This window comes from Phenylobacterium sp. NIBR 498073 (assembly GCF_027286305.1).
In the GTDB taxonomy this organism is placed as follows: domain Bacteria; phylum Pseudomonadota; class Alphaproteobacteria; order Caulobacterales; family Caulobacteraceae; genus Phenylobacterium.
On record NZ_CP114599.1, the window covers coordinates 3,420,175 to 3,643,675 of the forward strand.

222 protein-coding genes, 1 other RNA gene and 1 pseudogene (2 of these 224 running past the window's edge) are annotated in these 223,501 nt (G+C 69.4%); 124 read left to right on the forward strand and 100 right to left on the reverse strand.

From position 1 onward, the window contains the following. The 5 genes in view from O4N75_RS17110 to O4N75_RS17130 are tightly spaced (at most 27 nt apart) and all read right to left on the reverse strand, a layout consistent with a single transcriptional unit that may run on beyond the window. Positions 1-1,859 carry the 5' portion of an endoglucanase gene (locus tag O4N75_RS17110; RefSeq protein ID WP_269626658.1) on the reverse strand. It extends 1,063 nt beyond the left edge of the window, so 1,859 of the gene's 2,922 nt are visible here — the first part of the coding sequence; its start codon is at positions 1,857-1,859; the stop codon falls past the left edge of the window. A gap of 3 nt (positions 1,860-1,862) precedes the next feature. Continuing rightward, entirely contained in the window at positions 1,863-2,663 is an 801-nt protein-coding gene (locus O4N75_RS17115) for a MotE family protein (protein WP_269626659.1), read from the reverse strand. Then, entirely contained in the window at positions 2,660-3,178 is a 519-nt protein-coding gene (locus tag O4N75_RS17120) for a DUF6468 domain-containing protein (RefSeq protein ID WP_269626660.1), read from the reverse strand. Before O4N75_RS17120 ends, O4N75_RS17115 begins: the two co-directional genes overlap by 4 nt. Beyond that, positions 3,175-4,266: a flagellar motor switch protein FliM gene (gene fliM, locus O4N75_RS17125; RefSeq protein WP_348649505.1), complete on the reverse strand. Its 1,092-nt coding sequence runs from the start codon at positions 4,264-4,266 to the stop codon at positions 3,175-3,177. Before fliM ends, O4N75_RS17120 begins: the two co-directional genes overlap by 4 nt. A 27-nt stretch (positions 4,267-4,293) precedes the next feature. Continuing rightward, positions 4,294-4,878 (reverse strand): flagellar basal body-associated FliL family protein, encoded by a 585-nt coding sequence (locus tag O4N75_RS17130; RefSeq protein WP_269626661.1) that lies wholly within the window; start codon positions 4,876-4,878, stop codon positions 4,294-4,296. Between the two features lie 217 nt (positions 4,879-5,095). Between O4N75_RS17130 and flgF the strand changes: the two genes are divergently transcribed. The 5 genes from flgF to O4N75_RS17155 are packed head-to-tail and all read left to right on the forward strand — an operon-like array spanning position 5,096 to position 8,682. Next, positions 5,096-5,833, forward strand: coding sequence for a flagellar basal-body rod protein FlgF (gene flgF, locus O4N75_RS17135; RefSeq protein ID WP_269626662.1), 738 nt, complete (start codon positions 5,096-5,098; stop codon positions 5,831-5,833). A 13-nt stretch (positions 5,834-5,846) separates the two neighbouring features. Beyond that, positions 5,847-6,635, forward strand: coding sequence for a flagellar basal-body rod protein FlgG (flgG, locus tag O4N75_RS17140; RefSeq protein ID WP_269626663.1), 789 nt, complete (start codon positions 5,847-5,849; stop codon positions 6,633-6,635). A 5-nt stretch (positions 6,636-6,640) separates the two neighbouring features. Continuing rightward, positions 6,641-7,390, forward strand: coding sequence for a flagellar basal body P-ring formation chaperone FlgA (gene flgA / locus O4N75_RS17145; RefSeq protein ID WP_269629387.1), 750 nt, complete (start codon positions 6,641-6,643; stop codon positions 7,388-7,390). Between the two features lie 12 nt (positions 7,391-7,402). After that, positions 7,403-8,134, forward strand: a complete 732-nt coding sequence (gene flgH, locus O4N75_RS17150) for a flagellar basal body L-ring protein FlgH (RefSeq protein WP_269626664.1) — start codon at positions 7,403-7,405, stop codon at positions 8,132-8,134. 38 nt (positions 8,135-8,172) lie between these two features. After that, on the forward strand, positions 8,173-8,682 hold the full coding sequence (locus O4N75_RS17155; protein WP_269626665.1) for a hypothetical protein: 510 nt from the start codon (positions 8,173-8,175) through the stop codon (positions 8,680-8,682). Positions 8,683-8,686: 4 nt separating this feature from the next. Here the strand turns inward: O4N75_RS17155 and dxs are convergent, their stop codons facing one another. The 5 genes from dxs to O4N75_RS17180 form a co-directional block, all read right to left on the reverse strand. After that, positions 8,687-10,606, reverse strand: coding sequence for a 1-deoxy-D-xylulose-5-phosphate synthase (gene dxs / locus O4N75_RS17160; RefSeq protein ID WP_267230552.1), 1,920 nt, complete (start codon positions 10,604-10,606; stop codon positions 8,687-8,689). 18 nt (positions 10,607-10,624) lie between these two features. Beyond that, complete coding sequence (locus O4N75_RS17165; RefSeq protein WP_269626666.1) at positions 10,625-11,503, reverse strand: polyprenyl synthetase family protein; 879 nt, start codon at positions 11,501-11,503, stop codon at positions 10,625-10,627. A 1-nt stretch (position 11,504) separates the two neighbouring features. Further along, positions 11,505-11,747 (reverse strand): exodeoxyribonuclease VII small subunit, encoded by a 243-nt coding sequence (locus O4N75_RS17170; protein WP_183773412.1) that lies wholly within the window; start codon positions 11,745-11,747, stop codon positions 11,505-11,507. Positions 11,748-11,813: 66 nt separating this feature from the next. Continuing rightward, on the reverse strand, positions 11,814-12,431 hold the full coding sequence (locus tag O4N75_RS17175; protein ID WP_269626667.1) for a histidine phosphatase family protein: 618 nt from the start codon (positions 12,429-12,431) through the stop codon (positions 11,814-11,816). A 41-nt stretch (positions 12,432-12,472) separates the two neighbouring features. Continuing rightward, entirely contained in the window at positions 12,473-13,396 is a 924-nt protein-coding gene (locus O4N75_RS17180; RefSeq protein ID WP_269626668.1) for a histone deacetylase family protein, read from the reverse strand. 37 nt (positions 13,397-13,433) lie between these two features. Here O4N75_RS17180 and O4N75_RS17185 point away from each other — a divergent pair, with 37 nt between their 5' ends. From O4N75_RS17185 to O4N75_RS17195, 3 genes are all read left to right on the forward strand, one after another. Beyond that, positions 13,434-13,967, forward strand: coding sequence for a GNAT family N-acetyltransferase (locus O4N75_RS17185; protein ID WP_269626669.1), 534 nt, complete (start codon positions 13,434-13,436; stop codon positions 13,965-13,967). Positions 13,968-14,118: 151 nt separating this feature from the next. Next, positions 14,119-14,610 (forward strand): recombinase family protein, encoded by a 492-nt coding sequence (locus O4N75_RS17190; RefSeq protein ID WP_269626670.1) that lies wholly within the window; start codon positions 14,119-14,121, stop codon positions 14,608-14,610. Between the two features lie 104 nt (positions 14,611-14,714). Then, complete coding sequence (locus tag O4N75_RS17195) at positions 14,715-15,092, forward strand: MerC domain-containing protein (RefSeq protein ID WP_269626671.1); 378 nt, start codon at positions 14,715-14,717, stop codon at positions 15,090-15,092. A 1-nt stretch (position 15,093) separates the two neighbouring features. Here the strand turns inward: O4N75_RS17195 and O4N75_RS17200 are convergent, their stop codons facing one another. Continuing rightward, a complete protein-coding gene (locus tag O4N75_RS17200) occupies positions 15,094-15,876 on the reverse strand; it encodes an ABC transporter ATP-binding protein (protein WP_269626672.1) in 783 nt (260 codons plus the stop codon). Between the two features lie 294 nt (positions 15,877-16,170). Here O4N75_RS17200 and O4N75_RS17205 point away from each other — a divergent pair, with 294 nt between their 5' ends. From O4N75_RS17205 to O4N75_RS17245, 9 genes are all read left to right on the forward strand, one after another. Further along, entirely contained in the window at positions 16,171-17,346 is a 1,176-nt protein-coding gene (locus O4N75_RS17205) for a VWA domain-containing protein (protein WP_269626673.1), read from the forward strand. 44 nt (positions 17,347-17,390) lie between these two features. Further along, positions 17,391-18,059 carry a TetR/AcrR family transcriptional regulator gene (locus tag O4N75_RS17210; RefSeq protein ID WP_267230562.1) on the forward strand — a complete coding sequence of 223 codons (669 nt, stop codon included), beginning with the start codon at positions 17,391-17,393 and terminating at the stop codon, positions 18,057-18,059. A 52-nt stretch (positions 18,060-18,111) separates the two neighbouring features. Next, positions 18,112-18,846 (forward strand): hypothetical protein, encoded by a 735-nt coding sequence (locus O4N75_RS17215; RefSeq protein WP_269626674.1) that lies wholly within the window; start codon positions 18,112-18,114, stop codon positions 18,844-18,846. Positions 18,847-18,927: 81 nt separating this feature from the next. Continuing rightward, entirely contained in the window at positions 18,928-19,398 is a 471-nt protein-coding gene (locus O4N75_RS17220) for a (2Fe-2S)-binding protein (protein WP_269626675.1), read from the forward strand. Further along, complete coding sequence (locus tag O4N75_RS17225; RefSeq protein WP_269626676.1) at positions 19,395-21,650, forward strand: molybdopterin cofactor-binding domain-containing protein; 2,256 nt, start codon at positions 19,395-19,397, stop codon at positions 21,648-21,650. The genes O4N75_RS17220 and O4N75_RS17225 overlap by 4 nt, the downstream gene beginning before the upstream one ends. Before the next feature lie 70 nt (positions 21,651-21,720). Further along, positions 21,721-23,985 (forward strand): TonB-dependent receptor, encoded by a 2,265-nt coding sequence (locus tag O4N75_RS17230; protein ID WP_269626677.1) that lies wholly within the window; start codon positions 21,721-21,723, stop codon positions 23,983-23,985. Positions 23,986-24,213: 228 nt separating this feature from the next. Continuing rightward, positions 24,214-25,521, forward strand: a complete 1,308-nt coding sequence (locus tag O4N75_RS17235) for an MFS transporter (RefSeq protein WP_269626678.1) — start codon at positions 24,214-24,216, stop codon at positions 25,519-25,521. A gap of 21 nt (positions 25,522-25,542) precedes the next feature. Continuing rightward, complete coding sequence (locus tag O4N75_RS17240; RefSeq protein WP_269626679.1) at positions 25,543-25,758, forward strand: hypothetical protein; 216 nt, start codon at positions 25,543-25,545, stop codon at positions 25,756-25,758. 78 nt (positions 25,759-25,836) lie between these two features. Next, entirely contained in the window at positions 25,837-26,301 is a 465-nt protein-coding gene (locus O4N75_RS17245) for a carboxymuconolactone decarboxylase family protein (RefSeq protein WP_269626680.1), read from the forward strand. On the opposite strand, the gene O4N75_RS17250 is transcribed toward O4N75_RS17245, so the two are convergent. From O4N75_RS17250 to O4N75_RS17260, 3 genes are all read right to left on the reverse strand, one after another. Then, positions 26,298-27,374 (reverse strand): Glu/Leu/Phe/Val dehydrogenase, encoded by a 1,077-nt coding sequence (locus tag O4N75_RS17250; RefSeq protein WP_269626681.1) that lies wholly within the window; start codon positions 27,372-27,374, stop codon positions 26,298-26,300. The two genes, O4N75_RS17245 and O4N75_RS17250, sit on opposite strands and share 4 nt — an antisense overlap. A 61-nt stretch (positions 27,375-27,435) precedes the next feature. Continuing rightward, a complete protein-coding gene (locus tag O4N75_RS17255) occupies positions 27,436-28,473 on the reverse strand; it encodes an alpha/beta hydrolase (protein ID WP_269626682.1) in 1,038 nt (345 codons plus the stop codon). Further along, positions 28,470-29,054: a uracil-DNA glycosylase family protein gene (locus O4N75_RS17260; protein ID WP_269626683.1), complete on the reverse strand. Its 585-nt coding sequence runs from the start codon at positions 29,052-29,054 to the stop codon at positions 28,470-28,472. The genes O4N75_RS17255 and O4N75_RS17260 overlap by 4 nt, the downstream gene beginning before the upstream one ends. 100 nt (positions 29,055-29,154) lie before the next feature. Here O4N75_RS17260 and O4N75_RS17265 point away from each other — a divergent pair, with 100 nt between their 5' ends. Further along, positions 29,155-30,237 (forward strand): phosphatase PAP2 family protein, encoded by a 1,083-nt coding sequence (locus O4N75_RS17265; protein WP_269626684.1) that lies wholly within the window; start codon positions 29,155-29,157, stop codon positions 30,235-30,237. On the opposite strand, the gene O4N75_RS17270 is transcribed toward O4N75_RS17265, so the two are convergent. The 3 genes from O4N75_RS17270 to O4N75_RS17280 are packed head-to-tail and all read right to left on the reverse strand — an operon-like array spanning position 30,234 to position 32,203. Further along, positions 30,234-30,515 (reverse strand): DUF3253 domain-containing protein, encoded by a 282-nt coding sequence (locus tag O4N75_RS17270; RefSeq protein WP_269626685.1) that lies wholly within the window; start codon positions 30,513-30,515, stop codon positions 30,234-30,236. The genes O4N75_RS17265 and O4N75_RS17270 overlap by 4 nt on opposite strands. Before the next feature lie 2 nt (positions 30,516-30,517). Next, a complete protein-coding gene (locus tag O4N75_RS17275) occupies positions 30,518-31,666 on the reverse strand; it encodes an acyl-CoA dehydrogenase family protein (protein ID WP_269626686.1) in 1,149 nt (382 codons plus the stop codon). A 9-nt stretch (positions 31,667-31,675) separates the two neighbouring features. After that, positions 31,676-32,203, reverse strand: a complete 528-nt coding sequence (locus O4N75_RS17280) for a hypothetical protein (RefSeq protein ID WP_269626687.1) — start codon at positions 32,201-32,203, stop codon at positions 31,676-31,678. A gap of 147 nt (positions 32,204-32,350) precedes the next feature. On the opposite strand from O4N75_RS17280, the gene O4N75_RS17285 reads away from it, so the two are divergent. The 3 genes from O4N75_RS17285 to O4N75_RS17295 are packed head-to-tail and all read left to right on the forward strand — an operon-like array spanning position 32,351 to position 33,505. Then, positions 32,351-32,812, forward strand: coding sequence for a PaaI family thioesterase (locus tag O4N75_RS17285; protein WP_267230576.1), 462 nt, complete (start codon positions 32,351-32,353; stop codon positions 32,810-32,812). Between the two features lie 2 nt (positions 32,813-32,814). Beyond that, positions 32,815-33,060, forward strand: a complete 246-nt coding sequence (locus O4N75_RS17290; RefSeq protein ID WP_267230577.1) for a hypothetical protein — start codon at positions 32,815-32,817, stop codon at positions 33,058-33,060. 4 nt (positions 33,061-33,064) lie between these two features. Beyond that, the gene (locus O4N75_RS17295; protein ID WP_269626688.1) at positions 33,065-33,505 is read left to right on the forward strand and encodes a GNAT family N-acetyltransferase; all 441 of its coding nucleotides are present in this window, start codon (positions 33,065-33,067) and stop codon (positions 33,503-33,505) included. 25 nt (positions 33,506-33,530) lie between these two features. Here the strand turns inward: O4N75_RS17295 and O4N75_RS17300 are convergent, their stop codons facing one another. Then, the gene (locus tag O4N75_RS17300) at positions 33,531-34,148 is read right to left on the reverse strand and encodes a glutathione S-transferase (RefSeq protein WP_269626689.1); all 618 of its coding nucleotides are present in this window, start codon (positions 34,146-34,148) and stop codon (positions 33,531-33,533) included. 34 nt (positions 34,149-34,182) lie between these two features. After that, positions 34,183-35,460, reverse strand: coding sequence for a nucleoside transporter C-terminal domain-containing protein (locus O4N75_RS17305; protein WP_267230579.1), 1,278 nt, complete (start codon positions 35,458-35,460; stop codon positions 34,183-34,185). Between the two features lie 199 nt (positions 35,461-35,659). On the opposite strand from O4N75_RS17305, the gene O4N75_RS17310 reads away from it, so the two are divergent. Continuing rightward, a complete protein-coding gene (locus O4N75_RS17310; RefSeq protein ID WP_269626690.1) occupies positions 35,660-36,079 on the forward strand; it encodes an organic hydroperoxide resistance protein in 420 nt (139 codons plus the stop codon). Then, entirely contained in the window at positions 36,076-36,552 is a 477-nt protein-coding gene (locus O4N75_RS17315; RefSeq protein WP_269626691.1) for a MarR family transcriptional regulator, read from the forward strand. Before O4N75_RS17310 ends, O4N75_RS17315 begins: the two co-directional genes overlap by 4 nt. Here O4N75_RS17315 and O4N75_RS17320 read toward each other — a convergent pair. Beyond that, the gene (locus O4N75_RS17320; RefSeq protein WP_269626692.1) at positions 36,549-36,863 is read right to left on the reverse strand and encodes a DUF6665 family protein; all 315 of its coding nucleotides are present in this window, start codon (positions 36,861-36,863) and stop codon (positions 36,549-36,551) included. The two genes, O4N75_RS17315 and O4N75_RS17320, sit on opposite strands and share 4 nt — an antisense overlap. Before the next feature lie 82 nt (positions 36,864-36,945). Next, positions 36,946-39,018, reverse strand: a complete 2,073-nt coding sequence (locus O4N75_RS17325) for a S46 family peptidase (RefSeq protein ID WP_269626693.1) — start codon at positions 39,016-39,018, stop codon at positions 36,946-36,948. A gap of 159 nt (positions 39,019-39,177) precedes the next feature. Between O4N75_RS17325 and O4N75_RS17330 the strand changes: the two genes are divergently transcribed. From O4N75_RS17330 to O4N75_RS17355, 6 genes are all read left to right on the forward strand, one after another. After that, the gene (locus tag O4N75_RS17330) at positions 39,178-40,320 is read left to right on the forward strand and encodes an ABC transporter permease (RefSeq protein WP_269626694.1); all 1,143 of its coding nucleotides are present in this window, start codon (positions 39,178-39,180) and stop codon (positions 40,318-40,320) included. After that, positions 40,317-41,066 (forward strand): ABC transporter ATP-binding protein, encoded by a 750-nt coding sequence (locus O4N75_RS17335; RefSeq protein WP_269626695.1) that lies wholly within the window; start codon positions 40,317-40,319, stop codon positions 41,064-41,066. The genes O4N75_RS17330 and O4N75_RS17335 overlap by 4 nt, the downstream gene beginning before the upstream one ends. Positions 41,067-41,069: 3 nt before the next feature. Next, entirely contained in the window at positions 41,070-42,035 is a 966-nt protein-coding gene (locus O4N75_RS17340) for an HlyD family efflux transporter periplasmic adaptor subunit (RefSeq protein ID WP_269626696.1), read from the forward strand. Positions 42,036-42,243: 208 nt separating this feature from the next. Further along, positions 42,244-43,149, forward strand: a complete 906-nt coding sequence (locus O4N75_RS17345) for an SDR family NAD(P)-dependent oxidoreductase (protein WP_269626697.1) — start codon at positions 42,244-42,246, stop codon at positions 43,147-43,149. A 181-nt stretch (positions 43,150-43,330) separates the two neighbouring features. After that, entirely contained in the window at positions 43,331-44,791 is a 1,461-nt protein-coding gene (locus tag O4N75_RS17350; protein ID WP_269626698.1) for an MFS transporter, read from the forward strand. An 88-nt stretch (positions 44,792-44,879) separates the two neighbouring features. Beyond that, complete coding sequence (locus tag O4N75_RS17355) at positions 44,880-46,295, forward strand: MFS transporter (protein ID WP_269626699.1); 1,416 nt, start codon at positions 44,880-44,882, stop codon at positions 46,293-46,295. Between the two features lie 146 nt (positions 46,296-46,441). Here the strand turns inward: O4N75_RS17355 and O4N75_RS17360 are convergent, their stop codons facing one another. Then, a complete protein-coding gene (locus tag O4N75_RS17360) occupies positions 46,442-47,551 on the reverse strand; it encodes an Mrp/NBP35 family ATP-binding protein (protein ID WP_269626700.1) in 1,110 nt (369 codons plus the stop codon). 122 nt (positions 47,552-47,673) lie between these two features. On the opposite strand from O4N75_RS17360, the gene hflK reads away from it, so the two are divergent. From hflK to O4N75_RS17385, 5 genes are all read left to right on the forward strand, one after another. Then, positions 47,674-48,855 (forward strand): FtsH protease activity modulator HflK, encoded by a 1,182-nt coding sequence (gene hflK / locus O4N75_RS17365; RefSeq protein ID WP_269626701.1) that lies wholly within the window; start codon positions 47,674-47,676, stop codon positions 48,853-48,855. Beyond that, the gene (gene hflC / locus O4N75_RS17370) at positions 48,852-49,742 is read left to right on the forward strand and encodes a protease modulator HflC (protein WP_269626702.1); all 891 of its coding nucleotides are present in this window, start codon (positions 48,852-48,854) and stop codon (positions 49,740-49,742) included. Before hflK ends, hflC begins: the two co-directional genes overlap by 4 nt. A gap of 35 nt (positions 49,743-49,777) precedes the next feature. Then, positions 49,778-50,284, forward strand: coding sequence for a GNAT family N-acetyltransferase (locus O4N75_RS17375; RefSeq protein ID WP_269626703.1), 507 nt, complete (start codon positions 49,778-49,780; stop codon positions 50,282-50,284). Between the two features lie 49 nt (positions 50,285-50,333). Further along, entirely contained in the window at positions 50,334-50,849 is a 516-nt protein-coding gene (locus O4N75_RS17380; protein ID WP_269626704.1) for a GNAT family N-acetyltransferase, read from the forward strand. An 87-nt stretch (positions 50,850-50,936) separates the two neighbouring features. Beyond that, entirely contained in the window at positions 50,937-51,602 is a 666-nt protein-coding gene (locus tag O4N75_RS17385; protein WP_269626705.1) for a class I SAM-dependent methyltransferase, read from the forward strand. A 676-nt stretch (positions 51,603-52,278) separates the two neighbouring features. Here the strand turns inward: O4N75_RS17385 and O4N75_RS17390 are convergent. After that, positions 52,279-52,956 (reverse strand): glutathione S-transferase family protein, encoded by a 678-nt coding sequence (locus tag O4N75_RS17390; protein ID WP_269626706.1) that lies wholly within the window; start codon positions 52,954-52,956, stop codon positions 52,279-52,281. 161 nt (positions 52,957-53,117) lie between these two features. Beyond that, positions 53,118-53,957: a class I SAM-dependent methyltransferase gene (locus O4N75_RS17395; protein ID WP_269626707.1), complete on the reverse strand. Its 840-nt coding sequence runs from the start codon at positions 53,955-53,957 to the stop codon at positions 53,118-53,120. 280 nt (positions 53,958-54,237) lie between these two features. Here O4N75_RS17395 and O4N75_RS17400 point away from each other — a divergent pair, with 280 nt between their 5' ends. Further along, entirely contained in the window at positions 54,238-55,038 is an 801-nt protein-coding gene (locus O4N75_RS17400; RefSeq protein ID WP_269626708.1) for a trypsin-like peptidase domain-containing protein, read from the forward strand. Here O4N75_RS17400 and O4N75_RS17405 read toward each other — a convergent pair. Together O4N75_RS17405 and serB are read right to left on the reverse strand one after the other, a co-directional pair. After that, positions 55,022-55,687 carry an HAD family phosphatase gene (locus O4N75_RS17405; RefSeq protein WP_269626709.1) on the reverse strand — a complete coding sequence of 222 codons (666 nt, stop codon included), beginning with the start codon at positions 55,685-55,687 and terminating at the stop codon, positions 55,022-55,024. The genes O4N75_RS17400 and O4N75_RS17405 overlap by 17 nt on opposite strands. Before the next feature lie 49 nt (positions 55,688-55,736). Continuing rightward, on the reverse strand, positions 55,737-56,630 hold the full coding sequence (serB, locus tag O4N75_RS17410; RefSeq protein WP_269626710.1) for a phosphoserine phosphatase SerB: 894 nt from the start codon (positions 56,628-56,630) through the stop codon (positions 55,737-55,739). Here serB and miaA point away from each other — a divergent pair. Further along, positions 56,629-57,558, forward strand: coding sequence for a tRNA (adenosine(37)-N6)-dimethylallyltransferase MiaA (miaA, locus tag O4N75_RS17415; protein ID WP_269626711.1), 930 nt, complete (start codon positions 56,629-56,631; stop codon positions 57,556-57,558). The genes serB and miaA overlap by 2 nt on opposite strands. A gap of 170 nt (positions 57,559-57,728) precedes the next feature. Beyond that, positions 57,729-59,525: an acetolactate synthase 3 large subunit gene (locus tag O4N75_RS17420; RefSeq protein WP_269626712.1), complete on the forward strand. Its 1,797-nt coding sequence runs from the start codon at positions 57,729-57,731 to the stop codon at positions 59,523-59,525. Positions 59,526-59,565: 40 nt separating this feature from the next. Here the strand turns inward: O4N75_RS17420 and O4N75_RS21310 are convergent, their stop codons facing one another. Beyond that, the gene (locus O4N75_RS21310; protein WP_348649550.1) at positions 59,566-59,634 is read right to left on the reverse strand and encodes a SnoaL-like domain-containing protein; all 69 of its coding nucleotides are present in this window, start codon (positions 59,632-59,634) and stop codon (positions 59,566-59,568) included. Positions 59,635-59,699: 65 nt separating this feature from the next. After that, positions 59,700-59,915, reverse strand: a pseudogene (locus O4N75_RS21315) (SnoaL-like domain-containing protein); the annotation flags it as partial. 184 nt (positions 59,916-60,099) lie between these two features. Here O4N75_RS21315 and ilvN point away from each other — a divergent pair. Together ilvN and O4N75_RS17430 are read left to right on the forward strand one after the other, a co-directional pair. Next, on the forward strand, positions 60,100-60,648 hold the full coding sequence (gene ilvN / locus O4N75_RS17425) for an acetolactate synthase small subunit (protein WP_267234085.1): 549 nt from the start codon (positions 60,100-60,102) through the stop codon (positions 60,646-60,648). Positions 60,649-60,661: 13 nt separating this feature from the next. Continuing rightward, a complete protein-coding gene (locus O4N75_RS17430) occupies positions 60,662-61,552 on the forward strand; it encodes a hypothetical protein (RefSeq protein WP_269626713.1) in 891 nt (296 codons plus the stop codon). Here O4N75_RS17430 and O4N75_RS17435 read toward each other — a convergent pair. Further along, positions 61,536-62,189 carry an aquaporin gene (locus tag O4N75_RS17435; protein WP_269626714.1) on the reverse strand — a complete coding sequence of 218 codons (654 nt, stop codon included), beginning with the start codon at positions 62,187-62,189 and terminating at the stop codon, positions 61,536-61,538. The two genes, O4N75_RS17430 and O4N75_RS17435, sit on opposite strands and share 17 nt — an antisense overlap. Positions 62,190-62,434: 245 nt before the next feature. Here O4N75_RS17435 and O4N75_RS17440 point away from each other — a divergent pair, with 245 nt between their 5' ends. Then, a complete protein-coding gene (locus O4N75_RS17440; RefSeq protein ID WP_269626715.1) occupies positions 62,435-62,875 on the forward strand; it encodes a universal stress protein in 441 nt (146 codons plus the stop codon). Here O4N75_RS17440 and O4N75_RS17445 read toward each other — a convergent pair. Further along, positions 62,872-63,438, reverse strand: a complete 567-nt coding sequence (locus tag O4N75_RS17445; protein ID WP_269626716.1) for a septation protein IspZ — start codon at positions 63,436-63,438, stop codon at positions 62,872-62,874. The genes O4N75_RS17440 and O4N75_RS17445 overlap by 4 nt on opposite strands. A 153-nt stretch (positions 63,439-63,591) precedes the next feature. Between O4N75_RS17445 and ssrA the strand changes: the two genes are divergently transcribed. The 11 genes from ssrA (at position 63,592) to flhA (ending at position 75,449) form a co-directional block, all read left to right on the forward strand. Next, positions 63,592-63,955: a transfer-messenger RNA gene (gene ssrA / locus O4N75_RS17450) on the forward strand. Between the two features lie 109 nt (positions 63,956-64,064). Continuing rightward, a complete protein-coding gene (locus O4N75_RS17455) occupies positions 64,065-64,547 on the forward strand; it encodes a ClpXP protease specificity-enhancing factor SspB (RefSeq protein ID WP_269626717.1) in 483 nt (160 codons plus the stop codon). Positions 64,548-64,557: 10 nt separating this feature from the next. Then, positions 64,558-65,025 (forward strand): PaaI family thioesterase, encoded by a 468-nt coding sequence (locus O4N75_RS17460; protein WP_269626718.1) that lies wholly within the window; start codon positions 64,558-64,560, stop codon positions 65,023-65,025. Position 65,026: 1 nt separating this feature from the next. Next, positions 65,027-65,797: a C13 family peptidase gene (locus O4N75_RS17465; RefSeq protein ID WP_269626719.1), complete on the forward strand. Its 771-nt coding sequence runs from the start codon at positions 65,027-65,029 to the stop codon at positions 65,795-65,797. 110 nt (positions 65,798-65,907) lie between these two features. Continuing rightward, entirely contained in the window at positions 65,908-68,115 is a 2,208-nt protein-coding gene (locus O4N75_RS17470) for a serine hydrolase domain-containing protein (RefSeq protein WP_269626720.1), read from the forward strand. Positions 68,116-68,266: 151 nt separating this feature from the next. Continuing rightward, positions 68,267-69,913, forward strand: coding sequence for a flagellar basal-body MS-ring/collar protein FliF (gene fliF, locus O4N75_RS17475; protein WP_269626721.1), 1,647 nt, complete (start codon positions 68,267-68,269; stop codon positions 69,911-69,913). Next, the gene (fliG, locus tag O4N75_RS17480; protein ID WP_267234245.1) at positions 69,910-70,935 is read left to right on the forward strand and encodes a flagellar motor switch protein FliG; all 1,026 of its coding nucleotides are present in this window, start codon (positions 69,910-69,912) and stop codon (positions 70,933-70,935) included. Before fliF ends, fliG begins: the two co-directional genes overlap by 4 nt. Further along, positions 70,935-71,588, forward strand: a complete 654-nt coding sequence (locus O4N75_RS17485; protein WP_269626722.1) for a flagellar assembly protein FliH — start codon at positions 70,935-70,937, stop codon at positions 71,586-71,588. Before fliG ends, O4N75_RS17485 begins: the two co-directional genes overlap by 1 nt. Before the next feature lie 5 nt (positions 71,589-71,593). Continuing rightward, on the forward strand, positions 71,594-71,932 hold the full coding sequence (gene fliN, locus O4N75_RS17490; RefSeq protein WP_269626723.1) for a flagellar motor switch protein FliN: 339 nt from the start codon (positions 71,594-71,596) through the stop codon (positions 71,930-71,932). A 29-nt stretch (positions 71,933-71,961) separates the two neighbouring features. Then, positions 71,962-73,329, forward strand: a complete 1,368-nt coding sequence (locus O4N75_RS17495) for a sigma-54 dependent transcriptional regulator (protein WP_269626724.1) — start codon at positions 71,962-71,964, stop codon at positions 73,327-73,329. Between the two features lie 20 nt (positions 73,330-73,349). Continuing rightward, positions 73,350-75,449, forward strand: coding sequence for a flagellar biosynthesis protein FlhA (gene flhA / locus O4N75_RS17500; RefSeq protein WP_269626725.1), 2,100 nt, complete (start codon positions 73,350-73,352; stop codon positions 75,447-75,449). 7 nt (positions 75,450-75,456) lie between these two features. Here flhA and O4N75_RS17505 read toward each other — a convergent pair whose 3' ends face one another. Continuing rightward, positions 75,457-75,957, reverse strand: a complete 501-nt coding sequence (locus tag O4N75_RS17505; protein WP_269626726.1) for a GNAT family N-acetyltransferase — start codon at positions 75,955-75,957, stop codon at positions 75,457-75,459. Between the two features lie 202 nt (positions 75,958-76,159). Between O4N75_RS17505 and O4N75_RS17510 the strand changes: the two genes are divergently transcribed. Continuing rightward, positions 76,160-76,561, forward strand: coding sequence for a DUF4282 domain-containing protein (locus O4N75_RS17510; RefSeq protein ID WP_269626727.1), 402 nt, complete (start codon positions 76,160-76,162; stop codon positions 76,559-76,561). A gap of 37 nt (positions 76,562-76,598) precedes the next feature. Here the strand turns inward: O4N75_RS17510 and O4N75_RS17515 are convergent, their stop codons facing one another. The 3 genes from O4N75_RS17515 to O4N75_RS17525 all read right to left on the reverse strand — a co-directional run bounded on the left by O4N75_RS17515 (position 76,599) and on the right by O4N75_RS17525 (position 79,572). Further along, the gene (locus tag O4N75_RS17515) at positions 76,599-77,012 is read right to left on the reverse strand and encodes a flagellar export protein FliJ (protein WP_269626728.1); all 414 of its coding nucleotides are present in this window, start codon (positions 77,010-77,012) and stop codon (positions 76,599-76,601) included. Further along, complete coding sequence (gene fliI, locus O4N75_RS17520; RefSeq protein WP_269626729.1) at positions 77,009-78,346, reverse strand: flagellar protein export ATPase FliI; 1,338 nt, start codon at positions 78,344-78,346, stop codon at positions 77,009-77,011. Before fliI ends, O4N75_RS17515 begins: the two co-directional genes overlap by 4 nt. Positions 78,347-78,429: 83 nt before the next feature. Further along, entirely contained in the window at positions 78,430-79,572 is a 1,143-nt protein-coding gene (locus tag O4N75_RS17525; RefSeq protein ID WP_269626730.1) for an SDR family oxidoreductase, read from the reverse strand. A 307-nt stretch (positions 79,573-79,879) separates the two neighbouring features. Between O4N75_RS17525 and O4N75_RS17530 the strand changes: the two genes are divergently transcribed. After that, entirely contained in the window at positions 79,880-80,575 is a 696-nt protein-coding gene (locus O4N75_RS17530; RefSeq protein WP_269626731.1) for a response regulator transcription factor CtrA, read from the forward strand. Positions 80,576-80,689: 114 nt separating this feature from the next. After that, entirely contained in the window at positions 80,690-83,065 is a 2,376-nt protein-coding gene (locus tag O4N75_RS17535) for a M20/M25/M40 family metallo-hydrolase (protein WP_269626732.1), read from the forward strand. A gap of 6 nt (positions 83,066-83,071) precedes the next feature. On the opposite strand, the gene O4N75_RS17540 is transcribed toward O4N75_RS17535, so the two are convergent. Beyond that, the gene (locus O4N75_RS17540) at positions 83,072-83,671 is read right to left on the reverse strand and encodes a YceI family protein (protein ID WP_269626733.1); all 600 of its coding nucleotides are present in this window, start codon (positions 83,669-83,671) and stop codon (positions 83,072-83,074) included. Between the two features lie 173 nt (positions 83,672-83,844). Between O4N75_RS17540 and arsC the strand changes: the two genes are divergently transcribed. The 3 genes from arsC to O4N75_RS17555 all read left to right on the forward strand — a co-directional run bounded on the left by arsC (position 83,845) and on the right by O4N75_RS17555 (position 87,021). After that, a complete protein-coding gene (arsC, locus tag O4N75_RS17545; RefSeq protein ID WP_269626734.1) occupies positions 83,845-84,204 on the forward strand; it encodes an arsenate reductase (glutaredoxin) in 360 nt (119 codons plus the stop codon). 136 nt (positions 84,205-84,340) lie between these two features. Continuing rightward, a complete protein-coding gene (locus O4N75_RS17550; RefSeq protein WP_269626735.1) occupies positions 84,341-85,699 on the forward strand; it encodes a M23 family metallopeptidase in 1,359 nt (452 codons plus the stop codon). Positions 85,700-85,791: 92 nt separating this feature from the next. Further along, positions 85,792-87,021, forward strand: coding sequence for a TetR/AcrR family transcriptional regulator (locus tag O4N75_RS17555; RefSeq protein ID WP_269626736.1), 1,230 nt, complete (start codon positions 85,792-85,794; stop codon positions 87,019-87,021). Between the two features lie 45 nt (positions 87,022-87,066). Here O4N75_RS17555 and O4N75_RS17560 read toward each other — a convergent pair whose 3' ends face one another. The 9 genes from O4N75_RS17560 to ubiG form a co-directional block, all read right to left on the reverse strand. After that, positions 87,067-87,315 carry a hypothetical protein gene (locus O4N75_RS17560; RefSeq protein ID WP_269626737.1) on the reverse strand — a complete coding sequence of 83 codons (249 nt, stop codon included), beginning with the start codon at positions 87,313-87,315 and terminating at the stop codon, positions 87,067-87,069. A gap of 26 nt (positions 87,316-87,341) precedes the next feature. Next, positions 87,342-87,536, reverse strand: coding sequence for a hypothetical protein (locus O4N75_RS17565; RefSeq protein WP_269626738.1), 195 nt, complete (start codon positions 87,534-87,536; stop codon positions 87,342-87,344). 179 nt (positions 87,537-87,715) lie between these two features. Next, on the reverse strand, positions 87,716-88,798 hold the full coding sequence (locus tag O4N75_RS17570) for a Zn-dependent alcohol dehydrogenase (protein ID WP_269626739.1): 1,083 nt from the start codon (positions 88,796-88,798) through the stop codon (positions 87,716-87,718). A 162-nt stretch (positions 88,799-88,960) separates the two neighbouring features. Further along, entirely contained in the window at positions 88,961-89,359 is a 399-nt protein-coding gene (locus O4N75_RS17575) for a hypothetical protein (protein ID WP_269626740.1), read from the reverse strand. An 80-nt stretch (positions 89,360-89,439) separates the two neighbouring features. After that, complete coding sequence (locus O4N75_RS17580; RefSeq protein ID WP_269626741.1) at positions 89,440-90,360, reverse strand: alpha/beta hydrolase; 921 nt, start codon at positions 90,358-90,360, stop codon at positions 89,440-89,442. A 109-nt stretch (positions 90,361-90,469) separates the two neighbouring features. Continuing rightward, the gene (locus O4N75_RS17585; protein ID WP_269626742.1) at positions 90,470-92,092 is read right to left on the reverse strand and encodes an SDR family oxidoreductase; all 1,623 of its coding nucleotides are present in this window, start codon (positions 92,090-92,092) and stop codon (positions 90,470-90,472) included. After that, on the reverse strand, positions 92,089-92,514 hold the full coding sequence (locus tag O4N75_RS17590; protein WP_269626743.1) for a thiol-disulfide oxidoreductase DCC family protein: 426 nt from the start codon (positions 92,512-92,514) through the stop codon (positions 92,089-92,091). The genes O4N75_RS17585 and O4N75_RS17590 overlap by 4 nt, the downstream gene beginning before the upstream one ends. A gap of 2 nt (positions 92,515-92,516) precedes the next feature. Further along, the gene (locus tag O4N75_RS17595) at positions 92,517-93,320 is read right to left on the reverse strand and encodes an FkbM family methyltransferase (RefSeq protein WP_269626744.1); all 804 of its coding nucleotides are present in this window, start codon (positions 93,318-93,320) and stop codon (positions 92,517-92,519) included. Positions 93,321-93,345: 25 nt separating this feature from the next. Continuing rightward, on the reverse strand, positions 93,346-94,098 hold the full coding sequence (gene ubiG, locus O4N75_RS17600; RefSeq protein WP_269626745.1) for a bifunctional 2-polyprenyl-6-hydroxyphenol methylase/3-demethylubiquinol 3-O-methyltransferase UbiG: 753 nt from the start codon (positions 94,096-94,098) through the stop codon (positions 93,346-93,348). A gap of 176 nt (positions 94,099-94,274) precedes the next feature. Here ubiG and O4N75_RS17605 point away from each other — a divergent pair, with 176 nt between their 5' ends. Beyond that, positions 94,275-95,525: an aspartate kinase gene (locus O4N75_RS17605; protein WP_269629388.1), complete on the forward strand. Its 1,251-nt coding sequence runs from the start codon at positions 94,275-94,277 to the stop codon at positions 95,523-95,525. On the opposite strand, the gene O4N75_RS17610 is transcribed toward O4N75_RS17605, so the two are convergent. The 3 genes from O4N75_RS17610 to O4N75_RS17620 are packed head-to-tail and all read right to left on the reverse strand — an operon-like array spanning position 95,522 to position 98,078. Further along, positions 95,522-96,451, reverse strand: coding sequence for an NAD(P)-dependent alcohol dehydrogenase (locus O4N75_RS17610; protein ID WP_269626746.1), 930 nt, complete (start codon positions 96,449-96,451; stop codon positions 95,522-95,524). The genes O4N75_RS17605 and O4N75_RS17610 overlap by 4 nt on opposite strands. Beyond that, entirely contained in the window at positions 96,451-97,434 is a 984-nt protein-coding gene (locus O4N75_RS17615) for a hypothetical protein (protein WP_269626747.1), read from the reverse strand. Before O4N75_RS17615 ends, O4N75_RS17610 begins: the two co-directional genes overlap by 1 nt. Beyond that, the gene (locus O4N75_RS17620; RefSeq protein ID WP_269626748.1) at positions 97,431-98,078 is read right to left on the reverse strand and encodes a GNAT family N-acetyltransferase; all 648 of its coding nucleotides are present in this window, start codon (positions 98,076-98,078) and stop codon (positions 97,431-97,433) included. The genes O4N75_RS17615 and O4N75_RS17620 overlap by 4 nt, the downstream gene beginning before the upstream one ends. 111 nt (positions 98,079-98,189) lie before the next feature. On the opposite strand from O4N75_RS17620, the gene O4N75_RS17625 reads away from it, so the two are divergent. After that, the gene (locus O4N75_RS17625; protein WP_269626749.1) at positions 98,190-98,753 is read left to right on the forward strand and encodes a TetR/AcrR family transcriptional regulator; all 564 of its coding nucleotides are present in this window, start codon (positions 98,190-98,192) and stop codon (positions 98,751-98,753) included. Here O4N75_RS17625 and O4N75_RS17630 read toward each other — a convergent pair. After that, positions 98,725-100,137 (reverse strand): MFS transporter, encoded by a 1,413-nt coding sequence (locus O4N75_RS17630; protein ID WP_269626750.1) that lies wholly within the window; start codon positions 100,135-100,137, stop codon positions 98,725-98,727. The genes O4N75_RS17625 and O4N75_RS17630 overlap by 29 nt on opposite strands. 70 nt (positions 100,138-100,207) lie before the next feature. Between O4N75_RS17630 and O4N75_RS17635 the strand changes: the two genes are divergently transcribed. Further along, positions 100,208-100,849 carry a metalloregulator ArsR/SmtB family transcription factor gene (locus tag O4N75_RS17635; RefSeq protein ID WP_269626751.1) on the forward strand — a complete coding sequence of 214 codons (642 nt, stop codon included), beginning with the start codon at positions 100,208-100,210 and terminating at the stop codon, positions 100,847-100,849. After that, positions 100,822-101,370, forward strand: coding sequence for a GNAT family N-acetyltransferase (locus O4N75_RS17640; RefSeq protein WP_269626752.1), 549 nt, complete (start codon positions 100,822-100,824; stop codon positions 101,368-101,370). The genes O4N75_RS17635 and O4N75_RS17640 overlap by 28 nt, the downstream gene beginning before the upstream one ends. A gap of 3 nt (positions 101,371-101,373) precedes the next feature. Here the strand turns inward: O4N75_RS17640 and O4N75_RS17645 are convergent, their stop codons facing one another. Beyond that, positions 101,374-103,104, reverse strand: a complete 1,731-nt coding sequence (locus O4N75_RS17645) for an alpha/beta fold hydrolase (RefSeq protein WP_269626753.1) — start codon at positions 103,102-103,104, stop codon at positions 101,374-101,376. A gap of 247 nt (positions 103,105-103,351) precedes the next feature. Between O4N75_RS17645 and ptsP the strand changes: the two genes are divergently transcribed. From ptsP to prfA, 8 genes are all read left to right on the forward strand, one after another. Next, complete coding sequence (gene ptsP, locus O4N75_RS17650) at positions 103,352-105,610, forward strand: phosphoenolpyruvate--protein phosphotransferase (protein WP_269626754.1); 2,259 nt, start codon at positions 103,352-103,354, stop codon at positions 105,608-105,610. A gap of 169 nt (positions 105,611-105,779) precedes the next feature. Continuing rightward, positions 105,780-106,778: a helix-turn-helix domain-containing protein gene (locus tag O4N75_RS17655; RefSeq protein ID WP_269626755.1), complete on the forward strand. Its 999-nt coding sequence runs from the start codon at positions 105,780-105,782 to the stop codon at positions 106,776-106,778. Positions 106,779-106,833: 55 nt separating this feature from the next. Then, positions 106,834-107,622, forward strand: a complete 789-nt coding sequence (locus O4N75_RS17660) for a TIGR00730 family Rossman fold protein (RefSeq protein ID WP_269626756.1) — start codon at positions 106,834-106,836, stop codon at positions 107,620-107,622. 81 nt (positions 107,623-107,703) lie between these two features. Further along, a complete protein-coding gene (gene ispG / locus O4N75_RS17665) occupies positions 107,704-108,846 on the forward strand; it encodes a flavodoxin-dependent (E)-4-hydroxy-3-methylbut-2-enyl-diphosphate synthase (protein ID WP_269626757.1) in 1,143 nt (380 codons plus the stop codon). Between the two features lie 87 nt (positions 108,847-108,933). Further along, the gene (locus tag O4N75_RS17670) at positions 108,934-109,389 is read left to right on the forward strand and encodes a hypothetical protein (protein WP_269626758.1); all 456 of its coding nucleotides are present in this window, start codon (positions 108,934-108,936) and stop codon (positions 109,387-109,389) included. 172 nt (positions 109,390-109,561) lie between these two features. Then, positions 109,562-110,029 (forward strand): hypothetical protein, encoded by a 468-nt coding sequence (locus tag O4N75_RS17675; RefSeq protein ID WP_269626759.1) that lies wholly within the window; start codon positions 109,562-109,564, stop codon positions 110,027-110,029. A gap of 119 nt (positions 110,030-110,148) precedes the next feature. Continuing rightward, entirely contained in the window at positions 110,149-110,442 is a 294-nt protein-coding gene (locus O4N75_RS17680) for a hypothetical protein (RefSeq protein ID WP_267232559.1), read from the forward strand. A gap of 122 nt (positions 110,443-110,564) precedes the next feature. Then, a complete protein-coding gene (gene prfA, locus O4N75_RS17685) occupies positions 110,565-111,641 on the forward strand; it encodes a peptide chain release factor 1 (protein WP_269626760.1) in 1,077 nt (358 codons plus the stop codon). 98 nt (positions 111,642-111,739) lie between these two features. On the opposite strand, the gene O4N75_RS17690 is transcribed toward prfA, so the two are convergent. Further along, positions 111,740-112,939, reverse strand: coding sequence for a YihY/virulence factor BrkB family protein (locus O4N75_RS17690; protein ID WP_269626761.1), 1,200 nt, complete (start codon positions 112,937-112,939; stop codon positions 111,740-111,742). Positions 112,940-113,079: 140 nt separating this feature from the next. On the opposite strand from O4N75_RS17690, the gene O4N75_RS17695 reads away from it, so the two are divergent. The 3 genes from O4N75_RS17695 to O4N75_RS17705 all read left to right on the forward strand — a co-directional run bounded on the left by O4N75_RS17695 (position 113,080) and on the right by O4N75_RS17705 (position 115,983). Next, the gene (locus O4N75_RS17695) at positions 113,080-113,856 is read left to right on the forward strand and encodes an MOSC N-terminal beta barrel domain-containing protein (RefSeq protein ID WP_269626762.1); all 777 of its coding nucleotides are present in this window, start codon (positions 113,080-113,082) and stop codon (positions 113,854-113,856) included. After that, a complete protein-coding gene (gene prmC, locus O4N75_RS17700; RefSeq protein WP_269626763.1) occupies positions 113,853-114,722 on the forward strand; it encodes a peptide chain release factor N(5)-glutamine methyltransferase in 870 nt (289 codons plus the stop codon). The genes O4N75_RS17695 and prmC overlap by 4 nt, the downstream gene beginning before the upstream one ends. A 250-nt stretch (positions 114,723-114,972) precedes the next feature. Continuing rightward, positions 114,973-115,983, forward strand: coding sequence for a DUF4167 domain-containing protein (locus O4N75_RS17705; RefSeq protein WP_269626764.1), 1,011 nt, complete (start codon positions 114,973-114,975; stop codon positions 115,981-115,983). Positions 115,984-116,047: 64 nt separating this feature from the next. Here O4N75_RS17705 and O4N75_RS17710 read toward each other — a convergent pair whose 3' ends face one another. Next, positions 116,048-118,078, reverse strand: a complete 2,031-nt coding sequence (locus O4N75_RS17710; RefSeq protein ID WP_269626765.1) for a TonB-dependent receptor — start codon at positions 118,076-118,078, stop codon at positions 116,048-116,050. Between the two features lie 143 nt (positions 118,079-118,221). On the opposite strand from O4N75_RS17710, the gene O4N75_RS17715 reads away from it, so the two are divergent. Next, positions 118,222-118,704, forward strand: a complete 483-nt coding sequence (locus O4N75_RS17715; protein ID WP_269626766.1) for a Fur family transcriptional regulator — start codon at positions 118,222-118,224, stop codon at positions 118,702-118,704. Here O4N75_RS17715 and O4N75_RS17720 read toward each other — a convergent pair. Next, on the reverse strand, positions 118,701-119,198 hold the full coding sequence (locus O4N75_RS17720; RefSeq protein WP_269626767.1) for a GNAT family N-acetyltransferase: 498 nt from the start codon (positions 119,196-119,198) through the stop codon (positions 118,701-118,703). The genes O4N75_RS17715 and O4N75_RS17720 overlap by 4 nt on opposite strands. Before the next feature lie 208 nt (positions 119,199-119,406). Between O4N75_RS17720 and arfB the strand changes: the two genes are divergently transcribed. Both arfB and O4N75_RS17730 read left to right on the forward strand, forming a co-directional pair. After that, on the forward strand, positions 119,407-119,832 hold the full coding sequence (arfB, locus tag O4N75_RS17725) for an alternative ribosome rescue aminoacyl-tRNA hydrolase ArfB (RefSeq protein ID WP_269626768.1): 426 nt from the start codon (positions 119,407-119,409) through the stop codon (positions 119,830-119,832). A 49-nt stretch (positions 119,833-119,881) separates the two neighbouring features. Next, positions 119,882-120,418 carry a hypothetical protein gene (locus O4N75_RS17730; RefSeq protein ID WP_269626769.1) on the forward strand — a complete coding sequence of 179 codons (537 nt, stop codon included), beginning with the start codon at positions 119,882-119,884 and terminating at the stop codon, positions 120,416-120,418. A 62-nt stretch (positions 120,419-120,480) separates the two neighbouring features. On the opposite strand, the gene clpB is transcribed toward O4N75_RS17730, so the two are convergent. From clpB to O4N75_RS17745, 3 genes are all read right to left on the reverse strand, one after another. Continuing rightward, entirely contained in the window at positions 120,481-123,063 is a 2,583-nt protein-coding gene (clpB, locus tag O4N75_RS17735; protein ID WP_269626770.1) for an ATP-dependent chaperone ClpB, read from the reverse strand. A 108-nt stretch (positions 123,064-123,171) separates the two neighbouring features. Further along, positions 123,172-125,082, reverse strand: a complete 1,911-nt coding sequence (locus tag O4N75_RS17740) for a S9 family peptidase (protein ID WP_269626771.1) — start codon at positions 125,080-125,082, stop codon at positions 123,172-123,174. Positions 125,083-125,158: 76 nt separating this feature from the next. Further along, positions 125,159-127,399, reverse strand: a complete 2,241-nt coding sequence (locus O4N75_RS17745) for an arylsulfatase (protein WP_269626772.1) — start codon at positions 127,397-127,399, stop codon at positions 125,159-125,161. Positions 127,400-127,548: 149 nt separating this feature from the next. Here O4N75_RS17745 and O4N75_RS17750 point away from each other — a divergent pair, with 149 nt between their 5' ends. After that, positions 127,549-128,835 (forward strand): outer membrane protein transport protein, encoded by a 1,287-nt coding sequence (locus tag O4N75_RS17750; protein WP_269626773.1) that lies wholly within the window; start codon positions 127,549-127,551, stop codon positions 128,833-128,835. 149 nt (positions 128,836-128,984) lie between these two features. Here O4N75_RS17750 and O4N75_RS17755 read toward each other — a convergent pair whose 3' ends face one another. The 5 genes from O4N75_RS17755 to O4N75_RS17775 all read right to left on the reverse strand — a co-directional run bounded on the left by O4N75_RS17755 (position 128,985) and on the right by O4N75_RS17775 (position 132,916). Next, positions 128,985-130,394: a M20/M25/M40 family metallo-hydrolase gene (locus O4N75_RS17755; protein ID WP_269626775.1), complete on the reverse strand. Its 1,410-nt coding sequence runs from the start codon at positions 130,392-130,394 to the stop codon at positions 128,985-128,987. Between the two features lie 90 nt (positions 130,395-130,484). After that, complete coding sequence (locus tag O4N75_RS17760; protein ID WP_267232575.1) at positions 130,485-130,916, reverse strand: DUF1178 family protein; 432 nt, start codon at positions 130,914-130,916, stop codon at positions 130,485-130,487. After that, entirely contained in the window at positions 130,913-131,746 is an 834-nt protein-coding gene (locus O4N75_RS17765; RefSeq protein ID WP_269626776.1) for a carbon-nitrogen hydrolase family protein, read from the reverse strand. Before O4N75_RS17765 ends, O4N75_RS17760 begins: the two co-directional genes overlap by 4 nt. Before the next feature lie 93 nt (positions 131,747-131,839). Beyond that, positions 131,840-132,097, reverse strand: coding sequence for a glutaredoxin 3 (grxC, locus tag O4N75_RS17770; RefSeq protein WP_267232577.1), 258 nt, complete (start codon positions 132,095-132,097; stop codon positions 131,840-131,842). Between the two features lie 33 nt (positions 132,098-132,130). Further along, positions 132,131-132,916 carry a phosphoribosyltransferase family protein gene (locus O4N75_RS17775; RefSeq protein ID WP_269626778.1) on the reverse strand — a complete coding sequence of 262 codons (786 nt, stop codon included), beginning with the start codon at positions 132,914-132,916 and terminating at the stop codon, positions 132,131-132,133. Here O4N75_RS17775 and O4N75_RS17780 point away from each other — a divergent pair. Both O4N75_RS17780 and O4N75_RS17785 read left to right on the forward strand, forming a co-directional pair. Beyond that, positions 132,915-133,826, forward strand: a complete 912-nt coding sequence (locus O4N75_RS17780) for a methyltransferase domain-containing protein (RefSeq protein WP_269626779.1) — start codon at positions 132,915-132,917, stop codon at positions 133,824-133,826. The two genes, O4N75_RS17775 and O4N75_RS17780, sit on opposite strands and share 2 nt — an antisense overlap. A gap of 160 nt (positions 133,827-133,986) precedes the next feature. Further along, entirely contained in the window at positions 133,987-134,364 is a 378-nt protein-coding gene (locus tag O4N75_RS17785) for a DUF4168 domain-containing protein (RefSeq protein WP_269626780.1), read from the forward strand. A 54-nt stretch (positions 134,365-134,418) separates the two neighbouring features. On the opposite strand, the gene O4N75_RS17790 is transcribed toward O4N75_RS17785, so the two are convergent. The 3 genes from O4N75_RS17790 to mutT all read right to left on the reverse strand — a co-directional run bounded on the left by O4N75_RS17790 (position 134,419) and on the right by mutT (position 136,805). Next, a complete protein-coding gene (locus O4N75_RS17790; RefSeq protein ID WP_269626781.1) occupies positions 134,419-135,288 on the reverse strand; it encodes a kinase in 870 nt (289 codons plus the stop codon). Continuing rightward, a complete protein-coding gene (locus O4N75_RS17795) occupies positions 135,285-136,154 on the reverse strand; it encodes a hydrogen peroxide-inducible genes activator (RefSeq protein WP_269626782.1) in 870 nt (289 codons plus the stop codon). The genes O4N75_RS17790 and O4N75_RS17795 overlap by 4 nt, the downstream gene beginning before the upstream one ends. 240 nt (positions 136,155-136,394) lie before the next feature. After that, positions 136,395-136,805 (reverse strand): 8-oxo-dGTP diphosphatase MutT, encoded by a 411-nt coding sequence (gene mutT / locus O4N75_RS17800; protein ID WP_269626783.1) that lies wholly within the window; start codon positions 136,803-136,805, stop codon positions 136,395-136,397. A 119-nt stretch (positions 136,806-136,924) separates the two neighbouring features. Here mutT and O4N75_RS17805 point away from each other — a divergent pair, with 119 nt between their 5' ends. Together O4N75_RS17805 and O4N75_RS17810 are read left to right on the forward strand one after the other, a co-directional pair. Further along, positions 136,925-137,146: a hypothetical protein gene (locus tag O4N75_RS17805; protein ID WP_269626784.1), complete on the forward strand. Its 222-nt coding sequence runs from the start codon at positions 136,925-136,927 to the stop codon at positions 137,144-137,146. A 264-nt stretch (positions 137,147-137,410) separates the two neighbouring features. Next, positions 137,411-138,889, forward strand: coding sequence for a DEAD/DEAH box helicase (locus O4N75_RS17810; protein ID WP_269626785.1), 1,479 nt, complete (start codon positions 137,411-137,413; stop codon positions 138,887-138,889). A 148-nt stretch (positions 138,890-139,037) separates the two neighbouring features. Here the strand turns inward: O4N75_RS17810 and argJ are convergent, their stop codons facing one another. Together argJ and O4N75_RS17820 are read right to left on the reverse strand one after the other, a co-directional pair. Next, the gene (gene argJ, locus O4N75_RS17815) at positions 139,038-140,468 is read right to left on the reverse strand and encodes a bifunctional glutamate N-acetyltransferase/amino-acid acetyltransferase ArgJ (RefSeq protein ID WP_269626786.1); all 1,431 of its coding nucleotides are present in this window, start codon (positions 140,466-140,468) and stop codon (positions 139,038-139,040) included. Beyond that, on the reverse strand, positions 140,465-141,451 hold the full coding sequence (locus O4N75_RS17820) for a peptidylprolyl isomerase (protein WP_267234230.1): 987 nt from the start codon (positions 141,449-141,451) through the stop codon (positions 140,465-140,467). Before O4N75_RS17820 ends, argJ begins: the two co-directional genes overlap by 4 nt. 150 nt (positions 141,452-141,601) lie before the next feature. Here O4N75_RS17820 and O4N75_RS17825 point away from each other — a divergent pair, with 150 nt between their 5' ends. The 4 genes from O4N75_RS17825 (at position 141,602) to O4N75_RS17840 (ending at position 147,838) form a co-directional block, all read left to right on the forward strand. Continuing rightward, a complete protein-coding gene (locus tag O4N75_RS17825; RefSeq protein WP_269626787.1) occupies positions 141,602-142,774 on the forward strand; it encodes an acetyl-CoA C-acyltransferase in 1,173 nt (390 codons plus the stop codon). 316 nt (positions 142,775-143,090) lie between these two features. Then, positions 143,091-145,853 carry a preprotein translocase subunit SecA gene (gene secA, locus O4N75_RS17830; protein ID WP_269626788.1) on the forward strand — a complete coding sequence of 921 codons (2,763 nt, stop codon included), beginning with the start codon at positions 143,091-143,093 and terminating at the stop codon, positions 145,851-145,853. 13 nt (positions 145,854-145,866) lie between these two features. Continuing rightward, complete coding sequence (locus O4N75_RS17835) at positions 145,867-146,652, forward strand: class I SAM-dependent methyltransferase (RefSeq protein ID WP_269626789.1); 786 nt, start codon at positions 145,867-145,869, stop codon at positions 146,650-146,652. Positions 146,653-146,698: 46 nt separating this feature from the next. Further along, positions 146,699-147,838, forward strand: coding sequence for a serine hydrolase domain-containing protein (locus tag O4N75_RS17840; RefSeq protein ID WP_269626790.1), 1,140 nt, complete (start codon positions 146,699-146,701; stop codon positions 147,836-147,838). A gap of 55 nt (positions 147,839-147,893) precedes the next feature. Here the strand turns inward: O4N75_RS17840 and O4N75_RS17845 are convergent, their stop codons facing one another. Both O4N75_RS17845 and O4N75_RS17850 read right to left on the reverse strand, forming a co-directional pair. Continuing rightward, the gene (locus O4N75_RS17845) at positions 147,894-148,358 is read right to left on the reverse strand and encodes a hypothetical protein (protein WP_269626791.1); all 465 of its coding nucleotides are present in this window, start codon (positions 148,356-148,358) and stop codon (positions 147,894-147,896) included. A gap of 11 nt (positions 148,359-148,369) precedes the next feature. Further along, positions 148,370-149,167, reverse strand: coding sequence for a DUF4198 domain-containing protein (locus O4N75_RS17850; protein WP_269626793.1), 798 nt, complete (start codon positions 149,165-149,167; stop codon positions 148,370-148,372). Between the two features lie 163 nt (positions 149,168-149,330). On the opposite strand from O4N75_RS17850, the gene O4N75_RS17855 reads away from it, so the two are divergent. Together O4N75_RS17855 and O4N75_RS17860 are read left to right on the forward strand one after the other, a co-directional pair. Next, complete coding sequence (locus O4N75_RS17855) at positions 149,331-151,373, forward strand: TonB-dependent receptor (protein WP_269626794.1); 2,043 nt, start codon at positions 149,331-149,333, stop codon at positions 151,371-151,373. Then, positions 151,373-152,077, forward strand: a complete 705-nt coding sequence (locus O4N75_RS17860; RefSeq protein ID WP_269626795.1) for an energy transducer TonB — start codon at positions 151,373-151,375, stop codon at positions 152,075-152,077. Before O4N75_RS17855 ends, O4N75_RS17860 begins: the two co-directional genes overlap by 1 nt. A 259-nt stretch (positions 152,078-152,336) precedes the next feature. On the opposite strand, the gene leuA is transcribed toward O4N75_RS17860, so the two are convergent. The 5 genes from leuA to O4N75_RS17885 all read right to left on the reverse strand — a co-directional run bounded on the left by leuA (position 152,337) and on the right by O4N75_RS17885 (position 158,222). Beyond that, positions 152,337-154,004: a 2-isopropylmalate synthase gene (gene leuA / locus O4N75_RS17865; protein WP_269626796.1), complete on the reverse strand. Its 1,668-nt coding sequence runs from the start codon at positions 154,002-154,004 to the stop codon at positions 152,337-152,339. Positions 154,005-154,181: 177 nt separating this feature from the next. Further along, positions 154,182-154,556: a nuclear transport factor 2 family protein gene (locus tag O4N75_RS17870; protein WP_269626797.1), complete on the reverse strand. Its 375-nt coding sequence runs from the start codon at positions 154,554-154,556 to the stop codon at positions 154,182-154,184. Further along, positions 154,553-155,533 carry an NADPH:quinone reductase gene (locus tag O4N75_RS17875; RefSeq protein ID WP_269626798.1) on the reverse strand — a complete coding sequence of 327 codons (981 nt, stop codon included), beginning with the start codon at positions 155,531-155,533 and terminating at the stop codon, positions 154,553-154,555. Before O4N75_RS17875 ends, O4N75_RS17870 begins: the two co-directional genes overlap by 4 nt. Before the next feature lie 223 nt (positions 155,534-155,756). Continuing rightward, complete coding sequence (locus tag O4N75_RS17880; protein WP_269626799.1) at positions 155,757-157,148, reverse strand: carotenoid oxygenase family protein; 1,392 nt, start codon at positions 157,146-157,148, stop codon at positions 155,757-155,759. Positions 157,149-157,172: 24 nt separating this feature from the next. Next, entirely contained in the window at positions 157,173-158,222 is a 1,050-nt protein-coding gene (locus tag O4N75_RS17885) for a DUF2855 family protein (protein WP_269626800.1), read from the reverse strand. An 82-nt stretch (positions 158,223-158,304) separates the two neighbouring features. Between O4N75_RS17885 and O4N75_RS17890 the strand changes: the two genes are divergently transcribed. The 4 genes from O4N75_RS17890 to O4N75_RS17905 all read left to right on the forward strand — a co-directional run bounded on the left by O4N75_RS17890 (position 158,305) and on the right by O4N75_RS17905 (position 162,962). Then, positions 158,305-158,907 (forward strand): TetR/AcrR family transcriptional regulator, encoded by a 603-nt coding sequence (locus tag O4N75_RS17890; RefSeq protein ID WP_267232655.1) that lies wholly within the window; start codon positions 158,305-158,307, stop codon positions 158,905-158,907. 1 nt (position 158,908) lies between these two features. Further along, entirely contained in the window at positions 158,909-160,720 is a 1,812-nt protein-coding gene (locus O4N75_RS17895; protein WP_269626801.1) for an alpha/beta fold hydrolase, read from the forward strand. 34 nt (positions 160,721-160,754) lie between these two features. After that, the gene (locus O4N75_RS17900; RefSeq protein ID WP_269626802.1) at positions 160,755-161,747 is read left to right on the forward strand and encodes a hypothetical protein; all 993 of its coding nucleotides are present in this window, start codon (positions 160,755-160,757) and stop codon (positions 161,745-161,747) included. 69 nt (positions 161,748-161,816) lie between these two features. Beyond that, entirely contained in the window at positions 161,817-162,962 is a 1,146-nt protein-coding gene (locus O4N75_RS17905) for an epoxide hydrolase family protein (protein WP_269626803.1), read from the forward strand. Between the two features lie 101 nt (positions 162,963-163,063). Here the strand turns inward: O4N75_RS17905 and O4N75_RS17910 are convergent, their stop codons facing one another. Beyond that, positions 163,064-165,367: an ATP-binding protein gene (locus tag O4N75_RS17910; RefSeq protein WP_269626804.1), complete on the reverse strand. Its 2,304-nt coding sequence runs from the start codon at positions 165,365-165,367 to the stop codon at positions 163,064-163,066. Between the two features lie 96 nt (positions 165,368-165,463). Here O4N75_RS17910 and O4N75_RS17915 point away from each other — a divergent pair, with 96 nt between their 5' ends. Both O4N75_RS17915 and O4N75_RS17920 read left to right on the forward strand, forming a co-directional pair. Beyond that, the gene (locus O4N75_RS17915; RefSeq protein ID WP_269626805.1) at positions 165,464-166,471 is read left to right on the forward strand and encodes a beta-eliminating lyase-related protein; all 1,008 of its coding nucleotides are present in this window, start codon (positions 165,464-165,466) and stop codon (positions 166,469-166,471) included. 300 nt (positions 166,472-166,771) lie between these two features. Next, a complete protein-coding gene (locus O4N75_RS17920) occupies positions 166,772-169,705 on the forward strand; it encodes a TonB-dependent receptor (RefSeq protein WP_269626806.1) in 2,934 nt (977 codons plus the stop codon). Between the two features lie 114 nt (positions 169,706-169,819). Here the strand turns inward: O4N75_RS17920 and O4N75_RS17925 are convergent, their stop codons facing one another. From O4N75_RS17925 to O4N75_RS17940, 4 genes are all read right to left on the reverse strand, one after another. Next, positions 169,820-170,818: a nitronate monooxygenase family protein gene (locus O4N75_RS17925; protein ID WP_269626807.1), complete on the reverse strand. Its 999-nt coding sequence runs from the start codon at positions 170,816-170,818 to the stop codon at positions 169,820-169,822. A 111-nt stretch (positions 170,819-170,929) separates the two neighbouring features. Next, the gene (locus O4N75_RS17930; protein ID WP_269626808.1) at positions 170,930-171,892 is read right to left on the reverse strand and encodes an acetyl-CoA carboxylase carboxyltransferase subunit alpha; all 963 of its coding nucleotides are present in this window, start codon (positions 171,890-171,892) and stop codon (positions 170,930-170,932) included. A gap of 223 nt (positions 171,893-172,115) precedes the next feature. After that, a complete protein-coding gene (locus O4N75_RS17935; protein ID WP_269626809.1) occupies positions 172,116-173,024 on the reverse strand; it encodes a site-specific tyrosine recombinase XerD in 909 nt (302 codons plus the stop codon). Continuing rightward, on the reverse strand, positions 173,021-174,331 hold the full coding sequence (locus O4N75_RS17940) for a hypothetical protein (RefSeq protein WP_269626810.1): 1,311 nt from the start codon (positions 174,329-174,331) through the stop codon (positions 173,021-173,023). The genes O4N75_RS17935 and O4N75_RS17940 overlap by 4 nt, the downstream gene beginning before the upstream one ends. A gap of 68 nt (positions 174,332-174,399) precedes the next feature. Between O4N75_RS17940 and O4N75_RS17945 the strand changes: the two genes are divergently transcribed. From O4N75_RS17945 to O4N75_RS17970, 6 genes are all read left to right on the forward strand, one after another. Further along, a complete protein-coding gene (locus O4N75_RS17945) occupies positions 174,400-174,948 on the forward strand; it encodes a shikimate kinase (RefSeq protein ID WP_269626811.1) in 549 nt (182 codons plus the stop codon). Beyond that, positions 174,945-176,057 (forward strand): 3-dehydroquinate synthase, encoded by a 1,113-nt coding sequence (aroB, locus tag O4N75_RS17950; RefSeq protein ID WP_269626812.1) that lies wholly within the window; start codon positions 174,945-174,947, stop codon positions 176,055-176,057. Before O4N75_RS17945 ends, aroB begins: the two co-directional genes overlap by 4 nt. 2 nt (positions 176,058-176,059) lie before the next feature. Further along, positions 176,060-177,337, forward strand: coding sequence for an HlyC/CorC family transporter (locus O4N75_RS17955; protein ID WP_269629389.1), 1,278 nt, complete (start codon positions 176,060-176,062; stop codon positions 177,335-177,337). Between the two features lie 119 nt (positions 177,338-177,456). Then, positions 177,457-178,683 (forward strand): HWE histidine kinase domain-containing protein, encoded by a 1,227-nt coding sequence (locus O4N75_RS17960; protein ID WP_269626813.1) that lies wholly within the window; start codon positions 177,457-177,459, stop codon positions 178,681-178,683. Next, complete coding sequence (locus O4N75_RS17965) at positions 178,680-179,057, forward strand: response regulator (RefSeq protein WP_267232639.1); 378 nt, start codon at positions 178,680-178,682, stop codon at positions 179,055-179,057. The genes O4N75_RS17960 and O4N75_RS17965 overlap by 4 nt, the downstream gene beginning before the upstream one ends. 42 nt (positions 179,058-179,099) lie before the next feature. Beyond that, a complete protein-coding gene (locus tag O4N75_RS17970; RefSeq protein ID WP_269626814.1) occupies positions 179,100-179,456 on the forward strand; it encodes a hypothetical protein in 357 nt (118 codons plus the stop codon). Positions 179,457-179,619: 163 nt separating this feature from the next. Here the strand turns inward: O4N75_RS17970 and O4N75_RS17975 are convergent, their stop codons facing one another. From O4N75_RS17975 to O4N75_RS17990, 4 genes are all read right to left on the reverse strand, one after another. Beyond that, the gene (locus O4N75_RS17975; RefSeq protein WP_269626815.1) at positions 179,620-181,884 is read right to left on the reverse strand and encodes a xanthine dehydrogenase family protein molybdopterin-binding subunit; all 2,265 of its coding nucleotides are present in this window, start codon (positions 181,882-181,884) and stop codon (positions 179,620-179,622) included. Then, the gene (locus O4N75_RS17980; RefSeq protein WP_269626816.1) at positions 181,881-182,828 is read right to left on the reverse strand and encodes a xanthine dehydrogenase family protein subunit M; all 948 of its coding nucleotides are present in this window, start codon (positions 182,826-182,828) and stop codon (positions 181,881-181,883) included. The genes O4N75_RS17975 and O4N75_RS17980 overlap by 4 nt, the downstream gene beginning before the upstream one ends. Then, complete coding sequence (locus tag O4N75_RS17985) at positions 182,825-183,331, reverse strand: 2Fe-2S iron-sulfur cluster-binding protein (protein WP_269626817.1); 507 nt, start codon at positions 183,329-183,331, stop codon at positions 182,825-182,827. Before O4N75_RS17985 ends, O4N75_RS17980 begins: the two co-directional genes overlap by 4 nt. A 95-nt stretch (positions 183,332-183,426) precedes the next feature. Continuing rightward, on the reverse strand, positions 183,427-183,702 hold the full coding sequence (locus O4N75_RS17990; RefSeq protein WP_269626818.1) for a BolA family protein: 276 nt from the start codon (positions 183,700-183,702) through the stop codon (positions 183,427-183,429). A gap of 52 nt (positions 183,703-183,754) precedes the next feature. On the opposite strand from O4N75_RS17990, the gene O4N75_RS17995 reads away from it, so the two are divergent. Next, on the forward strand, positions 183,755-184,411 hold the full coding sequence (locus O4N75_RS17995) for a J domain-containing protein (RefSeq protein ID WP_269626819.1): 657 nt from the start codon (positions 183,755-183,757) through the stop codon (positions 184,409-184,411). 4 nt (positions 184,412-184,415) lie between these two features. Here the strand turns inward: O4N75_RS17995 and fabA are convergent, their stop codons facing one another. The 4 genes from fabA to O4N75_RS18015 all read right to left on the reverse strand — a co-directional run bounded on the left by fabA (position 184,416) and on the right by O4N75_RS18015 (position 186,347). Then, positions 184,416-184,940, reverse strand: coding sequence for a bifunctional 3-hydroxydecanoyl-ACP dehydratase/trans-2-decenoyl-ACP isomerase (gene fabA, locus O4N75_RS18000; RefSeq protein WP_269626820.1), 525 nt, complete (start codon positions 184,938-184,940; stop codon positions 184,416-184,418). Positions 184,941-184,957: 17 nt separating this feature from the next. Next, positions 184,958-185,554, reverse strand: coding sequence for a TetR/AcrR family transcriptional regulator (locus tag O4N75_RS18005; protein WP_269626821.1), 597 nt, complete (start codon positions 185,552-185,554; stop codon positions 184,958-184,960). Between the two features lie 88 nt (positions 185,555-185,642). Then, positions 185,643-185,975 (reverse strand): hypothetical protein, encoded by a 333-nt coding sequence (locus tag O4N75_RS18010; RefSeq protein ID WP_269626822.1) that lies wholly within the window; start codon positions 185,973-185,975, stop codon positions 185,643-185,645. A gap of 39 nt (positions 185,976-186,014) precedes the next feature. Then, a complete protein-coding gene (locus O4N75_RS18015) occupies positions 186,015-186,347 on the reverse strand; it encodes a GFA family protein (protein ID WP_269626824.1) in 333 nt (110 codons plus the stop codon). On the opposite strand from O4N75_RS18015, the gene O4N75_RS18020 reads away from it, so the two are divergent. After that, complete coding sequence (locus O4N75_RS18020) at positions 186,337-186,669, forward strand: acyl-CoA dehydrogenase C-terminal domain-containing protein (protein ID WP_269626825.1); 333 nt, start codon at positions 186,337-186,339, stop codon at positions 186,667-186,669. The genes O4N75_RS18015 and O4N75_RS18020 overlap by 11 nt on opposite strands. Positions 186,670-186,878: 209 nt before the next feature. Here the strand turns inward: O4N75_RS18020 and O4N75_RS18025 are convergent, their stop codons facing one another. Both O4N75_RS18025 and O4N75_RS18030 read right to left on the reverse strand, forming a co-directional pair. Further along, positions 186,879-187,517 carry a lysophospholipid acyltransferase family protein gene (locus O4N75_RS18025; RefSeq protein WP_269626826.1) on the reverse strand — a complete coding sequence of 213 codons (639 nt, stop codon included), beginning with the start codon at positions 187,515-187,517 and terminating at the stop codon, positions 186,879-186,881. After that, the gene (locus O4N75_RS18030) at positions 187,517-188,482 is read right to left on the reverse strand and encodes a phosphatidate cytidylyltransferase (RefSeq protein WP_269626827.1); all 966 of its coding nucleotides are present in this window, start codon (positions 188,480-188,482) and stop codon (positions 187,517-187,519) included. Before O4N75_RS18030 ends, O4N75_RS18025 begins: the two co-directional genes overlap by 1 nt. 94 nt (positions 188,483-188,576) lie before the next feature. Between O4N75_RS18030 and O4N75_RS18035 the strand changes: the two genes are divergently transcribed. The 3 genes from O4N75_RS18035 to O4N75_RS18045 are packed head-to-tail and all read left to right on the forward strand — an operon-like array spanning position 188,577 to position 190,336. Beyond that, positions 188,577-188,963 carry a hypothetical protein gene (locus O4N75_RS18035; protein WP_269626828.1) on the forward strand — a complete coding sequence of 129 codons (387 nt, stop codon included), beginning with the start codon at positions 188,577-188,579 and terminating at the stop codon, positions 188,961-188,963. Continuing rightward, positions 188,960-189,631 carry a CDP-alcohol phosphatidyltransferase family protein gene (locus O4N75_RS18040; protein WP_269626829.1) on the forward strand — a complete coding sequence of 224 codons (672 nt, stop codon included), beginning with the start codon at positions 188,960-188,962 and terminating at the stop codon, positions 189,629-189,631. Before O4N75_RS18035 ends, O4N75_RS18040 begins: the two co-directional genes overlap by 4 nt. 3 nt (positions 189,632-189,634) lie before the next feature. Next, positions 189,635-190,336, forward strand: a complete 702-nt coding sequence (locus tag O4N75_RS18045; RefSeq protein ID WP_269626830.1) for a hypothetical protein — start codon at positions 189,635-189,637, stop codon at positions 190,334-190,336. A 94-nt stretch (positions 190,337-190,430) separates the two neighbouring features. On the opposite strand, the gene O4N75_RS18050 is transcribed toward O4N75_RS18045, so the two are convergent. From O4N75_RS18050 to O4N75_RS18060, 3 genes are all read right to left on the reverse strand, one after another. Then, positions 190,431-190,865: a GNAT family N-acetyltransferase gene (locus tag O4N75_RS18050; protein ID WP_269626831.1), complete on the reverse strand. Its 435-nt coding sequence runs from the start codon at positions 190,863-190,865 to the stop codon at positions 190,431-190,433. 20 nt (positions 190,866-190,885) lie between these two features. Next, the gene (locus O4N75_RS18055) at positions 190,886-191,260 is read right to left on the reverse strand and encodes a VOC family protein (protein WP_269626832.1); all 375 of its coding nucleotides are present in this window, start codon (positions 191,258-191,260) and stop codon (positions 190,886-190,888) included. Between the two features lie 128 nt (positions 191,261-191,388). Beyond that, on the reverse strand, positions 191,389-192,252 hold the full coding sequence (locus tag O4N75_RS18060; RefSeq protein ID WP_269626833.1) for a TauD/TfdA family dioxygenase: 864 nt from the start codon (positions 192,250-192,252) through the stop codon (positions 191,389-191,391). Between the two features lie 235 nt (positions 192,253-192,487). On the opposite strand from O4N75_RS18060, the gene cobS reads away from it, so the two are divergent. From cobS to O4N75_RS18075, 3 genes are all read left to right on the forward strand, one after another. Then, positions 192,488-193,492 (forward strand): cobaltochelatase subunit CobS, encoded by a 1,005-nt coding sequence (gene cobS, locus O4N75_RS18065; protein WP_183773105.1) that lies wholly within the window; start codon positions 192,488-192,490, stop codon positions 193,490-193,492. 113 nt (positions 193,493-193,605) lie between these two features. Next, the gene (locus O4N75_RS18070; RefSeq protein WP_269626834.1) at positions 193,606-195,711 is read left to right on the forward strand and encodes an ATP-binding protein; all 2,106 of its coding nucleotides are present in this window, start codon (positions 193,606-193,608) and stop codon (positions 195,709-195,711) included. A 73-nt stretch (positions 195,712-195,784) separates the two neighbouring features. Further along, on the forward strand, positions 195,785-196,969 hold the full coding sequence (locus O4N75_RS18075; RefSeq protein ID WP_269626835.1) for a DUF3089 domain-containing protein: 1,185 nt from the start codon (positions 195,785-195,787) through the stop codon (positions 196,967-196,969). A gap of 18 nt (positions 196,970-196,987) precedes the next feature. Here the strand turns inward: O4N75_RS18075 and O4N75_RS18080 are convergent, their stop codons facing one another. The 4 genes from O4N75_RS18080 to O4N75_RS18095 form a co-directional block, all read right to left on the reverse strand. After that, entirely contained in the window at positions 196,988-198,688 is a 1,701-nt protein-coding gene (locus O4N75_RS18080) for a winged helix-turn-helix domain-containing protein (RefSeq protein WP_269626836.1), read from the reverse strand. A 105-nt stretch (positions 198,689-198,793) separates the two neighbouring features. Continuing rightward, positions 198,794-199,150, reverse strand: coding sequence for a UrcA family protein (locus O4N75_RS18085; protein ID WP_269626837.1), 357 nt, complete (start codon positions 199,148-199,150; stop codon positions 198,794-198,796). 329 nt (positions 199,151-199,479) lie between these two features. Next, on the reverse strand, positions 199,480-199,740 hold the full coding sequence (locus O4N75_RS18090) for a YciI family protein (RefSeq protein ID WP_269626838.1): 261 nt from the start codon (positions 199,738-199,740) through the stop codon (positions 199,480-199,482). Further along, positions 199,710-199,901 carry a YciI family protein gene (locus O4N75_RS18095; RefSeq protein WP_269626839.1) on the reverse strand — a complete coding sequence of 64 codons (192 nt, stop codon included), beginning with the start codon at positions 199,899-199,901 and terminating at the stop codon, positions 199,710-199,712. The genes O4N75_RS18090 and O4N75_RS18095 overlap by 31 nt, the downstream gene beginning before the upstream one ends. 183 nt (positions 199,902-200,084) lie before the next feature. Here O4N75_RS18095 and O4N75_RS18100 point away from each other — a divergent pair, with 183 nt between their 5' ends. The 3 genes from O4N75_RS18100 (at position 200,085) to O4N75_RS18110 (ending at position 204,471) form a co-directional block, all read left to right on the forward strand. Continuing rightward, positions 200,085-201,311: a DUF4010 domain-containing protein gene (locus O4N75_RS18100; RefSeq protein WP_269626840.1), complete on the forward strand. Its 1,227-nt coding sequence runs from the start codon at positions 200,085-200,087 to the stop codon at positions 201,309-201,311. 81 nt (positions 201,312-201,392) lie between these two features. Continuing rightward, positions 201,393-203,345 carry a cobaltochelatase subunit CobT gene (gene cobT / locus O4N75_RS18105; protein ID WP_269626841.1) on the forward strand — a complete coding sequence of 651 codons (1,953 nt, stop codon included), beginning with the start codon at positions 201,393-201,395 and terminating at the stop codon, positions 203,343-203,345. Positions 203,346-203,499: 154 nt separating this feature from the next. Further along, positions 203,500-204,471, forward strand: coding sequence for an esterase-like activity of phytase family protein (locus O4N75_RS18110; protein ID WP_269626842.1), 972 nt, complete (start codon positions 203,500-203,502; stop codon positions 204,469-204,471). 116 nt (positions 204,472-204,587) lie between these two features. Here O4N75_RS18110 and O4N75_RS18115 read toward each other — a convergent pair whose 3' ends face one another. The 3 genes from O4N75_RS18115 to O4N75_RS18125 all read right to left on the reverse strand — a co-directional run bounded on the left by O4N75_RS18115 (position 204,588) and on the right by O4N75_RS18125 (position 206,843). Next, positions 204,588-205,517, reverse strand: coding sequence for an MBL fold metallo-hydrolase (locus tag O4N75_RS18115; protein WP_269626843.1), 930 nt, complete (start codon positions 205,515-205,517; stop codon positions 204,588-204,590). Between the two features lie 102 nt (positions 205,518-205,619). Then, positions 205,620-205,916, reverse strand: a complete 297-nt coding sequence (rpmB, locus tag O4N75_RS18120; protein ID WP_269626844.1) for a 50S ribosomal protein L28 — start codon at positions 205,914-205,916, stop codon at positions 205,620-205,622. Between the two features lie 357 nt (positions 205,917-206,273). After that, a complete protein-coding gene (locus O4N75_RS18125; RefSeq protein WP_269626845.1) occupies positions 206,274-206,843 on the reverse strand; it encodes an OmpA family protein in 570 nt (189 codons plus the stop codon). Between the two features lie 360 nt (positions 206,844-207,203). On the opposite strand from O4N75_RS18125, the gene O4N75_RS18130 reads away from it, so the two are divergent. From O4N75_RS18130 to O4N75_RS18200, 15 genes are all read left to right on the forward strand, one after another. Next, entirely contained in the window at positions 207,204-207,848 is a 645-nt protein-coding gene (locus tag O4N75_RS18130) for a TetR/AcrR family transcriptional regulator (RefSeq protein ID WP_269626846.1), read from the forward strand. Further along, positions 207,845-208,816 carry an HlyD family efflux transporter periplasmic adaptor subunit gene (locus O4N75_RS18135; protein ID WP_269626847.1) on the forward strand — a complete coding sequence of 324 codons (972 nt, stop codon included), beginning with the start codon at positions 207,845-207,847 and terminating at the stop codon, positions 208,814-208,816. Before O4N75_RS18130 ends, O4N75_RS18135 begins: the two co-directional genes overlap by 4 nt. Then, positions 208,813-209,730, forward strand: a complete 918-nt coding sequence (locus tag O4N75_RS18140) for an ABC transporter ATP-binding protein (protein WP_269626848.1) — start codon at positions 208,813-208,815, stop codon at positions 209,728-209,730. The genes O4N75_RS18135 and O4N75_RS18140 overlap by 4 nt, the downstream gene beginning before the upstream one ends. Before the next feature lie 49 nt (positions 209,731-209,779). Then, positions 209,780-210,913, forward strand: coding sequence for an ABC transporter permease (locus tag O4N75_RS18145; RefSeq protein WP_269626849.1), 1,134 nt, complete (start codon positions 209,780-209,782; stop codon positions 210,911-210,913). 96 nt (positions 210,914-211,009) lie between these two features. Then, positions 211,010-212,833 carry a DUF885 family protein gene (locus tag O4N75_RS18150; protein ID WP_269626850.1) on the forward strand — a complete coding sequence of 608 codons (1,824 nt, stop codon included), beginning with the start codon at positions 211,010-211,012 and terminating at the stop codon, positions 212,831-212,833. A gap of 72 nt (positions 212,834-212,905) precedes the next feature. Then, positions 212,906-213,139, forward strand: coding sequence for a type II toxin-antitoxin system ParD family antitoxin (locus O4N75_RS18155; RefSeq protein ID WP_269626851.1), 234 nt, complete (start codon positions 212,906-212,908; stop codon positions 213,137-213,139). Positions 213,140-213,146: 7 nt separating this feature from the next. Further along, positions 213,147-213,437 carry a type II toxin-antitoxin system RelE/ParE family toxin gene (locus tag O4N75_RS18160; protein ID WP_269626852.1) on the forward strand — a complete coding sequence of 97 codons (291 nt, stop codon included), beginning with the start codon at positions 213,147-213,149 and terminating at the stop codon, positions 213,435-213,437. A gap of 41 nt (positions 213,438-213,478) precedes the next feature. Further along, positions 213,479-216,013: a helicase-related protein gene (locus O4N75_RS18165; RefSeq protein ID WP_269626853.1), complete on the forward strand. Its 2,535-nt coding sequence runs from the start codon at positions 213,479-213,481 to the stop codon at positions 216,011-216,013. Continuing rightward, entirely contained in the window at positions 216,010-216,291 is a 282-nt protein-coding gene (locus tag O4N75_RS18170) for an RNA-binding S4 domain-containing protein (RefSeq protein ID WP_269626854.1), read from the forward strand. Before O4N75_RS18165 ends, O4N75_RS18170 begins: the two co-directional genes overlap by 4 nt. 21 nt (positions 216,292-216,312) lie before the next feature. Continuing rightward, positions 216,313-217,083, forward strand: coding sequence for a pseudouridine synthase (locus tag O4N75_RS18175; protein WP_269626855.1), 771 nt, complete (start codon positions 216,313-216,315; stop codon positions 217,081-217,083). Between the two features lie 93 nt (positions 217,084-217,176). Then, positions 217,177-217,596 carry a DUF805 domain-containing protein gene (locus O4N75_RS18180; protein ID WP_269626856.1) on the forward strand — a complete coding sequence of 140 codons (420 nt, stop codon included), beginning with the start codon at positions 217,177-217,179 and terminating at the stop codon, positions 217,594-217,596. Between the two features lie 42 nt (positions 217,597-217,638). Continuing rightward, entirely contained in the window at positions 217,639-220,020 is a 2,382-nt protein-coding gene (locus O4N75_RS18185; RefSeq protein WP_269626857.1) for a penicillin acylase family protein, read from the forward strand. 84 nt (positions 220,021-220,104) lie between these two features. Then, positions 220,105-220,446: a ferredoxin FdxA gene (gene fdxA, locus O4N75_RS18190; RefSeq protein ID WP_267232334.1), complete on the forward strand. Its 342-nt coding sequence runs from the start codon at positions 220,105-220,107 to the stop codon at positions 220,444-220,446. A 273-nt stretch (positions 220,447-220,719) separates the two neighbouring features. Then, positions 220,720-221,229, forward strand: coding sequence for a CarD family transcriptional regulator (locus O4N75_RS18195; RefSeq protein ID WP_267232333.1), 510 nt, complete (start codon positions 220,720-220,722; stop codon positions 221,227-221,229). Positions 221,230-221,298: 69 nt separating this feature from the next. Then, complete coding sequence (locus O4N75_RS18200; protein WP_269626858.1) at positions 221,299-222,138, forward strand: alpha/beta hydrolase; 840 nt, start codon at positions 221,299-221,301, stop codon at positions 222,136-222,138. Here O4N75_RS18200 and O4N75_RS18205 read toward each other — a convergent pair. The 3 genes in view from O4N75_RS18205 to O4N75_RS18215 are tightly spaced (at most 51 nt apart) and all read right to left on the reverse strand, a layout consistent with a single transcriptional unit that may run on beyond the window. Further along, a complete protein-coding gene (locus O4N75_RS18205) occupies positions 222,135-222,971 on the reverse strand; it encodes a CAP domain-containing protein (protein WP_269626859.1) in 837 nt (278 codons plus the stop codon). The genes O4N75_RS18200 and O4N75_RS18205 overlap by 4 nt on opposite strands. A 51-nt stretch (positions 222,972-223,022) precedes the next feature. Continuing rightward, positions 223,023-223,379 carry a response regulator gene (locus O4N75_RS18210; protein ID WP_267232330.1) on the reverse strand — a complete coding sequence of 119 codons (357 nt, stop codon included), beginning with the start codon at positions 223,377-223,379 and terminating at the stop codon, positions 223,023-223,025. Then, a protein-coding gene (locus tag O4N75_RS18215; RefSeq protein ID WP_269626860.1) for an HWE histidine kinase domain-containing protein crosses the window boundary here: on the reverse strand, positions 223,376-223,501 show its 3' end. Its footprint extends 1,020 nt past the window's final position; 126 of the gene's 1,146 nt are visible here — the last part of the coding sequence; its start codon lies off the right edge, out of view; its stop codon occupies positions 223,376-223,378. Before O4N75_RS18215 ends, O4N75_RS18210 begins: the two co-directional genes overlap by 4 nt.

Sequence of the window (223,501 nt, forward strand, 5' to 3'; positions counted from 1 at the left end):
TTGGCCGCCTGCACCGCCGTGATCTTGCCGGTCTCCAGCCGGATCTTGGTGGCGCGCAGGGTGGCGGGGGCGGCCAGCCCCTCGCTCGGCGCGCCGGCCACGGCGGCGTAGATCCGCAGCGCCCGGTCCTTGTGGCCGAGGGCCTCGACCACCTGGGCCTGGACCAGCCGCGTGGCCAGCTCCTCCAGCGGGTCGGTCTTGTCCATCAGGGCGAGCTTGATGCGCGCGTCGGCGCCGTTGACGTCGCCCAGGGCCAGGGCCGCCTGCGCGTCCGAGCGCGCGAACCGCGCCTTCCAGGTCGGCGAGAAGCGATTGAACGCCTCGGCCCCGGCCCCGAACTGGCTGCGGGCTTCGGGCCATTGGGCCAACTGGGCGGCGATGTAAGACCGCCAGAGCGCGATCGAGGGATCGTCCTGCAGGATCGGCGCGGAGAAGTCGGCCTGCGCTTCCTTGTAGCGGCGGGCCATGACCCGGGCGACGCCGCGCAGGCCGCGGAACTCCGGATCCTCCATCACCGACGGATTGCGGCGGGCCGTGTCATTCAGCACGCCGATCGCTTCGAACGACAGCTCCGAGCCGACCAGGAAGCGGGCCAGCGCCATGCGCGCGGCGACCGGCGCATCGCGTCCGGTCGCCGCCTCCTCGTTGGCCGCCGCCAGCAGCGCGTTGTAGCGCGAAAGGAACCCGCCCGATCCGGTCTTCGGCCAGTTCTGATAGTCGATCAGCCCGGGCAGGCTGGCCGGCTGCGGCGCGCCGAGCGTGGCCTCGGCGCGCGCCACCGAAGCCGAGGCGGGCGACAGCGTCAGGCCGCTCGGGCGGCCGATCTGCACCAGGTCGCCGTCCTGGCGCATCGCCAGGTCGTCGATATAGGATTCCGCCGCCATGCCCTGGGCCGACGGCAGCAGGGCCATCTGCACGAACTCGCGGCGCGAGGGCAGCCCCTTGGCCGGGCCGAGCGCGGTGACCACCGAGAGGGTGTCGCCGACCATCGGGTCGGCGACCCGCACGACCTTGGTGGCGCCGGAGACGGCGGCCTTGAGCCCGGCCGGACCGCCGGCCTCGTCGCGCACCACCCGGATCTGGGCGGCCTGTTCGACCTGGGCGCCGGGCCCCAGGATCACCGTCCAGGTCGCGCCCTGGGAGGCGGCGAAGAACGGCGTGTTCGGCGGGGTGTCGATCCTCACCGCCGTATAGTCGTTCCCGCGATAGGCGACCGCGCCGCTCATCAGGCGCAGGCCGCGCGGCGCGGCCGAGACGTCGAGCGTCGCCGGCGCATCGAACACCACCCACACCGCCCCGCCGCGCCGGAAAACCGCGGCCCCGGCCGGATTGGCCCAAGGGAAGCTGAGCTGAACCTGGCCGGCGCCGATCTTGGTGGCCATCCGCACCACGCCGCCGGCCGGAACCGGGTTAGGCCTCGGCGGCGTCGGCGCGGCGGCCGGTTCGGCCTGGGCGACCTGCGGCGTCGCCGGCGCCGGCGGTTTCTCGAACAGATTGACGTAGGTCGCGCCGTCGGCGGTTCCGACCCTGACGTCGGCGTTGTCGGCCAGGGTCAGCACCAGGACCCCGGGACGCATTTCTGCGCTCTTCAGCCAGCGCGGCGGGGAGACCCGCAGGCGGCTGATGTCGGGATTGGCGCCGCGCGCCAGCTGCAGCGTCAGCACCTGGCCGTCGCGGCGCGCCACCGCCCGGCCAGCCAGTTCGATGCGCGAGAAATCCTTGGCCTGGGCGACCCGCACCTGGGCGCCGCCGCCGCGGGGAGCGGCCTCGGATGTCTGCGCCGACAGACCAGTAGGCGCAGCGACGCTGGCGATGGTGATCGCCGCGACGCTCGACCTCAGGGCCTGGCGCAGTTTCATCGGTTAGCCGGCCTTTGCGGGCGGCGCGGCCGCCTTGGGGGCCGGCGCGGCGGCCTGGCCGGCGGCGCGCGGGGCGGCCGGCAGCGGACCGGCGGCGGCCTGGGCCGCGGCGGCGACCTTCTTGACCTCGGCGAAGCGCGCGGCCAGGGCCTCGGTGAGCTTCTTGGCCTCGGCGGGCGGCATGTTGGCGATGATCGGCGAGAGCGCCCGCTCCTTCATCCGCGAAGCCACCGGCAGGCGCACCGCGTCGTCCAGCAGCACCATCCGCGGCGCGGCGTCCTTGGGCTTCATCAGCTCGAACACCTTCACCAGGCGGTCGATCTCGGCCTGCTCCTTGGCGTCGGCGTCGACCATCAGCTTGGCGATGTCGCCCTTCATGCCGTTCAGCGCCTGAATCTTGGCGTCGAGCTTGGCTTCGGCGGCGGCCATCAGGGCCAGCTGCACGTCGAGGTCCTGCTCGCGCTTGTCCAGCTGGCCGCGGCGCGCGCCCAGGCTTTGCAACACCTGCAGCTCGGCCGGCGACAGGCCCGCCTCCTTGGCCAGTTCGGCGGCTGTGGGGGCGCAGACCGCGGCCGGCTTGGCGGCCGGCGGCAGGTTCGGAACCGTGGCGGCGGCGTCCTTGGCCTCGCCGGTCGCGGCCTTGGCGTCCTTGGCGGGCGTTGCGCCCTTGGCGGCTTCTTCGGCGAAGGCGCGCGCGCCCGACACCAGGTCCGGCAAGCTCTCGGCGCCGGCCAGGGCATTCAGGCCCAGCACGCCGACCATGGCGACGCCGATCAGGGGCAGGAGGCGGGGAATATTCTTCATCGGCGGGTTCCCAGGCGCGGGCCGGGCGTCGGGCGACGTTCGGCGGGCTGGTCGAAAAGATCGTCGTCGAAGGCCGCGCGCGACGGCGCGGGGGCGGCCTGGCGGCGGGCGGGCGCGGGGGCGGGCTCCCGTTCGGGCCGGCGATCGCGCGCGGCCGAGAGCAGAGAGCCCAGGCGCTGGGTGACGCGCTCGACGTCCTCCTCGGCGACCGGCTCGGCGCGGCCGGCTGCGGCCGGCGCGCCCTGCAGCTGGCGATCGAGCTTGGCGGTCAGGGCGCGGGCCTTCTCGATACGATCGGCCAGGGCGTCGTGGGCTTCATCGGTCGCCGCGCGCAGATCGGCCAGGCCCTGTTCGGCGCGGGCGGCGGCGGCGTCCAGTTCAGCGACCGCCTTGGCGAAGCCTTCATGGCTCTCGCGCAGCGCCTTCAGGCGCCCGTTCAGGCGGTAACCCATCATCAGGGCCGCGGCCAGCAGGCCGGCCAGCATCAGGTTGAGGCCGATGGCGATGGCGCTCATTTGAACCTCGAGATGGCTTTCTTGGCGTGTGGCGACAGCGGGCTGTCGACACGCACGGCGATGTGGTGGTTGCGCCGGCCCATGCGGCCGCGGGTCAGCGGGATCGCGCCCGCGCGCAGCTCGACCTGGCTGTCGGGGGTCGAGTTCAGCATCAGGGTGTCGCCGACCTTGAGCTCCAGCACCTGGCGCAGGGGCAGCTGCTGCTCGTCCAGCACCGCGCGGACGTCGAGCTGGGTGGTCCAGAGCTCGGTCGCCAGGTGGCTTTCCCAGATGTTGTCGCGCCCGAACTTCTCACCCATGAACTGCTGCAGCAGCATCTTCCGGATCGGCTCGAGGGTGGCGTAGGGCAGCAGCAGTTCGATGCGCCCGCCGCGGTCCTCCATGTCGATGCGCAGCTTGACCAGGATGGCGGCGTTGGCCGGCCGGGCGATGGCGGCGAAGCGCGGATTGGTTTCCAGCCGGTCGAGGGTGAAGGTCACCGGGGTCAGCGGCTCGAAGGCGGCGCGCGCGTCCGCCAGCACCACCTCGACCATCCGCTGGACCAGCACCCGCTCGATGGTGGTGTAGGGTCGGCCCTCGATGCGCATGGCGGCGGTGCCGCGGCGCCCGCCGAGCAGCACGTCGACGATCGAGTAGATCAGGTTGGAATCGACCGTCAGCAGGCCGTAGTTCTCCAGCTCCTCGGCCTTGAACACCGAGAGGATGGCCGGCAGCGGGATCGAGTTCAGGTAGTCCCCGAAACGGATCGACGAGATGTTGTCGAGGCTGACCTCGACGTTGTCCGAGGTGAAGTTCCGCAAGGAGGTGGTCATCAACCGCACCAGGCGGTCGAAAACGATCTCCAGCATCGGCAGGCGTTCGTAGGAGACCAGCGCGGAGTTGATGATCGCGCGGATGCCCGAACGCTCGGCCGCCTCCTCGTCCGAGAGGTCGAAGCCGAGCAGGCTGTCGATCTCGTCCTGGTTCAGGATGCGTTCGGCGCCCAGCAGCCCCTCGACCTTCTCGTCGGGGTTCTGCCAGGTGGCGGGGTCGTCAGGGTTTATCCCGCCCTGCAGCCCGCCGATGATCTGGGGTTCGTCGTCAGCCATGGGGTCAGGCGCCAACCAGGGAGGACCCTAGTTGATCAGCATCTCCTCGATCAGCACGGCGTTCACCTTCGACGGGGCGATGACCAGGTTGACCCGGCGCTGGATTTCCATGCGCAGCTGGTAGGAGCCCTGCGACCCTTGCAGGTCCTCGGGACGCAGTTCGCGTAGGAAGGTCTGGAACATGTCCTGCAGCCTGGGCATGTTCGGCTCCAGCTGGTCGACCGTCGCCTGGTCCGGCACCTCCAGGGTCAGCTTGAGCTTCAGGAAGGTCGAGCGGCCGTCGGCGGTCTGCATGTTCACCACGACGCTGGGCATGGTGTAGAACAGGATGCCGTCGGGGCCTTCGCGCACCTCGCCGACGGGCTTCTCGCCCTCGCCCTTCTTCTCGCTCTTCTTTTCCTTTTTCTTTTCGGCGGCCTTGCCGGCGGCCGCCTCGGGCTTCGGCTTCAGCAGGAAGAACGCGCCGGCCCCGCCGCCGCCGAGCACGAGCGCAGCCGCGACCCCGGCGATGATCATCATCTTCGGGGTGAACTTCTTCTTGGCGGGCGCGCCCTCGCCGTCTTCGCCTTCGGCGTCGCCTGACGGGGCTTCCTTCACCTTGTCCTTGGCCACGCGCGCGCGCTCCTTAGAATCTTACCCCGTCTCATGACCCAGGCATGGTTAAGGACAAGTTTTTAACGTGTGTTAACGAGCGCGATTTTCGTGCCGGGCAATTTCCGCCGGGCGGCCGGCGTTAACTTTATTTCCCGCTGTTTTTATTGAACTTTTGAACTGGCCCGATCCTTGCAGCCAAACCGGCGACGAAAACGCCGCAGGTTAAGGCCTCGCCATGGACAACGCCCTCTACGTCGGACTCTCGCGCCAGATGACCCTGCGCCGTGAACTCGACATCGTGGCCAACAACATCGCCAACATGGATACGACCGGATTCAAGGTCGAAAACCTGATGGTCGAGACCGAGCCGATGGCGCCGGCCCACACCTTCGGCGCGCCGCGGCCGGTGAAGTTCGTGATCGACCGCAGCGTCGGGCGCGACTTCGGCCAGGGCGTGCTGCGGGCGACCGGCGCGACTTTCGACCTCGGCATTCAGGGCGACGGCTTCTTCCGGGTGCGCGCCGCCGACGGCGAGCAGTTCACCCGTGACGGCCGCTTCCACATGGACGCCGACGGCCGGCTGGTCACCGAGGACGGCGCGGCGCTGCTCGACGAAGGCGGCGGCGAGATCGCCATCGACCCCAAGCTGGGTCCGGTCACGATCGCCAAGGACGGCACGGTCAGCCAGGGCTCCGAGCGCCTCGGCAAGGTGGGCCTGGCCCGCTTCGACGAGCTGTCGGTGCTCGAGAAGGTCGGCGAGAACCGCTACCGCAACACTTCGAACGCCCAGCCGCAGCCGGCCACGGAATCGGTGATCCAGCAGGGGATGCTGGAGGGCTCCAACGTCAAGCCGGTCTCCGAGATCACCCGGATGATCGAGATCACCCGCACCTACGAGTCCGTCGCCAAGATGATGGACGCCAACGCTGAACTCTCCCGCCGCTCGATCGAGCGGATGGGCAAGGTGAACTGAGGAACTTCCGCCGATGCAAGCGCTCCGCACCGCCGCGACCGGCATGGCCGCCCAGCAGCTCAACGTCGAGGTCATCTCGAACAACATCGCCAACATGAACACCGTCGGCTTCAAGAAGCAGCGGGCGGAGTTCCAGGACCTACTCTACCAGACCATCGAGCGGGCCGGCGCGCAGTCCTCCGACCAGGGCACGGTCGTCCCGACCGGCGTGCAGGTCGGGGGCGGGGTGAAGACCGGCTCGGTCTACCGCATCACCCAGCAGGGCAACATGACCGCCACCGGCGGCAAGTTCGACTTGGCCATCTCGGGCCGCGGCTACTTCCAGGTGATGATGCCCAGCGGCGAGATCGCCTACACCCGCGCCGGCAATTTCTCGCCGAACGACCAGGGCCAGCTGGTCACCGAGGACGGCTATCTGATCGAGCCGGCCATCACCATTCCGTCCGACGCGACCGATATCTCGATCTCCAAGAGCGGCCAGGTGCAGGCGATCCGCGCCGGCCAGACCGCCCAGGACGTGATCGGCAACCTGGAGCTGGCGACCTTCGTCAACGAGGCAGGCCTCGACGCCATCGGCGACAACCTGCTCAAGGAAAGCGCCGCCTCGGGCGCACCGACCGTCGGCATTCCCGGCGTCGACGGCATCGGCGTGATCAACCAGGGCTACACCGAAGCCTCGAACGTCGACGCGGTCAGCGAAATCACCGCCCTCATCGTCGCCCAGCGGGCGTATGAGATGAACTCGAAGGTCATCACCTCGGCCGACGAGATGCTGCGCACCGCCAGCAACATCCGGTCCTGATCATGATGAAGCGCCTCCTGATCGCCGCTGCGGCGGCCCTGCTCGCTTCCCCGGCCCTGGCCGGCCAGCCGGTCGTGCTGAAGGCCGACCCGGTCGACGGCGACGGAATCATCACCCTGTCGGACCTGTTCGACGGCGCCGGCGCAGCCGGCAAGACCCCGGTCGCCGCCAAGCCGGGCGCCTCGATGGTGCTGGACGCCGTCGCCGTGCAGGGCCTGGCGCGCCGCGCCGGGCTCGACTGGGCCAACGCCGAGGGCTTCCGCCGCATCGTGGTGCGCAGCGCCGCCGCCGGCTCCGGCCTGGCCGCCAGCGGTCCCGCCGCGCGCGGCAATGTCGAGGTGCTGACCTACGCCCGCAGCCTGTCGGCCGGCGAGATCCTGCAGCCGCAGGACCTGGTCTGGGGCAAGGCCGCCGCCGCCCCCGCCGACGCGCCGAATGACGCCGAGGCGATTATCGGCCTGGCCGCCAAGCGCCCGCTGCGCGCCGGGGCCGCGGTCTCGGCCCGCGACGTCTCGGCCCCGCAGGTCATCAAGTCCGGCGACCTGATCACCGTCACCTACGAGGACGGCGGCATCTCGCTGGTGCTGCAGGGCAAGGCCATGGCCGCCGCCGGCCTCGGCGAGACCCTGGCGGTCCAGAACATCGCCTCCAAGAAGATCATCCAGGCCGTCGCCAGCGGGCCGGGCCAGGCCGTGGTCGGCCCCGCCGCCGACCAGCTGAAGGCCCTTCCCCGCACTCAGTACGCGCTCCGTTAGGGATCACCGCCCATGCGCCTTTCCGTTCTCGCCGTCCTCGCCCTGGCCCCGCTGGCCGCCTGCTCGACCGTCACCGAAGCGGTGAAAGGCCCCGAACTGGCCCCGGTCGGCTACCCCAGCGCGCTCGTCGCCCGCGAGCAGCCGACCTTCGTCTCGGCCCGTGAACCGGCCCCTCAGGCGGCGTCGGCCAACTCACTATGGCGGACCGGCGCGCGCGCCTTCTTCATCGACCAGCGCGCCAACCGGGTCGGCGACATCCTGACGGTGCAGATCGACATCGACGACAGCGCCCAGACCCGCAACGCCTCGACCAGCAGCCGCACGGCCGGCATGCAAGCCGGCGTCGACAACTTCTTCGGGCTGGAGTCGAGCCTCGGCAAGATTTTCCCGGGCGGCTACGACCCGTCCAACATGATCAACACCAACTCGGCGTCGAACAATGCCGGGTCCGGCGCGGTGACCCGCTCGGAGAAGATCTCGCTGACCATCGCCGCGGTGGTCACCAACGTGCTGCCGAACGGCAACATGGTGATCCAGGGCACCCAGGAGGTGCGCACCAACGCCGAGTTGCGCCAGCTGACCGTGGCCGGCATCGTGCGGCCCGAAGACATCTCCTCGGCCAACACCATCCGCCACACCCAGATCGCCGAGGCCCGGATCAGCTACGGCGGCCGCGGCGACATCAGTCGGGTGCAGAAGGTGCCGGCGGGCCAGTCGCTGGTCGAGCGCTTCCAGCCGTTCTGACGGTGGAGGCGCAGCCAGGCCGATGCTAGGTTGAGCCGATGAAGTCCGCCGCCGTCCTCGCGCTCGCCCTCTTCGCCGCCGCCGCTGCCGCCGCCCAGGCTCAGGAACCGCTGCACGTCTGGAGCGTCGAGACCCCAAAGGACGCCGAGGCTGCTCTGCGTTTCGGCTTGCGCGACACCGACGACCAGCCGATCGCCTTCACCTGTGTGCGCGGCTCGGGTCAGGTGAAGGTCAGCGCCGACATCGCCAAGCGCCTGGGGGTCGAGCGGGTCGGCGAAACCTGGGTCGACAAGGCCGGCGTGCGCGCGCCCTGGCCGATGAGCGTGGCCCTGGCGTCGGAGGGCGCGGCCCTGACCTTGCGCGGCGTCGGCCACCCCAACGACATCACCGACGGCACTCTGGTGCTGGCTGAGTTTTCGACCCGCGCCCCGCTGGCCGCGGCCTTCCGCAAGACCGGGGTCATCAGCCTGAGCGCGGCGGGCGACAGCGTGAAACCGCCGCCCGCGCCCAAGGGCGCGGTGCGCAAGTTCCTCGGCGCCTGCAAATAGGGCTTTAAGCCCGGCGTCCCGCCGCCGAGACGTTGTCGACGCCCAGCGCCGCAAGCGCGCCGGCGACGATGCCTTCTGCGTCCAGCCCGGCCTGAGCGTACATCGCCTCGGGCTTGTCCTGATCCTGGAAGATGTCGGGCAGGGTCAGGGTGCGGACCTTCAGCCCGCGGTCCAGCGCCCCGTGCTGGGCCAGCGCCTGCAGCACGAACGCGCCGAAGCCGCCCATCGCGCCCTCTTCGACCGTGATCAGGGCCTCGTGATTGCGGGCCAGGTTCAGGATCAAGTCGATGTCGAGCGGCTTGGCGAAGCGAGCGTCGGCCACGGTGGCCGAGAGGCCGCGCGCGGCCAGCAGGTCGGCGGCCTTGAGGCTTTCGCCCAGGCGGGTGCCGAACGACAGGATGGCCACGGCCGAACCTTCGCGGACGATGCGGCCCTTGCCGATCTCCAGCGGCGCGGCCAGGTCGGGAATGGCGACGCCGACGCCCTCGCCGCGCGGATAGCGGAACGCCGAGGGCCGGTCGTCGATCTCCGCGGCGGTGGCGATCATGGCGGCGAGCTCGGCTTCGTCGGCTGCGGCCATCAGCACCATGCCGGGCAGCGCGCCCATGAAGCCGATATCGAACGAACCGGCATGGGTCGCCCCGTCGGCGCCGACCAGGCCGGCGCGGTCCATGGCGAAGCGCACGGGCAGGCCCTGGATCGCCACGTCGTGGACGACCTGGTCGTAGCCGCGCTGCAGGAAGGTCGAATAGATCGCGCAGAACGGCTTCATGCCGTCGGCGGCCAGGCCCGCGGCGAAGGTCACCGCATGCTGCTCGGCGATGCCGACGTCGAACATCCGCTCGGGGAACCGCTTGGCGAACAGGTCGAGGCCCGTGCCGCTGTCCATCGCCGCGGTGATAGCGACGATCTTGGGATCCTTCTCCGCCTGCTTGATCAGTTCCTGGGCGAAGACTTTGGTGTAATGCGGGGCGACCGGCGTGGCCTTGGCCTGCTGGCCGGTGATCACGTCGAACTTGACCACGGCGTGCAGCTTGTCGGCGGCGCTCTCGGCCGGGGCGTAGCCCTTGCCCTTCTGGGTGACGACGTGGACCAGGACCGGCTTGTCCTTGATCTCGCGAACATTCTTCAGCACCGGGACCAGGGCGTCCAGGTCGTGGCCGTCGATCGGGCCGACATAGTAGAAGCCCAGCTCCTCGAACAGGGTGCCGCCGGTGACCATGCCGCGGGCGTATTCCTCGGCCTTGCGGGCGGCTTCCTGCAGCGGCTTGGGCAGCACCTTGGCCACCGACTTGCCGAGATTGCGCAGCGACTGGTAGCCGCCGCCGGAGACCACGCGGGCGAGATAGGCGCTCATCCCGCCGACCGGCGGAGCGATCGACATGTCGTTGTCGTTGAGGATGACGGTCAGCTGGCCGGTGGTGGCGTGGCAGGCGTTGTTCATCGCCTCATAGGCCATGCCGGCGCTCATCGAGCCGTCGCCGATCACCGCGACCACGCTGTTGTCCTTGCCGGCCGCGTCGCGCGCGGCGGCGAAACCCAGCGCCGCCGAAATCGAGGTCGCCGCATGCGCCGCGCCGAACGGGTCGTATTCGCTCTCGCTGCGCTTGGTGAAGCCCGACAGCCCGCCGCCCTGGCGCAGGGTGCGGATGCGGTCTCGCCGGCCGGTCAGGATCTTGTGCGGATAGGTCTGGTGCCCGACGTCCCAGATCAGGATGTCTTCCGGCGTCTCATAGACGTGGTGAAGCGCCACCGTGAGTTCGACCACGCCGAGACCGGCGCCGAAGTGCCCGCCGGTCTGCGACACCACGTCGATCATTTCGGCCCGCAGTTCATCGGCCAGCTGGCGCAGTTCAGGCGCGCTGAAACCGCGCATGTCGCGGGGATACGAAACCTTGTCGAGCAGGGGCGTGACTGGCGGCATATTGTTGTTGTTCTCGATCTAGTTCCGGCGATCTAACACGAAATCGACGCTGGCCCGCAGGAAATCGGCCCGCGGACCGAACGGATCAAGATGCGATTTCGTCTGTTCGGCGAGCAACGCCACGCGTTCGCGCGCCGCGCCGGCCCCGAGCAGGGTGACGTAGTTCGCCTTGCCCTTCTCGGCGTCCTTGCCGGCTTTCTTGCCCAGCACGGCGCTGTCGCCCTCGACGTCCAGCAGATCGTCGACGATCTGGTAGGCCAGCCCGATGTCCTGGGCGAAGGCCATCAGGGCGTGACGCTCGGCCTCGCCGGCATGGGCCATGACCAGCGGCAGCTCGAACGACACGGCGATCAGCGCCCCGGTCTTCAGGCGCTGCATGCGGGCCACCGCGCCCAGATCGTCGCGCACGCCCAGCATGTCGATCATCTGGCCGCCGCACATGCCGCGCGCGCCGGACGCCTGGGCCAGCTTCAGCACCATTTCGGCGCGCACCGCCCCGTCGTGGTGGGTGTCGGGATCGCCGAGGATCTCAAAGGCGAAGGTCTGCAGGGCGTCGCCCGCCAGCACCGCGGTCGCCTCGTCATAGGCCCGGTGCACGGTCGGCCGGCCGCGGCGCACATCGTCGTCGTCCATGCACGGCAGGTCGTCGTGGATCAGGCTGTAGGCCTGGATGCACTCCAGCGCACAGGCCGCGCGCAGCACCGCGCGCTCGTCCAGATCGAACATCTTGCCGGTTTCGATGGCGAAGAACGGCCGCAGGCGCTTGCCCGGACCGAGCGCGGCGTAGCGCATGGCCTCGGTCAGCCGCTGCTCGGGCCCCTCGGCCCGCGGCAGAAGTTCGTCGAGCGCCACCGTCACCAGGTCGGCGGCCTCCGCGAGGCGCTTGCCAAGCGCCATGTCAGTTGAACTCGGCGGGCTCGGCGCCGGCCTGGCCGTTGGCGCCGACCACGATCTTCTCGACCCGCAAGCGCGCGGCCTCGAGGCGCTTTTCGCAATGGGCCTTCAGCAGCGCGCCGCGCTCGTACAGCTCGATGGACTGCTCCAGCGGCGCCTGGCCAGATTCCAGCTGGCCGACGATACGTTCCAGCTCGGCCAGGGCCTGCTCGAAGGAGAGCGCGTCAATGTCAGCGGCGTCGGCCATTCCGATTTCCTTGAGAAGCTAGCAGGTTAGTGACCGGCGCCCCGGCCCGCAACGTTTCGAGCGTCTTCAGGACCGCTCGTAGCGCCGGGTGGACCAGTACTTCCAGCCCTGATTGGCCGTCAGACGCCAGCCGCGCCGACGCAGGGCGCGCCCGACCATGAAGTTGAAGAAGCCGTGCGCCAGCACGACGACGTCCTTGCCCTGGGCAGCCAGGTCGACGATCAGGTCGGCGGCCTGGTCGGCGCGCTTCTCGGCCTCGCGGCGGGTCTCCTGGCCGTCGTGGTGATTGAAGAACCACCACCAGAACCGCGCGATGAAGCCCCAGATCTTGGGCGACATCCGCACGAAGCCCGGAAAGTGCGGCGGCGGCAGCGGGGCCTCGACAAACAGAGGCGTGCGGTCGAACTCGCGGCCGGCGGCCAGCGCCAGCGCGCTTTCGATCGAGCGGTTGCGCACCGACGAAATGATCACGCCCGCGCGGGCGGTCTGCTCGACCAGCGCGCTCGGCGGGGTCTGGCCCGGCCGGATGCCCAGCTGTTCATAGCGGCTCCAGTAGTCGCGGTAGCCATGCACGTTCAGCATCACCTTGCGGTGAATGTCCGGCTCACCATGGCGTGCAAGCACGATCGCCCCAGGGCGCACGGCGGTCGTATTCGGAAGGTCGGCGGTCAAAGCGTCGGCCATGTCATCCAATGGCCAGGATTCGCGCAACCCGGCCTTCGCCCTCACCCCTGCGAAAGTGCCTGTACATGCGCAAGCGCAGAACGGCCTAGCGCCTCCAGGTCGTACCCGCCCTCGAGCGAGGAAACAACCCGCCCGCGACTATGGGTCCGGGCAAGACTCATGATCGCGCGGGTCGCCCAGGCGAAATCCTCGGCCTCCAAGTTCTGGCTGGAATCGCCGATCGGGTCGCGGGCATGGGCGTCGAAGCCCGCCGAAATCAGGATCAGCTCGGGCGCGAAGGCGTCGACATGGGTCAGCAACCCCTCGAATTCCTTGCGCCACAGTTCGCGCGGCGCGTTCGGAGGCACCACCGCATTGCGGATATTGCCGGGTACGACCTCGGACGGGTGGCCGCTGCCCGGCCACATCGGCCACTGCTGGACCGAGGCGAAGAACAGGTCCTCCTGGCCGCCCAACGCCGCCTGGGTGCCGTTGCCGTGATGGACGTCGAAGTCGACGACCGCCACCCGCCGCAGTCCCGCCAGCTGCGCGGCGCGCGCGGCCAGGGCGACGTTCGAGAAGATGCAGAACCCCATCGGCACCGCCGGTTCGGCATGGTGTCCCGGCGGGCGCACGGCGCAGAACGCCCGCTCGATGCGCCCGGCGGCCACCTCGCGCGCGGCCTCGACCACCCCGCCCGCAGCCCGCAGCGCCGCAGTCAGGCTGCCCGCAGACATGTACGTGTCGTCGTCGAGCTGCAGCAGCCCTTGGGTCGGCGCGCTGTCGATCACCGCCTGGACGTAGGCGCCGCGATGGGCCAGCTCCAGGTCGGGCCGGGCGATCAGCGGCGCCTCACGCCGGTCCAGCCCAAGGTCGCTGTCCTCCAGCGCGCCCAGCACCGAACTCAGCCGCTCGGGCCGCTCCGGGTGCCATTCGCCCGGCCGGTGGTCCAGCATCTCAAGATGGGTGTAGAGGGCGATGTCCATGCGAATCGCAGCCTAACCCGGCTTACGTGGAACCCGAATGCAACAACCGACGATACGCCGCGCAGATCCTTCCGACGCTCAGGTTTTGTCCGAACTGGGCGCGCGGACGTTCGCCGAGACCTTCGCCCACCTCTATCCGCCGCAGGACCTCGCCGACTTCCTGGAGCAGGCCTATGGCCTTGCGCGCACCCGAGCCGACCTCGCCGACCCGGCCAAGGCCCAGTGGCTGGTCGAAGCGGGCGGCGCCGCGGTCGGCTACGCCCTGGCCGGGCCCTGCGACCTGCCGCATCCGGAGGTCACGCCCGCCAGCGGCGAACTCAAGCGCTTCTACCTGCTCAAGGACTGGCAGGGCGCCGGCGCCGGCGGGCGGCTGTTCGCCGAGGTGATGGCCTGGCTGGAGCGCGAGGGCCGGCGCGACCTCTGGATCGGGGTATGGTCGGAGAACTTCGGCGCCCAGAGATTCTACGGGCGTCACGGCTTCGAGCAGGTCGGCGCCTATGGGTTCCGGGTCGGCAAAACAGTCGACCACGAGCTCATTCTACGGCGTGCCGCGCAAGGGATCTCCACCTAGGGGCGAACTTTTGGGCGGAGCTTGCCAGTTCCGCTGAGTTTTATCGTCCGCTTAGAGAAATATTGCTCCGATTTAACGTCGGGGACTTTGACGCTGACGCTCGTATTTGCGAACTTGCCGGCAATCATCGACGCTGCATGCGACGGGTGGGATGCTCAAGATCGGATATGTCAGGCTGCGCGATGCGCGGTCCGCTGACGACACTGCGACGCTGAAATCGATCGGCTGCCATGTCGTGCGCGCCGAAGAACCGGCTGGTCCGGGCTCGGACGGATCTTCCGTGCTCATGTCGATTCTCGACTTTATTTCCGAGGGCGACCAGTTGGTCGTCACCCGCCTCAACCACTTGGCCACCTGCACCCGTGAAGTGCTGGACGTGATCGAACGGCTGGAGATCCGCGGCGCCAGCCTGTTCGTCGCCGAGTCGGACGTCAGCAGCCTTGGCGAAAGCGGCCGCGCCCTGCGCGCGGCGCTGGAAGCGGTCGCCTCGGTCGAGCCGCCGTGGAACCGCCGCCGCCGCGGCGCCCCCGCCGCCGACATCCGCGCCCTGCAGGCGGCCGGGGTCGGCCCGGTCGAGATCGCCCGCCGCCTGGGCGTGTCGCGCATGACCGTCTGGCGCAAGCTCAAGGAAGCGACGGCCTGACGCCTGGGCCCGCGGCCGGTTGACTCGCCAGCGGGCTTGAAAGTGAAACGTTATAATATTACATGACCTCTGCCGCGACGGTTGCGGCCGTTGCGGAGGGACGCTTGAAATCTGCCCCCAGCTCTCTCCTGGACGCTTCGGCTATCAGCCTGTCGGGCCTCTGCCTGGCCCACTGCCTGGCCCTCCCCCTCGTCGCCGCCTTCTCCCCAGTCGTGGCGACCTGGGCGGAGGCCGAGTGGGTGCACGCGCTCGCCATCGGCCTGGCCGCGCCGATGTCCGCCCTGGCCCTGTGGCGCAAGGGCCAGTCGGCGGCGGTGGTCCTGCTCTCGCTGACGGGCCTGTCGCTGATGGCCCTGGGCGTCGCCCACTGGCCGAGCCACGAGGCCGAGACGCCGGTCACCGTGGCCGGCAGCCTGCTGCTCGCCGGCGCCCACGTCGCCAACTGGCGGCGCCGCCACAGCTGCGCCGGAAAGGCCGACTGAATCAGGCCGCCATCAGCGCGTCGAAGCCGTCGATCTCGACAATCGGCGAGGCGACGCCTGCGTCGATCCGCATGACCTTGTTGCAGTAGGTCCGCAGGGTCATGGGATCGTGCGAAGCCAGCACCAGGATGCCGGCGCGCTCGACCAACTGCTGCAGGCGCTGGTGCGCCTGGTTGCGGAATTCGCCGTCGCCGACCGCGATCCACTCGTCCATCAGGAGCACGTCCGCCTCGACCGAGGTCGCGACCGCAAAGGCCAGCCGCGCCTGCATCCCGGCCGAATAGGTCTTCAGCGGCATCTCCAGGAACTGGCCGAGACCCGAGAATTCGGCAATCTCTGGCATGCGTTCCTCGACCTCTCGGCGGGTGAGGCCGGCGATCAGGCCACGCAGCCGGATATTGTCGAAGCCGGTGGCCGTCGGGTCGATTCCCAGGCTGAGATCCAGCAGCGAGGCGATCCGCCCGTCGACCGCGACCAGGCCCTCATCCGGCTCGTAGGCGCCGGCCAGGGCGCGCAGCAGCGTCGTCTTGCCCGACCCGTTGTGACCGACCAGGCCCAGCCGGTCGCCGGGCTGGAGCTCGAAATTGACGCCCTGGAGCGCGGTGATGATCCGCCCGCCATTGCTGAGCGCGCCGCCGACAGCGGCCCTGGCCAGGTGCTTCTTGAGGGAGCGGTTGTCGGCCCCGTAGACCGGAAACCGCAGGGTGAGATCATGCACCCGCACCGCGACTGGCGACAGGCGCGGCGCCGACGCCGGCTCGAATTCAGACGCGATCGGTCGCACGGCTTCCCCTGTGCGCGTTCCCGCCAACCATCTGCGTCGCGTCGCAATCATCGCTTGTCATGTGACTTGTTTTAACTTGTTAAGTTAAAACTGTATCCCGCCACTCCCATGCGTTCAAGGCGCAGGTCCGAATGCTGGAGGCGCGACTTCGGTTCCATATCCTGGGTGGAGACCCTAGGCGGCGGCGCCCCCAGGGTAGGCCGCGGCGACGCAAGGGCATGCTGGACAACGACGATCTGCGGCCCCATCTTTCGCAGTCAAACGTCTGTTCGTCTCCCAGCGGGAAGCCTGCCCATGTTCATGCGCTTTTTCACCGAGCTGCGCGAAGCCAAGGTGCCGGTGACGCTGAAAGAGTACCTGATGCTCATGGAGGCGCTGGACAAGGTGGTCATCGACCGCTCGGTCGAGGACTTCTATTTCCTGTCGCGCTCGGCCCTGGTGAAGGACGAGAAGAACCTCGACAAGTTCGACCAGGTCTTCAGCCACGTGTTCAAGGGCCTGGAAAAGGTCGAGGGCGCCGGCGCCGCCGACATCCCGGCCGAGTGGCTGCGCAAGATCTCCGAGAAGTTCCTGACCGAAGAGGAAAAGGCCCAGATCGAGGCCATGGGCGGCTTCGACAAGCTGATGGAAGCCCTGGCCGAGCGGCTGAAGGAACAGAAGGAACGCCACGAGGGCGGCAACAAGATGATCGGCACCGGCGGCACCTCGCCGTTCGGCGCCAACGGCTATCACCCCGAAGGCGTGCGCATCGGCCAGGACAAGGGCCGCCACGGCAAGGCGGTCAAGGTCTGGGACAAGCGCGAGTTCAAGAACCTCGACGACGCGGTCGAACTCGGCACCCGCAACATCAAGGTCGCCCTGCGCCGGCTGCGCAAATGGGTCCGCGACGGCGCCGCCGACGAACTGGACCTGCCCGGCACCATCAAGGGCACCGCCGAAAAGGGCTATCTGGACATTCAGCTGCGTCCGGAACGTCGCAACAAGATCAGCGTGCTGATCTTCTTCGACATCGGCGGCTCGATGGACAGCCACATCAAGGTCTGCGAGGAGCTGTTCTCGGCCGCGCGCTCAGAATTCAAGAACATGGAATTCTACTACTTCCACAACTGCCTCTACGAGAGCGTGTGGAAGGACAACCGCCGCCGTCACACCGAAAAGCTGAATACGTGGGACATCCTCCACAAGTACTCCAGCGACTATAAGGTCATCTTCGTCGGCGACGCGACGATGAGCCCATACGAGATCACCTATCCGGGCGGCTCGGTCGAGCACTGGAACGAGGAAGCCGGCGCGATATGGATGGACCGCGTGGCCCAGATCTACGAGCATGTCGTGTGGCTGAATCCGACCGCCGAACGCCATTGGGACTACACCCCGTCGATCGAGGTGATGAAGCAGCTGGTCAATGACCGCATGTTCCCGCTGACCATCGAAGGACTCGACAAGGCGATGCGCGAACTGGCGCGCTAGGCCGCATCGCCCATCGCGTTCGACCTGCTAAGCTGGCGTGACGTATGAGAGATTCGCCCGTGGACCCGGCCCAGGCCAACGAACCTGAAGAAACCAACGAGGCCGCCACCAAGGCCGCGGTGTTCTGCGCCGCCGAGCGCCTGTTCGCCCTGCACGGGTTTCAGAACGTCTCGGTGCGCGACATCACCGCCGACGCCGGGGTGAACCTCGCCTCGGTGAACTACCACTTCGGCTCCAAGGACGCCCTGCTGTTCGAGATCTTCCGTCGCCGGACGGCGGAGCTGAACCGCGAACGCGCCCGCATGTTGCACGAGGCGAACGACCGCCATCAGGGCGCGCCCCCGATCCGCGAGATTCTCGAAGCGCTGTTCGCGCCGCCGCTGCGCTGGGGCTCGCCCGAGAATGACCGCCGCATCTCGATCCAGTTCATCATCCGCTCGCGCAGCGAGGGGAATGAGGAGATGCGCGAGGCGCTGGCCAACGACGTCAGCCACCTGGCCCGGTTCGCCGACGCGCTGATCAAGGCCCGGCCCGACCTGCCGCGCGACACCGTCTACTGGCGGCTGCATTTCTGCCTCGGCATGGTCCACAACAATCGCTTCGCCGAGTTCGACCGTCTGCACGTGCTGTCCGACGGCGCGACGCGCGAGGGCGACACCAACGCCCTGCTGACCCGGATGCTCGACTTCGCCGAGGCCGGCTTCAAGGCCTAGCCGCTCAGCCGACGCCTCGACGCGAGGACGCAATGCGGCCTAGCCTCGCAGCATGGAGCTCATCGACCCCATCGCCCTGGCCAGCCCGCGCCTGGCCACCCGCCTCAAGAGCGGCGCCCCGCACCAGGTGTTCTCGGGCTTCCTGTTCCACGTCGAGGCCGACCGCTACATCATCCTCACCGCCCTGCACTGCCTGCTGCGGCCGGGCGCCTTCTATTTCAAGAACCGCGGGACCGAAGCGACCTGGGCCGACATCTACGGCCACGACCTCGACTGCGAGGCGCTGGGGATCAGCGTGCCGCTCTATGACGGCCAGACCCCGCGGTTCCGCTGGCATCAGGATCCCGACAACGCCTCGCTCGACGTCGCCGGCGTGCCCGTGCGGCTGCGCGGCCAGCCCCAGGCGATCAACTGGGTCGGACGTTTCGGCGACTACGACGTGGTCGACGAGGGCCTGCCGCTGACCGCTGGCTCAGCCGGCATGATCTACGGCTTTCCCGGCGGCGCGGCGATCCTGCGCAGCGCGCCGATCGCCCGAGGCTTCAGCCTGGCCTCGGACTACCGGCTCAATCCCTACGCCTTCCATGTCGACGGCGTCGGCGGAGCCGGCTGCTCGGGCGGCCCGGTCGTGCTGCGCGCCGAGCGTGGCGACCGCACCCTGATCCAGTGGATCGGTATCTATGTCGCCACCTACGAGGCCGAACGCCTGGGCCGCTGCATTCCGCTGGAGCGGGTGATGGAGCTGGTCGAGACCATGGTCGCCGAGCCGGACCTGTGGCCCGCCTGACCGCAAAAAAGGGTTGCGCCGCGGCGGAGCTTGGCGTCCCGTAACGTCGTTGTCGGGGGACGCGCGGAGGCTTTGGGCTGCATGGCGACGACGTTCAAACTCAATGGCCGCGAGGTCACGGTCAAAGGCCCGGACGACTCCCCGCTGCTCTGGGCGATACGCGACGAGCTCGGCCTCACCGGCACGAAGTTCGGCTGCGGAATCGGCGGCTGCGGCGCCTGTACGGTGCATCTCGACGGCGAGCCGGTGCGCGCGTGCGTCACCCCGCTCAGCTCGATCGCCGGCCATGCGATCACCACCATCGAGGGGCTCGATCCCAACGGCCGTCATCCGCTGCAGACCGCCTGGATCGAGGCGCAGGCCCCGCAATGCGGCTACTGCCAGTCGGGCCAGATCATGTCGGCCGCGGCGCTGCTGAAGTCGACGCCCAACCCCACCGACGCCCAGATCGACGACGCCATGAACGGCAACCTCTGCCGCTGCATGTCCTATGTGCGGATCCGCAAGGCCATCAAGCTGGCCAGCTCCAAGATGCAGGGCGCCAAGGCATGAACGCGATCGCCCCGCTCTCCCGCCGCGGCTTCCTGGCCGCCATCGCCGCCACCGGCGCAGCCATGACCTTCGCGGTCGGACCCGACGAGGCCGCCGCCGCGGCCGGCGATTTCGAGCCGACCATCTGGTATTCGATCGGCCGCGACGGGACCGTCACCGTCAACGTCATCCGCGCCGAGATGGGCCAGCATGTCGGCACAGCCATCGCCCGCATCGTCGCCGACGAGCTGGAGGCCGACTGGTCCAAAGTCCGCATCAACCACGTCGATTCCGCCGCCAAGTGGGGCCTGATGGTCACCGGCGGCAGCTGGTCGGTCTGGCAGAGCTATCCCTTGATGAGCCAGGCCGGGGCCGCCGGCCGCCAGGTGCTGATCGAAGAAGGCGCCAAGCTGCTCGGAGTCGATCCGAAAGCCTGCACGGCGGCGAGCAGCATCGTCAGCGGCGGCGGCAAGTCGATCGGCTACGGCGACATCGTCGCCCGTGGGAACCTGAAGCGGACCTTCACCGCCGACGAACTCGGCAAGATGCCGATCAAGAAGGCCGCCGACCGCCGGCTGGTCGGCAAGCCCTCGGCCCAGCTCGACATCGGCGAGAAGGTCGACGGCTCGGGCAAGTTCGGCATCGACGCCAGGATCGACGGCATGGTCTACGCCCGGCCGAAGATCCCGCCGACCCGCAATGAATCCAAGGTCGTCTCGGTCGACGACAGCGCCGCCAAGGCGGTGCCGGGCTATATCCGCACCATCACCCTCGACGATCCGTCGAACACCGTCCCCGGCTGGGCGATGGTCATCGCCGAGAGCTTCGTCGCCGCCGACGCCGCCTGCGAGCTGGTCAAGGTGGAATGGAGCTCGGGCGACACCGCCAAGACCTCCGAGGCCGACATCCAGAAGCGCGCCAGCGCCCTGATCGCTGATCCCAAGGCCGGCGCCCTGGTGGTCGAGGATCCCGGCGTCGACGCCGCCTTCGCCGCCGCAAAGACCAAGCTGGAGCGCACCTACACCACCGCCAGCGCCCTGCACTTCCAGCTCGAGCCGGTGAACGCCCTGGCCCTGGTCAACAAGGACGGCTCCTACGAGATCCACACCGGCAACCAGTGGCAGTCGCTGGTGCTGCCGTGGTTGTCCAAGGCGCTCGGCGTGGCCGAGGACAAGATCGTCTTGAAGACCTACCTGCTCGGCGGCGGCTTCGGTCGCCGGCTCAACGGCGACTATGCGGTGCCCGCCGCGCTCGCCGCCAAGGCGCTGGGCCGGCCGGTGAAGATGGTCTGCACGCGGGCCGACGACAGCCGCTTCGATTCCTTCCGCTCGCCCTCGGTCCAGGTCGTGAAGATGGCGTTCGGCGAGGGCGGCCGCGTGACCGCCATGGACCACGCCGCCTGCGCCGGCTGGCCGACCCAGATCATGGCCCCGTTCTTCATGCCCAAGGGGACGAACGACGTCGCCTATGACCCGTTCGCGATCAGCGGCGCCAACCACTGGTACAGCGTCGGCGCCCAGCGCGTCCGCGCCGTGCCCAACGACCTGGCCAACCGCGCCTTCCGCCCCGGCTGGCTGCGCTCGGTCGGTCCCGGTTGGACCAATTGGGCGGTCGAGTGCTTCATGGACGAGGCGGCCCAGTCGGTGGGCAAGGACCCGCTGGCCTTCCGCCTGGCCATGCTGGACGGCGCGGGCCGCAACGCCGGGTCCGCGCCCAACTCGGTCGGCGGCGCCAAGCGCCAGGCCGCCGTGCTGTCGCGTCTGGCCGCCAAGGCCGGCTGGGGCCAGTCCCTGCCCAAGGGGACGGGCCTGGGCATCGCCACCACCTTCGGCCAGGAACGCGACATGCCGACCTGGGTCGCCTGCGCGGCGCGGGTCAAGGTCGACCCCGCCAGCGGCGCGGTGAAGGTCGAGAAGCTGACCCTGGTCGCCGACGCCGGCACCATCGTCTCACCCGAAGGGGCGCTGGCCCAGATGGAGGGCGCGGCGCTCTGGGGAATGAGCCTGGCGCTTTTCGAAGGCACCGAGTTCGAGAACGGCGCGCCGCGCGACACCAACCTCGACGGCTACACGCCGCTGCGGATGGCCGACACGCCCGATCTCGACATCGAGTTCATCGACAGCGCCGAGGTTCCAGTCGGGTTGGGCGAACCGGCCACCACCGTGGTCGGCCCGGCGATCGGCAACGCCATCTTCAACGCCTGCGGCGCGCGGGTGCGCCACCTGCCGATCAGGCCTGAAGCCGTCCTTAACGCCTTGAAGACCAAGTCTTAACCCGCAGGGCCGTATCTCCGGGTCGCGCTTCTCCCCTCGTGGCGCGTAGCAGATACCGGAAAGCCCTTCGATGCATCGCCTTCTCCTCGTCGGCGGCGCGGCCGCCGCCGCGCTCCTGTCCTCCAGCGCCGCGCTCGCCGCCGACGCGCCGCAGGTCGATGAGCTGATCGTCACCGGCGAGAAGGCCGACCGCAGCCTGCAGGACACCGTCGCCAGTGTCGCCCTGTTCACCGAGCGTGGGCTCGACGCGCGCAACATCCAGGACCTCAGCGACCTGGTGAACCACGCCGCCAACGTCGCCGAGACCTATCAGGGCTTCGGCTTCACCATCCGCGGCGTCGCCAACAACGGCGTCTCGGGCGGCGGCAGCGGTGGTCTGGCCACGGTCTATCTCGACGGCGCGGCCCTGCCCGACCGGGCGCTGGCCGCCGGCCCGCTGAACATGTGGGACATCGCCCAGGCCGAGATCCTGCGCGGCCCGCAATCGACCCTGCAGGGCCGCAACACGCTTGCCGGCGCCATCGTCCTGCGCAGCAACGATCCGACCTGGACCTGGAGCGGCGTGGCCCGCGCCGACCTGGCCGACGACGAATCCCGCATCCTCGCCTTCGCGGCCGGCGGCCCGATCGTCGCCGATCAGCTGGCCTTCCGCCTGTCGTTCGAGGACCGCGACGCCGAAGGCTTCACCTACAACTCGACCCGCAAGACCCAGGAAGACCCGCTGCTGTCGACCACCGTCCGCGGCAAGCTGCTGTTCACCCCCTCGGCCCTGCCCGACCTGACCGTGCGCGCCAGCGTGCTGCACAACCGGCACAAGGGCGGCTACATCTACAGCTACTCGCGCTCGGACGTCCCGAACCCGGCCGAGAACCGCATCGCCACCAGCGACTATCCGGGCCAGACCCGCAGCACGAGCGACATCCTGACGCTCAACGCCGACTACGCGATCTCCGACCAGCTCAAGCTGACCTCGGTCACCGCCTGGAGCAAGGTGCGCAGCGCCAGCCTGTTCGACATGGACGGCGGCCCGGCCTCGATCGCCTACGGCCGCGAAGACGACCTCGACCGTTCGCTCTCGCAGGAACTACGCCTGCAGTATGAAGGCGAGCGCCTGTCCGGCCTCGCCGGCCTCTACTTCGCCGACCGCGACCGCGACTTCGCCGTCGCCACCCGCAACGCCCTGGCCACGCCGCGCGCCACCCTGCTGGGCGTGCTGATGAGCCCGCCGTTCAACCTGCCGGCCGCCACCGCCAACGCCGCTGCCAACGCCTATGTCGCGGCCCTGCCCTCGGTCTCGGTCGACTTCGCCGGCCGCGCGCCGGAAGAGATCCAGACGGTCGCCCTGTTCGCCGACGGCCGTTACCAGCTGACCCAGCAGCTCTCGCTGCTGGCCGGCTTCCGCTACGACCGCGAGGAAAACACCCTGGCGGTGGCCCAGACCACGCGCTTCGCCGGGACCTATCCGAACCCGGCCGCCTTCGGCGCCTTGGCCCCGGTGATCGCCGGCCTCAACCAGGTCGTCGGCCTCTATGTCGCCCAGGCCACCGCCAACCAGCCGGAGACCTCGCGCAGCTTCGAGGCCTTCCTGCCCAAGCTTGGCCTGAAGTACGACATCACCGAGGACGCCTCGCTGAGCTTCGTGGCCCAGCGCGGCTATCGCTCGGGCGGCGCCAATATCAACGTCATCCGCTCGGCGGTCGTCCCCTACGACCCGGAATACACCTGGAACTACGAGCTGGCGGCCCGCACCAGCTGGCTGGACGGCGCCCTGAGCGTCAACGCCAACGCCTACTATGTCGACTGGAGCGACCAGCAGGTGGTCGTGAACCTCAGCGCCACCCCCTACGACTACCAGACCGAAAACGCCGGCGCCTCGCACCTCTACGGGGCCGAGCTCGAAGCCGCCTGGCGTCCGACCGCCGCCTTGGACCTCTACGGGTCGGTCGGCTACAGCCGCACCGAGTTCGACGACTTCACCATCCGCGCCGGGACCAGCACCATCGATCTCTCGGGCAGCGAGTTCGCCTTCGCGCCGGAATGGACCTGGAACCTCGGCGGCGCCTATCGCTGGGACAACGGCGTGTTCGTCAACCTGGACGCCGGCTACCGCAGCGAGTCCTACGGCGTCTCCGGCCCGACCCAAGGCGCCAACAAGCTCGACGCCCGCACCCTGCTCGGCGGCAAGATCGGCTACCAGGCCGAACGCTGGACCCTGGCCGCCTACGCGACCAACCTGCTGGACGAGGAGTACGTCCAGTTCCGCCAGCCGACCCTCAACCGCGCCATGTACGGCGCGCCGCGCGTCTTCGGCGCCGTCCTCGAAACCCGTTGGTGACGGAGAGTCTTCTCCAAATCCGAAAAGCTCAGAGCGCGATCAGATTCTATCGAAGCCGATCGCGCTCCGGGCCGCGCGCGCCCCTTCCCCCGCGGTATCGGACTCTGGTACGACGGTCGGCATAAAATTTAGCCGTAAAGATTAGGGAGTCGCCCGCGCGACCCATTTAGCGATCCGCGCGCGGGCGGGACGCGATTGGAAGCACATATTTCAAGGCAGGACGCGGCGTTGGCCGCGTCTGAAGACGCCCCTGTCGAACTCAGCCTGGCGGAAAAGGAAGCCGCCTACGAGAAGTTCGTCTGGGACAATCTGAAGCGCAATTACATCGGCAACTATCTGCACGGCATGCTCGGCATGACCGGCTTCCGGCTCATCAACGCGCCGACCTTCCTCCCCGCCTACCTGCACATGATCTCCGGGTCGAACACCATCGTCGGCCTGGGCCTGGCGCTGCAGCAGGTCGGCAGCGTGATTTCGCCGATCTTCGGCGCCACCCAGATCGAACACCGCAGCAAGGTGATGCCGGCCGCCGTCTGGATGGGCGGACTGGCCCGCGTTCAGATCGTCGGCATGGCGCTGGCCGGCTGGTTCCTCAAGGATCAGTCGCTGGTCGTCACCATGATGATCCTGATGTTCCTGTTCGGGCTGTTCATGGGCACCCAGCGGGTGGTGTTCGGCCTGCTGATGGCCAAGGTCATTCCGCTCAGCCGCCGCGGCCGCCTGCAGGCCTGGCGCAACGCCACCGGCGGGCTGATCGCCGCCGCCCTCGCCTGGGCGGCCGGCAAATACCTGATCGAGGGCAACGTCTTCGGCAACGGCTACGCCACCACCTTCGCGCTGGCCGCCTTCCTGACCAGCCTGGGCCTCTGGGCCCTGCAGCTGCTGCTCAGGGAGCCCGAGCCCCCCAACCTGCCGGCCCAGGCGAGGTTCCGCGACCGGGTGAAGGACTTCCCGGCGCTGATCATGTCGGACAAGGGCTACGCCTGGTTCCTGGTCGTGCAGATGGTCGCCACCGCCAGCCGGATCGCCACGCCGTTCTACATCATCTTCGTCTCGTCCACGATGAAGCTGGACGGCATGACGCTGGGCCTGCTCAGCCTGGCCTTCCTCGGCGCCGACACCCTGTCGAACCTGGTCTGGGGCTATCTGGGCGACAAGACCGGCTTCAAGCTGGTGCTGACGGTCTCGCTGTTCGCCTGGGCCATGGCCACCACCCTGCTGATGCTCAACCACGCGCCCTGGGCGGTGTTCCTGGCCTTCTTCGGCCTCGGCGCGGCGCAGTCGGGGTACATGATGGCCGCCCAGACGATGATCCTGGAGTTCGGCTCGCGGGCCGAGATGCCGATGCGCATCGCCATCTCCTCCACGGCCGAAGGCATCATGGCCTCGCTCGGGCCGCTGGCCGGCGGCTTCATCGCCGACCACTACGGCTTCAACGTCGTGTTCGGCGCCTCGATCGGCTTCCTGGTGCTCGGTTTGCTGATCCTGCTTACCGTCGTGAAGGAACCGCGCACCGCACGGATGGCCTCGCTCTGAAGGCGTGCTAGATCGAATGTCATGAAGCCCGAGAAGGATCCTGAGGTCGTCGACCTCGCCCAGCATCGAAAGGCCGTCCAGGCTCGCGAGGCGGCGGCCAAGGCCGCCCGCGAAAAGGCCGCGCGCCAGGCGAAGTCGGGCGGCTCGATGCTCGGCGGGCGCCGGCACGCCGGCCTGATCCTGGTCCTGGTCGTCGTCGCGCTGCTGGCGATCTTCGTCCTGCCGCGCCTGCTCTAGCGAAATATCGGCCGCGCCGTGTCACACGGCGCGGCGCCCGCGCGTCCTGTCGCTGACCCCCCAGCACAGGACCTCCCCATGTCTGCTCGCCTGAACCCCTACGCCGCCGCGCCGGAAATGATCGCGGCCATGACCGCGCTCGAGACCGCCGTCGTCTCTTCGGGCCTCGAACACAGCCTGATCGAGCTGGTGAAGACCCGCGCCTCGCAGATCAACGGCTGCGCCTTCTGCATCCACATGCACACCCGCGACGCCCGCGCCCACGGCGAGAGCGAGGAGCGGCTGTACCTGCTCGCCGCCTGGTGGGAGAGCTCGCTGTTCACCCCGCGCGAGAAAGCGGCCCTGACCTGGACCGACTCCCTGACCCTGGTCGCCCAGACCCGCGCGCCGGACGCCGACTACGCGACCATGCGCGAGCACTTCGACGAGGCCGAGGCCGTCAAGCTGACCATACTGATCGGCGCGATCAACGTCTGGAACCGGCTGGCCGTCGGCTTCCGCAGCCAGCACCCGCGCAAGTGGGTCGCCGAAAAGGCGGCCTAAGCCGCCAGCTTGCCGGCTGCGGCCTGGGCGATGCGCGCCTTGGCCATCTCGTTGGCGACGTCGTAGCTCGGCCGCCCCTCGGATGCGGCGCGGTCGAGCACCTCCTCGAGCGTCAGGGTCAGGCGGTCGAGCTTGGCCTGCACCCAGGCCTGGTCGAAGGCCTCGCCGCGCTCCAGGGCCCGGATCTCGCCGGCGACGTTGATGATGCCGCCGCCGTTGATCACGTAGTCGGGCGCATAGAGGATCCCGCGGGCGAACACTTCGCGGCCGATCTCGGGGCTGGCCAGCTGGTTGTTGGCGCCGCCGGCGATGATCTTGGCCTTCAGCCGCGGCAGGGTGGCCTCGTTGACCGCCCCGCCCAGGGCGCACGGCGCGAAGACGTCGGCCTGCGCCTCGAAGATCGCGGCCGGCGCGACGATGGTCGCTCCGGTCGCCGCCGCCACCTGCGACAGCGCCTCCTCGTTGACGTCGGTGATGATCAGCTTGGCGCCTGCCGCGTGCAGCTTCTGCGCCAGGTAGGCCCCGACATGGCCGACGCCCTGGATCGCGACGGTCACGCCGTCGAGCTCGCGGTTCAGGCCGCGTCGGACCGCCAGGCGCACGCCGCGGAACACGCCTTCGGCGGTCACCGGGCTCGGATCGCCGGAGGCGGCCGGATGGCCCTCCAGGCCCGCGACGTAGCGCGTCTCCTTGCGCGCATAGCCGAGATCGACCGGCGAGACGCCGACGTCCTCGGCCGTCCAGTAAGCGCCGTTCAGCGCCTCGACCGCGCGGCCGAACGCCTCGAACAGCGCCGGGGTCTTCATGGTCCGGCTGTCGCCGATGATCACCGACTTGCCGCCGCCCAGGTCCAGGTCGGCCATGGCGTTCTTGTAGGACATGGCCCGCGACAGCCGCAGCGCGTCGTCCAGCGCCGCCTCGGCGCTGGCGTAGGGCCACATCCGGCAGCCCCCCGCCGCCGGCCCGCGCGCAGTCGAATGAACCGCGACGATGGCCTTCAGGCCGGTTTTTTCATCGAAGAACGAATGCACGCCTTCGTGAGCCTCGAACGCCGGAGAATCGAACAAAGTCATGCTGCAATCAACGCCTCAAAGCGGAAGAGATTGCCGCCGGATTACGCCCCTCCCCGACGCTTCACAAGCCCGCTCTGACTCGCCCCGCCGCTTCGGCGTTGACCGGCGCATTGGCCTGGGTGGGCGATCCCGGGATGGTCGGCGCCCCCGACGGCAGCGGCGCCTGCGGCGTCTTGATGAACGACAGCAGGTCGGCCCACACCACCGGCCCCTGGTGGTCGCGGGTCATCAGGTGCCAGCCCCGCGCATAGTAGGCCGAGCGATCGGTCGGCTTCAGCCGCCCCGCGGCCTGGAACGACGGCTTTTCAGGAATGATCTCGTCATTGGCCCCGTAGATGTAGAGCGTCGGCACCTTGATCTCGCCGGTCGCCGCCCAGGCGCGCTCCATCATCGCCACCAGGCCGTAGAGCGTGTCGGAGCGCGCGCCCCAGACCATCAGTGGGTCGCGGCCCATGGCCACCAGTTCCTCGTGATTGTCGGTCGGCTTCACGCGGCTGGCCAGCCAGCGGGGCGGTTCATAGACCTTGGCGGCGGTGAGGCGCGAGGCCAACCACAGCATGGTCTTGTACGGCAGCGGCTGGTTCGACCAGCCCCAGACCGCCGGCGCCATCAGGATCAGCCGGTCGGCGGCCGGCGGCCGGTCCGAGGCGAAGGCCTCGATCGCCACCGCCCCGCCCATGCTTTCGCCTGCGACGATCAGCGGCACGCCCGGATGGCGCATGCGCGCCACCGCGACCATGGTCCGCAGGTCCTCGATCATCAGTTCGTCGCCGCCCCATACCCCGCGCTGGGGCGAGCGCCCGAACCCGCGCTGGTCGAAGGCGTAGGTCGTCACCCCGTTCTGCGCCCAGTACGGCGCGGCCATGTGGAAGGCGTTGGCGTAGTCGTTCATCCCGTGCAGGGCCACCACCACCGCCTGCGGCTCGCCTTGCGCCTCCCAGCGCGTCAGTCCCAGCCGGGCGCCGTCGAAAGAGACGAATGTGTCCCGCTCCAGGTGCGGCCCCTGGAAACCCGACGGCGGCGCGCCCGCCTGCTGCACCTGCAAGGGGGTGCAGGCGCTCAGCATCACGGCGGCGAGAACGGCGGCGAGGCGTTTCACGAACCCAAGATCTCCAGAACCCTTTGGCGAAGATAGGGCGCCACCTCGGCTTCGAACCAGGGATTCCGCTTCAGCCATCCGGTGTTGCGCCAGGATGGATGCGGCATCGGCAGGTAGTTGGGGGCGTAGTCGCGCCAGGCGCGCACGGTCTCGGTCATGGCGCCCCTGGCCCGCGGGCCCAACGCCCAGGTCTGGGCGTAGCTCCCGACCAGCAAGGTCAGCTCCACCTTCGGCAACTCCGCCAGCAGCTGCGGCCGCCAGAGCTGTGCGCAGCGCCGCGGCGGCGGATAATCGCCGCCCTTCGGATTGGTCCCCGGAAAGCAGAACGCCATCGCCGCGACGCCGATCTCGGGCCGGCCGTAAAAGGTCGCCGCGTCGATCCCCATCCACTGGCGCAGGCGATCGCCCGACGCGTCGGTGAACGGCAGGCCGCTCTCGTGTACGCGCCGGCCCGGCGCTTGGCCGGCGATCAGCAGCCGGGTCTGCGGCCGCACGAACACCACCGGCCGCGGCGCATGCGGCAGCTCGCCGGCGCATGCCCGGCAGGCGGCGATGTCGTCAAGAACGGCCGAAAGGCTCATCGGCCCGATATAGGGCGCCGGCGATGGAGGACGCCACAACCGCCGCGTAACCAAGCCTTATGAATATTTCCCATAGGTTGCGGCGACATTCGGAGGCCCGATGAGCGAGTATGCCGATCAACAGTCGCGCGGGGACATCCGGGTCGAATCCCCCTGGCTTACCGCCGCGTCCCGCGCTCTGCGAGAGCATCGTCTGATCTTCGCCCTTGTCGCCGTCTATGCGATCGGCGCCACGGCGCTCGCGTGGAGCACGGGCAGTCAGGAGCCTGCGAGCCTCCTTCTACAGCTGCTGATGCGCCTGAAGATCCTGGTGAACTGCGTCCTGTTCTATGTCGTCGCCGTCGACGTCAGCGGCGCGATCAGGGCCGCACCGAGCGCTCCGCTAGGTGAGCTGATCGGCCGGCTCCGGGCCCGACTGTCCCCGGACATTGTCGCCCCGATCGCGATCATCCTGGCGCTGGTGCTGTTCCTGAGCTCGTTCACCACGGCCAAGACCATGCTGACCCTGTACAGCGGGTTCGCCTGGGACCAGCGGCTCGCCGACTTCGACGCCTGGCTGCACGGGGGCGTCGATCCCTGGCGGTGGCTGCTTCCGCTGATGGGCCATCACGCCGTCACCAGGTTCGTGCAGTTCTGCTACCTGCCGGTTTGGCTGGCCCTCACCGCCGGCGCACCGCTCTGGGCGGCGCTGACGCCTCGGCTGGAAGGGAGGCGCGGGCGCTTCCTGATGACCTACCTGCTGACCTGGGTGCTGCTGGGCAACCTCATCGCGGGCGCCTTCATGAGCGCCGGACCCGTCTATTTCGGCCAGGTGACCGGGTCGTTCGAACGGTTCAAGCCGCTGATCGAGTATCACGCCTTCAGCACCGGCGCGGCCAACTCCAGCTATGACCTCCAGCGCTGGCTCTGGTTCCTGCACAGCAGCGGCCGGGCCGAGGTCGGCACCGGCATCTCCGCCTTCCCGAGCCTGCACGTGGCGATGGCCACGCTGTTCGCGATCCTGGGCTCGCTGATCGGCCGCCGGGCGTTCGCCATCGCCTTGGCGTTCCTGGTGCTGATCCTGGCCGCCTCGGTGCACCTGGGATGGCACTACGCCGTCGACGGCTACGCCTCGATCATCCTGACTGTCGGCATCTGGTTCGCGCTCAAGCCGCTCGACGCGCGCGAGCGGCCGAAGACCTAGTCCTCGCCCCGCGGCGACGACGCCAGGCTTTCGCCCTCCAGCGGCAGGCGCAGGCGGTAGACGCCCTTGAACTTCTCGGGGTCGGCCGGCTTGCCGTGGCGGGTGATGACGATCTTGCCCTGGCGGGCCAGGCCCCGCGCAGTATTGCGCACATGCCCGGTCAGCCGCCGCCAGTTCTCGTTGTCGGCGGCGCGCGCCACCTCCTCCGAGGAGGCGGACTTGCCAGGCGCCAGCTTGCCCAGCACGTCGAAGATCACCGCTTCCATGTCGACGCTCATGATCAGCCGCCCCGCTTGATGGTTTCGCGGGCGATGACCACCTGCTGGATCTGGCTGGTGCCCTCGTAGATCCGGAAGATCCGCACGTCGCGATAGAAGCGCTCGATGCCGTGGTCGGCGACATAGCCGGCGCCGCCGAAGATCTGCACCGCGCGGTCGGCGACGCGGCCGACCATCTCCGAGGCGAAGTACTTGGCCGCGGCCGCCTCCATGGTCACGCTCTGGCCGGCGTCGCGCTTGCGGGCGGTCTCCATGGTCATCGCCTTGGCGACCAGCGCCTCGGTCTTGGAGTCGGCGATCATCCCCTGGACCAGCTGGAAGTTTGAGATCGCCTGGCCGAACTGCTTGCGCTCGGTCGCGTAGGCCACGCAGTCGGCGAGCAGCCGCTCGGCCACGCCGATGCAGATCGCCGAGATGTGCAGGCGGCCGCGGTCCAGCACCTGCATGGCGACCTTGAAGCCCTCGCCCTCATTGCCCAGGCGGTTCTCGACCGGCACCCGGACGTTGTCGAAGATCACGTCGCAGATGTGCGCGCCCTGCTGGCCCATCTTCTTTTCGGGCTTGCCGACCGACAGGCCCGGCAGGCTGCGCTCGACCAGGAAGGCGCTGACCCCGCCGCCGCCCGCCTTGCTGGGATCGCTGCGGGCCATGACCGTAAAAAGGTCGGCCTTGTTAGCGTTGGTGATGAATCGCTTGGTGCCGTTCAGGACGTAGAAGTCGCCGTCGCGGATCGCGGTGGTCTGGACGTTGGCGCTGTCGGAGCCGGCTTCCGGCTCGGTCAGGGCGAACGAGGTGATGATCTCGCCCGAGGCGATCCCCGGCAGGTACTTGGCCTTCTGGGCGTCGGAGCCGAACATCACCAGCCCCTGGCTGCCGATGCCGACATTGGTGCCGAACGCCGAGCGGAAGGCCGGGCTGGTGCGGCCCAGCTCGACGCCGACCAGGCACTCGTCCTCCATAGAGAGGTCCAGGCCGCCGAACTCTTCCGGGATCGACAGGCCGAACAGGCCCAGCCCCTTCATCTCCTCGACCACTTCGGCCGGAATCGCGTCGTCCTCGGAGACCTTGGCCTCCAGCGGCCGCAGCCGTTCGGTGACGAACCGGCGGACCGTGTCGATCAGCTGTTCACGGGTTTCGAGGTCGAGGGCCATGGGAAGTCTCTATTCGCAGACGTGCTTGTCCGCCGGGGTCTCGGCGAACTTGGTGAGGGTGACGCTGATAACCGGATCGGGCCAGACCTCATAGCCCACGGCGCCGGCCGGCACCGTGCAGATCGTGCTCATCTTCTTCATCAGCTTGCCGCCGCGCAGGGCGGTGATCTCGGCCTCGTAGGCCACCGGGCGGGTCAGGCCGTTCCAGATCTTCAGGATCGACTGGCGCTTTTCCACCGAGGCGTCCAGCGCGAAAGCCAGCTTGCCGGCCCCCGCGCCCTTGTAGGTTTCCTTGCCGTCGGCCACGGCCTTGCCGATGCGCCCGGCCTCGACGTCGTCGAGCGACGGCCGGCCCGCCTCATCGAGGCGGATCACCGCGCGCTGGCCGGTCATGACCTGCACGGCGCCGCCCTCGACCTTGGTGCGCGGGTCCAGGCCCGCCGCCTGCAGCGCCTCGACCGGGATGGTCGGCATCTGGGCCTGAGCCGCCCCGGCAGCCAGCCAGATCCCCGCCACAGCAATGGCCAGCCCCCGCATCTCAGGCGCTCGCCGGCGCCATGGCGCCGCGGAGAAAGTCAGTCCGGCCTTGCATCGCCTGTCCCCGCCGCCTAGTTCGCATCGGGCCGCAAATTAGTGACTGAGACCGCGGCGGGCAAACCCCTTCATAGGGGGTCAGGGGACGCGATGGACGGCGGCGAAGAACTCGAGATCGGCGGCTGGAAGCACCAGGTGGTGAAGGACGGCGAGTGGGCCGGCTGGGTGCAGTACGGCTCCGACCCGTTCGAGGACCACGCCGGGCCGTTCTACTACCGCGTCGACGAGACCGGCCAACGGGTCTGCGCCATGCGCGCCGAACAGCACCACATGAACGGCGGCGGCTTCATGCACGGCGGCGCGATCATGACCTTCGCCGACTACTGCCTGTTCGTAATCGCCCGGGACGACCTGCAGGACAGCCGCAGCGTGACCGCCCAGTTCAACGGCGATTTCGTCGGCGCGGTGCCGGTCGGCTCGCTGGTCGAGTGCCGCGGCGAGGTGGTCAAGGCAGCCCGCAGCATGGTGTTCGTCCGCGGCCTGATCACCACCGGCGGCGAGCCGGTGATGAACTTCTCGGCGATCATCAAGAAGACAAAGCCGCGGACCTGACCATGAAGAAGCTCGACGCTGCGACCGCCAAGAAGATCGCGCCCTCGGCCCTGATGGTGCTGGTGGCCGGGCCGGTCTTCCTGTTCATGGCCATGGACCTGATCCTCTTCGCGGCCATGAGCGCCTCGCGCGGCGCGACGTCGCCGAACCAGGTGGTCGACCTCTCCATGGAGATCGTCATCTGCATCATGACCGGCGTGCTCAGCGCCTTCGGGATCCGCTCGATCCTGCGCGCGCTCAAGGACTAGCAGGGTGGCGCGGCTCGTCCCGCTGACCCCGGCCGACATCGCCGAGGTCATGCGCATCGAGCGCCTGCCCGGCTACGACGCCTTCATCGGCCAGTTCGGCCCGGACGAACACGCGGCCGAGTTCGCTTCACCCGACGCCCGCTATCTGGGCTTTCGCCGGGGCGTCGGCCTCGCCGGCTTCGTGATCGTCCAGGAATTCACCGCCCCCACCGTGCTGCTGCGCCGCATCGCGGTCGATGAGACCGGCCAGGGAACCGGAACCGCCCTCTTCCGCGCGGCCGTCGACTGGATCTTCGCCAACTCCGGGGCCGAGGCGGTGAAGCTGCACGTGCGGCCCGAGAACCACCGCGCCCGCCACATCTATCTGCGCGAGGGCTTCACCCGCCACGGCGAGGACCCGGCCAGCGAGTACCTGTCCGTGACCCGCGCGCGTTGGGGCGCCTAGGCCCGCCGCTCGCCCGGCGAAAACCTCACATCGCCGCCTTGGCCGCCGGGCGGCTGCGCATGGCGTTCGCCCAGCGATGCAGGTCGGCCAGTTCCTCGGGAATGGGCAGCTTGATCATCCGGGTGAAGTCGATGCCGATGAAGGCGATGATGTCGGCGATAGTCAGCCGCTCGCCGGCCAGCCATTCGCTCTCGCCCAGCCGCCGGTCGAGCACCTTCAAGCCCTTCAGGCCCACCTCCTTGTTGTACTCGCCGACCGGCGGGTTGGGCGCCTCCAGCGCGGCCAGCGCCGGATGGGTGTGGCGCACACCCAGCATGAACGGGTTGGCGACCAGCATCTCGGCGCGCCGGGTCCACATCTCCACCACCGCCGCCTCTTCCGGCGTGCGGCCGAAGAGGTTCGGCTCAGGGTAGCGGCTTTCCAGGTAGCGGCAGATCGCCAGCGACTCGGTGATCGTCGTCCCGTCGTCCAGTTCCAGCGCCGGCACGTTGGGCAGCCCGGCCTTGGCCAGGTAGTCGGCCTGCTTGTGCTGCCCCTGGATCAGGTTGAGCTGGACGATCTCGACGTCCTCGATGCCCTTCTCGGCCATGAACCAGCGCACCCGGCGCGGGTTGGGAGCCATCGCCGTGTCGTAGAGCTTCATTCCTGATCCTCCCGCAGCGGCTCTGGCGGCCGCCCTATTGTCCGAACAGTTCCCGCGGCATGGCGCCGACCAGCGCCCCGGTCATGCAGGTGGCCAGGAACCCGGCGATCAGCGCCTTCCACACGATGCCGATGATCTCCGTGCGCCGCTCGGGCATCAAGACGCCCATGCCGGTCACGGTTATCCCGACTGACCCGACGTTAGCGAAGCCGCACAGCGCGTAGGTCAGGATCATCCGCGTGCGCTCGGTCATCTCGCCGGCCGGAACCGCGCCCAGCTGAATGAAGGCGATGAACTCGGTCAGCATCAGCTTCACGCCCAGCAGGTAGCCGGCCTTCAGCGCCTCGTCCCAGTGCACGCCCATCGCCCAGGCCAGCGGCGCGAAGACGAGGCCCAGGATCCGCTCGACGGTGATCGCCTCGCCGCCGACCGCCGGCAGCACCGACAGCAGCGCGTTGCCGATGGCCACGAAGGCCACGAACACGATCAGGATCGCCGAGATGTTCAGCACCACGGTCAGGCCGTCCATCGTGCCCTTGCTGATCGCGTCGATCGAGCTGTCGTACTTCAGCAGCGAGGAATAGTCGGCGTAGAGCCCGCCCTGGCCCGGCTTTTCGGGGATCATGATCTTGGCCAGCAGGATGCCGGCCGGGGCGGAAATGATCGAGGCGACCAGCACGTGCGCGGCGGCGTTGGGCAACACCGACTTCAGGATCGTGGCGTAGGCCACCATGGTCGAGCCGGCCACCGTCGCCAGGCCGACCACCATCATCAGGAACAGCTCCGAGCGGGTCAGCTTGTCCAGATAGGCGCGGATCACGATCGGGCTCTCGATCATGCCCAGGAAGATGTTCACCGCCACCGCCAGGGCCGAGGCGCCGCCCAGGCCCATGGTTTTCTGGAACAGCAGGCCGAAGCCGCGGGTGATCCACTTCAGGATGCCCCAGTGCCATAGCAGCGCCGACAGCGCAGAGATCACCAGGATCAGCGGCAGCACCTGGAAGGCGAAGACGAACAGCGCCCCGGAGTTGGTCACCTGATAGGGCTGCTCGCCGCCGCCCATGTAGCCGAACACGAACTGTGTGCCGGTGGCGGTCGCCGCGGCCAGGCCGTCGACCCCGCGGTTGATCGCCTCGATCACCGCCTGCGCGCCGGGCAGGCCGAACAGCAGCAGGATCAGCCCGATCTGTACCGCGATCGACCCCAGGGCCAGCCGCCAGGGAAAGGCCTTCCTGTTTTCCGACAGCGCCCAGCAGACGGCGATCACGAAGCCCAGGCCGGCCAGGCTCTGGGCGTTCTCAGGACGAAACATGCATGGCCCCCGGACGCCGCCTACCTGCGGCGTCCAATCTTTCTTAGGTCCGCGCGGACTCGCGCAGGAATTCTCGCGCTATTGACTACGGCAGGGCAGGGTCATGCAAGCGCACGCAACGCCGCGCGCGAACGCCGCCCCTTGACGGAGCCGGATGGCGCCATATTTAATTGTGCACAATTAAATTGGAGATAATCAAATGACCACTCTCTACGCCACCCAAGCCCGCGCCGTCGGCGGCCGCGCCGGCCACGTCGAATCCCAGGACGGCCTGCTCAGCCTCGACCTGGCGCTGCCCCGCGAAATGGGCGGCAAGGGCGGCGGGACCAATCCCGAGCAGCTGTTCGCCGCCGGCTACGCCGCCTGTTTCGAGAACGCCGTCCGCTACATCGCCGGCCAGCAGAAGATCCTGCTGAAGGGCGCCGCCGTCACCGCCACCGTCGAGCTGCATCCACGCGCGGAAGGCGGCTTCAAGCTGGGCGTGGCGCTCGACGCCGAGACCCAAGGCCTCGACCAGGCCGCGGCCGAAGCCCTGGTGACGGCCGCCCACCAGGTCTGCCCCTATTCCAACGCCATTCGCGGCAACGTCGATGTTGCGCTATCTGTGCGAGCTGAATGACCGCCCGAGCCAAACCTAAAGCAAAGGAGGCGGCCGCCCCTGCGGCCGTCCCCCAACTGCGCCTCGATAACCAGCTCTGCTTCGCCCTCTACGCGGCCAGCGGCCTGGTCACGCGCGCCTACCGCCCGCTGCTCGAGCCGCTGGGCCTGACCTATCCGCAGTACCTGGTGATGCTGGTCCTCTGGGAGGACGCTCCCCGCACGGTCAAGGCGCTGGGCCAGGCGCTGGACCTCGACTCCGGCACCCTGACCCCGCTGCTCAAGCGGCTGGAGGCGGCCGGCTTCGTCACGCGCCGCCGCGACGCCCAGGACGAGCGCAAGGTGCAGATCGAGCTGACCGACGCCGGCCGCGCCCTGCGCGAGAAGGCGGCCGAGGTTCCGGCCGCCCTCGCCTGCCAGCTGCACCTGCCGCTCGATGAAATCGTCGACCTGCGCGCGACCCTGCAGGACCTGGCGTGGCGGATGAAGGCCTAGCGTGCGCCCAGCCGCATCAGCACTTCGCGCGGGATGCCGTAGTGCTCGATGGCCGGCTTCTGGTTGCGGATGCCGCAGGCCTCGCGCTGAATGAAGTAGTACCAGACCGCGGTGGCCGCCTCCTTGAGCAGCGGCGCGCGTTCATCCTCGGGCCCCTCGAACGCCTTCAGCGCCGCCAGCGCCTGCTCGACCCGCTGGCCGGCGCGCCCGAGCGCATAGCCGCGCTCTTCCTGGATCTCGTAGTCGAGGATGCTCGCGCCGGTCTTGAACAGCGGCGACATCGATCCCTGCGGCATGCGGAGACTGGACATGCCGCCAATATGAGGCCCGCGGCGCGCACGGCAAGCGCCGCCAGGTCCTCCCCCATCGCGATGGGGGAGGAATACGCGGCCCCTACTTGCCGGTCAGTTCCTTCACCAGGGCGGTCTGACCGTAGACCTTGGTGAGCGCTTCTGTCGCCGCCGAGGTCGCGACCACCACCGTGCGGTTGATCGAACCGTCGTAGCCGAAGGCGCCGCCCAGCGAGTGGATGTTGCCGTCGAACGCCGCGCCGAGGACTTCACCCTTGGCGTTCACCACCGGCGAGCCGGAATTGCCGCCGATGATGTCGTTGGTGGTGACGAAGTTATAGACCGTGGTCGGATTGACCTTGCCCTTGGCCGCAACCCAGCGGGGCGCCAACTCGTAGGGCTCGGCTCCGGTGGCCCGGTCGTACAGGCCCGCGAAGTTGGTCATCGAGGGTACGGTGACGCCGCGATAGCTCCAGCCGGCCACCTTGCCGTAGGACAGCCGCAGGCTGAAGGTCGCGTCCGGATAGACCGCATCGCCATAGGCCGCGAACTTGGCGCGGGCGACGCGCTCGGCGGCCGCGTCGGTCGGCCCCTGGACGTCGGTCTCCCAGGCCTTGCGCACGGCGCGCGCGGCCGGGTCGTTGCGCAGCACCAGCTGGATCATCGGATCGTCCGAAGCCTGGATCGCCGCCAGTCCGCCGTCCCACAGCGCCTTGCGCGCCGCCGGATCGGCCAGCCTCGAGCCGGCGACCGCGCGCTTGGCCAGGCCCTCGGGGCTCTCCTTGCCCAGCAGGGTCTTCACCGCCGGATCGTCGGTGGTCAGGTACTCGCGGGTCTTCGACAGCCAGAAGGCCAGGTAGACTTCCTCCAGCTCCGCATCGACCGGCTTGGCGTCCAGCACCTTCTTCTCGACCAGCGGCAGGCGCGTGTCGGCGTACTCGGCCAGCCGCTCGGCGCTCGGCTTCTCACGCTCCTGCGCGGCGCGGACCAGGGTCTGCGCGTAGTAGTAGAGGTTCGAATAGGCCGCGCCGCCCTCGATCTGGCGATAGCGCAGGTAGTTGTTGGCGTAGGCCGCCTGCGCCTTGGCGATGTCGCCCCACGGATCGCCGATCTCGGCGGCCAGCTTCGGGTCGGCGGCCACCTTGGCCTTCAACTCGGCCTCCTGGGCGCGCTTGGCGTCCATGAACGCCTTGTCGTTCAGCGCCGACTGCTGGCCGTAGAACACCTTGAAGCTGTTCTCGATGCCGAACAGCGGGTCGGTGGCGATGCGCTTATGTTCGGCGCTCTCCTGCCCGAACTGCGCCAGGCGGCCGCGGATCTCCGAGCGCTGCAGCTGGCCGACCGGGATGGTCAGGTCGCGCAGGGTCTCCAGTTGCGAGACCGTCATCAGGCGGTTGGTCGAGCCGGGATTGCCGGACACGAACGTCGCCTCGCCTTCCTGTGGGGCGCGGCTGACCCAGGTCAGGTGGGTCGGCGTCACGGCCGGCTTGCCGTTCTCGTACAGCCGCACGAAACCGACATCGAGGTTGAAGCGCGGGAAGTTGAAGTTGTCCGGATCGCCGCCGAAGAAGGCGGTCGCGAACTCCGGCGCGAACACCAGCCGCACGTCGGCGTACTTGCGGTACTTGTAGAGCTTGAATTGCCCGCCGCGGTACAGGGTGATCACCTGGCAGCGGACGTTCGGATCATCGCCGCAGCCGGCCTTCTCGGCCGCGGCCATCGCCGCCTCACGGGCGCGGACATAGTCCTGGCCGGTCTTGCCGGCGCCGGCCGCCTGGATCTCCTTGGTGACATCGGTGATCGAGGCCAGGATCTCGGCCTGCATCCCCGGGCATTTCTTCTCGTCCTCGCGTCCGGCGGTCAGGAAGCCGTCCTTGACGAAGTCCTTGTCGCCCGACGACAGGTCCTGGACGCACTCGACCACGCAGTGGTGGTTGGTCAGCACCAGGCCCGAGCCCGAGACCAGCGAGGCCGAGCAGCCGGTAGTCAGGCGCACCGAGGCGCCCTGCATCCGGTCCAGCCACTTCTGGTCCAGCTTCAGGCCGTAGGCCTCGTTCACCTTGGCGAGCGGGAAGTTGTCGTAGGTCCACATGCCTTCGTCGGCGAGGGCCGGCGCGACGGAAATCGAGAACGCGGCGGCCAGACCCAGGCCCGCGCCGAACTTCACTGAATTCATGGTCACCAACTTGAAGAGCGGCCGCCGTCGTGCGCCGCAAAGATGTAACTCCGTAACATCCGCGATCCCGTGGGACCAGCGGCCAAGGCCGCGCCTTACCTCGATTTAACTAGGAGAGACCGGCCGTCAGCCGCACATGCTGGGCGCGAGGAGGGCCCCATGTCATTGGCTCTAGCGACCCTGATCTACGAGTGGCGCCGCTATCTGGCGGCGGTGATCGCGCTCGCCTTTTCGGGCCTGCTGATCCTGGCCCAGGTCGGCATGTTCACCGGCATGATCCAGGCCGCCACGGCCACGATCAACCGCTCGCGCGCCGATCTGATGATCATGCCGGCCAAGTCCGAAAGCCTCATCAACTCGGGCCCCTCCAGCCTGCCGCGCCGCATCGGCCCGCAGCTCTATCTCAACCCCAACGTCGCCGAGGTCGCCAGCTTCGACGGCGGCGGCGGCCGCTGGACCAACCAGCCCAAGGACGGCCAGAAGCAGGTCACCACCTTCGTGCAGGTCAACATGGTCGACACCGAGCCGGGCGCCCTGACCCTGCCGGTCGACTATCCCGAAGCCGTCCGCATCGCGCTGATGGAGCCGAACGCCGTCGCCATCGACCGCTCGGCCCTGGGGCGTCTCGGCGTCAAGCTCGGCGACACCGCTACCGTCAACGGCAAGACAGTCCGCGTCCGCGCGCTGCTCGACAACTACCCGGACATCAACCAGCCCTCGATCGTCGTCTCGCGCGACACGCTGAGGCGGCTCGGCATGATGGAGAAGGGCGAGAAGACCGGCCCGCTGATGGTCCGCGTCAACAATCCCGCCCAGGCCGCGGCCGTCCGCGACCAGCTCAACGCCGAGGCCAAGGGCGCCTACCGCGCCTGGACCCGCGCCGAGCTCGCCCAGGCCAACGAGAGCGCGCTGATGAAGGAGCAGATCATTGGCATCTTCCTCGGCTTCTCGGTGTTCCTCGGCTTCCTGATCGGGGTCGGCATCACCTCCCAGACCCTGCGCGGCGCCATCCTCGCCAACATCAAGGAGTTCGCCTCCCTGCGCGCGCTCGGCGTCTCGATGGGCTCGCTGCGGCTGATCGTGCTGGAGCTGTCGTTCTGGGTCGGGGTCGTCGGCCTCGGCGCCACCGCCCTCTTCACCTTCCTGGTCTCGATGCTGGCCCGCAGCGGCGGCCTGCCGATGGGCTTCCCGCTCGGCTGGGTGGCGGCGGTCGCCGTACTGCTGATGGCGATCTCGCTGGCCTCCGGCCTGATGGCCCTCGGCATCCTCAAGAAAAGCCAACCTGCGGATCTGCTGCGATGACCTCGGAAAACGCCGTCGCCCTCCAGGGCAAGGGTCTCACCAAGCGCTTCAAGACCGGCCGCACCCAGATCGAGGTGCTGAAGTCCGTCGACTTCGACTGCCGCCACGGCGAGATGACCATGGTCATGGGCCCATCCGGCTCAGGCAAGTCGACCCTGATCGCCAGCCTCTCGGGCCTGCTGCGGCCCGACGAAGGGACCGTCACCGCGCTCGGCGAAGACCTCTGGAGCCAGCGGCCGGGCCGGATCGACAAGTTCCGCCTCGACCACTGCGGCTTCATCTTTCAGGGCTTCAACCTGTTCGGCGCGCTCAGCGCCCTGCAACAGGTGACGACGATCCTCAAGTACAAGGGCTACTCGCCCTCAGAGGCCAAGGACCGCGCCGCACTGGCCCTCACCGAGGTCGGGCTCGGCCACCGTCTCGGCCAGCGCCCGGCCGAACTGTCAGGCGGCGAAAAGCAGCGCGTCGCCATCGCCCGCGCCCTGGCCAAGGATCCGCGCCTGCTGTTCGCTGACGAACCGACCAGCGCCCTGGACGGCGAGAACGGCCAGATCGTCATCAAGCTGCTGCAGCGCGCGGCCAAGGAGCACGGCGCGGCGGTGATCTGCGTGACCCACGACCCGCGGCTCGAGGCCTATGCCGACCGCATCATCCACATCGAGGACGGACGCATTCTGGACGATCGCCGAACCGGCGCGTCCCAGCCTGCCGCACCCGTCAGCCACACCGAGCTCGTTGGAGCCTAGACCATGCTCGCCTTCGCGAAATCCAACCGCATCAAGATCGCGGTCGTCGCCGCCGTGATCCTGCTGGGCGGCGGCGCCTTCATGGCGTCGAGCCAGGCCAAGGCCAAGAAGGAGGCCGAGGCCAAGGCCGCCGCGGCCGCCGCGCCCAAGAGCCCCTTCGTCGCCGTCGCCAACGGCAAGGCCGACGTCGAGGGCGGCATGATCCAGGTCGCCGCCCGCCGGGCCGGCATCGTGCGCGAGGTCTACGTCCAGGAAGGCGACAGGGTCGTGAAGGGCCAGATCCTCGCCCGCCAGGAAGACGACGAGCCCAAGCTCTCGGCCGCCCGCGCCGCGGCGTCGGTCGAGCAGGCCAAGGCCCAGATGGCCCAGTATCAGGTTCAGCTTTCCACCGCCGAGCGCGAACACAAGCGCCTGCAGGGCCTCGTCTCGACCAACTTCGTCGCCGCCCAGAAGGTCGACCAGGCCGTCGACAAGATCCGCGAGGCCCAGGCCAACATCCAGGCCCAGCGCGCGGCCATCGCCACCGCCCAGGCCGCCCTGGAGGAGGCGCGCTACAATCTCGAACTGACGATCATCCGCGCCCCGACCGACGGACGCATCGCCCGCCGCTACGCCAATCCCGGCGCCGGCGCCTCGACCCTGAACGTCTCCAACATGTTCGACCTGGAGCCCGAGGCCCCGCGCATCGTCCGCGCCGAGATCGCCGAGAGCTCCCTGCCTCACGTGGCGATCGGCCAGACCGTCCAGATCGCCCCGGAATCCGAGCCGACCAAGGTCTATAACGGCAAGGTGCTGCGCCGCGCCGCCGTGTTCGGGGCCCGCAAGCTGCAGTCGGACGATCCCAGCGAACGCGCCGACGACCGCGTCGTCGAGGTGGTGGTCAGCGCCGACAGCGCGCCCTTCCTGATCGGCCAGCGGGTGCTGGTGAAGTTCATGCGCGACGGCGCCGCGGCCCTGGCCGCGCGGTAGGCTCTGTCCAGTTGCTCCCCCTCTCAGCCGCCCGGCCGACAGAGGGGGACTTTGACTCGGCTGCTTGAGAGCACTCCCCCTCCGTCTCGGCGCTGCGCGCCGATCCACCTCCCCCACGAGGGGAGGATCTGCAACGCTTGACGTCCCCTCTCCCGCACCGCACAAACCGCGACGAAATTTCAAACCCCTGTTTGATGGGAGACTTCTCATGGCGGACATCCGCTTCGACGGCAAAGTCGCGATCGTCACCGGCGCGGGCGGCGGCCTGGGCCGTCAGCACGCTCTTGAGCTGGCCCGTCGCGGCGCCAAGGTCGTGGTCAACGACCTGGGCGGTTCGGTCGACGGTTCGGGCGGCTCCTCGGCTGCGGCCGACGCCGTGGTCGCCGAGATCAAGGCCGCCGGCGGCGAAGCCATCTCCAACGGCTCGTCGGTCACCGACGACGCCGGCGTCGCCCTGATGATCAAGCAGGCGATGGACACCTGGGGCCGCATCGACATCCTGATCGCCAACGCCGGCATCCTGCGCGACAAGTCGTTCTCCAAGATGGAAATGGCCGACTTCGAGCTGGTCGTGAACGTCCACCTCATGGGCACCGTGAAGCCCGTGAAGGCCGTCTGGGAGATCATGAAGGAGCAGAACTACGGCCGCATCGTCGTGACGACCTCGTCGTCGGGCATGTACGGCAACTTCGGCCAGTCGAACTACGGCGCGGCCAAGCTCGGCATCATCGGCTTCATGAACACCATCAAGCTCGAAGGCCAGAAGAACAACATCCACATCAACGCCATCAGCCCGGTCGCCGCCACCCGCATGACCGAGAACCTGATGCCGGCCGAGGTGCTCGAGCGCCTGAAGCCGGAATACGTCACCCCGGGCGTCGTCTACCTGGCCTCGGAAGAAGCCCCGAACGGCGCGATTCTCACCGCCGGCGCCGGCGCCTTCGCGCTGTCGCGCATCTACGAAACCGAGGGCGTGTATCTCGGCGAAGGCGGCCTGTCGGTCGAAGAGGTCCGCGACAATTGGGCCAAGATCGCCGACCCGGCCGGTCAGCAAGCCTATGTCACAGGCGGCGAGCAAAGCGGCAAGTTCTTCCGCAAGCTGCAGGGCGGCTAAGAAGTCCCAGCCGCAAGGCGGCGGATTTGGCGGGCGGTCGTACCTTCAGCAGGGGCGGCCGCCCGTTTCGTTTCTCCATACCATTGCGCCGATTTCACTTGCCGCCAATTGAGTTATCGCGCGTAACCTAACGGAAGGAGCAGGCCCAGGAGAGGCGTGCCCCCTTAGGGAGAAACCACACTTGACCCAGGCCTCGCCGGCTCCGCGCGCCAGCACGCTGCCGCTGTCCACCATCTTCGCCTTCGCCGCGACCAGCCTGCCGATTCAGGCGGTGGTCATCGCGGTGGCGGTCTACCTGCCCCGACATTACGCCAGCCACCTAGGCGTCAGCCTCGCCGCCGTCGGCGGCGCTTTCTTCATCGTCCGCATGATCGATATTCCGGTCGACGGCCTGCTGGGCTGGGTGATGGACAAGACGCGGACCAAATGGGGCCGCTACCGGCTCTGGACCGTAGTCGGCGCGCCGTTCCTGATGGCCTCGATGTACTGGCTGTTCATGCCGGCCGAGGGTGTCGGCATCGGCTACCTGATCTTCTGGCTGCTGGTCATGTACCTGGGCACCTCGATCCTCAGCCTCTCTCACGCCGCCTGGGCCGCGACGCTGGCCCCGGCCTACAACGACCGCTCGCGCGTCTTCGGCATCATGACCGCGGTCGGCGTGCTCGGCGCAGCCGCCGTGCTGGCCATCCCGATCATCGCCGAGGCCCGCGGCCTGCCCGACTCCGGCAACGTCGAGACCATGGGCTGGTTCATCCTCGCCCTGACCCCGATCGCGGTCGGCCTCGTGGTCTGGCGCACGCCCGAGCGGATCGCGCCCGACATTCCGGGACACCAGTTCAAGCTGCGCGACTACTGGTCGCTGGTCTCACGCCCCAGCATGGCGCGCATCCTGGCCGCCGACCTCTGCCTGGCCTTGGGTCCGGGCTGGATGAGCGCGCTCTACCTGTTCTTCTTCACCGACAGCCGCGGCTTCACCACCGGCCAGGCTTCGATCCTACTGGCGGTGTACATCCTGGCCGGCTTCGCCGGCGCCCCGATGATGGGCCGCCTGGCGATGATGATCAGCAAGCACCGTGCGGTGATGGTCGCCACCACCGGCTACTCGCTGGTGCTGATCTCGCTGATGGCCATCCCCAAGGGGAACATGCTGGTCGCGATCTTCCCGATGTTCCTGGCCGGCTTCCTGGCCGCGGGCTTCAACGTGCTGACCCGCGCCATGACCGCCGACATTGCTGACGAGGTGCGGCTGGAGCAGGGCCGCGAGCGGTCGGGCCTGCTCTACGCGATCACCACCATGACCACCAAGATCGCTGGTGCCTTCTCGATCGGCCTGACCTTCCTCGTGCTCGAGGCGGTCGGCTATCAGGCCAAGGAAGGCGTGGTCAACACGCCCCAGGCCATCCACAACCTTGAACTCGCCTACCTGATCGGGCCGGTGGTGTTCGTGATGCTCGGCGGGGCCTGCATGATCGGCTACGGCCTCGACGCCAAGCGCCACGCCGACATCCGCCGCCAGCTCGACGAGCGCGACGCCCTCTATACCGAGACCGTCACCGTCGAGACCCTGAGGACCGAGAACATGACCCTCGAAACCGTGACTGTCGAAACGACGATCGCGGTCCCGCCGCAAGCGGGTCGATAACAGACTGCCCGGCCCGGCTTCGTCCGGGCCGGTTTCATTTTGAAGCCGTCCCGATCATTTTTCCGGGGCCTGACATTTGAGGCGATACATGGCGAATTCCGCCGCCGGCAGCTCGCGCCTGCCACTGCCCGTCGTTATGGCGTTTTCTTCGACCGCCCTGCCCATCGCCGCCATAGGCTTGGTGATGGCGGTCTACCTGCCGAGGTTCTTCGCCGGTCAGCTCGGCCTGTCGCTGGCCGCGGTCGGCGTCGCCTTCACCGTCGTGCGGCTGATCGACCTGGCGATCGACCCGCTGCTGGGCATGGCGATGGACCGCACACGCACCCGCTTCGGCCGCTACCGGCCCTGGCTGCTGGCCGGCGGCCCGATCGTGATGCTGGCCGCCTACATGCTGTTCATGGCCCCTCACGGGATCACCGAGACCTATCTGATCGGCTGGCTGCTGACGCTCTATCTGGGCGTCTCGATCCTGACCCTGGCCCAGGCGGCCTGGGGCGCGTCTCTGGCCACCGACTATCACGACCGCTCGCGGGTCTACGGCGTCATCCAGGCGGTCGGCGTCATCGGCGCAGTGCTGATCCTGCTGCTGCCGCTGGCGCTCGGGAGGCAGGGCGAAGGCGCCGGCGGCGTCCACGCCATGGGCTGGTTCTGCATCCTGCTGATCCCGGTCACCCTCGCTCTCTGCACTCTGGTCACTCCCGAGCGCGTCGCGCCCGAGACGGACTCCAAGGAACGCGTCACCCTGCGCGACTACTGGGACCTGGTCCGGCGGCCGGAGATGGCCCGGCTGATCTTCGCCGACCTGTTCATGGCTCTCGGCCCCGGCACGACCGCGGCGCTCTACCTGTTCTTCTTCCACGACGCCCGCGGCTACACGACCCCGCAGACCGGCATCCTGCTGGTGTTCTTCATCGGCGCGGGCCTGGTCGGCGCGATGTTCTGGGGCTGGCTGGCCCAGAAGATCGGCAAGCACCGCGCCCTGATCGTCTCGGCCGTCGCCTACGCCGTCACCCAGTCGGCGCTGATGATCATCCCGCCCGCCACCATGGCCCTGGCGATCCCGGGCATGTTCTCGGTGGGCTTCGTCTCCTCGGCCTTCGTGCTGATCGTCCGCGCCATGGTCGCCGACGTCGCCGACGAGGTCCGCCTGGAGACCGGCAAGGAACGCGTCGGCCTGCTCTACGCCCTGGTCACCACCACCCAGAAGGTGGGCACCGCGATCACCGTCGGGGTCAGCTTCACGGTCCTCGACCTGGTCGGCTACAACGCCGCCGACGGCGCGACCAACACCCCGCAGGCGATCCGCGGGCTTGAGCTCTGCTACGTCTTCGCCCCGATCATCCTCGTGTTCTTCGGCGGCGCGGCCTTCATCGGCTGGAAGCTCGACGCCAAGCGCCACGCCGAAGTCCGCCGACAGCTCGACGAACGCGACGCCCTGGCGGCCGAGGCCGGCCTGCTGGACAGCGTCAGCGGCGTCGGCCTGGCGACCGAGGCGCCGCGGTAGGTCGGAAAAAATGCTCCCCCTCTGGGGGAGCTGTCAGCCGAATGGCTGACTGAGGGGGACTTTGACTCCGTCCCGAAGCGAGCAGTCCCCCTCCGTCTCGGCGCTTCGCGCCGATCCACCTCCCCCAGCGGGGGAGGATCTGGGCCTTAAGCCAACGCCTTCGCCGCGGCCACGAAGGCCTGGGCCGCGGCGCTGTCCGGCGCGGTCGCCACCAGCGGCCGGCCCTGGTCGCAGGCCTCGCGCAGCGACACCTCCAGCGGGATCTCGGCCAGCACCGGCACGCCCAGCTTCTCCGCCTCGGCCTTGGCCCCGCCCGAGCCGAAGATCGGGATTGGCGCGCCTGTGGTCGGGTCGGTGAAGAACGCCATGTTCTCGATCACCCCCAGGATCGGCGTCGCCGTCTTCTGGAACATCGAGGCGGCCCGCCGCGCGTCGATCAGCGCGATCTCCTGCGGGGTCGAGACGATCACCACCCCGTCGATCTTCATCTTCTGGATCAGGGTCAGCTGGATGTCGCCGGTGCCAGGCGGCAGGTCGACGACCAGCACGTCCAGCGGCTGCGCCTCGGAACCCCAGGCCACGTCGTTCATCATCTGGCGCACGGCCGAGGAGGCCATCGGCCCGCGCCAGATCATCGGCGCGCCCTCGTCGACCATGAAGCCGATCGACATCACCTTCAGCCCCCAGGCCTCCAGCGGCTGCAGCTTGCCGTCCACGAAGGCCGGCTCCTCGTCGATCCCCAGCATCCGCGGCGCCGAGGGGCCATAGACGTCGGCGTCCAGCAGCCCGACCTTCAGCCCCTGGGCGGCGAACGCCGCCGCCAGGTTGACCGAGACCGTGGATTTGCCGACCCCGCCCTTGCCGCTGGCCACCGCGATCACGCGGCGCACATGGGCCGGGCGCTGGGCGTCGGCCGGCGGGGCCGGGGCGGCCTGCGGGTCCTGGGCCACGCGCGCACCCTTGCGCACGCGGGTGACGCCCTCGGCCGGGGGCGCGGCGGCATGCTCGGCGGTCAGCACCACCTGCGCCTTTTCCACGCCGGGCAGCGCCGCCAGCACCTCCTGGGCGGCGTCGCGCACCGGCGCGTAGAGCGCCGTTTCGCTGGCCGGCACCTCGAGCATGAAGCCGGCGCGCCCGCGCCCGACCGTCAGCCCACGGACAAGGCCGGCGCTCGCCAACCCCTTGCCCGTCTTCGGATCGAGGACGCGGTCAAGCGCTTTCAGGACGCTGTCGCGGTCGGGGATTGTCGGCTCCATACGGCCCTTTGACTTGCTTTAACCGGTGTTGGGCCACATATCCGGCTCACAGCGCCGGTTTACAAGCCCATGCACGGGCCAACGACGCGGCCGCGCCGAAACGAGAGCAAGACGACGCGACCATGCCTTGGAACGACAACGCGAACCCCGGCCCCTGGGGCGCGCCGCCGCCCAACGAGGGGAACGGCGACAAGAAACCCGGACCCCGCCGCCCGCTGGGCGGCGGCGGCGGCGGTCCTCGCGGCCCGCGCCGCCCTGAAGGGCCCGAATTGAACGCCGCCTTCGAGCGGCTGCAACGGCAGTTGCGCGACTTCTTCGGCGGTCCCGGCGGCGACGGCGTGCGTCCCGCGGCGGTCGCGGCGGTGGCCGGGGTCGGCGTCGGCCTCTGGGCGCTGTCGGGCGTCTACATCGTCCAACCCAACGAACAGGCCGTGGTCACCACCTTCGGCGCCTATTCGCGCTCCGAGGCGCCGGGCATCCGCTACCATCTCCCGGCCCCCATCGAGCGGGTCGAGAAGGTGCCGGTCACCACCCTGAACCGCATCGACATCGGCGGGGTCGGCGACGCCAAGGTTCCCGAGGAAAGCCTGATGCTGACCGGCGACGAGAATATCGTCGACCTGAACTTCAGCGTCACCTGGCGCGTCGCCGACGCCAGCAAGTACGTGTTCACGCTGCGCGACCCCGACGCCTCGGTGAAGGCGGCCGCCGAAAGCGCCATGCGCGAGGTGGTCGGCAAGTCCGACCTGCAGCCGATCCTCACCACCGGCCGCGGCCAGGTCCAAGCCCAGACCGCCGAACTGATGCAGAAGACCCTGGATTCCTGGGGCGCGGGCATCAGCGTCGTCGAAGTCCAGATCCGCTCGGCCAACCCGCCGCAGGAGGTCGCCGCGGCCTTCCGCGACGTGAACAGCGCCGGCCAGGACCAGGAGTCGGCCCGCAACGAGGCCAACACCTACCGCAACCGCGTCGTCAACGAAGCCAAGGGTGACGCGGCCAAGCTGGTCCAGTCCGCCGAGGGCTATCGCGAACAGGCCGTGCGCGAAGCGACCGGCGACGTCGCCCGCTTCAACCAGATCTACAACGAGTACCGCCGCGCTCCGGGCGTGACCAAGGACCGCCTCTACATCGAGACCATGGAACGCGTGCTGGCCAAGTCGAACAAGGTCGTCATCGACGGCAAGGGCGCGAGCGCGCCGATCATCCTGCCGCCCGACGTGTTCCGGCCGCGCACCCAGCCTGCGCCGTCCGCTGCGGAGCCCGCTCCGCCCACGGTCGCGCCGTCGACGGGAGCCGCCCGATGAACCGCAGCCTTCCCGTTCTCGGCATCCTGCTGGCCGGCGCTCTGATCGTCCTGTCGCAGACCTTCTTCATCGTCGACCAGCGCAAGCAGGCGGTGATCGTCCGCCTGGGCGAGCCCGTACGCGTCATCAACGCCCCCGGCGATCCGGGCCCCGGTCTGAAGGTCAAGGTCCCGTTCGTCGAGAACGTGGTCATGTTCGACAAGCGCAACCTGGCCATCGAGGCGGCTCAGGAGGAAATCACCGCCTCCGACCAGCAGCGCCTGGTGGTCGACGCCTTCGTCCGCTACCGCATCTCTCAGCCGCTGCTCTACTACCGCACCCTGCGCGACGAGCAGACCGCCAGCGACCGCATCGAGCGGCTGGTGAACTCCTCCCTGCGCCAGGTGCTCGGCACCGCGACCTCGACCGAGATCATCTCGGGTCGCCGCGAAGCGCTGCTGGCCCAGACCAAGAAGGACGTCGTCGCCCGCGCCGCGGCCTCGCGTCTTGGCATTCAGATCATCGACATCCGCATCAAGCGCGCCGACTACCCGCCGCAGATCCAGGAGTCGGTCTATCGCCGGATGCAGACCAGCCGCCAGCAGGAAGCCGCCCGCATCCGCGCCCAGGGCGAGCAGGAAAAGCGCGAGATCATCGCCGGCGCCGACAAGGAAGTGGCCATCACCCTGGCCACCGCCCGCGAGCAGGCCGAGACCACCCGAGGCGAAGGCGACGCGGTTCGTACGCGCCTCTTCGCCCAGGGCTTCGGCAAGGACCCGGCCTTCGCCTCGTTCTATCGCTCGATGCAGGCCTATGAGGCCTCGCTCGGCCAGGGCGACACGACGATGGTGCTCTCCCCCGACAGCGCCTTCTTCAAGTACTTCGAACGCGGCCCCAACGCCCGCTGATGGCGCCGCGCCTCGTTCGGCCAGACCTCGCGTACATGCCCTCCTTCGTGGCGGCGTTGCGCGAGGGCTACGCCCGCGACACCCTGCGTCCGGAAACGCCTGAGAGCATCGCGGAAGTGGCCGGCGACCAGGCCGCCTTCGTCGCCAGCCAACTGGCCCCGCCGACCAGCGTCACCCTGCCCGACGGCAGCCAGGGCCCGGCCGTCCCCTACACGGTGCTCTGGTACGTCGAGGGCGCGGAATTCCTCGGCTCGCTGCACATCCGCCATCACCTGAACGCCAACCTGGAAAAGGTCGGCGGCCACGTCGGCTACGCCGTGCGCCCCTCGGCCCGCGGCCTGGGCCACGCCAGCGCCATCCTCGCCGCCGGCTTGGACTACATCCGCGCCAACCTCGACCTCGAGCGGGTGCTGCTGACCGTCAACGCCCAGAACCCGGCGTCCATCCGCGTCATCGAAAAGAACGGCGGCGTCCACACCGCCTCGATCCCGCACATCTGGATTCCCGGCGACACCGCCCTGCACTACTGGATCGAACTGTAGCCGCCCGCAAAGGGTGGACAGCGGCCGCCCATGCTTGCAGCCTCGGCTGATGCGGCCAGAGATCATCATCGAGACCGAACGGCTCCAATTCACCCCGTTCGCGCCCACTGACTTGGCCCTGTTTTGTGACCTTCACAGCGATCCGGAGGTCCAGCGGTTCATGTCGCCTGACGGGTTGGCGATGCCGGAGGAGATCGCGCGCGAGCAGCTTGCACGGCAGATCGAAAACCAGGCGCGCTTCGGCTTCAGCAAGTGGAAGCTGTGTCTCAAGAATGGGCGCTTCATCGGCCGGGCCGGTCTTTCGCTCTTTGAGCGGACGAATGAGATCGAGCTCGGCTACGTGCTGAAGCAGGACATGTGGGGCCAGGGGTTCGCCACTGAAGCGGCCACCGCCGTTGCGCGCTGGGCCTTCGCCCACCTCCAGATCGACCACCTCATCGCCTTCACCCATCCGCAGAACACCGCCTCGCAGCGCGTGCTCGTCAGGGCCGGAATGCGTGATCTCGGGCTGCGCGACATGGGCTTTGAGCAACCCTCTCGCGTCTTCCGGCTAGACCGGCCATAGATCCGCGAGGGGCCCGCCGGAGCCCTGTTGCGTTGCGCCCCGCCGCCACCTAGCGTCGAGCTTCCAGCGGACATCCGAGCAAGCTCCATGGACTGGAAAGTCTGGCACGAGAAGTACGACGATCCCGCCTCGCCGCTGACGAGGCGACTGAGGATCGTCCAAGGGTTGGTTCGACAGGCTCTGAACGAGAGCCCGCCCGGCCGGCTCCGGGTGATCAGCCTGTGCGCAGGCCAGGGCCGGGACATCCTCGAAGTGCTCGCCGACCATTCGCGCCGCGAGGACGTTCAAGTCCGTCTGGTGGAGCTCGACGAGGGCAATTGCGAGCTTGCCAAGGCGGCGGCGCAAGCGAGCGGGCTATCCCAGGTCGAGGTCGTCGCCGCAGACGCCTCGCGCAGCGAGAACTACGCCGGCATGACCCCCGCCGATCTGGTGCTGATCTGCGGGCTGTTCGGCAATATCAGCGACGCCGACATCGAGCGGGTCGTGGCGGCTTGTCCTCAGCTCTGCAGGACGGGGGGCCGGGTCATCTGGACGCGCAATCGCCGGGCGCCGGACCGCGTGGGGCAGATTTGCGGGTGGTTCGAGGAACGCGCCTTCGAGCGCGAATGGCTGTCCGACGAGGCCTTCGAATTCGGCGTCGGCATGCATCGCTTCGCCGGAACGCCCGAACCCTTGGCCCTGGGTCGAAGCCTGTTCTCATTCGTCGGCTACGACCGTCTTCCGAACGAAGCCGACGCCTCGGGAGCTTGCTGATCACGCTACGATCAGGCTTCCGCCGCCGCCCGTTGGCGGCCGCCGAAATCAGAGGGAACGCCATGACGGTTCGAACTGCGCGATGCGCCTGTCAGGCGTGCGAAGTCGAGGTTGAGGGCGAGCCGGTCAGCAGCGGGCTCTGTAGCTGCGACAATTGCAAACGGCGTACGGGCGCGCCGTTCGGATGGTCGGTCTACTTCCACGATGAACAGGTCAGTCGGGTGGAAGGTCCGTTGGCGGTCCTCGACGGCTTCGGCAAACGCTGGTTTTGCTCAAAATGCGGCTCGACCATCTATTGGCGGTCCTTCGGGGCGTGGCGGCCCGGCCAGACGGGATTTGCTGGAGGCTGCTTCGCCGATCCGACGCTGCCGGTCCCCACCATTGCGGTACGCCGCGCGCAAGGCATGCCGTGGATTGCCTACCCCGACGGCTGCGCAGTGTTTGATGACATGCCTCCAGTCCCTCCCCCTTCGGCTCCGTGAGCGTCCCGCAACGGGTCGATTTCAATCACAGGCTTCGGCCCCGACAAGGGACGTAGGCCTCCCGCGTCCGAGGGTAGACGTTTCCAACGTCTGCGAGGGTGGGAAACGGACGTTGAGAGTGGCGGCACCGCACGCGCTTCGCTGACGTCCGATCCAGCAAGGCTGGTCAACGCAGTTGTGTCGACTCCGCGAGTCTAGTCCACCGCCCAAAGGAGTTTGTCCTCCACGTTGAGGCGCTGGAACATCTCGAACACCCCGCTCATCGGGCTCTTGGCGTAGCTGGGTCGGGCCTGCATTCGGGAGAGCCATTCCGAGGCGGAGGGTGACCGCGCGAGCAGAGCCGATCCCTCCGGCGTTCGGGTGAAGAAGAGAAGTTGCGGCAGCAGGAAGCTGTCCGCCAGGGTCATCGCGGAGCCCACCAGAAACCCGCCCTCGGCGACGGCCTCATCGATCAGGCGCATCTGCAGAAGCAGACCGGCGCGAGCTTCGGCGAGAAAGGCTTCGTCGGGGGCAAAGCCGAATGCGGGGCGAACCAGGCGCTCCTTCATGAAGCGGTTCATTGTCGGGAAGACATAGGAATTGACGATGCTGATCCAGCGCAGGACCTCGGCCTGGCCGAGGGCGTCAACGGGTTGCAGGGAGCGACCGGCGAACGCGCGATCGATGTAGTGCGCAATCGCCAGAGTTTCGTAGAGAACGACCGCTCCGTGCTGAAACGCGGGCATTTTTCCGAATGGATGCAGCGCCAAGTGCTCGTGCGAACCCGGCGTCAGCGGGACCACCTCGTAGTCAACGCCCTTTTCGTCGGCGACATGTATCGCCGTCCAGAGGTAGGCGCTCTCGGCCAGCGAATGGAACCTAATTGTCGCCATGGGCGCGCTCCCTGTTCAAAGAGAAGCGTGCGCCGCCTTGCCGAGAGCCGCCTTGCGGTACATCAAAGCGACTCCGGAGCCCCACCGGACGTCCGACTTGGGTCGGAAGCGGACCTAAGCATCATCACGCAAAGGTGACGTCACCGCCTCGCTCCCCTCGATCACTCGGCACGCGCCCGCAACACCGCGATCGCCTGGGTCGGATTGTCCCGTCGTCCCGGGACGATCTCCAGCACCTCGAGCAACGGCGCGGCCATCGCCGTGAACTGCGCGCTCGTCGTCCAGAACGACAGGTAATTCGAGCCTTCCATGGCGTCGTTCAGCACGATGAAGGGTTCGCCCTCCAGACGCTCGGCGACGCCGGGCGGTCCCCAGGCCCGCGCATAGCCCTCGTCGTGGAAGGTCAGCAGCGCCAGCCCACCCGGCCGCAACACGCGATGCGCCTCCTCCAGCCAGGCGCGCACCGCCTTCTCGCACAGGTGCGTCAGCACCGAGTAGGCGTAGACAAGGTCCTTGGACTTGGCGTCCAGCGGCGTCGGCGTGCGCAGTCCGTTCAGCAGGTAGCGCCCCGGCAGGTGCGCGCTCGTCCAGTCGACCAGCCGCCGGTTGATGTCCGAGCCGGTGAACGCGCCGCCGCCAGCGATCACCTGCGGCGCCAGCCAGCGGGCGATCCGGCCGCAGCCGCACCCCAGGTCCCAGACGTCCGCCGCCTTCCCGACGTCGACGCCGTGTTTTCCGGCCAGGCTGCTGAACATCGCGGCGTGTTCTCGTCCGCCCTCCGAGAACCACCGCCCGTCCGAGCTCGCCCCGACCAGCACCAGCAGCTCGGCCGGCGGCATCGGCAGGTCGTCGTCGAACGGCGGGGCCGGCGCCTGGGCCAGCCGTCGCTCTTGGCGACGATGCAACACTCCGATCAGGCCGCTGACCTCCAGCGCCCGCTGCAGGTGCGGCCGCAGCCGCAGTCGAACCGCGGCCGGAACAAGTCTGGCGTAGAGCGTCATGGCGCTCGGCCTCCCCGCCTAGCCGACCAGCCCCCTTGGCCGCATCCCGACCAGGGACAGTAACGCTGCAATCGCCACCGCCGCAACTCCGGGTTGGGCGTGACAAGACTTGGTTGAAGATCCCCTTCAATCGAGGCCCCAACGCCGCCGGCTGGTCGAAACCTGGACAGATCCGCCGCGAAAGCGCCCCAAACTGCGGCCATCCGCAGCAGGCCCTAAAGGGAACCAAGCTGCGCCTTGGCCGCTTTCCGGCGACAGTACTTACGTCCGGAGCCCGCCTTTGCGCACTCAACAGCTACTCTACGCCGCGGCCGGCGTGGTCATTTTCCTCATGCTTCTGCTGATCGGCTGGGGCCTCAGCCACCGGGGCGATCAGGGCCCGGCGGCCCGCGGCGCGACCAACTTCGTCGACGCGGTCCAGCGCGCTCAGGCCGCGACCGTCATGCTCACCGTCTCAGGTTCCGACGGTCGCAATGGCGGCGCGCCGATGCAGATGGGCTCGGGCTTCGTGGTCAGCGCCGACGGGCTGGTGGTCACCGCCGCCCATGTCACCGGCGGCCTGCCGGTGGTCAATCTGGTGTTCGCCGACGGCACGGTCGCCCGCGCCGAGCTGGCCGGCGCCAACGAGGCCGCCGACGTCGCCGTCTATCGCGCCACCCCCGGCCGCCAGCTCGCCGCCCTCTCCTTCGGCGACAGCAACCAGGTCAAGGCCGGGCAACCGGTGGTGCTGATGGGCGCGCCCTACGGCCTGGTCGGCACCGCCACCTCGGGCATCATCTCGGCGGTGAACCGCCAGATCGGCGCGCCGGTGGACGAGGACGATCCCTTCGCCGGCGCCGCCCTCAGCGGGCCGGTGAAAGCCTATCTGCAGACCGACGCGGCCCTGACCGCCGGCGGCTCCGGCGGCCCGCTGCTCAACAGCGCCGGCCAGGTGATCGGCATGGCCAGCGCGCGGGAGTCGCGCGGCGAGCCCGGCGCGGGCCTGGCCTTCGCCATCCCTGCCAATGTCGTGAAGTCGATCGTCGACGAGGTGAAGGCCGGGCCGCCCCCGGCCGCTGCGCCGGCTACGCGCCAGCCCTGATCAGCGCCTCGACCTCATGCAGGTCGCGGGCGATGCGGATGCACAGCCCGTGCATCTCCTCGGTCGCGTCCAGCAGGTCGGGCACCATGATGGTCATCATCCCGGCCGCGGCTGCGGCGCGTACGCCGTTGTGGCTGTCCTCCAGCGCCAGGCAGTCGACGGGCGCGACGCCCAACGCTTCGGCCGCGCGCAGATAGGGATCGGGCGCAGGCTTGGCGTTGGCGTAGTCGCCGGCCGCCATGACCGCGTGGAAGCGGTCCAGAAGCCCGTGGCCGCCGATGTGATGCCTGACCGACTCGTGCCCCGACGACGTCGCGATGGCCCGCGGCAGCCTCAACGCATCGAGAAGGTCGAGGATTTCGCGCACCCCGGCCTTCAACGCCACCTCGGCGGCGACCAGCTCGCGGAAACGCGTGACCGTGGCGACCTTGAACGCTTCGGGGTCGAAGCCCCGGCCGTAGTGGGTCTGCAGGATTTGCGCATTGGCCGGCCAGGACAGGCCGATCAGGCTGAGGAACAGCTCGTTCGGGAATTCCAGCCCGTCGGCGATCGCCGTGGCGGTCATGGCCTCGCGGTAAACCGTCTCGGTGTCGACCAGCAGGCCGTCCATGTCGAAGATCACGGCCTTGGGGATGCGGGGCAAGCTCATGGCCCGGCTTCTAGCGCGCGGCGACCATGAGCGGAATTCAAACCCGGCTTCAGTCCGTTACGAATTCCTCGGCCCGGTAGCCCTGGAAGTAGAGCAGCGCGGTCAGATCGGCGCTGTCGACCTTGGCGTCGGCCTGCGCCGCGACGATCGGCTTGGCGCGGTAGGCGACGCCCAGGCCAGAGGCCTCGATCATCGCCAGGTCGTTGGCCCCGTCGCCGACCGCCAGGGTCTGGGTCATCTCGATCCCCATGCCGGCCGCCTCTTGCTTCAGAGCCGCCAGCTTGGCCTCGCGGCCCAGGATCGGCTCGCCGACCGTGCCGGTCAGGGCCGCGCCGTCCTCGTTCAGGGTGTTGGCGCGGTTGGCTGCGAAGCCCGCCGCCTGCGCCACCCGCGAGGTGAAGAAGGTGAAACCGCCCGAGACCAGCACTGCACGGCCGCCGCCCGCCGACATGGTGCGCACCAGGGTCCGCGCGCCGGGGTTCAGCCGCACGCGCTCGTCATAGGCTCGCTGCAGGTCGCCCAGCGGCAGCCCCTTCAGCATCCCGACCCGCTCGCGCAGCGCGCCCTCGAAATCCAGCTCGCCGCGCATGGCCCGCTCGGTGATTTCCGAGACCTTGTCCTTCACGCCGGCGAAGTCGGCCAGCTCGTCGATGCACTCGACGTTGATGATGGTCGAATCCATGTCCGCCACCAGCAGCCGCTTCCTGCGCCCGTCCCAGGGTTGGGCGCAGGCGTCGACGCCGGTTCCGGCCAGGGCCGCCTCGGCCGCCGCGCGAACCGCCGCGACATCGGCGGCTTCGACCAGCAGGTCGAGCGCGCCGGGCCCCAGCGTGCGGGGCTCCTTGACGCGGGCCTGCACGCCTGCGAGCGCTGGGGCCAGTGTGGCGAGCGCCTTCGCGGCGGCGTCTGAATCGGGACCGACAAGGGTAAGGGCGATCTGCATGGAGCCCCGCATCTGGCTGATCGCCGGGCCGACCGCAAGCGGCAAGTCCGCCCTGGCCCTGCGCCTGGCGCGCGAAATCGGGGCGGAGATCGTCAACGCCGACGCGCTGCAGCTCTACGCCGACCTGCGCCTGCTCACCGCCCGCCCCTCGCCTGAGGAAGAGGCCCAGGCCCCGCACCACCTGTTCGGAACCGTCGACGCCGCCGAAGGCTGGTCCGTCGGCCGCTGGCTGCGGGCCGCCGTCGCGCTGACCGGCGAGATCGCGGCCCGCGGGCGGGCGACCGTGATCGTCGGCGGCACCGGCCTCTATTTCCGCGCCCTCACCCATGGCCTGGCCGAGGTGCCCGATACTCCGCCGCAGATCCGGGTCCAGACCGCCGCCGAGTTCGAAGCCATGGGCGAGACCGCCTTCCGCCAACGGCTGGCGGGGGCCGACCCGGCCGCCGAGGCGCGTATCTCGCCGGCTGACCGCCAGCGCCTGACCAGAGCCTGGGAGGTGTTCGCCGCCACCGGGACCTCGCTTAGCGACTGGCAGGCGCGCACCGATCCGGCCATCGCGCCGGGAAGCTGGGCCGGCGTCGCGCTCGATCCGCCGCGGCAGGCGCTGTTCGACCGCTGCGACGCGCGGCTGCAGATCATGGTCGAGGGCGGGGCGCTGGAAGAGGTGGCCGCCCTCGCCGCCCGCGGGCTCGATCCCAACCTGCCGGCCATGAAGGCGGTCGGCTATCGCGAGCTGGCCGCCGCGCTCGCGGGCGAGGTCAGCCTCGCGGCAGGTTTGGAGAACGCCCAGCGCGAAACCCGCCGATACGCCAAGCGCCAGGCCACCTGGCTGCGCGGTCAGATGGCCGACTGGCCGCGCCTCGACGCCGTCGCCCATGAGGACCAATGGAGGCAGTTTATTGCGTTACACCCCGCCTTGACGGGCTGAACGGGGCATGTCATGACCTCGGCGACTTCATTTGGAGAACGCTCGTGCGTGAGCTTCTTGTACTCTCTGTGCGACCTCTCGCGGACTGACCACGTGTCAGACCGCTGAAGGTCGCTCGCCCAGGCCCCTTGAGGGCCTTTTTTATTGCCGAAAATCAAGGCCTTGCTGAAATGACAGCCCACCAGACGATAGCTGCCGAAACGACGATTGAGACCCTGACCGGCGCCGAGATCGTGGTCCGCGCCCTCATCGACCAGGGCGTCGAGGTGCTGTTCGGCTATCCGGGCGGAGCGGTGCTGCCGATCTACGACGCGCTGTTCGAAGAGAAGCGCCTGCAGCACGTGCTGGTCCGCCACGAGCAGGGCGCGACCCACATGGCCGAGGGCTACGCCCGCTCGACCGGCAAGCCGGGCGTCGTCCTGGTCACCTCGGGCCCGGGCGCGACCAACGCCATCACCGGCATCGTCGACGCCCTGATGGACTCGATCCCGATGGTCGTCTTCACCGGCCAGGTCGCCACCCACCTGATCGGCACCGACGCGTTCCAGGAGTGCGACACGATCGGCATCACCCGCCCGATCACCAAGCATAACTACCTGGTCAAGGACGTCGCCGACCTGCCGCGGATCATCCACGAGGCGTTCCACATCGCCACGTCCGGCCGCCCCGGCCCCGTGGTCATCGACATCCCCAAGGACGTCCAGTTCTCCAAGGGCGTCTACCAGGGCCCGACCGAGGTCACCCACGCGCACAACTACAACCCGCGCACCAAGGGCGAGCCGAGCAAGATCGCCGACGCCGTCGCGCTGATCGCCGGCGCCCGCCGCCCGATCCTCTACACCGGCGGCGGCGTCATCAACGCCGGCCCGCGGGCGGCCGAACTGCTGCGCGAGTTCGCCAAGCTGACCGGCGCGCCGGTGACCTCGACCCTGATGGGCCTGGGCGCCTTCCCGGCCTCGGATCCGGCGTGGCTGGGCATGGTCGGCATGCACGGCAGCTTCGAAAGCAACAACGCCATGCACGACTGCGACGTCATGGTCGCGATCGGCGCGCGGTTCGACGACCGGGTGACCGGCCGCCTGGACGCCTTCGCCCCAGGTTCGAAGAAGATCCACATCGACATCGACGCCTCGTCGATCAGCAAGAACGTCCGCGCCGACATCGGCATCGTCGGCGACGCCGCCAGCGTGCTGGAGGATCTGATCGCGGCCTGGAAGTCGCGCAACCTCTCGACCGACAAGGCCGCGCTCGACGACTGGTGGCGCCAGATCGAAGCCTGGCGCGCCCGCCAGTCGTTCCGCTATCGGCCGGACGCCAAGCTGATCAAGCCGCAGTACGCCATCGAGCGCCTATACGAGCTGACCAAGGACCGCGAGACCTACATCACCACCGAGGTCGGCCAACACCAGATGTGGGCGGCCCAGTACTACCACTTCGACCAGCCCAACCGCTGGATGACCTCGGGCGGCCTAGGCACCATGGGCTACGGCCTGCCGGCTGCGGTCGGCGTGCAGATGGCCCATCCCGACGCCCTGGTCATCGACATCGCCGGCGACGCCTCGGTGCAGATGACCATGCAGGAGATCTCGACGGCCATTCAGTACGACCTGCCGATCAAGGTCTTCATCCTGAACAACGAATGGATGGGCATGGTCCGCCAGTGGCAGCAGCTGCTGCACGGCGAACGCTACAGCCACTCCTATTCGTCGAGCCTGCCGGACTTCGTGAAGATGGCCGAGGCGTTCGGCGGCGTCGGCATCCGCGCCGAGCATCCGGACGAGCTGGACGACAAGATCCGCGAGATGATCGCCAGCCCCAAGCCGGTGCTGTTCGACTGCCGGGTCACCAAGGAAGAGAATTGCTTCCCGATGATCCCGTCCGGCAAGGCCCACAACGAGATGATCATGGCCGAGGAAGCCCGCGACCTCGGCTCGATCATCGACGACGCCGGCAAGCGGCTGGTCTGACGAATGCGTCGGCGCCGAGGATCGCTCGGCGCCGACCGCCTCAGCCGTAGAAGAACCGCTCCTCGGCGATCTTGCCGTTCTTGATCGTGTAGACCCCGACCTCGTCCATCTGGATCCGGTTTCCTTCTGGGTCAGGTCCATCTTGAACCGCACGACGAACTGGTCGCCGTTCACGTAAGGCCCCTCGACCTCCGAGGAATGCACCTCGTGGGCGTTCGACCACCACTCGCCCTTGCCGCGCGCCGCGTCCTTGCCGCGGATCTGCGCCATGTCTCCGGGCGCGGCCTCGACGCCCAGCACGTCGTCGGCCCAGTACTTCTCGGCCGCCTCGTCGAACTTGCCGGCCTTGCAGAGGGCGACCAGGTCGTTGGCGATGTCTTGGGTGCTCATGACTGTCAGCTCCAGGGATTGGGACAGTCCGCGCGCAGCGCCCAGGCGCGGCGCCCGGCTCACCAACCGCCGTTCCGCGAAAGCAAATCGTTCATAATTTGTTCACGCTCGCGCCGCAGTCCCGGCTTGCCCCCCGGGCGCGCATGTGACACGTCCTCGACGACCGACGTTTAGAGAGCCCCGCATGTCCGACGCCCAGCCCGCCTCCGTCTACGATCTCAGCCACGCCGAGGAGGCCGAGAACCTGGCCACCTTCGCGATCCTGGTCGAGAACGAGCCGGGCGTACTGCACCGGCTGGTCGGACTGTTCGCGGCCCGCGGCTACAACATCGAGAGCCTGACTGTCGCCGAGACCGACCGCCGGGCCCACACCAGCCGGGTCACCATCGTCACCCGTGGCGCCCCGCACGTGCTCGAGCAGATCGAGGCTCAACTCGAGAAGATGGTCGCCACCCGCCACGTCCAGGACGTGACCCGCGACCCGAACGGCCTGGAGCGCGAGCTGGCCCTGGTCAAGGTCAAGGGGACCGGCCCAGACCGCGTCGAGGCCCTGCGCATCGCCGACATCTTCCGCGCCAAGGTGCTCGACACCACCATCGACAGCTTCATCTTCGAACTGACCGGCGTCTCGTCGAAGATCGACAAGTTCGTCGAGCTGATGCGCCCGCTGGGCCTGGTGGAACTGTCGCGCACCGGCGTGCTTTCCATCACCAGGGGCCCCGACGCCATGTAGGAAGGAGGATCGAATGGTCCGCATCGCCGCGACCGTTCTCATCCTCGCGCTCCTGCCCGCGCCGGCCCTGGCCCAATCGCCCGGCCAGGCCCCGCAGCCGCCTCACGTCCTCGATTGGCCCTGGCCCGATCCCGACCCGAAGTCGTGGTGGGACGCTGCCCGGCCCAAACCCGACGAAGCGGCCGACCCGCTCGGCGGCCGTCGCCCAGGCCGGGGCGAGCGGCCGCTGGTCGTCGCCAACGGCTATGATCCCCTGCTCTACCGCCTGTGGGGCCTGCCGCCGCTGCAGAACCAGCTGCTCCGGTCCGGCGAACTGATCGTCGAGGTCGCGGTGCGGCCGGCGACGTCGGCGCGCCAGACCCTGGTCCGCGCCATCGTGCGGCGCGACGGAAAGGCCTTCATCCAGGCCCGCGCCGGGCTCGGCTGCTGCGAGCCTGGCATCGCCCGCCGCGTCGGCTTCGACGCCGAGGCGCCCGACGGTGCGGCGGCGCGGCTGACCGCGCTGGCCCGGGATCCAATCTGGAATTCTCCGCGCGAGGTGCGGGTGGTCGACAGCGCCGGCGCTGCCGACGCGCTCTGTGTCGACGGCACCTCCTACGACCTGACCCTGGCCCAGCCCGGCCAGGTGCGCGCCGTCCGCCGCGCCTGCGACAGCGCCGAGATCGGTCAGGCGGCCAACGTGCTGGAGACCGTGCTCGGCTTGGCGCTGGGCCACGAGCCGCGCATCGACGTGATCTATCCGGGCGGCGCGAACTACGCGTCGGCGCGCGAGGCCTATCGCGACCTGATCGCCGAGGGCGGCGCGTTGAAACCCGCGCCGAACGCCCGCCCCCAGCCGCCGAGCTTTACGGAGCCGCCGCCCGAAGACGAAGCGGCTCCGCCTCCGCCTAGCGCAGAACGTTGAGGCGGTAGAGCGCCCCGCCGATGATCGCCCCGATCGCCGGAGCGACGAAGAACAGCCAGAGCTGGGCGAGCGCCTGACCGCCGACCAGCACCGCCGGCCCGAAGCTGCGCGCCGGGTTCACCGAGACGCCGGTGACCTGGATGCCGACGATGTGGATGACGGCCAGCGTGATGCCGATGGCCAGGCCCGCGAACCCCGCCGGCGCCGCGCTGGAGGTCGAGCCGAGGATCACGATGACGAACAGAGCGGTCATCACCACCTCGAAGATCAACGCCGCCTGCATGCTGAACTCGCCATTGTAGCCGGGCCCCCAGCCGTTTTGCCCCAGCCCGCCCGCCGTGCCGGCGATGGCCGCCAGGATGCCGGCCCCGACCAGCGCTCCGAGGAACTGCGCGATCCAGTAAAGCACGAGGTCGCGAGCGTTCATCCGCCCCGCCACGAACGCCGCCAGACTGACCGCCGGATTGACGTGACAGCCGGAGATCGCGCCGATCCCGTAGGCCATGGCGACGATCGCGAAGCCGAAGGCCAGGGCGATTCCGAGCTGGCCGACGTGCTCGCCGCCCAGAACCGCAGCGCCGCACCCGAAGAGCACAAGCGTCAGCGTACCGATGAATTCAGCTACGAACTTCTGCATGAGATGCCTCCCGTTTGAAACGAGGCTAACCCATGGTTGAGGCTTGAGATAGCGCCACTCCACGAACATCGTGACGCTCACTCAGAGTTGAGGGGCGGCATGGCTGACCGACAGGAAGCTCGGCTTTTAGGTTGCGCCCCTCGCGTGCAACCTATGTAGTTTCGCGGAATTGGAACTGCGGATCGCACACGCGAATATTCATTCAGGTCGCAACGAACGCGACCTGCCCCGTACATGGAGACAATATGTACAAGCACATCCTCATCTCCACCGACGGCTCCGAAACGGCCCAGAAGGGCGTCGATCAAGGGCTGGCCCTCGCCAAGGCGCTGGGCGCGCAGGTCACCCTGATCACCGTCACTGAGCCGTTCCCGGTCTATGCCAGCGCCGCCGGCGGCTGGATCCCGCCCGAGATGGGGAACTATGACGAGATCCAGAAGGAATTCGCTGACCGCGTGCTTGGCGGCGCGAAGGCCGCGGCCGACAAGGCCGGCGTGGCGGCCAAGACCTTGCATGTGCCCAACTCGCCGCCGGCCGAGGCCATCGTCGAGACCGCCAAGTCGCAAGGCGTCGACGTGATCGTAATGGCCTCGCATGGACGCCGCGGCCTGGGCCGCCTGATCCTGGGCAGTCAAACCTCGGAAGTGCTGACCCACGCCTCGGTCCCGGTGCTGGTGGTCCGCTAAACGCGGACTCCAGCCGCCGTGTTGCGCCGCGCCACCGACCTGAACAGCAGGTACTGCGCGGCGAACAGCACCAGCTTCGACCCCGGCGCCCACAGCGACATGACGCCGGCGGTCAGCTTCGGGTCGGCCAGCAGGGTGAGGCCGAGGTTGAGCGCCCCGCTGACGAACATCAGCCCCGCCCAGGCGTATCCCGCCCCGTTCACATAGGACGCCGGGATTCGGCCCTGGGCGACCGGCGGCATGTAGCGGCCCATCCAGCCGCGTTCGAGCATCGCCGCCCCGATCGCCGCGTAGACGATGGTCGCCTTGAACAGCACGAAGCGCGCATCGTGGGTCATCAGCGTGGCCCCGCCCATGACCACCACCAGGGCCAACGCCGTCCACTGCATGGCCGCGATCTTGCGCCCGCGCAGTTTCATCACCACGACCTGCGCAACGCCCAGGGCCATGCCTACGCCGGTGGCGAGCGCGACGTCGCCGCTCGCGGCGAGAATGGCGTAGAAGACCAGGGTCGCGGCCATGTCGATCAGGATCGGGCGGGCAGCGTAGACGAGCGGGCTCACAGGCGGAAACTCCAGGTGTTAAAAGCGTGCGCAAAGCCTAGCGGCCGCGCCGGCCGAACACCGAACCCGCCCGCGCACCGGACGTGGCGGTTCGCGAAATCGGCCTGTCCGTTCGCGCTTCGCGAACGGTCATCCACCGTTCCGAGGCGGGAAGTTCTTCTAAAACCGGCGCGCGGCCCCTATATTGGCGATGTCGGGGTTCGCCCCGACTATGGAGATAAACGCGCACGTAATAAGCGGACTGGACCCGGGTGCGATTCCCGGCGGCTCCACCAATCCTTCCTCGGCAGTTGTCGCCGGAAGCATGGGGCCGATCAGCATCGACAGACGTCTAAAGGTGTTGCTTTCTCTCGGCTTGGCCCACCGTTTCGGGCTTTAAACTAAATGCGAACGACAACTTCGCTGAAGAAGTCCGTCTGGCTGCGTAAGCGGTCCGATAGATTTCGACCTAAACTCCTAGTGTCTTAGCAGCGCTAGGCGGGGCCCGGAGGGGGCCTTGCAACAGAACCCCTCCACCTTCACGTCCTACGACCCTGCGATTTGGCGCCGCCTGCGACGAGAGCCGCCTTGCGCGCGCACGCCGAAACGCTACCCTCCGCCCCACGTTCAGTACCCCCGGAGTTTCGATGGCCCAGGACCCGCCGGCCCAAGACCAGATGCACTACGAAGCCATGGCCCAGGAGGCCCTGCGCGGCGTGGTGAAGGCCGCCTTGAAACGCGCTGCGGCGCCGGAAGGCCTGCCGGGCGCGCACCATTTCTACATCACGTTCAAGACCGAGGCGCCGGGCGTCTCCGGCCCCAACGACCTGCTGTCGAAATATCCTGACGAGATGACCATCGTCCTGCAGCACCAGTACTGGGACCTGGCGCCCGGCGAGACCTTCTTCTCGGTCACGCTGAAGTTCGGCGGCCAGCCCAAGCGCATGTCGGTGCCCTATGCGGCGGTGACCCGCTTCTATGATCCCAGCGTGCAGTTCCTGCTGCAGTTCGAAGCTCCGGCCGTGGCCGCGACCCTGCCGGCGGCCGCCGAGCCGCCCGCGGCGCCGGCCGAGCCGGCCGACCCCAACGCCCCCAACGTCGTCTCGCTCGACACCTTCCGGAAGAAGTGACCGCGCCCAGATGACCGACGTCGCCGCCGAACCCGAAGTCCTGACGGACGAAGCCATCCTGGCGCGCTTCCAGCGCTCGAAGAACCAGCCGACCGGCTCCCAGACCCTGGGCTTCCGCATCGTCGCGGTCAGCCAGGCCGAGAAGTCGGTCGAGGTCGAGTTCGACGCCAAGCCCGAATTGCTGCTCAATCCGATGAAACAGGTCCAGGGCGGCTATCTCTGCGCGATGCTGGACGAGTGCATGTCGGTGGCCTGCATGGTCGCCTCGGGCATGACCCACGTCGCCCCGACCGCCGAGATGAAGACCACCTTCTTCCGGCCGGCGGCGCCCGGAAAACTCAAGGGGATCGGCAGGGTCGCCAAGTGGGGCCGCACCCTCGCCTTCACGGAGGGCGAGCTCTACGACGCCGAGGGGCGGCTTCTGGCCAAGGCGACGGGGACCGCGGTGCCCACGCCCTTCCAGCGGTACAAGAGCTGACATGTTGAAACGCGCTGGCATCGTCGGCGCGTTTTTCATTTGGGCCTTGGCCATGGCCGCGCCGGCCCAGGCCGGACCGTTCGGCGACTGGGCCGCCGTCGTCGTCGCGGGCGACTTCCACGGCAGCGGCGGCGGCCCGACCGAGGCGTTCGACAACGCCCGCCGCGACGTCTCCAAGGAACTGCAGCGGCTCGGTTTTGCCCAGGGCAACATTGTCCAGTTCTCGGTGCGGCCCGAGCGCTACAAGGACCGGCCGCTGAAATCGGACACCCTGGCGATCTACCGCTCGCTGAACGACCTGTCGTCCAGGGCCACGTCCGGCTGCCTGGTCTACTTCACCTCGCATGGGGCGCGGCAGGGCGTGGTGGTCGACCAGCAAATCCTGACCCCGGGTCTGCTGGCGCGAATCCTCGACGCGACTTGCCGTAACCGCCCGACCGTGGTGATCGTGTCGGCCTGCTTTTCGGGAGTCTTCATCCGCCCGCTGGCCCATCCGAACCGAATGATCCTGACCGCCGCACGGCCGGACCGCACCTCGTTCGGCTGCGGTGAGGACAACGTCTATCCTTTCTTCGACGACTGCGTGCTGAAGTCGAGCCCGGCGGTCCGCGACTTCGCCGCCCTGGCCAGCGCCGTGAAGAGCTGCGTGGCTTTGCGCGAGATCGCCGAGGGCATGGCGCCGCCCTCCGAGCCCCAGATCTGGATCGGCGGCGAACTGCGCCCGATGCTGCCGCTCTACGCCTTTCCCACCAGCCCGCCAGGCGGCGACTGAACACTGATCCACGGCCGGATCGTCGCAGGCTGCAACCGCTCTAGCGCCCCGCGCGCCAGGCGCCCTACAAGTGGAGTCGTGGGGCAACAGGGGCCAGCGGGTAATCATCCATGCGTTTGATGTTCAAGGCCGTCTTCGCCGCCGCCTTCGCCTGCGCGGCGACCGCCGTGGCGGCCCAGGAGACGAGCCCGCCGCCCCCGGCCTCGCCCCCCGCGGCCAGCCCTGCGCCGGCCGCCGCGGCGCCAGCGGTCAATCCCCGCGGCCCGGTTCCCTACACGAGCCTGCAGCGCCAGCAGCGCCAGCGCCCGGCCGCCGCGGCCGCCGCCGCAGTCGCGCCGGTAGCGGTCGCGACCACCGCCACGGCCGCCGCCCCGGGCGCTCCGCTGACCGCGGCCGCCGCCCTGCCGGCCGCGCCCTCCGGCGCGCGCCTGGCGCCCGGCGAGGCGATCCCCACCGCTGAGCTGGAGTCTTATGTCGACGGCGTGGTGCGCAGCGCCATGGCCCGCGACCACATTGCGGGCGTCACCGTCTCGGTGGTGCAGAACGGCCAGGTGGTGCTGAAGAAGGGCTACGGCCTGGCCAGCCTCTCGCCGGCCCGCAAGGTCGATCCCGACCAGACCCTCTTCCGCATCGGCTCGATCTCCAAGACCTTCACCTGGATCGCGCTGATGAACGAGATCGAGGCCGGCCGCATCCGCCAGGACGCGCCGGTCAATCTCTACCTGCCCGAGCGGCTGCAGATCCGCGACCAGGGCTTCCGCACGCCGGTGCGCGTCATCAATCTCATGGACCACTCGCCGGGCTTCGAGGACCGCGCGCTGGGCCATCTGTTCGAGCGCAACTTCGATCGCGTGCGCCCCATGGCCGACTACCTGCGCCAGGAGCGGCCGCGCCGCGTGCGCGCGCCGGGCTCGGCCTCGGCCTATTCCAACTACGGCGCGACCCTGGCCGGCCAGGCCGTATCCTATGTGGCCGGCAAACCGTTCGAGCGGCTGATTGAGGAGCGCATCTTTCTGCCGGCGCGGATGACCAGCACCAGCTTCCGCGAGCCGCACCCGCCGAAGGCCGGCATCCCCGGCGCGATCCCTCAGCGCCTGGCCGACAACATTTCCGAAGGCTATCGCTGGACGCCTGGCGGCTTTGTCGCCCGTCCGTTCGAGTACATCAGCCAGGTGGCGCCGGCCGGCTCGGCGTCGTCAACCGCCGCCGACATGGCTCGCTACATGCAGCTGCTGCTGAACGGCGGCGCCCTGGACGGCGCGGTCATCTATGGGCCCGCCGCGGCGCGCGCCTTCAACACTCCGATCCGCAAGACCGCGCCCGGCATCAATGGCTGGCGGCACGGATTCATCGAGTACAACCTGCCCGGCGGACGCACCGGCTTCGGTCACGCCGGCGGCACCCTGTCGTTCCTGTCGAACATGGTGGTGATCCCCGACCTGAACCTCGGGGTGTTCATCAGCACGAACACCGAGACCGGCGGCGAGCTGGCCATGGGCTTGGCCGGCGACGTCGTGCAGCAGTTCTACGTCGCGCCCGAGACCTTCCCCCGCAAGGGTTCGCCCGTCCTGGCCGAACGCGGCGGCGACTTCGCCGGCTACTATGTCGGCACGCGTCGCGCCTATCGCGGCCTGGAGCGCATGGTCGGGCTGATGATCGGCGGCGCGTCGGTGACGGTCACTCCCGACGGCCACCTGCTGGTCACCTCGCAGGGCAAGACCAAGAGCTTCGTGCCGCAAGGCGACCTGTCGGAAGGCCGGTTCATCTCGACCACCGGCGCCGAACACCTGGCCTTCGCCATCGACGGCGGCCGCGCCCACAGCTTCCAGAGCAGCTTCGGCGACCAGACCTTCGAACGCACCGGCTTCTGGAAGCGCCCCGCCGTGCTCGGCGGAGCGGCGATCCTCGTCGGGCTAGCGGCCCTGGCCACCATCGGCGGCCTCTTCCTGCGCAACCGCCGCGACTTCCGCGAGACCGCGGTCCAACGCCAGGCCAGCCTGCTGCAGACCGCCCAGGCGGTGCTCTGGCTGACCGCCCTGGCCCTGTTTGGCGCCTGGGCCGCCAACGCCGCCGACATCGCCAATGTGATGTACCGCTGGCCGGGGGTCACCCTGATCATCGCCTCGGCCTGCGTGCTGGTCGCCGCGGCCCTGGCCCTGGGCGGCCTGATCCTGACGCCGGCGATCTGGCGTGGCGGACGGCGGGTTGATTCGTGGACCGCCACACGCAAGGCGGCGTTTACCTTTACCGCCCTGCTCTATGGCGTCTTCACGGTGCTGCTTGGCCTCTGGGGGGCGCTTACCCCTTGGAGTGGTTGATTTTTCTCAACCATAGAGAACAAGATTCTTCCGCGAATTGAGGCGTTAACGCCGCAAATGTAAACGCGTCGTTTACCAAGCACTGGGTAAATCCTGCCTAGCGGCGGGCGAGTGAGCGTCCGTCCCGCGTACCCCGGGAAGGACGCCCGCGTTGAACAACTTCGTAGCCGCCCTGCAGAGGTTCGGAATCGGACGACTGGCGGCCATCCTCGGGATCGGGATCGGCGTCGCCGCCGCGCTCATCGCGCTGACCATGAACCTGGGCGAGCCCAAGGCCCTGCTCTATTCGAACCTCGACCTCAAGGAAGCGGGCTCGATCACCACCGCTCTCGACCAGGCGGGCGTGAAGTACGAGGTCAAGGGCGACGGTTCGACCATCATGGTGTCGCGCGACCAGGTCGCCTCCACCCGCCTGATGCTGTCGTCCAAGGGTCTGCCGACCTCGGGCTCGGTCGGCTACGAGATCTTCGACGAGGCCAACGCCCTCGGCCAGACCGACTTCGTCCAGCAGCTGAACCGCCAGCGCGCCCTGGAGGGTGAACTGGCCCGTACGATCCAGAGCCTGGACGGCGTCACCTCGGCCCGTGTTCACCTGGTGCTGCCCAAGCGCCAGCTGTTCGAGGAAGAGGCCGAGCAGCCCTCCGCGGCGGTGACCATCGGCGTCGGCGGCCGCGCGCCGTCCGCCGATCAGGTGCAGGCGATCCAGAACCTGGTCTCCAGCGCGGTGCCGAACCTGAAGCCCGGCCGCGTCACCGTCGTCGACCAGCACGCCAAGACGCTGTCGGCGGGCGAGGACGGCTTCGGCGCCCAGGCCGCCGACGGCCGCCGCAGCGACGTCGAGCAGCGCATCGCCAAGACCGTCACCAAGCTGGTCGAGGGGGTCGTCGGCCCTGGCAAGGCCCGCGTCAACGTCACCGCCGACCTCAACCTGGCCCGCGTCACCGTCCAGCAGGAGACCTTCGACCCCGACGGCCAGGTCGTCCGTTCCGAGACCACCAACGAGGAAACCTCGCGCGAGAACCAGCCCGACGCCAACGGCGCGGTCTCGGCCAGCGCCAATATCCCGGGCGGCGTCGGCGCCAACGGCGAGGCCATGAACCAGTCCGCCAGCGGCCGCACCGAGTCGACCACCAACTACGAGATCTCCAAGACCATCCGCACCGAGGTACAGGAGCCGGGCGACATGAAGCGGCTGTCCGTCGCCGTGGCCGTCGACGGCGTCACCGCCGCGGGCCAGGACGGCAAGCCGGGCGCCTACACCCCGCGCTCGGCCGAGGAGATGCAGCGCATCGAGCAGCTGGTCCGCACCGCCGTCGGCTTCAACGCCGACCGCGGCGACCAGGTCACCGTCGTCAACGTCCGCTTCCCGCAGGCCGACGCCGAGGGCGGCGTCGAGACCGCTAATCCGCTGATGGGCTTCGACAAGAACGACATCATGCGCGCCGTCGAGCTCGGCATCCTCGGCCTGGTCGCGGTGCTGCTGATCTTCTTCGTCGTCCGCCCGATGCTGAAGCCGTCGAAGGGCGGCGCCGGCATGCCGGCCCTGGCTGGCGGCGCGCCGGTCACCCGGCTGGTGACCACCGCCGACGGCCAGCCCCTGCAGATCCAGGTCGATCCGGCCACCGGCCAACCGCTGGCCCTGCCCGGCCCCGGTAATGAGCTGGAGCAACGCATCGACATCGCCCGCATCGAGGGCCAGGTGAAGGCCTCCTCGGTGAAGCGCGTCTCGGAATTCGTCGAGACGCACCCCGAAGAGTCCGTTTCGCTGCTGCGTAGCTGGCTCCACGAGACGACATGAGCAGCCGCGTGAAGTCCATCAACGACGCATCCAAGCTCAGCGGCCCTGAGCGCGCCGCGGTTGTCCTGCTCGCGCTCGGCGAAGAGCACAAGACGATCTGGGAGCACCTGGACGAGGAGGAGATCAAGGAGATCTCCCAGGCGATGGCCGGCCTCGGCACCGTCTCGTCCAGCGCCGTCGAACAGCTGCTGGTCGACTTCATTTCCGGCATGTCCGGCGCCGGGGCGATCATGGGCTCGTTCGAACAGACCCAGCGCCTGCTGCAGGCCTTCCTGCCGCCCGACAAGGTCGACTCCCTGATGGAGGAAATCCGCGGTCCGGCCGGCCGGACCATGTGGGACAAGCTGGGCAACGTGAATGAGGCGGTGCTCGCCAACTACCTGAAGAACGAATACCCGCAGACCGTCGCGGTGGTGCTGTCGAAGGTGAAGTCCGACCACGCCGCCCGCGTGCTCGCGGCGCTGCCGGAAGACTTCGCGCTGGAATGCGTGACCCGGATGCTGCGCATGGAGCCGGTGCAGCGCGAGATCCTCGACAAGATCGAGCAGACCCTGCGCACCGAATTCATGTCCAACCTGGCGCGCACCTCCAAGCGCGACAGCCATGAGATGATGGCGGACATCTTCAACGCCTTCGACCGCCAGACCGAGGCGCGCTTCATCGCCGCCCTGGAGGAGCGCAACCGCGAGAGCGCCGAGCGCATCCGCGCCCTGATGTTCGTGTTCGAGGACCTGTCGAAACTCGATCCGGGCGGTGTCCAGACCCTGCTGCGCAACGTCGAGAAGGACCAGCTCGGCCTGGCGCTCAAGGGCGCGTCCGACTCCCTGCGCGAGATGTTCTTCTCCAACATGTCCGAGCGCGCCGCCAAGATCATGCGCGAGGACATGGAAAGCATGGGGCCGGTCCGCCTGCGCGACGTCGACCAGGCCCAGATGGCCATGGTCCAGGTCGCCAAGGACCTGGCCGCCAAGGGCGAGATCATGCTGGCCGGGGCCGGCGGCGATGACGAGCTGATCTACTGATGACCACCAGCACGCCCCACCCGAAATTCGGCTTCGATACGGTGTTCGACAACGCTGGCGACGTCGCCTACGCCGCCCAGCGGCCCAAGCGCCTGTTCCCTGCCGAAGAGGTCGAGGTCCTACGCGCCCAGGCCTTCGCCGAGGGCGAGCGCCAGGCCCTGGCCTCGATGGCCGCGCTGCAGGCCCAGGCCCTGTCGCAGATCGCCGCCAGCGTCGGCCAGGCCCTGCCGCGGCTGGCCGGCGTCGCGCACGAGCATCGCGTCGGCGCCGCGGAGCTGGCTCTGGCCTGCGCCCGGGCCATCGCCGACGCCGCCCTGGCAAAGTTCCCCGAGGCGCCGATCCAGGCCGCCCTGGAGAACCTCGCCCGCGAGATCGAAGCCTCGCCGCGGCTGATCGTCAGCGTCGGCTCCGACCTGGCGCAAGGCGCCCAGGCGGCGCTGGAGCAGACCGCCCAAGCGATCGGCTACCCTGGCGCCATTCAGGTCCGACCCGCCGCCGGCGTCGGCCCGGCCGCCTTCACCCTCGACTTCGGCGACGGCGCCGCGGCCTTCGATCCGGCCGCCGCCGCCGCCCGCGTGGACGCCGCGCTGCAGGCGGCGCTAGCCGCCGAAGGGCTGCACGCCGAACCCCTCATTCCCGGAAGCGAAAGCTGACCGCCATGTCCGACAACGACCTCAAACTCGACGAATTCGGGCCTTCCGACATGCCCTTGGCCGATATGGGCATGGAGATCGAGGACAAGACCGCCAGCGACCTGGCCCCGGTCTTCGACGTGCCGGTCTCGATCTCGGCGGTGCTCGGCCGCGCCACCATGTCGGTGGCCCAGCTGCTGCAGCTGCAGTCGGGCAGCGTCCTCGACCTGGACCGCAAGGTCGGCGAGGCCATCGACATCTACGTGAACAACCGGCTGGTCGCCCGCGGCGAGGTCGTCATCGTCGACGACCGCCTGGGCGTGACCATGACCGAAATCATCAAGGACGGCGACACTCAGGGCTGATCGCCTGAGGGTCTGTAGGAGATAGTGCTATGCGGCTTTTGGTCGTCGGAAAACTGAACGGACAGCTCTCCAACGCCGTGAAGATGGCGATGACGGCGGGCGCCAAGGTCAGCCACGTGGAGACCATCGAGGCGGCCACCCACGCCCTGCGCGCCGGCCAGGGCGCGGACCTGCTGCTGGTCGATTACGACCTCGACATCGCCGGGCTGATCGCCGCCAACGAAGGCGAGCGGATCCGCGTGCCGGTGGTCGCCTGCGGCGTCGACCCGGACGCCCAGAAGGCCGGCGACGCGATCCGCGCGGGCGCCAAGGAATTCATCCCGCTGCCGCCGGACGCCGAGATGATCGCCGCCGTCCTGGCCGCAGTCTCCGACGACGAAAAGCCGATGGTCGTGCGCGATCCAGGCATGCAGGGCGTCATCAGCTTGGCCGACCAGGTCGCCCCGTCCGAAGCCTCGATCCTGATCACCGGGGAAAGCGGCTCGGGTAAGGAAGTCATCGCCCGCTACGTGCACCAGAAGTCGCGCCGCGCCAGCCGCCCGTTCATCTCGGTCAACTGCGCCGCGATCCCCGAGAACCTGCTGGAAAGCGAGCTGTTCGGCCACGAGAAGGGCGCCTTCACCGGCGCCGTGGCCCGCCGCATCGGCAAGTTCGAGGAAGCGAACGGCGGCACCCTGCTGCTCGACGAAATCTCGGAGATGGACGCGCGCCTGCAGGCCAAGCTGCTGCGCGCTATCCAGGAGCGCGAGATCGACCGGGTCGGCGGCGCCAAGCCGGTGAAGGTCGACATCCGTATCCTCGCCACCTCGAACCGCGACTTGGCCCAGGCGGTCAAGGACGGCACGTTCCGCGAGGATCTGCTCTACCGCCTCAACGTCGTGAACCTGCGCCTGCCGCCGCTGCGCGAGCGGCCCGGCGACGTGGTCGCCCTGGCCGAGTTCTTCATCCGCAAGTACGCCAAGGCCAACGGCATGCCCGAGCGGCCGCTGTCGGCCGAGGCCAAGCGCCGGCTGGCCGCCCATCGCTGGCCGGGCAACGTCCGCGAGCTGGAAAACGCCATGCACCGCGCGGTGCTGCTCGCCACCGGCGCCGAGATCGAGGAAGGCGCCATCCGCCTGCCCGACGGCCAGCCGCTGGCCGCCCCCGATCCGGCCGCCCGCGCCGCCCAGACCGCGGCCGACGCCGCCGAGGCGGTGACCCGCACCTTCGTCGGCCAGACTGTCGCCGACATGGAGCAGCGGCTGATCATCGACACCCTGTCGCACTGCCTGGGCAACCGCACCCATGCCGCCAACATCCTCGGCATCTCGATCCGCACCCTGCGCAACAAGCTGAAGGAATACACCGAGGCCGGCGTCTCGGTGCCCGCCCCGCAGATGGGCGCCAGCGCGGCCTGAACGAGTAACCCGAGTAGATCATGACCGACGCCTCGCTCTCCTCCTCGGCTCGTCCCTCGCCCCGCGAAATGCTGGGCTGGCTGATGAAGGGCGAGGTCGCCCTGGCGCTGGGCGTCATCGGCATCGTCATCCTGCTGATCCTGCCGATCCCGCCGTTCATGCTGGATATGCTGCTGGCGGTGTCGATCACCTCGTCGGTGCTGATCCTGATGACATCGCTTCTGATCAAGAAGCCGCTGGAATTCACCGCCTTCCCGACCGTCCTGCTGGTCACCACCCTGTTCCGCCTGGGGCTGAACATCGCCTCGACGCGCCTGATCCTCGGTCACGGCCACGAAGGCGCACACGGGGCCGGCAAGATCATCGAAGGCTTCGGCAAGCTGATGATGGGCGGCAACTTCGTCATCGGCGTGATCGTGTTCATCATCCTGGTGATCGTGAACTTCGTCGTCATCACCAAGGGTTCGGGTCGGATCGCCGAAGTCGCCGCCCGCTTCACGCTGGACTCGATGCCCGGCAAGCAGATGGCCATCGACGCCGACCTCTCGGCCGGTCTCATCGAAGAGAACGAGGCCAAGAAGCGCCGCAAGGAGCTGGAGCAGGAAAGCACCTTCTTCGGGGCCATGGACGGCGCCAGCAAGTTCGTGCGCGGCGACGCCGTCGCCGGCCTGATCATCGTCGCCATCAACATCATCGGCGGCATCCTGATCGGCGTCGTCCAGCACAAGGTGCCGATCGGCCAGGCCGCCTCGTCATATACGATCATGACCATCGGCGACGGCCTGGTCAGCCAGATCCCGGCCCTGATCATCTCGATCGCCGCCGGCTTCCTGGTGTCGAAGGCCGGCGTCGACGGTTCGGCCGACAAGGCCCTGGTCGCCCAGCTGGCCATGAACCCGATCAGCCTGGGCATGGTCTCGGCCTCGGCCGGCGTCATCGCCCTGATCCCGGGCATGCCGATCATCCCGTTCGCCGCCCTGGCCGCGGGCGCCGGGTTCCTGGCCTGGCGCCGTTCGCAGGAAGCCCTTCTGCCGCCGCCCGTCGACATCGTGCCGGTCGACGCCGCGGCCGCCGCCCAGGATCAGGAAGAGCCGATCAGCCAGGCCCTGGCCATCGACGAGATCAAGATCGAGCTGGGCTACGGCCTGCTGCCGCTGATCAACGACCTCGAGGGCCGCCGCCTGACCGACCAGATCAAGGCCTTGCGCCGCACCCTGGCCCAGGACTTCGGCTTCGTAATGCCGGCCGTGCGCATCCTCGACAACATGCGCCTGCCCTCGCAGGGCTACATGATCCGCATCAAGGAGATGGAAGGCGGCGGCGGCGAGGTGCGGCTCGGCTCGCTGATGGCCATGGATCCCTCGGGCGGCCAGGTCGAGCTGCCGGGCGAGCACATGCGCGAGCCGGCCTTCGGCCTGCCGGCCACCTGGATCGACGACTCCCTGCGCGAGGAGGCGACCTTCCGCGGCTACACCATCGTCGACCCGGCCACCGTGCTGACCACGCACCTGACCGAGATCCTCAAGGAGAACATGCCCGACCTGCTCTCCTACGCTGAAGTCCAGAAGCTGCTGAAGGACCTGCCGGCCGAACAGAAGAAGCTGGTCGACGACCTGGTGCCCTCGGTCGTCTCGGCGACCACGATCCAGCGCGTGCTGCAGGCGCTGCTGCGCGAGCGGGTCTCGATCCGCGACCTGCCGGCGATCCTGGAAGGCATCGGCGAGGCCGCGCCGCACACCGGCTCGATCACCATGTTGGTCGAACAGGTCCGCGGCCGCCTGGCCCGCCAGCTGTCATTCGCCTATCGCGGCGACGACGGGGCCTTGCCGATCATCACCATGTCCGGCGAATGGGAGAACGCCTTCGCCGAGGCGCTGATCGGCGCCGGCGAGGAAAAGCAACTGGCCCTGGCCCCCTCGCGCCTGCAGGACTTCATCCGCGCTGTTCGCGACACCTTCGAGCGCGCAGCCTTGGCCGGCGACAGCGCCGTGCTGCTGACCAGCCCGCAGATCCGCCCCTATGTGCGCTCGATCATCGAGCGCTTCCGCGGCCAGACCCCGGTGCTCAGCCAGAACGAAATCCACCCGAAGGCGCGGCTGAAGACGGTGGGCCAGATCTAGGCCTGGGTCAGCCCAGCGGTTTGGCGAAGATCAGCTGCGGGCCGAAGCCCTCTTCGTGGCGGCCGCCGGTGTCGACGAAGCCGATCTTCCGGTAGGCCTCGATGGCCGGGAGGTTGCGGGCGTTGACCGCCAGCATCAGCTGCGGCTGCACCGGCCGCTCGCGCACGAACCACGCTTCCAGCAGGCTGATGCAGCGGCGGCCGACGCCCTTGCCCTGGAACCCCGGGCGAACCCGGAAATTGTGCAGGCTGACCGTGCCGGGCGGCGCCCAGGGCGGGCGGCGCAGCCCCTCGCGCAACACGAAGAAGCCGACCACCTCCCCGCCAGGTTCGATCACCGCGAAGCCCTGTTCGAGACCGACCGCGTCGGTTTCGTTCAGTCGCCCGAACACCTCGTCCAGGCTGCCGGCGAACGCCTCCTGTTCCGGCGGCAGCCCGATGATCTCGACCACATCGCGGTCGGCGCCCGAAATCGGCTCAAGTCTCCAGTCGGCGGCCTGCGTCGTCATGCCCATGATTAAAAGACTAGCACGCAATCGGCGAACAATGTCATCCCGCCCCGTGCGGAGACGCGCGCCTGGCGCTCAATTCCGGCCTGCGCGACGACGGGCGGCCCGGCCCGCGGCTCAACGGGCGTTGCAGCCGCGGGCCTCGGCTGATAGCGATTTGCCCCTGGCGCGGTCGATTGGGCCGCGAAGCGTTGGAAATCGAATGCGGCGACCTGCTTCCCCGACCCGGCGCGGCCCGGGCAGCGCGATCTTCTGGGATCTGCTGACCTTCGAGCGGCTGATGACCAACCAGGTGATTCATCTCATCTATTGGGCCGGCCTCGGGGTCATCGCGCTGATCGCGTTCGGCACTGTCGGGGCCGCCGTCGGCGTCGCTCTGCGCGAGGAAAGCTGGATCGGCGTGATTCTGGCGATCCCGGTCCTGGTGGCCGGTCTGCTGGTGGTCGCAGGTCTTGTGCTGCTGTGGCGCTCGTTCTGCGAACTCTACGTCGCCCTGTTCCGTCTCAGCGACGACCTGCACGCCCTGCGCGAGGCCGCCGACGCGGCCGAACAGGCGCCCGCCCGCGCGGCGCCTCGCCAGCCGAACCCCGGCCCGCTGAACTAGCCCGCCCTGATCCGGGCCGCCACGCCCCTCGCCGGGCTCACCAGCCGCCGGCCGCCCTGCGCAGTCCCAACTCGTCAAGCGCCGCGGTTTCGAGGCGCGCGGCTTCCTTGACCTGCGCCAGCCGGATGCCCTCGGCCACCTGCTCGTATTTCTTCTGCTCTTCGAAGGCCAAGGCCAGAGCGTCGCGGGCGCCGGCCTCCTCCAGGGCGATGGTGTCGATCTGCGACTGCATCACCGCCTTGCGGGCCCGCAGCCCCTCCCAGAACCCGACCTGGTACCAGCCGGCCTCGGCGTCCTGGCGGGCCCGCTGCGCCTCCGCCTCTCCCTCGGCTTCGAGGAAGGCCAGCTTCATCTCGGCCTGCATCCGCCGGTCGGCGATCTCGCCCAGGCGCTTCTGGAGGATTTCGACCTCGTAGGTCGAGAGCTTGATCAGGGACTGGGCCCAGCTCATGCGGCTTCACCGTTCAGAATGTGGGCGAGGATGTTGAAGCTGTCGTCGAGGCTGGTGGCCTCGTCCTTGTCCTGGCCGAGGAACGCCTCGAGCGCGGGATTGAGGGCGATGGCCCGGTCGACCTGCGGATCGGCCCCGGCGCGATAGGCGCCGATGCGGATCAACTCTTCCATATTGGCGTAGGCCGACAGCGACTGCCGCGCGGCCTTCACGATCTCGCGCTCGTGCGGCAGGTGGCACCCCGGCATCGTCCGGCTGATCGACTTCAGGACGTTGATCGCCGGGAAGCGGCCGCGCTCGGCGATGGCCCGCTCCATCACGATGTGCCCATCGAGGATCCCGCGCACGGCGTCGGCGATCGGCTCGTTGTGATCGTCGCCGTCGACCAGCACCGTGAAGATGCCGGTGATCGGCCCCGCCGTGGTGCCGTCGGGGCGGATCGGCCCCGGACCGGCGCGCTCAAGCAGCTTGGGCAGTTCGGTGAAGACGGTCGGCGTATAGCCCTTGGTGGTCGGCGGCTCGCCGGCGGCCAGCCCGATCTCGCGCTGGGCCATGGCGAAGCGGGTGACGCTGTCCATCATGCACAGGACTTCCAGGTCCTGGTCGCGCAGGAACTCGGCGATGGCCAGGGTCATGTAGGCGGCCTGGCGGCGCTTCAGCGCCGGCTCGTCGGAGGTGGCGACCACCACGATGGCGCGCTTCAGCCCCTCCTCGCCCAGCGTTTCCTCAATGAACTCGCGGACCTCGCGGCCCCGCTCGCCGATCAGCCCGACCACGACCGCGTCGCAGTCCGACTGCTTGGCCAGCATCGACAGCAGCACCGACTTGCCGACGCCCGACCCAGCGAACACGCCCAGGCGCTGGCCGCGGCAGCAGGTGGTGAAGACGTTCATCGAACGCACGCCCAGGTCCAGGCGCTCGCCCACCCGGCCGCGGGCGTGGGCGGCAGGCGGCGCGGCGCGCAGCGGATAGGCGGCCGTGCCCTGCGGCAGCGGCCCCAGGCCATCGATCGGCTCGCCGAAGGCGTCGATGATGCGGCCCAGCCAGGCGGTCGTCGGCCGGACAGCCGAGCCCTGCGGCTCGATGCGGATCTCGGCCCCTGGCGCCACGCCCTCGACCGGGCCGAACGGCATCAGCAGGGCGCGGGTCTCGCGGAAGCCCACCACCTCGGCGGCCAGCGGCTTGTCGGCCCGGCGCTCGATTTCGGCCCGCGCGCCGACGGCCAGTCGCGTCAGCCCGCCGCGGGCCTCGATCAGGAGGCCGTTCACGGCTGCGACGCGGCCGGAGACGGTAAGCGGATCGATCCGCTCGACGGCGGCGACAAGGCTACGCAAGGACAGCACCCCAGCGGTCAGATTCGACCTCCAGGGAGAATCCGCCCGCCGCCGTTAACTCCCGATGAAGATTCCCAGCCTGGTCAGCGCAGCGCCGCCGCCAGCCGCGCCGCCTGGCCGGGGTGGCGCGCCACCAGCTTGGCGGCGGTCGCCGGACGCCGCATGGCCGCCCCCAGCAGCAACGGCCGCCCAGCCTTGGCCAGCAGCGGCCGGGCGGTCTTCGACAACCCTTCGCGGCCAAGGAAGGCGGCCAGCCCGACGACGGCCAGCGCGCTGAGACCGAAGGTCAGGCCAGGACGCTTCTGGACCTCGGTATAGACGCTGAAGCGGCGACCCTTCAGGTGCTCGCTCTCGGTCAGGCCGTCGAGGCCCGGCTCATAGAGATTGTCGCGCGCCGGCTTGTCTCCCCGCCTGCGGTTCATCGGCGGCAGCATCCGGGCCAGCACCTTGTCGACCACGATCGGGGCCGCGGCCGATCCGATCGCCATCGGCCGCGCGCCCGATCCGACTACGATGTCGCGCACCGGATGGACGGCGGCGTGCAGGATGGCGTCGGCCACGACGTCGGGGGCGTAACGCGGCGGCCGGACCGAGGCCGCCTGGTCCATCAGGTTTCGGGCGTGATCGGCGAACGGGGTCGAGACGCTCGACGGCTTGATCAGGGTGATCGAGACCGGGATCTTCTCCCGCAGGACCTCCAGCCGCAGCGCGTCGGTGAAACCCTTCACCGCATGCTTGGAGGCCGAATAGGCGCCCATCAGCGGCGCGGCCACGTCCGACAACGCCGACCCGACATTGATCACCGCCCCGGCCCGGCGTTGTTCCCGGTAGTGCTTCACCGCCTCCAACGAGCCGTTGACCACCCCGAAGTAGTTGGTCCGGAACAGCCGCTCGTGGTCCTCGGCCGAGGTCTCCGCCAGCTGGCCATAGAGGCCTACCCCGGCGTCGTTGACCCATGTGTCGAAGCGATCGAAGCGCGCGATCGCCGCGCGCGCGATCTTCTCCACGTCCTGCGGCGCGCCGACGTCGGCGACCACCGCATGGGCGCGGCCGCCCTGGGCGTTGATGTCCTCGCAGATCGCCCGCAGAGCCTCGCCGTTGCGGGCGGCCAAAACCACCGCCGCCCCGGCCTTGGCGGCCTTGCGCGCCGTCGCCAGACCGATGCCCGACGATGCTCCGGTGATGACGACGACTTGGTCGGCGAGCGGCTTCAGTTTCACGGCCATGACGATCCTTTGGGCTTGGGGGTTCCACGTCCAAACGACCCGCCGCGGGGACCGTTCCGCGGTTAAGATCGGGGCGAGGCCCCATCCGCCGTTCGCCCACCAAGTCCAATCACAAAAGATTCAACGGCCACGCGACTCGCCCCGGAGGGCGGCGCTTGTCCCCGATTCCCGAACCGAGTTAACGATTCGTCCGAAGGGGCTTCACCATTAACCGATCATAAATTAACTCGCGGGCAAGTTAACCGCGAGGATCGGGGCGGATTGCCCGAATTTGTAGGTTCTAGCGCTACCGTTCGAGGAGGAACTGATGCGCGTACTGTTGATCGAAGACGACAGCGCCACGGCGCAGAGCATTGAATTGATGCTCAAATCCGAAGGTTTCAACGTCTACACGACGGACCTCGGCGAAGAAGGCGTCGATCTGGGCAAGATCTATGACTACGATCTTATCCTGCTCGACCTGAACCTGCCCGACATGAGCGGCATGGACGTTCTGCGCACCCTGCGGGTCGCGAAGATCAACACCCCGATCATGATCCTGTCGGGCACGGCCGAGATCGACACCAAGGTCAAGACGTTCGGCGCCGGCGGCGACGACTACATGACCAAGCCGTTCCACAAGGACGAACTGGTCGCCCGCATTCACGCGGTGGTCCGTCGCTCCAAGGGCCATGCCCAATCGGTCATCAAGACCGGCGACATCACCGTGAACCTCGACGCCAAGACCGTCGAAGTGAACAACAGCCGCGTCCACCTGACCGGCAAGGAATACCAGATGCTGGAGCTGCTCTCGCTCCGCAAGGGCACCACGCTCACCAAGGAAATGTTCCTGAACCACCTCTACGGCGGCATGGACGAACCCGAGCTGAAGATCATCGACGTCTTCATCTGCAAGCTGCGCAAGAAGCTGGCGGCCGCCGCCGACGGCAAGCACCATATCGAAACCGTCTGGGGCCGCGGCTACGTGCTGCGCGACCCGAACGAAAGCGCCGTGGCGGCCTGAACGGGCCCGACGCTTCACTAGACTGCCGAACGCCCGCCGCTCCTTCCGGCGGGCGTTTTCTTTTTGCGCAGGTTCCGCGCTAGGGTCGCCGCCAGTGTTCGCGGGGAGGCGGCGTTGGGAAGAACTATCGCACTGGTCGTGTGCCTTGCGCTCGCGTTCCTGATCGGCTGGGCGCAGGAGCGAACGCCGACGCCCCTCCTCGTCGACGCGCCCGCCACGGAGTTCTCCGCCGCCCGGGCCATGGCCGACGTCGAGGTCATCGCCAAGGCTCCCCATCCGATCGGCAGCCCGGCCAACGCCGCGGTCCGCGACCACCTCGTCGCGCGGATGACCGCTCTCGGCCTCTCGCCCCAGATCCAGCGCGCCCAGGTGCTGCGCCAGGAAGACGGCTGGATCGCCGGCGGCGCGGTCGAGAACGTCATCGGCGTGCTGCCGGGAACTGACCGCGCCGCGCCGGCCTTGGCGATCATGGCTCACTATGACAGCGTCCCCGGATCGCCCGGCGCGGCCGACGACGCCGCCGGGACGGCCGCCGCCCTGGAGATCGCCCGCGCCATCAAGGCCAAGGGTCAGCCGGCCCGCGACGTCATCCTGCTGATCACCGACGGCGAAGAAAGCGGCCTGCTCGGCGCCCAAGCCTTCTTCGACCAGCACCCGCTCGCCGACCGCGTCGGCTTCCTGCTCAACATGGAGGCGCGGGGCAACGGCGGCCGCGCCCAGATGTTCCAGACCGGGGCCGACAACGCCGGCGCGATCGAGCTGTTCCGCAACAGCGCCGTGTCGCCGGTCGCCTCGTCGCTGACTGTGTTCCTCTACGAACACATGCCCAACGACACCGACTTCTCGGTCCCCAAGGCCAGGGGGATCGCCGGGCTAAACTACGCCTTCATCGGCAGCCAGTTCGACTACCACGCGCCCACTTCGACCCCGGCCAACCTCGAAAAGGGCTCGCTGCAGCACCTCGGCGCGCAAGTGCTGGCCGCCGCCGACGCCGCGGCGTTCGCCGCCGCGCTTCCGGCCAAGGGCCCGAACCTCGTCTACGCCAACACCGTCGGCGGCCATATCCTCGCCTATCCGCCGGCCGCCGGCTGGATCGTCGTCGCCGTCGCCGCCCTGCTGCTGACGCTGGCCATGCTGCGCGCCCGCCGGGCCGGGGCGCTCGCCTTCGCCGAGGTGCTGAAGGGCGCCGGCGCGGCGCTGTTCGCCCTGACCTTCGCCGCGGCGGTCTTCCGCCTCGCCCGGTTCGCCAGCGGCGCGCAGTTCGGCTTCCTCGAACAGCACAAGTTGCTGGCCCAGGCCGGCCGCTGGGAGACGGCGCTGGCCCTGCTGGGCGTCGGCGCCCTGATGCTGGCCGCCGCCGCCCTCGGCCGCGGCCGCACGCGGCTGGCCTGCGCGGCGCTGGCCTTGCTGGTCGGGGCCGCCTGCTCGGCCTTCGGCCGGTTCGACGTCATCGGGCTGACGCTCGGCGCGCTCGCCGCATTGCTGGCGGTGCTGAGCTTCGGCCGTCCCGCGCGCCTCCCCGGCGCCTGGGCGGGGGTGCTGGCCACCGGACTGCTGGTCGCAGTCGCCCTGCAGTACGCCGCCCCCGCCACCGCCTTCCTGGTGGGCTGGCCGCTGACCTTGGCCGCGCTTGCAGCGGCGCTGACCACGCTGGCCGCGCGCCGCAGCCTGCCGGTGCTGGTCGCGCTGACCGCGGCCGGCGTGCTCGGCGTCTCCTGGCTGCTGGCCTTCGGGCATGGCGTCTATCAGGGGCTGGATCAACCCGAGGTGCTTGGGGTGATCGTCTGGCTCTGTGCGTTGGTGCTGTGGCCGCTGGCTCAGCCGGCCGAGGACCAGAAGGGCGCGCGGATGTCGGCCATGGCGCTCGTCCTGCTCGGCGTCGTCGCGGTCGGCGTGGTGCGGCTCGATCCGCCCTGGACCGCCCGCCATCCCCAGGCGACCCACGTCGCCTACTATCTGGACCGCGAACAGGGCCGCGCCCTGCGGTTCAGCGACACCCCGGCCCTGCCCGCCTGGACCCGCAGGGTGTTGGGCGCCGACGGCGGCGCGGTCGAACGCGTCAAGCTGCCGGGACTGCGCCGCAGCGAGGTTTGGGCGGCTCGCGCCGCACCGGTCGCAATCCCGCCCGGAGGCGTGGAGTTCACCCGCCAGCCGGACGGCGGCCATCGCCTGCACATCGCCGCGCCCGGCGCCCGCACGGTGATGCTGCGGCTGGACACCAAGGCGAAGTTGGAAAAGGCCGCCCTCAACGGCCATCCGATCAAACCGCCCGTCGGCGGCGCGGCGCGGATCATGTGGGAGGCTCCGGCCGAGGGCCTCATCCTGACCTTCCACGCCCCCAGCCCAGGGGCGATCGAGATCGGCTATGCGACGGTCATCGACCAATGGCCGGCGGATGCGAAGCCCTTGCCCGCTCGCCCCGCCGACCTGATGGCCTCCGGAACCTCGGGCGCCACGATCGTCGGCGGCGCCCGAAAGTTCACCTGGTAGAGGGCCTTACTTCTCGAAGGCGGCCGTGATCTTCAGGTCGACGTCGTCGCCGACCACCGGCAGGGCATAGCCCAGGCCGAAGTCGCTGCGCTTGATCTTGGCGGTGGCCTCGAAGCCGACGGTGTGGGCCCTGCTCATCGGGTTGGTCCCGGCGCCGGTCAGCTTGGCGTCGAGGGTCACCGGCTTGGTCACGCCCTTCAGCGTCAGATCGCCGTTGATCTTGGCGGTCTGGCCGTCGACGACGACCGAGGTCGAGACGAACTTGGCGGTCGGGAACTTCTCGACGTCGAGCAGGTCCTTGCTGGCCAGGTGCTTGGTGAAGCCCGGCGAGGTCGTGGTCGAACCCGACATCGGGATGTCGATGACCACCTTGGCGGCCGACGGGTTCGCCGGGTCGAGGGTCAGGCTGCCGGTCATTTCGCCGAACATCCCGTAGAGCACCGAGAAGCCCATGTGGTTCAGCGACCAGACGACCTGGGTGTGGTGGCCGTCGACCTTGTAGGTCGCCGCGGCGATCCGCGAGGTGTCGGCCGCGCCGGGCATCTGGGCGAAGGCCGGAGTGGCGATCATCATCGCCAGGCTCGCGGCCGCGAGAAGCTTCTTCATCGTCTGCAGTTCTCCGAAGTGGATGTGGCCCAGATCGGACCTAGATCGAACCGCGCCCGCCATCCGTCAAGAAGAGGCGGCGGCATTCACATCTCCGTCGCCGCTCTGGCGCACCGGCGGGCGAACGCGCTATTGCCGGGCTGCAAAGCCCGCCACGCCCCGGAGGCCCCCGCATGACCGCGCAGGACGACATCATAATCTACCACAATCCCGCGTGCGGGACCTCGCGCAACACCCTGGCCCTGCTGCGAGAAAAGGGCTTGGAACCCAAGGTCGTGGAATATCTGAAGGCCGGCTGGACCAGGGATCAGCTCGTCGCCCTGACCGCGAAGATGGGCGTTCCGGCCCGCGAGATCCTGCGCGAGCGCGGCACCAAGGCCGTCGAGCTCGGCCTCACCGACCCGGCCACCTCCGACGAGGCGATCATCGCGGCCATGATCCTCGATCCGATCCTGGTGAATCGCCCTATCGTCTCTACCCCGAAGGGTGCGGCGCTGTGCCGTCCTGCCGAACTGGTCCTCGGTCTGCTCTAACCGGAGCCGTGGGGGTCGCCGGAATGGTTACCGGCGATTAACCATATCGGTAGAGAACGGTTAAGCCGTTCGCCAGCTACGACGCAGCTATTCGCATGGCCGCCAGGCCGTGTGGCATCGCGAGTACGGGGGCACGATGCAAGAGTTCGATCCACGACGTCCGACCTTTCGGCTGACACCGCGCCTGGCCATCGGCGCCGCCGGCGTCGCCGCCCTGGCGCTGGGCTGGAAGCTCACCGCCGACCAGGCCGCCGTCCCGGCCAAGGCCCCGCTCGATCCGGCCGCGATCACCGCCCTGCAGCACGCGGCCTTCACCCAATCCGAGGCCCAGCCCGGTTTCGGCCGGCCCCAGAGCGTCCCGGTCAAGGTGCTGCCCGGCGAGACGCTGGAGTCCGCCGTCGAGCGCGCCGGCGTGCCGCGCGACGAGGCGCGCCGGGCCGTCGAGACCCTGGCCGAGGCCATGGACACCGTGCACATCAAGGCCGGCATGGCCTTCGACGCCGCCGTCGCCAGACCCCGCGGCGAACGCGGTCCGGCCCGTCTGGTCGGCCTGTCGCTACGAACCGGTCCGGCCCAGTCGATCACCCTCTCGCGCACCTTCGACGGCGCCCTGCGCCTGCGCGAGATGGAAGAGAAGATCCGCGACGAGGAGATGGTCGCGCGCGGCGAGATCACCGGCTCGCTCTACGAGAGCGCCTCGCGTATCGGGGCCAACCCCACCGTCGTCGCCGGCATGGTCAAGCTGTTCTCGCACAAGGTCGACTTCGATCGCGACCTGAAAGCCGGCGACGAATTCACCATGGTCTTTGACCGTAAGGTCACCGAAAGCGGCCGCACCATCGAGACCGGCGACCTGGAATACGCCCAGATCAAGGGCGTGCAGTTCTACCGTTTCGAGCGCGCCAATGGCGACGTCCAGTACTTCGACGAGACCGGCAAGAACATCAAAGGCTTCCTGCTGCGCACGCCGGTCGACAACGCCCGCATGACCAGCCGCTTCGGCATGCGCCGCCACCCGATCCTGGGCTACAATCGCATGCACCAGGGCATCGACTTCGGGGCCGGAACCGGCACCCCGGTGCTGGCCGCCGGCGACGGCGTGGTGGTCGAGGCCCGCCGCTGGGGCGGCTATGGCAACTGGGTGCGCGTCCGCCACTCCGGCGGGTTCGAAACCGGCTACGCGCACCTCTCGCGCTTCGGCAAGGGCATCAAGGCCGGCGCCCGCATCAGTCAGGGCCAGGTCCTCGCCTATGTCGGCTCGACCGGCGCCTCCACCGGCCCGCACCTGCACTACGAGATCTGGCAGCACGGCAAGCGCGTGAACCCGATCGGCGCCAAGGTGCCCCAGGGCACGGTGCTGGCCGGCGCCGAACTGGCCGCCTTCCGCGCCCAGAAGGCCCGCATCGACGCTCTGGTCCGCGACCAGGGCGCCGGCGAAGCGCCCACCCGCCTGGCCGTCGCCGACACCGAAGCGGCCCCGGCCCTGCGACGCTAGGTTGTCCCAAGGGAAGCCGCTACGCGGCTTCCAACCGGCCCTCCTGCGCTCTAATGTGGCAGATCGAACCCTGTTCGCGCGGAGAGTCGCCTTTGACTGCAGCCGTCAAACCCAAGCCCCGGGCGCGGTACGCCGCCAAGCGCGACGCCATCATGGCGGCCGCGACCCAGGTGTTCGCCGATCAGGGGATGAGCGGGTTCACCCTGGCCGCCGTGGCCAAGCGGATGGACCTGCACCCGGTCAGCCTGACCTACTACTTCAAGCGCAAGGAAGACCTTGCCGCGGCGGTGCTGCACGACACCATCGCCCGCTTCGCCAGGATGCTCGACGAGGCCGAGACCCACGCCACCCCGGCCGAACGGCTCACCGCTTTCGTCGCCGCCTATTTCGAGACCCGCCGCCGCATCGCCGTCGGCGAGGAGGACGTGCTGGCGCCGTTCAGCGAGGTCTATCTGATCGAGGGCGAGCAGAAGCAGCCGGTGATCCAGAGCTTCGAGGCGCTCTATGTCCGCATCGGGCGGCTGCTGAAGTCCGACGAGACGCCCTGGGTCACAGCGCCGCGCCGGCAAGGCTTGGCCCGGCTGGTGGTCAACCAGTTGACCTGGGCCGACACCTGGCTGCCGACCTACGAACCGCAGGACTATCCGCGCGTCGCCGCCCGGCTCAGCGACATCATGATCAACGGCCTGCCGGCCGCGGGCCAGCCCTGGCCGAACGGCGCTCTGCTGGCGCTCGGGACGCCCAGCGCCGAGAATGACGAGGTCACCCGCGACCGGTTCCTGCTGGCCGCCACCAAGCTGATCAACCGCGAGGGCTATCGCGGCGCCTCGGTCGACAAGATCTCGGCCGAGCTCAAGGTCACCAAGGGCTCGTTCTATCACCACAACACCGACAAGGACGAACTGGCGGTGGCCTGCTTCGGGGCCACCTTCGACCTGATCGACCAAGCCAAGCGCGAGGCCGGCAAGGCGGAGAGCAACTGGACGCGTCTATGGCTGGCGGTGACCTCGCTCGGCATGCTGCAGGCCGAGGGCGCGGGCGCGCGGCTGCTGCGTCACCACTGCATGGCCGCGGTGCCGCTGGCCATGCGCCGGCAGATGCTGATGCGCTTTCTGCAGACGACCAACTCCTTCGCCGGCATCATCGCCGACGGGGTGGCCGACGGTTCGATCCGTCCGGTCGACCCGATGATGGCGGCGCATGCGATGATGGTGACGTTCAACGCCTGCCTGCCGCTCGAGCCGCGCCGGCGGCCGGTCGTCACCGACGGGGTGATGGAGGAATATCTCCGTCCGGCCCTGCTCGGATATTTCGTGAAATAGGAGCCCCGGAGCGGGTGCGATCCGTTCCGGGGGCTCCCTAGCCTCCTACTTGCTCGGCGTCTTGGCGGCCGGCGGCGTCTTGGCCATCGCGGTCGTCGTCGCCGCGGCCGACGAGCACTTGGCGTAGTGCCCCTTGGCGTCGCGGCATTTGGTCGGCTTGGCCGGGGCGGCGGCCGCGCACTTGGCGAAATGGCCTTGCGCGTCGCGGCACTGGGTGGCGGCCGAGGCCGCGCCGGCCGTCGACAGACCGGCGACCAGCGCCAGGGCGGTCGCCAGGGACAGACTGCGGGACATAGCGGTCCTCCTCAGGATGGAACGACCTACTTGGTCGCGGGCGTGCTCACCGTCGCGGCGGCGGGCGCGGCCTTGTGATGCTTGTGCTTCTTGTGGTGGGCGGCCGGCTTGGCCGGCGCGGACTGGGTCGCCGGCGCGGCGGGCGGCGTGGCCGCCATGGCGACGCCGGCCAGGGCGAGGGACGCGGCCAGCGAACCGGCGACGAGGATGGTGGGCTTCATGGGACTTGCTCCGAACGGCGGGGACATCCGCCTGTCCCTCAGCCTCGTCCGGCCACCTGACGCGCCTCGGGCGCGGGTCTTACAAATAGTTGAGCGAGTGATCGCCGTTTCAGACGACGCCCACGAAAAAGCCCTCCCCGAAGGGAGGGCTCCTGATCGTCCCGAAGCCGGAGCGTTCGTCAGTCGAAGACGATGACCGAGCGGGCCAGTTCGCCCTTCTTCATTTCCTCGAAGCCTTCGTTGACCTGCTCCAGCTTGATGCGCTGCGAGATCATTTCGTCGAGCTTCAGCTTGCCGTTCATGTACATGTCCACCAGGCGCGGCATGTCGACCGGGAAGCGGTTGGAGCCCATCATCGAGCCTTGCAGCTTCTTTTCGCCCAGGAAGGCGAAGCCCGGCAGGGTGATCGACTGGCCGATCGGGATCATGCCGATGATGTTGGCGGTGCCGCCGCGGCGCAGCATGTTGAAGGCCTGCTCGGCGGTCTTCGACAGGCCGATGGCCTCAAAGGCGTGATGGACGCCGCCCTTGGTCATTTCGAGCACTTCCTTGACCGCGTCGGTCTTGGAGGCGTCGATGAAGTCGGTGGCGCCGAACTGATGGGCCAGGTTGCCCTTCGAGGCGACCATGTCGATGGCGATGATCCGGCCGGCGCCGGCGATCGCCGCGCCGTTGATCGCCGCCAGGCCGACGCCGCCGCAGCCGATGACCGCCACGGTCTCGCCGGGACGGACGCTCGATGTGTGGATGGCCGCGCCGACGCCGGTCATCACCGAGCAGCCGATCAGAGCGGCGCGGTCCAGCGGCATGTCCTTGCGGATCGCGACGCAGGCGTGCTCGTGGATCAGCATCTGCTCGGCGAACGACGACAGGTTCAGATACTGCTGCATCGGGCCGGTGGTGGCCTTCAGGCGCGGCTCTTCCTCGGCGTCGCGCTTGGTGTCGGGCGACACGCACAGCGACAGGTGGCCGGTCAGGCAGAATTCGCAGTGGCCGCAGTAGGCCGACAGGCAGGTGATGACGTGGTCGCCCGGCTTGACAGTGCGCACTTCCGAACCGACCTGCTCGACGATGCCGGCGCTCTCATGGCCCAGCACCGCCGGCAGCGCCGTCGGGTAGGAGCCTTGCATGAAGTGCAGGTCGGAGTGGCAAAGGCCGGCGGCCTTGGTGCGGATCAGCACTTCGTGCGGGCCCGGCTTGTTGATCTGGACGTTCTCGATCTGAAGCGGCTTGCCCACTTCGCGTAGCACTGCGGCTTTCATCTACGGCGATCTCCCCAAGCGACGCCCGATCGGGCGCGGATTATCGAAGCCACGGTATGGCCGCGGCGCTCGTCACGCCAACCTTATCGCCGTTCAGGTGGCCGTGGCCAAGGCGTTTTTGGCCGACGCCGGCCGATCGGCCGCTGGAGAGGTCGCTTGGGGCTATTTCGGGGCCCAGACGTCGGCGCGGCTGGACGACGAAACGATGTCCGAGCCGGACGTGCTGAGGCTCGACATCGGCACCGTGGTGGTCTTCCCCTGCGAGGACAGCGTCACCATCCCTCCCTCCACCTTGACCACGCGGCCGACCTCGGCCCCGGCCGCGTCCTTGACCCGTGAACCTGCGCGCAGGTCCGAGGTAGTGGCCGCGGTATTGACCGCCCGCCCGGTCTCGGCGACCGGCGGCGCCTCGTAGTCCCTGGCCGGCCGGTTGGCCGGGGTGTCGATGGGCGGATAGAGCCCGCGTCCCTGATCGTAAGGGGCCGGCTGCTGCGCCGCCGCCGAACCGGCGAGCACCGCCAGCGCGGCGCCGGCAAGAGCTGGCAAGAGCTTGACGTTCATCTTGGGTCCTCCCGAAGTCCGCCCAGCGGCGACCTAACCCGGGCCCTCGCGCGAAGTTCCGCCTGCAGCGCCAATCGTGATCAGGCCTGCGCCGTGCGCCCGCCCAGACGTAGCCGCGGCCAGGTCAGGCGCCGCAGCAACGCCAGATCCGGCAGCCAGCGGCGGCGCACCGGGATACAGGCCTCCAGCGAGGCCAGCAGCGGCTCGACCGGCCCGTTGCTGATGAAGTGGTCGCCGCCGGGCACCCGCTCGAACCGGATCGGCTTCCAGCTTGCGGTCTGGACCGCCAGCCGCTCGGCGATCTCGATCGGCGCGAAATCGTCCTTGTCGCCGTGGATCACGTGCACCGGAATGCGCAGCCGCCCCAGCGCCGCGTGCAGGTGCTCCAGCTGGCCCGGCTGGTTCGACACCTCGAGCACCGCATGGCGCAAATCGCGCGGGATGACCTTCAGCAGCTTGGTCCCCAGGTGCACCAGCCAGCGGGCCGTCGGCCCGGATTCGCCGAAATAGCCCGACAGCATCACCAGGCCAGCGACCCGGCGCGGGTTTTGCTCGGCCATGATCGAGGCGATCGCCGCGCCATAGGACTGGCCGACCAGCAGCACCTTCTGCCCCGGCCTCGAATGCAGCAGCGGCGCCAGCGCCCGCGCCTGGACCTGGATGTCGCCGACATACTCTACCGGCTCGGAACCGGCGTAGCCAGGACGGTCGACGACCACCATCTCGCGGTCCGGCGGCAGCTGCGCCAGCACCGGGGCCCAGTATTCGGCCCAGGACGGCGCTCCGGTAACGACCACGATCTTCCAGGGGGCGGGCCGCGCACGCGGGGTCGCCAGCGCCGAAATCTTCCAACCAAGACCGCCGCCGGCCTCGAAACGAAAGCGCCGCACGACGCTGTCGGGATAGTCGTCCGACGTCGGCACGTGCTCGGTGCGGCCGCTCGCGGCCGACGTGAAGCACGCCCATCCCACGGACAACACGCCCTTGGGTCTCTTATGCAAGGTTCAGCTCCCAACTCGGATGCCTGATACGAACTGAACGCCTTGAAGCGGCGGCAGTTTCGTCTTCTCACGAGGGGACAACCACCGCGGGATAAATTCGCCTGAGGCGCTAGCCGGTGAGACGACCGCTATAGGCGAAGATCACCCCCAGCCAGGGATGCGCGGTGACCACGCTGAACCGGTAGACGCCATCCCGGGCGAACGAGGTCGCGCGGACCTGTGGTCCGAGCGCCTTCGGCAACGGCAGCGGCCCCAGCCGCCAGGACAGCATCCGCCAGGCAAAGCCGTTCTTCCGCAGCACCGGCTGGAACCGGAAGCTCAACGGCCCGACCCGCTCCTCGAACTCGCCCGGCGCGGCCAGCGACCGCAGTCGCGAACTGAAGCGACAGGGACCGAAGTCACGGGTCCACCACTCGCCTCCGGCATCGGGAGCGATCGTCACCTTGAGGTCGCCGTAGCATCCAGTCTCGGGTAGCCCGATCACCGTGCGGGACAACCGCACGAGCAGCCCCCGCGCGCCGCGCGCCACGCCGCGACCGCTGAAAGTTTGTCTCGATGTACGGTCATGCACCGCGACCACCGGCGCCGGCAGCTCCCAAGTCGCGTCGCCGAGCATTCTTTGCAGCAGGGTCGGCGCCTCGGGCGCGCCGCCGTCGGCCCGGGTCGTGATCTGCAGGCCGGCGAGTTCGTCGATAATCTCGTCCAGCGTGACCAGCCCCACGCAGGCCTGCGCGCCGCGCGCCTCGATCCGCCCGTCGACCAGGCCGCGCAGGACCGCCGCCGCGGCCGCCACCGGAACGCTCGGCCCCGCATTGGCCTGCGCCGCCAGCGACCAGCGCGCCCGACGCGCCGCGCCGTCGCCGCCCGTCCCTTCGGCCAGCACCACCATGCCGCCGCGGTCCGAGCCCAGCCCCGCAGCCAGGTCGGCCATCGCCCGCAACGGCCGAGCGGCCGGCTCCAGCGAACGCACCACGCGCAGGCGGACCAGCCAGGACATCAGCCAGAGCCCCACGTGCAGCGGCGCCAGCTCCAGCCCGGCCAGGAACCGCGCCTCCTGTTCCACCCGTCCGGCCATCAGGTCGAGGTCGGGCGTCTCGCACAGCGAGCCCAGCCGTCGGCCGAGGCCAGGGAAGGTAACGCGCCGCAGGCCGCTCCATCCGGCCTCGTGCGCCCAGCGGCCGCCGGTGAACACCCTGACCGGCCGCCCCACATACGACAGGATGGCGCGGACGACCGAGAGTCCGCGCGGCGCCCGCGCGCCCGGCGAAATGGCGACGGTCACCCGATCGAGGCGGGTCCAGCCGGCGGTCAGGGCATCCAGCGCCGCGTTCGACAGCGCGGGGGTGGAACTCGCGCCGGTGACGGCGATCACGCCCGCCGACCTCGCCTCGGCGTCGAGCGCGGCGGCGAAGCCGGCGACAAAGTCGCGGCCGTCGGCGATGTCGATGTAATGCGCGCCCAGCGCGATGGCGGCCCGCGGCAGATGCATGGCGCTGCGCTGGAACGGTCCGGCCGCATCGATCACCGCCCAAGGCCGCAGCTCTCGCAGGGTTTCTGGACGGTCGCGGTCGAAACCTGCCGCAGCGCAACCCAACTCGCCGGCCAGCGCCTGCGCCCGTTCCAAGCCCCGGGCGGCCAGGATCAGCTCGATTTCAGGCCACGGCGCCAGCAGCCGCACCAGCCGTTCGCCGAACGCCCCCGTCGCCCCGACCAGAACAACGCGGCGCGTCACGAGGCCGGCGGCTCCAGGACGAACCGCGCGCGGATTTCCGGCGAAGGGATCATGCAAGTGTCGCGGCGGCCCATCAGCCGATACCGATTCTGCGCGACCCAATCGTAGCCGGCGTCCCGCCAGGGCTTCGGGACGAGGCGCAGTACGGCGAACCAGCGCCAAGGCGCCGGCAGCCTTCGCGTCAGCGCGATCACCGCATCCGAGCCTGTCAGCGCGCGGCCGCGGTCGATGAACAGAAAAGTATCGGGCTTGTCGGGATCGATCCCCCCGTGAACCGCCAGCAGCCGGCCATAGGGCGACTGTATCGGCGCAAAGCGCAGCCGCCCCAGTCGATCGAGCCTCAGGGCCAGCCGCACCGACCGGGAACAGAAGTTGCAGACGCCGTCGAACACCCAAATGCCGTCGGCGTCCGCGAGGTCCATGGTCAGGCCGCCATCCGCGCCTTGAAGACCCCGTCCGGCAGGTCCGCGGCCCGGTCCGGGTGAACGAAGAAATAGTCCTTCCAGGGCGCCTCGACGTCGACGTCCGAGCATTCTTCCAGACGGTCGGCGTTGAGCGCGAACATCCGGTAGCCCCGGGACAGGAAGACCTCGAGCACCGCCTGCGCCGAGCCGCTGAAGCGGCCCTCCAGCATCAGCGGATGGATCTCGATCAGCACGTGCGGCCGGTCGCGCTCGATGATGTGCTCGGCGCCCTTCAACGCCTTCAGTTCCGCGCCCTCGACGTCCATGCGAATGAAGTCGACCCGGCTCAGGCCCTGCGCCTCGCAGTACTGGTCCAGGGTCGTCACAGCAGTCGGCTCGACCTGCGCGCCCTTGTCCTCGAAGTCGGGACGCACCGGGCTCTGCGGCCGCTCGGCCGCGAGATAGGCATAGCCGCGCGCCATCCGCCCGGACATCTTGATCGGCGTCACCAGAAGCAGCTCGCCCGGCGCGTCGGCGACCGCGGCGTTGACCGGGGTTACGTTGCCGGAAATCCGGTGCCAGGCTAGGCACACCTTCAGCACCTCGAAGGTGAAGGCCGACGGTTCGAACGCGTGGATCTGCGCTTTCGGCGCGACCTGGGTCATCACATAGGAGTGCCGCCCATCGCTGGCCCCCACGTGCAGGCAGACCGGCGCGCCGCTGAGCAGGTCGGCGAGATACGGAGTCTCGGGTTCGTGCTTGGCCCACGCCCTGTTGCGGCGCCAGGCGCGATAGGCGTGACCGAGCACCCTGATCGAAGGCATGGGTACTTCCTCGTGGCCGGCCTCTTTACGCTGCGTCCCGCGTCACCGTCACCATGTAGTTGATGTCGCAGTCCGAGGAGCGGACCCACCGATCGGTCAGCGGATTGAACGCCACGCCGAACGGGCCCTGCACCGCGACCGGCTCGCCGTCGAGGAAGCTGCGTAGTTCTTCGGGCTTGAGAAACTTGTTCCAGTCGTGCGTCCCGGCCGGCACCCAGCGCAGCACGTACTCGGCGCCGATCTTGGCCAGGGCCAAGGCCTTCAGCGTACGGTTGAGGGTCGCCACGATCATCAGCCCGCCCGGCGCCAGCAGCCGCGCGCAGTCGCGCAGGTAGGCCCCTGGATCGGCGACGTGCTCGATGACCTCCATGTTCAGGATCACGTCGAACGGCCGCTCGCCGGCGGCCAGCAGGTCCTCGGCGGTGGTGGCGCGGTAGTCGATGGCCAGGCCCTGCTCGGCCGCGTGGGCGCTGGCGGTGCCGATGTTCCGCTCCGAGGCGTCGACGCCCGTGACCTGGAAGCCGAGCCGGGTCATCGGCTCGCACAGCAGCCCGCCGCCGCAGCCGATATCCAGCAGCCGCAGCCCCTCGAACGGACGGATCGCCTTCGGGTCGCGCCCGAACCGCGCCTGCACCTGATCGCGGATGAACGACAGCCGCACGGGATTGAACTTGTGCAGCGGGGCGAACTTGCCCTTCGGATCCCACCATTCGGCGGCGATGCGCGAGAATTGTTCGACCTCTTTCGGGTCGATCGACGATGCGGACGCGGACGACATGAAACCCTTTTCCTACCGAGCGGCGCACGGCGCCAGCCCCTATCGGCGATGAGGGCCAAGAATGGGCGCCATCTTGCGCGAGGCGCGTCCTTTTCGCGCCTGCGAAGGCAGACATTGCCCCTGGCCGCGTGCCCCGCTATTAGGCGCAGCCTTCCCTCTCAAGCGGAGCTCCTGCGCTGTCTCGGCTAGTGATGAAATTCGGCGGCACGTCCGTCGCCGACCTCGAGCGTATCCGACGCGTCGGCCGTCTGGTGGCGGCTGAAGTCGCGGCCGGACACAAGGTCGCCGTCGTGGTGTCGGCCATGTCCGGCAAGACCAACGAATTGGTCGCCTGGACCGATGGCGCGGGCGCCGCGGCCCAAGGCCTGCCGTCCTCGGACGACGAGTACGACACTGTCGTCGCCTCGGGCGAACAGGTCACCGCCGGCCTGCTGGCCATGACCCTGCGCAACATGGGCCTGCCGGCCAGGTCGTGGCTGGGCTGGCAGATTCCGATCATCGCCGACGACGCCCACGGCCGCGCCCGCATCGACGACATTCCGCCCGAGAAGCTCACCGCCGCGCTCGACGCCGGCGAGGTCGCCGTGATCGCCGGCTTCCAGGGCGTGACCCGCGACGGGCGCATCGCCACCCTCGGCCGCGGCGGTTCCGACACCAGCGCGGTGGCCATCGCCGCAGCGGTGAAGGCGATCCGCTGCGATATCTACACCGACGTCGACGGCGTCTATACGACCGACCCGCGGATCGAGCAGAAGGCCCGCAAGCTCGGCAAGATCTCCTATGAGGAGATGCTCGAGATGGCCTCGCTGGGCGCCAAGGTCCTGCAGACCCGTTCCGTCGAACTCGCCATGGCCCAGAACGTGCCAGTGCGGGTGTTGTCCAGTTTTGTCGAGCCCGGCGAAGCGCCCGGCCAAGGCACCATCGTGTGCGACGAGGAAGAGATCATGGAAAAGCGCATCGTGAGCGGCGTCGCCTACAGCCGTGACGAGGCCAAGATCAGCCTGTTCGGCCTGCCCGACCATCCGGGCGTGTCGTCCGAGATCTTCGGCGCGCTGGCCGACGCCAACGTCAATGTCGACATGATCGTGCAGAGCCACGCCCGCACCGCCGACACCGCGAACATGGAGTTCACGGTCGGCAAGCGTGACGCCCAGCGCGCGGTCGAGATCGTCCGCGCCCATCATGACAAGATCCGCTTCGACGACGTCCAGGTGAACGAGGACGTGGCCAAGGTCTCGGTCATCGGCGTCGGCATGCGCAGCCACACCGGCGTCGCCAAGACCATGTTCCAGGCCCTGGCCGAAAAGGGCGTCAACATCCAGGTCATCTCGACCTCGGAGATCAAGATCAGCGTGCTGATCGACGCGGCCTACACCGAACTGGCCGTGCGCGCCCTGCACGCCGGCTTCGGCCTCGACCAGCTCTAGAGCTTGAGCAACACCCGCCCGCGCCTGCCGCGGGCGGCGAAGCGATCAAAGGCGGCGTCGGCGTCCTCCAGGGCGTAGACGCTGTCGATCGCGGGCTTCAACGCCCCCGCCCGCCACAGGGCGATCAGCCGGCGCAAACGCTCCGGATCGGTGCGCAGCATCATCAGCCAACCGGCCCGCTTGCCCGAAAACGCCGCGCGCACGAAACCCCCGAGGTCCCCGGTCGGATTGGTCGACACGTAGGTCCCGCCCCGCGCCAGATGCGGCGCGGCCTGGGCGAACGACGACTTTCCCGCCGCATCCAGCACCAGGTCGAAACGGTCGCCCGCGCGATACGGCGCCTCGCGGGGTCGGACGTCGGCTGCGCCCTGCCCGGCCAGCCACGCGGCGTTGTCGCCGCCCGCCACGGCGCTCACCACCGCGCCTTGGCTCGCCGCAAGCTGCACCGAGTAGATCCCGACGCCGCCGGCTGCGCCGATCACCAGCGTCCGCTGGTCAGGCTGCAGGGGCCGGATGCGCTCCAGCACCTCGATCGCGGTCAGCCCCATCACCACCAGGGCCGCGGCGTCCTCGTCGTTCAGGTCGTCGGGGATCGGCTCGACGTGGCGCTCGTCGATGACCGCGAACTGCGCATGAGTGCGCGGACCGTCCAGCACCGGGCTGTAACCAATGATCCGCTGGCCGGCGGCGATCCGCTCGCCGTCGCTGCGCGCGACGCCAGCGAACTCGAACCCCGTCAGGACCGGCCCGGCCTTGCGGAAGGCAGAGACCTGCCGCGCCCAGCCGCCGGCCCGCACCTGCACGTCCATCTCGTTGACGGCCGAGACCCGCACCTCGATCAGGATCTGGCCAGGCGCAGGAACCGGAACCGGCGCCTCGACCACCTGCGTGCGTGCGGCGGTCACGTCCACGGCGAGCGCCCGCATCACAGCGTCTCGACCCGTACGCCGAGCGCCTGCAGCCGCGCCATCGCCTGCTGCGGGTCCAGCGTCGTCTCCGGGAACCGCAGTCCGGCGGGCGGCGGCGGCGCGCCGTCGAGGCCCAGCACGCGCTCGACGCCGATCATCACCCCGAGGGCGGTCAGGTGCGCCTGGCCGTTCGGATCGCTGACCACAGTGCGCTGGGCCCGCTCGCGCCCGCTCGCGTCGAGCCCGACGATGTCGATATAGAGATCGTGCGAGGCTGGCCCGCCGCCGGCGGTCCCGATCGAGGGTCCGGCGCCGAGGTCGAAGCGGACCTCGGCCGCGCCGGTCATCGAGGCCAGGGCCGGCGTGTCGAGCACGCCCATCGGCAGAGCATCGAACGGCTCGAGGCCCTCCCGCTCGACCCGCCGGGGATTGGCCGCCGCCTCGAGATTGCTCCAGACGCCGCCTTGCCGAACCAGCGCCCGCCCGACGAACCCGCCGGCGTCGGAGGCCGTCATCGGTCCGATCGGATCGGCATAGTCGTAGAGCGCGGCCATCTCGACCCGCTGCACGCTCGCCAGCGTCCGCGCCGCGGCCAGGGCCGCCAGGGTCAGCACCCCGGCCTGCCAGTGTCCCAGCATCAGCGCCGGGGCCCGCGCGAGGTTCACCGCCGTGACGGCGCTGGAGCCCATGCTGTCGGCGGTCCGCACGATGCCGATGTGCGCCGCGCCAGCCGCCAGGGCGGCCGCCAGCAGATTGTCGCCGGGATCCTGCAGCGTCGCGACGACGAGGTCGACCGGCCCCAGCTCGGCCAGGGCCGCGACCGGCTCGGAGACGTCCAGCCGCGCCGTCCGCGCGCCCAACTCGGCGGCGAGCGACGCGCCTTGGTCCGGGTTGCGACCGGCCAGCACCAGGTCCAGCTCGTGGCCGGCGGCGCGCAGATGCCGCGCGACCAGGCCGCCGACGAGGCCGTAGCCGCCGGCGATGACGACCCGCGGGCTCACAGCGTCACCGCCATGCGATACTCGGCCGGAAAGCCGTGGTCGCGCGACAGCTCCGGCGAGCGCAACTCTGCGACGATGCGCAGTCCCATCGCCTGGTAGAAGCCGACCGCCGGATTGTCGGCCAGCACGTCCAGCTGCAGTTCGCGATAGCCGGCCTTGGCCGCCCGACCGATGGCCGCCTTCAGCAGCTCGCGCCCGACGCCCTTGCCGCGATGCTGCGGCGGCGTCGACAGCGCGTGCAGATAATAGACGTCATCCGGGACGTGCGCGTTGAGATAGCTCGCCGTCTCGGCCCGCGCCGCCAGCCCGGAATACTGCTCATAGCTGGCCTTGCCCTGCGCCATCAGGCCCGGCGCAAGCGCCACGAGATTGGCCTTGAAGGCGTAGAAGTTTGGCCCGGCGAAGCCGAGTTCGATCCCCAGGAGCTCATCGTCTTGAACCGCCGCGGTCGTGCAGGCCGCGCAGAACAGCGTGTCGGGCACGCTCCAGGAAGCGGTCACCACCTGTTCCAGCAGGCCGTCGACGCCGAATTGATAGTCGTAGCTGACCGGTCCGGTCGCCCGGATCAGCGCCGGGATCAGCGGCGCGAACCGCGCGGCCTGGTCCTCGCCGACCGGTGCGAGCTGAAGGGTGTTGGCTGTCACGTCCGCCTCCGCTAAATCTGTTGTTACGATCCGTAAGTTACGAATCGTAAGTTATGCGGGATGCGATCGCTGTCAAGCGGCGTGGAAGGAGCAAGGGTGTCGGGCAGGCGCATGCCGCGCGATCAGCGGCGCAACCAGCTTCTGGAGACGGCGGCGGCCATCGTCCGCGCCGAGGGCACCGACGCGCTCACCCTGGCCCGGCTGGCCGAGCAGGCCGGCGTCACCAAGCCCATCGCCTACGAGCACTTCGGCACGCGAGCGGGACTGCTGATCGCGCTCTACCGCTATTTCGACGCCCGCCAGGCCCAGGCGGTCGAGACCGCGCTGGCCGCCCAGGCCCGAACCCTGGAGGACGTGGTCGAGATCCTCAGCGCCGCCTATGTCGACTGCGTGCTGCAGGCCGGGCCGGAGTTCGGCGCCATCGCTGCGGCGCTGTCGGCCAGCGAGGAGATGGACGACTTCCGCCAGGCCCTGCGCGAGGGCTATGTCGATCAGTACCTGGCCGCGCTCGCCAAGTTCGTCCCGCTGCCGGGTCCCGAGGGCCGCGCCGTGCTGCTGGGCGTGATCGGCGCCGCGGACATTCTTTCCCAGGCCGCCGCGGCCGGGCGGATGAGCCGCGCCGAGGCGATCGCGGCCCTGTCGCGCATCATGCTGGGCGCGCTTCGCCCGTCCTAGCGGCGGTCAGGCCGAACGCCGCCCAGACCCCGGCGACCGCCAGCGGCAGCACCGCGACGAACACCCACAGCCCGGCCGAGCGGGCGCTCGCCTCGCTCAGCCCCTCCGAAAACCCGACCAGATTGGCGACCGCCCCGGCCGCCGCCGCGCCGACCGCCGATCCGGTCAGCCGCACCGTGGTCATCGCCGCCGCGCCGATGGCGCGCTCGTCGCCCTCCGGCAGCGAAGCCAGGATGCGCTGGCTCATGAACGCCCACGACAGGCCAAATCCGCCGCCGAGGAACAGCCCGGCCACCACCACGCCGACGACCGAGGCGGCCGGCATGGTCAACGCTGCGAACGCCACGCCGAGAGTGGCGACGATCGCGCCGAGCCGGATCATCCGCCGTGGCCAGGTCCCGGTCAGATGCGCCACCATCAGGCCCATCACCGTCCAGGCCGCCGCCTCGCCGGCGATCACGTAGCCGGCCTCCAGCGCCGAGAGCCCGGCCAGCTTCTGCAGGATCGCCGGGCCGTAAATCGCAAAGCCCATCGAGGCCACGGTAAGCAGGAACATCGCGGCGAACCCCGCCCCCGGAATGGTGGCCAGGTCGCTCGCCCCCTTCGGCAGCAGCCGCGTGCGCGCTCGCCCGTCGAACCAGACGGTGAAGGCCAGCACCGCGCAGCCCAGCGCCGTCAGCAGCCCAGAACGGAGGAAGTCGCGGGCCATGTCGGCCAGGCCGATGGCCATGACCCCGGCGGCGATCAAGGCCAACTGCGGCCACGCGACCTTGGCGTCGTCGTTCCCTCGGTCGCTGGGCAACATGACATAGGCGGCCCAGGCCACGACCGCCCCCTGAATCGCGAACAGCCAGAACACCCAGCGCCAGGCTCCGAGGTCGGCGAAAATCCCGCCGATCAGCGGCCCCAGCAGACTGGCCACGCCCCAGATCGCGGTGATCGTCGCATAGACCCGCGGCAGCAGCCGGTCGGGGAACATCAGGCCGATGGCCACCGAACAGAACCCGACCACCCAACCGCCGCCCAGGCCCTGCAGCACCCGCCCGACCAGGAAGCTGGCGATGTCGGGGCCGCCGGCGCTGAGCGCGCAGCCGACCGCATAGAGCACCGCCGCCGCCGCGGTGGCCCGCCGCAGGCCAAAGCGCAGACCCAGCAGGCCCGAACTCGCCCCGGCCAGCACCGAGCCCAGCAGGAAACCCGCCGTCGCCCAGCCGAAATAAGCGTAGCCGCCGAGGTCGGCGCCGACGCTGGGCATGATCGTCGCCGTCACCATGGAGTCGGCGGCGCTGATCCAGACGCCCAGGCAGATCAGCACGAAGCGCGACAGCCGCCCCTCGCCCACCACGTCGGCCCAGCTTCCGTCCGCACGCGACGCCCCAGCCATTTGACAACCTCCAACTACGCATATTTGCGCTAGACCCGGCGCGCGGGTTTTGCAATCATCTATTTGTCAAATGCACAGCACATCCGACCAGATTCTCCTGCTGCTCAAGAGCAAGGGCCCGGCCCAGACCAAGGCGATCGCCGAGGCCATGGGCGTCACCCGCCAGGCCGCCCGCCTGCAAATGGAGAAGCTGCACGCCGAGGGTCTGGTCGAGCACGTCACCGAACGCATGGGCGTCGGCCGGCCGCGCCGCTCCTGGTCGCTCAGCGCCAAGGGGGACGAACGGTTCCCCAACACCCACGCCCAGCTGACCGTCGAGCTGCTCGACGCCGTCCGCAGCGAGTTCGGCTACGAGGGCCTGGAGCGCCTGGTGGCGCGACGCGAACGCGCCATCGAGGTCGGCTACCGCCGGGCGCTCGGCGCCGCCGACACCCTGGAGCAGAAGCTGGAACGGCTGGCCGCCGTGCGCGCCGCCGAGGGCTATATGGCCGAGTGGACCCCGCTGGCGGAGGGCGGCTACCTGCTGATCGAAAATCACTGTCCGATCTGCGCGGCGGCGACCGCCTGTCAGGGCTTCTGCCGCTCGGAACTGGACCTGTTCCGCACCATGCTCGCGCCGGCCGGCGTCGAGCGCACCGACCACATCCTGGCGGGAGCGCGCCGCTGCGCTTACCTTGTCACGCCATGGACATCGTCGCCTTCGAGCACCTGACCGCCGCCCAGCGCGCCGACTGCGCGCGAATCCTGCGCGAGGCCTTCGTCCATATCCCGGCCTATCAGGAGGACGACGAGGCCGAGGCAGAGATCGAGACCTTTCTCACCGTCCCGGAACGCTTCGCCTTGGCCGCGCTCGACGGGCAGACGGTGGTCGGGCTGATCGGCGGCATCGACACCTACAGCCACGCCGCCGAACTCCACCCGCTGGCGGTCGATCCGCGTCATCACCGCAAAGGGATCGGCGCGGCGCTCACCGCTGCGCTGGAGGCCCGCGTGGCGGCCATGGGCAAGCTGACCGTCTATCTCGGCTCCGACGACGAGTTTGGCGGCACCAGCCTGTTCGGGGCCGACATCTTTCCGGACGCCCTGGCCAAGCTGGCGCAGATCGCCCCGACCAGCGGCCATCCGTTCTTCTTCTACCGCAAGCTCGGCTACGAGCCGGTCGGCGTGGTGCCTGACGCCAACGGCTTCGGCCGCCCGGACCTCCTGATGGCCAAACGGGTCGCGCGGCCCTAACCTCTAACCTGGCATCGGCAGCTGGAAGTTCGGCGACCAGTGCGTCGCCGTGCCGGCGCTGACGTACCAGGCCAGCAGCAGCGCACAGATCAGCGCCCCGGGCAGATGACTGCCGGTCCGCCGCCAGGTGAACACCGAGATCACTCCGACCAGCGCCATCAGCGGCACGAACTGGATGGCGATGATCGTGTTCAGCGGCTCGGCCATCGCCAGCCGGCCGGTCAGGAACAGCGCCCCATACTGGATCGCCAGCAGCACCGCGAATCCGAGCGACATCGCGGCCATGCCGGCGAAGTAGTGGCTCCAGCGCCCCTCGCCCGCGACCGCCAGCCGCCCGTGCAGATTGCGCAGGGCGACCACGAAGAACACTGTCCACAGCGGCAGATAGGCCAGTGCGAAACCGAATTGGCGCAGGTCGAGCGGCTTCAGCCCCACGACCCAGAAGCGATAGTCGACGTGCAGAACGCCGGCGACGACGGCCAGGGTCAGGTAGCCCGCCGCGACCGTCAGCAGCGCGATCGCCGCCGACCTCGGCCAGTCGGCGCCCACCTCCGGGCGCGGCGCCTTGGTGGCCAGCCCGATGACCAGGGTCAGGGCGGCTCCGCCCAGCGCCCAGACCAGCAGCTGGTTGGTGATCCACTGCGGATAGAGCGGCATCGGCAGGAACAGCATTCCCAGCTTCATGAGCGGGAAGAAGGTCACCGCCGGCAGCGCCGCGGTCACGGCGAGGAACAGCCACCAGCGCCGGTCCCGGCGCGGCGCGGCAGGCCCCAACGCCTGCGGGCGCCGGTCGAGCCGGTGCAGCCAGCGGACGCTGAGCAGGATCTCGAACAACGCCAGCAGCACCGCCGCCATCCCGGCGAAGGCGATCAGGGTTCCGACCTCCTTCCAGAACCAGATCTGGTCCCCGGCCGGCCGCGGTCGCGCCTCGCCGTCCAGCGTGCGCTGAAGCCAGGCGACGGTGGGGGCCACGCCGCCGGCCGAAAAATGCTCCCACGGATGCGTGACGGGCGGCACGTGCAGCACCCGCGCTGTCCCGGCGGCGAGATCGCCATAGACGCGGCCCGGAACAATAGGCTCCTGGGTCCCGAACAACGCCTGCATGGCCGGCGAGCGCGGAACCTCGAATCCACGCGGGACCTGCCACATCAGTTCGGCGAACTCGTCATGGCCGCCGAACACCAGGGCCAGGTTCCGCAAATCGGCCCTGGCCTTGGAGCCGAACACCGCCCCGATCGCCGGGGTGGAGCCGACGAGCACCGCGGCGCGGTAGCCGTCCGGATCGGACGCCGCAGCGCCCACGACCGGCCCGCCGCCCAGGCTATGCCCGGCCAGGCCGATATTGGCCTTGTCGACCTGCGGCAGGCTCTTGAGGTAGCGCAGCGCCGCCGGCCCGCCGAAGTCGTTGGCCCCGACGATGGCGTCGGAATAGCCGTGCCCCGGCTGGTCCATCGCCACCACCACGAAGCCGCGCCGCGCCAGTTCGATGGCGAAGGCCGACTGCATCTCACGCGTATTGATGTAGCCGTGGCTCAGCAGCACCGCAGGCGCCGGATGCTCCGCCGTCGCCGAGGCCGGCATGTAGACCAGCGCCGCCAGCGTGGTTCCGCGGTCGCCGGCGAACCGCACGTCGCGCACGCTCACCCCGCCCGCCGTCTGCACCAGCCAGGCCAGAAGCGCCCCGGTCAGGATCACCGCCAGGCCGCCGATCAGTCCCAGCCACGCCTTGCCCATCGCCCCGCCCCGAACGTCGTTATTCCGAAACTATGGGCGCGGCCGCCGCCTTCGCGCAATCACCTGCAGGCGCCTATTTATTGGGCGCCGACGCCGCGCGACCGCGGGATTTGTCCGAGCAACGCCGATCTCGCCGACGCCTCGCGTACAGCCGCGCTCACAAAGTCGTCTCGCCCCGTTTTCGTCTCCGTTCCGACGCGCAAAGCTGTTAGGAGACGGTTCGGGAAAAGGGAGAGAAACTCGCCTGATGGCCATGCCGGGGATCGCGGTTCGGGGACAACGCAGTCTGCTGCGGCAGATTCGCGAAGCGCTCGCCTCGGGCGGGCCGGCCCAATCGCGCCTGGACATTGTGGTCCGGATCATCGCCCGCTCGATGGTCGCCGAGGTCTGCTCGCTCTACATGCGCCGCGCCAGCGGCGACATGGAACTGTTCGCCACCGAGGGTCTGGACCCCGGCGCCGTCCACGTCACCCGCATGAAGCCCGGCGAGGGCCTGGTCGGCGAGATCATGCGCCTCGGCCGGCCGCTGAACCTCTCTGACGCCCCCAATCATCCGGCCTTCTCCTATCGTCCGGAGACCGGCGAAGACCCGTTCCACGCCTTCATGGGCGTGCCGCTTCTGCGCGGCGGCCGCGCGATCGGCGTGCTGGTCGTCCAGAACCGCACCGAGCGGGTCTATACCGACGACGAGGTCGAGGACCTGCAGATCGTCGCCATGGTGCTGGCCGAAATGGTCGCCGGCAGCGAGTTGGAGGGCGAGCTCAAAGGCGTCGAGATCGCGCCCCACCGGCCCGAACGGCTGATCGGCTCGCGCTTCGCCGACGGCCTGGCGCTCGGCGTCGCCGTCCTGCACGAGCCGCCGGTCGCCCCTTCGCAGCTGCTGGCCGAAGACGTCGTGGCCGAAGAGACTCGCCTGAAGACGGCGATCCTCGGGCTGCAGGCCCAGATCGACGACATGCTGACCGGCGAACACGGTCTGGTCGACGCCTCCTACGAGGTGCTCGAAACCTACAAGATGTTCGCCCACGACCGCGGCTGGAACCGCAGCCTGGAGGACGCGGTCCGCAACGGCCTCACCGCAGAAGCCGCGGTCGAGCGGGTCCGCTCCGAGCACCGCGCCCGTCTGGGCCAGGCCCGCGATCCCTATCTGCGCGAACGCCTGCACGATTTCGAGGACTTGGCCGACCGGCTGCTGCGCCACCTGTCGGGCGACGGGCACGCCGCCCGCGACCTGCCCGAGAACGCCATCCTGATCGCGCGGAACCTCGGCCCGGCCGACCTGCTCGAATACGACCGCACCAAGCTGGCCGGCCTGTTGCTGGAGGAAGGCTCCTCGGCCAGCCACGCGGCGATCGTCGCCCGCGCCCTCGACATTCCCTGCGTCGGTCGCCTGCCCGGCCTGCGCGACAAGGTGTCGGAGGGCGATCCGGTCATCGTCGACGCCGAGACCGGCGAGGCCTATCTGCGCCCGCGCGTCGACGTCGTGAAAGCGCTGCACGCCCGGCTGGAGGTGCGCCTGCAGCGACGCGCCGAGTTCGCCAAGCTGCGCGACACCCCGGCCTTCACCCGCGACGGAGCCAAGGTCACCCTGCTGATGAACGCCGGACTGGACGTCGACCTCGACATCCTCGGCGAGACCGGCGCAGAGGGCATCGGCCTGTTCCGCACCGAATTCCAGTTCATGGTCGCCGAGGAGATGCCGCGCTTCAACGCGCAGACTGCGCTCTACGGCCGGGTGATGGACGCCGCCGGCGACCGGCCGGTGACCTTCCGCACCCTCGACCTCGGCGGCGACAAGGTGCTGCCATACCTGGAGGCCGAGCGCGAGGAGAACCCCGCTCTTGGCTGGCGCGCGATCCGGATGGGCCTGGACCGCCCGGCCCTGCTGCGCCTGCAGTTGCGCGCCCTGATCGCCGCCGCCCGCGGCCGGCCGCTGCGCATCATGTTCCCGCTGGTCGCCAGCGTGGACGAGTTCCGCGCGGCCCGCGCCCTGGTCGATCACGAGGTCGCCTGGGCCCAACGCCGCGGCCGCCCGGCCCCCTCGCGCCTCGACGTCGGGGCGATGATCGAGGCGCCGGCGGTGGTCTGGCACCTGGACGCTCTGCTTCCGATGACTGATTTCGTCAGCGTCGGCACCAATGACCTGATGCAATACCTGTTCGCCGCCGACCGCGGGAACCCGCGGGTGTCGGACCGCTACGACTTCCTCTCGCCGCCGGCCCTGCGCGCGCTCGAGACTATCCAGAAGGCCTGCGAGGAGACCGGCACGCCGGTGTCGGTCTGCGGCGAGATGGCGGGTCGGCCGCTGGAGGCGTTCGCCCTTGTAGCGCTTGGGTTTGACCGCCTCTCGATGCCGCCGGCCGGCATCGGCCCGGTCAAGCAGATGGTGCTCTCCTGCGACCGCGAGGCGGCTCGTCGCGGCGTCACCGCCCTGTTGCGCGGCTCGGCCGGATCGGTCCGGAACGAGATCGAAACCCTCGCCCGAAAATTGTATTTGGCCATCTGACGATCGCCCGGAAGGGACGCTGCGTCGCACCCCCGCACCCGATTAGCGCATTGAATTTCAATGCCTAGGATGATATCCACAACCCAATATTAAGATCTTTACTGTAAATCTGGCAGGGCGCGACTTCGCCTTTAGATCGTAAACGCTAGCAAGAGGCGCCAAAGTAGCCATGCCGCTCGATACTGGCGGGGTTACCAGTCTGGATTTGCGTAACGGCGGTGATCGCGAGACCAACCGCGCCGGCGGCCTGACCCCATCCCTCGAAGTTGGACCCGATATTGGCGCCGCGCTGAAGGCCGCCCGGGAACTTCGCGGTCTCAACCTGCAGGAACTGGCCGACTCCACGCGAATTCGCCGCAGCTACCTGGCGGCGATTGAAGAAATGCGCCTGGACGAACTGCCCTCGCGCCCGTTCACCATCGGCTACATCCGCGCCTACGCCGCAGCGCTGGGCCTCGACGGCGACGCCGCGGTCGAACGCTTCCGCCGCGACGAACCGGTCACCGACACCGCCTTGCGTGCGCCCGTCGGCGTCGTCGAATCGAAGGACCCGCGGCTAACCCTGGTGATCGGCGGCGGCATGCTGGTCATCGCCGCGATCGTGCTCTGGAACGTCGCCCAGCGGGCCATGACCGCCGAGGCGCCGCCGCCGCACACCGCACCGGCCGCCGCCATCGCCAAGGCCAAGCTCGGCGCGCCCGCCGGTCCGGTCGCGCTCGGCGCGCCGCTGCCGGCCCCGGTCGAATCCACCACCCCGACGCCCTACGAGACCCCGGGCCTGGCCGAAGCCACTGCGGCAGGCGGCTCGTCCGACGCCGTCGTCGCCGCCAAGAAGGCCGCCGCCGCCGCGCCCAAGGCCGAGCCGGCCGCCCCGACCGAGCCCCTGCCTCCGACCTTCGTGGCGCGCGGGACGGTCTATGGCGCCGACCCGGCCGCTTCGCTGGTCACGCTCCAGGCTCGCAAGGGCGCCTCGCTGATCGTCCGGGGCGCCGGCGGCGCGGCCTACTTCGCCCGCCAGCTGTCGGCGGGCCAGGCCTACCGCGTCCCGAACCTGAAGGGCCTGACCCTCGAGGTCACCGACCCGGCAGCCTTCCAGGTGTTCGTCGGCGGCCAGAGCAAGGGCCTGATGCCCGCGCCCACCATCGCCGCCGAGAAGCTTGCGGGCTAGCCTCGCGGCGGCGTCTCGGCGAAGTTGCCCTCCGATTCAGTACGGAGGTTCAGTCATGGTCGCAGGCGCTACAGACAGCGGAGCACACCCCAGCAACGCCGAGCAGATGGCCTCGCCCTCCTACCGGCTGGCCGCGCTCGACGAGGATTTTCTGCTCGGCGACTCGATGCGCGGGGTCCGCTTCCTGCTGGAGTACGCCAAGGCGGAGGACGCGCTGCGCGCCTGGGGCGTGCGCTCGACCATCGTGGTGTTCGGCAGCGCCCGCATCTCCGAGACCGGCCCCGGCCGTCATGCCTCCTGGTACGCCGCGGCGCGCGAGTTCGGCAAAATCGCCTCCCAACGCGGCGGCGCCCTTTTGAGCAACGGCGGTCCGCGCGACAACGTCATCGCCACCGGAGGCGGACCCGGCGTGATGGAGGCGGCCAACCGCGGCGCGGTCGACGCCGGCGCCCCGACGATCGGGTTTAACATCACCCTGCCCTTCGAGCAGGAGCCCAACGCCTATTCGACCCCCGACCTGACTTTCCGCTTCCACTACTTCGCCATGCGCAAGATGCACCTGGCCATGCGCGCCAACGCCCTGGTGGTGTTCCCGGGCGGGTTCGGCACCCTGGACGAGCTGTTCGAGATCCTCACCCTGCGCCAGACTGACAAGGCGCCGCGGATTCCGGTCGTGCTGTTTGACGAAGCCTATTGGCGCTCGGTGATCAACTTCGACGCCATGATCGCTGAAGGCATGATCAAGGCCTCCGATCTCGACCTCTTCACCTTCGCCGAGAGCGCCGAGCAGGTCTGGACCCAGCTGGTCGCCGGCGGGGTCAAGTACGGCGAAGATCTAACCTGACCCCATGCGCGGCCGCGCTGCTCCGTCACGGCGCGGCGCGGCCTCGCGTTTTCCGACGGAAGGCCCTATTTTCCGCCCGTCATGACCGTGCAAGATCACACCCACGTCCGCCCCTGGCGCTCCATCGACCGCCGGATCTCGCGCAAGATCCGCGTCGGCAAGGTCGAGGTGGGCGGCGACGCCCCGATCACGGTCCAATCGATGACCAACACGCTGACGGCCGACGCAGCCGCGACCCTCGAGCAGATCCGTCAGCTCGAGGAGGCCGGCGCCGACATCGTCCGCGTCTCCTGCCCCGACGTTGAGTCCACCGCGGCGTTCAAGACCATCGCCCGCGAGGCCAGGGTCCCGCTCGTGGCCGACATCCACTTCCACTACAAGCGCGGCATCGAGGCGGCCCAGGCAGGCGCGGCCTGCCTGCGGATCAATCCGGGCAACATCGGATCGTCGGCCCGCGTCAAGGAGGTCATCCAGGCGGCCCGCGACCACGGCTGCTCGATGCGGATCGGCGTCAACGCCGGCAGCCTGGAGCCGCACCTGCTTGAGAAGTACGGCGAGCCCTGCCCGGCCGCGATGGTCGAAAGCGCCCTCGACCATGCCCGCATCCTGCAGGACAACGACTTCCACGAGTTCAAGATCAGCGTGAAGGCCTCCGACGTGTTCATGACCGTCGCGGCCTACCAGCAGCTGGCCGAGGCCATTGACTGCCCGCTGCATGTCGGCATCACCGAGGCGGGCGCGACCCGCACCGGCACCGTGAAATCCTCGATCGGCATGGGCTCTCTGCTCTGGGCCGGCATCGGCGACACCATCCGCGTCAGCCTGGCCGCCGACCCGGTCGAGGAGATCAAGGTCGGCTTCGACATCCTGAAGTCGCTGGGCCTGCGCCACCGCGGCGTGAACATCATCGCCTGCCCGTCCTGTGCGCGTCAGGGCTTCAACGTCATCCAGACCGTCGAGACGCTTGAGAAACGCCTGGCCCACATCGCCACGCCGATGAGCCTCTCGATCATCGGCTGCGTCGTGAACGGCCCGGGCGAGGCGCTGATGACCGACGTCGGCTTCACCGGCGGCGGCAAGGGCGCGGGCATGGTCTATCTGGCCGGCAAGCCGGACCACAAGATGGACAACGAGAAGATGGTCGACCACATCGTCGAGCTGGTCGAGGCCAAGGCCGCCGAACTCGCCAAGGCCGAGCAGGCCGCGCTGCAGGCCGCCGAATAGATCACACGTTATATGAACTTTGTCGGGCTGCTATTCGCGCCCCGCGAAATACCCTAGACCTTGGAGCGAGTGCTCTGGGGTATTGATTTGACTACCTTCTCTCAAGTTCCAGCCGACACCCGCCGCGCGGTCGTCCGCATCGTCGCCACCGAAATGACCAAGGTCTCAAGCGCCATGGCCAAGGTCCATGGCGACGACGTAATCGAGTACTTCGTCTTCACCGCCCTGTGGGTGCTGAACTCCGGCCACCTGATCGGCGACCCGCGCTACGTTCAGTTGAAATCCATTCCGCCGGACGCACTGCGCAAACCGGCCAGCCTCGACGAACTGCGCCTCGCCCTGCCGATGCCCGACGACATTCTCCGGACCTATGTGCAGCGCCTGCTGGACAAGGGCCTGGTCGAGGAGGTCTCCGGTAAGCTGGTCGTTCCAACCGCGGTCTTCACCCAGCCGGAGATGCTTCAGGGAACGGCCGAGCTCTACGAGAGCGTCGTGAAGATGGTCACGTCTCTGCGCTCGGCGGGTTTCTCGTTCGGCGACTGACCCAGAGCAGTTTCCGATCTGATTAGATCAGAAATTGCTCTGGAATTTCTGAGTTCAAAACATTTACTTCGCCGAGCCGGTAGCCACTTCGGCGGACAACGCTCTGGACGGTTGACCAGGCCCTCGCCGGTTCGCATAGGTCGTTCGGCGAACACGATTCGAAGGGGCGATCATGGACGCAGCAACCGACAATCGGCGCGCCGTGCTCCGCACCGGCACGTTCGAGATCCTCGCCGCCCTTCGTTCCTTCGCCCGGCTGCACGGCGGCGACGTCTTCGCCCTGCTGGTGTTCACCACCATCTGGAGCGCCAACGGCGAGAACCTGCTCGGCGACGCGCGCTATGCCGGCCTGCACAACATCGGCCCGGACAAGGGCAGCCTGCCGATCACCGACGCAGCCTTGCGCAAGGCCATCGGTGCGCCGGCCGAGGTCGTCGACCGCTATGTCGAGGCGTTTATCTCCCTGGGGGTCATCGAGCGCGTCCCGGGCGGGCTGATCGCACCGGCCGCCGTCTTCACCTCGCCGGAGATGATGGACGCCGCCGAGGAGTTCTACGCGCGCATCCAAGGGCTTGGCGGCGCGCTGCGGGCCGTGGGATTCGAGCTTCTTGCGCCTGAGCCGCCGCCCCTCCGCGCCTGACCGACGGTCCGCGAACGTCGTTTCAAATTGAACATTGTCAAAGATGACGCCTGCGTCACCTCTTGCGCTCGCGTCGCAGCCTTGGTTAGGTGCCCGGCCTAAACCCAGGGAGGGACACCATGTCCGCGGACGGCAACTGGAAGATCACCATCAACTCGCCGATGGGCGCTCAAGAGGTCGAAGCCTCGATCACCACGAGCGGCGACACCTTCACCGGCCAGACCAAAGGCCGGATGGGTGAACAGGCCATCGAAGGCAAGGTTTCGGGCGACACCCTGACCTGGTCCACCGCCATCACCCAACCGATGCCGATGACCCTCGAATTCTCGGCCACCGTGTCGGGCGACTCGATGAGCGGCAACGTGAAGCTGGGCGCCTTCGGCTCGGCTCCGCTCTCGGGCGTGCGCGTCTAAGACGTTTTTCCGCTTCAGCGGACGGATGGGCCCTCTCCTCGCGGAGAGGGCCTTTTTCGTTGGAGACCCGCCGCGAGGGCGCTAGAGAAGCCTCCCTTCATTTCAGCCGCGACTGGAACCCCGTGCGTCTCCCCCAGGCCAGATTGGATCAGGTCCTCGACCGCTTCCGCGAGATCGAGGCGCGCATGGGCGCGGCCACAGACGGCGCCGAGATCGTGCGTCTGTCCAAGGAACATGCCGAGCTGAAGCCGGTGGCCGATGCGGTGACCGCCGTGGCCCGCGCTCGCGAGGAACTGCCCGAGCTCGAGGAAATGGCCAAGGCCAGCGACGCCGAGATGGCCGCCCTTGCGCAGGACGAACTGGCCGCCCTCAACGAGCGCCTGCCGGGACTGGAGCGCGATGTCGCCCTGCTGCTGGCGCCGAAGGACAAGGACGAGAACGCCTCGGCCATCCTGGAAGTGCGCGCCGGCACCGGCGGCGACGAGGCGGCGCTGTTCGCCGGCGACCTGTTCCGCATGTACCAGCGCTACGCCCAGAGCCGCGGCTGGCGCGTCGAGATCGACTCGATCTCCGAGGGCGAGGTCGGCGGCTACAAAGAAATCATCGCCTCGATCACCGGCGATGGGGTGTTCGGCCGCCTGAAGTTCGAGAGCGGCGTGCACCGCGTGCAGCGCGTGCCAGAGACCGAGGCCGGCGGCCGCATCCACACCTCGGCGGCCACCGTTGCGGTGCTGCCCGAGGTCGAGGACGTCGAGATCGAGATCCGCGACCAGGACCTGCGCATCGACACCTACCGCTCGTCCGGCGCCGGCGGCCAGCACGTCAACAAGACCGACTCGGCCGTGCGCATCACCCACCTGCCGACCGGCATCGTGGTCACGTCGTCCGAGAAGTCGCAGCATCAGAACCGCGCCCGCGCCATGAAGGTGCTGCAGGCGCGCCTCTATGACCAGCAGCGCGAAGCCCTCGACACCGCCCGCGCCGACGCCCGCAAGAGCCAGGTCGGCTCCGGCGACCGCTCCGAGCGCATCCGCACCTACAATTTCCCCCAAGGGCGGGTGACCGACCACCGCATCAACCTGACCCTCTACAACCTGGCCAAGGTGATGGAGGGCGAGGCGCTGGACGACGTGATCAATCCGCTGATCGCCGAGGACCAGGCTGCACGCCTGGCCGCCCTGGAAGACGAGTTCAACTAGAGCATTTTCCGCCGAAGCGGCTACCGGTTCGGCGAAGAAAATGCTCCAGATTCAAAGAGTCATGAGCAATTCTCGATCCAATAGGATCGGAAATTGCTCTAGCGCCGCAGCGCGCGGCGCACCTTGTCTGCCTGGCGCAGGCTGTCGTTGACCGCGCGCGCCTTGATCTTCGAAATGTCCAGGTGGAACGCCAGCCCGACGCTGTCGGCCATGGCCGCGCCGCGCTCGCCCATCGGCTTCTCAGGTCCGACCGTGGTGTCGATTGCGGTCTGGTGCTCGATCTCGGCGTTGATCTCGGCGCCCATCAGCACGACCATCACCGAAAACCAGATCCAGGTCATGAAGGCCACGACCGCGCCCAGCGATCCGTAGGTCACGTCATAATGGGCGACATTGTTCAGGTACCAGGAAAAGCCCAGCGAGCCGATCAGCCAGAACCCGGCGGCCAGCAACGCGCCGACGCTCACCCAGCGCCACCTGGCCCGCGCCCGGCAGGGGCCGTAGCGATAGATGACGCAGAAAGCCCCCGCCGCCATGGCCACCAGGACCAGCCAGCGCAGCGGCGCCCAGATCACCGCCAGTTCGCTCAGGCCCAGGCGCTCGAAGGCGATGGGGGCGGCGATCAGCACCGCCGTCATCACCACCAGGAACAGCAGAGCCCCGAACGTGAAGACATAGGTCAGCAGGGTGCGATTGAAGAAGTTGCGCTTCTCCTGCTCGTCATAGGCCACGTTCAGCCCGTCGAAGAGCGCCTTCATCCCAGCGTTGGCGGACCAGACCGACAAGAGCAGGCTGACCAGGAACGCCACCGACAACGTGGCCGAGGGGCGGTTGGCGAGCCGCAGCATCTGCTCGCCGACGATGTTGATCACCTCGGCCGGGAACACGCTGGCCATGCTGGCCAACTGCTGCTGCACGGCGGCGACGTCGGCGATCAGGCCATAGAGCGAGACGAACACCCCCATGGCCGGGAACAGCGCCAGCAAGGTGTAGAACGTCACCCCGCCGGCCACCGAGGGCAGCCGGTCGCGGCCGATCTCCTGATAGGTGCGCCAGGCGATGTCCTTCCAGCCTTTCGGCGGGATCGCATGGGGACCGTGGGCGCTGCGCCCGCGCCGAGGCTCGGCCTCCTCGAATGCGCGCGGCGTGGCGATGGCGTCGACGCTCAAGCGCCCGCGGACATGCTGGCGACTGCGCCGCCAAAGCTCGGTCATGGCGATGAACCCGACCCAGGGCGCGACGCGCCAGAAAATCCGGGCCGCGCGATCCCACGCCGATCGCTCCTCCGGATCCGTCATCGCCGCCCTTTCTTCACCGCGCCAGACAGGCTGGAACACCCCGATCTTGCCAGCGTTCCGCCGGCCAGACAGCTACCAGCGCAGGCGCGACTGTGCGAAGACACGACCATCGGCTGAACGTTCAGGACGACGAGGGGCACATGACCGGTCACATCGCTGCGCTCTACCGACACCCGGTCAAGGGCTTTACGCCCGAGCGCCTCGACCAGGCCCAACTGACCGTCGGCGGACCCTTCCCCTGCGACCGCCTCTATGCGGTCGAGAACGGCCCCTCCGGCTTCGATCCGGCCGCCCCGGCCTACATCCCCAAGCAGAAGTTCACGGTGCTGATGTCCATCGCCGAGGTGGCCAAGGCCCGCACCCGCTACGACGATGCCAGCGGCGTCCTCACGGCGACCGCGCAGGGCCAGCCTGACTTCAGCGGCTCGCTGCAGCAGGCGCAGGGCCGCGAGGCCTTCGCCGCCTGGCTGAGCGCCCTGCTCGGCGAGGAGGCGCGCGGCGAGCTCAAGGTGCTCGACGCCCCCGGCTACCGGTTCATGGATCACCCGCAGGGCCACGTCTCGATCATCAACCTGGCCAGCGTCCGCGATCTGGAGGCCAGGATCGGCCGGCCGGTGGACCCGCTGCGATTCCGCGGCAACCTCTATGTCGAGGGCTGGCCCGCCTGGGTCGAGAACGACTGGGAGGGCCGCGAACTGATGGTCGGCTTCGCCCGCGCCAAGGTGTTCAAGCCCATCGTCCGCTGCGCCGCCACCCACGTGAACCCGGACACCGCCGAGCGCGACATGGATGTGGTCAAGGCGTTGTTCGACAACTATGGCCACATGAACCTGGGCATCTATGTCCACGTTACCGATTCTGGACGGATCACGGTCGGCGACGCCGCCACCATGCCGTCCCTGGAGCCCGCTGAATGACGCTCACCCTCCTGCAAGCCTGGCAGTCGGCCAAGACGCGCCTGGAGGCCGTCGGTCTCGTCGGGCCGGTGATCGACGCACGCCTGCTGGTCGAGGCCGCCGCCGACGCCACCCGGGCCGATATCGTCACCGATCCTCACCGAGCTCTGACGCCCGAACAGGAGGAACGCCTGAGCGACTACGTCTCGCGTCGCGAACGCCGCGAGCCGGTCAGCCATATCCTCGGCCGCAAGGGCTTCTGGAAGGTCATGCTGGCGGTCAACGCCGACGTCCTGACCCCGCGGCCGGAGACCGAGGTCATCGTCGACTACGTGCTCAAGCAGTTCCCCGAGCAGATGGCCTTCGACATTCTCGACCTCGGCGTCGGCTCGGGCGCGATCATCCTCTCGATCCTAGCCGAACGCCCGGCCGCCAAGGGCTTGGCCACCGACATCTCCGACGAGGCCCTGGCCGTCGCGCGCGAGAACGCATCCAACCTCGGTCTGGCCGGGCGCGTCGCCTTCGCCCGCGGCGACTGGACGGCCGGGCTGCAGGACGCCAGCTTCGATGTCATCGTCTCCAATCCGCCCTACATCGCCAGCGAGGTGATCGAGACGCTGGAGCCGGAGGTGCGCCATTTCGACCCGCGCCTTGCCCTGGATGGCGGTCCCGACGGTCTGGACGCCTATCGCCATCTGGCCCCGGAAATCATGCGCGTGCTGAAGCCGGGCGGCCTTTTCGCCGTCGAGATCGGCTACGACCAGAAGGATCAGGTCGAGGCGCTGTTCAATGAAGCCGGCGGCAGTGACGTCTGGACGATCAAGGATTTGTCGACCAACGACCGCGTCGTCGTGGGCGTGAAAAACCCCTTGGAAACGCGCAAGTGAATCGCTAAGTCTTTATCTCGTCTCCACCCAATTCGCCGGTGCTAGAGGTTCAGGACGCCCTGGGATCACAGGACGTACAACCGCTCCGGCAGGCGCGCAGGCTTAGCGTGTCTCGCGCCTCAAGGTCAGGGCGGACGACGGAGAACACTTACGTCTTCAACACGGACTTACGGGCGAACGGCCCGACCAAGGCGAGAGGATAGACCGCGCGCGCACCGGCGAAAGACCGACGCGGCGGCGGACACAGCGAATGAGAGATTTCAAGGGTATGAAGCGCCAGCGCGGCCGCAATCGCGGTGGCGGCGGCGGCAAGCCGCAGCAGCAGAACGCGAACCGGGCCTTCGACTCCAATGGCCCGGACGGCGTGAAGGTGCGCGGCAACGCCCAGCACGTCTTCGAAAAATACCAGCAGCTCGCCCGGGACGCTTCGTCGTCCGGCGACCGCGTTCTGGCTGAGAACTACCTGCAGCACGCCGAGCACTACTTCCGCGTCGTGCGCGCCATGCAGCCGACCAAGCCCGCCGCCGAGATCCTCGGCCGCGACACCTTCTCCGGCGGCCTCGACATCGACTTCGAGGACGAGAGCGGCGCCCAGGCTGCGGCGGCGGAAGCTGAAGCGGCGGCCAATGAGGCCGCTGAATCGGGCGAGAACAACGAAGTCGAAGGCCAACAGGCCCGCGGCGAGCGTTGGCGCGATCGCGACGACCGCCAGGACCGGCCGCGCGACGACCGTCAGCGCAACGACCGCTTCGAAGGCCGCAACCGCGACCGCAACGACCGCTACCGCGATCGCGACGACCGCCCCCGTGACGACCGTCCGCGGGACGACCGTCCGCGGGACGAGCGCCCCCGCGATGATCGGCCCCGCGCCGAGCGCGAGGATCGCCGCGATCGCGACGACCGTCCGCGCAGCGAGCGTTTCGAAGGCCGTCGTGACCGCGAAGATCGTGGCGAACGTCCGGACCGCGCCGAGCGGACTGAACGGCAGGACCGCCCCGAGCGCGATCCGCTGGCTGTCGTCGAGCCCAAGGCCGCGCCGCTGGTCGCGACCGAACAACAAGCTTCGCCCGTGCTGCGCGACGAGGACGGCGGCGAAAGCCACGCTCCGGCCTTCCTGAAGGCTCCGCGCGCGCCGCGGGCGCCGAAGGCCGAGGCTCCGGCCGCGGCCGAGGGTGAGGAAAAGCCCAAGGCTCGCCGTCGCCGCGCCCCGCGCAGCTTCGAGGGCGGTGAAGCTTCTTCGAACGAGACTGAAGAAGCCTGAGGCCAGCGCCTGGGCTCTGGAAACGATCAACCCCTCCCTCGCGGGAGGGGTTTTTCTTTGCCCTCTAGAACTTGTAGCCGACGCCGAGCCGGAAGCTGCGCCCGGGCAGTGGGGCCAGGTCCTTCAGGAACGAGGCATGCTCGCGCGCCTCGGCGTCGTTGAGGTTCCGCCCTTCCAGGAACAGCCGCAGCTTGCGGTCGGCGAACGGCGTCGCCGACAGGTAGGCGTTGATCATCTGATAGCTGTCGGTCGGCAGCTCGAACTCGGCCACGCGATCCTGCTCGCCCACGTGGCGCAGCTCCAGCTTGCCGGTCCACCAGTCGCCGTCGAACACCGCCCGGCCGGTCACCGACCACGGCGGAATGCGAGCCGGCGGGCCGAGGTCGGTGTCGCCGTGGACGTAGTCGGCCGCGCCCTGCAGCGAGAAGCTGCGCGCGCCGTCCTGCCACAGCCGGAACGAGGCCTCGGCCTCGGCGCCGTAGAAGGTCGCGTCGGTCTGCAGGTAGTCGAAGACCGCAAAGCCGCTCTCCGGGTCGACCTGGCCGTTCGGACGCAGGTCGATAAAGCCGTCGTACTTCACGGCGAAGGCGTGCAGGTCGATCTCCCAGGGGCCCTCGCCATAGTGGACCGTGGCGTCGAGCGAGTAGGAGACCTCCGAATCCAAGTCGGAATTGCCGACCTCGAAGCCGCGGGTCGCCGCATGGGCGCCGTTGGCGAACAGCTCCGCCTCGGTCGGCGCCCGCGCCGCGCGTGAGGCCGACAGCCCCAGGAACCAGCCCTCTGCCGGGCGCAGGAAGCCGCCGATGCTGGCCGAGACGTTGGTGAAGTCGCGCGAGGCGGCGTCGGTCTCCAGCTCCCGGCGGTCGAGCCGCAGGCCGCCCTCGACGCCCCAGGTGTCGTTGTCCAGCCGCTGCAAGGTGAACAGGCCGAGTTCGCGGGTTTCGGTCGAGGGCACATAGGCTTCTTCGCCGACCGCATCGAGCGTCCGCGACAGCGCCTGCAGGCCGACCGCGCCCTGCCAGCCGCCGCGCGCCTTCTGCACCAGCTCGGCCCGCGCTTCCCAGCCCTCGGATAGGAACTGGGTGCCGATATGGCCCCCCTCCAGCTCAGCGTGCTCATAGTCGGCGTAGCCGGCTGAGACCTTGAGCTGGTCGAACAGCCCAAGGTCGAGGTTCAAGCCTCCGCGCAGGTCGTAGCGCGTCTGCTTCAGATCGATCTGGACGCCGCCGTCTTCGTCCTCGTGCCCATGGTCGTGGTCGTGATCTTCACCCGCCTCGTGCGCGTGGCCGGGGACGCCATAGGTCGTGTCCGTGCGCTTGACCGCGACGCCCAGGAAGCCCTTGTCGCCGACATAGGAGACCCCGCCGCCATAGGCGTCCAGCCGCACCGCGGTGTTGGCGACGGTCGAGGGCTCCTTGCCCAGGTACTCCTCGCCCTCGGCGGCCATGAACCGGCGCGACTCCGCCGGCGAGGGAATGTCGTAGTCAGAGCTTTCGCGGTGCAGGCCGTCCAGGCTGAACACCCAGCCGCCGACGCCCGCCTTGACCGAAGCCGACACCGCCGAACCCTCGTCGACGCTCGTGCCCGAGGCCAGCAGGCGGCCATGGACGCCCTCGACCTTGGTGCTCGAAATGCGGTCGTCGATGATGTTGACGATGCCGCCGATCGCCGACCCGCCATAGGCCAGGGCCGAGGGCCCGCGCAGCACCTCGATCCGCTCGGCCTCCTGCGGGTCGTTGGCCACCTGGTGGTCAGGCGACAGCGCCGAGGCGTCGATCATCCCGACGCCGTTGCTCAGCACCAGCACCCGCGGCCCGGCCAGGCCCCGGATCACCGGCCGGCTCGCGCCGGGCCCGAAGAAGGTCGAGCGCACGCCGGGCAGGCCCGACAGAACATCCCCGAGGCCCGCGGAAGGCGCGGCGTCCAGGTCGTCGCGCTTCATGACCTCGACGCTGGTCGTCACCGAGTCCATCGAGACGACATAGGGCGCGGCGGTCACCACCAGCTCGGAGACCTCCTTGGCCGCCTCGGCATGGGCCGATCCCGCGGACAGCGCAGCGGCGCCGGCGGCGGCGAGCAGGTAGGTCTTGGTCATGTGGACGCCTCGGCAAACTCACGGCCGCGGACTTGAAACGGCCGCGCCGTGTTACGAAATAACATCGACCGTTATGAGATAACATAACCATCCGTCAAGCAGCATCGCTTGCGGACCAGCCGGGAGGCAGGTAGCCAAGGCATATGGGAAGCGAGTGTCATCACGCGGACGGCGCGCATCCGGGCCTCAAGGGTCACGCCCTGACCCACGCGCTCGGCGCGGCCGAGACCCGCTGCGTGGCGACGCAGGAGCGGCTGACCGCCCCGCGCCGCCGGGTGCTGGAGCTGCTGCTCGAGGCCGACGGCCCGCAGAAGGCCTATGACCTGATCGCCGCCTTCGGCGAACACGGCGAACCGGCCAAGCCGCCGACCGTCTACCGCGCGCTGGAGTTTCTCGAGCGCCTGGGCTTCGCCCACCGGATCGAGAGCCTGAACGCCTACGTGCCCTGCCGCCACGACGGCGGCGAGCACCGCGCCGCCTTCCTGATCTGCGACTGCTGCGGCGCGGCCCAGGAGTTCGAACCCGACTTCACCGCCCAGCTCGCCGCCGCCGAGGCGGCGGGCTACCAGGTCGCGACCATCACCCTGGAAGCCCGCGGCCGCTGCGCGGCCTGCCGCGGCGGCTAAGGCCGCAGCCGCGCCATCGCGATGGCGTCGACGTGCTCGCCGTCGCGCCAGGCATAGCTACGCATAACCCCCTCGCGCTCGAAACCGAAACGTTCGTAAAGTGCGATGGCGCGGGCGTTGTCGCTCCACACCGTGAGTTCCAAGCGCTGCAGCCCCAGCCAGCGGTCGGCCTGCTCCACGGCCGCCGCCAGCAAGGCCGTGCCGACGCCCCGGCCGGCATAGCCGTCGTGGACCGCCATGCCGAACGTGCCGACCTGACTGCGACGCCCCTCGAGGCGGCTGAGGCCCAGGCTGCCGACGACCTTGCCGCCGATCACCGCGACGAGCATCGTTTGGGTCGCTGACGTAGTCTTGAAACGCTCGCGCCGCGTCGCGACGCTGGTGAACGGGACCTGCATGGTTCCCCAGACGGCGCGGGGCTGGTTCATCGTCTCGGTCAGGTCGGGCACGTCATCCGGCTCGGCGGCTCGGATCAATATCTCGTCTTGGCTCATCGTCTTCTCTCGGTGGGCCGGAGAACGGGGCCATGAAAAAAGCCCCGTCCTTGCGGCGGGGCTGGTGGGGCGAAATGCGGCTGAACGGTCCTAGCGCACGACATCCCTCACCGATCCCGCTTGGGCGGTTCGGCAGGTCATGTGCATAAGGGTCGCGAAAGCGGTCATGCGACCAGCCTAGCCGACAACGTAGATATCTGGAAAGCCGGTGATCGAAGTCACCCCCGCCATCTCCATCTCCGAGGACGAGATCACCGAGCGGTTCATCCGCGCGGCCGGTCCCGGCGGCCAGAACGTCAACAAGGTCTCCACCGCCGTGGAGCTGCGCTTCGATGTCCGCCGTTCGCCCTCGCTGCCCAACGACGTCGCCGTGCGCCTGATGCGGCTGGCCGGGCGCAAGCTGACCCAGGACGGCGTTCTGGTCCTCACGGCAATGAGCTTCCGCACCCAGGAGCGCAACCGCGCCGATGCGCTGGAGCGCCTGCTGGAGCTGATCCGCGAGGCCGCCAAGCCCCCGCCGCCGCCGCGCAAGAAGACCAAGCCGACCAAAGCCTCCCAGAAACGCCGGGTGGAGGCCAAGGTCCGCCGCGGCGGCGTGAAGTCCATGCGCGGCAAGGTCCGAGGCGACGACTAGGGGTAAACCCTTGGCGGTGAGGCTTCCGGATGCGTAAGGTGCGCGCGCCATGTCACGCATTCGTCTGCTCTCCGCCTCCGCCGCCCTCCTGCTCGTCGCCGCCTGCGCGCCGACCCTGGGCCCGCCCCCGCCTCCGCCGCCCGGCGGCGGCCCGGCCACGGCCGGCGTCTTCCGCGCCGAGGACTTCTCGTGGTCGGCCGTGCCCGGCTCTGGCCGCGTCGACGGCCGCCTGACCTACAAGGCCGGCCAGACCCGTTATTCCTGCACCGGCGCCGGCGTGGTGCTGACGCCCGAGACGCCCTGGACGCGTCGGCGGATGAGCATCCTCTACACCTCCGCCGACCGCGCCGCCCTGCCGGCCGACGAGGTCCGCGCCCGCACGCCCTCGGCGCCCAGCGGCGACTACTCGGCCTTCGTCAAGCGCGCGGTCTGCGACGCCAACAGCGCGTTCAGCTTCTCAGGCCTCGCCAACGGCGCCTGGTACGTGATCACCGTCGCCAAGCCGGTCAGCGGCTCGGGCCCCGACATCGCGGTCATGCGCCGGGTCGAGGTCCGTGGCGGCCGCGCCGTGAAGGTCGAGCTCTAGGGGCTCGCCCCTACCCGGAGATAAAAAAACGCCCCGGAGATCGCTCTCCGGGGCGTTTGTCGTTAGTGGACCTTGGCCTTGCCGATCTCCAGGCCGTCGGCATCGGCCCCGACCTGGATCACCGCGCCGTCCTCCAGATCGCCCGCCAGCAGTTTGCGGGCGATCGGGTCGACCAGCTCCTTTTGGATCACCCGCTTCAGCGGCCGGGCGCCATAGACCGGGTCGTAGCCCTTGTCGGCCAGCCAGTGCATGGCCGCCGGATCCAGGGTGATCGACATGCGCCGGTCGGCCAGCAGCTTCTCGACCCGCTGCAACTGGATGGCGACGATGTTGTCCATCTCCCCGCGCCCCAGGCGCTTGAACAGGATGATCTCGTCGATCCGGTTCAGGAACTCGGGCCGGAAGTGGCGGCGCACCACCTCCATCACCATCGGCCGCGCATCCTCGACGTCCTCGCCCTCGGCCTGGTTGGCCAGGAACTCGGACCCCAGGTTCGAGGTCATGATCAGGATGGTGTTGCGGAAGTCGACGGTCCGGCCCTGGCCGTCGGTCAGGCGACCGTCGTCCAGCACCTGCAGCAGCACGTTGAACACGTCCGGGTGGGCCTTCTCGACCTCGTCGAACAGCACGACCTGGTAGGGCCGGCGCCGCACGGCCTCGGTCAGCGCCCCGCCCTCGTCGTAGCCGACATACCCGGGAGGCGCGCCGATCATGCGGCTGACCGAGTGCTTCTCCATGTACTCGGACATGTCGAGGCGGGTGATCGCGCTCTCATCGTCGAACATGAACTCGGCCAGGGCCTTGGTCAGCTCGGTCTTGCCGACCCCGGTGGGGCCGAGGAACAGGAACGAGCCGATCGGCCGGTTGGGGTCCTGCAGGCCGGCGCGGGCTCTACGGACCGCGTCGGACACGGCGACCAGCGCCTCTTCCTGCCCGACCACGCGGCCGCGCAGGGCGTCCTCCATCTGCAGCAGCTTTTCGCGCTCGCCTTCCAGCATCTTGTCGACCGGGATGCCGGTCCAGCGGCTGACCACGGCGGCGATCTGCTCGGCGTCCACCACCTCGGGGCTGATCGGATTTTCGGCCGCTGCCGTCTCTTCCTGCTCCAGCCGGCGCTCCAGGGCCGGGATCTCGCCATAGGCGATCTCCGAGGCGCGCTGCAGGTCGCCGCGGCGCTGGGCCGCGACCAGTTCGGCGCGCAGCCGGTCCAGGGCCTCGCGGGCCTGGGCGGCGGACGAGACCTTGTCCTTCTCCGACTTCCAGCGGGCGGTCATTTCGGCCGAGCGGCCTTCCAGATCGTCCAGCTCGTCTTCCAGCTTCTCCAGCCGCGCCTGCGAGGCGGCGTCCGGCTCCTTGGACAGGGCCTCGCGCTCGATCTTCAGCTGCACGATGCGCCGGTCGATCTCGTCCAGCTCCTCGGGCTTGCTATCGACCGCCATGCGTACGCGGCTGGCGGCCTCGTCGACCAGGTCGATGGCCTTGTCGGGCAGGAAACGGTCGGTGATGTAGCGGTTCGACAGGGTGGCGGCCGCGACGATGGCGCTGTCGGAGATGCGCACCCCGTGGTGCACTTCGTACTTCTCCTTCAGGCCGCGCAGGATCGAGACCGTGTCCTCGACGGTCGGCTCGGAGACGAACACCGGCTGGAACCGGCGGGCCAGGGCTGCGTCCTTCTCGACGTGCTTGCGGTACTCATCCAGCGTGGTCGCGCCGACGCAGTGCAGCTCGCCGCGAGCCAGGGCGGGCTTCAGCAGGTTCGAGGCGTCCATCGCCCCGTCGGTCTTCCCGGCCCCGACCAGGGTGTGCATCTCGTCGATGAACAGCACGATCGAGCCCTCGGCCGCGGTCACCTCGCCGAGCACGGCCTTCAGCCGCTCCTCGAACTCGCCGCGGTACTTCGCGCCGGCGATCAGCGCGCCCATGTCCAGGGCGTGCAGCTGTTTGTCCTTCAGGCTTTCGGGCACGTCGCCGTTGACGATGCGCAGGGCCAGGCCCTCGACGATCGCCGTCTTGCCGACGCCCGGTTCGCCGATCAGCACCGGATTGTTCTTGGTCCGGCGGCTCAGCACCTGGATCGTGCGGCGGATCTCCTCGTCGCGGCCGATCACCGGGTCGAGCTTGCCGTCGCGCGCGGCCTGGGTCAGGTCGCGGGCATAGCGCTTGAGCGCGTCGTAGCCTTCCTCGGCCGAGGCTGAGTCGGCGGTCTTGCCCTTGCGCATGGCCTTGGCGGCTTCTTCCAGGGCCGCGGCGTTGGCGCCGGCGTCCTTCAGGGCCTTGGCAGCGTCGCCGCCTTCCTTGGCGATGGCGATCAGCAGCCGCTCGGTGGTGACGAAGGCGTCGCCGCCGGCCTTCGCCCCGGCCTCGGCCTCGGCGAAGATGCGCGCGGTCTCGGGCGCCATGTAGAGCTGGCCCGAACCGCCCTCAACCTTCGGCCGCTTGGCCAGCAGGTCGTCGGCGGCCTTGTCGGCCGCGTCGGGACGTCCGCCCGCGCTCTGGATTAGGGCGCGGCTGAGGCCGTCCTTTTCTTCAAGCAGCACCTTCAAAAGGTGCTCGGGCGCGAGTTGTTGGTGGCGGCGCGCCAGCGCCAGGCTCTGGGCCGACTGGATCGCCTGCTTGGCGCGGTCGGAATAGAGATCGATGTTCATGCGTTCCCCTCGATAGGCGGATTGGCGTGACCGCCTTCATCAAGCACGGCCGCGCCTCGACGGGATGTAGTGTGGCGATTTCGCCACACAACAGGGACCGTCCCGAAATCAGCTCGGCGGGTTGTTCTTCTCCAGGAACATCGTCACCGCATTGAGCATCCGCAATCGGGTTTCGCCCCGAGACAGCCAATGATCCTCGCCGTTCATGACCACCATCTCGGCCGGATTGCCGGCCTTCTCCAGCGCGCGCTGCATGATGGCGCTCTGCTCCAGCGGCACCACCGTGTCGTCGCGGCCATGCACAAGCAGGATCGGCGTCGTCACCCCCTCGACCTTCTCGGCCGGCGACAGCGCGCGCAGCACCGGGTCGTCGGGATCGTCCGCGCCCATGAAGCGGATCCAGTACTTCTGCGCCGTGCGCCCCTTGTTGGTCTTCGACCAGCCGACCATCCGGCGCAGGTCGGACACCCCCGCGACCGACGCCGCGCAGCGATAGACGCCGCGATCCAGCGTCGCCCCGGCCAGGGCCGCATAGCCGCCGTAGCTCGCCCCGACGATGCAGACCCGCGCAGGATCGATAAGGCCCTGCCCGGCCAGATGCCGCACGCCGTCGGAGAGGTCGGTCTGCATCTTGCGCCCCCATTGGCCGTATCCAGCCTGCAGGTGCTGCGCGCCAAATCCGGCGGAGCCGCGGAAATTGACCTGCAGCACGGCATAGCCGCGCGAGGCAAGCGCCTGCGACCACCAGTCAAAGGTCGGCGTATCGCGTGCCGCCGGCCCGCCGTGGGCCAGCACCACCAGCGGCAGCATTTTGGCCTCTCGGCCACGCGGCAGGGTCAGGTAGCCGCTCAGCTCCAGGCCGTCGGCGGCCTTGAAGCGCACCGGCTTCACCTGTGCGATGTCGGCTTCAGCCAGCCCGCGATAGACCGATCCGATCCAGTCCGCGCGCTTGGTCTTCCAGTCGACATAGGCGATCCCGGCCCCCTCGGTCGGGGAATCCACCCGAATGATCATCCGCTCGCGGTTGTTCGACCACGAGAGCAGTTGCACATGCTGGCCGCGATAGGCCGCCTCGATCGACCGCCACAGCCTCTGGTCCTGCGGGGCGAAGAAGTCGTAGCGGTATTCATCGCCGACCAGCGCCCGCGATCCGACCAGGTGATGGCCGCCAGGGTCAAAGATCAGCTGGGAGCCGCTGATCGTCTTGATCGGCTCGCCGCTGGTGCCGTCGACGTTGAGCTCCCGCAGCACCCGCTGGTCGTCTTCCTCGTCGAACAGCAGGATCGAGCGGCCATCCCGACCCAGCCCGGCCAGGATCGGGCGATCGAGATAGCCTTCCGAGCGCATGACCTCCTTCCAGCCGACCTGTTGCTTGATCTTCAGCGTCCAGACGCCGCTGACATAGTCGAAGGCCGAGGCCGCCAGCGGCTGGCCATCGGCCCCGACCACCCAATCCTCGCTGTAGGGAAAGCCCTCGTGGACCATCTTCGAGGCGCCGGACTTCAGGTTGATCTGATAGAGCGCCATGCGCCCTCGGCCGCCGCTGTCGAAGCGGACGCCGGTGACGAACACCGCCGGCTTGCCGTCGACGGTGCGCCTCACCGGCGAGCCGACCACGATGTTGAGACCCCGCTCGACATCGCGCATCAGCCGCATCTGCCGGTTGGTCTCGACGTCGAACAGGACGACGGTCGTGTATTCCTGGCGCGGCGCGATCACGTTGGGGATCGTCGCGGTCGTGCTGGCGGTGATCAGCAGGTGTTGGGGGCTCGCCCAGTCGAGGTCACGCACCTTGGCGGCGCCGGCGTGGATGACGTTGTCCTTGCCGGTGGCGATGTCCTTGACGACGATCTGCCGGTCCTCGCCGGTCGTCAGGATGACCGCGAACCGCGCGCCGTCCGGCGAAATCGCCGCCGCCTCGATGCTCGGCAGTTTGCCGTAGGCCTCAAGCGGCGCGGCCATGGCGATGGTCGCGGTCGCCAGACAGGCGGCCGCCAGCGCAAGCACTCTGATGAGCACGTCGTTCCTCCCCCCGGATCACGGAAACTGTGGCTGAGCCGATCAGTTTCCGCAACCCGAAGTTGGATCGCGCAATCTATTGGCGCGCCAGTTCCGCGGCTCCGACCGCGTCGCCGTCCAGGGCCTGGTCGGCGTCCATGGTCACCGTCACCGTCCGCAGCGCGCCGCTGAACTTGAACGGCTCGGCATAGTCGCCGACCGCGCTGCCGCGATCACGGCCGATGTCCAGGCCCGACCACGAGATCAGGGTCATGAAGCCCAGATGGGTGGCGACCTCGCCCGCCGGGCGGCCGTCGATGCTGAGGATGAAGCGCCGCCCGTCGCCCTGGACGCACTGCACGCCCAGCCGCCGCCGCCCCGGCGCCACCGCCACGTCCGAGCTGACCGTGGTGCGCAGCCCGCCGACGTTCAGGGTGTGATGCAGCCGCCCGTCACGCACGAACAGCGAATAGCCGCTGGTCGCGTCGCCGTGGGCGATCAGCACCCCCTCGTCGCCCTCGCCCAGGGTCACGTCGGCCTCGATGAAGTACGAGCGCGAGCGCACATCGGGGGCGCAGTCGCTGGGCACGTGCCCCATGCCCTTGTGGAACACGAACTGTTTGCGCGCGCCCTGGTGGCGCAGGGCGTTCTCGGCGAAGCGCGGCCCGAAGCGGTCGTCCAGCGGTAGGACGTTGCACCGCTCCGCCTGGGCCCACCATTCGTCGACCAGCGCCGCCAGCCGTTCCGGCTCGACCTGCGCCAGGTCCCGGGTTTCCGAGAAGTCGGCGTCGAGGTGGTAGAGCTCCCAGACGTCCTTGTCGAAGGGCGCGCCCGGCGGGTGGAACGCCACCGCCTTCCAGCCGTCCTTCCAGAGACCGCGGTGGCCGAACATCTCGAAGTACTGCGCCGAACTCTTGGCCGGCGCCTGCGGGTCAGTCAGCGAGGCGGCGAAGCTCTCGCCTTCCATCGGGGTCTGCGGAACCCCAGCGATCACCTGCGGCGAGGAGAGGCCGAGCAGCTCCAGCAAGGTCGGGGTCAGGTCGCAGGCATGGGCGAACTGGCCGCGGGTTTCGCCGCGGGCGGCGATCCCGTTCTTCCAGCTGATCACCAGCGGGTCGCGGATGCCGCCGCCGTGGGTGTTCTGCTTGTAGCGACGCAAGGGCGTGTTCGAGGCCTGGGCCCAGCCGAACGGGAAATTCGAGTGGCTGTCGGGCCCGCCGATGTCTTCGATCCGCGCCAGCTTCTCGGGCATCGGTTCGAACTTCATGTTGTAGGGCCCCATGGCGTTGACGAAGCCGAGCGGCCCGCCCTCCTGGCTGGCGCCGTTGTCCGACAACACCAGGATCAGGGTGTCGTCCTTCACGCCGGCCTGCTCGAGGAAGTCCACCAGCCGCGCCAGATGCCGGTCGGCGTGGTCCAGCATGCCGGCGAAGGCGCTCTGCAGGCGGGTGAACACCTTCTGCTCCTCGGGCGAGTGATCGGCCCAGGCCTTCACCCCGTCGTTGCGCGGCGGCAGCTGGGTGTCCGGCGGCACGATCCCCATCGCCTTCTGCCGCTCCAGCCGGCGCTCGCGCTCGACGTCCCAGCCGGCCTCGAACACCTCGTCATAGCTTCGGATGATGTCCATCGGTGCCTGGTGGGGCGCGTGGCAGGCGCCCAAAGCCAGCCACAGCAGCCACGGCTGGTCCGGCGCATCGGCGATATGGTCGGCGACGAAGCGGATGCTCTCGTCCACTAGGTCCTCGGTCAGGTGATAGCCGTCGCGGTAGCCGCCCGGCGGGTCGACCGGGGTGTTGTCGCGCACCAGCTCGGGCGAGAACTGGTCGGTCTCGGCGTCCATGAAGCCGTAATAGCGGTTGAAGCCGCGGCCCAGCGGCCAGCCGTCATAGGGCCCGGCCGCGCCCGTCTGGTTGACCGGCGTCGCGTGCCACTTGCCGACCATGTAGGTCCCATAGCCCTGGCCGCGCAGGATCTCGGGCAAGGTGCCGGCCTCCCTGGCGATCTTGCCGCGATAGCCGGGGAAGCCTGAGTCGAAGTTGGCCAAGCAGCCCATGCCCACCGAGTGATGGTTGCGCCCGGTCAGCAGCGCCGCTCGCGTAGTCGAGCACATCGCGGTCGTGTGGAAGCCGGTGTAGCGCAGACCCTCGGCCGCCAGCTTGTCGATCGTCGGCGTCCGGATCGGCGAGCCGTAGCAGCCGAAGTCCGAGAACCCGACGTCGTCGAACAACACGACCAGGATGTTCGGCGCCCCCGCCGGCGGCTTAACCTTCGGCGGCCAATACGGGACCGAGTCCGCCAGGGTGCGACCAACCTTCGCCGCGTCACGCGATCCAGACATATGACAGACTCCATGCCAATTTATTGAAATGTGGCTCCTGGGCCACGGTTTGGCAAGTCGCTGATCGCCGTTCTGCAACCCGCCGCGGGCTGATAGGGTTTGTGAAACAGCCGATCCGCGCGCGGATCCTCCGGAACAATGAGCACCCCATGACCCGGCTGACCCTCCTGGCGGCGACCACGGCCGCAACAGCCCTCCTGTCCACTTCAGCGCACGCGGCGGGCTACTACCTGCAGGAACAGTCGGTGAAGGGCACGGGACGCGCCTATTCCGGAGAGGTCGCCGACCAGGGCGTTTCCTCGCTCTGGTGGAACCCGGCCGCCATCGCCCGCTCGGGGCGCGAGGCCTATGTCGGCCTGCATGCGGTGTTCGTCGACGCCACGGTCAGAAACGAAGGATCGACCATCACCTATCCGAACGGGCTGACCATCCCGATCCAGGGCGAGCCGCGCGCCTTCAGTCCGATCCAGGACGGCGTCGCGCCGAACTTCGCCATCGCCACCCCGATCGGCGATCGCTTCGCGCTCGGCCTGTCGGTGGCCGCGCCCTTCAACTTCACCACCGAGTACCGCAAGTCGTCATGGGCGCGGTACGACGCCCTGACCTCGCGGCTGACCACCGCCGACATCCAGGTGACTGGCGCAATGAAGGTCACCGAATGGCTCGACCTCGGGGCCGGGGTCAGCGCCCAGTACACCGACGCCAAGCTGCAGACCGCCTATCCGAACCTCTCGCCGCTGCTCGCCGACGGCATCTCCCAGCTCAGCGGCGACGGCTGGGACTTCGGCTGGACCGTGGGCGCCCAGGCCTATTTCGGCCCGGTCACGCTGGGCGCCAGCTACCGCTCGAAGGTCGAGCACGACCTCGACGGCGATGTCCTGGTCGCGGGCCTGGTCGGTCCCCTGGCCCCGGTCAACCGCGAGGTCAACGGCTCGGCCGCCTTCACCACGCCCTGGATCGCCACCCTCGGCGCCCGCTGGCAAGCCACCGACAAGCTCGCCCTCAACGCCCAGGTTCAGCGCATCGGCTGGAGCGAGTTCGAATCGATCGACGTGAAATTCGCCGGCGGCGGCGAAAACCTGTTCCAGGGCTATGAGGACGTCACCTCCGGCGGCGTCGGCCTCGACTACGCGGTCAACGACAAGCTGACCCTGCGCGCCGGCGTGCAATACGACCCGACCCCGACGCCCGACGCGGCCCGCACCGCGCGGGTGCCGGACGGCGACCGGTGGCTCTACGGGGTCGGCGCCACCGCCGACGTCATGAACGGGCTGAAGGTCGATGCGGCGTTCGCCTACATCGATTTCGCCAATTCCGACGTCCACCACGACACAGCGTTCTACGAGGGCACGCCTGCGGCCACCACCACCCGCCTGCGCGGCGAGGTCGAGGGCTCCGGCTACGTGCTGTCGCTGGGTCTGCGGAAGACGTTCTAAGCTGACCACGCTCCGAGTGTCATCCCGGTTTGCGAAGCAAGACCGGGATCCATTCGCGCCGAGCCAGAAGGACTGCCGCCGACATCAGGTGTTCATGGGTCCCGGTCTTCGGCCTACGGCCGAAACCGGGATGACACTTGGAGCATGACCTACTTCTGGTTCGCGTAGAGCTTGACCACCTCGTAGAGGAAGTCGCGGCCCTCATAGAGCGAGCGCACGCGCATCTTCTCGTTCAGCCCGTGGGCGCCGTTGCCGGTCGGCTCGCTGAACATCCCGGTCAGGCCGTAGGTCGGCACCCCGACCGCGTTCAGGAACCGGCCGTCGGTGGCGCCGGTCGCCATCACCGGCACGATCGGCACGCCCGGCCACAGCTTGGCCGAGACCGTCTCGACCGGCCCCATGATCTGCTTGTTCAGCACCGGCGGCGGAGTGACCGGGCTCGGCTCGCCGACCGTCGTGACCTTGATCGCCGGGTCGGCCAGCGCCTTGACCAGGGCCTCGCGGGTGGCCTCGACGCCCTCGCCCGGCAGGATCCGGCAGTTGACGTTGGCCCGCGCCCGCTGCGGCAGGGCGTTGGGCGCATGGCCGGCGTTGACCATGGTCGCCACGCAGGTGGTCCGCATCATCGAATTGCGGCCCGGATCGCGGGCCACAGCCGCCACCGCCGCGGCGCTGGACGGATCCTTGGCGACGGCGGCCATCGCCTCGCCCATCGGCCCGCCCTCGATCTTGGCCATCTGGATGAAGTTGCCGCGCACAGCGTCGTTCAGCTTCACCGGGAAGTCGTACTCGCCCAGCCGCGCCAGCCCCTGCGACAGGTGATAGATCGCATTGTCGCGCACCGGCGCCGAGGAGTGGCCGCCCGGATTGGTCACTTCCAGGGTATAGTCCTGATAGACCTTCTCGCCGGCCTGCACGCCCAGCGAGACCCGCTGCCCCTGGGCGTCCAGCCGCCCGCCCGCGCCCTCGTTGAGCACGAAGGCGGCGTCCATCAGATCGCGGTGGTTCTTGATCAGGTACTGGACGCCGTTGAAGGTGTCGGGCGTCTCCTCGCCGCAGGTCAGCGCCATGCGGATCGTCCGCTTCGGCTTGAAACCCTCGGTCTTGTAGCGGGCCAGGGTGTCGACCCAGACCGCGGCCTGGGCTTTGTCGTCGGCCGCGCCGCGGGCGTAGAAGAAGCCGTTTTCCTCGACCAGCTTGAACGGGTCGCGCTCCCAGTCGGCGCGGTTGGCCTCGACCACGTCGATGTGCGCCAGCAGCAAGATCGGCTTGGCCTTGGCGTCGGTCCCCTTCAGCGTCGCCACCAGATTGCCGTCCTTGGGCCGGTCCGGCGAGACGATGATCTGCAGGTCCGCGTCGGCGAACCCAGCGCTCTTCAGCCGCGCGGCCATGGCCTCCGACGCCGCAGTGCAGCTGCCGACCGACAGGGTGGTGTTGATCTCGATCAGCTCTTTGTAGAGCTCGCGGAACGCCAGCTGGTCAGGACGCGGGCTCTGGGCCATCGCCGGCGAGGCGACAGCGGCGGCCGCCAAGGCGGCGGCGGTGAAGGTACGGATCATTGACGCTCCCCATGAACTGGCGGGGAGCCTATGGGGCGTCCGGCGCGGCGGCAAGGCAGATGCTCCCCCCTCTGGGGGAGCTGGGAGCGTTCAGTTCACGTCCGACTTCTTCGGCGGCGCCGGCGGCAGCGGGGCGATCTGGATGCCGTCGTCCTTCAGCGCCTTGATCTCGGCCGGGCTGGCCTCGCCATAGATGCCGCGGTCTTCCGAGCGGCCCTCGTGGATGGCGCGGGCCTCGCCGGCGAAGGCGTCGCCGACATAGTCGAAGTTCTCCTCGACGTGGGCGCGGACCTTGCCCATCGCCTCCATGACCATCGAGCGCACCTGCGGCGGCAGGTCGGCGGCCTGGGACTTCTTGGTGCCGGCCACGGAGGGAGCCATGATCTGCTTCTCCACGGCCCGGCTCTCGCAGACCGGGCACGCGACCAAGCCGCGCGCCGACTGGTCATCGAAGTCGCCGGATGAGCCGAACCAGCCCTCGAACGCGTGGGCGTGCTCGCAGATGAGCGCGTAGCGGATCATGCGATAGATATAGGCGCTGCAAAGCTCCGCGCATTGGGCAAGGCCGGGATCGCCGCCCGCGCCTTGGCCACCGCCGCCAGGTCCAGGTCGGCGATCAGCACGCCCGGCTCGTCGTGGTCGAGCTTGCCCAGCAGCTCGCCCCACGGGCCGATGGCAAGGGTGCGGCCCCAGGTGCCGCGGCCGTCCTCGTGGAACCCGCCCTGGGCCGGCGCCAGCACAAAGCTGCCGGTCTCGATGGCGCGCGCGCGCAGCAGCGTCTCCCAGTGCGCCTCGCCGGTCGGCCGGGTGAAGGCGGCCGGTGTCACGATCACCTCGGCCCCGGCCAGGGCCAGGGCTCGGTACAGCGCTGGGAAGCGCACGTCGTAGCAGATGGTCAGCCCCAGCTTCAGCTCGCCGGCCAGCGCCGCCACGGCCTGCTCGCCGGGTTCGTAGGTCTCGCTCTCGCGCGCGGTCTCGCCGGTCGGCAGGTCCACGTCGAACATGTGCAGCTTGTCGTAGGTGGCGGCGATCTGGCCCTGCGGCGTGATCAGCGCCGCGCGGTTGGCGGCCTTGCCGTCCGGCCGCCTCACCATCGCCGAACCGATCAGGATGGTGACGGAAAGCTCGGCGGCCAGCGCCTGTAGACCCTGCACGACAAGATCGTCCTCCAGCAGGGCCAACTGCGGCAGCAGCGCGGCCTTGTCCTTCTGCAGGATGTTGGTCCCCTCGGGCGTAGCGATGAAGCTCGCGCCGTCGGCCGCCGCCTGCCGGATCAGCGGCGTCACGTGCGCCAGCGCCGCAGCGTGGCTGGCGGGGGTTCTGGTCTGGATCAGGCCGACGCGCAGGGTCATTCGCTACTCCGCTCATCCCCGCGCAGGCGGGGATCCAAGCCGATGCTCAGCTTAGGCTCCCGCTTTCGCGGGAGTGAGCGGAAAGATCAAGCCTCAGGCCGCCAGCAGGGCGTCCAGCTTGCCGTCGTATTCCAGCGCCATCATGTCGTCGCAGCCGCCGATATGGCGCTCGCCGATGAAGATCTGCGGGAAGGTCGCCCGGCCGTTGGCGCGCTGGACCATCTCCTGGCGCTTCTCCGGATCGAAGGCGGCCTCGATCTCATTGAACGCCACGCCCTTCTTCTCCAGCAGCGACACCGCGCGGATGCAGTAGGGGCAATACGGTTTCGTATAGATGGTGACTTCGGCCATGGCTCGACTGATACGGGTGGTGACGGGTCTGCTCTATATGGAACGACTTGAGCTTTCTTTAACCCTCGCGACCACTGCGGCATGGACGCGCAGCGCGCCGGCGGCCAGCAGCGCCCGCGCGCAGCCTTCCAAAGTGGCGCCGGTGGTCATCACGTCATCGATCAGCAGAACGGTCTTGCCGGCCACCAGCCTGGCCTTGGCCGGCGGCACGGCGAACGCCGCGGCGACGTTGCGCCGCCGCCCACCGCCCGACTTGCCGCCCTGGCTCGCGGTGTCCCGGACCCGCGCCAGCGCATCAGGCAGATAGGCCACGCCCGCGAGCCGGCCCAGCGGCCGGGCGATCTCGGCGGCCTGATTGTAGCGCCGCCCCAGCAGCCGCGCGCGGTGCAGCGGCACGGGAACCAGTGCGTCGGCCTCGTCCAGCAGCTCGCGCGCCGAACGGCTGATCCAGCGGGCGAACAGCGGCGCCAGGTCGGTGCGGTCGGCGTGCTTCAGCTGCAGGATCGGCCCGCGCGAGGTCTCGTCGTACAGGCACGCCGCCCGCGCCCGCGCGAACGCCCGCGGCCGCGCCGAGCAGGCGGCGCAGCGCACGCCCGCCCCCAGATCGTATTCGAACGGCAGGCCGCAGCCGTCGCACAGCGGCCCGTCGATAAACGGGATCGCGCTCCAGGCCGCCGCGCTCAGGCCGCCGGTCATCGTGGCGGAGCCGCCGTCGAGCGATTGGGGTGGGAAAAGCAGGTCCAGCGCGGTACGAACCGCGGCCTTCGCGCGCGGCCCGGGTTTCCACCGGGCGGCCGCATCGCCATCTAGAAAGCCCATGTCCGCCCCGCCCCGTCTTTTCGACCGCGACCTGCTCCGCACCCGCCTGGACCGCGCCGCCCCCGGCTACGCCGCCGCCGACTTCGTCAAGGCCCGCGCCGCCGAGGACACCGTCGTGCGCCTGGAAGCGATCATGCGCGACTTCCCGCGCGCCGTCGATCTGGGCGCGCGCAACGGCTGGTTCGCCCGCTGCCTCTCCCAGAGCGACGCCGCCGCCCGCGTCGGCTTCCTGGTCGAGACCGACCTGTCGCCGAAGATGCTGGCCGGCCGCGACGGCCTGCGCCTGGTCGCCGATGAGGAGCGCCTGCCCTTCGCCCCCGGCAGCCTCGACCTCGTGGTCTCGACCCTGGCCTTGCACTGGACCAACGACGTGGTCGGGGCGCTGATCCAGATTCGCCGCGCCCTCAAGCCGGACGGCCTGTTCATCGGCTCGCTGCTGGGCGGCGCCACCCTGACCGAGCTGCGCCAGTCGCTGCTGGCCGCCGAGGCCGAGCTGACCGGCGGCGCCGGCCCGCGCGTCTCGCCCTTCGCCGACCCCTACGACGCCGCCGGCCTCATGCAGCGCTCGGGCTTCGCCCTGCCGGTCGCCGATGTCGATCGCGTCACCGTCCGCTACGCCCATCCGCTGAAGCTGCTCGCCGACCTGCGCGCCATGGGCGAGACCAGCGTCCTGGCCGAGCGCCACCCCAAGCCGCTGACCCGCCAGGTCCTGGCCCGCGCCTTCGAGATCTATGTCGAGCGCTTCGCCGAACCCGACGGCCGCGTGCCCGCCACCTTCGAGATCCTGACCCTGACCGGCTGGGCGCCCGACCCCAGCCAGCAGAAGCCGCTCAAGCCCGGCTCGGCCAAGATGCGCCTGGCCGACGCCCTCGGCGTGGTCGAGAACCCGCTGCCGCGGGACGACGACTAATTCCGCGGCGGCGCGCCTGCGGAACCTCGCTGTCTGCGTCAATCCTGGGCGCCACAAGAACTTCACGAACCAAACGGCCAAGCCGGGTCGCTTTTTGGCCACGTCGCCGATCTAACGTCGGTCTCGGCTCGATCCAAAACGACTACAGGAACCCCCCTTTATGCGTATTGCTATCCTGGCCGCCGGCCTGCTCGGCGCCGCCGTCGCCGCGACTTCCGTCCAAGCTCAGACCGCTCCGGCTGCTCCCGCCGCCGAAGCCCCTGCCGCGGGCGGCTTCTCCGACGCCGATCTCAAGGCCTTCGGCTCGGCCATGGCCGAGATCCAGAAGATCAACGGCGAGTACACCCCGAAGCTGACCGGCGCCGACGGCCCGACCAAGGCCGAGGTGCAGAAGGAAATGATCGGCAAGATGGGCGCGGCCGTTCAGGCCAGCGGCCTGTCGCCGCAAAAGTACAACGATATGTCGGCCGCCGTGCAGAAGGACGCCGCCCTGCGCGCCCGCCTGACCACGGTGCTGAACGCCGAACCGGCCGCCTAAGGCCCTCGGCTCACGCCTTTCGAAGGCCGCTCCGGTTCGCCGGGGCGGCCTTTTTCATGCCTGCAACCTCGGCCGCCGGGCCGCGTCCAGCGCCACCACGACATCGGCCCGCCCCGGCATCTCTTCGAGGATCCAGCGCGTCAGCCGCTCGTAGTGGGCGATGAAGCCTTCGACCTCCGCATCGCTCATCGCCCGGCTGGCGTCCGCGCCCTCGCGCGCCAGCCGCTCGCGCAGCTTGCGCTCCTGTTCGATCCGCCAGCCCAGCACCACCTCGAAGCTGGGCGCCCTCAGCAGGACCAGCAGGTCCAGCGCCCCGAACAGCTGCTGATAGGGTCCGGCCAGGGCCGCGTTGACGAAGCTGCGCCAGGCGCCGTCCGCGTCACGCTGCGCTTCCAGCCCGTTGACCGGCGCGGCCAGCGCCGCCGCCGGCTGGGGTCGCGCGCCCACGCACCAGCCTTCGAACAGCACCACGTCCGCCGGTCCCTCAAACGGCGCGCCGTGCTCGCGGCGGTCGTCGCGGGCCTTTTCGAACACCGGCCGCTCATGGAGGCCCGGCGTCCGCAACGCCGCCAGCATCTCCAGCCCCAGCGCCACGTCGTGCGTGCCCGGGACTCCGCGCACCGCCAGCAACGGATGCACCTGCTCGGCCAGGTCCTGCCGCTCGGCCCGCGTCAGGTAGAGATCGTCCAGCGAGATCGCCGCCGCCTTCAGCCCGCGCGCCTCCAGCAGCCGCGCCAGCACCGCGGTCAGGGTCGACTTGCCGCTGGCCTGCGGCCCGCAGATTCCGACCACGATCCCGCCCGGCCGCGCGGCGGCCGCTATGCGGTCGGCCAGCGGCACCGCGACGTCGCGCACCACCTGCGCGTAGCTGTCTGGCAGCCGCTCCTGCGCCATGAACTCGGCCAGCCAGGTTTCAGGCGTCATTGCGCCGCCTCCGCCGCCAGCCGCGCGGCGATGTCCTTCAGCGCCCGTCGACGGGCCGAACCGGCGCGCCAGGCCATGACGATGGTCCGCCGCGGCGCGGGTTCTGGAAACCGCGCCAGGCTGATGCGCGGATCGGCCAGGTCCCGCGCCGCCATCTGCGGCAGCAGGGTGACCCCCTGCCCGTGCGCCACCAGCTGCAGAAGCGTCGTCAGGCTGGTCGCGCCGAAGGTGGTGAGGTCGCTGAGCTCGCAGGCCCCCAGCGCCTGGTCGCGCAGGCAGTGGCCTTCCTCCAGCAGCAGCAGCCGGTCGGTCGGCAGGCTGCGCGGATCGTCGGCGGCCAGCGGCGCGCTTGTCGGGCTGGCCAGCAGGAACGGGTCGTCGAACAGCTCCACCGTCTCGATCCCGTCGCCCGCCAGCGGCGCGGCGGCGATCACCGCGTCCAGCTCGCCGGCCGCCAGTTCGCTCAGCAGCGTCGCGGTCTGGGTTTCGCGGACCTTCAGCTCCAGCCCCGGCAGCGCCGCCTGCAGCACCGGCGCGGCCCGCGGCAACAGGTAGGGCGCCACCGACGGGATCATGCCCAGCGCCAGGCGCCGCGAGCCGACCCCGCGCCGCTCGCGTGCGAAGTCCTCCAGGTCCTTGACCCCGGCGATCAGCGCCCGCGCCCGCTCGGCCAGGGCCGCGCCATCCGGGGTCAGCACGCTGGCGCCGCGCCCGCGCTCGACCAGCACCAGGTCCAGTTCGGCCTCCAGCTCGCGGATTTGCATCGACAACGCCGGCTGAGTGACATGGCAGGCGGCCGCCGCGCGGCCGAAGTGGCGCTCTTCGGCCAGGGCGGTCAGGTAGCGCAGCTGTCGCAAGGTCGGCATCTGCATAAGCTAGGATTATTGGCGGCTCGGGCAAGCGCCTCGATGCTCATCGGGACGCGACCCGCAGGTGCGACCTTTCGTCGTAGGAGAACAGCGATATGGCGCTGGAGTCATCCCGGGACTCAGGCTCAACCTTGAGGCGTTCGATGCACAGCCTGCGTCGACGCGGTCGGGGACTAGCTAGCTTCGATCCTGAGAGGCCCGCGGTGATCCGAGCTCACCGCGGGCCTTTTTCCGTTCTCAGACCAGATCGCGCAGCCAGGCCACCAGCGGCGCGTCGGCCGGCGGCATCGGATAATCGGTGAGCTTCATCGGCTTCACCCAGGCGATGCCCGAGTGCTCCTTGGCGGTGACCACGCCCTCCCAGCGCCGCACCAGATAGAGCGGCATCAGCAGGTGGAAGTCCTCATAGGTGTGGCTGGCGAACACGAAGGGCGCCAGGCAGGCGTGCGAGACGGTGATCCCCAGCTCCTCGTCCAACTCGCGGATCAGGCACTGCTCAGGCGTCTCGCCCGGCTCGACCTTGCCGCCCGGGAATTCCCAAAGCCCGGCCAGCTGCTTACCCGGCGGCCGCTGACAGATCAGCACCCGCCCGTCGGAATCGATGAGCGCCGCGGCGGCGACGAGAACCATGCGCTTGGTGTCGGACATGCCAGCTTCCTCGCGGGATGCGCACCGAAAGGCAAGCGGCGGACTGAGGATTGTCGGCGGCGGGGCCGCATGCTTCAGTTCCCGGCATGCCCCGCCAGCCTCCGGGCCTTCGCGCTGATTTGATCGATGCGATCACATCGGTCGCCGCCGCCGTCGTCGTGGGCGCGCCGGCCCTGCTGTTCGTCGAGCGGATTCCGCCCGAATGGCTGGAATGTTTCGACGTACTCGGCCCTTCTCTGCGGCCTTGGCTCATGTGCGCACCGGTGCTGATTTTCGTGGTCCCCGCGTTCCTGATCATCGAGACGGCGCTGCGTTTGGTTTTGCGCGGCAGGTTCCGCTGAGCGCTCTGCAATTCTCCAATCCCTTGCAAAACTTGACTTTCGGCCCGCCGCCAGCCATATCCCTGCTGCGCCGCAACATCTATGGCGCTATCGGCGCTCCAGCCGCGTGATGGTTCCGGCCACTTCGGACCCAGCTGTCGAGCGCCCGAAAGAGATCGCATAGATCGCCCCGCCACGCGGGGGCTTTCCACAAATGACCCGCGTTTTCGCGACCCTCGCAGCCTGCGAGCGGCCGCGTTAGGCGCATCCGTGAAAGACATTCGTTTGACCAAGTTCACTGACCTCGGCCTCGACAAGATGCTGCTCAAGGCCCTCCACGACGAGGGCTATGAGAAGCCGACCCCGATCCAGGCCCAGGCTATCCCCGGCGTCATGGCCGGCAAGGACCTGCTCGGCATCGCCCAGACGGGCACCGGCAAGACCGCCGCCTTCGCCCTCCCCATCATCCATCGCCTGGCCGCCGACAAGAAGGCCGCGCCGCGCCGCGGCTGCCGCGTGCTGGTGCTCTCGCCGACCCGCGAGCTGGCGACCCAGATCGCCGAGAGCTTCAAGGCCTACGGCAAGCACATGAACCTCAGCGTCGCCGTGATCTTCGGCGGCGTGAAGTACGGCGGCCAGATGCGCGCCATGGCGCCCGGCGTCGACGTCCTGGTCGCCACCCCGGGCCGCCTGCTCGACCACCTGCAGGAGAAGACCATCACCCTCCAGGGCGTCGAGATGTTCGTCCTCGACGAGGCCGACCAGATGCTCGACATGGGCTTCATCGTGCCGATCCGGCAGATCGTGAAGCACCTGCCGCGCCTGCGTCAGAACCTGTTCTTCTCGGCCACCATGCCGAGCGAGATCGAGAAGCTGGCCGGCGAACTGCTGCGCCCCAACCCGACCAAGGTCTCGGTCACCCCGCAGGCCACCACCGTCGAGCGCATCAAGCAGCAGGTCATCTTCGTCGAGACCGCCCGCAAGCGCGCCCTGCTCTGCGAGATGTTCGCCGAGCGCGACTTCAAGCGTGTGATCGTCTTCACCCGCACCAAGCGCGGCGCCGACCGCGTGGCCAAGTCGCTGGAAGCGGCCGGCGTCGAAGCCGCCGCCATCCACGGCGACAAGAGCCAGGGCCAGCGCGAGCGCGCCCTGGCCGCCTTCAAGGCCGGCGAAGTCCGCGCCCTGGTCGCCACCGACATCGCCGCCCGCGGCATCGACATCGACGCGGTCAGCCACGTCATCCAGTACGAACTGCCCAACGTGCCGGAAGCCTATGTTCACCGCATCGGCCGCACCGCGCGGGCCGGGGCCGACGGCTCGGCCGTGGCGTTCTGCGCCGACGACGAGCGTAACCTGCTCAAGGACATCCAGAAGGTCACCCGCCAGACCATTCCGTCCTTCGACCGCCGCAACGACCGCGGCCTGCACGTCATGACCCAGGCGATGCCGGAAGTGGCCGCCGAGCGCGCCGAGGCCGGCCGCAAGAACGCCGCGCGCGGCGGCGGCGGCAAGCCGCAGGGCCGCAGCGACCTGCCTCCGGGCCTGCGCAAGCAGCGCAACCGCCCGGCCAAGGCCGGCGGCGGGCGTCAGGGCGGCGGCGAGCAGCGCCAGGGCCAGCCCCAGCGTCACACCGACCACCGCGCCGGCGGCCAGCGTGCTCACGGCGAGCGCGCCTCGACCACGCCGATCGACCAGTCCCAGTTCAAGGGCCCCAAGCGCGGCGGCAAGCCGGCCGCGGAGAAGCGCTGGACGCCGCTGGACTAAGGCTCGAACTAGATCCTCCCCCTTCTGGGGGAGGTGGATCGCTGCGCAGCAGCGAGACGGGGGGGACCGCTCTCAAGCGGAGTCAAAGTCCCCCTCAGTCAGCCATCCGGCTGACAGCTCCCCAGAGGGGGAGCAATGGATTGCAGTCCTAAGACCGATAGTCGCCGTTGATCGCGACGTACTGCTTGGTCAGGTCGCAGGTCCACATGGTCGCCGAGGCGCGGCCGACGCCGACGTCCACCGACACCTCCAGCTCCTGGTTCTTCATGTAGGCGCTCATCTTGGCCTCGTCGTAGGTCGGCGAGATGAGGCCGTCCTGCGCGGCGACCAGCGGTCCGAACTGCACCTTCACCCGGTCGCGGTCGATCGGCTCGTCGGCGCGGCCCACGGCCATGACGATCCGACCCCAGTTGGCGTCCTCGCCGGCGAAGGCGGTCTTGACCAGCGGGCTCTCGCAGATCGTGCGGGCGATCTTGCGGGCGCTGGCCGAGCTCTCGGCCCCGGTCACCGTGACCTTCACGAACTTGCTGGCGCCCTCGCCGTCGCGGACCAACTGCAGCGCCAGGTCCATCAGCACAGCCTCCAGCTTCTCGCGGAAGTCGGCCAGCCGCCGGTCGCCGGCGCGGGTGATGCTCGGCGCGCTGGACTGGCCGGTGGCGAACAGCAGCAGGGTGTCGTTGGTGGAGCGGTCGCCGTCCACCGTCACCGCGTTGAAGCTGTTGCGCGTGTAGAGGCTGGCCAGGGTCTGCAGCGCCGTCGAGGAGATCTTCGCGTCGGTGGCCACGAAGGCCAGCATAGTCGCCATGTCGGGCGCGATCATGCCCGAGCCCTTGGCGATGCCGGCGATGCGCACCTTCTCACCGTCGATAGTCGCCTCGGCATAGGCGCCTTTCGGGAAGGTGTCGGTGGTCATAATCGCCCGCGCCGCGCCGGCCCAGCCGTCATCGGTCAGCTTGGCTTCCACGTCGGGCAGCCGGTGGGCGATCTTGGTGTCGTCCAGCAGCACGCCGATCACCCCGGTCGAGGCGACCATCACGTCGCGCTGGCGGCAGTCGAAGCGCTTGGCCACGGCCGAGGCCACCCGCCGCACCGCGTCCGCGCCTGGCTTGCCGGTGAAGGAGTTGGCGCAGCCGGCGTTGACCACCAGGGCGCGCACATCGGCGCCCTTGGTCATTTCCAGATGCTTCTTGCACCAGTCGACCGGCGCCGAGCCGATGCCGTGGCGGGTGAACACGCCCGCGCCGGCCGTGCCCTTGGCGAAGCGCATGACCAGCAGGTCCTCGCGCTCGTGCTTGTAGAATCCGGCCCGGCCGGTCGCCAGCTGCACGCCGGGGATCGGCGGGATCTGCGGGAACGGCACGGCCAGCGGCGAAACCGGCAGCGCGCCCTTCGCGGGCTTGGGCTCCTCGGCCTTGGCCGCAGGTTCGGTCTTCTTGGCGGCGCGCTTGATGGCGGTCGCCAGCGGGTCGACGATGGCGCCGGCCAGCGCCTCGACGGGCTTGGCGGCGGCTTCCAGCGCCTTGCCGGCGGTGGACTTGATCGGGGCGGCCTTCTTCGGGGCGGCGGGGGTCTTGGTCATGGCTGGGCGGCCTTGGCTGGGGCGGCGGACGCGGCCGGGGCGGCCTTCGTCGCGGGAGTTTGCGGAGCGGTCTTCGGGGCGTCGGCGGGTTCCTTCGGCTGGCCCGGCACGTCTTGCGGCGCGCCGATCAGCGTCTGGACCTTCGCCCGGCTTCGGAGCTTCTCCAGCAGGTCGCGGACCTGGTCATAGGTCAGAAAGCGCACGATCTGCGGCCGCGCGGCCTCGAAGGTGATCGGCTGCTCCAGCCGCCGGTCCTCGATCTTCAGGATCGCCCAGCCGCCCTCGATCGCGAACGGGCCGACGATGTCGCCGGCCTTGCCGGTCTTCAGGTTGGCCGCATAGGCCTCGGGCATGACGTCGACCGTAAAATAGCCGAGGTCGCCGCCGTTGAACCGCGTCGCCGCGTCAGTGGAGCGTTCCATGGCCAGGGCGTCGAACGAGGCGCCGGTGGTCAGCAGCTTGCGCACCGCCGCGGCCTCAGGCTCGGTGGCCACGACGATCTGGCGGGCGCGGATCTCCTCCGACTGCTTGGCCAGCTTCAGTTGCTCCTGGTAGAGGCCGCGGATGGCGTTGTCGTTGACCGCGTCCGAGACCACGCTTTCCACCAGCATGTCGCCCAGGATGCGCTCGCGCGCCGCGGCCAGCCGCTTCTGGGCCACCGGGTCCTTGTCGAGCTTGCGGTTCAGCGCCTCGGCGGCCAGCAGCTTCTGGTCGACCACCTCGTCCAGCACCCGGCGGAACAGGTCCGAGGAGACGTCCAGCGGCTCCCCGTCGCCGATCAGCCCCTGGGCCACCGCCTCGCGCTTGACGTCCGAGGCCCACACCGTCTTGCCGTCGACCTTGGCGACGGCGGTGTCGCCAGGCGCGGGCGCGCCCTCGGTCCCGCCGCGATCGCCGCAGGCGACCAGCAACGTCGCGGCGACCAGCATGACTGCGGCCAGCGCCAGCGCGTTCGGGACGCGACGGAAGGCGGAGTTCGTCATTGTCGACGTACCTCGTGTGCGAAAACCGCCCGCAGGCGCTTGCCCGTCCCTAGCCAACTCGGCGCGGGGATGCAAAGGTCGCGCCCGATCTAAAGCCGCCCGGACCGGATAACAGCCGTTGCGGCCTCATTTTTTCGGAGGAATCATTTCATGACGCGTGAAGCCGTAATCGTCTCCTACGCTCGGACCGGGATGGCCAAGTCCCAACGGGGCGGGTTCAACATGACCCCGACCGTCACCATGGCCGCCCACGCGATCAAGCATGCGGTCGAGCGCTCGGGCGTCGACAAGGCCGCCGTCGAAGACGTGATCCTCGGCAACGTGGCGCACGGCGCCGGCAACCTGGGCCGTCAGGCCGCGCTGCTGGCCGGCCTGCCGATCACCACCTCGGGCGTTACCGTCAACCGCTTCTGCTCGTCGGGCCTGCAGACCATCGCCACCGCGGCCAACTACATCCGCAACGACGGCGCTGAAGTCGCCATCGGCGCCGGCGTCGAATCGCTGTCCTTCCCGGGCGGCGGCGGCGGCGGCGACAACTTCGACAAGAACCTGGTCGCGCAGTATCCGGCCATCTTCATGCCGATGATCGACACCGCCGACATCGTCGCCGAGCGCTACAAGGTCAGCCGCGAAGTCCAGGACGAGTACAGCCTGGAATCCCAGCGCCGCATGGCCGCCGCCCAGCAAGCCGGCAAGTTCAAGGACGAGATCGTCCCGCTCGCGACCAAGATGAAGGTCGTGAACAAGGAAACCAAGGAAGAGAGCATCGTCGACTACGTGGTCGACCGCGACGAGTGCAACCGTCCGGACACCACCATCGAAGGCCTGCGCAAGCTCCAGCCGGTCCGCGGCGAAGGCAAGTTCATCACCGCCGGCAACGCTTCGCAGCTGTCGGACGGCGCCGCCGCCGTGGTGCTGATGGAAGCCAAGGCTGCTTCGAAGGCCGGTCTCGAACCGCTCGGCGCCTTCCGCGGCTGGGCCGTCGCCGGCTGCGCCCCCGACGAAATGGGCATCGGCCCGGTGTTCGCCGTTCCGCGTCTGCTGGAGCGTCACGGCCTGAAGGTTGACGACATCGACATCTGGGAACTGAACGAAGCCTTCGCCTCGCAGTGCGTCTATTCGCGCGACAAGCTCGGCATCGACCCGGAAAAGTACAACGTCAACGGCGGCTCGATCGCTATCGGCCACCCCTACGGCATGACCGGCGCGCGTCTGACCGGCCACATCCTGCAGGAAGGCAAGCGCCGCGGCGCCAAGTGGGGCGTTGTCACCATGTGCATCGGCGGCGGCATGGGCGCCGCAGGCCTGATTGAAATCTACTGATTTCAATCAGGACGGCCGTCGGCGCCCATCACTCAATGTGGCCGAAATCGCTCATCGCGATTTCGGCGGGCGCGGCGGGTCTCATCGAGATCTGATGAGTCAGGCCCACACGCCAAATGATCAGGCCCTTCCCTCGTGGGAGGGCCTTTTCTTTTGGCGCACGCAGTCGTTAGCGCTCTCACCCGCGCGCCGCGTTGACACTGGCATGGGTGCTGCTTAAGTCTCGCGCGCCCTGAAAAGAGCGGAATTTCCGGGCAGGCGAGCAGGCTTAGAGGCGCCGCCGTCGGGCCCTCCCGCGAATCCGGAACGATTTCCCTTGAGCATCTTCCAACGCTTCTTCGGCTCCTCGAACGACCGCAAGGTCAAAGGCTTCAACTCGCGGGTCGCCAAGATCAACGCGCTTGAGCCGAAGATGCAGGCCCTGTCCGACGCCGAGCTTCGCGGCAAGACCCAGGAATTCAAGGACCGCCTGGCCAAGGGTGAAACCCTCGACCAGCTTCTCGAAGAAGCCTTCGCCGTCGTGCGCGAGGCCTCGCGCCGGGTGCTGGGCCAGCGCCACTTCGACGTCCAGCTGGTCGGCGGCATCGTGCTGCACAACGGCGGCATCGCCGAGATGCGGACCGGTGAAGGCAAGACCCTGGTCGCGACCGCGCCGACCTATCTGAACGCGCTCTCCGGCAAGGGCGTGCACGTCATCACCGTCAACGACTACCTGGCCCAGTTGCACGGCGACTGGATGGCGCAGGTCTACGCCTTCCTCGGCCTGTCCACCGGCGTCATCGTCCACGGCCTCAGCCAAGGCCAGCGCCAGGCCGCCTATCAGGCCGACATCACCTACGGCACGAACAACGAGTTCGGCTTCGACTACCTGCGCGACAACCTGGTCTACGACCCGAGCGAAATGGTCCAGCGTGGCCATAACTTCGTGATCGTCGACGAAGTCGATTCCATCCTGATCGACGAAGCCCGCACGCCGCTGATCATCTCCGGCCCGACCGAGGACCGCAGCGAGCTCTACAAGACCATCGACCTGGTCATCAAAGAACTGATCCAGGACCCGTCGACCTTCGACCACGACGAGAAGCAGCGCCAGGTCATCCTGACCGAGGAAGGCTCTGAAAAGGTCGAGGAGCTGCTGACCGTCGGCGGTCATCTCGACCCCGACTCGGCCGGCCTCTACGACGCGGCCAACGTCTCCATCGTCCACCATGTGAACCAGGCGCTGCGCGCCAACGTCCTCTACACTCGCGAGAAGGACTACATCGTCCGCGCCGGCGAGGTGATCCTGATCGACGAGTTCACCGGCCGCATGATGCAGGGCCGCCGCCTGTCCGAGGGCCTGCACCAGGCCATCGAGGCCAAGGAAGGCGCCAACATCCAGCCCGAGAACCAGACCCTGGCCTCGGTCACCATCCAGAACTACTTCCGCCTCTACACCAAGCTCTCGGGCATGACCGGCACCGCCGCGACCGAGGCCCAGGAGTTCGGCGACATCTACAAGATGGACGTCTCGGAAATCCCGACCAACCGCCCGGTCGCGCGGATCGACGAGGACGACGAGGTCTATCGCACCGAGCGCGAGAAGAACGCCTCGATCGTCAAGCAGATCGAGGCCTGCTACGTGCGCGGCCAGCCGATCCTGGTCGGCACCGTCTCGATCGAAAAGTCCGAGCAGCTGTCCGAGCTGCTCAAGGCCCATAAGTTCGAGCACAACGGCAAGACCCAGAACGGTGTCCCGCACAACGTCCTGAACGCCCGTTACCACGAACAGGAAGCCATGATCGTGGCCGACGCCGGCGTGCCCGGCGCGGTGACCATCGCCACCAACATGGCCGGCCGCGGCACCGACATCCAGCTCGGCGGCAACATCGACATCCGCGTCCTGAAGTGGCGCGAGGAGCAGCGCGGCCTCGGCATCGAGGTCACCCCGGAAGCCGCCGCCGAAGAGCGCACGCGCATCGAGAGCGAGACCAAGGCGCTGAAGGAACAGGCGCTGGCCGCCGGCGGCCTCTACGTGCTCGGCACCGAGCGCCACGAAAGCCGCCGGATCGACAACCAGCTGCGCGGCCGGACCGGCCGTCAGGGCGACCCGGGCCACTCGAAGTTCTTCCTGTCCTGCGAAGACGACCTGCTGCGCATCTTCGCCGGCGAGCGTCTCGACGCGATCATGCGCACCTTCGGCGTCCAGGAAGGCGAGGCGATCACCCACAAGTGGCTGAACGCGGCCATCGAGAAGGCCCAGAAGCGCGTCGAGCAGCGCAACTACGAGATCCGCAAGAACCTGCTCAAGTACGACGACGTCGTGAACGACCAGCGCAAGGCGGTGTTCGAACAGCGCGCCGAGTTCATGACCGCCTCCGATCTCTCGGAAATCATCACCGAGATGCGGCAGGACACCATCGAGGACCTGGTCGAGCGCCACCTGCCGCCCAAGGTTTACGCCGAACAGTGGGACATCGCCGGCCTGACCGAGCGTGTCCAGGAACTGCTCGGCCTCGACCTGCCGCTCGCTGCCTGGGCGGCCGAGGACGGCATCGCCAACGAGGAGATCCGCGAGCGCATCCAGCAGGCCGCCGACGCCCGCGCCGCTGAGCGCGAGAGCGCGATCAGTCCCGACCAGATGCGCAATCTGGAAAAGAGCTTCCTGCTGCAGATGATCGATCTGCAGTGGCGCGAGCACCTGATGCACCTCGACCACCTGCGCAACGTCATCGGCCTGCGCGGCTACGGCCAGCGCGATCCGCTGAACGAGTACAAGACCGAGGCCTTCTCGCTGTTCGAGAAGCTGCTGGTCGACCTGCGCCAGAACGTCACCCGCTGGCTGATGACGGTCGAGTTCCAGTTCGCCGAGCCCGAACCCATCGCCCCGCTGTCCGGCTTGACAGAAGTCCACATGGACCCGCTCACTGGCGAAAACGCGGCCCAGATGGGGGCCCTGCCTGACGGTCTCTCGGCCGAACAGCGCCAGGCCTTGCCGATCACGGCCCTGCCCGACGGCTGGGAGCACACAGGCCGCAACCAGGTCTGTCCCTGCGGCTCGGGCAAGAAGTTCAAGCACTGCCATGGTGCGCTGATCTAGGGGACCCGAGCAGATGGCCGACTTCCTCTTCCAGGTCGACGGCTTCTGCCCAGTCTGCGAACTCCCCGCCACCTTCGCGGCCAGGGATCCCTGGCTGCGGGACCACTTCCTCTGCCAGACCTGCAACGCCCAGCCGCGTGAGCGGGCGCTGTTCTCAGTTCTGACCCAGCTGCGGCCCAACTGGCGCGAGCTGGCGATCCACGAAAGCTCGCCCGGCACCGCCGCCAGCCGCCGCCTGGCCGAGCAGGCGCCGGGCTACCGGGCCAGCCAGTACGATCCCTCGATCCCCTGGGGCTCGACCCATCCGGCCGGCGGCTGGCGGGCTGAGGACCTCGAGCGCCAGACCTTCGCCGACGCCAGCTTCGACCTCGTCGTCACCCAGGACGTCATGGAGCACGTCTTCGCCCCCGACCTGGCCCTGCGCGAAATCGCCCGCACCCTGAAGCCGGGCGGTCTGCACGTCTGCACCGTGCCGATCGTGAACAAGGAAAAGCCGTCCGTCCGCCGCGCCGCGCGCCGCGCCGACGGCAGCGTCGACCACCTGCTGGAGCCGGTCTACCACGGCAATCCAATGGACCCGAACGGCTCGCTGGTGACCATCGACTGGGGCTACGACATCGCCGCCTACTGGGACTCGGTCAGCGGCCTGACCACCACCATCTGGACCATCGAGGACCTCGGCCGCGGCATCCAGGCCGAGTACATAGAGGTGCTGGTGTCGCGCAAGGCGGGCCTGCCCGATCTGACCGGCGACGTTCGGCCGACCCGCAAGGGCCTGTTCGGCAAACTCTTCGGCTAGTCGCCCCAGGCTGCTAGGCTCGCCCGATAAAGGGAGGAGCCAGACCATGGCCGACGGTGCAGTTCAGGGTCTCGTCCACGACAAGTACGCGGGCGCGCGCGCGGCGTTTGAAGCCAATCTCGACAGCGGCGCCGACATCGGCGCCTCGTTCTGCGCCACGGTTGAGGGCGAGACCGTGGTCGACCTCTGGGGCGGCTTCGCCGACGAGGCCCGCACCCGCCCGTGGCAGCGCGACACCATCGTCAACGTCTACTCGACCACCAAGACGATGACCGCCCTGACCGCCCTGCTGCTGGCCGACCGCGGCGAGCTCGACTTCGACGCCCCGGTCGCCCGCTACTGGCCGCAGTTCGCCGCCGGCGGCAAGGAAGCCGTCAAGGTCAGCCACCTGATGAGCCACTCGGCGGGCCTCTCGGGCTGGAAGGAGCCGCTGGTCAAGGAGGATCTCTACGACTGGGACAAGGTCACCGCCCTGCTGGCGGCCCAGGCCCCGTTCTGGGAGCCGGGCACGGCCCCCGGCTATCATGCCCTGACCCAGGGCTATCTGGTCGGCGAAGTCGTGCGCCGCATCACCGGCAAGAGTCTGGGCACAGTGTTTCGCGAGGAGATCGCCGAGCCGCTCGGCGCCGACTTCCACATCGGCCTGCCGGCCTCGGAGGACGCCCGCGTCGCCGAGCTGATCGCCCCGCCCCCGGCCGAGGCCGGTCTCGGCGCCGGGCCGCGGAGCGAACTGCAGGCCAACATGTCCGACAACCCGCCGCTTGAGGTCTCGGAAACCCGCACCCGCGCCTGGCGCGGCGCGGAGATCCCGGCCGCCGGGGGAACCGGCAACGCCCGCTCGGTGGCCGAGGTGCAGTCCCTGCTGGCCAACGGCGGCGTCGCCAAGGGCAAGCAGATCCTGTCGGAAGCCGGCTGCCGCAAAGCGCTGGAGCTGCAGATCGAAGGGCCCGACCTGATCCTCGGCATCCCCGCCCGCTTCGGCATGGGCTTCGGCCTCGCCGGCGGAGCGGTGCCGCTGCCCAACCCCAACACCATCTACTGGGGCGGCTATGGCGGCTCGCTGGTGATCATCGACATGGATGCGCGCACGACCTTCGCCTACGCCATGAACAAGATGGCGGGCACCACGACCGGCGACATGCGCGCCTTCAGCCTGGCCATGGCGATGTGGGAAGCATTGGGCTGAGACGGCGCGCCCGTACGCGCCGCCTCAGCCCTCAGGCTTCTAGGATGGCCAGATCCTAGTCGCCTTTCTTCTTCTCGGCCGCGGTGACCACGCCGTCGCCGTCGCCGTCCTGTTCGGCGAAGGCGCGCAGGCCCGAGGCCTCGAATTCGGCCGGCGTCATCTTGCCGTCCTTGTCGCTGTCGAGGACGCCGAAACGGACATGCGCCTGGCGCATCTGGCGCACGCGCTGCTCTTCCTTGCGCTCGGCGCTCTCGTTCGAGGCGGCCAGCTGGGCGGTCAGGCGGCCCTCGTACTCGCCGACATACTCGGCCTCCGTCAGGACGCCGTCCTTGTCGGCGTCCATGGCCGCGAAGCGCTGGTCGCGGACAGTCTTGAACTCGGCGGCGGTCACCTTGCCGTCCTTGTCGAGATCGTAGTCGGTGACGAAGGCCGAATGCTCATGCGGCGCGGCCTGGGCCGAGGCCGCGCCCAGCGCCAGCAGCGCGGCGGTCATGGCGAGGGGAAGATGGATGCGGGTCATGTCGATCGGTCCTATTGGGTCGCTTCGAAGGTCAGGGTGTAGGAGTAGCTGCGGTACCGGGTCTCGGCCCCAGCCGGCGCCGCCGTGCGGTGGCGGATCAGCGCCAGATAGGTCCCGGCGTCCGGCGGGGTGATCGCGAACCGCCCCGCGGCGTCGGTGGTGATCTGGCCGGCAAGCTGCTTTTTGCCGTCATAGGCGCCGGCGCTGCGGAACACTTCGACATGGGCGCCGCTGACCGGCTTGCCCTCGAACAGCAGCTCGAAGCTGGCCGGCTGGGCCGCGAAGATCTCGCTCGGGTGGGTGATCGGGCGCAGCTCCAGGCTCTTGCCGGTCGGCGCCAGGGCGTCCGGGCTCGGCCCGCCGCGGGTCACATAGACTTCGGCCAGGGTCATGCTCTGCACGTCGACCAGCTCGGCGCCGGCCGGCTTGTCCTTGCCCTCGCTGATGATCCACTGGCCCTTGGCGTCACGGTACATCTTGCCCTTGCGGCCGAACCGCTCGCCTGACGAGACGCGATAGGTGCCCTTCGCCGCGATCGGCGCTTCGAACACCGCCAGGTCGCGCAGATAGGTTACCCCCGAGATCGGGGTCACCGCCCCTCCCGGCCCGCGCACGTGCCAGGCGTCCGACTTCATCACCACCTCGGCCTGGAACGGGTCCTCGGTGAAGCTCGCCTGGACGGTGACGTGGTCACGGTCGGTCAGGTCGAACAGGTTCGGCAGCATGTAGGGCATGTGCGCCTGCGCCATGCCCGGCGCCGCCGCCAGCACTCCGGCGCCTGCCAGCGCCGCAAATCCGATACGCCCCATTGGGTCCCCTTCATCAGTTCGTATGTCGCCGACTAATGCACTTGCGAGTCACTTGCAATTGACTTTCGAATGCTGCATTGACGGCCTCGTCGAAGCGCCCACGGGGGGCGTCACGCGAGTCATATGCGATTGACTCGCACTTGCATATCATTTGGAGAGATCTATGGCGCGTGGACGGTACGGACTTCTGGCGGGGGCCTCGGTCCTGCTGCTGGCCGGGGCGGCGAACGCTCAGCAGGCGCCTGAGAGCGCGGCCGCCCAGCTCTCGCTCGGCCGCATCGTCGTCTCCGCCGGCGCCGAGAAGGTCGCCATCGACACGCCCCAGGCGGTCACCGCCCTCGAACAGGACGACATTGACGACGCCCAGGCCACCACCATGGGCGATCTGCTAGAAGCCATTCCCGGGGTCAGCGTCGTCGGCGGCGTCTCGGCCCTCGGCCAGGGCTTCAACATCCGCGGCATGGGCACCGGCATCGCCGACTCCGACAGCCGCATCCTCACCCAGATCGACGGGGTGACGAAGTTCTACGAACAGTACCGGATGGGCGCGCTGTTCAGCGAGCCGGACATGTACAAGCGCGTCGAGGTCCTGCGCGGCCCGGCCTCGTCCACCCTGTACGGGGCGGGCGCCCTGGCCGGGGTGGTCAACTTCACCACCAAGGACGCCTCGGACTTCCTGACCGGGGATGACCGCTTCGCCGTGCGCCTGCGCGCCGGCTTCGAGAGCAACAACGAAGGCCTGTTCGGCGCCGCCATCCTCGCCGGCCAGCCGGCTGAAAACCTCGACCTTCTGGCGATGTACACCCGCCGCGAGGCCGACGACTACAAGAGCGGCGACGGGACCACGGTCGTCCCTTCCGGCGTCACCTCCAGCTCGTACCTGCTGAAGGGCCGCTACTACATCGGCGGCGACAATGACCACAGCGTCTGGGCGACCTATCAGAACTGGCTGTCCGACAGCACCCAGATCTACGACCAGGCCGAGGCGTTCGGGACCACGCCGGTCCGCCGCAAGGTCGACGACGTCACCGCCACCTTCGGCTACGAAAACGACTTCGGCGGCTCCAAGCTGTTCGATCTCGAGGCCCAGGCTTCCTACGCCAATTCCAAGGTCGAGCAGCGCGAGACCACCTTCCTGTCCGGCGTGGTCTATTCCGAGTTCTCCTACGAGACCTGGCAGGGCCGCATCCAGAACACCTCGCGCTTCGACTGGGGCGAGGACTGGACCGGCTTCCTGTTCCTCGGCACCCAGGCCTACAAGCAGGAGCGCCGCAATCCGCGGGTCACCGCCGCCGGAAACACCGTGCCCGGCGCCGCCACCCACCCGGAAGGCGACATGGGCAAGTACGGCCTCTACGCCCAGGCCGAGCTGATCTGGTCGGACAGGCTGACCATCATCCCCGGCGTCCGCGTCGACTGGACCAAGCTTAAGCCCGGCGCCGGCGTCACCAACCGCACCGAGGTCGAGGACAGCGCCGCCTCGCCCAAGCTGGCGGTGCTCTATTCCTTCACCGACAACTTCGCGGTGTTCGGCTCGGTCGCCCGGACCGTCCGCATGCCGGTGCTGGACGAGATCTACAGCCGCACCAGCGCCACCGCGAACAACTTCAGCCTCAACCTGAAGCCGGAAGAGTCCGACAACTTCGAAGGCGGCTTCACCCTGTCGTTCGACGACGTGCTGACCCAGGGCGACGCCGTCCGCGCCAAGGTCACCGCCTTCCGCAACGACGTCTCCAACCTGATCACCCGCGGCACGGCCAACTCGGCCTACTTCGTCAACATCGGTGAATCGCGGTTCCAGGGCGTCGAGATCGAGGCCGAATACGCCTCGCGCAACCTCTTCGCCCGCGCCGGCCTCTCGCGTATCGAGGGCGAGAACCGCCTCACCGGCCAGCCGCTCAACACCATCCCGGCCGACGAGCTGGACATGACCGTCGGCTGGCGCTTCACCGACCAGAACCTCTCGGCCGGCTGGCGCGGCGAATTCGCCGCCGACCAGGAGGACATCGGCCCCGGCGGCCGCCGCACCGGCGGCTACGGCGTGCATGGCCTGTTCGTGACCTGGACGCCGGACCAGGGCCCGTTCGAGGGCCTGGAAGTCCGCGCCGCAGTCGACAACGTCCTCGACAAGCAGTTCCGCCGCCATCTGCAGTCGCTCGACGCCGAAGGCCGCACCTTCAAGCTGACTCTGGCGCGGACGTTCTGATGTTCGCGGTCACGCCCGCACGCACGCTCGCCTTCGCGGTCTCCGCGGCGCTGAACCTCGGCCTCATCGCCCTGGTCGTGCGCTCGGCGGCCGACGAGCCGCCCGTGTGGGACGAGACCGTGATCATGGCGGAGTTGGTTCAGGTCCGGGGCGGCGCGAATAACGCCCCGGTCCCCACGTCGGCGCAGGCTCCTTCCTCCCCTCCTCGGGATCCTGCGCCGACGACTTCCGCCTCTGTCCCCGCGCCGCCTCAGCCGCGCGAGGCGCCTGCTGCGTCATCTACGGCCGCCGCCACGCTGGCCCCCTCGCCCCCGCCTGCGCAGGTCGCAGCCGCCTCCGGGCCGCCGGCCCAGGCCGCGCCGGCTCAGCGCCAGGGAACCCGCGACGGCCTCGACATCGACGCCAGGAACGGCGCCGGCGCCGATTACGCCTCGCGCCTGCGCGCCTGGCTGGAGGCGCACAAGACCTACCCCAAGCGCGCGCGCATGCGTCGCGAGGAGGGCGTCGTGCATGTCCACTTCGCGGTCGACCGCCAGGGCCAGCTTCTCGGCGGCGACGTCGTCCGCTCGTCCGGCTACGCCAGCCTCGACGCCGAGGCCATGGCCATGCTGGACCGCTCCAACCCGTTCCCCGGCGCCCCGCACAGCGTGCGTGGCGAACGGATCGAGGTCTCAACCCCCGTGGAGTTCTTCCTCACCCGCTGACGCTCGTCCGGGCGAAGGCCGAGGCCCACGACCGGGCTTGGCGTCGGTCACCGGTTCGGTCGACGCGCTGGACCCCGGCCTTCACCCGCACGAGTGGCGATCAAACGTGTCATCCCGGTTTCGGCGCAGCCGAAGACCGGGACCCATGAACACCAGATCCTGGAAGCAAGCCCACGGTGTTCACCACTACCGGCGGACGCAGGCGCGAATGGGTCCCGGACAAGCCCTATGGGCTTTCCGGGATGACACTCTGTGGGGCCTACACCCCGTTCGCCGCGCTGAGCACCGCGCGCACCGAGGCGGTCGCCACGTCGGCGTCCATCCCCACCCCGAACACCGTGCGCCCGTCGGCCGTGCGGCACTGGACATAGGCCGCGGCCATGGCGTCGCTGCCGGCCCCGATCGCGTGCTCCTGGAAATCGGCGACGTCGAGCTTCAGCCCGCAGTCGGCCTCCAGCGCCGCCAGCAGGCTGGAGATCAGCCCGTTGCCGCGCCCGCGGATCGTCATCTCGCGCCCGTCCAGCCGCAGTTGGCCGACGAACACCCGCTGGCCGTCGACCCGCGAGACACCGGACTCTTCAAAGCTCGCCAGCTCGAACTTCTGTCCCGGGGTCAGGTGGTAGGCCCGCTCGAACGCCTCCCAGATGTCGGCCGTCGCCAGCTCGCGGCTGGTTTCGTCGGCCAACTGCTGCACCGCGCGGCTGAAGTGCGCCTGCATCGGCTTGGGCAGTTTCAGGCCCTTGTCCTGCTGCAGCACCCAGGCGACGCCGCCCTTGCCGGACTGCGAGTTGACCCGGATCACCGCCTCGTAGCTGCCGCCCAGGTCGGCCGGGTCGATCGGCAGATAGGGCATGGCCCAGAGCTGGTCGTTGCGCTTGGCCTGGGCTTCGAAGCCCTTCTTGATCGCGTCCTGGTGGCTGCCCGAGAACGCCGTGAACACCAGTTCGCCGGCATAGGGATGACGCGGGTGGACCGGCAGCTGGTTGCAGTACTCGACGGTCTTCACGACCGTCTCCATGTCCGAGAAGTCCAGCTCCGGATCGACGCCTTGCGTGTAGAGATTCAGCGCCAGGGTCACCAGGTCGACATTGCCGGTGCGCTCGCCGTTGCCGAACAGGCAGCCCTCGATGCGGTCGGCGCCGGCCATCAGCCCCAGCTCGGCCGCCGCCACCCCGGTGCCGCGGTCGTTGTGCGGATGCAGCGAGATCACCACGGCCTCGCGCCGCGAGATGTGACGGCACATCCACTCGATCTGGTCGGCATAGATGTTCGGGCTGGCCGCCTCGACCGTCGCCGGCAGGTTCAGGATCACCGGCTTCTCCGGCGTCGGCTCCAGCACGTCCAGCACCGCCTCGCAGACCTCCAGGCTGAACTCCAGCTCGGCGGTCGAGAAGGTCTCGGGGCTGTACTCATAGCGCCAGTCGGTGCCCGGCCGCCGCTCGGCCTGCTCGCGCATGATGCTGACGCCCTCGATCGCCAGCGCCTTCACGCCCGCGCGGTCCAGCCCGAACACCACCTCGCGCCAGACCGGCGAGACGGCGTTGTAGAGGTGCACGGTCGCGGTGCGCGCGCCCTCCAGCGCCGCAAAGCTGGTCTCGATCAGGTCCCGTCGCGACTGGGTCAGCACCTGGATCATCACGTCGTCGGGCACCCTGCCCTGCTCGATCAAGCCGCGGATGAAGTCGAACTCGGTGGCGCCCGCCGAGGGGAATCCGACCTCGATCTCCTTGGCCCCGATGCCGACCAGCAGATCGAAGAAGCGCTGCTTCTTCTCGGCGTTCATCGGGTCGGCCAGCGCCTGGTTGCCGTCGCGCAAATCGGTCGACAGCCAGCGCGGCGCCTTGGTGATGGTCTTCGACGGCCACTGGCGGTCGGTCAGGTGAACTTGAGGGAACGGACGATATTTGACGGAAGGGTCGCGCAGCATTGTGCAGCTCTCTCTGGGAGGCGGGCAGTCGGAATTGTCGATGAGGCTGGCGTGCCGCCGCCGGGGCAGCCGATTAGATCCGGCGGCCGCCGGTAAGTCGCGCAAGAAGGGCTGCAAAGGTGCGAACCATGGCCCTTCATAGCCGCCGCCCGTGCGCGGTTCAACCTTGCGGCGCTCTCAGCCGACCGTCACGAACGTCTCGCTCTCGATCACCCACTGGCCGACCACCTTCTTCCAGGCAGCTAGATAGGGCCCGGTCGCGGTCTGGTCTTTCCAGGTCGCCAGCCAGGTCCCGGTCTCGGCGGCGCGCATCCCGTCGCCCGCCAGGGTCACGCTCTGCGTCGTCCGCAGATAAGTCACGAAGCTCGGGTCGGCGAACTGCGCCTCGAACGCGGCGATGATCGCGGGCGCGCCCATCAAGAGGCCGCCCTCGCCCGAGATCAGGTTGGCGTCGGCTGCGAAGAACGGCTTCAGCCGCGGCGCGTCGTGGGCGGCGATCAGCTTGTTGGTCAGCTTGCGCCGTGCGCGGATAGCGTCTTCGGGAGCGGTCACGGCTCGACCACCACGGTGCCGACCTTGCCGCCGCTTTCGACCAGTTCGTGCGCACCGGCGCAGTCTTCCAGCGGGAAGCGCCCGGCCACCGACAGCATGCGCTCGCCGGTCCCGATCCAGCGGGTGATGTCGGCCTGCGCCCGGCGCCGCGCCTCGTGCGGCGACACCGGCAGGTAAACGCTGTTGATCTGAAGGTTGAGGCCCATCATCGCCCCGGCCGGCATCACCGGCTCCCGCGCGCCCTTGGTGGCGTAGTAGGCGATCGAACCGTTCAGCCGCACGCTGGCCAGCGTCGAGGCCAGGTTGCCGCCGAAGTCGACCTCGACCACGTGATGCACGCCCTCGCCGCCGGTCAGCTCGCGCACCCGCGCGGCGACGTCCTCGCGGCGATAGTCGATGACGTGATGCGCCCCGCCCTCGCGGGCCCGCTGCGCCTTTTCCTCCGAGCTGACGGTGGCGATCACGCTCGCCCCGGCCCAAGCGGCCAGCTGCACCGCATAGTGGCCGACCGCGCCGGCGCCGCCGGTGACCAGCACCGTGCGGCCCTGCACCGGTCCGGCCAGGAACAGGCTGCGATGCGCGGTCATGCAGGGAATGCCCAGGGTCGCGCCTTCCGCGAACGACACTGTGTCCGGCAGCTCGCTCAGCAGGTCGACGTCCAGCTCGATGTACTCGGCCGCCGAGCCGAAGGCCCGGCCGTTGCGCTGGCCGTTGTAGAACCAGACCCGCTTGCCGACCCAGGCTTCGGAGACGCCCGGGCCCACCGCCTCGACCACGCCGGCCCCGTCGCTGTTGGGGGTGATGCGCGGGTAGGCCATCGGCGCAGGTCCCGCCCGCATCCCGGCGTCGGACGGGTTGACCCCCGAGGCCCGCACCCGGACCAGCGCCTGGCCCTGCCCGGCCTGCGGCGTGGGCCGCTCGCCCAGTTCCAGCACCTCGCGCGCCGGCCCCGTCCGCTCGTACCAGATCGCCCGCATGGCCCCTCCAACTCGTTGAGGAGGACAGGTCTAGGGGAGGTCCGAGCGGAAAAGAAGGGCGCGCGATCCAGTGTCATCCCGGTTTCGGCGTAGCCGAAGACCGGGACCCATGAACACCAGATAGTGCGGGAAGCGGCTCAGCCCGCGCCAAGCGCTCCATGCTCCCCGCGAATGGGTCCCGGACAAGCGCTTCGCGCTTTCCGGGGTGACACTCGAGGTTCGCCTACTCCGACACCCAGTTGCCGTGGAACCCGAACGGCACGCGCCGCGGCAGCTGCGCGGTCCCGATCGGGCCCTTGGCGACGTCCTGGGCGTCGAACACCAGGAAGTCGCTGCGGTTCTCGGCCGCCCGCCAGACCACCGCCGTCACCCAGCCGTCGCCCTCGTCGGCGCTGTCCGAGCGCGGGGTGAACACCGGCTCCGACGTCATGTCGCCGCCGCTCAGCTCGTAGACCTGGCGCTTGCCGGTCTTCAGATCCAGGTGGGCGATCGCCGTCTGCTTGATGGTCTTGGCGCCCGACGGATCGGCCGCGTACCAGCCGTGGCGATAGGCCAGGCCCGCATGCCGCTCGTCGAAGCGCGGGAACTCGCCGTCCAGGTCGTCGATCGCCTCTTCCTTGATGGCGTCCGAGTTCCCCGTCAGGTCGAAGGTCCAGCGCACCAGCCGCGCCGCCGACTTGGCGCCGGGCGAGCCGTCGGCGTTCGGGAACAGCGGGGCGCTGTCATAGCGGAACACGTCGGCGATGATCTTGCCGTCCTCCTCCCAGGCGTTCATCGGGTGGAAGACGTAGGACGGCGGCGCGTTGAACCAGCGGATCGTCGAGACGTCGGCGTCGCGGCGCATCACCGCCACGTGGCTGCCCTTGTCGGGCTCCCAGGCGAAGGCCGGCAGGCCGCTCATCGCCCGCTGCAGGCTGCCGGTCAGCGGCAGCACCGGGAACAGCACGTAGTTATCGGTGACCAAGAAGTCGTGGATCATCGAGGAATAGGGCGCCTCGAAGTCGTCGCGCCGCACCACCTTGCCGGTCGCGTCGGTGACGCCGTAGCTGATCCCCGTGCCGAACGGCATCGGCCCGATCCCGTAGCCGAACCAGACCATCTCGCCGGTCTTCGGATCGATCTTCGGGTGCGCCGTGACCCGTCCCTTATACGGCTCGACCGGTCCCTTGGACTCCAGGGTCCGCGGCTGCATCTCGAAGGGCAGGTGCCCCTCCTCCAGCGCCAGCAGCTTGCCGGCGTGGAAGACGATGTTGGTGTTGGCCACCCCGCCGCTGTCCTTGCCGAGCACACTGGGATCGGTGGTCGCCGGGTTGCCGAACGCCCCCCACAGCGCCCGGCCGGCGGCGTTCTCCGCCTCCCACTTGGGCGTACGCACATAGCGGTTGCGGTAGCTGACCTTGCCGTCCTCGACATGGAAGGCGTGGATCATCCCGTCGCCGGAGAACCAGTGATACTCGCCGCGCGGCTCGAACTGCGGATTGGGCCCGGTGCGGTAGAGCGTTCCGCGCAGGCCCTTGGGGATCTCGCCGATCACCGTCAGTTCGAAGTCGTCCTCGCTGCGGACCGGCGCGAAGTTACCGGACAGATAGGGGTTGATGCGGGCATCGCCGTCCATGGTCTTCCTCCTCTGACGCCGGCCTCACGCCGGTCGAATGATATGTCCCTCGTCGGGCCGCGCGCGGCCTTCCAGCACCTCGCGATAGGCGGCCAGAAGCCCCTCAGGGCCCGTCGATTGCTTGAGCCTCAGCCAGCCGGCGTCGGCTACGAACTCGCGCAGCGCCGCGGCGAACCGCCGGTCGAGTTCCTCAGGGCCCCATTCGGCCGCCCGCTTGCGGATCTGGTCGGGGGCGAAGAACAATACCGGCTGCGGGCCGGGCAGCGCGCGCGGCGCGCGATCGCCGCTCCAGTGCGTGCCGCCGACGATGATGCTGCGAGCCAGGCTCTCGCCCAGGGCGCTGTGGACCGTCTCGTTCACCTGCGCGTCGCCGGCGAAGTCGACATAGGCCGCCGGCCCTTCGACCTTCAGCGCGGCCGCCTCGCCATAGGGGACGATGCGGTCGTAGAGGCCCAGCGCCCCCAGGGTCTTGGCGTTGCCCGGCGAGGTCAGCCCCACCACCGGCACGCCGCGCCGCCGCGCGAACCAGGCCAGGCCCATCGCCGTCTTGCTCGACGCGCTCGACAGCACCAGCGTCTTCACCGACGCGTCCTCGGACAGGAAATCGTCCAGCAGCCACGAGGTCATGAACAGCGGCCGCAGCAGCGCCCGATGATCATCCATCGCCTCTTCGGGCGCCTCGGCATAGGCGTTGTAGGTCGGCGGCAGCCCGGCCCGGTGCGCGGAGGTGTCGACATAGCCGCCGCCCTTGCGCGCCAGCCGCGCCGTGAAGCTGCTCGACATCGGCAGGTAGCCGAACACCCGCAGGCCGACGGGCGTGTCCGCCGCCTGCGATTCCACCACCCGCGCGAAGCCCCAGACCGGGATGCGGCCCAGCCCGCCCTCGGCCGGGAAGAACTTCCAGTAGCCGAACGCCTCGCCGATCAGGCCATAGGTGATGTTGTTGGCGGTCAGCGCGAAACGCTCGACCTCCAGCCGGACCTCGCCGTCCGCCAGCGGCGCCCGCGGGGCGGCCTCGCGCACCTCGACATGGCGCAGATCGTCCCGCGCAACGAGCACATCCCAGTCCGACATCGCTTCCTCGCCTTTTACATTGTAAATTTATTACGTAAGAGCTAACCCAGGACAAGCACTTTCTTTTGGGTCGATTTTACCGATGCCCCGCGTCCTCTCCGAGTCCGATGTCGCCGACTTCCGCGAACGCCTGTGCGACGCGGCTGAGAAGCTGTTCGCCGAAAAGGGACCGGACGCGGTGACCATGCGCCAGCTGGCCGCCGAGCTCGGGGTCAGCCCGATGACCCCCTACCGCTACTTCACCGACAAGGAAGACATCCTGGCGGCGGTGCGCACCAACGGCTTCAACCGCTTCGCCGAAGCGCTGGAGACCGCGCTCGCCCACACCCAGGGCAGCGCCAAGGCCAAGAGCTCGGCGGTGGGCGAGGCCTATCTGAACTTCGCCTTCGAACACCCGCAGACCTACAAGCTGATGTTCGATCTCAACCAGCCGCACGAGCAGGACTACCCCGAGCTGGTCGCCGCCGCCTCGCGGGCCAACGCCATGCGCTCGGCCTACATCAAGGGCCTGGTCGAGGCCGGCGTCATGGAAGGCGACCCCGAGGAGATCGGCCGCATGTACTGGGCCGCCACCCACGGGGCGGTGACCCTCGAACTGGCCGGCAAACTGCCCAAGGGCATGGCCCGCATCATCAACCGCCAGCTCGGCCATACCCTCGCCAAGGGCCTGCGGCCGGGGGCGTGACTTGAAACCGCCCGCCCGTGAGTTCGAGGCCGATCGGTTCTTCGCGCTCTGGGCGGAATTGGAGCGCGACGTCGCCGACAACCGGGCGCCGCAGCTCGACGGCCTGCACGACGCCGGCAATGAATCCCTCGCATGCCGCCCTGCGGCGCCTGAGGCAGGCTTCGCCGCGGCGGTGATCCACGGCGGAACCCTCGCCTGGGCCGGCGGCGGTTGGACGGACCTCTTCGGGGTCGGGGCGCCGGCGATCCCGCCGGCCACGGCGCACGCGGCTCGATCCGGACGGGCCTACCTAGTCCTGGAAGACCGCCGCGGACAGGCGGTGCTGACCGTGCTGGCGGCCCGCCGCCACGCCGCCGCCTGGCCCGTCGCCGGCGCGCTGGCCAATGCGCCCGGGGACAGCGCGCTGGTCGCCATGGCCTTCGCGCCCAGCCGCATGCGCGGCTTCGCCGACTTCGCCGCGCGCGTCTACGGCCTCGGCCGGTCCGAGCACGAACTGCTCGACCAACTGATGCAGGCCGACGACCTCGACGCCATCGCCGAGCGGCTGTCCTTGTCGGAGGCTGCTGTCCGCAAGCGCGTGCGGCGGCTGCTGAAGAGCACCGGAGCCGACCGTCGCGGCGCGCTGCTCGCGCGGCTGACCCGCCTGCTGGCCGATGAGAGCGTCTGCGACTGGGCGCGCGATGTCGGACTAAGACGAGCCTTGGGCGCGACGCCCGCACAGATGCGCCTGAGCCATCTGCTGGCCGAAGGCGCGACCTTGCCCCATGCGGCCGAAACGCTCGGCCTCAGCACACACACCGTCCGCGACCAGGCGAGGGAAATACTTGCCCGGACCGGCCAGAAGCGATTGGCCGAACTGCCGCGCTTCCTGGCCGAAGCGCGCGCGCTGGTCGCCTTCGCCGAGGCCGACGAAACCGCTTGCTCCGACCGCGAAGGGCTGCTCGGCGCCACCCGGATCTTCTATCTCGCCCGCCGCCAGGTCGCCGCCGCCGACTTCGGCCCTCCTGACGGCGAGCCGGTGCTGTTTGTGCATGGCGGCATGGGTTCGCGCCGCGTGGCGACCCGTCTGCGCGCAGCGCTCCAGGCCCGCGGCCTTCGCCCCCTGGGCGTCGACCGGCCGGGCTTTGGCCTCACCGATCCGGCCGGCGGCGATCCGTTCGTCGCCGCAGCCGGCGACATGGCGGGCCTGCTCGACGCACTTGGCCTGGAGCGCGTGCGGCTGCTGGCCAGGGATGGCGGTGCGCCTGCGGCGCTGGCCTTCGCCGCCCTGCATCCCGAACGCGTGCAGGCCGGCGTGCTGATCTCGCCGCGCCCGCCCCAGGCGCGACTACCCGGCGTGCAGCTCATCGACGGCTGGATCCGCCTAGGCGCCCAGCACCCCAGCGCGATCGTCGCGATCTATGCTCTGCTGCGCCGGAAAGCCGGCGTGCGGCTCACCGAGACCCTGATCCGCCGCCTGTTCGGGGGCCATTCCGCCGACGCGGCCCTGATCGAGGATCCGGTCTGGCGCCACGCCGCGGTGGCCGAGTTGCTGACCTGCGGCGCGCGCACGGCCGACGGACTGGCCGCCGAGCAAACCGCCTATCCGCGCTGGCGGCCGCCGCTGCTCGCCGGCCCTGCGCCCTGGACGGTCGTGACCGGCGGCTTGGACCCGCTTTGGGCCGCCGCCGCTCAGGAAGATCCCTGGCGCGGCCTGCCCGGCCTGCGGCACGTGCGCATCGCCGAGGCCGGCCGTTTCCTCCAGGACACCCACGCCGGGGAGATCGCCGTCCTGGTATCCAAAGCGGGGATGCGGGCTGCTCCCCCCTTATGAAATCCTGGCTTCGACCTTTGGGTGGGGGCTTGAGATGTTCAGACTATTGGCGGGCGCGGCTGTGGTGTTGGCCTTCACGACGGGCGAAGCCCGGGCCTTCGAGCGGCCGGCGGCCCTCGATGCGCCGATCGACTTGCCCTCGGCCGCGCCGCAGAAGTTCACCCGCAACGTGCTGGCCGGCGACAAGGTGCGCACGAGCGTCTTCGTGCCGTCCTACCGCGTCTCATTCATGGTTCGCGCCCGGGCGAGCGCCAGCACTACCGACACCCGCGCCACCGCGGAAACCGTGCTGAGCGGCGCAGAGCCCGAACTGATCCAGGCGATCACCGACCGGGCCTATGCCGACTTCGTTGAACGCCTGAAAGCCGCGGGCTTTACGGTGGTCACTCCCGACGACTGGCGGGCGACCCCCGGCGCGGACCAGCTCAAGGCCGGCGCGGGCCAGATCGAGATTCAGACCATGAGCAACCTGGGCGCGCGCCAGTCATACGCCCTGGTGCATCCGACCGGGCTCGGGTCCTGGCCGGAAAGCGCGATGCCGGTCAACCTGGGCGCGGTGCGGGCGATGACGCGCGACCTCGACGCCACCATGGTCGCGCCGCGCTTCACCGTGAACTACGCCTATGTGCAGGCCTCGGGCGGCGGGCCGATGGCGATCCTCGCCCGGGGCGCCCAAGCCTCCTACAAGCCGATGATTCACGGCGGGCCCGTTATCGGCGGCTTCTCCATGGAACCCTGGCGGGTCCGGGTCGGCCAGCACGGCGGCTTTTTCGAGTACAAGGTCGACGGCTCGCTCGAGGCGCCGGGCGATTTCGGCCTGGTCCAGGGCGATCGCGGCCCGGCGCGTTCCACCGCTGCCGGCGGGCAATCGGTGGACACCTGGGAGAGCCGGCTTGGCTATGTCGGCCACGCGAGCGCGGTCGGCCGGTTCGAAGTTGATCCCGAAGCCTATACCCGTCTGGCGCTCCAGGCCCTGGCCCTGCAGAACCAGGTCGCCGTCGACGAACTGCGCAAGGCCCGGCGCTGACGTCGCCCCTTGACGCCCCTTGGGGCAAGTCCCCCATCTTCCGCCCAACGATCAGGGGAGATGGGTCACGTGGTTCAACCGTTCGAGGTCGCCTGGAGCGACGAGGCCGTGCAGGCGGTGCTGGATCAGATCCGCGCCTATCCGTGGCCGCCGATCCCCGAGGTTCCCGACGGCTGGGCCTATGGCTGCGACGGGGCCTATCTCAAGGAGCTCTGCGCCCACTGGACCGGCGCCTACGACTGGCGCGCGGCGATGGCCGACCTCAACCGCTTCCCGCAGTTCACCGCCAAGGTCGAGGACTACGACCTCCACTTCGTGCATGTCGTCGGCGAGGCCGGCGGCCGGCGGCCGCTGCTGCTGAGCCACGGCTGGCCGGGTTCGCACTACGAGTTCTGGGACTCGATCGAGAAGCTCGCCTTCCCTAGCCGCTTCGGCGGCGATCCGAAGGACGCCTTCGACCTGGTGATCCCCTCGCTGCCGGGCTTCGGGTTCTCGTCCAAGCCGGTCCGCCCGATCGGCCAGCGCACCACCGCGCGGCTGTTCAACACCCTGATGACGAAGGTGCTGGGCTATGACCGCTATCTCGCCCAGGGCGGCGACTGGGGGGCCATGATCACCTCCTGGCTCGGCCATGAGCACCACAACCACGTCCGCGCCATCCACCTCAACATGATGGCCCTGCGCCCGTTCGGCGGCCCCAAGGACGAGGCCGAGGTCGCCTGGCTGACCCGCCAGGGCCAGATGATGGAGCTGATGGGCGCCTACTTCCGGCTCCAGGCCTCCAAGCCGCAGTCCCTGGCCTGGATGGGCGCGGGCAACCCGGTCGGCCAGGCCGCCTGGATCGCCGAACGGTTCCACGACTGGTCGGACCTGCGCGAAAGGCCCTTCGACCAGGTCCACCCCAAGGACAGGCTGCTGACCAACATCATGCTCTATGTGATGACCGGCAGCTTCACGACCGGCGCCTGGTACTATCGCGGTTTCCTCGAGGAAGGCGGCGTCGCCCTGGCCGAGGGCCAGCGCTGCGAAACCCCGACCGCCTTCGCCAACTTCCCGGGCGAGCCGCTCTACACCGCCCCGCCCCGCGGCTGGGCAGAGCGCGCCTACAATATCGTCCGTTGGACCGATCAGCCGCGCGGCGGCCACTTCGCCGCCATGGAGGAACCCGACCTCTTCGTCGCCGACGTGCAGGCCTGGGGCCGGGAGCACAGCTGACAATTCCTGCCCCGTTGGGGGAGGTGGATCGATGCGCAGCATCGAGACGGAGGGGGCCTGCTGAATCAGCGGTCCCTTCAGTCGGGGAGCAATTTGGCGCCCTACCCCTCCATCACCGCCGCGATCGCGCCGATCAGCCGCTCCAGCTCCACCGGCTTGGGCACCAGCACGTCCATGCCGGCGGCCAGGTACTCGGCTTCGTGGTGAGCCATGGCGTTGGCGGTCAGGGCGATGATCGGCGTGCGCGACAGCCCCTGCTCGGCCTCGCGCTCGCGGATCGCCCGCGCGGCGCTTGGCCCGTCCATCACCGGCATCTGCACGTCCATCAGGATCACGTCCCAGCCGCCCTCTTGTGCGGCCGCCACCGCCGCCGCGCCGTCCTCGACACAGCGCAGCTCGACGCCCACCTGGCTGAGCAAGGTCTTCAGCACCAGCCGGTTGATCGGGTTGTCCTCGGCCGCCAGCACCCGCACCTCGCCGGCCGGAGCGACGACCGCCGCCTCGGGCGCCGTCTGCGGCGCGGCCTTGGCCCGCACCAGCGGCAGCGTCACCGTAAAGCTCGCCCCCTCGCCGGGCTGCGAGGCCACTGCGATGGTTCCGCCCATCAGCTCGGTCAGCTCGCGGCAGATCGCCAGCCCCAGCCCCGATCCGCCATAGCGCCGGGTGGTCGAGGCGTCCTCCTGCACGAACTTCTGGAACAGCGCGCCCTGACGCTCGGCGGCGATGCCCGGTCCCGTGTCGGCGACCTCGATCACCAGCTTGCCGGCCCGGCGCAGGGCCCGTACCCGCACCCAGCCCGCGGCCGTGAACTTCACTGCGTTGGAGATCAGGTTGTGCACGATCTGGCGAACACGGGTGGGGTCGCCGACCCACACGCCCTTCAACGCCGGCTCGACCTCCAGCTGCAGGGCAAGCCCCTTCTCCGCGGCCAGCGGCCCGAAGGTCGACTGCGCTCCCTGCATCAGGGCGACGATGTCGACGACCGCGTCCTCCAGCTCCAGCCGCCCGGCCTCGATCCGCGACAGGTCCAGCAAGTCGTTCAGCAGCACCAGCAGGGTCTCGCCGGCCTGACGCACCACCCCCAGCCGTTCGCGCTGGCGGGCCGACAGCTCGTCGCGCTCCATCGCCTGGGCCATGCCCAGCACCCCGTTCAGCGGCGTGCGGATCTCGTGGCTCATGGTCGCCAGAAACGCCGACTTGGCGACATTGGCGGCGTTGGCCTGGTCGCGGGCCCGCTTGAGCGAGGCGTTGACCACCTTCAGCCGCCGCTCAGAGCGCTTCAGATCCTCGATCGACTGGGTGACCACCACGCAGCGCACCGGCCCCTCGCCCTGGAACCGCGCGGCGGTCAGCCGGAACCATTCGCCGTCATTCGCCTGGTAGGCGCGCGAGAAGCTGGCCGCCTCTCCGGCGATCACCGAACGTACCCCGCGCACCAGCGCCTTGCCGCCCGACAGGCCGCCGAACACACCGAACAGGTTGCGCCCCATCGGATAGACGTCCACCCCCAGCAGCTCGGCGCCCAGCGCCTTGAAGGCCGAGTTGGCGGCGATGATCACGCCCTGCTCGTCAATGACCGCAAGATAGGCCGCGACGCTGTCGATCACCCCGCGACCGAAACGCTCGGACTCGCGTAACTCTGCGGTGGCCTCGCGCTGGGCGGTGACGTCCTGGGTGGCGCCATGCAGCGCCACGCAGCGGCCGTCGACCATCCGCGTCTCGCCCATCACCCGGACCCAGATGGGCGCGCCGTCGGCCGTGCGCGCCCGGGCCTCGAAGTCGATCGGAGCGCCGGTGGCGATCGCCTGCCGCAGGTGTTCCAGCACCGCCTCGTGGTCGTCCTCGACGTAGACGGCCAGCGACGCCGTTTGGTCGTCGACCATGGGGCGCCCGAACAGCTCGGCCAGCTCCGGGCTCCAGTGCACGACCTGCGCTTCGAGATCGACTTCCCAGCCGCCGAGCCGCGCCAGCCGGCCCGCCGACTTCAGCGCCAGCGAGGTCGACTTCAGCCGCTCGCGGGTGGCGTGCGCGGCCGAGATGTCGGCCGTGATCACGATGAAGCCGTCCAGGACGCCGTCGGCCGAATAGCTCGGCCGCATGTCGACGTCGACATGGATCCGCCGCCCGTCCTTGGTCTGATCGACGACCTCGGCGCGGAAGCCTTCGCCGACCGCCGCAGCGGCGTCAATCATCGCCCAGGTTTCGGGATCGCCCTCGGGGCTGCGCAGCACCTGCGCCAGGGTGCGCCCCTTCACCTCGTCGAACTCATAGCCGGTCATGGCCGTGAAGCCGTCATTGACCCAGTCGATCCGCCCGGCCGGATCGCACAGCACCACCGCATGCGGCGTCAGTCGGGCCACGCTCGCCAACCGCGAGGTCAGGTCCACCGCCTTCGAACCACCCATAAAGCTCCCCCCAGAGCCAGCATGCTCGGCGTCTATGAAAAAACCAGAAAACTCCGGGTTTCGCCGTGACCTGAGGCCGCGCTACGAAGGACGCCCATGGCCCGCTACGATTTCGCCTCCGACAACACCGCTCCCGCCGCGCCCGAAGCGATCGAGGCGCTGGTCGCCGCCAATACCGGGTTCACCTCCGGCTACGGGACCGACGCGGTCAGCGCCCGCGCCGCCGACGCGGTCCGCGCCCTGCTGGACGCCGACGCCGAGGTCCGCTTCGTCGCCTCCGGCACCGCCGCCAACGCCATCGCCCTGGCCGCGCTCTGCCGCCCGTTCGAGGCGGTGCTGGCCCACAAGCACGCCCACATCTGCACCGACGAGACCGGCGCCCCGGGCTTCTTCGGCCAGGGCCTGGGGTTGGTCGGCCTGCCCGGCGCCTCGGGCCGCATCGATCCGGCCGCCCTGGCCGGCCCGCTGGCCCAGCCCGACATGGCCCACCGACAGTTCCCCGTCGCCCTGTCGCTGACCAACGCCACCGAGTACGGCACGGTCTATTCGGTCGAACAGGTCGCCGCCCTCACCGCCCCGGCCAAGGCCAAGGGCCTGTCGGTCCATCTCGACGGCGCGCGGCTGGCCAACGCCGCGGCGGCGGGTTTCGACCTCAAGGCCATCGGCTCGCTGGGCGTCGACATCCTGGTGGTCGGCGGGACCAAGGCCGGCATGACCGCCACCGAGGCGGTGGTGATCTTCGACCGCACGCTCGCCCGCCGCTTCGACGCCAGGCTGAAGCAGTCGGGCCAGCTGCCCTCCAAGGGCCGCTTCTACGCCGCTCCGTTCATCGGCATGCTGGAGAGCGGGGCCTTCGTCGCCCGCGCCGCCCACGCCAACGCCATGGCCCGCCGGCTGGCCGAGCTGTCGCCCTTCCCGGTGCGCCACCCGGTCGAGGCCAACGCCGTGTTCGTCGAGATGGACGATGCGACGCTTGGCCGCCTCCACGCCGCCGGCTGGTTCGCCTATCGGTTCCTCGACGGCTCGGTGCGCTTCATGTGTTCGTGGGCCGTCACCCCGGACAGCGTCGAGGAGTTCGGCGCCACGCTCAAGGCCATCGCCTGAGTCCGACTTTCTGCGCCGCAAGGCCAAGCTCGCACCGCGCCACAAGTGTGTCGCGAGCGCCGCACATTTAGTCCTTCTGATACATCACGGTACGTATTGTTACGTATGCGTGACTTTTTCGTTGCAGGCGAAACACCCGCGTGGAAGCAGTCAACTCGCCGTTTTCAGGACGCAGAACCGTCACAATCGCAGCAGCGTTCGTAATAATCTGACGTTGAGATACGGCCGAGTAACCGCGGCTCCGGCGACCCACCGGGGCCCTCTTCCTCATTCAGGCCGGGGGCCAGATTGAAAGTTCCCATGAAGAACGCGCTTCGAGCCGTACTGCTCGGCTCCGTCGCGGCGACCAGTTTCGCCGTGCCCGCTATTGCTTCCGCCCAGGAGCAAGTCGCCGTTGACGAGATCGTCGTCACCGGTTCGCGCATCCGCCGCGACACCTTCAACGCTCCGGTGCCGCTGGCCACCATCGATTCAGAACAGATCGTCGCCTCCGGGTCCGTGTCGCTGGGCGACATGCTGATGGACCTGCCGATGATCAATGCGGCCAGCAACTCGCAGAACACCTCCTCGACCCTGTTCCTGGCCGGCCAGTCGCGCGCCGACATCCGCGGCCTTGGCCCGACGCGCACCCTGGTGCTGCAGGACGGCCGCCGGATCGTGTTCTCCGACGCCTCCTCGCCGGCCGTCGACATGAACCTGCTGCCGGCCATGATGGTCGACCGCGTGGAAACCGTCGCCGGCGGCGCCTCGGCGGTCTACGGCTCGGAAGCCATCGCCGGCGTCGTCAACCTGATCATGAAGAAGGAATTCGACGGCCTGCAGATCGAGGGCCAGGTCGGCTCCTCGCAGGAAGGCGACGGCGAGACCTTCCGCATCTCGGGCATGTACGGCACGAAGCTGCTGGACGACCGCCTGAACATCCTGGTCGGCGGCGAAGTCTCGCGCGAAGAGCCGATCTTCCAGCGCGACCGTGACTGGGGCTATCCGGGCATCCGCCGCAACACCCTGGCCAACCCGCAGACGGTGATCCCGGCCAGCCGGTCGAACACCGCCCCGACCGCGACCTTCCAGCTGCTGCCGGGCGCCGTCGGCCTGGCCCGCGCGGTCACCCTCGACTACCGCAATCCCTCGCAGGTCGTGCGCCTCAGCGCTCCCTGCTCGACCCCGTCCGTGCAGCCGACCTGCCAGGACGAGGCCCTGTTCTACTCGGCCTCGCTCAACGCTCTGCAGGCCAAGTCGCAGCGCGGCACCATCCGCGGCTACGCCGACTACCGCGTCGCCGACAACATCAAGGCGTTCCTGGACGTCACCTACTCCAAGGTCGACGGCTACGGCTTCTTCCAGCCGGCGTTCTCCAACGCCCAGGGCGGCGGCACCATGCCGGTGGCCCTGAAGGGCGACAACGCCTTCCTGAACGGGGCCGGCGCCACCGCCGAGGCCCTGCGCGCCGAATGGCTCGCGGCCGGCAAGACCCTGACCACCGGCTCCACCGCCCAGGTCGGCAAGTTCTGGACCGAATTCGGCGGCCGTGACGTCAAGTCCGAGCGCGAGACCCTCCGTGTCGTCGCCGGCATGGAAGGCGCCTTCGAGGCGCTCGATCGCAAGTTCAACTGGGATTGGTACGCCCAGTTCGGCAAGACCACCGGCTCGACCTCCTCGTACAACCTCCCGAACGTCAAGCGGGTCCAACAGGCCACCGACGCGATCCTGGTCAACGGCCAGGTCGTCTGCCGCGACGTCGCCGCCCGCGCCGCCGGCTGCGTGCCGTGGGATCTGGTCAACGGCGCCAACCAGGCCGCCGTCGCCTGGACCAACGCCAGCTCGGTCACCGACCAGGAGGTCAAGCAGACCGTCGTCGCCGCCAACATCGGCACGGACCTGTTCGAGCTGCCGGCCGGCCCGGTCGGCTTCGCCATGGGCGCCGAGTACCGCAAGGAAGAGAGCTTCTTCGCCCAGGACGCCCTGGGCGCCTCGGGCGCTCTGTTCTTCAACGCCATCGGCACCCGTGAAGGCGAGTACGACACCAAGGAAGCCTACGCCGAACTGCGCGTTCCGCTGCTGAAGGACCTGCCGTTCGCCCAGGAGCTGACTTTCGAGGCCGCCGGCCGCATCGCCGACTACTCGTCGATCGGCAAGACCGACCAGTACCAGGTCCGCCTGGAATGGGCCCCGGTCGAGGACGTCCGCTTCCGCGCCTCGCAAGGCACCGCCGTGCGCGCGCCGAACATCGTCGAACTGTACTCGCCGCAGAGCCGCAACTTCACCACCGCGGCCATCGACCCCTGCGACAAGGACAGCTACGCCGTCGCCAGCGCCGCCAACAAGGCCCTGCGTCTGGCCACCTGCTCGGCCGCGATCGCGGGCTACAACCCGGCGACCTTCGTCTCGAACTTCGGCACCGGCCGCCCGTCGCTGCCGCTGCTGCAAGGCGGCAATCCGGACCTCGGCCCGGAAACGGCGAACACCTACAACCTCGGCGTCGTCGTCCAGCCGCGCTGGATCCCACGCCTGCAGTTCTCGCTCGACTTCTTCAAGTACAACATCGCCGATCAGGTCGGGACCATCCCGATCAACACCCTGCTGCAGGACCTTTGCTACCAGTCGACCGAGGCCTACGCCTCCAACCCGTTCTGCTCGCTGATCATTCGTGACCCGACCGGCACGAACGGCGGCGCGGTCGCGGGCGGCGTGATCGAGGTCATCCAGACCAACCAGAACGTCGCCAAGGTGAAGGTCGAGGGCTACGACGCCTCGGTCCAGTACGGCCTCGACTTCGAGGAGATGTTCCAGAAGTCGTGGGGTCAGCTGCTGTTCCGCGCCGACGCCACATGGATGTACCGTTGGGCCCAGCAGGGCCTGCCGGGCCAGGCCTACACCCAGTTCGCGAACACCATCACGAACGCGACTCCGGAGTGGAAGGCGCAAGCCAGCGTCCAGTGGAACTACAACGACATGTCGTTGACCTGGACCACCCACTACATCGGCTCGATGGCCTCGACGACAGCCTTCACCCCGACCCAGCTGGAGCCGTACTACACCGGCGACTACTACAGCCACGACCTGCGCGCCTCGTACAAGGTCAACGAGCAGGTCGCCGTGCGCGGCGGCATCGTCAACCTCACCGACGAGAACCCGCCTTACCTGCCGGAAACCTTCCAGGGCGTCGGCACCGGTTCGTCGAACTTCGACAACCGCGGGCGCTTCTTCTACGTCGGCGCGACCCTGCGCTACTAAGCGCCGCAGGCCGCCCGCCCACCTCACTGGGCAGGCGGCCGATGGTCCCAACAGAAAACCCGCCGGAGCTCACGCTCCGGCGGGTTCTTCTTTTTCGGCGCTGGGACCCTGCTCCTAGGCCGGAACGGTCGGCCGGGCGGTGCTGAAGCGGGCCAGGCGCCCGTGGATGATCTCCTCGGCCTCGCGGACGATGCGGCTGATCAGCTCCTCGCAGGACGGGATGTCGTGGATCAGCCCCTGGACCATGCCGGCCGACCAGATGCCGTGCTCGGGATCGCCGGCCTCATAGACCACCTTGCCGCGGGCGCCGGCGACCAGGTCCTTGACGTCCTCGAACTTGGCGCCGCCGCGCCGCTCGATCGCCACCACCTCGTCGGAGACCGCGTTCTTCGCCACCCGCGCGGTGTTGTGCATGGTGCGGAAGATCAGGTTGGTGGCCCGTTCGTCGTTGGCGACGATCCGCTCCTTCACCTTCTGGTGGATCGGGCTTTCCTTGGTGCACATGAAGCGGGTGCCCATGTTGACGCCGTCGGCGCCCAGGGCCAGCGCCGCGACCAGGCCGCGCGCGTCGCCGAAGCCGCCCGAGGCGATCATCGGGATCTTCACCTTGTCGGCCGCGGCCGGGATCAGGATCAGGCCGGGGATGTCGTCCTCGCCCGGGTGGCCGGCGCATTCGAAGCCGTCGATCGAGATCGCGTCCACGCCCATCCGCTCGGCCGACAGGGCGTGGCGGACCGCGGTGCACTTGTGGATCACCTTGATGCCGTGCGCCTTGAAGTGGTCGACGTGCTCCTGCGGCTTGTAGCCGGCGGTCTCCACCACCGTCACGCCGGCGTCGATGATCGCCTGGCGGTACTCCGCATAGGGCGGCGGGGTGATCGCCGGCAGGATGGTCAGGTTCACGCCGAACGGCTTGTCCGTCAGCTTGCGGCAGCGGTCGATCTCACGCCGCAGGTCGTCCGGGGTCGGCTGGGTCAGGGCGGTGATGAAGCCCAGGCCCCCGGCGTTGGCCACCGCTGCGACCAGCTCGGCGCGGCCGACCCACTGCATGCCGCCCTGGACGATCGGGTGCTCGACGCCCACGAGCTCGGTGAAACGGGTCTTCAAGGCCATCGCGCCCTCCAAACATCTGTTTGGAGGACCAAAAACCTACGACGCAGCGTCAGGCAAGCCGGTTTAGACGACGACACACAGCCCTCGATGAGGGCGCCGGTCGGCTGACGCCTACTGCAGCCCCGAACGGCCGATGGCGTAGAAGCGGTCGGCGCGCTGCTTCTTCAGCTGCTCGGTGCTCATGTCGGCGATCTTGGCCAGCTCGTCGGCGATCACCTCGCCGACCGCCGCGACCATCGCCTCCTTGTCGGAGTGCGCGCCGCCCGGCGGCTCCGGGATGATCCGGTCGACGATCTTCATGCCGATCAGGTCCTGGGCGGTGATCTTCATCGCCTTGGCCGCTTCCTCGGCCGTGCGCGCGCCGCGCCACAGGATCGAGTTGGCGCCCTCCGGCGGGATCACCGAATAGATCGCGTGCTCCAGGATCAGCACCCGGTTGCCGCAGGCGATGCCCAGCGCCCCGCCAGAGCCCCCCTCGCCGGTGACGATGGCGATCATCGGCACCTCCAGCATCAGGCTCTTTTCGGTCGAGCGGGCGATGGCCTCGGCCACGCCGCGTTCCTCGGAGCCGACGCCCGGATAGGCGGCCGGGGTGTCGACGAAGCTGATGACCGGCAGGTTGAACCGCTCGGCCAGCTCCATCAGGCGGATGGCCTTGCGATAGCCCTCAGGCCGCGCATAGCCGAAATTGTGCTTCACCCGGCTGACGGTGTCGCGGCCCTTCTCGTGGCCGATCACCACCACCGGCTGGCCGCGGAACCGGCCGAGGCCGCCGATCAGCGCCTGGTCGTCGGCGAACTTGCGGTCGCCGCGCAGCTCGACGAACTCGTCGATCAGCCCGCTCACATAGTCGATGAAGTGCGGGCGGTCCGGATGGCGCGCGACCTGGGTCTTCTGCCAGGCGTCGAGCTTCGAATAGGCTTGGCGGCGGACTTCCTGGGCGCGGGCGCGCAGCGCCTCGATTTCGGCGTCCAGGGTTCCCGAGCCGGTCGTCTCCGACAGCTTGGACAGTTCCTCGATCTTCGCTTCGAGGTCGGCGATGGGGCGCTCGAACTCGAGATAGTGTGCGGCCATTCGAGGAATCTTCTCTTTCCGTTTGCGGAAGCGGCGGAAACTAGGCTCGAAGCGCCCGCCTCACAACCCCGAGGAACAGCCATCAGGCGCCCTGCGTCAAGCCGCCAGCGCCGTGCCCCCGCGACTGGCTGGCCCACCTCACGTTTTGTTGCGGACCAGGGAGTCCGCCGAGGCGCCTGGCCAGGGCCGCCCTCGCCGCCGCGCGAAGGGGGCCCGGACAACCCTACTTCTTCGCCAGCGGATGCTTGCTCGCCACCACCTCGCGCAGCCGCTCGCCGGCGACGTGGGTGTAGATCTGGGTGGTGGCGATGTCGGCATGGCCCAGCAGCTTCTGCACCACCCGCAGGTCCGCCCCGCCCTCCAGCAGATGGGTCGCGAAGGCGTGACGCAGCACGTGCGGGCTGACCCGGGCCGGATCGATCCCGGCGTCGGCCGCCGCCTCGTCCAGCAGCTGGGCGAACCGCCGCGGCGTCAGCCGCCCGGCCTTGCTGCGCGACGGAAACAGCCACGGATTGGCCGCGTCTCCCTTCGGCAGGAATCCCTTGCGGACGTCCAGATAGGCCTTCACCGCCGCCCGCGCGGCGTCGTTCAGCGGCGCCAGCCGCTCCTTGCCGCCCTTGCCCTTGACGATCAGATAGGCCGGGTCGCGCGCCAACACCGACAGCGGCAGCGCGGTCAGCTCCGAGATCCGCAAGCCGGAGGCGTAGGCCAGCTCGACCATGCAGGCCAGCCGCAGCCCCTGCGCCCCGTCCCGCTCCCCGGCCGCCGCGATGATCGCATCGACCTCCGCCCGGCTCAGCACCTTGGGCAGCGGCCGGCCCTTCTTGGGGGCGTCGACCCGCCGCGAGGGATCATCGCTCCGCCAGCCCTCGCCCAGCACGAAGCGGTAGAACTGCCGCACAGCCGAACGCCGCCGCGCCGCCGTCGCCGGCGACATGCCGCGGTCGCTGAGCGCGGCGAAATAGGCCTCGATCTGTTCAGGCCTAGCGTTGCTCAGGTCCGCGCCGCGCCCTTTCAGGAACGCCTGGGCGTCGGCCAGATCCTTGCCATAGGCGGTCAGGGTGTTCCTGGCGCTGGCTCGTTCCCCCGCCATCATCTCTAGGAACGCCTCGATCCAGTCCGCGCCGCTCATCGTTGCGCCAGCAGTCCTTCGACCGCGAAGGCGCGCGCCTCGACGTCCAGTCCGGCCAGCCGCAGCGCCCGCACGATTCGCGCCCGGTCGCCGGTCGCAGGTCCCGCAGGCCCCGCCTCGGCGCTGATCCACAGCGCCAGCAACGCGGTTTCTCCGATCAGCTTGGCCTCGCCGGCCAGGTCCAGAGCCAGGCCCCGCGCCACGCTCGCCTTGCCGGCCTCGGCGCCGACGAACCTGGCGAACTCGCCGCGGGCCTGCGGCGTCATCGGCGCGCCTAGCGCCGCCAGCAGGATCGCCGCGTTCTGCATCTTGCCGCGGGTCTTGGCGCCTTCAACCGCGCCGCGCTCGACCAGCCGGTCCAGGGTCGGCCCGTCCGGCTTGCCGCTCGCCGCAGCGATCAGCGCGTCCAGCAGCGCCAGCTCGTTGACCGGCGTGGCGTCCGCCGTCAGCCCGGCCCGCAGGCTCTGCGCCCCGGCCAGGTCGCCTGCAGCCACCGCCGCCATCGCCGCCTTCAGCGGTCCCGGCCCGGCCTCGATGCTCCAGCTCGCCGGCCCCGGCTCGCCCGCCGCCAGCGCCGCGGCCACAGCCGGCGCCGGCGTCGCGGCCGCCAGGTCCAGCCCCAGACTGCGCGACAGCGCATAGTCCAGTCCGCCCCGCAGCGAGGCCGCGCCCGGATCGCCGGCTCCCGCCAGCTTGGCGCCCATCAGCCGCCCGAAGATCGCGTCCCGCGCCACCCCTTGCGCCAAGTCGAAGGTCAGCCGCGCCGCCCCCGTCTGCCCGTCCCGCGCCTGGCAATAGGTTCGCAGCCGCAGCCAGTAGATCTCCTCGCGGCCGCTCGCCAGGCCCTCGGCGATGTCGCAGGCCCGCTCGTCCTGCCCCGCCAGCAGCGCCGCCTCGGCGCCGGCCTGCGCCATCACCGGATTGCTCTCCAGGCCCGAGGTCCGCGACAGGATCGCGCCGGCGTCCTTGATCCCGCCCTGGGCGATCAACGCGGCGATCCGCGCCCCGGCCAGCTCACGGTCCTGCCCTGCGCCTTCCGGGCCGTTCGCCCCGGTCGCCAGCACCCTTCGGGCCAGCGCCGCGGCGGCCGGCGACAGCGGCCTGGCCGCCAGCAGCGGCAGCACCGTCCGCGCCGTCTCCACCGAGGCTCCGCGCCAGAGCTCGGGCGGCAGGCCGGTGTCGCGCGCGCCGTTGGCGAACGCGTCGGGCGCCGCCAGGGGCGTGACTTCGACGGCGGGCTGGGCGAGGGCGGGAGCGGCGCCGATCAGCAGGGCGCCGAGCGTCATGACGGTAAGCGTGCGGCTCATCCCAACCTTCATGGCAGTACGGTCAACTTGGCGTCGAGGCACATGCTCGTGTAAGACCCTCCGCGTTCATGGACCGTTACTCACCGCTGCGCGCCCGCACCATCACCCTCGTGGGCCTGATGGGGGTCGGCAAATCAAGCGTCGGCCGCCGCCTCGCCAACGCGCTCGACCTGCCGTTCAAGGACGCCGACGTCGAGATCGAGGCCGCCGCCGGCCGCTCGATTCCGGACATCTTCGCCGAGATGGGCGAGCCCGCCTTCCGCGAGGGCGAGCGCCGGGTGATCACCCGGCTGCTGGAGAACCCGCCCCACGTTCTGGCCACCGGCGGCGGCGCCTTCATGAACGACGAGACCCGCGCCCTGATCAAGGAACGCTCGATCTCGGTCTGGCTGAAAGCCGACCTCGACGTGCTGGTCCGCCGCGTCTCGCGCAAGGACAGTCGCCCCCTGCTCTCCGGCAAGGACCCGCTGGCCGTCCTCACCGAGCTCGCCGAGAAGCGCTATCCCGTCTACGCCCAGGCCGACATCATGGTGGAGACCGGCGACACCGCCCACCACGTCACCGTCGACCAGGTGATCCGCGCCCTGACCGCATTCCTCGAGGAAAAAGCTCCATGAGCCGCACCGTCCGCGTTGGCCTGGGCGAGCGCGCCTACGACGTCGTGGTCGGCGGGGGTCTGCTGGACAAGGCCGGCGTCCTCCTGGCCCCGCTGCTCAAGCAGGGCCGCACCGCGATCGTCAGCGACGCGACGGTCTGGAAGCTGCATGGCGAGCGTCTCACCAAGGCCCTCGCGGCGGCCGGGATCTCGTCCCAGGCCATCGTCGTCCCGCCGGGCGAGCCGTCCAAGAGCTGGGATGGCCTAGCCGAGGTCAGCGACCGCCTGCTGGAGCTGGAGCTGGACCGCGGCGACCTGATCGTCGCCTTCGGCGGCGGCGTGGTCGGCGACCTCGCCGGTTTTGCGGCCGCCATCTACAAGCGCGGCATAGACTTCGTTCAGATCCCCACCACCCTGCTGGCCCAGGTGGATTCGTCCGTCGGCGGAAAGACCGCGATCGACACCCCGCGCGGCAAGAACCTGATCGGCGCCTTCCACCAGCCCAAGCTCGTCCTCGCCGACCTCGACCTCCTGGCCACCCTGCCCGAGCGTGAAATGCGCGCCGGCTACGCCGAGGTCATCAAGTACGGCCTGCTCGGCGACTTCGCCTTCTTCGAGTGGCTGGAGACCAACGGCCCGGCCGTGCTGGCCGGCGATCCCGACGCCCTGGCCTACGCCGTCGCCCGCTCGGTGGAGATGAAGGCCGAAATCGTCGAGGCGGACGAGAAGGAAGCCGGCCGCCGCGCCCTGCTCAATCTCGGCCACACCTTCGGCCATGCGCTGGAGGCCGAGACCGGCTACGGCGAGGCCCTGCTGCACGGCGAGGCCGTCGCCGCCGGCAGCGCTATCGCCTTCCGCTTCTCGGCCGCCCAGGGGCTCTGCTCGTCCCAGGACGCCCAGCGCGCCGAGGGCGCCATCGCCGCCGCCGGCCTGCCGACCCGCCTCGATCAGGTCGGCTCGGGCGCCTTCGACGCGGCCAAGCTCGTGCGCCACATGGGCCAGGACAAGAAGGCCGAGGGCGGCCGCCTGACCTTCATCCTCGCCCGCGCCCTGGGCGAGGCCTTCGTCGCCAAGAACGTCGATGGCCAGGCCGTGCGCGACTTCCTGGTCGCCGAAGGCGCGCTCCCGTGACGATCGTCGCCGTCCTCGCGGGCCTGGCGCCCGTGCTGGTCGTCCTGCTCTCGCTCTCGGGGCTGATCTCCGCCGCCGAAACCTCGATGACCGCCGCCAGCCGCGCGCGGATGCACCAGCTTGAGCGCGACGGCGACCGGGCCGCGGCCCGCATCAACCGCATGATGGCCGATCAGGAGAAGATGATCGGGGCGATCCTGCTCTCCAACAACGTCATCAACATCGGCGCCTCGGCCCTGACCACGGTGGCGCTGTCCACCGCCTTCCCCGGCCCGGTCGGCGCCCTGATCGCCACCGCGGTGATGACCGTGCTGATCGTGGTGTTCAGCGAGATCCTGCCCAAGACCCTGGCCATCGCCCGCGCCGACGACGTCGCCCGCTTCCTGTCGATCCCGACCTGGTGGGTCGTGCGGATATTCGGCCCGCTGGCCAACGGCGCCCAGTGGATCGTGCGCCAGACCCTGCGCCCGTTCGGCATCAAGCTCTCCATGGAGACCGACGTCCTCGCCGCCCACGAGGAGATCCGCGGCGCGGTCGAGTATCACCACTCCGAGGGCCTGGTGGAGGCCAGCGACCGCCACATGCTGGGCGGCGTGCTCGACCTGTCGGAGATGGACGTCACCCAGGTCATGGTCCATCGCCGCTCGATCGCGATGATCGACGCGGCCCTGACGCCCAAGGAGTTGCTGGCCGAGCTCCTGGAAACCGGCCACAGCCGCGTGCCGCTCTACCGCGACGATCCGGAGAACATCGTCGGCGTGCTGCACGCCAAGGACGTGCTGACCGCCCTGGCCGGCGCGCCGCTCGAGGCGCTCGACCTGCCAGCCCTGGCCCGCGAGCCGTGGTTCATCCCCGAAACCACCTCGCTCAAGGAACAGCTCGCCGCCTTCCTCAAGCGCCAGAGCCACTTCGCCCTGGTGGTCGACGAGTACGGCGCCCTGCAGGGCCTGATCACCCTGGAAGACATCCTCGAGGAGATCGTCGGCGAGATCGAGGACGAGCACGACAGCGCCCTCGAAGGCGTCCGCCGCCAGGCCGACGGCGCGGTGGTGGTCGATGGCTGGGTGGCGATCCGCGACCTCAACCGCGCCCTCGACTGGGACCTGCCCGACGACGACGCCGTCACCGTCGCCGGCCTGGTCATTCATGAGGCCCAGACCATCCCCAAGGTCGGACAGACCTGGACCTTCTATGGTCATCGCTTCCAGATCGTCCGGCGCGAGCGCAACCAGATCACCGTGATCAAGATTTCGCCGCCCCAGAAGCGCGAGCTAGACTAATTCGTTTGGCCTAGCCTCTTGACCTAAATGATAAAAGAACTTTGGTTTGCGATCCAAGTCAGCACAGTTCTGGGGCGCCGTGCGATACCGTGAGCATGACTGAGACGACATCCGCCAGGATGAAAGCGCTCGAGGCGAGCCTGGCGAGCGCGCGGGCCGCCCTCGCCGAGGAAACCGTCCGCGCCGACGCCCTCAACCGCATCGCCGCGGCCATCGGGGCCGGCGGCGATCTCGACCAGGTCGTGCAGACCGTCGTCGACGGCGGGGTGGAACTGACCGGCGCCGCCTTCGGCGCCTTTTTCTATACGGCCTTCGACGACAACGGCGACACCCTCACCCTCTACTCGTTGTCGGGCGCGCCGCGCACGGCCTTCGACCACTTCCCAATGGTCCGCAAGACCGCGGTCTTCGCCCCCACCTTCGACGGCGAAGGCATCCTGCGCAGCGACGACATCACCACCGACCCGCGCTATGGCCGCAATGCGCCGTTCCACGGCATGCCCAAGGGTCACTTGCCGGTGCGCAGCTATATGGGCGTGCCGGTGATCTCGCGTTCGGGCGAGGTGCTGGGCGCGCTGCTGTTCGGCCACCCCGAACCGGGGCGCTTCTCCGAGCGGCTGGAGCACCTGATGGCCGGGGTCGGCGCCCAGGCCGCGGTCGCCATCGACAACGTCCGCCTCCACCAGGCCGCCCGCGCCGAGGTCCGCGAACGCGCCCTGGCCGAGGAACGCCAGCGGCTGCTGCTCAACGAGCTGAACCATCGGGTCAAAAACACCCTGGCCTCGGTACAATCCCTGGCCCGCCAGAGCCTGGTTAACGCCAAGGATATCGACACCTATTACAAGGCTTTCGAATCCCGGCTGATGGCGCTTTCGCAGACCCACAACCTGCTCACCGCCCAGAACTGGGAAGGCGCCAGCCTGTTCGACATCCTGGCCGCAGAGCTGCGCCCCTACGGCGGCGGGCGAGAGGACGGCGGCGCGCGCTTCACCCTCCAGGGCGACCAGGACGTTCGCCTGCGCCCGAAGGCGGCGGTCGCCCTCGGCATGGCGTTCCATGAGCTGGCGACCAACGCGCTCAAATACGGCGCGCTGTCGACGCCCGGCGGCCACGTGGCGCTGCGCCTGCGCCTGGACGACCAGCAGTCCGACCGCCGGCTGATGATCGAATGGACCGAATCCGGCGGGCCGGCGGTGGTTCGCCCCGAGCGCCAGGGCTTCGGCAGCCGGCTTCTCGAACGCGGCCTGGCGGGAGAACTCGCTGGGCGGGTCAGACTGGACTATCATCCGGCGGGGTTGTCCTGCCGGATGGATCTTCCCCTTCACGTCCTGGAGCCCTCCGAATGACCGGACTTAGCGACCTGGCCGGCCTGCGGGTCCTCGTGGTCGAAGACGAGATGATGGTCTCGATGCTGATCGAGGACATGCTCGAAGACCTGGGCTGCAAGGTGGTCGGGCCCGCCTCCCGGCTTGAGGAGGCCATCGAGTTGGCCAACAGCGTCGAGCTCGACTGCGCGGTGCTGGACGTCAACCTCGGCGGCCAGCCGATCTTCCCGCTCGCCGACCTGCTGCGCGAAAAGGGCGCCCCCTTCGCCTTCGCCACCGGCTACGGCGACGCCGGCCTGCGCGACGCCGACAAGGGCTCCCCGGTCCTGCAGAAACCCTTCCGCGAAGGCGACCTCGCCCGCATCCTCGGCGAACTCCTGCCGCGGGTGGGGTAGAGTCTCGTGACAGTTCTGCTTGCGGCCGCGACAGGAGCCGTCGTGGCGAGCCTGCTCGCCGCCTCCGAAGCGCCAGCGCCTCCAAAGGCCATCTCTACGTTGAGCTTCGATCTTCCGGTCGGGCGGCCCGACAACGTGCGCTTCCGCGAGGCCCTGATCGACTTCTCCTACAAGTACCGTCCTGGCGGCTATCCGGTTTCCCACGTCGGCGAGCTGGGCGCGAGCCGCTACGAAATCGTCATCCCGACCGATTGCAGCAAGTCGGACCTCGTCCTCGGCGACATCGTCCGCGGAGCGGCCCCTGTGGACCGCGTCCCGGAGTTCCTCGCCGCCGCCCGCGGTAGCGCCCGCTGCCAAGCCGGAGCGCCGCCACCGCCCGCGAACTGGCCTAGCACCTAGTAGACGGGCGCCAACCCTGTCATCCCGGTTTGCGCAGCAAGACCGGGACCCATGAACACCGGATCTCGCAAACTGTGACGCGGCCGCGCCACTTTCGGCCGTTACGGCGCGAATGGGTCCCGGACAGCCGCTACGCGGCTTCCGGGATGACACACTCAGCGCGCTACAGCCCCTTGGCCATCAGCCCGGCCAGCACCTTGTCCGGCGTCATCGGATAGTCGCGCAGCCGCACGCCGGCGGCGTTGTAGATGGCGTTGGCGATCGCCGCCCCAGCCCCGGCGATGCCCAGTTCGCCGACCCCCTTGATGCCCATCGGATTGGCCTTGTCGTCGGCTTCCTCGAGGAACATCGAGTCCAGGTCGACGATGTCGGCGTGCACCGGCGCCAGGTACTCGGCCATGTCCTGAGCGACGAACGAGCCGTAGCGCGGGTCGACGGCGTTGACCTCGGTCAGCGCCGTGCCGACGCCCCAGATCATCCCGCCGGTGATCTGGCTCTTGGCGGTCTTGGCGTTGAGGATCCGCCCGGCCGCGAACACCCCGAACATCTTGCGCAGCCGCACCTCGCCGGTCACCTGGTTCACCCCCACCTCGGCGAAGTGCGCGCCGTAGGTGTGCTGGGAATAGTCGCGCGCGTCGGCCGCCGGGGCGATCGAGCCTTCGACATAGATCCCGTCCGGCGCGGCCCGCCCGACCAGCGCGGCCAGCGTTTCGCTGCGGTTCTCGATGGCGATGACCCCGTTCTCGAAGGTCACGTACTCGGCCGGCCCGCCATAGAGCGGCGAGTTCGGATCGCCCACCGCCAGCTCGGTCAGCGCCCGGCGCAGGTTCATCCCCGCCTCGTACGCCGCCGACCCGGCCGTCGCCGCCCCGAACTGCCCGCCCGAGCCGGGGGCCGGCGGGAAGTCGGAGTCGCCGATCTCGACCCGCACGTGGCCCAGGGGCACGCCCAGGGTCTCGGCGGTGATCTGCTGAAGGATCGTATAGGTGCCGGTGCCGATGTCGGTCATGCCCTGGCGCAGGGTGATGATCCCGCCGGCGTCGATCCGCACGCCGGCCTTGGCCGGCAGCAGGAAGTTGCCGCGGATCGCTGCGGCCATGCCCATGCCGACCAGCCAGCGGCCGTCGCGCACCTGTCCGGGGACCGGGTTGCGGCGCTCCCAGCCGAACCGCTGCGCGCCCTCGGTCATGCAGCGCACCAGCTGGCGGATCGAGAACGGCTTGCCGGTCTCCGGGTCGATCTCCGGCTCGTTGCGGATGCGCAGCTCGATGGGGTCGAGGCCCAGCTTCTCGGCCAGCTCGTCCATCGCGCATTCCAGGCTCAGCATGCCCGGCGCCTCGCCCGGCGCCCGCATGGGGCCGGCGTGCGGCAGGTCCATCCGCACCAGCCGGTGGCCGGTCAGGCGGTTGGGCGCAGCGTAGAGATTGCGCGAGAAGTTGGCCGCATGCTCGGTGAAGGTCGCCGCCCGCGCGCAGTGCGTCGTCGCCTCGACGGCGAAGGCGGTGAGCCGCCCGTCCGGCTCGGCCCCCAGCCGCACGCGCATGTTCACCGCCGGGCGGTGGATGGTGCCGTGGAACATCTGCTGGCGGGTGTAGGCGACCTTGACCGGCCGCCCCAGCGCCCGCGCCGCCAGCGCCGCCAAGGTCAGGTCGTCATAGGACTGGCCTTTCCCGCCGAACCCGCCGCCGATGTAGCGGGTCAGCAGGTGCACGTCGGTCGACGGGATCGCCAGGGTCTCGGCCAGGGCGTGCTGGCCGCCCTTCACCATCTGGATCGAGGTGTGGACCGTGACCTTGTCGCCCTCCCACCAGGCGATGGTGGCGCAGGGCTCCATCTGCACGTGGTTCTGGATCGGACTGAAATAGGTCTCGTCCACCGTCACAGGCGCAGCGGCGAAGGCGCCGTGGAAATCGCCGATGTGCACGTCCTCCTCGTCCGGCGGCAGGGTCGCCTGGTCGAAGCTGGCCAGGAAGTCGACCACCGCCGGCTCGGCGGCGTACGCGACCTTGACCAGCTCGGCCGCGGCCCGCGCGTTCTCGAAAGTGTCGGCGACCACGAAGGCGATGGTCTGGCCGTAGTACTCGACCCGATCGCTCGCCAGCGCCGGGTTCGAGGCCCGCTGGCTGCGCGGATTGGCCCGCGTCCCGCGCGGCGCCTGGGCCGGCGCGTTCAGGTGCGTCCAGACCAGTTGCACGCCCGGCGCGGCCTCGGCGGCCGCCGTGTCCACCGCCGTCACCTTCCCGCGCGGGATCGTGGCGGTGACCAGCACGCCGATGGCCGGCGGAGACGGCGCCAGCGTGTCATAGGCGTAGGGCGCGGTCCCGGTGACCTTCAGGGCGCCTTCGTAGCGGTCGACGCCCTTGCCGATCACGCCGCTGCGGTTCTCGGTGACGGGGTTGGGCGCAGCCCAGTCTTGGACGGAGGTCATCGGGCGCTCCCGGCGTCTTCGATGGTCGCGGCCGCCAGGCGGCGGACCAGGGCGATCTTGTGCGTGCGGCGGTCATCGGCGTCGGCGCGCGCCAGTTCGGCGGTCGCCGCCTCGGCCGCGCTCGCCCCCGCCGCCAGCGCCGCCTCGGCCTGCTCGGCCCGCCACGGCTTAGCGGCCACCGCGCCCAGCGCCACCCGGCCGCCGGCCACCGCCACCATGGCCAGGCCGTGGGCGTAGGACGCGCGATCTCGGACCTTGGCGTAGGCCTGGCCGCCGGCCGGCGGCGGCGGCAGCACCACCGCGGTGATCAGTTCGCCCGCCGCCAGGTCGGTCTCCACCTGCGGCGTCGCGCCGGGCAGCCGGTGCAGCGCCTCGACCTTGATCGACCGCGCTCCACCGTCCGGGGTCATGGTCTCGACGCTGGCGTCCAGCGCCGTCAGCGCCACCGCCATGTCCGAGGTATGGGTGGCGATGCAGGCCTCGCTGGCCCCGAAGATCGCCCCATAGCCGCCCGGTCCGCCCAACGCGCTGCAGCCCGAGCCCGGCTGGCGTTTGTTGCAGGGCTTGGCGGTGTCGTAGAAATAGTCGCAACGGGTGCGCTGCAGCAGGTTGCCGGCCGTCGTCGCCTTGTTGCGCAGCTGGCCCGAGGCCCCGGCCAGGATCGCCCGCGCCAGCACCGGATAGAGCTCGCGCACCTTCGGATGCGCCGCAAGCTTGGCGTTGGTCATCGCCCCGCCGATCCTTAGGCCGCCCTCCTCCGTCGCCTCGATCCCGGCGAACGGCAGCCGCCCGACGTCGACCAAGTGAGTCGGCCGCTCGATCTCCAGCTTCATCAGGTCCAGCAGGTTGGTGCCGCCGGCCAGGAACTTGGCGCCCGGATTTTCGGCCACCGCCTTGACCGCGGCCTTGGCGTCGGCGGCCCGCTCGTAGGTGAACGGCTTCATGCGGCCTCTCCCGCCAGGTCGCGGATCGCCGCCAGGATCTGCGGATAGGCCGAGCAGCGGCAGATGTTGCCGCTCATCCGCTCGCGGATCTCGGCGTCGGTCAGCGCCGTCGGCGCCGTCAGGTCGGCGGTCTCCTTGCTGGCCCAGCCGTCGGCGGCCTCCTGCAGCATGCCGACCGTCGAGCAGATCTGCCCCGGCGTGCAGTAGCCGCACTGCAGGGCGTCGTTCTCCAGGAACGCCTGCTGCACCGGATGCAGCGCACCCGGCTGGCCCAGCCCCTCGATGGTCGTCACCTGGTCGCCGTCATGCATGGCAAGGATCGACAGGCAGGAGTTGATTCGCACCCCGTTCACCAGCACCGTGCAGGCGCCGCACTGGCCGTGGTCGCAGCCCTTCTTCGAGCCGGTCAGCCCCAGGTGCTCACGCAGCGCGTCCAGCAGGGTGGTCCGCGGGTCGAGGTCGAGCGTTCGCTCCGCCCCGTTCACCGTGATTGTCGTTTGCATCCCCACCTCCCCTGATGTGAGCGCTCACATACGTTGTCATTATGGTGGCCCAGCTACGAACGTTCAAACGCTCGTTCCGGTCCGCCGTGTTGTTTTTACGCGCCTTCCCCCGGCGCCAGCGCCTTGACCGACAGCGCGTGCACCGGTCCGGCCAGCTCGTCGGCCAGGGCCTTGTAGACCAGCCGCTGGCGCACCACCTTGGACACTCCGGCGAAGGCCGCGGCCTCGATCAGCACATTGAAGTGACTTTCCCCGCCGGGCGTGGCGCCTGCATGACCGGCATGGCGGTCGGAATCGTCGACCACTTCCAGGCGGGTGGGCGAAAACGCCGCGTTCAGCTTGTGGTGGATGGCCTCAAATATGGCGCCCATCGTATCGATGTTCAATTCTTGAAAGGGACTCAGGGAGCTTCATACTTGGGCCATGGCCGGCGCGTTTCAATACAAGCCTAAGTTCGTCGATATCCGTGTGCGTCCCCCCGGTTCGGAGGAGGAGGCGAAGCGGAACGACGATGTCTATGCGCTGAAGCCCGGCGAACGGGCTTGCGACCATCCGGGCTGCCGGACGGCGGCGACGGCGCGCGCGCCCAAGTCGCGCGACATGCTCAACGAGCACTACTGGTTCTGCCAGCCGCACGCGGCCGAGTACAACAAGCAGTGGGACTTCTTCGCCGGCATGAGCGAGGGCGAGATCCGCAACCGCCAGGCCCAGAGCGCGGTCGGCGACCGCCCGACCTGGCAGTTCAAGGCCAGCAAGTTCTCGCGTGAGGCGGCCGGCGCCGCCCACGGCTTCGGCAAGGGCGAAGGCTACGCCGATCCGTTCAGCCTGTTCGGGGCTGGCGCGCGGCCGAAGCCCAAGGCCGAACCGGCGAACGCCCGCCGCCTCGGCAAGCTCGAGCGCAACGCCCTGGCCGACCTCGACCTCGACGAGGACGCCGACGGCCCGGCCATCCGCGCCCGCTACATCGAGCTGGTCAAGCGCACCCACCCCGACTCCAACGGCGGCGACCGCTCGGCCGAGCACAAGCTCCAGCGCGTGATCAAGGCCTACCAGGTCCTCAAGAAGGCCAAGATGGCCTGAGGGGCTAGGGCCGGATCATCCCAACCCGCAGGTCGCTCGCCCAGTAGACGCACTCGTCGTCCGAGAACATCCGGCCGTTGCCGACGCCCAGCGCCAGCTGACCGCGCCGAGCCTGCCGCAGGTCGACCTCGTAGCGGACCTTGCGGGTCTTGGGGGTGACGTCGCCGCGGAACCGCACCTCGCCCACGCCCAGCGCCCGCCCCTTGCCCGGCGATCCCGACCAGCCGAGCCAGTAACCCAGCATCTGCCACATGGCGTCCAGCCCCAGGCAGCCGGGCATCACCGGATCACCGGGAAAGTGACAGCCGAAGAACCAGAGGTCGGGGCTGACATCCAGCTCGGCGACGATGCTTCCCTTGCCAAATTCGCCGCCGTCCAGACTGAGCGCCGTGATCCGGTCCATCATCAGCATGGGCGGGGCCGGCAGCTGGGCGTTGCCCGGGCCGAAATAGCCGCCCTGGCTGGAGAGGATCAGCTCCTCCTTCGAGTAGCTCGACCGCGGGGCGTGGAAGGCGTGCGGGTCGGACATGGTCGTCCTCCTGTTGCTTAGCTCCGCGACAGGCGCAGGGCGCCGGCGACGAAAATCCAGATCTTCTCGGTCAAGGCCGCACGGTCTGGGCGCTCGTTGGCGGTCAGCGCGCCGATGAGCGCCTGGCGGATGCCGCCGATCAGCAGCGCAATGGTCAGCCGTGGATCGAGGTCGGCGGGGATCACCCCATCCCGCTGCCCGGCCCTCACGTTGTAGGCCCCGGCCGTCAGCTGCCGACGGGTGAACGCCTGCTCGACGTCCAGCACCTCCGGCGCCCGGCTCAGAGCCCCGACGACCAGCGGCGCGAACGGATGGTCGTAGTGGAACGAGATATAGGCCGCGATGCGCTCCTTCTCGCGCCCCGCCCAGTCTTCCGCGGTCAATTTCGCCGGATCGAACGCCGCCTCCTCCAATCGGTTGTAGAAGGCCTCAACGACCGCGGCGATCAGCCCGGCCTTGGAACCGAAGTGGTGATACGCCAAGCCGACCGACACCTTGCCCCGCTTGGCGACCGCCTGCATCTCCAGCAAGCCTTGGCTCGCGATCAGCTCCTCCTGGGCGGCCTGAACCAGTCGCTCCGCCGTGCCCGACTTCGCAGCGCTCGCCCCGCCCATTGACCGCCCCTAGACTTGAATTGAATTCAATTTAACCGCACGGCTTGTCATGGCCAAGCGCCAAGAAGGCCACGATGGCCTGAGGGGTCTAGGCCTCCAGGCTGTCGATCCACACCAGGAACAGGAAGCTGGCGCGCTCGGCCTCGCAGTCTTCTACGATTTCGCCGAGCCGCAGCATCGAGCGCCCCACCCGCTCGTCCGCCGCGAACTCGCTCTCCTCGACCGAGCCCTGATAGAGGCCGAGGTCGATCCGAGGGACCTCCAGGTCGCCGCGCAGCTCATAGGCCTCGACGTTGCAGATCAGGTGTCCGCGTGACACGGCGTAGCGCGCGAACTGCGCCAGTTCGCCGGCCCCGTGGACGGCATGTCCCTTGCCGGTCAGTGCGGCCTCGAAGCCGACGCTCAGGTGGCTGTCGTCCATATTCGGAGCCTCGCAGCGCGCGGCGGCGCGCGCAACGCCCTACCCCGGATTTTCCGGAAACCGCCTGGCCTCGTCGCAGATCTCGTACCAGGCCGGCTTGACGGACACCCACTCATGGAAGCGGTTGCGCACCTGCGGGTCGTCGTCCAGGCAGTGGGCGGCGATCGGAAAGGTCTCGGCCTCCGAAGCGATCTCCCCCAGCCCGGTCCCGCAATTACGGCAGAAGCAGCGCGCATACTTGAACGGCGGCTCGGGCGCATAGCTCGCCACTTCGTCCCTCCCCGCGATCCAGTTCAGGCTTTCACGCGCCACCAGCACGAACGTCCCGGCCCCGGCCTTGCGGCAGCGCGAACAGTGGCAAGTGCCCATCATCCTCGGCGCCGCGGTCAACTCGAACCTGACCGCCCCGCAGTTGCAGCTTCCCCGGATCATCCTCGCCTCCATGCTTACAGCGCAGACTGCGCCGCCGCGCGCCAGAACGTGTCAGCAGCCGCTGTCGCGCCGAGGCGCCGCCGGCTGGCTGTGGCTCGACATGGCCCTGGCCGCCAAGGCGCAGGGCGAAGACGCCTTCACCGCCGGCAAGGTCGCCGCCTGCTGGTTCTTCTTCGAACAGGAAATGCCGCGCGTCGCCCTCTGGCTCGACCTCGCCGCCGGCTCGGACATCGCTGTCGCCCTCGACGTCGAGGGGTTCTAATCAGGTGTCATCCCGGCTTCGGCGCAGCCGAAGACCCGGACCCATGAACACCGGATCCGCCAAGGTTCGCGCGAACTCCGCCGCTCGGCGACAATGGGTCCCGGTCTTGCTTCGCAAACCGGGATGACATCTGTGGCCGACTATTCCTCCCCCTCCTGGGGGAGGTGGCGCGCGAAACGCGACGGAGGGGCCTGCTGACTCAGCCCCTCTCAGGCCCACCGCTGCGGCGGCGCCTTGGCCTTCAGGTCCTCCAGCCGCGCGCGCAGCTCGCCCAGGAACGCCTGGCGGTCTCCCCGCCAGTGCAGCGGGTCGCCGACCAGCACCGTGCAGTTCATCGGCACCGGCAGCGCCTCGCCCTTGGGCAGCACCCGGCCCGCGCCCTGCAGCCAGATCGGATAGACCGGCGCCTCGGGCACGTCGGCCGCCAGCCGCGCCACCCCGCTTTTCAGCTGGGCCATCTCCTCGCCGTCGCCGCGCGTGCCCTCCGGGAAGATCAGCACGATGTCGCCGGCCTTCAGCGCCGCGCGCACCGGCTCCAGCACGTCGACCCCGGTGCCGGCCTTGTCACGCGCCACCGGCACGATGCCGATGATGGTGTTGGACAGCCAGCTGATCAGCCCGCCGCGCAGGAAGTAGTCGGCCGCCGCCGCCGGCCGCACCCGGTCCAGGCCCTTCGACGGATAGAGCGTCAGCATCAGGATGGTGTCGACGTGGCTGGCGTGGTTCGCCGCCAGGATCGCCGGCCCCTTCAGCGGCAGCTTCTCGCGCCCGATGATGTCGGCCCCGGTGAACACGCGTGCGACCGGCCGACCGATCAGCACCAGGACGAGGCGGCGGAACCAGCGCATCAGAAGTGATCCAGGGCGAAGTAGGCGAGGATGTGGAAGTAGAGCGGCGCGGTGAAGGTCAGGCTGTCGGCCCGGTCCAGCAGGCCGCCGTGGCCGGGGATCAGGGCGCTGGTGTCCTTGACCCCGATGTCGCGCTTGATCGCGCTCATCGTCACGTCGCCGGCGAAGCCCGCCAGCGGCAGGAAGAGCGCCAGGCACCCCAGTCCGATGCCGCTCAGCGGCGTGAACATGGGCCCAAGGAACCAGATCAGCGCGCTGGTCGTGATCCAGCCGCCGAGGAAGCCCTCCCAGGTCTTGTTGGGGCTGACCTTGGGGACGATCTTCCGCTTTCCGAACAGCTTGCCCCAGACGTACTGCGCCACGTCGTTGGCCTCGGTGACGACCAGCAGGAAGAACACCAGCCCCGCCGCCCCGGCCGGCTGCGCCTCGGCGGCCGGCGTGCGCATCAGGAAGGCGATGTAGCCGAGGTTGTAGACGCAGGCGACGATGGCCCAATGGAACGTCGCCGTGGTCGCCAGGAACGCCCGCGTCTGGCCGATGCAGGCCATCAGGAACGGGATGATCAGGAACACGTAGGTCGGGATGAACACCCGATAAAGGCCGTAGTCGTCGATGATGATGAAGAGGTAGTTGATCCCCATCGCCACGAACGCAGCCAGCACGATCAGCCGGTCCTCGCGCCGCACCGGGGCCAGCGACAGGAACTCGCGCAGGGCGACGAACGAGATCGCGATCATCAGCGTCGTGAACACCTGCCAGCCGGCCAGCAGCGCCCCGGCCAGCAGCGCGATCATCACCCACCACGAGGCGATCCGCTGGCGCAGGTTGGTGAAGTCGCCGGCCGGTTTCAGCACCGCCAGCAGGCCGGTGATCGCGACCGCCAGGGTCAGCACGGCCAGCACGCCGCCAAGCCCCCACAGCACCACCGGCGACTGCTGGGCGAAGAACCCCGTGACTGCGTCCATGCGCTGGCCTCTCCCGCCCGCCGAGCATCGAGCCCCGGCGCAGCTTGACCGTACAGCGGATGGCGGCGCAGTTTCCATCCCAATGCAGAACGCCTTGCGGACTTTCGCCGGCACGACCTTCGCCCACGTCGGCTTCGCCTTCCTGGCCATGGGCGGCTGGGCGCTCTACGCCAACGCCGGCCACGGCCTGGCCGCCGCCGCCCTGCCGGCGGTGTCGCAAGGCGTGCTCTCGGGCCTGATCACCCTGGTGCTCAAGCGGGCGCTCGAGGCGATGGGCCCGCGGTTTTCCGGCGCGCTGGCCTATGTCGTCCCGCCGGCGATCACAGCGACTGCGATCCTCGCCCTGCTGGTCGCCGTCCACGCGCTGATCGGCACGCCCGAGATCGCCCGCACCATCGCCGTACCGTGGTCGGTCTCGACCTTCTACGCCGTCGTCTACGCCGCGACCCTGGCGCGCGGCCAAGCCAAGGCTCCCAAATGACCGAGACCCCAGAGAACCGCCGCCCGCTCAAGTCGCGCGGAACCGGCTGGACCCAGGGCCTGGCCTCGGGCCTGGCCAAGGCCGGCGCCAGCCCGGACATGATCTCGGCCGGCAGCATCATCTTCGCCCTGCTCGGTCTGCTGGCCTTCCTCTATGCGGCCGGCGACCGGCCCCCCTTCCACCGCGGCGCGCTGCTGATCGGGGCCGGCGTCTGCATCCAGCTGCGCCTGCTCTGCAACCTGCTCGACGGCATGGTGGCGGTCGAGCACGGCAAGGGCGGTCCGTCGGGGCCCATCTGGAACGAACTGCCCGACCGCATCGCCGACGCCCTGTTCCTGGTCGGGGCCGGCTATTTCGCCGACCTCGCCGGCTTCACCCTCGGCGCCCCGCTCGGCTGGGCCGCCGCGGTGCTGGCCGTGCTCACCGCCTATGTCCGCGAGCTCGGCCGCGGCCTCGGCTTCCCGGCCGACTTCTCAGGGCCCATGGCCAAGCCGCACCGCATGGCCGCCCTCACCGCCACCTGCGCCCTCGCCGCCTTCGAGCCGCTGTGGGGCTGGAACGGCCAGAGCGTCATCCTCGGCCTGCTGGTCATCGTCGCCGGCGCCGCCTGGACCGCCCTGCGCCGCACCCGCACCCTGGCCGCCCGGCTGGCGGGGCGGCAGGGTTAGGGCGTGATGGTCGCCGACCGTGACGCAATCGCCGCGCGCAACAACGCCGAATGGTGCGCGGCCGTGTGGAAGGCGCACGGCCTGACCGTCGGCCAACGGCACGGGCTATGGTTCTGCGCCGAGGAAACCCCGCAATATTATCCCAACGTGGTGACGGTCGATCCCGGCGCCGACCCTGACCTCCAGGTCGCGTTCATCCGCGGCCTTGCGGAGCGGTCGGACTTCGAGTTCAGCGTCAAGGACAGCTTCGCAGCCCTGCCGCTCGCGAGCGCCGGCCTGACCCCGCTGTTCTCCGCCACCTGGCTCTGGCTTGAGCCCAACGATCCGCCGCCGTTGCGGGAGGGGAGCAGCTGGCGATGCATCGCCTCCGCCGAGCTGATGCGATGGGAGCAGGCCTGGCGTGGGGACGATCTGGAGCATGCCCGGACCTTCCCCGACGCGCTGCTCGACGACCCCAACGCCAACGTCATCGGCGGCTTCGACAGCCAGGGACGGATCGTGGCCGGCGCGATCGCCTATCGGACCGCCGAGGCCATCGGTCTGACCAATGTGTTCGGCTCGCAGGGGCAGGTCATCGCCGCATTGGCGTCGCTGCTGCCGCCCGCTCCGGTCGTCGCCTATCAGCCCGGAGAAGACCTTAGCCAAGCCAGGCGCCGGGGCTTCCTTCCGCTTGGACCGCTGACCGTCTGGCGCTCCCTGGCCTGAACCGGCCGTCGATCGCAAGCCGACGGCCCCTCTGAATGGCAAGCTGCCAGGGGACGACCCACGCGGTCTTGGGCGCGCGCCCTCGCGACTGGCGTCAGCCTTGCGCCGATCGACGGAAGACGGAGGTCTCCGCCCGCGAAAAGCCCAGCTGCTCGAACAGGCGGTGAGCGACGGCGCGCGTCGGATTCGACGTCAGGCTGACCGGGACCTCGCCGTACGAACTCGCCTTGGCCAGCGCCGCCTCCATCAAGGCGCGGCCGAGTCCTGCGCCCCGGCAGCTCGGATCGACGATCACGCTCTCGATCCATAGGCGCACGCCCTGGGGAAGCCGCATCGGGACCAGGCAGACCAGGCCGACAACCTCGCCGCTATCGGTCGCGGCGAACAGATGGTTGCTCGCCACGACCGCCCGCAGTTCATCTTCCGATATGGATCGAGCCGCGCCGGCGAGCTCGGTCATGAGCCGTGCGATCTGGCTCGCAACCTCGACCGTGACGTCATGCGGCTTCAGCTCTGAAATCGTCGCCATCGACGCCCTCTGATCTGTCTTCACGGACGCGGCCCCCGCCGCTCGACCAGCTCATGCACGACGCCGCCCGGCGCGCGGAACGCGGCGTAGGCCAGGCCCGCATCGGCGTTCCAGGCCGGCCGCGCGTGCAGGAACGTTACGCCCCTGGCGGCCAGCGCCGCCATCGCCGGCTCGATCGCCTCGACCTCGAAACTGATCACGCTGGCCGCGTCGGCGCCATGCTCGGCCTCCGGCGCCGGCCGCGCGCAGGCGAACACGTGCAGCGCCCGCCCGCCGAGATCGAACACCAGCTGGCTCTCGAACCGTGCACGGAGGGCGAGGCCTAACACGTCGCGATAGAACGCCAGCGCCGCCTCCAGGTCAGGCGTCATCACCAGCGCCGGGCCGAGTTTCATCACCGGTTTCCCCCTCCACCGCTCATCCCGGCGAAAGCCGGGACCCAAGCGGAATCTCAGACACGCAGGCGGCGATCAACCGAAACGCTGCTTGGCCCGGCTTTCGCCGGGGTGAGCGGCTGAGAGCGCTAGACCGGAACGTCCCCCGCCACCGTCGTGCGGTGCATGACCCGCAGGTGGCCGTCATAGCCGCCCTCGGCGAAGTGCACGGTGCAGCGGTTGTCCCACATCAGCAGCATCCCCTGGCTCCAGCTGTGACGGTAGATGAACTGCTCCTGGGTCATGTGCCGGTAGAGGAAGCCCAGGATCGCGTGGCTTTCCTGGTAGGTCAGGCCCTCGATGCCGACGGTGTAGGTCGGGCTGACGAACAGCGCCTTGCGGCCGGTGATCGGATGGGTGCGGACCAGCGGGTGGGTCAGGGTCTTCTCGGCCTCGGTCGAGACGATGATCTGCATCGTCCGCGCCTGCGTCTCCTTGGCGTAGGCGCCCTGGGTGCCATAGGCGCGGGTCGCCGAGTGCACCGCCTGCAGCGGCGCCAGCAGCGCCTTCATGCCGTCCGAGAGGGCGTCATAGGCCCGCGCGCAGTCGGCGAACAGGGTGTCGCCGCCGACCGGCGGAGTCACTTCCGAGCGCAGCAGCGTCGCGGCCGGCGGCTCCTTCTGGAAGCTCCAGTCCGAGTGCCAGCCGGCCCCGAAGTTCTTGGATGTCTCGTCCGGCTCGCGGCGCAGCTCCAGCACGTTGGGATGGCCGGGCATCGGCTTGATGAACGGATCGACCCCGAACGGCCCGATCTGCAGCGTGAAGGCCTCCAGCGCCTCCAGGCTCAGCGGCTGGCCCGGAAAGGCCAGCACCGCGTGCCGGGCCCAGGCGTCCTTGACCTGCCCCAGGGTCGCCGCGTCCAGCGGGCGCGACAGATCCAGCCCGGTGACCTGCGCGCCGAAGCCGCTCGGCTGCGGGGTGACGGTGATCGGCTCGGCGAGCGTGGCGGCCATGGTCGTTTCCTCCTGATTGGCGACCAGCCTACCCCCGGGAACTTGACCTCACACGCCGAAGTTTTGACATCGCGCGCCACGCCGCCCCGTTTCCGGCGGTCTGCCCCGGCTCGCCCAATCGGTCTGCCCTGCGCCGCGGAATCCAGCTAAAGACGTCTGCCCTCCCCGGTCGACGCTACGTCATCCACAAACAGCCGTTTGCATCGCCCCCGTAACCTTGTAATCGAACCGCGCCATGACCTCTTTCGCCAATACGCAAGAAGACAAGCTCATCGCCCTGGTGCCGGACAAGAAGGTCTCGGTCCGCGAGACTTTCGGCGTCGACGTCGACATGACCGTCCCGGCGTTCTCCGAACGCGACGCTCACGTCCCGGACATCGACCCGGCCTACAAGTTCGACGCCGAGACGACCAAGGCCATCTGCGCCGGGTTCGCCTTTGACCGCCGCGTGATGGTCCAGGGCTACCACGGCACCGGCAAGTCGACCCACATCGAGCAGGTCGCCGCGCGCCTCAACTGGCCGCTGATCCGCGTCAACCTCGACAGCCACGTCTCGCGGATCGACCTGGTCGGCAAGGACGCCATCGTCCTGAAAGACGGCAAGCAGGTCACCGAATTCCGCGAGGGCATCCTGCCCTGGGCGATCCAGCGCCCGGTCGCGCTGGTGTTCGACGAATACGACGCCGGCCGTCCGGACGTGATGTTCGTCATCCAGCGCATCCTGGAAGCGCAGGGCAAGCTGACCCTGCTCGACCAGAACCGCGTCATCCGCCCGAACCCGTTCTTCCGGCTGTTCTCGACGACCAACACCATCGGTCTGGGTGACACCACCGGCCTCTATCACGGCACCCAGCAGATCAACCAAGGTCAGATGGACCGCTGGTCGATCGTCACCACGCTGAACTACCTGCCGCATGACGTCGAAGCCGAGATCGTGCTGGCCAAGTCGCCGCACTACGACACCGCCGAGGGCAAGCGCACCATCGCTGCGATGGTCCGCGTCGCCGACATGACCCGCAACGCATTCATGAACGGCGACATCTCGACCGTCATGAGCCCGCGGACCGTGATCACCTGGGCCCAGAACGCCGAGATCTTCGGCGGCGACCTGGCCTTCGCCTTCCGCCTGACCTTCCTGAACAAGTGCGACGAGCTCGAGCGCGGCACCGTGGCCGAGTTCTTCCAGCGCGCGTTCGGCCAGGACCTGCCGGAAAGCACCGCCCGCGTCCGCGTGGCCTGACGATCTCTCCGACTGAGGCGGGGTGTCGCAGACCTCCCGCCCGGTCGGCGCGATTCACCATTTGCTAGCGCGGCGCGGGCGACATCTTGGGGGAACCAGGTGTCGTGTGTCGTGTGATCAGATCGAGTCTCGCCCGTAACCGGCGCGCCATCAGCCGGATTGTCGCCTTTTCCTCGGCTGTGCTGCTGATCGTGGCGGCCGGTTGCCTAGGCCTGATCTTCTACACCGCCCGCGTCGTCGACCGCGCCCATATGGACGAGGAACGGGCGCTGATCTCGAACTACCTGCGCGAACGCGAGCACGAGCTGGTCGGCCAGCTGATCTCGGCTTCGATCTGGGACGACGCCTACCAGAAGCTCAGCCGCGACGTCGACGCCGAGTGGGCCGACCTCTACATCGGCAGCTACTTCGAAACCTACATGCGCCACGCCGCCTCGTTCGTGCTCGATGAGGCCGACCGGCCGGTCTACGCCTGGCGCGACGGCGCCCGCGCCGGCGAGCGCCAGGCCGCCGCCTTCCTGCGCGAAACCGCACCGCTGGTCGCCAAGGTGCGCGAACTGGAGGCCCTGCGCGGGGCGGCCCGCAACCGCGGCATCGGCGGCTCGGTCACCCGCACGGGCGTCATCAGCGTCGGCGGCGAGCTCTACATGGCCGCGGTGACCAACATCGTGCCCGAAACCCCGGCGATCAATTCGCGCGGCGCGCCCGACCGGCTGCTGATCTCGGCCCGCCGCATTGACGCGGCCCTGCTGCAGGACATCGGTCAGGCCATGCGCGTCTCCGACGTGCGGCTGCTGGCCTGGAACCGCGCCATCCCGGCCAGCGTGCAGCTCCGCGCCCCCGACGGGACCCCGATCGCCGCCCTGGCCTGGACCAGCAGCCATCCCGGCGACGCCGTGCTGCGCCAGATCGCGCCGCTGTTCGCCCTCGGCATGGTCGCGCTGCTGATCTCGGCCCTGCTGCTCGCCGCCCGCGTCCACCGGGTGTTCGGCGAGATCGACCGCAATGACCTGATGCTGCGCGACACGATGGCCGACCTGGTCCGCGCCCGCGACGAGGCCGCCGCCGCCAGCATCGCCAAGTCGCAGTTCGTAGCCAATATGAGCCACGAGATCCGCACCCCGCTGAACGGCATCCTCGGCATGACCCAGATCCTGTCGCGCGAGGACCTGACGGCGGGCCAGCGCCGGCAGCTCGACGTGGTCCGCGAGAGCGGCCAGACCCTGCTGGTGCTGCTCAACGACATCCTCGACATGTCGAAGATCGAGGCCGGCCGCCTGCAGCTCGACGCCCACGAGTTCGACCTCGGCCAGGCCGTGCACATCGCCTGCGCCCCCTTCGCGGCCCTGGCCGGCCAGAAGGCGGTCGGCTTCCGGTTCGAGCTCGATCCGGCCGCCGACGGCGTCTGGCGCGGCGACGGCGTGCGCCTGCGCCAGGTGGTCGCCAACCTGGTCTCCAACGCCGTGAAGTTCACCGCCGCCGGCGAGGTCGCCGTCCGCGTCCTGCGTGAAGGCGAGCGCGTGCGCATCACCGTCGCCGACACCGGCATCGGCATTCCCGCCGAGCGCATGCACGACCTGTTCGACAAGTTCATCCAGGTCGACGCCTCGACCACCCGCCGCTACGGCGGCACCGGCCTTGGCCTGGCGATCAGCCACGAGCTGGCGGCGCTGATGGGCGGCGAGCTCACCGTCGAGAGCGTCCCCGGCGAGGGCTCGGTCTTCACCCTGCTCCTGCCGCTGGAGTGGCGCGCCGCAGCCCTGGCCCCGGCCGTCCCGCGGGCGCAGGCCCAGGCCCGCGTCGCCCGCCCCGACGCGCGGGTGCGCATCCTGGCGGCCGAGGACAACCTGACCAACCAGCTGATCCTGCGCGCCACGCTCGAACCGTTCCCCATCGACCTGACCATCGTCGGCGACGGCGCCCAGGCGGTCGAGGCGTTCTTCGAGGGCGACTTCCAGCTGATCCTGATGGACGGCCAGATGCCGGTGATGAACGGGGTCGAGGCCACCGCCGCCATCCGTCGCCTGGAAAGCGAACGCGACCTGCCGCCGGTCCCGATCCTGGCGCTGTCGGCCAACGTGATGCGCCATCAGGTCGCCGAGTATCTCGCCGCCGGCATGAACGGCTTCGTGCCCAAGCCGATCGAGATCGCCCACCTGCTCGACGCCATCGACCGGGCCCTCGACACCCGCCTGGGCGCCGACCACATGGTCGCCTGAAGCGGCTGGACCCCGACCGGCGTTCTGCGCATTCTCCGCCCCATTGCAAAGACCAGATTTTCAGGTGGGGAACATGTCCAGGATCACGCTCGCGGCTGCGGCCGCCGGCCTGCTTTTCAGCGCTTTCGCCGTCCCGGCCGCGGCCCAGGCGCCGGCCGCAGCGGAGCATAACGACTATTCGAAGTCCCAGAAGTGGCTGTGCTGGCCCGGCCGCGCCGACGCCTGCGCGATCGACAACACCGCCACCGTGATCCAGGCCGACGGCTCGATGTCCAAGGAGACCTGGAAGCCCGATCCCGCCGCCCCGGTCGACTGCTTCTACGTCTATCCGACCGTCTCCAACGATCCGGACGTGTTTTCCGACATGACCCCCAACGCCGAGGAGCGCCGCGTCGTCGAGCAGCAGCTCGCCCGCTTCGGCTCCAAGTGCAGGATCTACGCGCCGATGTACCGGCAGGTGACCCTGACCACCCTGCGCGCGCGCATGGCGCCCGGAGCCAAGCCGCCGGCCGGCCCGATCGCGACCACCAACTACGACGACGTCGCCGACGCCTGGAACCACTACCTGACGCACGAGAACAAGGGCCGCGGCGTCGTGCTGATCGGCCACTCCCAGGGCGCGGGCCTGCTGACCGAGCTGATCGCCAAGCAGATCGACGGCAAGCCGGCCCAGAACCAGCTGGTCTCGGCCCTGCTGCTCGGAACCAACCTGCCGGTGCTCAAGGGCCAGGACGTCGGGACCTTCAAGTCGATCCCGCTCTGCAAGAGCCCGAGCCAGACCGGCTGCGCCGTGGCCTATGTCAGCTTCCGCGAGACCTCGCCGCCGCCCAAGGGCAGCCGCTTCGGCGTCCCGCGCGAGCCGAACCCGGCCATGCAGGCGGCCTGCGTCAACCCGGCCGCGCTGGGCGGCGGCGCGGGCGAGCTGCACGCCTACCTGTCCTCGGGCGCGATGATCGCCGCGGAGTCGGCCGCCCCGCCGGCCTGGACCAAGGACGCCGCCAAGGTCACGACGCCCTTCGTCTCGGTCCCTGGCCTGCTGACCGGCCAGTGCGTCTCCAAGGACGGCTTCGACTACCTCTCGGTCCGCATCAACGCCGACCCCAACGATGCGCGCACCGACGACATCGCCGGCGACGTCAAGGTCGGCCCCATCGTGCTCAAGGACTGGGGGCTGCACCTGATCGACGTCAACCTCGCCATGGGCAACCTGGTCGACCTGGTCGGAACTCAGTCGCAGGCCTACCTGGCCCGCAAATAAGCCGCCGGGCTGGCGCGCTCAGCCGCGCGCCAGCATCTGCACCATGCGCGGATCGGCGCGGACCAGGACCAGGTCCGGGTCGCGCCGTGCATGCTCGATCAGATCGGCCGAGGCCGCTTCGAACACCGGCTCGGTCAGGCGGATGGCCAGGTCGGCGTCCTGCATGAAGGCGCTGGCGCAGCAGGCGAAATTGTAGCGCATGTTGAGATTGTCGGGGTCGATCAGCAGCGCCCGCTCCATCATCTCGCGCGCCCGGTCGAAGTCGCCCAGCGCCGCGCTCGCCCCGGCCCCGCAGCCGACCGCCCCGCCGTTGACGTGCTCCTGGGCCAGCGCCCGCTCGGCCCGCTCCAGGGTGATCTTCGCCGCCGCCAGCACCCCCTCCTCGTCGCCCATCGCCTTGCAGGTCGACATCACGAACCCGGCGTCATGGGCCGAACTCGGCTCCAGGTCGCGGGCCCGCAGGAAATAGTCCAGCGCCTGCGGATAACGGCCCATCACATAGTTGACCCGTCCGGCCTCGGAGACCGCCGGGCAGAAGTTGGGGTCCAGCGCCGCCGCCGCCTCGGCGACGGCCAGCGCCTCGTCCGGACGGCCGTCGAAGGTCAGGTGCCGCGCCCGCACCGCCATCGCCTCGACCAGCTGCGGCTCCAGCGCCAGCGCCTTCAGCACCGCCTCGCGCCCGCCGTCGTTGGCGCGCCGGTGCTGCCAGCACAGGTGCATCTGCGCATAGCCGAGCAGCGCCCAGGCCTGGCCGTAGCCGGGATCGATGTCCAGCGCCTTGCGGCACAGCCGCACGATCGCCTCGGCGCAGCGCAGGTCCCCGTCCCGCGCCCCCAGCCGATAGCGCCGCGCCTGCAGCACCAGGGTGTAGGCGCCGACGTGCGAGGTGCCGCGCCGCTCGATGGCCAGCTTCTCGGCCGGCAGCAGCCTCAATTTCAGCACGCTGACCACCGCCTGAGAGATCTCGTCCTGCACGGCGAAGATGTCGTCCAGCCGCCGGTCGTAGCGTTCGGCCCAGACGTGGCCGCCGGTGCGCGCGTCGATCAACTGGGCGGTGATCCGCACCTGCGCCCCGACCTTGCGCACGCTGCCCTCCAGCACGTGCTCGACGTTCAGCCGCCGGCCGATCTGCGGCACGTCCAGCCCGGTGTCGCGCAGGCCGAACGAGGTGGTCCGCGCCACCACGAACAGCGACGAGACCCGGCTCAGGTCGGTGATGATGTCCTCGCTGATGCCGTCGCTGAAATAGGCCTGCTGCACGTCGTCGCTCATGTTGGCGAACGGCAGCACGCAGATCGAGGCGCCCGACGGCGTCGGCGGCGGGACATGGCGCACGCTCGCCGTCTGCTCCAGCCGGTAGCCGACCTTGGTGATGGTGGTCAGGTCGAAGGCCCCGGCCCCGATCCCCTCGGCCAGCCGCCGTACGCGGCCGATCACCCGGTCGATGGCGTCCTCGCCGACCACCACGCCGCCCCAGCAGGAGGTCAGCAGGTCGTCGCGCGAGAGGATCTTGCCGTCGGCGCGGATGAGGGCGGTCAGCACCTGCATCACCCGCGGCTGCAACAGCTCGACCCGGCCGTCGTCATGGGTGATCCGCCGCAGCGGCGGGTCGATGTGCAGCGGACCCAGGCGCACGGGGGGCTCGCCGACCAATCGGATCTGGCTGTCGGGGGGCAGGTCGCTGCGCTCTGGAACGGCGAAGCCTTCAGGAGTGCTCATGGCGCAGGGCCCTGTACTCACGTCCGCGCCCCGAAACTACCAGTCCGCAGAAAGGGGCGCCACCACCTGTGGGGCAGGCGGCGACGCCCAGGTCGTAAAGTCGGTCTATCGGCGCGAGGCCAGCATCGTGGTGGTCGGCGCCGCGTGTCCCGAGTTCAGCGCCGTCACCATCGGGCTGCCGAGGTCGGCCACCGTCCGGTCGACGGTGCTCCGCACGCAGGCCTGGTGCAGCGCCACGCGGTCCAGCGAGGTGCGCTGCGATTCCCGGCCGCAGATCTGGTCGGCGGCGCTGGTGATCCGCCGCAGCATCGCCTCCGCGCCGGGCTCGCGGTTGATGTTGAGATCGCTGTAGTTCACCACCTTGGCTTCGTCGGCGGGGGCGGGCGTCGCGGCGGGCTGGGCCTGGGCGCTGGCGGCGATCCCAAGCCCTGCGAGGGCGATCAAAGCACTCTTGAGCAACATGGCGCGTCCTTTCGGCTCCGTCGCGGCGCCGTTCGCGCCACCTCGCCATCAGACCCCCTCCCCGTGCGCCTCGGCAGGACCGCGAGCCGATCTTTCGCCGATCGGCGCCCGATCATTGGCCGTCGCCTCAGCCGACCAGGCGCGCCGCGTCGCCGCCGAGCACAGATCGGTCGCTTGCCTGCGTGCATTCAGCGAGAGCAGTTGGCTCCGTGGCCGGGCCGGACAGCGGGTGATCGGGGCGATGATCCGCCGCCCTCGCAGCCTGATCAGGCCGCACCGGGACGGGAAATGGGCCTCGCCTCGGCGGGGCCCCTTCTCCTTCGCGCCGCCTAGTTCTGCTCCAGCTTGTCGCGGACCCGGTCGTGGATCTCGGCCGCCGCCGGGGTCAGGGCCTCGCCGAAGTCCTCCATCTCGTAGAACGGCCGGATTTCGATCTCGCTCGGGCCCGGCATCGGGTTGGGGCAGCGCTTCACCCAGGCCACCGCCTCGTCCATGTCCTTGACCTCCCACAGCCAGTAGCCGGCGACGATCTCCTTGGTCTCGGTGAACGGCCCGTCGATCACCGCCCGCTTGTCGCCGTCGAACGCCACCCGCTTGCCCTTGGACGAGGGCTGCAGCCGTCGCCGCCCTTCATGACCCCGGCCTCGACCAGGAGTTCGTTGTACCGGCCCATCGCCTCCAGCAGCTCGCTGGACGGCATCGCTCCGGCTTCGCTGTCGGCCGTCGCCTTCACCAGAACCATCACGCGCATCGTCATTCCTCCTCGGCTGGGCCCCCGCGGCCCGAACGACCCTAGGACGAACCACGCCGCCGCAAACCGACAACCGACATCCACACGCAGCAATTTCCGCCGCCGCGCTGTAGTCTGGGTCCGCCCGGCCTTCCGACGGCGGGCGCTGGGAGACGCGCCATCGAACCGATCCTCAACCTCGCCGTGGCCCTGGGCGTCGGGCTGCTGATCGGGGCCGAGCGCGAGCGCCGCAAGCAGGAACGTCCCTCGCCGTCGGCGGCCGGCATCCGCACCTTCACCGTCGCGACCCTGGCCGGCGCCGTCGCCCTGCTGGTCGGCGGCGTCCTGCTGCTGGCGGTCGTCGCCGCCGCTACGGCGGCCTTCGCCGCCCTCGCCTACTGGCGAGCCCATGGCGAGGACGATCCTGGCGTCACCACCGAAATCGCCCTGGTGCTGGCGGTGCTGGTCGGCGCCCTGGCCGTGCCCCAGCCGATGATCGCCGCCGGGGTCGGGGTGGTCGTGGCGATCCTGCTCGCCGCCCGCACGCCGCTGCACCATTTCGTCGGCTCGGTGCTGACCGGGGACGAGGTGCGCAGCGGCCTGCTGCTGGCCGGCGCCACCCTGGTCGTGCTGCCGCTGCTGCCCGACCGGGCCATGGGCCCCTACCAGGCGCTGAACCCGCGCGCGGTCTGGTTGGTGGTGATCCTGCTGCTGGCGATCAGCGCGGCTGGCCACGTCGCCATCCGCACGCTCGGCGTGCGCTTCGGCCTGCCGCTGGCCGGCCTCGCCGGCGGCTTTGTGTCCAGCACCGCGACCATCGGGGCGATGTCGGCGCGCGCGGGCAAGGCGCCCGGCCTGCTGTCCGGCGCGGTGGCCGGGGCCGTGCTCTCGACCGTCGCCACCATCGTGCAGCTGGCCGTGCTGCTCGCCGCCCTCAGCCCGCCGACCCTGCGCGCCATGGCTGCGCCGCTGGCCTGCGCCGGACTGGCCGCCGCGGCCTATGGCGCGCTGTTCACCCTCAAGGCGTTCCGCCAGCCCCCCGACGAGGAGCATGCCGACCCGGGCCAGGCCTTCAGCCTGACCAGCGCCCTGACCTTCGCCGGCATGCTGGCGGTTATTCTGGTGGTCTCCGCCGCGCTCAGCGACCAGTTCGGCGGAGCCGGCGCGGCGGTGGGCGCCGCGGCCGCCGGCCTGGTCGACACCCACGCGGCGGCGATCTCCATGGCCTCGCTGGTCGCCTCCGGCCACATGGACCCGCGCGCGGCGGTGCTGCCTATCCTGCTCGGCCTGACCAGCAACACCCTGACCAAGGTGGTCTTCGCCATGTCCGGCGGCCAGCGCGCCTTCGTCTGGCGGGTCGTCCCGGGCCTGCTGCTGGTCGCCGCCGCCGCCTGGCTCGGGTCCGTGGGCCAGGCCGCGCTCGGATGGTGAGGCCGCCCGCGGCCCGCCTTCCCAAGCGTCACCGTCTCTTTCCCCTTGGGCGACGCGGACCGTCGTTCTAAATGACATGCCATGGCCAAGAACCCGGAAAGCCCCGTCGAGCCCTTCAAGCGCGCCCTGGCCCACGCCGCGCGTTCGCTGGCTGAGAAGCCGGACCTGGAAATCGTCTATTCGGGCGAGGGCCCGCAGCTGGCCGGCAACCGCGCCGTGCTGCCGCACCCGCCCCGCGACCTGACCCCGGCCGACGCCGCCCGCATCCGCGGCCTGGCCGACCAGATGGCCCTGCGCCTGGCGCACCATGACGTCGCCGCCCACGCCAAGGGCCGGCCGGCCTCGGCGCTCGGCGCCCCGGTCTATGACGCGCTGGAGCAGGCCCGGATCGAGGCCATCGGCGCCAACGCGCTCGGCGGGGTGAAGGCGAACCTGCGCGCGGTCCATGAGCACGCCTGGGCCAAGAAGCCGCTGAACCAGCTCGAAGCCCTGGCCAACCCGCCGATGGCCGACGTCGTCGCCCTGCTGGCCCGCGAGCGGATGACCGGCGAGCCGCCGCCGGCCATGGCCAAGCCGCTGGTCGACCTGTTCCGCGCCGAGGTGGAGAGCAAGGCCGGCGCCGACCTCGACCGCCTGGTCGAGGCGGCCGACGACCAGAAGGCCTTCGCCAAGATCGCCCGGACCATCCTGCGCGACCTTTCGATGGGCGACGACCTGACCGACGCCCCCGACCAGGCCGACGACGAGGAAGGCGACAGCGAGGACGGCGAGGCTGAATCGCAGGACGACGGCGACGAGGGCGAAGGCGAAGGCCAGTCGCCCCAGCAGACCGCCATGGACGACAGCGACGCGACCCACCGCGAGAGCGAGGACGCCGACAGCCAGATGATGCAGGCGGAGGACGACCCCAACGCCGAGGACACCGACGAGCCGCCGGAGATGGGCGAGGGCGAGCAGCCCGCCCGCCCCGACCTCAAGGGCGACGCCAAGGTCGCCACCTACAAGGTGTTCACCACCGCCCACGACGAAGTGGTCGCCGCCGAAGAGCTCTGCGACGCCGAGGAGCTGACCCGCCTGCGGGCCTATCTCGACCAGCAGCTGGCCAGCCTCTCCAGCGTCGTTTCGCGCCTGGCCAACAAGCTGCAGCGCAAGCTGATGGCCCAGCAGAACCGCTCGTGGAGCTTCGATCTCGAGGAGGGCATCCTCGACACCGCGCGCCTGACGCGGGTGATCACCGACTCGACCGCCTCGCTGGCCTTCAAGGAAGAGGAAGACACCGAGTTCCGCGACACGGTGGTCACCATCCTGATCGACAATTCCGGCTCGATGCGCGGGCGGCCGATCATGGTCGCCGCGGTCTGCGCCGACATCCTGGCCCGCACGCTGGAACGCTGCGGCGTCAAGACCGAGATACTCGGCTTCACCACCCGCGCCTGGAAGGGCGGCTCCTCGCGCGAGGACTGGCTGAAGGCCGGCAAGCCGGCCCAGCCGGGCCGCCTGAACGACCTGCGCCACATAATCTACAAGGCCGCCGACGCCCCGTGGCGGCGCGCCCGCCGCAACCTCGGCCTGATGATGCGCGAAGGCCTCCTGAAGGAGAACATCGACGGCGAGGCGCTGATGTGGGCGCACCAGCGGCTGATCGGCCGCCCCGAGGCGCGCCGCATCCTGATGGTCATCTCCGACGGCGCCCCGGTCGACGACTCGACCCTGTCGGTGAACTCCGGCCACTACCTCGAACGCCACCTGCGCGACGTGATCGCCGAGATCGAGAACAAGAGCCCGGTGCAGCTGATCGCCATCGGCATCGGCCACGACGTCACCCGCTACTATCGCCGGGCCGTCACCATCGTCGACGTCGAGCAGCTGGCCGGGGTCATCGTCGACCAGCTGGCCGAGCTGTTCGACGAGGAGATCCGCAAGGTCACCCGCAAGACCGCGAACCTCCTGGCCCCGCCGCCGAGCACGCAGGGGCCCCAAGGCGGCCCCGCCCGCCGCTCGACCTTCAAGGAAGTCCGGAGAGCGGTGGCGTGATCCTTTGGTGTCATCCCGGTTTCGGCCAACGGCCGAAGACCGGGACCCATGAACACCTGATCCGACAAGGTGCGGCTCGCCCCGCGCCACGCCTGTCCATCGCGGTGCGAATGGGTCCCGGCCTTCCGCTTCGCTCCAGCCGGGATGAAACCCTGTGAGCATTCGCCTCGCCGCCGCGCTCGCCTCGCTCGCCCTGGCCGCCTGCGCTCAGCAGGCGCCGGCCCTGCCGACCGCGCCGCTGGCCGCCGGCCCGGCCATCGCAGTCGCCGCCGCGCTGGTCCCGCTGAACCCGGCCGACCCGGCGCAGGACCGCATCGGCGACTTCCGCTACGCCGGCGGCCTGGCGCTCTCCTCCGCCGACACTGCCCGCTTCCACGGCCTCTCGGACATGGCGATCCGCAATGGCGTCGACCTGACCGCGGTCAGCGACGAGGGCGATCTCCTCAAGGCGCGCCTGATGCTCGACAAGACCGGCCGGCTGGTCGGCCTGGAGGGCGCCCGGATCAGCGCCCTGCCCGGCCTCGACGGCAAGCCTCTGCAGGGCAAGCTTGAATCCGATTCCGAGGGCATGGCTCTGCTCGCCAATGGCGACATGCTGATCAGCTTCGAGCAGCGCCATCGCATCTGGCTCTACCCCGCCGACGGCTCCCCGCCTCGCGAGGCGCCGGCCCCCGACGCGAGCTTCCCGGCCAATGGCGGCATGGAGGCCCTCGGCCCTGCCCCGGACCTCGGTCCCGACGTCTACCTCGCCGGCGGCGAGGAGAGCGGCCAGACCTGGACCTGCCGCCTGTCGGCCGGCTGCACGCCCGGACCGGTCATCGCCAAGCCGCCGGAGTTCGGCCTCGTCGCGCTCACCCGCCTGCCCCAAGGCCGCACCGCCTGGCTGCTGCGCGCCTGGGACCCGGTGCGCGGCAACCGCGTCATCCTGACCGTTCAGGACGCCCAGGGCGCCGAGGTCGGCCGCCTCGATCTGGCCCGGCCCCTGACCATCGACAATTTCGAGGCCGTCGCCGCGGTCCCGGCCAAGGACGGCGCGGTGCGCTTCTACCTGCTGTCCGACGACAACTTCCAAAGCAGCCAGCGCACCCTGCTGCTCGCCTTCGACTGGACGCCCGCGCGGTCCTGAGCGTCAGCTTTCTGCAGGCCCGCGACGAAAACCTGCCGATCGCGGGCCGATCGGCAGGTTCATGACAGCCTATCGGCGCCCTATCGTCAGAAACCGGCCCCTATCGGCAGGATCGCCTACGGCTGCTCCGGAACCCAGACGAAGCCGTCGCCCTGCGCCTTCACCCGGCCCAGGCCCGGATAGGGAAAGTGCACCGCATAGAGCCGCAGGTTCTGGTCGGCCGCCTTCTGCAGCAGGGCCCGGCGGCTGGCCTGGGCGGCCGGCGCGTCGCCGTCATAGGCGATGGTCCAGTCCGGCTTGGCGACCGAGATCACGAAGTGATGCGCCGCATCGCCGATATAGAGCAGCCGCTCCTGGCCCGAGGCGATCTCGTAGGCGCTGTGGCCCGGCGTGTGCCCCTTGACCTCGACCGCGCTCACCAGCCCTGGCAGCAGCACCGCCCCCGGCTGGAAGGCCGCGACCTTGGGGGTCATGGCCTTGACCAGCGCCGCGCGGCGCGGCTCGGCCCGCATCGCGGCCCATTCCGGCGCCGAGATGTGGATCGTCGCGTTCGGGAACGCCAGGGCGCCGTCCGCCGTGGTCAGGCCCCCCAGGTGGTCGTCGTGGCTGTGGGAAATGAAGATGTCGGTGACCTGGGCCGGCTCGACGCCGGCGGCCCGCAGCGAGTCGTTCAGCTTGCCGCCCTGGGCGAAATCGACCCGCGCCGCGCCGGTGTCGAACAGCAGGACCTTGCCCTCGCCGCGGACCAGCAGCGGCTGGAGGCTGAGATCGAGCGAGTCGTCGGGGCGGCCGGCGGCCTTCAGCACGGCGGCGACCTCGCTCGGCGGACGACCGATTCCAAAGGTCTTGCCGTCGTTGGCGACCTTGATGGTCCCGTCGAACAGGGCCGCGGCGTCGAAAGCGCCGATCTTGAAGGCGACCGGCGCTGGGGCGGGCGCGGCCGCGGTCGGCGCCGGCTTCGGCGGCGCGGCCGGTTCGCTTTTCGGGGAGCAGGCGGCGAGCGTGGCGAGCGCTGCGATCGCGACAAAGGACTTGGCGAGGGCCATGGCGAACTCCGATGTGGAGCCCGACCCTAACGCGGGTTGCGCCGAAACGAAAAAGGCCGCCCCGGAGGGCGGCCCTTCGAACCCTGGAGAGAGCTCGTAGACTTAGGCGGCGGCTTGGCTGGCCAGCTTGGCCTTGACCTGACGCTTGATCTTCAGAGCGCGCGGCGACAGCTGCTCGTCACGGGCGCCCGCGAGGAACACGTCCAGGCCGCCCTTGAAGTCCAGGGTGCGCAGCGCAGCGTTGCTGACGCGCAGACGGAACGACTGGCCCAGCGCGTCCGACTGGAGCGTGGCGGGCGACAGGGCCGGCAGGAAGCGGCGCTTCGTCTTGATGTTCGAGTGGCTGACGTTGTGGCCGACCATGGGACCGACACCGGTAAGTTCGCAACGACGCGACATGGCTGTATGACCTACGCGAGAAAGGGATGGGCGGCGGGCGGACCCGCGCCAAGGAGCGGGCGATATAGTCGAAGGGGCCCGGCGGCGTCAAGGCGGAGCCGGCATTTGACTGCTCCAGGCCGCCAGAAAAGTGACTCCCGGCTCCGGTGGCGGCCAAGCCGCGTTGTGGTTCAATGACCAGGAGATACAATAGCTTGTAGGGAACAAAGACTGAATCGCGCGGAGTCGCTGATTCGGTCACCCTTCGTTTCGCCCGCGTTCCCACGGCGGGTTAACTCTAGAACGCCGTTCGCTGAACAAACAAAAGCCCCGCACGCGGACGCGCGGGGCTTTCGATTCTGCGGCTCGGCCCGTCCGTTAGGACAGGACCACCAGCACGACGCGGCGGTTGGCCATGCGGCCTTCGCGCGTGTCGTTCGGGGCGACCGGCTCGTCTTCGCCATAGGCGATAGTGGCGATCCGGTTCAGGGCCACGCCCTGCTTGTTCAGGTAGCGGCGAACGGTCTCGGCGCGATCCTGGGCCAGGCGCATGTTGCCTTCCGGCGAACCGGTGGCGTCGGTGTGGCCCTGCACCTCGACATAGACGTTCTTGTTCTCCCCCTTCAGGCGCTCGGCGAAGGCCGACAGCCGCGACTCGGCTTCCGGCGACAGGGTCGCCTTGCCGAGCGGGAACTTCAGCGCGTCGTCCGACATCACCACCGAGTACATGAACTTACCTTCGGCCAGCTTGCCGGCCGCCGTGGCGCGGTCCAGGGCTTCGCGCGAGGTGCGGTCCAGTTCGCCCAGGCGGGTCTCGTGGTTGGCGACCTTGCCGTCGACGACGGCGACCTGCTCGTTGACGAACTTCTTGGTGGCGCAGCCGCCGAGGCCGAGCGTGCCAATGGCGAGCGCGCTCAACACCACGGCGCGAGTTTTTGTAGCGATCATCTTCTTACGACCTCTCCCGTCGTCTCTGTTTCTAAGTCTGGACGCTTTCGAACACGCCCTGGTGTGCCAAGGGTTTCCCCGCATGAAACGGGCAGACTTCGGCGTCCGTAACGGCCATAGCGGCGCATGGTTGCCAAGCGTTATGGCGACGTTCCGTCGCACCCTGGCCGATCGGCCAGGGTGCGGGCGGATCAGGTCGATCCCTGACGCGCGGCGCCCGAGCCAGCGGCGGCCGCGCCGGAATTGGGAACTACGGCCCCGGTTGCGACCTTAAGGCAAGACCGCCGGCGAGAAGAGCCGGTTGCGGTCCGTCGCGCGACAAACTACTAACTGACCAGTCAGTTATTTAAGGCGAGACCGATGCTCCCCGCCGGACAGCCGAAGTTCAAGCGCCGCAAGGCCGACCGCCCCGAGGAAATCGTCGCTGCGGCGATGGGGATCTTCGCCGAGAAGGGCTTCGCCGCCGCGCGCCTGGACGACATCGCCGCCCGCGCCGGAGTCTCCAAGGGCGCGCTCTATCTCTACTTCGCGACCAAGGAGGACCTCTTCCGGGCGGTGATCGAGCAAGGCGTCGCTCCCAATCTCGGGCGCATGCAGGCCGCGCTGGTCGAACACCGCGGCGCGTTCCCCGAGTTGCTGCGCGCCTTCGCCGCGATCGCTGTGGGCATAGCTACGGAGACGCCGGTCGGCGGCATCGCCAAGATGGTGATCGGGGAGTCGCGGAACTTCCCGGAACTGGCCCGGGCCTGGCGCGAACGCCTGGTCGAGCCCGCCCTCGGCGCGATGAGCGGAGCCATCGCCGCGGCCCAGGCGCGCGGCGAGCTGCGCGCCGGCGACCCGCGCCACGCCGCGATCTCGCTGGTCTCGCCGATGTTGCTGGGCGTCATCTGGCGCGAGACCTTCGTCCCGGTCGGCGCCGAGCCGCTCGACATCCCGACCCTGGCGCAGCAGCACGTGGAGCTTTGGCTCCGCGGCATGCGCCCTGACGCAGGAGCCGCCGCATGAGGCAACGCCTTCTGGTCATCGGCCTGCTGGTCGCCGCGGCCGTGCTGATCGCAGTGTTGTGGGCCTTCCCCAAGCTGCACCGCTCGCCGGTGCTGTCGGGCTATGTCGAGGGCGAAGCGCTGTACATGGCCTCGCCCGTCGCCGGCCGGGTCGACCAGATGCTGGTCCAACGGGGCGACCGGGTCGCCGCGGGCCAAAAGCTGTTCGTAGTCGACCCCTCGCAGCTGCAGGGCGCGCGCGACCAGGCCAGCGCCGAGGTCGCCGCCGCCCGGGCCCAGGCCGCCGACGCCCGCAAGGGCCAGCGGCCTGTCGAGCTGGCGGTCTTCGACGCCAATGTCGCCGCCACCGAGGCCAATGCCCGCGACGCGGCCTCGGCCCTGCGCCGCGTCCGCCCGCTGGTGGAGAAAGGCATCTACGCCAAGGCCCGGCTTGACGACGCCCAGGCCGCCTATGACGCCGCCGCCGCCCAGGTCGCCGCCGCGCGCAAGCAGCGCCAGGCCGCCGCCCTCGGCGCACGCGAGGATCAGGTCCGCGCCGCCGACAGCCGCGTGGCCCAGGCCGACGCTGCGCTGAGCGCCGCCCAGGCCCGGCTCTCCGACGTCGCGCCCCCGGCCCCTGGCGCGGCGCGGGTCGAGGACGTCTTCTTTCAGGCCGGCGAATGGGCCGCCGCCAACCAGCCGGTCCTGGCCCTGCTGCCGGACGATCGCATCAAGGTCCGCTTCTTCGTGCCCCAGGCTGACATCTCGAGCTACAGGGTCGGATCAGTGGTCAAGTTCGCCTGCGACGGCTGCCCGTCCGGGCTGACCGCCAAGGTCAGCTACATCAGCCCACGGCCGGAGTTCACCCCGCCGGTGATCTACAGTCGCGAGACCCGCGACCGCATGGTGTTCCTGGTCGAGGCGGTTCCCTCGGCCCGGCTCAATCCCGGCCAGCCGGTCGACGTCCAGCCGCTGGAGCGGGCGAAGTGACCCTGGCCATCGACGTCCGCGGACTGAACAAGAGTTTCGGCGACAAGCATGTCGTCCAGGACGTCTCGCTGGAGGTCGAGGCAGGCAGGATCTGCGGCTTCCTCGGCCCCAACGGCTCGGGCAAGACCACCACCTTGCGGATGCTCTGCGGCCTGCTCACCCCCGACAGCGGCGAAGGCACGGCGCTCGGCCTCGACATCATCAGCCAGGCCAACCTGATCAAGCGCCGCGCCGGCTACATGACCCAGAAGTTCTCGCTCTATGAGGACCTGACCATCGAGGAGAACCTGCAGTTCTCCGCCCGCATCCACAGCCTCGACCGCCGCAAGCAACGGGTCGACCAGGCGCTTGAGCGGCTGGGCCTGATCGAACGCCGCGGCCAGCTGGCCGGCTCGCTGTCGGGCGGCTGGAAGCAGCGCCTGGCGCTGGCCACCGCCACCCTGCACGAGCCCAAGCTGCTGCTGCTCGACGAACCCACCGCCGGCGTCGACCCCAAGGCCCGGCGCACCTTCTGGGACGAGATCCATGCCCTGTCGGCCGAGGGCCTGACCGTGCTGGTCTCCACCCACTACATGGACGAGGCCGAGCGCTGTCATGAGATCGCCTACATCAGCTACGGCCGGCTGATCGCCCGCGGCACGGCCGAAGAGGTGATCGCGAGCACCCACCTGATCACCTTCAACGGCGAGGGGCCGGGCATCGACCGGCTGTCAGTGGAGATCGGCAATCTGCCCGGCGTCGACATGGCCGCGCCCTTCGGTCAGTCGCTGCACGTTTCGGGAACCGACCGCACCGCGCTTGAGGCCGCGCTCGCCCCCTACCGCCGCGCGCCGTTCAGGTGGAGCGAGGTCGAGCCCAGCCTGGAGGACGTCTTCATCCGCCTGATGGAGACCTCGGAGGACAACTTCCGATGAGGACGCCCGACGCTTTTTCCTCCCCCGCTCACGCAGGCGGAAAATGGTCATGAACGGCTTCTCGGCGAACCGCGTGCTGGCGGTGATGATCAAGGAGTTCAAGCAGCTCACCCGCGACAAGCTCACCTACGCGATGATGCTGGCCATCCCGGTCGTCCAGCTACTGCTGTTCGGCTACGCGATCAATTCCGAGCCGCGCCACCTGCCGACCGCCCTGCTCGTGCAGGAAGACAGCGTCTTCGCCCGCTCGATCACCGCGGCCCTGAAGAACAGCGCCTATTTCGACCTCGTGGCCCAGGCCAGAACGCCGGGCGAGCTGGACGAGATGGTCCGCCGCGGCAAAGTGCAGTTCGCGATCACCATTCCCGGCGACTTCACCCGCCGCGTCGCCCGCGGCGACCAGGCCCAGATCCTGGTCGACGTCGACGCCACCGACCCGTCGGCGACCGGCGCGGCGGTCGCCGCCCTCGCCGCCCTGCCCCAGCAGGCGCTGGCCCACGACCTGAAGGGCGCGCTCGTCGCCCGCGGCCAGGTCGCCCCGCCGTTCGAGGTGATCGTCCACCGGCGCTACAATCCCGAGGCCATCACCGCCTACAACATCGTTCCGGGCCTGCTGGGGATCATCCTGTCGATGACCCTGGTGATGATGACCGCGCTGTCGGTCACCCGCGAGGCCGAGCGCGGAACGATGGAAAGCCTGCTGGCCACGCCGGTCGAACCGATCGAGGTGATGGCCGGCAAGCTCGCCCCCTACGTCTTCGTCGGCCTGGTCCAGACCGCGATCATCCTGCTGCTCGCACGGTTCCTGTTCGACGTGCCGATGATGGGCGGCTGGGTCGGCCTGTCGCTGGGCGTGGCGCTGTTCATCGTCGGCTCGCTGGCGCTCGGCTTCCTGATGTCGACGGTCGCCCGCACCCAACTGCAGGCCATGCAGATGAGCATGTTCTACATCCTGCCCTCGATACTGCTCTCGGGCTTCATGTTCCCGTTCCGGGGCATGCCGGCCTGGGCCCAGGCGATCGGCGAGGTCGTGCCCGTCACCCACTTCCTGCGGGTGGTGCGCGGCGCGCTGCTCAAGGGCCAGGGCGTCGAGGACATGTGGCGCGAGCTTTTGGCCCTGACCGCCTTCGTCTGCGTGGTCACCGCCCTGGCCATGGCCCGCTATCGTCGCACCCTGGATTGACCGAAAGGGCGCTACGCCAGATTAGCGAGATTTAACGGGAGCCCTCACCTGCGGCGGTGTAACTGGTACTGCAAAGTTACAGTTACGGGGGATCCCATGCATAACCGTCGCCAGCTCCTGGCGAGCGCCGCCGCGTTCGCCGCCGCCGCCGCCGCGCCCAAGCTCGCCCTCGCCGCCGCGCCGACCGGCGAAGCGGCCAAGATGTACGCCTTCTTCGACAAGGCGATGGCCCAGACCTTCCGGCGCTCGCCCGAACTGCCGACCGCGCTCGGCATCGACAAGGGCGACCTGGCCTGGACCAAGTCCGAGCTGTCGGACTACTCGCTGACCGCCCTGGCCGAGAACAAGGCCAACACCACCCGCGACCTGCAAACTCTGCGCAGCCTCGACCGCAAGCAGCTCAAGGGCATGGACGCAGTCAATTACGACACCGTCGAGTTCGTGCTGGCGGTGCAGGACGAGGCCAACCGCCGCTTCCAATACGGCGGCCAGGGCGTCAACTCGCCCTATGTCATCTCGCAGCTCACCGGCGCCTACCAGCAGATGCCTGACTTCCTCGACACCCAGCACCGGATCGAGGCCAAGGACGACGCCGACGCCTATCTCGCCCGGATGGAGGCCTTCGGCCGCCTGCTCGACCAGGAGGCCGACGTGGTCCGCCACGACGTCGGGCTGGGCGTCACCCCGCCCGACTTCGTGCTCGACAAGTCGATCACCCAGCTCAAGGCGTTCCTAGCCTATGAGCCCGAGAAGGCGCCGCTGGTCGCCAGCCTCGTGCGCCGCGCCAAGGACAAGAACATCGAGGGCGACTGGGCCGGCCAGGCCCAAGGCCTCTATGCCGAGAAGGTCCGCCCCGCCCTGGCCCGTCAATTGGCCCTGCTGGAAGGCCTGCGCCCGAAGGCCGTGCACGACGCCGGCTGCTGGCGCCTGCCGGACGGCGATGAGTACTACCGCCTGGGCCTGCGCAACTACACGACCTCGAACATCACCCCGGACGAGGTGCACAAGACCGGCCTCGACCTGGTCGCCAGCCTGGGCGCCGAGGCTGACGCCCTGATGAAGAAGGCCGGCTACACCAAGGGCAGCGTCGGCGAGCGCTACCGCGCCATGGCCGAGGATCCCAAGCAGGTCTACCCGAACACCGACGCCGGCAAGGAAGAGCTGCTGGCCAAGCTCAACGAGCAGGTGAAGATCATCGAGGGCAAGCTGCCGCAGTGGTTCGGCCAATTGCCCAAGGCGCCGCTGGAAATCCGCCGCGTGCCCCCCGCCACCGAAGCCGGCGCCCCGGGCGGCTACTATTTCTCGCCCAGCCTCGATGGCACGCGGCCCGGCATTTACTGGATCAATCTGCGCGACACCGCCGAGGTGCCGGCCTGGACCCTGCCGACCCTGACCTATCATGAGGGCCTGCCGGGCCACCATCTGCAGCTCGCGCTCAACAACGAGGCCGGCGACCTGCCGCTGATCCGCAAGGTCATCGGCTTCTCGGGATACAGCGAGGGCTGGGCGCTCTACGCCGAGCAGCTGGCGGTCGAGATGGGCATGTACGACAACGACGTACTCGGCCACATCGGCATGATCCACGACGCCATGTTCCGCGCTGTCCGCCTGGTGGTCGATAGCGGCATGCACCACAAGCGCTGGAGCCGCGAGCAGGCGGTGAAGTACTTCGTCGACAACATCGGCGACGCCGAGGCCAGCGCCATCACCGAGGTCGAGCGCTACTGCGTCTGGCCGGGCCAGGCCTGCAGCTACATGGTCGGCAAGATCACCTGGATGGACGCCCGCGCCCGAGCCAAAAAGGCGTTGGGCCGCAAGTTCGACATCCGCAAGTTCCACGACGCGGGCCTGCTCTCGGGCGGCACGCCGCTGACGGTCCTCGACCAGGTGATCGACAACTACATCGCCTCGGCGAAGTAGGGCCAAGTTCCGGCGGCGGCTCGCGTCGCCGCCGGACTAGCCATATGTACCAATTTTTGGTACACTCGCTCCATGGGCAAGAACACCTCCATCAGCCTTGGCGAGCACTTCGCGGCGTTCATCGAGACGGAGGTCGCAAAGGGGCGCTACGCGTCGGCCAGCGAGGTCGTGCGCGCAAGCCTGCGTCTCCTGGAGGAACGCGAGGCGCAGCTTGAAGCCCTCCGCCTCGCTCTGATCGAAGGCGAAGAGAGCGGCCCTTCTACACCCTTCGATTTCGACGCGTTCATCGCCTCCAAGCGCGCCTAGGCCGTTCATGGTCCGGTACATCCTGTCGCCCAAGGCGAAGGCCGACCTGAGCGAGATCTGGGACTACGGCGCCGATCACTGGGGCGTCGATCGGGCCACCGACTACATTCGCGACATCCAGCGCGCGATCGAGCACGCAGCAGCCCATCCGCTCCGCGGCCGCGCATGTGACGAGGTTCGAGCCGGCTACTTCAAGGTCTCCGTCGGCTCCCATCTCTTGTTCCATCGGCTAGTCGACGACGTGCTCGATGTGGTCCGGGTGCTTCACCAAAGGATGGACGTCGGCCGGCATCTTTAGCCCCGCTTGCCGCGCGGTGATTCCCGCCCCACCTTGAGGTCATGAGCGCGCGTCTGTCGGACTTCGGCCCGCCCAAGTTGGTGGCGGTGCTCGGCCCGACCAATACCGGCAAGACCCACCTGGCCGTCGAGCGGATGCTGGGCCATGCCAGCGGCATGATCGGCCTGCCGCTGCGGCTGCTGGCGCGCGAGATCTACGACCGGATCGTCAAGCTGCGCGGCCCGTCCTGCGTCGCCCTGATCACCGGCGAGGAGAAGATCGTCCCGGCCCGCGCGCAGTACTTCGTCTGCACCGTCGAGGCGATGCCGCTGAGCCGCCAGGTCGAGTTCCTGGCCGTCGACGAGATACAGCTCTGCGCCGACCCCGAGCGCGGCCACATTTTCACTCACCGCCTGCTGCACGCCCGCGGTCGGTTCGAGACCATGTTCATGGGCGCTGGGACCATGGCCCCGCTGATCCGCCGGCTGCTGCCCGACGCCGAGATCGTCACCCGCGAGCGGTTCTCGCGCCTGACCTATTCCGGCCCCAAGAAGCTGACCCGCCTGCCGCGCCGCTCGGCTGTGGTCGCGTTCTCGGCCGACCAGGTCTATGCGATCGCCGAGTTGATCCGCCGCCAGCGCGGCGGGGCCGCGGTGGTCATGGGCTCGCTCAGCCCGCGCACCCGCAACGCCCAGGTCGCGCTCTACCAGTCCGGCGAAGTCGATTTCCTGGTCGCCACCGACGCCATCGGCATGGGCCTGAACATGGACGTCGACCACGTGGCCTTCGCCGGCTTGCGCAAGTTCGACGGCAAGCGCACCCGCTTCCTGCATCCGCCGGAGGTCGGCCAGATCGCCGGCCGCGCCGGCCGCTTCACCCGCGACGGGACCTTCGGCGTCACCGGCGAATGCGAGGACATGGACGCCGACCTGATCGAGGCCGTCGAGCAGCACCACTTCGAGGCCGTCGCCGCCGCCGAGTGGCGCAACGCCGCCCTCGATTTCTCATCGCTCAAGGCGCTCTCGCATTCGCTGGCCGCGCCGCCGGCCCAACCCGGCCTGAAGCTCTCCGCCGAGGCGCTGGACGAGAAGACCCTGCGCGCCCTCGCCGACGAGCCCGAGGTGATCGACCGCACCCTGCGCGACCGCGCGGCCCTGACCCGACTGTGGGACGTCTGCCAGACGCCGGACTTCCGCAAGACCTCGGGCGAAGAGCACATCCGGCTGGTGCGCGAGTTCTTCGGCTGGCTGACCAGCCGTAACCGTAAGGTCCCGGAAGACTGGATCGCCGGGCAGTACAAGCACCTGGACCGCACCGACGGCGAGATCGACACCCTGGCCGCCCGGCTCGCCAGCGTGCGGACCCTGGCCTACGTCGCCAACCGCCCCGACTGGCTGGCCGATCCCGGCGGCTGGCAGGGCAAGACGCGGCTGCTGGAGGATCGGCTCTCCGACACCCTGCACGAAAAGCTGATGGCGCGGTTCGTCGACCGCCGCACAAGCGTCCTGATGCGGGCGCTGCACGTGCGCGGCGACGTGCTGGCCGGCGTGGCCGCCGACGGCGTCGTCACCATCGAAGGCCAGTATGTCGGCAAGCTCAGCGGGGTGGCCTTCGAGCCCGCGCACGGATCCTCGGTGATCGAGGAAAAGGCGCTGCGCGCCGCGGCCGTCACCGCCGTCGCCCCCGAGATCGCCAAGCGGCTGGGCCAGCTGTCGGCCGAGCCGGACGAGGCGTTTTCCCTCACCCCCGACGGCGTGGTGCTCTGGCGCGGCGAGGCGGCCGGCGCCTTCTCCGGCGGCACGCCGTTTACGCCGCGCGTGCGGCTCTATGGCGAGCTCGGCCCGGCCCAGGCCCGCGAGCGCGCGGCGCGGCGGCTGGAGGCGTTCCTCGCCGCCGAGGCCGCCCGCAAGCTGGGGGCGTTGCGCAAGCTCGAGGCGGCGGTCACCAGCGGCAAGATCAAGGGCCTGGCCCGCGGGCTCGCCTATCGGCTGATCGAGGCCGGCGGCGTGCTTGACCGCGCCCTTGTCCGCACCGAGGCCAAGGACCTCAGCCAGGTCGAGCGGCGGATGCTCAAGTCGCTCGGCGTGCGGCTGGGCGCCTTCAGCCTCTATCTCCCGGCGCTGCTGCGCCCCCAGGCCCTGGCCTTCGCCCAGGGCTTCGCGCCGCGTGAGGGGCGGCCGGTGGCCGGACGCCTCGACGGGCCGCTTCCCGAGCCGCGGGTCCTCGCCGCCTTCGGCCTGCGCGCCGTCGGCCGCCTCGCCGTGCCGGTCGAGACCCTGGAACGCCTCGACGCCCTGCTGCGCGCCGCGCCCAAGGCTGGCATGCTGTCCGACCAGGCCCGCGAGGAGCTCGGCTGGAGCGAGGCCGACGCCCGTGAGATCATGCGCGCCCTCGGCTTCGCCCCCACCACCAAGCCCAAGGACGGCGAGCCGCTGATCTGGCGCCGTCGCGGCGAAAAGCCCCGGCCCGAGGCCGCCACGCCGCCGCCGGCGAACTCGCCGTTCGCCGCCCTGGCCGCGCTGAAGGAAGCGCCGCCGCCCGCCCGTCGTGCCCGCCGGCGGCGCAAGCCCAAGGCCGCGCGGAGCCAGGGCTCGTGAGCGAGGACGCCTGCCGGGCGGACGTGTGGCTGTGGCGCGCGCGGTTCTTCAAGACCCGCTCGCTGGCCGCCAAATTCCTGGACGACGGCAAGGTGCGCCTGAGCCGCGGCGGGACGCAGACCCGCATCGACAAGTGCGCCCGGCCGGTGAAGATCGGCGACCGGCTGGTCTTCGCCCTCGGCGGGCGGCTGATCGCCGTCGAGGTCGCCGCCCTGGGCGAACGCCGCGGCCCGGCCGAGGAGGCCCGCACGCTCTACGCCCCGATGGACGCCGACTGACGGCCGCCCTAGAGAGTGGCCATGGCCTGGACCCGACGCTACGACGACCCTGAACCCCAACGCGTCAACAAGTGGCTGGCGCAGAGCGGCGTCTGCTCGCGGCGCGAGGCCGAGGGCCTGATCGCCCAGGGACTGGTGTTCATCGACGGCGAGCGCGTGGACGACGCCGGCCGCAAGATCCTGCAGGGCCAGACGCTGGTGCTGAACGACAGCGCCCAGGAGAAGCTGAGCAGCAGCCTCTCGATCGTGCTGCACAAGCCGATGGGCATCGTCTCGTCGCTGCCGCAGGACGACCAGATCGAGGCCGTCACCCTGCTGACCCGCGACGCGCTGTGGGGCGGCGAGGCGACCATTCCGACCGCCGCCAACAACCTGGCCCCGCTGGGCCGGCTGGACCGGGAATCGCGCGGCCTGCTGGTGCTGTCCGAGGACGGCGTGCTGGCCAAGGCCCTGATCGGGCCGGAGTCCGAGATGGACAAGGAGTACAACGTGCTCCTGACCGGGGTGGTCACCCCCCAGAAGATCGCCCTGCTGCGCCACGGCCTGGAGCTTGACGGCCGCAAGCTGCGCCCGGCCAAGGTCACCCAGGTGACCGAGCAGAAGCTCAACATCGTCCTCAAGGAAGGCCGCAATCGCCAGATCCGCCGCATGGCCGAGCTGGTCGAGCTGCGCGTCGTCGACCTGATGCGCGTTCGCGTCGGACCGCTGAAGCTTGGCGACCTGCCGGAGGGCAAGTGGCGGCCGCTGAGCGCCGAGGAACGCGCGGCGCTGATCGCCGCCTCAAAGGGCTGATCCAGGGAACCTCCCACCGACTTCCGGTGACAGCCCTTCGCCCCAAGGTTAAGCTTTACGCTCAACACGCGCGAAGCCTGTTACGGAGTGATCATGAGCGACCAGCCCCCTCCGAAGGCGGAGAAGCGCAGATGGTCTCTCAAGGCGCGCGCGGGCCGTAAGGAGTACTGGTTTTGGTTCGGCGTCATGTGCGTTCTGAGCCTGATCATCAGCTACCTGCCGGGCGAGCCGTCGACCTTCAGCCTGGCGGTCGCTTTCGCATTCATACAGGTTCGCCGCCTGCATGATTTCGGTCGAAGCGGTTGGTGGGTGGTTCCGTTTTTCGTCTTGCCCCTCGCCCTGCCGTTGATCGCACTCGAACTCGGTCTGCAGGAGGGCGTCACGCTTCTGGTGACCCTGGCGCTGTGCGTGGCGGCTTACATCTGGATGGGTGTTCGCAAGGGCGACGCAGGAGACAACCGCTTCGGGCCGCCCCCGGCTTCGGACCTGAAAAGCGCTCTCCTTGGCGGTTAACGCGCAATTGCCCCCCGGACGCGCCGGGCCTAGCGTGGCCGCATGCAACGTCTGGTCACGCTTTCCGCCCTTCTGCTCGCCACCGCCGCCCACGCCGCCCCCAAGCAGGAGACGCTGAGCGTCGCCGGGCTGGCCCAGCCGGCCGAGATCCGCATCGACCGCTGGGGCATCGCCCACATCTATGCGGCCGACACCCGCGACGCCTTCTTCCTGCAGGGCTACAACGTCGCCCGCGACCGGCTCTGGCAGGTGGATCTCTGGCGCAAGCGGGGCCTCGGCCTGCTGGCCAAGGACTTCGGCCCCGACTACGTGGCCCAGGATCGTGCGACCCGCCTCTTCCTCTATCGCGGCGACATGGCCCGCGAGTGGAACGCCTACGGCGCGGGCGCCAAGGACAACACCGAAGCCTTCGTCGCAGGCCTCAACGCCTTCATCGACGAGATCGCCGCCGGCAAGCGCCCGCTGCCCAAGGAGTTCCAGGTCGCGGGGACCAAGCCCGACCGCTGGAGCGCCGACGACGTGGTCCGCATCCGCAGCCACGGCCTGACCCGCAACGTCCCCAACGAAGTCGGCCGCGCCCGCATCGCCTGCGCCGCCGGCATCGAGGCCGCCCGGCTCTACAAGCACATCGAACCGAATTGGGAGACCAAGGTCCCCGCCGGTCTCGATCCCTGCGACGTCACCGAGGCGGTGCTGGGCGACTATGAGCTGGCCACCCGCGGCGTGCGCTTCACCGGCTCGCAGGCCAAGCTCGCCATGCTGGAGATCCCGCCCGAGGCGATCGGCTCGAACAACTGGACCGTCGCCGGCGCCCGCACCGCCACCGGCCGGCCGATCCTGGCCAACGACCCGCACCGCGAGCACAGCACCCCCTCGCTGCGCTACATCGTGCACATGGAGGCTCCCGGCTTCTCGGTGATCGGGGCCGGCGAACCGGCCCTGCCCGGCGTCTCGATCGGCCACAACGGCACGGTCGCCTTCGGCCTGACGATCTTCCCGGCCGACCAGGAGGATCTCTACGTCTACGAGACGAAGGCCGGCGCGCCGCTCAAATACCGCTACGCCGACGGCTGGGTCGACATGACCACGGTCACCGAGACCATCGAGGTCAAGGGGCAGGCGCCCCGCAAGGTCGAGCTGCACTTCACCCGCCACGGGCCGGTGGTCTACGCCGACGCCGCCAAGTCCCGCGCCTTCGCCGTGCGCAGCGTCTGGGCCGAGCCGGGAACCTCCGCCTATTTCGGCTCCATGGGCTACATGACCGCCAAGGACTGGCCCAGCTTCAAGGACGCGCTCTCCGACTGGGGCGCGCCGTCCGAGAACCAGGTCTTCGCCGACACCAAGGGCGACATCGGCTGGGTCGCGGCCGGCAAGGTCCCGAAACGCCCGAACTGGGACGGCCTGACCCCGATCCCCGGCGACGGCCGCTACGAGTGGACCGGCTTCCTGAAGCTCGACGAGTTGCCCAGCACCCACAACCCGGTCTCTGGCTGGTTCGCCTCGGCCAACCAGCTGAACCTGCCGGCCGACTACCCCTATGCCGAGCGCAAGGTCGGGTTTGAGTGGTCGAACCCCTCGCGCATGCAGCGGATCGAGGAGGTGCTGGCCGCCAAGGACAAGCTGACCCTGGCCGACGCCATGGCCCTGCAGACCGACCCGACCGACGTCACCGCGCGGCGGATGAACGCCCTGCTGGCCGGGGTGAGGACCGGCGACGCCAAGCTTGCCGCCGCCATCGCCCTGCTGGCCGGCTGGGACCAGAAGACCGCCGCCGACAGCGCCGGCGCGGCGCTCTACGAGGTCTGGATCACCAAGCACCTGGGCAAGGCGGCGGTGGCCCGCGCCGTGCCGGAGGCCGCCCGCCCGGCGATGGGCAATGGCGACATCGCCGCGGTGATGGCGCTGCTCGAAGCGCCGGACGCCAGCCTGGGCGCCGATCCGGCCGGAGCGCGCGACGCGATCCTCGGCGAGAGCCTGCTCGCCGCCTATGACGAGGTCGCCGGCCAGCTCGGCCCCGATCCCAAGGCCTGGGCCTGGGGGAAGCTGCACCAGGCGCGGTTCGACCACGCCCTGAGCCCCAGGGTCCCCGCCGCCGAACGCGAGGCCTGGTCCAGCGGAACCGCGCCGATGGCCGGCACGGCGCTCTCGCCGCTGGCCGCGACCTGGCGGCCGAACGACTATCGCGTGGTCGCCGGCGCCTCGTTCCGCATGGTGCTGGACGTCGGGGCCTGGGACAACAGCGTGGCGATCAACACGCCCGGTCAGTCCGGCGACCCGGCCAGCCCGCACTTCCGCGACCTGTTCCCGATCTGGGCGAAGGGAGAATACGTGCCGCTCAGCTACTCGCGCACGGCGGTCGAGGCGGCGACCGAGACGGTGATCAGCCTGAAGCCGTCCGGCGGGGCTAACACCCCTTCCAGATAAGTTGCGGGCCCCGGCCATTGACTTTGGGCGCCCGGGGCCGGAAAAACCGCCGCCCGATGAGAGCGGCCGGAGTTGTACCTCGCGATGACCTACATCGTCATGGATCCTTGCATCAAATGTAAGTTCATGGACTGCGTCGAGGTGTGTCCGGTCGACTGCTTCTACGAGGGCGAGAACTTCCTGGTCATCAACCCGGACGAATGCATCGACTGTGGCGTCTGCGAGCCGGAATGCCCGGTGGACGCCATCAAGCCGGACACCGAGGACGACCCGGATTCCAAGTGGCTGAAGATCAACACCGACTACGCCAAGGTCTGGCCGAACATCACGGTGAAGGGCGAACCGCCCGCCGACCGCGAGGAGTTCGAACGCGAGACCGGCAAGTTCGAGAAGTACTTCAGCGAGAAGCCCGGCCGCGGCTCCTAGGGGTCGGCCAGGGGGCAAGCCTTTCTTTCGGCTGATTTTTATGCTACCTTCCGCGCTGATGTGACGGTTGCGAACAAGCGCGCCGCATCTTTTTCTGCAGAAGAGCCGTCCCCGGCCAGTGTTACGCCGCAAAGGCGAAGGGTGTCCTAGAGGTCAATTCCGTTCCTACAGGGGTAAGACACCGCGCAGTTTTTGCGGAGGGTGTCCTTTGCCCTTGTCGGTACAGGTTAACGCCTCTTAACGGGTGCGGACGAGTCGAAAGGACTTGAGCGAATGAGCAAGAGCGGTCTGGAATTCTCCGTCGGCGATCACGTCGTCTATCCGGCTCATGGCGTGGGCCAGGTACAGGGGATCGAAACCCAGGAAGTCGCCGGCTATTCTCTCGAAGTTTACGTCATCACCTTCGACCACGAGAAGATGACCCTCCGCGTGCCGACCGCTAAGGCGCGCGGCGCCGGCCTGCGCTCGCTGGCCGAGGGCAACGTCGTCAGCCAGGCGCTCACCACCCTCAAGGGCCGCGCCCGCGTGAAGCGCACCATGTGGTCGCGCCGCGCCCAGGAATACGAAGCCAAGATCAATTCCGGCGACCTGATCTCGATCGCCGAAGTGGTCCGCGACCTGCACCGTGCCGAAAACCAGCCGGAGCAGTCCTATTCGGAGCGCCAGCTCTATGAATCGGCGCTGGACCGCATGGCCCGCGAAGTCGCCGCGATCGAGCGCATCGACCGCGAGGAAGCCATCACCATCCTCAACAAGAGCCTGGTGAAGGCGGTGGCGGCGTAAAGCCTCCAGCCCATTGCAAGTTCGGGACGCCCGGCCGAAAGGTCGGGCGTTTTCGATTCCGAGGCCCCCATGCCGACCGCTCCGATCACCTTCATGGACCTGCTGTCGCGCCCGCGCGCGAGCGCCGACCTGCGCGTCGCCTATGGCGATGATCCGCTGCAGTTCGGCGAGCTGTGGCTGCCGCCGGGCCCAGGCCCGCACCGGACGGTGGTGATGATCCACGGCGGTTGCTGGCGGGCCGACCTGCCCGGGCTGGAGCTGATGGACTATGCCTGCGCCGACCTGCGCGCCCACGGCCTGGCGGTCTGGAACATCGAGTACCGCCGCATCGGCCACGACGGCGGCGGCTTTCCGGGCACCTTCCTCGACGTCGGCGCGGCGATCGATCACCTGCGCGAGCTGGCGCCGGCCCATGATCTGGACCTCTCCCACGTGGTCCTCAGCGGCCACTCGGCCGGCGGGCATCTGGCGGTCTGGGCGCTGGGCCGCTCGCAGCTGAACCCGGCCAGCCCGCTCCATGTCGAAGCCCCCCTGCCTGCGCGCGGCGCCGCGCCCCTGGCCGGGATCATCGACTTGGCCGCCTACCACGACCACGGGCCCGACGAGTGCGGCGGGCCGGGCGTGATCGACGCCTTGGTGGGCTTGGCGAACCGGGACGCCGCAGACGTCTACGGCGACACCTCCCCGCCCCGCCTGCTGCCGCTGGGCGCCCCCCAGACGGTGATCTCCGGAAGCCTCGACCACATCGTCCCCAGCGCCTTCGGCGCGGCCTACGCCGCCGCCGCCGGGGCCGCGGGCGACACCGTCCAGGCGATCGACTTCCCTGACGCGGGACACTTCGAGCTCATCGATCCGACATCCGCGGCCTGGCCGCGCATCCGTAGCGAGCTGATCGCGCTGCTCGGCTAGACCCGGGCGAAGATCGGGCCCCAAAGGACCTCGTAGCGCGTCTGGCTCACCCGTCGGCGCGGCCGCAGCTGGTAGATCCCAGGCGGCAGCGGCCCGCCGTCCTGCCCGTCGATCCGCGCCCAGGCGCTGTGGTTCAAGGGATCGGCGAGCGCAAAGCCGGCGAGCGCCGGCGAGGCCTCGCGCACGGCGCTGGCGAGCTCCCCCTCCTGCGCCAGCCTGAACGGCAGCGGCGCGCCCAGCGCCCCGTCCGGCCGGGCATAGAGCCCCACCGCATAGGTCTTCTGCCCGCGGACGACCACGCCGAACCCGGCCTGGGCGTAGCGCGGACGCAGCAGGTTCGACCAGTGCGAGGAACTCCGTCGCCAAATGCCCATCAGCTCGCCGGCGTCGGCGACTTGCTCGGCGCGCCGATAGGCGATGTTCTCGCTGGCCGAGCCGATCATCCGCCGCGCCAGCAGCCCGACCCGGTGGCTCGGGTCGAACCCCTCGGGCGACAGATGCTCGACATAGCCGCGGGAGGCGAGGTCGGCGGCGTGGCTGCGGGCGACGCGGGCCAGCTCGCTGTTCCAAGTCAGGACGGGTGCGCCGACGGCCGAACGGGCCGCGTTGGTCAGGGACAGCAGCTCACGCTCGCTGGCGTCCTGGAACGCGCCGCCGCCGGCGTCGGCGACGCGCGCCCGCAGCCGCGCCTCATAGGCCAGCCAGACCTCCTCGGCGGCGGACGGGATCGCGCGGGCGGCGACCGGCGTCGCCAGCAGCCCGCCCAGGCCGGCGAGCAGCAACCTCCGCGACGGTGCGGCGGAGACGACACGGGATGGGGCGCGGTGCTGCATCCAGGTTCCCGTCGGGCCCGCTCGGGGTCCCTTGCTACGCTACATCGATACTCAGGCCAGGGCCGCGAACGCCCGCACCACCGGCAAGAGCTGGTCCTGGTCGACCGGCTTTCGGATCAGCGGAGTGTCCGGATACCCGTCGCTCGGCAGGATTCCATAGCCCGTTGCGAAGACGAACGGCACCCCTCGCGCGCGCAGGGCCTCGGCCAGGGGAAACACCGTCTCGCCGCCGCCGAGATTCACGTCCAGCACCGCCCCGTCGGGCGCCTCGTCCTGCCGCGACAGCCAGGCCAGGGCGGGCGCCAGCGCGCCGAACACCGCCACCTCGCAGCCGAGGTCGGTCAGCAGGTCCTCCATCATCATCGAGACCAGAGGCTCGTCCTCGACCAGCACCACGCGCGGGCTCATGCCAGAGCCACCCGCGGCGAGAGCGGCGCGCGTAGGCGGAACTGCACGCCTTCCGGATCGAACAGGATCTGCGCCTCGCCGCCCAGTTCCTGGGCCATGCCCTGCTCGATTAGCCGCGAGCC

Bases quoted from the DNA above. Each gene is read 5' to 3' on its own strand.
- O4N75_RS17930 (WP_269626808.1), bottom strand. From the start codon at position 171,892: ATGGCCGCACACTATCTCGAGTTCGAGCGCCCCATCGCCGACCTCGAA.
- O4N75_RS17565 (WP_269626738.1), bottom strand. From the start codon at position 87,536: ATGAAGCCCACCATCCTCGTCGCCGGTTCGCTGGCCGCGTCCCTCGCC.
- O4N75_RS17405 (WP_269626709.1), bottom strand. From the start codon at position 55,687: ATGAGCTTGCCCCGCATCCCCAAGGCCGTGATCTTCGACATGGACGGC.
- O4N75_RS17715 (WP_269626766.1), top strand. From the start codon at position 118,222: ATGGGAAGCGAGTGTCATCACGCGGACGGCGCGCATCCGGGCCTCAAG.
- ubiG (WP_269626745.1), bottom strand. From the start codon at position 94,098: ATGTCGTCCGCGTCCGCATCGTCGATCGACCCGAAAGAGGTCGAACAA.
- O4N75_RS17720 (WP_269626767.1), bottom strand. From the start codon at position 119,198: ATGAGCCAAGACGAGATATTGATCCGAGCCGCCGAGCCGGATGACGTG.
- O4N75_RS17640 (WP_269626752.1), top strand. From the start codon at position 100,822: ATGGACATCGTCGCCTTCGAGCACCTGACCGCCGCCCAGCGCGCCGAC.
- O4N75_RS17910 (WP_269626804.1), bottom strand. From the start codon at position 165,367: ATGGGTGGTTCGAAGGCGGTGGACCTGACCTCGCGGTTGGCGAGCGTG.
- O4N75_RS17595 (WP_269626744.1), bottom strand. From the start codon at position 93,320: ATGCCTTCGATCAGGGTGCTCGGTCACGCCTATCGCGCCTGGCGCCGC.
- O4N75_RS17165 (WP_269626666.1), bottom strand. From the start codon at position 11,503: ATGGCGCTTGGCAAGCGCCTCGCGGAGGCCGCCGACCTGGTGACGGTG.
- O4N75_RS18200 (WP_269626858.1), top strand. From the start codon at position 221,299: ATGCCGACCGCTCCGATCACCTTCATGGACCTGCTGTCGCGCCCGCGC.
- O4N75_RS17260 (WP_269626683.1), bottom strand. From the start codon at position 29,054: ATGAGCCTTTCGGCCGTTCTTGACGACATCGCCGCCTGCCGGGCATGC.
- O4N75_RS17925 (WP_269626807.1), bottom strand. From the start codon at position 170,818: ATGGCCTTGAAGACCCGTTTCACCGAGCTCGTGGGCGTCGAGCACCCG.
- O4N75_RS17305 (WP_267230579.1), bottom strand. From the start codon at position 35,460: ATGTTTCGTCCTGAGAACGCCCAGAGCCTGGCCGGCCTGGGCTTCGTG.
- O4N75_RS17225 (WP_269626676.1), top strand. From the start codon at position 19,395: ATGAACGCGATCGCCCCGCTCTCCCGCCGCGGCTTCCTGGCCGCCATC.
- O4N75_RS17780 (WP_269626779.1), top strand. From the start codon at position 132,915: ATGTCCGCCCCGCCCCGTCTTTTCGACCGCGACCTGCTCCGCACCCGC.
- O4N75_RS18160 (WP_269626852.1), top strand. From the start codon at position 213,147: ATGGTCCGGTACATCCTGTCGCCCAAGGCGAAGGCCGACCTGAGCGAG.
- O4N75_RS17395 (WP_269626707.1), bottom strand. From the start codon at position 53,957: ATGACGCTCTACGCCAGACTTGTTCCGGCCGCGGTTCGACTGCGGCTG.
- O4N75_RS17705 (WP_269626764.1), top strand. From the start codon at position 114,973: ATGAGAGATTTCAAGGGTATGAAGCGCCAGCGCGGCCGCAATCGCGGT.
- O4N75_RS17270 (WP_269626685.1), bottom strand. From the start codon at position 30,515: ATGAGCGTCGACATGGAAGCGGTGATCTTCGACGTGCTGGGCAAGCTG.
- O4N75_RS17375 (WP_269626703.1), top strand. From the start codon at position 49,778: ATGCCCTCCTTCGTGGCGGCGTTGCGCGAGGGCTACGCCCGCGACACC.
- O4N75_RS17795 (WP_269626782.1), bottom strand. From the start codon at position 136,154: ATGCCGACCTTGCGACAGCTGCGCTACCTGACCGCCCTGGCCGAAGAG.
- O4N75_RS17345 (WP_269626697.1), top strand. From the start codon at position 42,244: ATGGCGGACATCCGCTTCGACGGCAAAGTCGCGATCGTCACCGGCGCG.
- O4N75_RS17325 (WP_269626693.1), bottom strand. From the start codon at position 39,018: ATGAATTCAGTGAAGTTCGGCGCGGGCCTGGGTCTGGCCGCCGCGTTC.
- O4N75_RS17645 (WP_269626753.1), bottom strand. From the start codon at position 103,104: ATGGGCAAGGCGTGGCTGGGACTGATCGGCGGCCTGGCGGTGATCCTG.
- O4N75_RS17915 (WP_269626805.1), top strand. From the start codon at position 165,464: ATGGCCCGCTACGATTTCGCCTCCGACAACACCGCTCCCGCCGCGCCC.
- O4N75_RS17855 (WP_269626794.1), top strand. From the start codon at position 149,331: ATGGCGCGTGGACGGTACGGACTTCTGGCGGGGGCCTCGGTCCTGCTG.
- serB (WP_269626710.1), bottom strand. From the start codon at position 56,630: ATGCAGATCGCCCTTACCCTTGTCGGTCCCGATTCAGACGCCGCCGCG.
- O4N75_RS17330 (WP_269626694.1), top strand. From the start codon at position 39,178: ATGTCATTGGCTCTAGCGACCCTGATCTACGAGTGGCGCCGCTATCTG.
- O4N75_RS17340 (WP_269626696.1), top strand. From the start codon at position 41,070: ATGCTCGCCTTCGCGAAATCCAACCGCATCAAGATCGCGGTCGTCGCC.
- O4N75_RS18060 (WP_269626833.1), bottom strand. From the start codon at position 192,252: ATGGCCGCCACGCTCGCCGAGCCGATCACCGTCACCCCGCAGCCGAGC.
- O4N75_RS18015 (WP_269626824.1), bottom strand. From the start codon at position 186,347: ATGATGGGCACTTGCCACTGTTCGCGCTGCCGCAAGGCCGGGGCCGGG.
- O4N75_RS18040 (WP_269626829.1), top strand. From the start codon at position 188,960: ATGACCGAGACCCCAGAGAACCGCCGCCCGCTCAAGTCGCGCGGAACC.
- O4N75_RS17875 (WP_269626798.1), bottom strand. From the start codon at position 155,533: ATGCGGGCGATCTGGTACGAGCGGACGGGGCCGGCGCGCGAGGTGCTG.
- O4N75_RS18210 (WP_267232330.1), bottom strand. From the start codon at position 223,379: ATGAGCCCGCGCGTGGTGCTGGTCGAGGACGAGCCTCTGGTCTCGATG.
- O4N75_RS18135 (WP_269626847.1), top strand. From the start codon at position 207,845: ATGAGGCAACGCCTTCTGGTCATCGGCCTGCTGGTCGCCGCGGCCGTG.
- O4N75_RS18175 (WP_269626855.1), top strand. From the start codon at position 216,313: ATGGCCTGGACCCGACGCTACGACGACCCTGAACCCCAACGCGTCAAC.
- O4N75_RS17825 (WP_269626787.1), top strand. From the start codon at position 141,602: ATGACGCGTGAAGCCGTAATCGTCTCCTACGCTCGGACCGGGATGGCC.
- O4N75_RS17120 (WP_269626660.1), bottom strand. From the start codon at position 3,178: ATGAGCGCCATCGCCATCGGCCTCAACCTGATGCTGGCCGGCCTGCTG.
- O4N75_RS18025 (WP_269626826.1), bottom strand. From the start codon at position 187,517: ATGCGCTGGTTCCGCCGCCTCGTCCTGGTGCTGATCGGTCGGCCGGTC.
- O4N75_RS18150 (WP_269626850.1), top strand. From the start codon at position 211,010: ATGCATAACCGTCGCCAGCTCCTGGCGAGCGCCGCCGCGTTCGCCGCC.
- O4N75_RS17115 (WP_269626659.1), bottom strand. From the start codon at position 2,663: ATGAAGAATATTCCCCGCCTCCTGCCCCTGATCGGCGTCGCCATGGTC.
- O4N75_RS17835 (WP_269626789.1), top strand. From the start codon at position 145,867: ATGGCCGACTTCCTCTTCCAGGTCGACGGCTTCTGCCCAGTCTGCGAA.
- O4N75_RS17990 (WP_269626818.1), bottom strand. From the start codon at position 183,702: ATGGGCGCCATATTTGAGGCCATCCACCACAAGCTGAACGCGGCGTTT.
- O4N75_RS17785 (WP_269626780.1), top strand. From the start codon at position 133,987: ATGCGTATTGCTATCCTGGCCGCCGGCCTGCTCGGCGCCGCCGTCGCC.
- O4N75_RS17695 (WP_269626762.1), top strand. From the start codon at position 113,080: ATGACCGGTCACATCGCTGCGCTCTACCGACACCCGGTCAAGGGCTTT.
- miaA (WP_269626711.1), top strand. From the start codon at position 56,629: ATGGAGCCCCGCATCTGGCTGATCGCCGGGCCGACCGCAAGCGGCAAG.
- rpmB (WP_269626844.1), bottom strand. From the start codon at position 205,916: ATGTCGCGTCGTTGCGAACTTACCGGTGTCGGTCCCATGGTCGGCCAC.
- dxs (WP_267230552.1), bottom strand. From the start codon at position 10,606: ATGCCGCCAGTCACGCCCCTGCTCGACAAGGTTTCGTATCCCCGCGAC.
- O4N75_RS17730 (WP_269626769.1), top strand. From the start codon at position 119,882: ATGTCACGCATTCGTCTGCTCTCCGCCTCCGCCGCCCTCCTGCTCGTC.
- fdxA (WP_267232334.1), top strand. From the start codon at position 220,105: ATGACCTACATCGTCATGGATCCTTGCATCAAATGTAAGTTCATGGAC.
- O4N75_RS17290 (WP_267230577.1), top strand. From the start codon at position 32,815: ATGAAGAAGCTCGACGCTGCGACCGCCAAGAAGATCGCGCCCTCGGCC.
- O4N75_RS17505 (WP_269626726.1), bottom strand. From the start codon at position 75,957: ATGACGACGCAGGCCGCCGACTGGAGACTTGAGCCGATTTCGGGCGCC.
- O4N75_RS17860 (WP_269626795.1), top strand. From the start codon at position 151,373: ATGTTCGCGGTCACGCCCGCACGCACGCTCGCCTTCGCGGTCTCCGCG.
- O4N75_RS17975 (WP_269626815.1), bottom strand. From the start codon at position 181,884: ATGACCTCCGTCCAAGACTGGGCTGCGCCCAACCCCGTCACCGAGAAC.
- argJ (WP_269626786.1), bottom strand. From the start codon at position 140,468: ATGACCAAGACCCCCGCCGCCCCGAAGAAGGCCGCCCCGATCAAGTCC.
- O4N75_RS17485 (WP_269626722.1), top strand. From the start codon at position 70,935: ATGACCACCAGCACGCCCCACCCGAAATTCGGCTTCGATACGGTGTTC.
- O4N75_RS17465 (WP_269626719.1), top strand. From the start codon at position 65,027: ATGTTGAAACGCGCTGGCATCGTCGGCGCGTTTTTCATTTGGGCCTTG.
- O4N75_RS17315 (WP_269626691.1), top strand. From the start codon at position 36,076: ATGACCGCCCGAGCCAAACCTAAAGCAAAGGAGGCGGCCGCCCCTGCG.
- O4N75_RS17245 (WP_269626680.1), top strand. From the start codon at position 25,837: ATGTCTGCTCGCCTGAACCCCTACGCCGCCGCGCCGGAAATGATCGCG.
- cobS (WP_183773105.1), top strand. From the start codon at position 192,488: ATGACCTCTTTCGCCAATACGCAAGAAGACAAGCTCATCGCCCTGGTG.
- O4N75_RS18185 (WP_269626857.1), top strand. From the start codon at position 217,639: ATGCAACGTCTGGTCACGCTTTCCGCCCTTCTGCTCGCCACCGCCGCC.
- O4N75_RS17265 (WP_269626684.1), top strand. From the start codon at position 29,155: ATGAGCGAGTATGCCGATCAACAGTCGCGCGGGGACATCCGGGTCGAA.
- O4N75_RS18155 (WP_269626851.1), top strand. From the start codon at position 212,906: ATGGGCAAGAACACCTCCATCAGCCTTGGCGAGCACTTCGCGGCGTTC.
- O4N75_RS17205 (WP_269626673.1), top strand. From the start codon at position 16,171: ATGTTCATGCGCTTTTTCACCGAGCTGCGCGAAGCCAAGGTGCCGGTG.
- O4N75_RS17610 (WP_269626746.1), bottom strand. From the start codon at position 96,451: ATGCGGGCGCTCGCCGTGGACGTGACCGCCGCACGCACGCAGGTGGTC.
- O4N75_RS18165 (WP_269626853.1), top strand. From the start codon at position 213,479: ATGAGCGCGCGTCTGTCGGACTTCGGCCCGCCCAAGTTGGTGGCGGTG.
- O4N75_RS17355 (WP_269626699.1), top strand. From the start codon at position 44,880: ATGGCGAATTCCGCCGCCGGCAGCTCGCGCCTGCCACTGCCCGTCGTT.
- O4N75_RS17940 (WP_269626810.1), bottom strand. From the start codon at position 174,331: ATGAGCCGCACGCTTACCGTCATGACGCTCGGCGCCCTGCTGATCGGC.
- O4N75_RS17880 (WP_269626799.1), bottom strand. From the start codon at position 157,148: ATGGACGGCGATGCCCGCATCAACCCCTATCTGTCCGGTAACTTCGCG.
- O4N75_RS17995 (WP_269626819.1), top strand. From the start codon at position 183,755: ATGGCCGGCGCGTTTCAATACAAGCCTAAGTTCGTCGATATCCGTGTG.
- O4N75_RS17750 (WP_269626773.1), top strand. From the start codon at position 127,549: ATGACCCGGCTGACCCTCCTGGCGGCGACCACGGCCGCAACAGCCCTC.
- O4N75_RS18130 (WP_269626846.1), top strand. From the start codon at position 207,204: ATGCTCCCCGCCGGACAGCCGAAGTTCAAGCGCCGCAAGGCCGACCGC.
- O4N75_RS17820 (WP_267234230.1), bottom strand. From the start codon at position 141,451: ATGACGAACTCCGCCTTCCGTCGCGTCCCGAACGCGCTGGCGCTGGCC.
- ptsP (WP_269626754.1), top strand. From the start codon at position 103,352: ATGGCCATGCCGGGGATCGCGGTTCGGGGACAACGCAGTCTGCTGCGG.
- O4N75_RS17840 (WP_269626790.1), top strand. From the start codon at position 146,699: ATGGCCGACGGTGCAGTTCAGGGTCTCGTCCACGACAAGTACGCGGGC.
- flgG (WP_269626663.1), top strand. From the start codon at position 5,847: ATGCAAGCGCTCCGCACCGCCGCGACCGGCATGGCCGCCCAGCAGCTC.
- O4N75_RS17790 (WP_269626781.1), bottom strand. From the start codon at position 135,288: ATGACGCCTGAAACCTGGCTGGCCGAGTTCATGGCGCAGGAGCGGCTG.
- O4N75_RS17310 (WP_269626690.1), top strand. From the start codon at position 35,660: ATGACCACTCTCTACGCCACCCAAGCCCGCGCCGTCGGCGGCCGCGCC.
- O4N75_RS17515 (WP_269626728.1), bottom strand. From the start codon at position 77,012: ATGAGCTGGGCCCAGTCCCTGATCAAGCTCTCGACCTACGAGGTCGAA.
- O4N75_RS18080 (WP_269626836.1), bottom strand. From the start codon at position 198,688: ATGAGCACTCCTGAAGGCTTCGCCGTTCCAGAGCGCAGCGACCTGCCC.
- O4N75_RS17430 (WP_269626713.1), top strand. From the start codon at position 60,662: ATGGTCCGCATCGCCGCGACCGTTCTCATCCTCGCGCTCCTGCCCGCG.
- O4N75_RS17530 (WP_269626731.1), top strand. From the start codon at position 79,880: ATGCGCGTACTGTTGATCGAAGACGACAGCGCCACGGCGCAGAGCATT.
- O4N75_RS17360 (WP_269626700.1), bottom strand. From the start codon at position 47,551: ATGGAGCCGACAATCCCCGACCGCGACAGCGTCCTGAAAGCGCTTGAC.
- fliG (WP_267234245.1), top strand. From the start codon at position 69,910: ATGAGCAGCCGCGTGAAGTCCATCAACGACGCATCCAAGCTCAGCGGC.
- ilvN (WP_267234085.1), top strand. From the start codon at position 60,100: ATGTCCGACGCCCAGCCCGCCTCCGTCTACGATCTCAGCCACGCCGAG.
- O4N75_RS18180 (WP_269626856.1), top strand. From the start codon at position 217,177: ATGAGCGACCAGCCCCCTCCGAAGGCGGAGAAGCGCAGATGGTCTCTC.
- O4N75_RS17570 (WP_269626739.1), bottom strand. From the start codon at position 88,798: ATGAAAGCCGCAGTGCTACGCGAAGTGGGCAAGCCGCTTCAGATCGAG.
- O4N75_RS17655 (WP_269626755.1), top strand. From the start codon at position 105,780: ATGCCGCTCGATACTGGCGGGGTTACCAGTCTGGATTTGCGTAACGGC.
- fliN (WP_269626723.1), top strand. From the start codon at position 71,594: ATGTCCGACAACGACCTCAAACTCGACGAATTCGGGCCTTCCGACATG.
- fliM (WP_348649505.1), bottom strand. From the start codon at position 4,266: ATGGCTGACGACGAACCCCAGATCATCGGCGGGCTGCAGGGCGGGATA.
- O4N75_RS18195 (WP_267232333.1), top strand. From the start codon at position 220,720: ATGAGCAAGAGCGGTCTGGAATTCTCCGTCGGCGATCACGTCGTCTAT.
- O4N75_RS17985 (WP_269626817.1), bottom strand. From the start codon at position 183,331: ATGCAAACGACAATCACGGTGAACGGGGCGGAGCGAACGCTCGACCTC.
- mutT (WP_269626783.1), bottom strand. From the start codon at position 136,805: ATGTCCGACACCAAGCGCATGGTTCTCGTCGCCGCCGCGGCGCTCATC.
- O4N75_RS17635 (WP_269626751.1), top strand. From the start codon at position 100,208: ATGCACAGCACATCCGACCAGATTCTCCTGCTGCTCAAGAGCAAGGGC.
- O4N75_RS17495 (WP_269626724.1), top strand. From the start codon at position 71,962: ATGCGGCTTTTGGTCGTCGGAAAACTGAACGGACAGCTCTCCAACGCC.
- prmC (WP_269626763.1), top strand. From the start codon at position 113,853: ATGACGCTCACCCTCCTGCAAGCCTGGCAGTCGGCCAAGACGCGCCTG.
- O4N75_RS17890 (WP_267232655.1), top strand. From the start codon at position 158,305: ATGCCCCGCGTCCTCTCCGAGTCCGATGTCGCCGACTTCCGCGAACGC.
- O4N75_RS17320 (WP_269626692.1), bottom strand. From the start codon at position 36,863: ATGTCCAGTCTCCGCATGCCGCAGGGATCGATGTCGCCGCTGTTCAAG.
- O4N75_RS17765 (WP_269626776.1), bottom strand. From the start codon at position 131,746: ATGACCCTGCGCGTCGGCCTGATCCAGACCAGAACCCCCGCCAGCCAC.
- O4N75_RS17755 (WP_269626775.1), bottom strand. From the start codon at position 130,394: ATGATCCGTACCTTCACCGCCGCCGCCTTGGCGGCCGCCGCTGTCGCC.
- O4N75_RS17470 (WP_269626720.1), top strand. From the start codon at position 65,908: ATGCGTTTGATGTTCAAGGCCGTCTTCGCCGCCGCCTTCGCCTGCGCG.
- flhA (WP_269626725.1), top strand. From the start codon at position 73,350: ATGACCGACGCCTCGCTCTCCTCCTCGGCTCGTCCCTCGCCCCGCGAA.
- O4N75_RS18115 (WP_269626843.1), bottom strand. From the start codon at position 205,517: ATGGCCCTCGCCAAGTCCTTTGTCGCGATCGCAGCGCTCGCCACGCTC.
- O4N75_RS17250 (WP_269626681.1), bottom strand. From the start codon at position 27,374: ATGACTTTGTTCGATTCTCCGGCGTTCGAGGCTCACGAAGGCGTGCAT.
- O4N75_RS17230 (WP_269626677.1), top strand. From the start codon at position 21,721: ATGCATCGCCTTCTCCTCGTCGGCGGCGCGGCCGCCGCCGCGCTCCTG.
- O4N75_RS17385 (WP_269626705.1), top strand. From the start codon at position 50,937: ATGGACTGGAAAGTCTGGCACGAGAAGTACGACGATCCCGCCTCGCCG.
- hflK (WP_269626701.1), top strand. From the start codon at position 47,674: ATGCCTTGGAACGACAACGCGAACCCCGGCCCCTGGGGCGCGCCGCCG.
- O4N75_RS17550 (WP_269626735.1), top strand. From the start codon at position 84,341: ATGCAAGAGTTCGATCCACGACGTCCGACCTTTCGGCTGACACCGCGC.
- O4N75_RS17935 (WP_269626809.1), bottom strand. From the start codon at position 173,024: ATGAGCGGCGCGGACTGGATCGAGGCGTTCCTAGAGATGATGGCGGGG.
- O4N75_RS17900 (WP_269626802.1), top strand. From the start codon at position 160,755: ATGTTCAGACTATTGGCGGGCGCGGCTGTGGTGTTGGCCTTCACGACG.
- O4N75_RS17460 (WP_269626718.1), top strand. From the start codon at position 64,558: ATGACCGACGTCGCCGCCGAACCCGAAGTCCTGACGGACGAAGCCATC.
- O4N75_RS17300 (WP_269626689.1), bottom strand. From the start codon at position 34,148: ATGAAGCTCTACGACACGGCGATGGCTCCCAACCCGCGCCGGGTGCGC.
- O4N75_RS17675 (WP_269626759.1), top strand. From the start codon at position 109,562: ATGGACGCAGCAACCGACAATCGGCGCGCCGTGCTCCGCACCGGCACG.
- O4N75_RS18205 (WP_269626859.1), bottom strand. From the start codon at position 222,971: ATGCAGCACCGCGCCCCATCCCGTGTCGTCTCCGCCGCACCGTCGCGG.
- O4N75_RS17170 (WP_183773412.1), bottom strand. From the start codon at position 11,747: ATGGCCGACGCCGCTGACATTGACGCGCTCTCCTTCGAGCAGGCCCTG.
- O4N75_RS17625 (WP_269626749.1), top strand. From the start codon at position 98,190: ATGCCGCGCGATCAGCGGCGCAACCAGCTTCTGGAGACGGCGGCGGCC.
- O4N75_RS17920 (WP_269626806.1), top strand. From the start codon at position 166,772: ATGAAGAACGCGCTTCGAGCCGTACTGCTCGGCTCCGTCGCGGCGACC.
- O4N75_RS17525 (WP_269626730.1), bottom strand. From the start codon at position 79,572: ATGGCCGTGAAACTGAAGCCGCTCGCCGACCAAGTCGTCGTCATCACC.
- O4N75_RS17960 (WP_269626813.1), top strand. From the start codon at position 177,457: ATGAAAGCGCTCGAGGCGAGCCTGGCGAGCGCGCGGGCCGCCCTCGCC.
- O4N75_RS17175 (WP_269626667.1), bottom strand. From the start codon at position 12,431: ATGGCCGACGCTTTGACCGCCGACCTTCCGAATACGACCGCCGTGCGC.
- O4N75_RS18055 (WP_269626832.1), bottom strand. From the start codon at position 191,260: ATGAAACTCGGCCCGGCGCTGGTGATGACGCCTGACCTGGAGGCGGCG.
- O4N75_RS17945 (WP_269626811.1), top strand. From the start codon at position 174,400: ATGGACCGTTACTCACCGCTGCGCGCCCGCACCATCACCCTCGTGGGC.
- O4N75_RS17575 (WP_269626740.1), bottom strand. From the start codon at position 89,359: ATGAACGTCAAGCTCTTGCCAGCTCTTGCCGGCGCCGCGCTGGCGGTG.
- O4N75_RS17420 (WP_269626712.1), top strand. From the start codon at position 57,729: ATGACAGCCCACCAGACGATAGCTGCCGAAACGACGATTGAGACCCTG.
- O4N75_RS18030 (WP_269626827.1), bottom strand. From the start codon at position 188,482: ATGGACGCAGTCACGGGGTTCTTCGCCCAGCAGTCGCCGGTGGTGCTG.
- O4N75_RS17680 (WP_267232559.1), top strand. From the start codon at position 110,149: ATGTCCGCGGACGGCAACTGGAAGATCACCATCAACTCGCCGATGGGC.
- O4N75_RS18085 (WP_269626837.1), bottom strand. From the start codon at position 199,150: ATGTTGCTCAAGAGTGCTTTGATCGCCCTCGCAGGGCTTGGGATCGCC.
- O4N75_RS17180 (WP_269626668.1), bottom strand. From the start codon at position 13,396: ATGGACATCGCCCTCTACACCCATCTTGAGATGCTGGACCACCGGCCG.
- O4N75_RS17215 (WP_269626674.1), top strand. From the start codon at position 18,112: ATGGAGCTCATCGACCCCATCGCCCTGGCCAGCCCGCGCCTGGCCACC.
- O4N75_RS18075 (WP_269626835.1), top strand. From the start codon at position 195,785: ATGTCCAGGATCACGCTCGCGGCTGCGGCCGCCGGCCTGCTTTTCAGC.
- grxC (WP_267232577.1), bottom strand. From the start codon at position 132,097: ATGGCCGAAGTCACCATCTATACGAAACCGTATTGCCCCTACTGCATC.
- O4N75_RS17335 (WP_269626695.1), top strand. From the start codon at position 40,317: ATGACCTCGGAAAACGCCGTCGCCCTCCAGGGCAAGGGTCTCACCAAG.
- O4N75_RS17630 (WP_269626750.1), bottom strand. From the start codon at position 100,137: ATGGCTGGGGCGTCGCGTGCGGACGGAAGCTGGGCCGACGTGGTGGGC.
- O4N75_RS17885 (WP_269626800.1), bottom strand. From the start codon at position 158,222: ATGTCGGACTGGGATGTGCTCGTTGCGCGGGACGATCTGCGCCATGTC.
- O4N75_RS17850 (WP_269626793.1), bottom strand. From the start codon at position 149,167: ATGGGGCGTATCGGATTTGCGGCGCTGGCAGGCGCCGGAGTGCTGGCG.
- O4N75_RS17210 (WP_267230562.1), top strand. From the start codon at position 17,391: ATGAGAGATTCGCCCGTGGACCCGGCCCAGGCCAACGAACCTGAAGAA.
- clpB (WP_269626770.1), bottom strand. From the start codon at position 123,063: ATGAACATCGATCTCTATTCCGACCGCGCCAAGCAGGCGATCCAGTCG.
- O4N75_RS17845 (WP_269626791.1), bottom strand. From the start codon at position 148,358: ATGACCCGCATCCATCTTCCCCTCGCCATGACCGCCGCGCTGCTGGCG.
- O4N75_RS17280 (WP_269626687.1), bottom strand. From the start codon at position 32,203: ATGCGGGGGCTGGCCATTGCTGTGGCGGGGATCTGGCTGGCTGCCGGG.
- O4N75_RS17965 (WP_267232639.1), top strand. From the start codon at position 178,680: ATGACCGGACTTAGCGACCTGGCCGGCCTGCGGGTCCTCGTGGTCGAA.
- O4N75_RS17590 (WP_269626743.1), bottom strand. From the start codon at position 92,514: ATGGACCTCGCGGACGCCGACGGCATTTGGGTGTTCGACGGCGTCTGC.
- flgH (WP_269626664.1), top strand. From the start codon at position 7,403: ATGCGCCTTTCCGTTCTCGCCGTCCTCGCCCTGGCCCCGCTGGCCGCC.
- O4N75_RS17760 (WP_267232575.1), bottom strand. From the start codon at position 130,916: ATGATCCGCTACGCGCTCATCTGCGAGCACGCCCACGCGTTCGAGGGC.
- O4N75_RS17275 (WP_269626686.1), bottom strand. From the start codon at position 31,666: ATGGCCCTCGACCTCGAAACCCGTGAACAGCTGATCGACACGGTCCGC.
- O4N75_RS17455 (WP_269626717.1), top strand. From the start codon at position 64,065: ATGGCCCAGGACCCGCCGGCCCAAGACCAGATGCACTACGAAGCCATG.
- O4N75_RS18095 (WP_269626839.1), bottom strand. From the start codon at position 199,901: ATGCGCGTGATGGTTCTGGTGAAGGCGACGGCCGACAGCGAAGCCGGA.
- O4N75_RS17745 (WP_269626772.1), bottom strand. From the start codon at position 127,399: ATGTCTGGATCGCGTGACGCGGCGAAGGTTGGTCGCACCCTGGCGGAC.
- O4N75_RS17540 (WP_269626733.1), bottom strand. From the start codon at position 83,671: ATGAAGAAGCTTCTCGCGGCCGCGAGCCTGGCGATGATGATCGCCACT.
- O4N75_RS17190 (WP_269626670.1), top strand. From the start codon at position 14,119: ATGCTCAAGATCGGATATGTCAGGCTGCGCGATGCGCGGTCCGCTGAC.
- O4N75_RS17220 (WP_269626675.1), top strand. From the start codon at position 18,928: ATGGCGACGACGTTCAAACTCAATGGCCGCGAGGTCACGGTCAAAGGC.
- O4N75_RS17240 (WP_269626679.1), top strand. From the start codon at position 25,543: ATGAAGCCCGAGAAGGATCCTGAGGTCGTCGACCTCGCCCAGCATCGA.
- O4N75_RS17390 (WP_269626706.1), bottom strand. From the start codon at position 52,956: ATGGCGACAATTAGGTTCCATTCGCTGGCCGAGAGCGCCTACCTCTGG.
- fabA (WP_269626820.1), bottom strand. From the start codon at position 184,940: ATGTCCGACCCGCACGCCTTCCACGCCCCGCGGTCGAGCTACTCGAAG.
- flgF (WP_269626662.1), top strand. From the start codon at position 5,096: ATGGACAACGCCCTCTACGTCGGACTCTCGCGCCAGATGACCCTGCGC.
- O4N75_RS17435 (WP_269626714.1), bottom strand. From the start codon at position 62,189: ATGCAGAAGTTCGTAGCTGAATTCATCGGTACGCTGACGCTTGTGCTC.
- O4N75_RS18125 (WP_269626845.1), bottom strand. From the start codon at position 206,843: ATGATCGCTACAAAAACTCGCGCCGTGGTGTTGAGCGCGCTCGCCATT.
- O4N75_RS17690 (WP_269626761.1), bottom strand. From the start codon at position 112,939: ATGACGGATCCGGAGGAGCGATCGGCGTGGGATCGCGCGGCCCGGATT.
- O4N75_RS17980 (WP_269626816.1), bottom strand. From the start codon at position 182,828: ATGAAGCCGTTCACCTACGAGCGGGCCGCCGACGCCAAGGCCGCGGTC.
- O4N75_RS18145 (WP_269626849.1), top strand. From the start codon at position 209,780: ATGAACGGCTTCTCGGCGAACCGCGTGCTGGCGGTGATGATCAAGGAG.
- O4N75_RS18005 (WP_269626821.1), bottom strand. From the start codon at position 185,554: ATGGGCGGGGCGAGCGCTGCGAAGTCGGGCACGGCGGAGCGACTGGTT.
- O4N75_RS18050 (WP_269626831.1), bottom strand. From the start codon at position 190,865: ATGGCGACGATTTCAGAGCTGAAGCCGCATGACGTCACGGTCGAGGTT.
- O4N75_RS17660 (WP_269626756.1), top strand. From the start codon at position 106,834: ATGGTCGCAGGCGCTACAGACAGCGGAGCACACCCCAGCAACGCCGAG.
- O4N75_RS17510 (WP_269626727.1), top strand. From the start codon at position 76,160: ATGCGGCGACCTGCTTCCCCGACCCGGCGCGGCCCGGGCAGCGCGATC.
- aroB (WP_269626812.1), top strand. From the start codon at position 174,945: ATGAGCCGCACCGTCCGCGTTGGCCTGGGCGAGCGCGCCTACGACGTC.
- leuA (WP_269626796.1), bottom strand. From the start codon at position 154,004: ATGCTGCGCGACCCTTCCGTCAAATATCGTCCGTTCCCTCAAGTTCAC.
- O4N75_RS17560 (WP_269626737.1), bottom strand. From the start codon at position 87,315: ATGTCCCGCAGTCTGTCCCTGGCGACCGCCCTGGCGCTGGTCGCCGGT.
- flgA (WP_269629387.1), top strand. From the start codon at position 6,641: ATGAAGCGCCTCCTGATCGCCGCTGCGGCGGCCCTGCTCGCTTCCCCG.
- O4N75_RS17775 (WP_269626778.1), bottom strand. From the start codon at position 132,916: ATGGGCTTTCTAGATGGCGATGCGGCCGCCCGGTGGAAACCCGGGCCG.
- O4N75_RS18010 (WP_269626822.1), bottom strand. From the start codon at position 185,975: ATGGACGACAGCCACCTGAGCGTCGGCTTCGAGGCCGCACTGACCGGC.
- O4N75_RS17285 (WP_267230576.1), top strand. From the start codon at position 32,351: ATGGACGGCGGCGAAGAACTCGAGATCGGCGGCTGGAAGCACCAGGTG.
- O4N75_RS17185 (WP_269626669.1), top strand. From the start codon at position 13,434: ATGCAACAACCGACGATACGCCGCGCAGATCCTTCCGACGCTCAGGTT.
- O4N75_RS17710 (WP_269626765.1), bottom strand. From the start codon at position 118,078: ATGACCAAGACCTACCTGCTCGCCGCCGCCGGCGCCGCTGCGCTGTCC.
- arsC (WP_269626734.1), top strand. From the start codon at position 83,845: ATGACCGCGCAGGACGACATCATAATCTACCACAATCCCGCGTGCGGG.
- hflC (WP_269626702.1), top strand. From the start codon at position 48,852: ATGAACCGCAGCCTTCCCGTTCTCGGCATCCTGCTGGCCGGCGCTCTG.
- ispG (WP_269626757.1), top strand. From the start codon at position 107,704: ATGACCGTGCAAGATCACACCCACGTCCGCCCCTGGCGCTCCATCGAC.
- O4N75_RS17380 (WP_269626704.1), top strand. From the start codon at position 50,334: ATGCGGCCAGAGATCATCATCGAGACCGAACGGCTCCAATTCACCCCG.
- O4N75_RS17440 (WP_269626715.1), top strand. From the start codon at position 62,435: ATGTACAAGCACATCCTCATCTCCACCGACGGCTCCGAAACGGCCCAG.
- cobT (WP_269626841.1), top strand. From the start codon at position 201,393: ATGGCCAAGAACCCGGAAAGCCCCGTCGAGCCCTTCAAGCGCGCCCTG.
- O4N75_RS17155 (WP_269626665.1), top strand. From the start codon at position 8,173: ATGAAGTCCGCCGCCGTCCTCGCGCTCGCCCTCTTCGCCGCCGCCGCT.